This window comes from Pseudomonas sp. Q12-87 (assembly GCF_001269755.1).
Taxonomy (GTDB): domain Bacteria; phylum Pseudomonadota; class Gammaproteobacteria; order Pseudomonadales; family Pseudomonadaceae; genus Aquipseudomonas; species Aquipseudomonas fluorescens_S.
Genome location: NZ_LHVI01000019.1, coordinates 173,015 through 401,927, shown reverse-complemented (window position 1 = coordinate 401,927; position 228,913 = coordinate 173,015). Strand labels below are relative to the sequence as shown.

Here is a 228,913-nt window from a genome sequence, read left to right as displayed (position 1 = left end):
ACACCGCATGCTCTGGTTTGGGGCCGCTTCGCGCCCCAGCGGGAGCAAGCTCCCTCGCCACAGGGGGGTGTTTGGTCAGTGACTTAGCGTCGGGCCTTCAGGCTGCGCTCCATCCGCGCAATCCCTTCCTCCAGCAACGCCCGCGGGCAGCCGAAGTTCAGGCGCACGAACTGCCCAGCGTCGTCGCCAAAATCCAGCCCGGCGCTGAGGCCGACCTTGGCTTCCTTCAGGAAAAATCCCTGAGGGTTTTCCAATCCCAAGGCTGAGCAATCCAGCCAGGCCAGGTAAGTGCCTTGCGGCACGGTCATGCTGATGCCCGGTAGGCGAGTGTTCACCGCTTCGACCAAATAATCGCGGTTGGCTTGCAGGTAGGCCTTCAAGGCGTCGAGCCACGGTCCGGCTTCGCTGTAGGCCGCACGGGTCGCTTCCAGGCCCAGGGCATTGACGCTGTCGACCATGCCTGCACGGGCGCCGTTGACCCGCTCGCGCACCTTGGCATCCTGGATAATCGCGAACGAGGTTTTCAAACCGGCGATGTTATAGGCCTTGCTGGCGGACATCAGGGTGATGGTACGCGCGGCAATTTCCGGGCTGAGGGAGGCGGTGGGGATGTGCACTCGGCCGTCGAAACACAGCTCGGCATGGATCTCGTCGGAGATGATCCAGGCATTCTGCTCCAGGCAAATGTCCGCCACGGCCTTGAGCTCTTCGCGGTCGAAGACCTTGCCCAGCGGGTTGTGAGGATTGCTAAGCAGCAACGCGCCGCCGCCCTGCAAGGCTTCACGCAACTCGGCCAGTGGCGTTTGGAAGGCGCCGTCAATCGGATTGAACGGCAACTCGACTTTATTCAACCCCCAGTGGCCCGGGGCATGACGCAACGGTGGGTAGTTAGGCACCTGCACCACGACGTTCTGCTGCGGCTCGACCAGCGCATGCAGCGCCATGTTGAAACCAGGCTCCACCCCGGGCAGGAACACGATCTGCTGGGGTTCGACGCGCCAGGCGTACTTGTTCCAGAGGTCGGCCACGATGGCGGCGCGCAAATCGTCCTGGGCCACGCTGTAGCCAAGCATCGGATGAGCGAGGCGCGTGTGCAGTGCCTCGATGACGGCGGGCGGGGCCGCGAAGTCCATATCGGCCACCCACATCGGCAGCACATCGGCCGGGTAACGGCTCCATTTAGTGCTACCGGTACCTTGGCGCTCCAATACCGTGTCGAAATCGAAAGTCATGGTGGTTCCATCAGATCAGCAAGTGAGATTCCGGCATGATAGAACAAAGTTTGCGCCGAGCGTTGCCCATGCCGGGGATTGGCTGCCCACTCAAGGCTTGAAGCGCAATGTATCCCTGTGTATCAACCGCCGCGACAGACACGAAACGTTGCGGTTACCGCCAATCGCTGACACATCCGGGATACCTGGACGGCGTGAAATGAGCCCCATCGAGACAGCAGCAGCCGTCTCACAGGCCCATCCGCCGCTCGCAAGGAGATCCACCATGGACATGACGCTGTCGCAACACAAACCCACCCCCCGGCATCGGCGCCTGCTGGCGCCTTCGATCCTGGCATTCGCCTTGATGCAAGTGGGTGCCTTGGGTGTGGCCTCGTCCCAGGCAAGCGCCGCCGATGTGCCCGCAAGCTCCATCGGCACCGTCACGCCCGGCAGTCACACCTCGTTCGGCCCACTCAAGCACGTCAAGGCCGGCCTGCTGGACGTGGCCTACGCTGAAGTCGGACCGGCCGACGGGCCGGTGGTGATCCTGTTGCACGGTTGGCCCTACGACATCCACAGCTACGCCGACGTCGCACCGGCCCTGGCCGAGAAGGGTTATCGGGTGTTGATTCCGTATGCCCGCGGCTATGGCGAGACGCGTTTCCTGTCGGCCAAGACCCTGCGCAACGGCCAGCCTTCCGCGCTGGCCAGCGACCTCGTCGACTTCATGGATGCCTTGAACATCAAGCAAGCCGTGCTCGGCGGTTACGACTGGGGCGCACGCACCGCAGACATCGTCGCGGCGCTCTGGCCGGAACGGGTGAAAGCACTGGTGGCGGTGAGCGGTTACCTGATCGGCAGCCAGGAAGCGGGCAAGGCGCCACTGCCGCCCGCCGCCGAATTGCAGTGGTGGTATCAGTTCTACTTTGCGACAGAGCGCGGCCAGTTGGGCTATCAGAAAAACACCCATGACTTCGCCAAGCTGATCTGGAAACTGGCTTCACCGAAGTGGAATTTCGATGACGCGACCTATGATCGCAGCGCCGCTGCGTTGCAGAACCCCGACCATGTTGCCGTGACCGTCTTCAACTATCGCTGGCGCCTGGGTCTGGTCAAGGGCGAAGCCAAATACGCCGCGCTGGAGAAAAAGCTCGCGACGTTCCCAGCCATCAGCGTGCCCACCATCACTTTGGAAGGCGATGCCAATGGCGCGCCGCATCCGCCAGCCGAGGCTTATGCCAAGCGTTTCAGCGGCCATTACGAGCATCGGCTGATCGATGGCGGCGTCGGCCACAACCTGCCGCAGGAGGCCCCGCAGGCATTCGCCCAGGCTGTGATGGACGCCGATCATCTCTGACGGCGTACCAAAGGCCGATGCCAGGCCAAATCATCACGCCAGCTTGAAGGGCAGTTGCCGTATCGGCTTGCCCGTCAGGCTGGCAATGGCGTTGGCAAAAGCCGGGGCCAGTGCCGGCAGGCCGGGTTCGCCCATTCCGGTCGGCGGTTCGGCGCTGGGTACGATGTGCACGGCAAACGCCGGCATGTCGGTGATACGCGGCACGCTGAAGTCGGCAAAGTTGCTTTGCTGCACGACGCCGTCCTTCAACGTGATGGCGCCCCCCGGCAAGCACATGGACAAGCCCATCAGCGCCGCACCTTGTACTTGGGCTTCCACGCTGCGCGGGTTGACGACCAGGTTGCAGTGAACGCCGGCGGTGACCTGATGCAGCACCGGACGTCCGTCCTGCACCGAGGCCTCGACGACATACGCCACCACTGAACTGAACGACTCGTGCACCGCCACGCCCCAGGCATGGCCCACCGCCAATTGGCGCTTGCCATATTCGCTCTTGTCCACGGCCAGTTGCAGGGCCTCGCGATGGCGAGGGCTTTGATCACCGAACAGTTTCATCCGGTAGGCCACCGGATCTTGCTGGGTTGTCCGGGCGATCTCATCGATCAGCGTCTCCATGACGAACGCCGTGTGGGTGGAGCCCACGCTGCGCCACCACAACACAGGGACGTTGAGTTCGGGATGATGAACCGTCAGGCGCATCGGCAGCGGATAAGGATCGCGCAAGCCTTCGGTGGCGGTAGGGTCGATGCCGTTCTTCACACGACCGCCGAACACGGTGCCGGTGATAATCGATTGCCCGACCAGGGCGTGATCCCAGGCAAGGACCTTGCCGCTGTCATCGAAACCGATGCGTGCGCGGTGCAAATGCATGGGCCGGTAATAGCCGCCCTTGATGTCGTCTTCCCGGCTCCAAAGCGTGCGCACGGGGGCATTGAACCCGGCCGCGCGGGCGCCCTTGGCCACCTCGCACGCGAGCACCGCAAAGTCGTTGGTGGGCACGCCACGCCGCCCGAAGCCGCCGCCGGCGGTCTGCACGTTCACCTGGACCTGTTCGGGCTTGAGGCCCAACACTTTGGCGGCGGCCGCGCCGTCACCTCCCGGAAACTGGGTGCCGACCCACAGCTGAGCGCCATCCTCGGCCAGCTGCACCGTACAGTTCAACGGCTCCATGGGCGCATGGGCCAGATAGGGGAAGAGAAACTCGGCGTCCAGTCGATGGGGCGCAGTGGCAAGGGGCGCCATGTCGGCATCGAAGTGAAGCGGGCCAGGCTGCTCGGCCAGTTCCCGGTACTGGAGCAGTTGTTTATCGCTGTCGACTTTTTCGACGCGGCTCACGTCCCATTCCACTTTCAGCGCATCGCGGGCCGTCTTGGCTTGCCAATAGCTTTCGGCGACGACAGCCACGCCTTCAGCGCCACGGTCCAGCGGCACACGAAACACCGCTTTCACGCCTTTGGCCGCGCGAGCGGCACTGTCATCCAAAGAAGCGATCCTGGCACCGAACACCGGTGGGCGGGCGACAACGGCCGTGAGCTGCCCCGGCAGGTGCATGTCAATGCCGAAATCCTGCCGGCCACTGCTCTTGGCCTTGGCATCGATGCGGGTGGTGGCCTGGCCGATGATGCGAAAATCCTTGGGGTCCTTGAGCGTGACCTGTTCGGGCACCGGCATCGCCATCGCGGCTTCGGCCAGTTCTCCGTAGCTCGCTTGCCGTCCCCCTGGGCCCAGGACTTTGCCGGCCTCGGTGGTCAGGCTCGCGACGTCGACGTTCCAGCGCGCCGCGGCGGCCGCCAGCAACATGGCGCGAGCGCGGGCACCGAGTTCGCGGTACTGGGTGTAGCTATTCTTGATCGAATTGGAGCCGCCGGTGAGGTGGATGCCGAAGCTGGGGTCCATGTAGGCGGCGTCATTGCTGCCGTTGCGCGTGCGCACCAGGCTCCAGTCGGCATCCAGCTCTTCGGCGAGAATCATCGGCAAGGCAGTCTGTACGCCTTGGCCGAACTCCAGGCGGTTGATCGTTACGGTGACTTCGCCACTGGGTGCGATCTGTACGAAGGCCGCGGGCTGCTGGGTCGGCTTGAGCACTGCCTGGCCACCGCCGGCCTGCTGTGCCAGGGCCAAGTGAGGAAAGGCGCCTAGCGCCAGCCCACCGATACCGACGATCTTCAGGAAACTGCGGCGGGCCAGCGTAGCGGGGCCGTCACCAGCATCGCGCTCAAGCATCTGTTGCAAGGCGCGCGGCGTTTCTTGGGGGAAAATCTCGTTCAACATGGCGAGCTCCGATCAGGCGAGGGCTTTGGCGGCATCGGCCACCGCAGCGCGGATACGGGCATAGGTGCCACAGCGGCAAATATTGCCGGCCATGGCCGAGTCGATTTCGGCCACCGTAGGTTGCTTGCCCTTGGGCTGGGCCTTGAGGAATGCGGTCGCGCTCATGATCTGGCCGCTCTGGCAGTAGCCACATTGCGCCACGTCGTGCTTGACCCAGGCTTCATGCACAGCGCTGCCAACCGGGTCGCTGCCGTCGGTGGCCGCTTCGATGGTGGTGATCTTCTTGCCTTCAGCGGCGGCAATCGGCGTTACACAGGAGCGAATGGCCTGGCCGTCCAGGTGCACGGTACACGCGCCACACAGCGCCGCACCGCAGCCGAACTTGGTGCCGGTCATGCCCAGCGTGTCGCGCAGGGTCCAGAGGATTGGGGTAGTGGGGTCTACGTCGACCGTGTATTCACGGCCGTTGATGTTGAGGGCGCTCATAGGGGACCAGCTCCAGATGGTTTGGCTCTGGTTAACTATAGAAAGCAATCCATGGGGTGATTTGCACAATCCAGGCGGATGATTGCCTGATCGTGCGAATAAGCCGTCGAGCCTGGCGGTTCAGCAGGTTTCCACCCGACGCCCAGCGACCTTTCTGAGGCCGCTCTATTGGGCGTTATGGATGCGTGTGCCTCGCTTCAAGCCACTTCTTTTGTCGCCAGGCCGGTGCGCTGGTGGGGAACAACACCTCGTTCGGCCGAAAGCGCGCGATGCCGCAGGCGGCAGCGATGCGCTGGCGTTGCTGGCCGTGGACAAGGGCCAGCTGAAAACTGTGTTCGTTCTGCGCTAAACCCAGCACATAGCCGGTGCCTGCCTGGAAATCTGCTCCATGGCCCTGCCACCAGACTTCGATCGCCTGCGGGGCGGGCCAGGGCAGGTCCTCATCAGGGTCCATGGCAACATTGGGATCCCCAGGATCGTCATTCGGCCCGGCATCGAAATCCGGCAGATCGCGCAATTCCAGATCGAGCAGCGCAAGGTCAGCTCCGGTGATCAGGCTGAAGGCTTCACCGGCGACCCGTGAGCAGGGCAGGTCGCTCATCTGCTGGATCAGCCAGGGCACACAGACCGGATCGCCCAGCAGCCCCAGTGCCTGGATGCCGATGCGCCGCTGCGCCGGATTTTGTACCAACTGGCGTATCCAGGCGATGCTGGCCTCACGCTGTTGCCAAGCCAACGACACGCCGAGCGCACGGTATTGGAACGCTCCTGGTTGCTCGGCGAACTGGCGCAGCGGTTCCAGTGCTTGTTCGTCGCCCATCTGCGCGGCGGCCCAATTGACCCAGAAGCGCGTGGGCGCATCCGGGTGCAGGCGGTGGGTCCGAAGTATCGGCAGCAGGTCACGCCGGCGCAGTTCGCCGACAGTTCTTGCGGCACGCGCCATCACGCAGGGGGCGGCCAGGGACAGCTCGGTCGCCAGGGCAGAACCTGGATCGCGCCGATGCATCCCGCAGGCAGCCAAGCCTAGGCGTCGGAACAGCGGATCGGAGGCGGCGAGCATGCGGTCGATCCAGGGCGAGATCCGCTCCCAGTCGAGCCATCCCAAGGCCATCAGATAGCCGCGCTCTGTATCCTCAGCACTTCGCAAGTGCTCGCTGAGCCGCGACAACAGCTGCGCGTTACCTGCCTCGAAAGCCAGCACCACACTGGCGAACATCTCGCCGATGGCGTGTGGACCGAGTTGGGACAGCAGCGTTTCAAGACCTGTTTGCTCGGCGATTCGCAAGCCGTCGAGGTGGGCGTCGAGGCGGTTATCGAGGTTGTCGAGGTGCTCGATGTCGTAGTGCGGTGCGCGTAGGGCATAGTCACGCAGGACGGCGAGGAAGCTGGCTTCTTCGGCGTGTTGGTCTACTAGGAACGAAAGTTCGGTGTTCAATTCAGAATAACTCCGAGGGACCATCCCTGAGTAGGGGCGATAATTTCACCCTCGCATGCGCAAACGGGTTTCATATATTGTCAGGGCAAATGATTTCTGCCCAGTGAGTCCCGTCAAATCGCATTATCTGATCGTTACCAATGGACCATAGATAATCGCCACATGTCCGAAGGCGATAACCATCCATTTTCTTCACGCCTGGGATGGCGAGTTTTTTCACCTGATTGTTATCTATGACGCCTATCCCTTCGAATCCGGCGACATAAAGTACATCTTGAAAGGAAACAGCCCCCCATAGGTCACCTTCGATTTCATCATTCTGGATAACTTTCCAACAATCTTTCGATCCGACTAATATCACCCCATCATCGCCACATGCGATGTACTTGTCCTGGTCGAACGTCGCCACTTCATTCAGATCGACGTTCGTTGGACTATCGCATTGCCTCCAGAGTGAGCCATCAAAAAACCATATCTCACCCGCATTGCCAACGGCATGAATGTCACTTTTTGAATGGCCCGCCATGGATTCCAGGCTTATGCCATCTTCTGTGCCGATATAGAGCAGCCCCTGGTCCATATGCGCCCATATCCCATTACTTCGACGGTACACCTGCCGGCTATAGCCACAGGCGTGTAGTTCCCCGTCGATAACGGTAATTTTGTTCATGTAACCTAATTTCTCGCCGCCGGTCCCTGCGTCAGCGATCAACTCGAAGGAGGGGGTTCCCTGTTTGATCTCAACCACTTCTCCGCGCTTTCCGAGTATCCACCATGCTCGATATTCGCCCTGTATCAAATAGGTGATTGAGCGGCTGTCAAAGTCGAATTTTTGCTGCGCCCACTGTCCGTCGAGGGTCGTATAGAACGTGGTGTACTCCGTGTCCTCGCCTTTGAGTGCATATGGAAAGGCTACTACGCCCAGGAGTCCCTTGGTGGGAGTGAAGCCATCAATGAAATAATGCCTGGATGATGTCATGGTTGCTCCTTATCCAAATGTGCCGCTGGCAACTGTTGAGAAGTTTTCCGGGGTCCTGTTTCCGCTGCTGTCAGCACGTAGATTGGTGGTATTGCTGATGCTGGGGCCTTTCGGAGGAACCGCCGATCTATTGGGCTGCTGGTGATAAGCATCCAACTGGGACCGTGTACATTTCGGGTCGCATCGTAATACTTGGCTGACCGCCGTTGCTCCGCTATTTGCTGCGGCCTCATAAGTCCAGGTCCCAGCCTTGCCGTTAACGAGGTTTTTATCCTCGGCCTTGTCGAATATGTCGTGCACTTTTTTGTGCTGCCCGGTGCTCTTGTCATGTCCAGACACGCATACACACGGGGCTAATTTGGAGTTATAGCCCTCGCAGCCGGTATATACGTCAGGGTTGGAAGAGTTTCCTTGATTAGGCTTCTGGATGCAGTGCTTAGGTATTACATGATGGGGGGTTTTCCCATCGCAGCAATTCGAGGGGGAATAGGGTGATAGAGAACACTTCATCGCGGCCTTACATTTACGATCGGCACACATGGCGTCCTTTGATGACTTCCTTTTTACCTGGCCTTTCTTGGTCCGTTTAACGTGCTTTTCGCAGTGGGTCTTGAGTTTTTTAGCCAGAGGGGCACAGGCATGATCACTATCGTCGGCGAAGGCCGCTTCGTCCAAATAGGGCCAGGTCGGTGTGTTTCCGGGGAGCGATGCATGGTTATGTGTGGTCAGATCCATGTTCCGCACAACGTTCAGGCCTTCGAACTTCACATCCATCGACCAAGAGGTGAAGTACACTTTGCCCTTGATCTTACCGGTAATCACGCCCTTCTTCGGCGCGCAGCCGGCCTCATCGCCATAGCTGGTCTTAAAGTAACTTCTGTCTTTAAGCATGACTTCTTTACGGGTGATCTTCACCGTCCGACTTCCCTTGGCCGTGTCCTTCGCCATACCGGTATTGGGATAAGGGATGGGCACACCGAGCGGGGTGGGCGGGGCCTGGGGCGGGGTGAAGCAGACATCCGGGAAGCAGGCGATCGACTTGCCATCCGCCGCCTTGCAGGAAATTTCCATATTATTGGCGAAGACTTGGTTGGCCATTACGCAGCCCTCACAGTCAGGTAACTGAGCAATGCAACGGCGCGTTCGCCGGCGTCGTTGCCGAGATGGCAGAAGATATTCGGGCCTTCGCCGTAACCCTTGCGACTGGCGGCCAACGCCACGGCGAGCATGGCCGGGCCGATGGCGGCGCCGACTTCGCCGATGCAGTCGGCCGGGTGCCAGAGATGGAAGAACTCTTTGCGCACACGCAGGGTCCGGCTGAGGGCCAGGGAAGCTTCCTTGAAGTAGTACTGCTCGCCGGAGATGTCGGTGAGCCGATAATCCATTTGCTCCAACCCACAGCCGGCTTCGCTCAGGGCCGCCCGTACCGCTTGAGTCAGGCCTTCGGCGCGCAGGGGAATGTCTTCAGCTTCCACCGTGGCCCGTTCCACGCCGAACCCCAGGCCGATGCAGGCCAATTGCGGCTCTTCGCGGGCGACGGGAGCGGCCAGCACCACCGCTGCGGCACCTTCGCCGGGGATAAAACCGTTTGAATTCTCGCTGGTAAGCAGCCGTTCGCGTTCTTCGAAGGCGGCCAGCGTCGCTCCATTAAGGAAGGAGTCGACACCGGCAATGATCACGTGACGATGGCCATCTTGATGTATCAACGCACGCGCGTTGAGCAGGGCCACGGCGGCACTGACCCGGCCCCGCGCGATGACGCAGGAACCAGGATGAAAACGGACGCCCAGTTCGGCTTCGATGGCGTGCCGCAGCCCCTGGTCGAGACCAGCGAGGCGACCGGGACGCTCGGCTTCCGCCAGCCCCAGCAGCAGCGGCGTCTTTTCCGGGTCGATGCCGGGAGTGCTCTGCAATGCCTCGGCAATGGCGCGGGCAGCCATCTTGATCAGCTTGGTGCGGCCGCGCCAGGGCTGTTCCAGAGGCACGCTGGCGGCAATCAGCCATTCACCGGCGCGGTCGAGAAAGCGGGTTTCCTGGAAGTTGTCGATGGCACAGCGGATCGCCGCACAGCTCGCCGGCGCGCTCAAGCCGACAGCACTGATCATCCCCGAACCGATGATGCAAAGGGCAGTCATCAGTTCGTCTCCTCGGGGGCGCGCTTGGCTTTCACCAAGGCGCCAAGCGACGGGTAGTAATCCTTGCCCAGTTCACGGGCACGCCACCACGCTGTCGACATGGTGCCGACCAGCACCTGGGCAATCTCGAAAATGTTACGCCGTAGCGGACGAGCGACTCGCCACGTCAACTGCACCTGGCGAGCGTCCGTGTCGATCAGCAAGGTGTCAATCACCGCCTGCACAGTCTCATGACCGCCTTTTTTCAGAAAGAAAGTCACCGGCACATCCATTTCGGGGATGCAAAAGCCTGCCCGCTCTTGGGGGGTGAGGTTGAGCAGCTGTACATTCTCGCCGCCACGCAGGTAAGGAACCTGCTGGTCGTCAGGGGCCGCCTGGAAGTAGCGATTGTCGAAGTCCCCTGGCAAAAACGGAAAGCAGTCGGCCAACCAGGCATCGTCGTAGGTGCCGGCGAAGCGGGCGCGTTGCGGCCAGCTACGGCCGACCGGGCCGAGGGCCATCGGACGAAAGTCGCCAGAGGGGCTGTCGATCGCCTTGCCCAATTCCTCGGTGTTCGGCATCGGCGTGCCCACGATGTCAGCACTGCTCAAACGGTGCGGATACCAGCCGCGACCGGTCGGATTGGCTGGGTAGCAGTGACGCATGTCGGGCTCGTTCGCCACCGGATGGCTGCCGCCGAAGGCCTGGGCATAAGAGATGTCCTGCTCGGTGAAGGGCTGCGGTAAGCCGGGAGAAGCGCCCAACAGTCCTGGTTGCCATTGCCGAGGGCCAAGGACGGAAAAGGCCTTGGTCATCTGACCAACACGAATGCCTGCGGTCAACTGTGTCACCGGCCGTCCGCCTGGCGCATAGGCCTTGCCACGCACCAGCACATCGCAGAATGGCTTGACCGGGGCGAAATCCATTTCCTGCAAAGGCGCGCTGAGGCCGGGTTCGCCAATAAAAGTGTCAGCCATCAGCAGCGGTTGCTGGATCTCAGCGAGGGTCGCGGCGCGACCGTCCAACGGAAGATCGAAGGTCCCCTTGGCCACCACCACCAGGGATTCACGGCCGTCGCTTGCCATGCCCAGGGTGTAGGCAGCCACCAGTTTGCTGGCGTTGAGCAGTTCCATGGACCGACTACCTTCTAGTTTATCTGCACCGAACCGCCCTTGATGCGGTTCACGCCGGATGATCGACTCGACAGGTAGGCCCCTCGGATGAGTATCTTGCCTTCACGCGTGAGCGTGATGCTGGCCTTGCCGCAGCGCAGGACGATTTCCCGCTCGGCAGTAAATTCCAAGCGCTCGCCGTCCAGGTGGGCGACGGCAGGCGGCGCGGTTTCCGGCAGACGCTGGATGCGCCCGATCACCAGCGGCCGGGCCACATCGCCGGCCTCGAACATCAGGGCGACCTGGGCACCGATGTCTTCGCGGGTGAGCGGGGTGGTGGTGCGCGCGGCGAGGCCTGAGTCAACGGGGCAGCCGGGAAAGGCCACCACCGGGGCGTCCGCCTTGGGCACGTCCAGCAACACGCCAATCACGACGCCCTCCACGCGCGCCGGCGTGGCGGCGGAGGCGACGGGGAGGTGATATTCAACGGTCATAGCGCCTACTCCCTGGCTAGTTCTGCAGAATCTTCTGGCCTTTGACGACCACGTTCCGGTCGGCCTTGATCTTGATGGCGCCTGAGCCGTCGATGGTGATGTTCTTGCCGCTGATCATGATCGTGCCGTCCTTCTTCATGGTGATGCTGGCTGCGCCCGTGGTCAGGGTGATGGAGTCGCCGGCCGTGAGGGAAAAATGCTTGCCGACGTCCAGGCTGTCGTTCTGCTTGATGCCAGTGGTGCGGTTCTGGGCAACGTCGCGGGATTCGTTCTGGCCGATCTGGGTGCTCTGGTTGCCGTTGATCTCGATGCCTTCGTTGCCCTGGACCGTTTCGTTACGGTTGCCGCTGACGCCGATGGTCTCGTTGCCGCCTACGTCCTCGGTCCGGTTGCTGGCAATGCTGATTTTTTCGTTGGCACCGACCTTTTCCGTGCGGTCCGCGCCGATGGTGATGGTCTCGTTGCTGCCCACGCTCTCGGTGCGATTCGCGCCGATGGTGATTTTCTCGTTGCTGCCAACATCCTCGGTACGGTTCACGCCGATGGAGATGGTTTCGTTATTGCCGACCTTTTCCTTGCGATCCACACCGATGGTGATGGTTTCGTTGTTATCGACGGTTTCGGTCCGGTCGTGTTTGACGTGCACGGTTTCATCGTTATCGATGGTCTTGCGGCGGTCATGGCCGACCCAGTGGGTCTCGTCGTTCTCGACCTCGATGTCCTGGTTCTTCTCGGCGTGGATAAACAGTTGCTCGGCGCCTTTCTTGTCCTCCATGCGGATTTCATTGAAGTTGGCCGGTGAGCCGCCCTTGCTTGAACGGCTTTTCACGCCGCTTTGGGTGGCATTGGCGGGCAACCCATAGGGCACGGTCTGCTCGGCGTTGTAGACACGGCCGGTGATGATCGGCCGATCCGGATCGCCTTCAAGGAAGCTGACAATCACTTCCTGACCGATCCGCGGGAGCTGCACGGAGCCCCAGTTCTTGCCGGCCCAGGCCTGTGAGACGCGAATCCAGCAGGAGCTGTTTTCGTTGGACTGGTCGTGGCGGTCCCAGTGGAAATGCACTTTGACCCGGCCGTACTGGTCGGTCCAGATCTCCTCGCCACTGGGGCCCACCACCACGGCGGTCTGCGGCCCACGGACAATCGGCATGGGCGTCAGCGGGAGAGGGCGGAAGGCCTGGTTGGCGTCCATGCAGTCCAGTTCGCTGATGAACTGCTCGCCCAGGTCCGGCTGCCCGCTTTCATAGGGATCCTGGCGGATCTGATAGCGTGCGACCACCACCAGGTATTCACGATTCTGGTCCTCACGGTCGTAGCCCGTCAGATTGAATAAATGGCCGGAGCCCAGCCCTCGGGCGCGGCCACGCAACTGCACCCGCTCGAACTGGCTGTGAATGGCTTCCATGCGAGTACGCGCATAGTGCTCGCCATCGTTGCTCTGTACGTATTCACCCGGGTAGTCGTAGAGCGGATGGTCGCTGTTGCTGTGGTTGCGCAGCACGTTGGAGCGCACCTCAAGGCTGGCGCGCGGGCGCTGGAAGTCATAGTCGTTGAGGGCCAGTGAGCCGGGCTGGACTTCGCGCGCCAGTTGCCAATCGTAGAAGTGATCGCGCTCACGCATTTGCCGATCCGGCGGGTAGAACGGCACCGAGGCGTAATCTGCCACCGTGGAATGGGCGCCGTAGGCGTCGGCCAGCACCAGTACATGGCGGGAGTTTTCGTGGCGAAAGTAGTAATAGATGCCTTCCTGCTCCATCAACCGACTGATGAAGTCAAAGCTGGTTTCGCGGTATTGCACGCAGTACTCCCACTCGCGATAACTGCCGCTGAGGCTGTCTTCGAAGTCGGAATAGCCCAGGTCGCGGAACACCTGCTTGATGATGTCCGGCACGGTTTTGTTCTGGAAAATACGGCAATCGGAAGTGCGCGTGAGCAGCCAGAACCACGGCCGCAGGCTGACGCGGTAACCGGCGAACTGGCCGTGGCCGGTCAGCTGCCGGCAACTGCAGACAATGCCGTGGAAGTAGCGCTTGCCACCGTCATACAGCTCCAGGGTCAGGCCCATCGGTTTGCCCAGCAACTGGTCGAAGGTGATCGCCCGGTCTTCGGAGGTGAGGTCCACTTCATAGTGGAACAACCGCCCCAATTCTTCGCTGCCTTCCAGGCTCTTTAGCAGCAGGACATTGTCGCCGAGGGGGCTGTCGACTTGCACCAGGCGGTGGTTTTGGGTGATTTCCATATCGCCTCGTCATTCACACCCGTCAGCGCTTACAGATGGAAGAATGCGTTTCCATGGATAACATCTGCCGTTATCTGGAGACGCTATTCGACCAAGGGAACAGCGCTGAATTGTGTTTCAAGATAGGCGACAGGAAGACGTTGCTTAGGCTTCTTAGCTATAGGTTTTATTGCGAAAAAAATAAAACAACTGGATCACGGCTACCAAGGAGCGAGCAGCGCTGTGTTCCGGGACTAGGCTGAAGAGGTCATCCATGGAGGAAAACGCGATGCCCGCTCAGAGCGAAGCCAGTGTAGCTTTGGACTTAACCAATAACTTTTCCCAAGCGTTTCAGAATAGTGCCTACTTCCAGGACTTCTGCGATGTGGGGGCGTTTCTGTCAGCAGAAGAAAATTGCAGGGGCGCACTGGCGTATCTGGAGCACCAGTTATTTCTATTGTTCTCTGAACGGATAATGGCTGCCCAGGCAGCTCTACGCTCCAGCGGCGTCACCATCACGCCAGACACGGTGTTGAATCTATTCAATCATCTGAGCGGCATGAGAAAAAAATGGAAGAAAGGCACACCCAATGAATTCCATAGGCTTGCCGAAGTGGCAAAGGAAACCACCGGCAAGCTGCTGACGACGGTGTTGTCCCGCTGGGAGGCCGATAACGGCTTCGATGTCAACAAGGAATTCTTTTCAAGTAAGCACTTACCGGCAGACTTGCTGGTCGGTAACGTCTTGTCGTTGTTCAACGCTCAACTGGCATCGGGACGCCCCTTCAAGGATCTCGGTGCCGGTCCTTGGCACGGTGAGCATACTCACAGAATCCAGTGGTACCTGATTGGCATTGGCTTGAAGCTCGGCCCCAAGGCCGGCGCCATGTTCAAGGATGTCAAACGGTGGATCAGCCGCCAGACCATTCAGTCTATCGACCAGTCCAACACGGTGAGGCGGTACCTCTGGGAGTATTTGTTCGATCGAGAGGGCGATCCATCGAATGCCGCAGCGGTGGCGTTCAGATGCACGGACAAACTCGACTTCCGTGCACCCAGCAATTTGAACAGGTTTCTAATGGATGCTGCGCAGCGCGAGGCTTACCCCCTGTTGAACTGGTCTTTGAATTACCGGCTCGAGAAGCGCACGAACGAGGGCGTGGGGATTGAATATGCAGCTTCCAAGGTTTCCAATTGGAATCTCGGAAAAGTCGTGGATGCCTCCGAACGAGGGTTCAGCGGGACCGACGATTCCCGATTACTCAAGGCCTTCAACAGTGGCTTGTTCATTCGCAGGGGGCATCTCATCAATGGGGTGCAATGGCAGCAGTGGCCTGATGATCTTTAGGTTGGATTGCTGCCGCCAATGAGCCGCGGAAGATCTTCAGCGGGCTAATGTTTCTGCCCCAGCGCCACCCGCCGCCCGGCCATAAAGCACAGCGTCCCACCCATCGCTGTCAGCAGGGCAAGGGCATAAAACATCGTCGGCGCCGGGGTATGCAGGAGCAGAAAACCGCAGATTACCGGGCTCAACGCGCCGCCGAGTGCGGCCAGGTTTTGCGCGCCGTAGTAGCTGCCGCGCAAGTCTTCCGGGGCGAGGGTGTCGACGAACAGGAACTCGGCCGGATAGATGATCATTTCACCCAAGGTAAAAATGAACATCGCCACACACCAGCTCAACAAGCTATTGGCCAAGCTGAAACCGATCAAGCCCAGGATGAACAGACCGGTGCCGCCGGCAATCCAGTAGCGCAACTGCTCGCGCTTGAGGAAGCGGCCGATCTGGTATTGCAGCAGGATCACGCTGATGGCGTTGCAGGCGAGCAGGGCGGCCATGGTTTGCAGGGCGCGCTTGGAATCATTCGTCACCAGCAGGTACTGCGACAGGTACAAGGTAAATCGCCCATGGACCACCGTGCTGAACAGGCAGCCGCAAGTGAACATGATCAGGGTGCGGTCGTTCTTGAGGGTGGTCAGGGTCTTCAGGAAACTCGGTGGTGGGCCTATGACTGGGACCTGTGCGGCGTCTTTTGGAATGGCGCTCATCAGGAAAATGCTCATGAACGCGATGCCGCCAGCAATCAGAAAGGGCGCTGTCGGATAGACCCCGGCGATCACCACGCCGAGCATCGGGCCGGTGGCGTAGCCGATGTTGGTCAAGGTATAACGCAGGGAAAACGCCTTGGCCCGCTGGCCCATGGGCAGTTGTTCGCTGAGGATGGCCTTGGAGCCGATCAGGAATAACGCCGAAGCGGTTTCGGTGACGACCAGGATCGCGGTGGTCAGGTAGAGGTTTTCGGCGAAGGTCAGCAGGACGAAGCCGATGGCGCTGGAAAGCATCGCCAGGATCAGCAACTGGCGCTTGTCCAGCCGGTCGATGACGTAGCCGCCATAGAGCGCGAGCAACGTGGCGATGAACACGGCGATGCCCAGCAACAGGCCGACGTCCTGTTGGTTGAGGCCGAGTTTGTTGCTCAAGAACAGCGTCAGCAGAGGACTGGTGATAGCGCGACTGACCACAATGGTCAGCGAGCAGATCATCAATCGGCGTATCACGAGGGAGTAGGTGGCCACGTGGGGCAAATGTCCTTATTAGATTCTGTAGGGTCCTGTACCGGCAACGCCATGTTCACGCCAGCCATTGATACAGCGTCGCCGCCGATTCCAAGGTTTCGACCTGTCGCAGCTGGGCCAGCAACACCTGGGCCTGGCGCTGGTTAAGTGCCCGACCGGCCAGACTGAGGAATTTCTCCTCCAGCGCCGCTTCGCTCAGCGGATTGCCTGGCGCGCCCAACGGAACGTCTACGCACAGGCTTGCCGACCGACCGTCCAGGGTCCGCACGGTCACGATGGGCTCGCCATCCTGCGACAGCGCCGGATCGACTTCAAGGCGAATGCGCGGAACCCAGTGCGCAATCCGAGGATCGCTGCGTGATGCATCGTCATAGGCGTCCAATCGGCAGTGCCCCAGCACAAGCCGCGCGGCGAGGGCGTAGCGCAGGCTCATCTGCGCCGCCGCCAGGCTGGCGACATCCTGCCCGCCACACATGTCCCGAAGCAACCCACACAGCGTTACCTGGATGTCCTCTAGCTGCCCGGCGCCCACCTGCAACTGCGCGAGTAGCAGCCCCAGGGCGTCGATTGCCGAATGGGTGCCACGGCACGCCGCGTAGGGCTTGATCGAACAGCGGGCGAGTTTCCAGACGCGGCCCAGGTCCGCATCCAGCGCCTCGGGAACAGCAGTCTCGGCAGCCAGGGTTTTGAGAAATCCGCCCCAGACGTCATCGAACAAGTGGCTCGGTCCGGTGATGCCGCACTGGGCGAATCGAGCGGCGAGCAAGCCGCCCTCGGCAGCCCGGCCGCTGTGGAGCTTTTTACTGTGGGAGCCGTCGTGGATGAAGGCCCACAGCCCACCACTGAAACTGCCCGCGATGCCGAGGGCAGACAGGGTCTGGGCGGCGTCCAGGCCGAGCAACCGCGCGCTGGCGGCGGCTGCGCCAAACACTCCGCAGGTGGCCGTGGAGTGCCAACCGGCGCCGTTGTGCGCCGAATAACCGCCGCAGGCTTCCAGCACGCGGCGGCCGATTTCGTAGCCAATCACCACGGCGGTGATGAACTCGCGGCCGTCCACGGCTCTGCCCGCCATCGACACCGCCGCCATCACGGCCGGCAGCACCACGGCGCCGGAATGATCGCAACCGCCGGTGTCGTCCAGCTCCAGGGCATGGGCGGAGATGCCGTTGAGCATCGCTGCCTGGGCGGTGCTGGTGCGTAAAGGGGTGCCCCACACCGGCGTATCACCTGGTTCATCGCGAAACACCGCTTGTGCCTGTTTCGCCACCTCGCTGCCAGCCCCGGCGAGGGCCGCGCCAAACGTGTCGAGGATGTGGCGCTTGGCCTGGGTCACCAGCGCCACGGGCAAATCGTCGAACCGGGTTTGCACACAGAACTGCGCCAGGCGTTCCATGGCGCTGAGACGTTGGCAGGCGCGTATATCGCTCATACGCCGTGATTCCGGTAATGGCGCTCATACACCGCCGCTGGATGGTCATCGGCCACGGCAATCGCCGAATCCGCCCACCATTGCGCGACGTCACCCGCCGTGGCGAGCCACACGTCCGAATGCTGCCGGATGCCTTCCAACAATTCGCGCAGCAGCCCGATGCGCCCCGGCGTGGCGATGATTTCCGGGTGCAACCGCAATACATAACAGAGGCCGAATCGGTGGAACCCAGCGAAGTCCATCTGCAGGTTGCCCAGGGTATGACCATAGGAGGCGATCCGCGATTGTCCCGGCGGGACCGCCGGGCTGAGGTTGAAGGCGAAGTAGGGTTCGTCTTCCAGCTCGTAGTGCAGGGGCAATTCGATCACCTCCGGCGCTGTCGGGTGCGCGAACGGCAGGTCATCGCCACGCCAGGACGAGGACCATCGGATCCCCTGTTCGTGCAGCGCCTGGACGAATCCGGGCGCGCCATTGCCGGCGGGAATCCGGAAACCTGTCGGGCGCTTGCCGGTGAGCTGGGCCAGGGCTTCGCAGCCCTTGGCGACGTCGGCGCTTTGCTCGACGAGCGTGAGGTGGTCGTAGTTCTGATGGCGATAACCGGCGCAGGCGATCTCATGCCCACCGGCCTGGATCGCCCGGATGTGCCCGGGATTTTCTTCGCCGACGATGCCAGGAACGCACCAGGTACTGGGCACGCCCAGCTCGGCGAGCAGATCGAGCAGCCGTTCTACGCCCCGTTGACTGCCGTATCGCCAGACCGACAAGGTCTTGTCCCGACCGGCCACTTCCGGGGCCTGGGTGAGGATGCCATGGATGTCGTTGTAGTCGACGGTCACGACCACCGCGCAACGATAGCTGTCGGGCCAAATGCGAGTATCAGCCATGATGATGCTCCTTGAGCCACCAATGGGCGACGTCGCGGCACGTGGCGAACCACACGTCATTGCGCTGGCGCATGTGTTCGAAGAGTTTTTCCAGCAACAGGATGCGGCCCGGTTTGCCGGTGATCTTGGGGTGGAAGAGGGTGGTCAGGCACAAGCCTTCGTCCATGGCGCCGTCGTATTCGCGGCACCAGTTGTCCAGGGTCAGTTCGTAACTGGCGGTACGGTCCAGCCCCGAGGGGAAGTTTGGGCTGCGGGTATAGGCGAGGGAGGCGTAGTCGTCCATTTCCCAGCGGCCGGGGATTTCCACCAAAGGGGTGTCCTGGCCCGGGACGTCCACCAGATAGGGACGGTCGTCGCCGCGCATGCTGCTGGAATAGATCACGCCGGCTTCCGCCAGCATGGCCGGGGTCTCGGCGCGCCAGTCGCCGGACGGCGTGCGAAAGCCTTCGGCGGTGATGTTCAGGTGCTTGCTGAACACCTCGCGAGACTTGCTCATCACGGTCTTCTGTTCATCTAGCGTCAAGGCGTAAAAGGATTCGTGCTTGTAGCCGTGGTACGCCACCTCATGCCCGCGTTCGACAATTGCCTGGCATTGCCTGGGCCAGTTTTCCACGACCCAGGCCGGGATGAAAAACGTCGTCGGGATCTTGAAGGCGTCGAGCAGGTCCAGCAGGCGCGGCAGTGCGCGATAGGGGCCATAGCCACCGAAGCCAAAGTACTCGGGCTTGTGCCAGATCGAGCCGTTGAGCATCGCATCGCCGGTCGGACCGTCCAGGTCGAAGGCCAAGGCCAGGCAGGCTTTATGCTGGTCGGGCCAGGCGGGTTTAAGCGAGGACATCAGTAGCGCTCCACTCATTTCTCATGGAATCATCAACCCTGTGGGAGCGGGCCCGTCTCGAGGTCAATGCCGTCCGGCACGGCCCTTCGCGAGCAAGGTCGCTCCCACAGTGGATGGGTTCTATTTGCCGGCGTTGACGGTCACGGTCTTGATCGCACCGAGTTCCAATTCCCATTTCTTCAGGATGGCTTGGTAGCTGCCGTCATCGATCATGCTTTGCAGCGCGACTTTGACAGCCTCGCTCAGCTCGGGCTTTTTCTTGCTCACGCCCAGGCCGGTGAGTTGCACGGAAATCGGCTGGCCCACGGTCTTGTACATGTCCTTTTCCTGGGTCTTGAGATAGGACAAGGTTTCGCTGCCCTGCATGGCCGCGTCGATACGGCTCTGACGCAGTTGCGCCCGGGCGTCCGCCGAACCTTCGGTGCCGATCACGACGATGGCCGGTTTGCCGGCCGCTTCACAGGTGGTCTCGCTGAACTCGGCGATTTCCGCCGGGAAAGTGGTACGGCGGCTGGTACCGACTTTCTTACCGCACAGGTCGGTGGCTTCGTTGATGTCCTTGTTTTTCTGCAAGGTGTAGAACTGCGGACCGCTGGTGAAGTAATCGACGAAGGTCACGCTGGCCTGGCGCTCAGCGGTGTCGGTCATGCCCGACAGCACCATGTCCACCCGATCGGTGGTCAGTGCGTTGATCATCTGTTCGAAGCCGGTTTCCTGCCATTTGATCTTCACGCCCAGGCGTTCGGCCAAGGCGTTGCCAAGGTCATAATCCAGGCCGGTGAGGGTGTTGGTGGCCGGGTCCTTGAAATCCATCGGCGGGTAGTTCGGCATGATCGCGACGACGATCTCGCCCTTGTCCTTGATGCTCGCCGGCAACTGGGCGGCAAAGCTGACGCTGGAAGCCATCAGGCCGGCGAGTACTGCTGGAATTACGAAGTTCTTCATGGTCGTTCTCTTTTGAGTGTTGTGGCGCCAAGCGGCGCTTAGGTTCGAACGGCAGAAATGAAGCTTTGGGTGCGTGGGTTTTGAGGACTTATAAGTATTTCTTCGGGGCTTCCAGCCTCCACGATCTGCCCGCCGTCCATGAACACCATGCGGTTGGAAACCTCGCGAGCGAAGCCCAGCTCATGGGTGACGACGATCATGGTCATGCCGGTCTGCGCCAGATCGCGCATCACCGACAGCACCTCACCGACCAGTTCCGGGTCGAGTGCCGAAGTGGGTTCATCGAACAGCATCAGCTTGGGCCGCATGGCCAATGCACGGGCGATCGCCACCCGTTGCTGCTGGCCACCCGAAAGTTCGATCGGGTAGCTGTTGCGTTTGTCGGCCAGGCCGACCCGGGCCAGCAATTCCAATGCTTCTTCGTGCGCTTCCTTGGGCGAGCGCTTGAGCACTTGGCAGGGGCCTTCGATGATGTTTTGCAGCACGGTCATGTGCGGGAAAAGGTTGAACCGCTGGAACACCATGCCGGTGGCCAGGCGTTGCCGGGCGATCTGCGCCTCGTTGAGCTCGTGGAGTTTGTTGCCCACCACGCGGTAGCCCACCAGCTCGCCATCGACCCAGAGCCCGCCCTTGTCGATCTTTTCCAACTGGTTGACGCAGCGCAGCAAGGTGCTCTTGCCCGAGCCGGACGGGCCGATGATGCACAGCACTTCGCCTTGCTCGACTTCGACGTTGATGTCCTTGAGCGCGTGGTACTGGTCGTAATATTTGTTCAGGCTCACAGCCTTGACGATGCTTCTCATGTCGCTTTCCTCAAGAACGCTTGCCGGCGCCGCGGGCGAAACGACGCTCCAGGCGGCTTTGTCCAAAGGACAGAACCGTGACCGTGGCCAGGTACCAGATACCGGCGACGATCAGCAATTCCATGACCCTGGCGTTGGCGTAGTAGATGTTCTGGGCGTTGTAGAGCAGTTCCGAGTACTGGATGACACTCGCCAGGGACGTCATCTTCACCATGCCGATGAACTCGTTACCCACCGGCGGAATGATGATCCGCATGGCCTGCGGCAGGATGATCCGACGCAACGCTTGCAGGCGCGGCATGCCGATGGACTTGGCCGCTTCGTACTGGCCGGTGTCCACGGATAACAGGCCGGCGCGCACCACTTCGGCGGTGTAGGCGCCCTGGTTGATGCTCAATCCGAGCAGGGCGGCCACGAAGGGTGTCATCAGGCTGACGGTGTCCACTTCGATCAGGCCGGGAATGCCGATGGTGGGGAAAATCAGCGCCAGGTTGAACCACAACAGCAGTTGCAGGATCAGCGGCGTGCCGCGGAACAGCCAGGTGTAGGTCAACGCTACGTAGCGCAGGATCGGGTTGGCGGACATGCGCATGATCGCGGTGATCACCCCGAACACGATCCCCAGCGCCATCGCCAGCACGGCCATGACGATAGTATTGAACAACCCCCACAGAATGGCCTGGGATGTGAGGAACTGGCCGATGTACGACCATTCGATCTTGCCTTCAGCGAAGGCCCGCGCCAGGCCCAGCAGGGCGACGACGATCACCGAGGCGAAGAAGATCCGCCCGTAGTAGCGCCGTGGCACATGCTGGTACTGCGTTATGTCGAACTGGTTTTCCGCCAGCTTGCGTTCCGCCTGGAGTTGTTCTGCCTGAGTCTGGCTCATGTTGGTGCTCCTGAAACTGGTCTTTGCGGTGAGGCACAATCGCTGCGGGAGCAGGCGTCAAAGGCGCAGGCCCTGATAGTTTTCGGTCCATGCCTGCTGGGCGGCGAGGGCGGTTTTCAAGCGCCCGATCTGCTCGCGCACCTGCTGCGGCGCGGTACCGCCCCGGCCACTGCGGGCGGCAATGGCCGCTTCCAGGGTCAGGCAATCGCGTACCTCGGGCGTCAGGCGCGGATCGATCTCGGCCAGCAGCGCTGGGGATGCGTCCCATAATTCGATGTCGTGTTTCTCACACGCCTGTACCAGCGCGCCGGTGATTTCGTGGGCTTGCTTGAAGGGCACGCCGCGCATGGCCAGCCAGTCGGCGACTTCGGTCGCCAAGGTGAAACCCAGTGGCGCCTGACGCAGTAGCTCGGCAACGTTGACCTGCATGGTCGCGACCATCCCGGCCATGGCCGGCAACACCAGCAGAAGCGTGTCGACGCTGTCGAGTACGCCGTTCTTGTCTTCGCTCAAGTCGCGGTTGTAGGACAGCGGCAGGGATTTGAGGGTGGACAGCAGGCCGGTCAGGTTGCCGATCAAGCGGCCAGCCTTGCCGCGAGCCAGCTCGGCAATGTCCGGGTTCTTCTTCTGCGGCATGATCGAGCTGCCGGTGGCGTAGGCATCGTCCAGGCTGACCCAGCGAAATTGCCGCGACGACCACAGGCAGAACTCTTCAGCGAGGCGGGAAATGTTGATACCGAGCATGCTGGCGATGAACAGGAACTCCGCGACGTGGTCACGACTGGCCACCGCATCGATGGAGTTTTCGCACACGCCGCTGTAGCCCATTTCCTTGGCCGATTGCTCGGGCAGGCGAGCGATGGCGGAACCGGCCATGGCCGCTGCACCCAGCGGCGACAGCGAGGTTCGAGCATCCCAATCAACCAGACGCTGAACGTCGCGCAGCATCGCTTGGGCATGGGCCAGCAGATGATGGGCGAAGACAATCGGCTGCGCCTGCTGCAGGTGGGTGAAGCCGGGGCAGATGCTTTCGATGTGTTGCTCGGCCTGGGCCACCAGCGCCTGTTGCAAGGCGAGCACTTCGACAGCCAGGGTGCGGACGTGATCCCGCAGGAACAGGCGCAGGTCGTTGGCAGTCTGGTCGTTGCGCGAGCGACCGGCGCGCAGCTTGCCGCCCAAGGCGCCGAGGCGCTCGGTCAGCAGGCGCTCGATGAACGTGTGGACGTCTTCGTCGTCGAGGGTCGGGGCAATGCTGCCGGCGCGGAAGTCGGCGCCGATCTGATCCAGGGCGGCAAGCATGGTCCGGGTTTCTTCTTCGCTGAGCAGCCCGGCGCGTTGCAGCTCCCCGGCATGGGCGCGGGACCCGGCGAGGTCGTAAGGGGTCAGGCGAAAATAGTGTTCCGGGCAACGCGACAGGGCTGCCAGGGCATCGGACGGGCCGCTTTTGAAGCGCGCACCCCAGAGACGGTCGGTGGTTTGGGACATTGTTGTTTTCCTCATCGGTGAAGCGAACTCGAAACGTTCGGTCTGGCCCGAAACATTCACCCTGGACGGAGAAAATCCGCCAGGCGTGACGCGGCTTAATTATTCATCGAGGGCAGGGGACAAGCGCAGTTTCGAAGCGGAAAGGGCTGATCGAAGTGTCAGCTTTTAATAGCGGGAAATCAGTGACTTGGCCGCCAGATACAAAAATTATTAGCGGTTGCCAAGCTTGGTTTTCTGTGGTCATTATTATTAGCCAGCGTTGTTTTTGTTGTTGGGCACAGAGTGTTGAATAGGGCGCCAGAGGTAAATAAGCATTATGGAAACCCCACTTTCCAATTCCGGAAACCCGCCGCCTAAACCGCCTCACCGGGCACCGTTGGCGCTCAGCGGCCTGGACTTCAAACTGCTCAAAGTGTTCAAGGCGGTGGTCGAGGCGGGAGGTTTCAGCGCCGCCCAGAATGAACTCAACGTGGGTTTGGCAGCGATCAGCAAACAGATCTCGGACCTTGAAATTCGCATCGGCATGCGCCTGTGCACGCGAGGCCGCGAGGGCTTTCACCTGACCGAAGAGGGCAGGTTGGTCTATCAGGCGTCGATCGATCTTTTTGCGTCTGTCGACAACTTTCGGGACCGGCTTAGTTCCGCGCAAAACGAACTTGTTGGGGACTTGGGCGTAGGCGTCATTGACAATACGATAAGTGACCCTCATTCACCGCTAGTTGCCGCGCTTAGAACGATCAACGAAGAGTCACCGAAAGTAAGGCTGCAACTTCAGGCGTCCCAGCTAGATGAGGTGGAGCGCGGGGTAGTTGAAGGTCGATTAGTGGCCGGAATCGTGCCGGTTTATCAGCAGCGTGAAGAGTTTGATTACTATGCCTTGTATGAAGAACGCTCACTGGTTTATTGCGCCCTGGGGCACCCGCTATTCGAGACGCCGGATGCGCAAATCGATAGCCAGGTGCTCAAGGAACATGAGTGCGTCAACCACCGCTACGCGATCCACCGCGACAAACTGAATTTCGCCCGTTACGACGGCTTTTCCGCCTCGGCGACCCAGGTGGAAGCGGTCGCGTTATTGGTCAAGACTGGCCGTTTCGTGGGCTTTCTCCCGCAACACTATGCCGCCGGCCTGGTCGAGCAAGGACAGTTGCGAGCCATACGCCCGGACCTGTTCAATATCGTTACCCCGTTCAATCTGATCCTGCGACACAACACCGTCCGCAGTCCGCTGGTCAAGGCGTTTGCCCGGGCGCTTGGGGTGGATTTGAAAGCACCGGCATGAGCACACGTTTACACTTAACGACTCTGAACTTCGAAGGAACGCCCCGGTGAACGTCAACGACGCCAGTTTTGAAGAACTGCTCAACGCATTGCATGACGGCGTCTACATCACGGATGGCGACGGCAAGACCTTGAAGGTCAATCAAGCCTATGAGCGCCTGACTGGACTCAGCGGTGCTGTGCTCATCGGCCGATCCATGCAGGAGTTGGTGAAGGAGGGCGTCATCTCGCAATCGGCCACACTGCGCGTATTACAGGGAGGTCGGCCGGTGTCGGTGATGCAGAGCCTGAGCCAGGGCAAGAAATTGCTGGTCAGCGCCACGCCGATTCTCGACGTAAATAAGCGGATTTCGTACGTCGTCAGTACCGTGCGGGACATGACTGAACTGCTGCGCATGAAACATGAGCGCGATGAGTTGCAACAGCTTAAACAGCTGCGCAACAGCACCGCCAAGCTGCATGCCGGTCAGCAAGACAATCTGTTGCGCTCTCCGCTTATGGCCGACCAGGAGGTTTCCGGCCGAGTCTTCTCGTTGGCCCGACAGGTTGCCGCAAGCTCGGTGAAGGTTTTGCTTCAAGGAGAGACCGGTGTCGGGAAAACCCTCGTCGCGCAGTACATCCATAACGCCAGTCCACGCGCCAATGAACCCTTCCTTGCGCTGAACTGCGGTGCCTTACCCGAGAATCTGATCGAAGCCGAGCTGTTTGGCTATGCCCCTGGCGCGTTCACCGGCGCAGGCCGCAAAGGCAAGCGTGGCCTGCTGGAACTGGCGCACAACGGAACGTTGTTTCTCGATGAAATTGGTGATTTGCCGCTGCCAGTACAGGTCAAGTTACTCAAGGTCATTGAAGAAAACCGCTTCATTCCTGTCGGCGGCCTGGAGCTGAAGGAGGTCGATGTGCGCATCATCAGCGCCACTCACCATGACCTCAAGCAACTGGTGGCAGAAGGTCGTTTCAGGGCTGACCTGTATTACCGGCTCAACGTCGTGCCGATCAGTATCCCGGCACTGCGCGAGCGCAGTGAGGAGGTCGCACCGCTGCTGCATTACTACCTCGACAGATTTAATACCCGTTATGAACGCCAGGTCCAATGGAGCCTCGAAGCGCTGGACCTGATGTGCGAATACGCTTGGCCCGGCAACATCCGCGAGCTGATCAATGTCGTCGAACGGCTGGTGGTGACCAATCAGACCGGGACTATCGAGGCGTTGGATATGCCTGAGGAGATCCTCGACCTCAACTCACTGAACTCCAATGAGGCCCACTTACCCCTGCGCAAGGTCTTGGAAAATGCCGAGCGCAGTGCGATTCGCGCCGCACTGCGCGAACACAAGACCACGCGCCTTGCCGCCAAGGCGTTGGGGGTGAGTCAGGCAACCGTGGTGCAGAAAATGAAACGCTGGGAACATACCGATTAGGTTTTCAATCAAGCCCCTGCATACCGATCAGAAAACTAATCGGGACTGAGCGGTAAAAAACCCTCCTGTGTTCGTTCCAATCACGTGAAGGCCCACGGCGTGGGGCTTTGCGGGATTTGGCACGGCTTTCGCTATCTCCTATGGCACGTCTTCCAATAAAACAACATCAACTGGACGAGCCTGATGAACACCTCTGCATTCAAAATCGCAAACAAACTGATCACTGGACAAGGCGCTATCGAGCAGCTTTCGGCTGAACTGACTCGCCTCGATGTGCAGAATCCATTGATCGTCACCGACGTCATTCTGTTGAAATCCGGCACTGTTGACCTGGCACTGGCGCAATTAGGTGATCGCCCTTACGGCATTTTCGACCAGGTCAAACCGGAGCCTGAAGTGGCCATCGTCGAGGACTGCACCCGCGCCTATCGCGAGGGCGGCCACGACGGGTTGATTGCTGTGGGCGGCGGCAGCGCCATCGACATCGCCAAGGGTGTCGCGGCGTATGCCAGTCATGCAGGTCCGCTGAGCGAACTGTTCGGTGTCGATCTGGTGAAACGCAAAGGCCCTGCGTTGATTGCTATCCCGACGACCGCCGGCACAGGTTCGGAGGTTACCAACGTAGCGATTTTCTCTGACAAGCAAGCGCAACTGAAGAAAGGCATCGTCAGTGACTATCTCTTGCCCGACGTGGCGCTGGTCAGTCCGACCATGACGCTGACCTGTCCACGCAGTGTGACCGCGGCCAGTGGTGTCGATGCGCTGGTGCATGCGGTCGAGTCCTACCTTTCAGTCAACGCCTCGCTGATCACCGATGCTATCGCGCTGGGCGCCATCAAGCTGATCGCCAAGGCGCTGCCGAAGGCTTATGCCAATCCTACCAACCTGCAAGCGCGGGAGGAGATGGCCACCGGCAGCCTGATGGCCGGCATGGCGTTTGGCAACGCAGGGGTAGGCGCGGTGCATGCGCTGGCGTACCCATTGGGTGGGCGTTTCAATATTGCTCACGGCGTCAGCAACGCCTTGTTGTTGCCGTACGTGATGGAGTGGAACAAGACGGCCTGCGTCGAACGCTTGCGTGATATCGCCGAAGCCATGGGCGTGCGCGTCGCGAACCTGAGCGACAAGGATGCGGCGGAGCAAGCCGTTAAAGCCATGGCGGATCTATGTGTGGCCGTGGATATCCCATCCGGCTTACGCAGCTTCAACGTGCCGGAGGATGCCATCCCAGCGATGGCTGAAGAGGCCAGCAAGATCGACCGCTTGATGCGCAACAACCCGCGCCAGCTGACCGCCGCCGATATCGAGAAGATCTACCGCGCAGCCTATTGATCTCCACACGCCACGACGCCGTTCAGCCGGCGCGCGCCCGCCCATACAAAACCAATAAAACAGGTGAACTCAATGTCTGACACTCCTGCGCAGCGGAGCGAAAGCCCGTACATCCCGATGGGACCGTTCAAGGTCCGGTTGCCCTTTGTTCATTACAAAATCGAAGTCCCGGACTATCTCCAAGGCTTGCTGATGTGTGCCGTGGACCTGGCCGCGATTCCGCTGATGACCGAACTGCTTGGCATGCCCTTTGAGGTCGCACTTGCCGTCGTCATGCTAAACGGCTTGCTTTACCTGGCGCACCATTTACTCGGTGATCCCACCGTGCCTGGCTGGATCACGCCGGCGGTGCCATTGTTGATGGCTTACTGCGCGCAGTACCCAATGGGCCCGGAGCGTGTCCACGCCTTGATTGCCTTCCAGTTGATGTTGGGGATTTTTTCAATCGCCTTGGGGGCGACCGGAATGGCCAAGAGGGTGGTGGAGTATGTTCCCTCGGCGATCAAATCCGGGATTATCGTCGGCGCCGGCTTGAGTGCGGTGATCGCGGTGTTCCAGGTCGGCGGCAAATTCAATGTGCTGCCCTGGACCATTTCCATTGCAGTTGGCATCGCCTTTTATTTGATCTTTTCCCAGCACTTCAACGAACTCAAGCAGCGCAACCGCTTCTGGTGGAATTTCGCCAAGCTCGGCATCTTGCCGATCGTTCTGTTGGCGGTGGTGATTGCACCATTGTTTGGTGAAGCCCCATGGCCAACCATTCAATGGGGCATCAGCAAACCGGACTTTGCCGGACTTTGGAACAACTACACTGTGTTCGGCCTGGGTATGCCTCCGTTGTCCATGTTTATCTCGGCACTACCGACCATGCTGGCGGCGTACATCATTGTCTTCGGCGATGTGCTCAGTGCGAAATCGCTCCTCGATGAGGCAGAAACTGTCCGCACCGATGAAATCGTCGACTACAACGCCGATCGCGCTCACCTGATCTTCGGCGCGCGTAATGCGTTCATGAGTATCGTTGGCCCGGATGTCGCCATGTGCGGCCCCAAATGGGCGGCGATGCTGGTGGTGGTAATCGAACGCTTCAAAGGTGGACCGAAGGCGATGAAGTCGATTATCGGCGGCGTCGGATCGTTCCGCTGGGGCACCAACAGCGGTTTGCTGCTGTTGCCGGTGGTGACGCTGGTACAGCCGATTCTCGGTGTTGCCCTGTCGCTGACGTTGCTGATCCAGGGTTATGTCAGCGTGCGCCTGGGCATCCTTGAGGCTCGCAGCCAGCGCGACCTGGGTATCGCCGGCGTGATCGGTGCGGTACTGGCAATCAAAGGCGCGAGCTGGGCATTCGGGATTGGCGTTGTGTTGTGCCTGCTGATCTACGGCAAGAATTTCTTCAAGGGGGAGGTGGATGGGACGTTTGCCAAGGATCTGAAGGTTGCGGGCACCAAGCCCGCCAAAGGGACCGAATCGGTAATGGCTATCAAGCGGGACGCAGCAGCGACTGTGGCGGACTGATAAGCCTGATTCCGGGGTCGTTGAGGGCGTATCGTTACTTGTCATAGCGGGGGAGTGATCAGTCATTCCCCCAATCCAAGGGCCCCATCCGATCTCCGATCAATCCCTTTAACCATGTCGCGTGATATTCCATCTCGGTAACCGGTATATCCAAGCCCAGGCAACACCTTGAGGGCTCATCTGCCGGCCCCTTGAAGCCCAGCCTATATTGCCCGGAACGGCCGTAAAAGGACGTTACATAGGGGGTCACCCAAAGGATATCGCTAAATGGCACCTTCACCTGGACAGGTGCCTGGTGACGATGCGTCTGGGTCAAGGTGAGTTGCTGCCTGGACTCGTCGAAGTTGAAGGTCATCACCGGTCCTTCGACAATGGGCAAGCCGATTATGACGCCACTCAACAAAATAACGACGAACAACACTGCCAGATAAGGTGTTTCAGTAATGCTTTGCAGGTAGTTCGCCATGAAGTCCCCGGTCGTCTCACTCAGGGCCCCCGGCAGCGCCGCGATTGCCCAGACCGCGAAAATAAAAAGGGACGTAAAGAGAAAGACCAAGGCCAGGTTTTCCGCTGGTGGCGGTTCTTTATCGTAGTGCCAGTACGGTGGATGCACAGGTGTCGCGCTGCCATTTGCAGGTGTAGCGGCTGCGCCTGGGTGCACTTGAGTTTCTTGTTCAGGGTTCATCACGTATCCAGCCAGCAAATATCGCTCATCCGCTCGCCGATCAGCCCCTTCAACCAAGCAATGTGAAACTCCATTTCCGTGACCGGGAAATCCCGACCCAAGTGGCACTTCAAAGGCTTGCCCTTGGGGCCGACAAAGCCGATCTGAAAATGTCCGGAACGCCCGTAACTGGACAAGACGTAAGCCGATATCCAAAGGATATCGCTGAAAGGCACCTGCCTTTCGATGGCTTTCCCCAGCCGGCGTGTCTGGGTAAAAGTGAGTTGCTGCCTGGCTTCGTCGAAACTGAAGGCGGTCACTGCCGGACTGGAAATGCCAAAGCTCAGCATGACCGCCGCCATCAATGCCGTACCGATCAGAGGAACCAACAAGGTAGGTTCTGTGAAGGTTTGCGCGTAGGTGAGCGGTATACCCTTGACTGCCTCCACCAGGGTAATCAGCAGCAGTGCAAGCCCATAAAAGGGCAAGAGGAATAACAGCACGGCAAAAAAACCAAAGCCACCAGAGAGAAACGCGAAGGTGCCCCGCGGGTAAACATGCGAGCTATGCTGCTCATCGACGTAATGCCAGAACGGCGGATGCGCCAGCGTGGCGCTGGCCATTGCGGTTTGGGGGGATTCGATCAGACGTACCGGATACTTTTGTTTGCGCTTCATGCGTCAGGGCCTGGCGGAGGCGTGCGGAAGTTGCCCGCGATCATGGGCGCGACTATATAGGATCATGTGAGGTTGATCAGACTATTTATGCTGTACCTCGTCGACCTTGGCGAGGCGCACAACGGCGCCTTGCACAGCTTTCCCCTAGGGCTCTTTTTGCTTGAGCTGTTATCCGGAAAGTGCTGTTACCTGATCACTTATAAGCTGAGCCAACATTCGCACAGGCTCCGTAAAACTTTGCCGAGACCGATGTACCAATCCAATATCCCGGTGAAAGGTGTGCTGTCGCAAATCGAGCGCTCTTACTCCAGCGGGCCATTCTCGATAGGTTTCCGTCTGTGGCACCAGAGCTATGCCCACACCGTTTTCAACCAGCTTGACGATGGCGTCCAGTTCATCCAGTTCGCAGACCTCCCGCAAAGTGAAATGCATCTGCCGCAGGAAACGATCGACCTGCCTGCCGCCGAAGGACGATCGGTCATAGCGAATGAATGGCTGGCTGGACAGCAGTTCCGACCAGTCCTCTCCCTTTACGTCTCGTGGCACGATCAGTCGGTAGGGCTCTAGCGCCAACGTCGTCCAGCGTAAGTCACTTTGAAGGGAGAAGGGCGGCCGGATGATAACGGCCATGTCGATCTCGCCAGCGTCGACAAGGTTCACCAATTGCATCGACAGCCCTGGAATGACACGTGTGCGGCAGTGCGGACATTGTTGATGAAACTTGGCCAGCGCATCCGGCAAATAGGAGCGCTGTACGGACGCGATCGCGCCGATGTTGACCTGCACACTTGCCGGTTGTCCTACCGTCGTGGAGCCAAGGTTGTCGTAGAGCTTAAGCAGCTCTTGCGCTTGCAGAAGGATTTGGTGACCCATCTTGTTGAGGTGGGCTGAGCGTCCTTTTCGGTCGAAAATTTCGAAGCCGAGCTCAGCCTCCAGCCGTTGGATTTGCGCGCTGACGGCAGCCTGGGTGAGGCCGATCTTGTTGCCGGCAGCGGCAAATGTACCTTCCCGCGCCACGGCGATGAGTGTTTTGAGTTCCTTGATCATTCACAAATAATAATTGTGTTTCTAAGAAATATATATTGTTTTTTATGCTTGGTTTTCCGGTCTACGATGTTTTCATCCCCCGGCAAAGGCTGATCCCTGAGAGCCAATTGACGGTGGATTTTCGGCAACCAACAAAAAAATATTGGAGTTCTGATGAGCCTCTCGCCATTCCACCTCGCAATTCCTGTCTACGACCTAGCTGCAGCGCGCACCTTTTACGGTGAGGTTTTTGGTCTGGAAGAAGGGCGCTCCAGCACGCAGTGGGTAGATTTCGATTTCTATGGTCACCAACTGGTGATTCACGAACATCCAAAAACTGCTTCGCAGGAAAGCGTCCATAGCAACCCGGTCGACGGACACGATGTTCCGGTTCCACACTTCGGCATCATTTTAGGTTGGGAACAATGGGAGGCACTGGCCGAACGTCTGAAGTCGTTTGACACCGAGTTCGTGATCGAACCTTACATTCGCTTCAAAGGCCAAGTGGGTGAGCAAGCCACCATGTTTTTATTTGATCCATGCGGCAACGCTCTTGAGTTCAAAGCTTTCAAAGATATGAGTCAGCTCTTCGCCAAGTAACAACAGCCATGGCACAACAACGTTGTGCCATTTGATCTCAAGTGAGCTGGAAGCTCATGAATCTAGCAACTGCGAAAGACGCAGACCTTTCATTCCAACAAGAAGGCTAGACATGAAACGTATTCCCTTGGTGTGGCAAATCGTTGCCGGGCTGTTGCTTGGCGTGCTTGTCGGTTGGTACTTCAATACGCATCCGCATTATCAGACATGGGTGAGTGCGGAGATCCTCAAACCGCTCGGTGATATCTTCATCAAGATGATGAAGATGGTGGTTGTACCAATTGTGTTCTGTTGCATGATTCTGGGCATCGCGGGCGGTGGCGATAATAAGTCGTTTGGTCGTATGGGAATAAAATCGCTGGGCTACTTTTTTGCGATTACGGCCTTGGCCATTGTTCTCGGCTTGTGTTTCGCCAACATTTTCCAGCCGGGTACGGGTACCGACATTTCCGGTATTTCGCACGGTAGTGCAGCGATCACTTTGGAGCCGTCCAAAGGCGCATTGGTCATCTTGCAGAACATAGTCCCTGACAATGTACTGGTTGCTATGTCAGAAGCGAAGTTGCTGTCCGTGCTGTTTTTCGCCGTGCTGTTAGGCATGGCATTGAACGCTCTGCCGAAGGACAGGAGCGCACCGTTCATTGCGGTGGTTCAGAGCCTCTCCGATGCAATGTTCAAGGTTGTCTCAATGGTCATGGCTTACGCGCCGGTCGGTGTGTTTGGGATGATCGGCGCGACCGTGGCGACGTTTGGTTTCGCCTCGTTGTTGCCGTTGCTCAAGTTGATTGGAGTGGTCTATCTGGCGCTGATAGTGTTCGCATTGGTGATACTCGGAGGGATTTGCTACGTGATCGGCGAGAATATTTTCAAGTTGATCCGTTACTTTCGTAACGAGCTGATTTTGGCGTTTTCAAGTGCCGCGTCAGCTGCCGTCATGCCGCAGTTGATGACACGATTAGAGACCTATGGTGTACCGCGTCGGATCGTCAGTTTTGTGGTGCCGGTGGGTTATGCGTTCAACCTGGATGGCGCATCGATCTTTCTCGGTGTGGCAACAATTTTTGTGGCGCAGCTCTATGGCATCGACCTTTCGCTGTCGCAGCAGATCCTGTTGGTGGTGACGATGGTGCTGACTTCGAAGGGCGCAGCCGGGGTGCCGGGTTTTGCCATCATCATCTTGTCAGCGACCTTGGCGTCTGCCGGATTGCCGTTGGAAGGGGTCGCGTTGATTGCCGGCATTTTCAGGATCATCGACAGCGGCACCACGACGTTGAATGTTTTGGGTAATGCCATCGCACCTTTGGTGATCGCCAAGTGGGAAAGGGTCGAGCTGGAGCCTGCGCGAGCTCATCCGGCAGCGAGGAGCTAGTTGTTCGTCAGATGCCGATCACAAGTGAACGCCTGCTGGCATAGGGGCGTTTTTTTTAAGCTTTTTACTAGATGACCGGTCTAGTTATATGGGGTTTTTATGATTGATAACGCAGTAGACACCGACCTTTTTTCGCCGATGAATATGGGCGCGCTTCGACTGGCTAATCGAATTGTTATGGCACCCGTGACGCGGAGCCGAATGGCTGACGACGGCGTCCCGAATGAAATGCACGCGACCTATTACGCCCAGCGTGCCAGTGCCGGTTTGATCATCGCCGAAGCGACGAACATTTCCGCGCAGGGTCGAGGCTACGCCATGACCCCTGGTATCTGGTCAGAAGAACAGGTGTCTGGCTGGAGAAAAGTCACCAGCGCAGTGCACGCGGCGGGCGGCAAAATAGTCAGTCAGTTGTGGCACGTGGGGCGCTTTTCGAGTGTCGAGTTACAGCCCAACGGCGATGCGCCAGTGGCGCCTTCGGCAATCAAGGCTGAAGGTACTACCTACACCAACAATGGCATGGTTGAAGTGTCGATGCCTCGGGCACTGCAAACTTCAGAGATCCCAGGGATCATCGAGCAGTACCGGCATGCGGCAGAAAACGCAAAACGCGCCGGTTTTGATGGCGTTGAAGTCCATTCTGCCAACAGCTATCTGCTCGATCAGTTTCTTCGTGATTCCACCAATCAACGCACAGACCAATACGGTGGTTCCATTGAGAACCGTGCACGATTGACGCTGGAAGTCACTGAGGCAGTGGTTTCGATCTGGGGGAGCGAGCGAGTGGGGATTCGTCTTTCTCCCGTGACACCAGATGCCGGTAATACGCCACCAGACAGCAACGTCATGGCGACTTACGGTTACCTAATCCAGCAACTCAATCGATTCAATCTGGCCTACCTGCACTTCGTTGAAGGCGCCACGGCCACCTCTCGCACGGTTCCCGATGGCGTCGATCTGGATGCACTGAGTGCTCAGTTTGAAAACGCATTCATCGGCAACAACAACTACGACCTGGCGATGGCGCTTGAGCGTCGGGCGCGGGGGCGAATAGATGCGGTTGCGTTTGGTCGCCTGTTCATTTCCAACCCCGATCTCGTGGATCGCCTGCGTCGAGGCAGAGAGCTGACCATCGCGCCCCGTGAGAGTTACTACGGAGGAGGCGCCAAAGGTTATATCGATTGGCCTGTAGCTAACGCTTGAATGGCCGATGTCTACCAAAACAGTGCCCATCCAGCCCTTATGGGCATCGGAAATTCTTCAATCAGGAGTTCCACCATGAGCAATACAACTTACGTTCAAGAGTACAACGCGATCGTCGACGTGCTTAGCCAATACAGCGAAGGCGGTGCCAAGGCCAACAGCACTTTGATGAAGCCCGCGTTCAACGAGCATGCGACGATGTTTGGGGTCGACGGCGACAAGCTCGTCGGCGGTGCAATTCAGAATCTGTACGACATCATCGACAACTCTTTCCGCCCATCTCCCGAAGCCAAAGCAGCCATCGTGCGCATCGACATCGTGGGCACTGCCGCCAGTGCCCGGGTCGACACCGACAATGTTTCGGGATTTCGTTTCACTGACTTCTTCAACCTGCTGAAGGTAGAAGGCAAGTGGACAATCGTCAGCAAGATTTACCACACCCACCCGAGCGCATGACTCCTCAAACACCACTAGCGGGATGTGTTGTACCTCGCCCTTATTGTAAGGAAAGAACCATGTCAAAGAATATCAAGGCGGTATCAACTTCCGAGTACAACGCGGTCATCGCTACTGCCCACCAGTACGTTGAAGGTCTGCGTGTGGGCAGTGCCGAAGGCGTTGCGCAAGCCTTCCATAAAGACGCCGTGATGTACGGTTTCACAAATGGTGAACTACTTGGCGGCCCGATCAAGAACTTATTTGATTTCGTTCAGAAAAACGGCAGTGCCCCAGAAATAACGACTCGGCTCGACATCCTGGCGATCACACCCACAACAGCGGTGGTGCGTATAGATATGGAAAAAGATGCGATTGGTGCGGACTACAACGACTACCTGACGCTGATCAAGATGGATGGCGCCTGGAAGGTCATCGCCAAGGTTTATCACCAATTCGAAGGTTGAGCATTCACCGATCCCGGTTGAGTCGATGCCGGGATCGGCACTCGTGACGAACCGATGGCACTGCATCGCGAGCCTGAGCAGGGAAGGGAAGGGAAGGGAGGTTGCGCCACTGGGAGCGAAGTTCGCAAACTGCTCAGTCTCCCGGATTGGTTGTCGAGGGGCTTGGGTTCAGTAATAGTGCTAGCCTGTGCTGTGCTTTTAGACGCTGGTTGGCGCATTCGCCGGAGACTCAAGAGTTAGTGGCACATGCATGGATCGACCAAGACGCATCACTCTGGTTTCGTAGGGAAATAGGAAGTAAGCATGACGCTGATAATTACAGTTGCATCACCACTGTTTGTTATCCAAGCGGGGGATCGTCTTTTAACGACTCAGGCTGATGATAAGACCCAACAATTTGATGATAAGTCAAATAAGAATCTGATTTATGAAGCCAGTGATGGAATTTTAACGATTAGCTATTGTGGCGCTGCATTTATGCGAGGTAAGCCAACAGATGAGTGGATCGCAGAGCAGCTTGATACTCGCATAAGGATCCCAACCGACGGGTCTGATCCTTGGGCTATGCAACTGGGCGGCTTAGGCGAGCAAAAGCAGCTTCATTTTGATGGAGTCATAAAACAGATCAAGGAGAAGTTGACTAGGATTTCTCAAGGCGAATTATTGAGCTCAGGGTTGACGATTGTGATCGCCGGGTGGAAGCGCAAACGCGATAAGTGGAAGCGGGTGCTCATTGAAGTTAGCCGGAGCCGTAGTTCTTTGAAACTCTCTAATCCCGTCGGTTTCAAAGAACGCCCCGGCATAAAGGGAAATTGCGGTATCGACATGGTTGGTTCTGGTTGCCGCCCTGAAACCGAAGCTTATTTTGACGTCGAGTGGAAAGCAGTCCACGAAAGGCAAGGGCTTCCTGATTTCAGTGCTTATGAACAATATGTCTCGGACGTAAGAGATGCAATGGTGGCCACTATTAAGTTTGCCTCTACTATTGAGAAAACGGTGGGGGCTAACGTACATACAGCAACCATATACGGGCCCGAATACCAGTCTCATATTTGCTGTGAAACCCATTTTTTCAGCGATATGCTCCACCCAGCAGTGATTGAAACTCCAACAAAAATTGTGTCTGTGGCTGATGCCGGTGTTACGGGATGGGTGCTGTTTCCCGATATAGTCAAGGCTCCGGCATATCTGGTTGGTACAGAGCTTACTCAAGGGCGCTTTACCATATTGCGTTCTAACGGTTCACCTTCTCAGGCTGGTGTTCATCATTTTCAACAGACCGTTCCGAGGCGTAGAGCGTGAGCGGCCTGTATGACCGAGTACCTATTTGAACCCTTGAGACGATCGATTATTGCAGTCCCATAGCCTGCTTTCTGAACGCGCCAAGGTTCGCTACCCAATTACGAGAGATAACGTGAAGCTTATTGGCAAGGTCGCGGCAGCACTCTGGTGTGAAGAGTGCCGGCAGATCCTCTTGGGCACTAACATACTCAAGGATGTTGCCATGACACAGGGTGTGCCGAACCCTTACGAGTTCCACGTTCTGGCGGGTAGGCAAATTGGTTTCGAAATCTTGCTCACCTGGAAATGCTAAGGCGTCGATTGACATGCCATTGGCCCTAGCTTGGCGCAACAGTGAGTTACTGAGCAGTGAGATATCGTCAACGTTTCTCCGCATGGATTCCTGTATGAACACCTATGACATTGCATGGTGTTTAACATAATATACATTATGTGTAGTCTCATATACACCAACGAGCCCCAGTGCCAGTCGCTTTTCAACCCAGCAACCAGCTCCAAACCTGCTACTCACTGCCGCTTCACATACATCCCCATCAAACTATCCTCAGTACCCAGCTCCCCGTTGTAACCAATAGCCGCAAGGTCTTTCATCAACTGAACGTGATACGCACCATTCTTCGCTGGCGCTTGGGGTTCACGCACGACAATCAGGTTTTCGTTTTCCGTCGGTACGGTAACTTGCTCGGCCACGATACCGTTCAACGTGCCGCCAGGGTCAGCGAAAACAGCACACCGCTGACGAGCAAACGCATCCAACACTTCCTTGCTGAAATTAGGTGCCGCAGCTTATCGGCCCCAAGGCCGCACTGACAGCGCTCGCCGATTCGGTGGTTTGTCGATCGACCCTTTGATGTCGCTTGACATCAATGTATATTGTCGACTCTACCGCTGGTGTAACAACGAGGCACATAGGCATGAAAGTCACCAAAGCACAGGCCCAGGCGAACCGGGCACATATCGTCGAAACGGCTTCAGCCCTGTTTCGTGAGCGTGGCTATGATGGCGTCGGCGTGGCGGAGTTGATGGGGGCTGCCGGCTTCACCCACGGCGGGTTCTACAAGCATTTTGGCTCCAAGGCCGACCTGATGGCCGAAGCCGCCGCGTGCGGACTTGCGCAATCCCTGCAAAACAGCGCAGGCCTGGGCGTCGTTGAGTTCTTCAATCTGTACCTGTCACGAGACCACCGTGACACACGCGACGCAGGCTGTACGATGGCGGCCCTTAGCGGAGACGCTGCCCGTCAGTCCCCAGACGTCAAGGCAACGTTTGAGGTCGGGATTGAAAAAGTGGTCGCCGCGCTGCAGGGCGACCTCACCGAGCAAGACGACGCCCAACGACAGGCTATGCGGGCCAAGATGATCAACTTGCTGGCCCACGCAGTCGGTGCTGTTATGTTGTCGCGCGCCTGCCCGGATGACTCGTCGCTGGCGGACGAGATCTTGCAAGCCTGCCGCACAAGCATTCTCGCGTCGTTGTCGCCGCCTCATGACAGTGATTCGTCGACGACGGCTTGATGAGACAGCGCCGCTCATTGAGCGGCGTTGAATGCCTACCAAAGCGCCATCGTATAGCTGACGATCAATCGGTTCTCATCCAGATCATTCCCGAAATTCGACCGCACCGACGCATTGCGCCATTTGACCCCCAGCCCTTTCAATTTTCCGTCTTGCATCACGTAGGCAATGTCCGTGTTGCGTTCCCACTCCTTGCCCTCCCCCGGTGCACTGCGTTGTACGTTGTCACCCGATATATAGCGGGTCATGAAGGTCAAGCCGGGCATTCCAACGGCAGCAAAATTATAGTCATAGCGCGCTTGCCAGGAGCGCTCATCGACGTTGGCGAAATCGCCGATCTGCACGAAATTGACCAGGTACGGATCGCTGCGCCCGATATAGGGAAACGGATCGTCGCCACTCATGCGCTGATAGCCCAATCCCACCGCATGACCCGCCAGGCTGTAAGTGAACAGGGCGCCAAACGCCCGGTTGTCGAGATTGCGGAAGTTACCGTCCTCGGTACTGCGTGCGTAGCGCACATCACTTTTGAAGGACTGCCCTGCCCCCAGGTCCAGGCTATGGACAAGCCCGAGGTAGTTTTGCTGGTAGATGTTTTCCAACGTTCCGTAGCGGTATTGCGCGGTGAGATTAGGCAGGAACTGATAGTCCGCCCCGGCGAACTGGAACTTGTCGCTGCTGCCACCGATGCGGTTGGCGGTCATGTCCTGGTAGTCGGTGGAATCGACGAAGTTGATCTGCGTGAGTTGCCCAGCCGTCAGCTTCAAGCGATCGATTTCCTGCACGTTCAGCAGCCCTCCCTTGAATGTCCCGGGTAACAGGCGCGTGTCGTTGGAGCTCACCACCGGATCGCGGATTTGCAGCGTGCCCAACTTCAAGGTGCTGTTGGATACGCGCACCTTGGCGGTCAGCCCCAGTTCGCCATAGCGGTCCTGGGCGCCACCGGACAAATCCGCAGGCAAAAGATTGGTGCCTGCCGTGCCGCCACCGGAATCTAGCTTGAACCCGGCCATACCCAAGGCATCGAGGCCAAAACCCACGGTGCCGGTGGTGTATCCCGATTCCATTCGCAACAAGAAACCCTGCGCCCATTCTTCAGCCTTGTCCCGCGCACCTTGCTGGCGGAAGTCGCGGTTGAAGTAGAAGTTGCGGGCTTCCAGGCTGCCCTTGCTGTCGGCGATAAAATCGGCCTGAGCGTTCGGTATGCCGATCAGGCTGAAGCCAAGTACCGCACCGATCGGGCTGTAAATCCAATTGGTAGTGAAATGCCGCATGCTGTGCTCCTTTATTTGGACGCGAGCGTGCCCTCTCGGGGGCGTTGGGACCGCGTCCGATGGTTGTTGTTCTTAGAGGGTGTAGCGACAGTGGGCTACATGGCTCGTCCTGGCGGAGGCCTGCGCCGTGGAGCGGATTCTTCCCATCGAGACCTGGCAGCGTCAAACGGGAAAAAAGCCAGATCGGACATAAGAAAATTTGATGCGCTCGCGGGTCCGATCTGGAGTAACAATTGCAACCATAAGAACCATAAGCGCCAAGAGAACGCCCATGAACCTCAAATTCCTTGAAACTTTCGTCTGGGTTGCCCGGCTGCAAAGCTTCAGCCTCACCGCCGAGAAAATGTTCAGCACCCAGGCCGCCATCTCCAGTCGGATCGCTTCGTTGGAAGAGGAATTGGGCCTGCGCCTGTTCGTGCGCGATTCGCGCGGAGTTTCGCTGACGCCCGAAGGCCTCAAGGTGCTCGACTACGCCGAGCAGATGCTCGAAGTCCAGCGAGCGCTGAAGCAGTCACTGGACAGCAGCAGTCCACAGCAAGGCCTGGTGCGCATCGGCGTGATGGACACCGTGATCCATACCTGGCTCAGCCCGTTGATGGCGATGCTGATGCAAGCCTTCCCCGCCGTGGAAATCGAAATCACCGCCGATGCAGCGCGCAATTTGTGCGAGCAACTGCAAAAGGGTTACCTGGACATCGTGTTCCAGACCGATCTGGTCCGCCACGAAAGCGTGCGCAACCTCGAACTGGGGCATTACCCCATGAGCTGGATCGCCGCCAGCCACTCGATCTATGCCCGACCCTATGCTTCGCTGGTGGAGATGGCCGGCGAGCGCATCATCACCTTCGTCAAGCACTCGCGTCCTCACCAGGATGTGCTCAACCTGTTGTACGCCCATGGCGTCGGGGCGCCACGGGTCAGTTGTGTCAACTCGGTCTCGGCGATGACCCGGCTGATCCGCGACGGGTTCGGGATTGGCGCCCTGCCCGCTGCGCTGGTGGCCAAGCCTTTGGCCAACGGCGAGTTGATCCAACTGGAGCCCGGCGCCACCCTCCCCCAACTGGATGTGGTGGCGTCGTGGCGCGCCGGCATGGGCCTGGAGCTGATCGAGAGCATCATGCAGATGAGTCGTCAGGTGGTTGGCCAATACGCTATCGATGGCGGCCCGCAGCGCATGGTGGCCGCGCCCGGCCTGAACGGCCAATGGTCTCTTGAATAACTTTTGTTTGTGGGGGGTAGCAATATTCCTTGTTGGACGTGATCGCCGCGGTTTTCTACAAAGATCCCACGAACCCGTGGAGCACTCTTGATGAATCAACCGGCCCTGTCCTTCGAACAACTGCAGCAATACGCCCCGAGCGCTTTGCGCCAAAGCATCGCCGCCGGCCACTACCAGGGCCATACCAGCGGCCTGGGCCAGGGTCGGGTGCAAACCAACATCGTCATCCTGCCCAGCGACTGGGCCAATGAATTCCTGCGCTATTGCACCCTCAATCGCCAGGCCTGCCCATTGCTGGACGTCACCGAGCCTGGCGATCCGTTCTTTCGCAACCTGGGCGCCGCCATCGATATCCGCCATGAAGTGCCGCGCTACCGGGTCTATCGCCACGGCGAATTGACCGACGAGCCGGTGGACATCGAAGATCTCTGGCAAGACGATTGGGTGGCCTTTGCCCTTGGCTGTTCCTTTTCGTTCGAACAGCCCCTGCTGGAAGCTGGCATCCGTTTGCGGCACATCGATCTGGGACGCAACGTCGCGATGTTCCGGACCAGCATCGACACCCGCCCCACCGCCCGCCTCTCAGGCAAAATGGTGGTGACCATGCGACCCATGAAAGCCGCGGCAGCCATCCAGGCCATCCAGATTACCGGACGCATGCCCAATGTCCATGGCGCCCCGGTGCACATCGGAGACCCGTCGCTGATCGGGATTGGCTCCCTGGACGAACCGGATTTTGGCGACGCCGTGCCAGTGGAAGCGGACGAAATTCCAGTATTCTGGGCCTGCGGCGTGACCCCTCAATCGGTGGTCCAGGCGTCGCGCCCACCGCTGTGCATTACCCACGCGCCGGGCTGTATGCTGGTGACGGACTTATGGAACAGTGACTTGTGAGCCTCCAACGAGGCCGACTACGACCGGAAAAGGGCAAGCGATGAATACCCCCAGGCTATCGATCCAACAGTACATCAATGCCAAGGACGGCAACCGCCCTCACCTGCTCGAACACGCCTTCAAGCAGGACGCGCAGTTGGACATGATCGTGCGTACCGGCGCCATTTCCTTTCCCGGCCACGTTGAAGGCCGTGACGCCATTGGCGATGTGCTGGTCAGTCGCTTCGGGCAGACTTTCGAAAACGTCTACACGTTTTGCTTGGGCGCCCCGCCAACGGCGCAGGCAAGCACCTTTCAGTGCAAGTGGTTGGTGGCGATGTCGGACAAGGCCAGCGGCGAAGCGCGCGTCGGCTGCGGTCTATATGACTGGCAGTTCGATCCGCAATCAGGGCTGACCAAGCGATTGACCATCACCATCGAACACATGAAGACCCTGCCCTGCGCTGATTTGCCTACGGTCATGGCCTGGGTGTCGCAACTGGACTACCCCTGGTGCAGCGCCGAAGCCGCTGTGCGCAACATACCGGACTTGGCCGAGCTGCAAGAGGTGGTCAGCTACCTGGCGGATGCCGATACACAATAGCGCCCAGGAATCCTGCAAATGAATATCAAATTCTTGGAAACCTTCGTCTGGGTCGCCCGCCTGAAGAGTTTTCGTCTCACCGCCGAAAAGCTGTTCACCACCCAGGCGTCCATTTCCAGCCGGATCGCGGCGCTGGAGGATGAAATGGGCGTGCGCCTGTTCGTGCGCGACTCCAAGGGCGTGTCGCTGACCTCCGAGGGGCAGCGGGTGCTGGAGTATGCCGAGCGCATCATGGACACGATGCAAAGCATGAAGGCGGTGATCCACGATCCTCGACAGGTGCGCGGGCGGATCCGCATCGGGGCCATGGATACGGTGATCCACACCTGGCTCAGCCCGCTGGTCACGCGCCTGATGGAGCGCTATCCGGCGTTGGAAATCGAGCTGTCGGCGGACACCGCCAGCAACCTCTGTTCGCAGCTGGAAAAAGGCTATCAGGACATTATTTTCCAGACCGACATCCTGCGCCTGGACAGCGTGCGCAACGCATTGCTGACCCGTTATCCCATGCATTGGGTGGTGCGCAGCGGTTCTGGCTACGACCGGCCCTATGCCTCGCTGGAAGACCTTTCCCAGGAACGCATCGTGACGTTTTCGCGCAACTCACGGCCCCATCAGGACATCCTCAACCTGCTGCATTCGGCCAACATCGTCTCGCCGCGCATCAACTGCGTGAACTCGGCATCGGCCATCACTCGCCTGGTTCGCGATGGGTTCGGCATCGGCGCCATGCCGGCGGCACTGGTCTCGGGAGAACTGGCCCAAGGTACGTTGACCCTGGTGCAAGACGTGCCGCTGCCGCCGGTGATGGACATCGTCGCCAGTTGGCGAACCGGCGCCGGAATGGAACGGGTGGAAGACATAGTCAGCCTGACCCGGGAAGTGGTGGCCGCTTTCGTGGCGCAGTTGCCGCCAGAATGCGGCGTAGAGGCGACTTAAGCACGGCCTGCCGCAGCCTGTCAGTGAATTGCAACATCCCCGACTTATTCTGAAACGAGCGCACGACCGCCAATGGGCTGGTCGTGCATGTTCGCCCGCTCGGAATGTTTCAGGGAGTCGTCATGAAAATCAGCGTGTTCGGGAGTGGTTACGTAGGGCTGGTGCAAGCCGCCGTATTGGCTGAGGTCGGCCATGACGTGGTGTGCATGGACATTGACGAGCGCAAAGTCGACAGCCTTCGCCAGGGCCTGGTAAGCATCTTCGAGCCCGGTTTGGCGACGCTGGTGCGCGAAGGGCTGGAGGCCGGGCGCTTGCACTTCACCAGCGACGAACAACTTGCCGTGCAGCATGGCCAGGTACTGTTCATTGCCGTCGGCACGCCTTCCCGGGCCGATGGCTCGGCCGATCTGTGCCAGGTCCTGGCCGTCGGGGATGCAGTCGCCCGGCATCGCGAGCATCCCGTCATTCTCGTAGAGAAATCCACCGTGCCGGTGGGCACTGGCGATGTGCTGCGCACGCACATCGATAAATGCCTGCTCAAGGCCGGTCGCTTGTTGCAATTCGATATCGTCTCCAATCCTGAATTTCTCAAGGAAGGTTCGGCAGTCGCCGATTGCCGTCGCCCGGATCGCATCGTCATTGGCTGCGAGCGCGAGGAAGTACGGGAAACCATGCGCGACCTGTACGCACCGTTCAATCGCAACCACGATCGGGTCCTGTTCATGGACCTGCGCAGCGCCGAGCTGACCAAATACGCGGCCAACGGCATGCTGGCGACGAAGATCAGCTTCATCAACCAGATCGCGGAACTGGCCGAACACCTCGGGGCGGACATCGAGTCGGTGCGCCTGGGGATCGGCGCCGACTCGCGCATCGGCTATCACTTCATCTATCCGGGCTGTGGCTACGGCGGCTCGTGTTTCCCCAAGGACATGCGCGCCCTGATCCACACGGCTGAGCAAGCCAACTGCTCCAGCGACCTGCTGCAAGCGGTGGAGTCCATCAACCGGCGGCAGAAGCACAAGCTGTTCGAACGCATCAACGCGTTCTACAAGGGCGATCTGCGGGGCAGGACCTTCGCGCTGTGGGGTTTGGCTTTCAAGCCCAACACCGACGACATGCGCGATGCGCCGAGTCGCACCCTCCTGGAATCGCTATGGGCGGCGGGCGCCAGTGTCCGCGCCTTCGATCCAGAAGCCATGCAGCAGACCCAACTGCTCTACCCCAACGAGCCGAAGCTTATGCTGATGGGCACACCGGAATCGGTATTGCCAGGCGCCGATGCCCTGATCATTTGTACCGAATGGCAGCCGTTCAAGGCGCCGGATTTCAACTTGATCCAACAGCGACTCAAGGCGCCAGTGGTGTTCGACGGACGCAACCTGTATGACCCCGAGCGCATGGCAGACAAAGGGTTCACCTACTTCCCGATGGGGCGCGGCCAGTCGCACACCCTGCCCCTCGCCGAGCAAAACTGGTTTCAGGCGTCCAGAACTGCATGAAGTCCCTTACCTCAAAATTAATGAACTCAAGCAGCATTAATATGAATTTGTAAGCAGGAGTGGCGGACGGCACACTGTGCGGCGTTCCTCCCCCAACTGTTGGAACACTTAAAGGGCTTTCAGGGATTATCCGGTAAGCCCCTTTTTTTGTTCGTTTTTTGGATTTTCGCTGAATGCTTTCTCGCTGGTTCCCCGCTGCAATCAATACTCGTCCCACCGAATGGAGTCGTGCCGCCATCGGCATGGCGTTGGGGACCTTGTTCAGTGTCTGGCTCTGTGGCCAGGCCTTCGGCCTTGAAGTCGCGCAGCACCTGATCGGCCCCTTGGGCGCATCGGCGGTGCTCTTATTCGCGGTGTCATCGGGCGCCCTCGCCCAACCCTGGTCGATTTTCGGCGGTTACCTGTGCGCCTCGGTCGTTGCGCTGTTGGTGGCCCATGTGTTGGGCCGCACCTTGGGCAGCGCTTGCCTGGCGGCGGGCATGGCGTTGGTGCTGATGTGCTGGCTGCGTTGCCTGCATCCTCCGGCGGGTGCCCTGGCGGCCACGCTGGTGTTGGCCGACGCCTCCATCGTTGCCCTGGACTGGCAGGCCGTCGGTGCCGCGATGCTGGCCGGCTCCGGCCTGCTCGCCTTCGCGCTGGCCTATAACAATCTGACTCGGGTGCGCTATCCGAAACGGGCCAGCGAGCCGGTGGCCGTCATCCCCGCGGACCATCCCCCCGTCGACCGGCAGGCCATCACCGCTGAAGACTTGAAGCAGGCCCTGGCGGAAATGGAGGCATTCTTCGACGTGACCCCGGAAGATCTCGAGCAGTTGATTCACATCAGCGAGCGCAATGCCAAGCGTCGCAGCATCACGGAGGTGCTTTCGGGTCGCGGTTGATCCTGGGGCTGCTATAAATATGCAGACAGGACCTGCACGTATCCGGGTTGTGCTATGCAAATTTGCGCTGGTACGATCCTGCTCGGGTACGCGCGAATCAATTCGTAAAGAATAATAAAAGCAGGGAGTTAGCGATGACAGCTCAGGTTTCATCCCAAGCCGCCGGAACCGTCGAGGCCCACGTTCAAGAAATACTGGCCGAGGTCCGCAATCACATCGGCCACTTGACCCTGAACCGCCCCGCCGGCCTCAATGCCCTCACCCTGGGCATGGTGCGCAGCTTGCAGCAACAGCTCGACACCTGGGCACTCGATCCACAGATCCACGCCGTGGTGTTGCGTGGTGCTGGCGACAAAGCCTTTTGCGCTGGCGGCGATATCCGTTCGCTGTACGACAGCCACCGGCAAGGCGACACGCTGCATGAAGCATTTTTCGTCGAGGAATATGCCCTCGACCTGACGATCCACCACTACCGCAAACCGATCCTCGCCTTGATGGATGGCTTCGTACTGGGCGGTGGCATGGGGCTGGTGCAAGGCGCCGACCTGCGGGTCGTCACCGAACGCAGCCGCCTGGGCATGCCGGAAGTCGGGATCGGTTATTTCCCTGACGTGGGCGGCAGTTATTTCCTGCCGCGCATTCCCGGGGAGCTGGGCATCTACCTGGGGGTCAGTGGCGTGCAGATCCGTGCCGCCGACGCGTTGTATTGCGGCCTGGCTGATTGGTACCTGGACAGCCGCAAGCTCGGACAGCTCGATGAGCGTCTCGACCGGCTGGAGTGGCATGACACGCCACTCAAGGATCTGCAAAGCCTGCTGGCGAAGCTCGGTTTGCAACAGCTCCCCGCCCCGCCCCTGGCCGACCTGCGGCCGGCCATCGATCATTTTTTTGCCCTGCCCGACCTGCCGAGCATGGTCGAGCAGCTGCGCCAGGTCACGGTTGCCAACAGCCATGAATGGGCGACCAAGACTGCCGACCTGCTGGAGACCCGTTCACCCCTGGCCATGGCCGTGACCCTGGAGATGTTGCGCCGCGGTCGGCACCTGAGCCTGGAAAACTGTTTTGCCCTGGAGCTGCACCTGGACCGCCAATGGTTCGAGCGTGGCGACCTGATCGAAGGCGTGCGCGCCTTGCTGATCGACAAAGACAAGAACCCGCGCTGGAACCCGCCAACCCTGCAGGCGCTGGACGCCGGCCATGTGGCGAGTTTCTTCGACGGCTTCGACGACCACGGGAACTGAATCATGCACGACCTCGAACTGACCGAAGAACAAGTGATGATCCGCGACATGGCCCGGGACTTCGCCCGTGGCGAAATCGCCCCCCATGCCCAAGCCTGGGAAAAAGCTGGCTGGATCGATGACGGCCTGGTGGCGAAGATGGGCGAGCTGGGCCTGTTGGGGATGGTGGTGCCGGAAGAATGGGGGGGTACTTATGTCGATTACGTGGCCTACGCCTTGGCGGTGGAGGAAATCTCCGCCGGCGATGGCGCCACCGGGGCGTTGATGAGCATCCACAACTCGGTGGGTTGCGGCCCTGTGCTGAATTTCGGTACCGATGAGCAAAAACAGACCTGGTTGGCCGAACTCGCTAGTGGCCAAGCCATCGGCTGCTTCTGCCTGACCGAGCCCCAGGCCGGCTCCGAGGCCCATAACCTGCGCACCCGGGCCGAGCTGCGGGATGGTCAATGGGTCATCAACGGCGCCAAGCAGTTCGTCAGTAACGGCAAGCGCGCGAAACTGGCGATTGTGTTTGCCGTGACGGACCCGGAGCTGGGCAAAAAAGGCATCTCGGCGTTTCTGGTGCCCACCGATACCCCCGGTTTCATCGTTGATCGCACCGAACACAAGATGGGCATCCGTGCCTCGGACACCTGCGCCGTCACCTTGAATAACTGCAGCATCCCCGAGGCAAATCTGTTGGGCGCGCGGGGCAAAGGCCTGGCCATCGCCCTTTCCAACCTGGAAGGCGGCCGTATCGGCATCGCCGCCCAAGCCCTGGGCATCGCCCGGGCCGCGTTCGAAGCAGCGCTGGCTTACGCGCGAGACCGGGTGCAGTTCGATAAACCGATCATCGAACACCAGAGCATCGCCAACCTGCTGGCCGACATGCACACCCGCCTGAACGCCACCCGCCTGCTCATCCTCCACGCCGCCCGTTTGCGCAGCGCCGGCAAACCCTGCCTGTCAGAAGCCTCCCAGGCCAAGCTGTTCGCCTCGGAAATGGCTGAGAAAGTCTGCTCCTCGGCCATACAGATCCATGGTGGGTATGGGTATCTAGAAGACTATCCGGTGGAACGTTACTACCGGGATGCGCGAATCACCCAGATCTACGAAGGCTCGAGCGAAATCCAGCGGATGGTCATCGCCCGCGAGTTGAAGCACTACCTGGTTTGATGGCTGGAAAAGCATCGCGAGCAGGCTCGCTCCCACATTGGTTCAGTGCCGTATGCAAATGCCGCGTACACCATTGGCCCCTGTGGGAGCGGGCTTGCTCGCGAAAACGGTGGGTCAGCTTGAAGTGACGGTGGATGTGCCGACGCCTTCGCGGGTAAACCCACTCCCACAGGGTCCCGTGGTGTATGCAAATGCTGCGTACACCCGCGATCCACTGTGGGAGCGGGCTTGCTCGCGAAAGCGGTGGGTCAGCTTGAAGTGATGGTGGATGTGCCGCCGCCTTCGCGGGTAAACCCGCTCCCCAGGGTCCAGTGGTATATGCAAATGCTGCGTACACCCGCGATCCATTGTGGGAGCGGGCTTGCTCGCGAAAGCGGTGGGTCAGCTTGAAGTGATGGTGGATGTGCCGCCTTCGCGGGTAAACCCGCTCCCACAGGGTCCAGTGGTGTATGCAAATGCTGCGTACACCAGCGATCCACTGTGGGAGCGGGCTTGCTCGCGAAAGCGGTGGGTCAGCTTGAAGTGATGGTGAATGTGCCGCCGTCTTCGCGGGTAAACCCGCTCCCACAGGGTCCAGTGGTGTATGCAAATGCTGCGTACACCCGCGATCCACTGTGGGAGCGGGCTTGCTCGCGAAAGCGGTGGGTCAGCTTGAAGTGATGGTGGATGTGCCGACGCCTTCGCGGGTAAACCCACTCCCACAGGGTCCAGTGCCTTACGCAAATGCCGCGTACACCAGCGATCCACTGTGGGAGCGAGCTTGCTCGCGAAAGCGGTGGGTCAGCTTGAAGTGATGGTGGATGTGCCGACGCCTTCGCGGGTAAACCCGCTCCCACAGGGTCCCGTGGTGTATGCAAATGCTGCGTACAACAGCGATCCACTGTGGGAGCGGGCTTGCTCGCGAAAACGGTGGGTCAGCTTGAAGTGATGGTGGATGTACCGACGCCTTCGCGGGTAAACCCGCTCCCACAGGGTCCAGTGGTGTATGCAAATGCTGCGTACACCCGCGATCCATTGTGGGAGCGGGCTTGCTCGCGAAAGCGGTGGGTCAGCTTGACGTGATGGTGAATGTGCCGCCGCCTTCGCGGGTAAACCCGCTCCTACAGGGTCCAGTGGTGTATGCAAATGCTGCGTACACCCGCGATCCATTGTGGGAGCGGGCTTGCTCGCGAAAGCGGCGGTAAAAACGCCGCTTACTTGTCCTGGAACTCTGCCGGGCGCTTTGCCACGAATGCTGCCATGCCTTCCTTCTGATCCTGCGTCGCAAACGCCGCATGGAAGACTCGGCGCTCGAAACGCACGCCTTCGGACAGGCTCACTTCAAAGGCGCGGTTGACGCTTTCCTTGACCATCATGCTGATAGGCACGGACTTGGAAGCGATCAACGCGGCGGTTTTCAGCGCGTCGTCCAACAGCTCGTCAGCCGGTACGATCCGCGCCACGATACCGCAGCGCTCGGCTTCCACTGCATCGATGAAGCGCCCGGTCAGGCACATTTCCATGGCCTTGGCCTTGCCTACCGCCCGAGTCAGGCGCTGCGTCCCGCCCATGCCTGGCAGCACACCGAGGTTGACTTCCGGCTGGCCGAACTTGGCGGTGTCGCCGGCCAGGATGAAGTCGCACATCAAGGCCAGCTCGCAGCCGCCGCCCAAGGCAAAGCCGTTCACCGCCGCGATGATCGGCTTGCGGCGGTTGGCCACGCGATCGCTGTCGCTGAACAGGTCATCAAGATAGATCTGCGGATAGGTCAGGTCGGCCATTTCCTTAATGTCGGCGCCGGCGGCAAAGGCTTTCTTCGAGCCGGTGAGCACGATGCAGCCAATCTTCGGATCCGCTTCCAGAAGGTCCAGCGCCTGGTTCAGCTCGCTGACGATCTGCGCGTTCAGGGCATTCAAGGCCTGGGGACGGTTGAGGGTGATCAGGCCGACGCGGTCCTTGATCTCCAATAAAATCGTTTCGTAGCTCATGCAGGACTCCTGTTCAAAGATTGCGCGAAATGACCATGCGCTGAATGTCGCTCGTGCCTTCGTAGATCTGGCAGACCCGCACGTCGCGGTAGATGCGCTCCAGCGGGAAGTCGTTGAGGTAACCGTAGCCGCCCAGGGTTTGCAACGCCATGGAGCAGACTTTTTCCGCCATTTCCGAGGCGAACAGCTTGGCCATCGACGCCTCCACCAGCGCAGGCTGGCCGTTGTCCCGCAGGGCGGCGGCGTAGTGCACCATTTGCCGGGCCACGGCGATCTGCGTCGCCATGTCCGCCAGACGGAACGCCACGGCCTGATGCTCGATGATCGGCTTGCCGAAACTGTCCCGTTCGCGGGCATAGTCGCGGGCGGCCTCGAACGCAGCGCGGGCCATGCCCACCGACTGCGCCGCGATCCCCACGCGCCCGCCTTCCAGGTTCGCCAGGGCGATCCTGTAGCCCTCGCCCTCCTCGCCCAAGCGATTGGCCACCGGCACCTTCACGTCCTCGAAGAGAATCTGGCAAGTGTCGGAAGCGTGCTGGCCAAGCTTGTCCTCGACCCGCGCCACGGTATAGCCCGGCGAATCGGTCGGCACGATGAACGCCGTGATGCCGCGCTTGCCCGCGCTTGGATCAGTCACCGCAAACACAATCACCACGCCGGCGTTTTGCCCGGAGGTGATGAACTGTTTGCAGCCGTTGAGCACATAGTGATCCCCCTCCAGTCGCGCCCGGGTCTTGAGGCTGCTGGCATCCGAACCCGCTTGTGGCTCGGTCAGGGCAAAGGCACCGAGCATCGTGCCGCTGGCCAACGGCGTGAGGAACCGAGCCTTTTGCTCGTCACTGCCGAACTTGAGGATCGGTACGCAGCCCACCGAATTGTGCACGCTCATGATCGTCGAGCACGCGCCGTCGCCTGCGGCGATTTCTTCCAGCGCCATGGCGTAGGCCAGGTAGCCGGTGTCGCAACCGCCCCACTGCTCCGGCACGAGCATGCCAAAGAAACCCAGCTCGGCCATCTCGGCGATGGCTTCTTTCGGGAAGCGGTGCTCGCGGTCCCATTCGGCGGAAAACGGCTTCAGGCGTTCCTGGGCAAATTGCCGGGCCGCGTCGCTGATTTGAGTCTGTTCTTCAGTCGGGAGCATGGTGATTCCTTAATACAGGCATTCGACGGCCATCGCCGTGGCTTCGCCGCCGCCGATGCAAATCGCTGCAACGCCGCGCTTGAGGCCTTTCTGACGCAAGGCCGAGAGCAGCGTTACCAGGATTCGCGCCCCGGATGCGCCGATTGGATGACCCAGTGCGCATGCACCACCGTGGACGTTGACTTTGTCGTGGGCCACTCCAAGCTTGTCCATGGTCACCAGACCCACCACGGCAAAGGCTTCGTTGATTTCAAACAGATCGACTTCATCCAACGACCAGCCGGTCTTGCGCATCAGTTTCTTGACAGCGCCAATCGGTGCGGTCGGGAACAGGCCCGGAGCGTCGGCAAAAGCTGCGTGGCCGTGAATCACCGCCAAGGGCTTCAAGCCACGTTCGGCAGCCTGGCTCTGGCGCATCAGCACCAGCGCGGCGGCGCCGTCGGAAATGGAGCTGGAGTTGGCCGCGGTCACGGTGCCGCCGTCACGGAACGCCGGCTTGAGCGAGGCGATCTTGTCGATTCGCGCCTTGGGCGGTTGTTCGTCGTGGCGCACGGTCACTTGCTCCTTGCCGACCATCACCTGCAACGGCACGATCTCGGCCTCGAAACCGCCATCCTTGATGGCCTGTTGGGCGCGGGTGGTGGAAGCAATCGCGAAGGCATCCTGGGCCTCGCGGCTATAACCGTTGGCCTCGGCGCAATCCTCAGCGAAGGTGCCCATCAGGCGGCCCTTGTCGTAGGCGTCCTCCAGACCGTCAAGGAACATGTGGTCGAGCACCTTGCCGTGGCCCATGCGCAAGCCGCTACGGGCACGATCGAGCAGATAGGGGGCGTTGGACATGCTTTCCATGCCGCCCGCCACGATGACGTCGGCGCTGCCGGCAATGAGCATGTCATGGGCGAGAATCGCCGCTTCCATGCCCGAACCGCACATCTTGTTGAGGGTGGTGCAGCGGGTCGACTTGTCGAGGCCGGCTCCCAGCGCAGCCTGGCGCGCGGGTGCCTGGCCCTGGCCGGCGGCAAGCACACAGCCGAACAGCACTTCTTCCACCGCATCGGGTGCGAGGCCGGCTCGTTCCACGGCTGCCTTGATAGCGGCGGAGCCCAGTTGCGGGGCGCTGAGGCTTTTCAATTCGCCCTGGAAACCACCCATGGGGGTGCGGACAGCGCTGACGATAACAATCGGATCGTTGGACATGACTATCTCTCCTACTTGGCCGCCATGCGCAAGGCACCGTCGAGACGGATCACCTCGCCATTGAGCATGCTGTTTTCAATGATATGCCTGGCCAGCGCCGCGTACTCGGCGGGTTTGCCCAGGCGCGGCGGGAACGGCACACCGGCCGCCAGGGAGTCGCGGACTTCGGGCGTCATGCCGGCCATCATCGGAGTTTCGAAAATGCCCGGGGCGATGGTCATCACGCGAATGCCGAAGCGAGCCAGCTCCCGGGCCGCCGGCAGCGTCAGGCTGGCAATGGCGCCTTTGGACGCCGCATAAGCCGCCTGGCCGATCTGGCCGTCGAACGCAGCCACCGACGCGGTGTTGATGATCACCCCGCGCTCGCCGTCGCTGTCAGCCTCGGTTTCGGCAATGGCCGCAGCCGCCAGGCGCAGCAGGTTGAAGCTGCCGATCAGGTTGACGTTGATCACCTGAGTGAAGCTGGCCAGGGCGTGCGGGCCATTCTTGCCGAGGATTTTCTCGCCGCGCACGATACCGGCGCAGTTCACCAGGCCGTTGAGGCCACCAAAGGCCTCGACCGTGGCCTTGACCGCCGCTTCTGCCGCCGCCTCGTTACTGATATCCGCGACCACGCTGTGGCAGCCAAGTTTCTGCGCCTGGGCGGCGACGGCGTCAGCGTTGAGGTCCACCAGCATCACCTTGGCGCCGGCCTTGACCAGCATCTCGCCAGTGGCCGCACCGAGGCCGGACGCGCCGCCACTGACGAGGAAAATCTTATTGTCGATCTGCATCATGGTTTCCTTGGGTTCAAGCTGAAGCGTTCTGCGCCGCCGCCTCTTGAGCTTTGGCGATTTCCTGGTTGCGCAAGATAAAGCGCTGCAACTTGCCGCTGGGGGTTTTCGGCAAGTCGCTGACAAATTCGATTTCGCGGGGATAGGCATGGGCCGCCAGGCGCTTGCGCACGTGCTGGCGCAGTTCTTCGGCCAGCTCCGGCGCGGCGCGGTATTGGCCACTGAGCACCACGAAAGCCTTGACCACCTCGGTACGCTCCGGATCAGGCTTGCCAATAACCGCGGCCTCGACCACCGCCGGGTGCTCGATCAGCGCACTTTCAACGTCGAACGGGCCGACACGATAGCCCGACGTGGTAATGACGTCGTCGCTGCGCCCTACGAAGCTGATGCTGCCGTCGGGGTTGAACTCCACGGTGTCACCACTGAGGTAGTAATCACCGACGAAAGACTTGGTCGGTCCACCCTCATAGCCGGCGAACCAGCACATCGGCGACCGGCTGCGGTCCACCGCAAGGATGCCCGGCTGGCCGACGCCTAGCTCCTGGTGATGTTCGTCCAGCACCACGATCCGGTGACCTGGCGAGGCGAAACCAGCCGCACCGAGGTGCACCGGGTGCTCCAGGCCATGGTGGTTGCACAGCACCATGCCCAGTTCGGTCTGGCCGTAATGATCGTGAATCACCACGTTGAGGTTGTCGGCGAACCAGCGGATCACCTCCGGGTTCAGCGGCTCGCCGGCGCTGCTGACGATGCGCAGCTTGCCCTTGATCGACCGGGCGAATTGCTCGCCGCCGGCGATCAGCAGGCGATAAGCCGTGGGCGAGCCGGTCAGGTTGGTAATGCCGTATTTGTTGATCACCCGGCAGGTGCTTTCCAGGGTAAACGGACCATCGTAAAAGGTGATCGGATGCCCCATCGCCAACGGTCCGGTCACGCCAAAATAGATACCGTAGGCCCAGCCCGGGTCGGCGACGTTCCAGAAAGCATCCTCCGGACGCAGGTCGACGGCATCGCGGGTGTAGCTCTGGAACGCGACGATGGCCTTGAGCGGCACCGACAGCGCCTTGGCCGGTCCGGTGGTGCCGGACGTGAACATCATCAGGAAGGGGTCTTCACCCGTGAGCATCACCGGCTCGCACTGGTTGGAATGGTTCGCCACTTCGGCCCAGAAGCTGTAGTCGCCACGCACGATGCCCTGACCTTTCGCGCCGCCAACCGTGACCACGGTAGGGCAAGCGGCGACTTCGCTGAGTTTCGGACGGTTGACGGCGTCGGTGACGACAATGCGCGCACCTGAGCTGCCCAGGCGATGTTCGATGGCCTTGGGCCCGAATGCGGTGAACAAGGGCTGATACACCGCCCCGATGCGCCAGGTGGCCAATACCACGATCAACAGTTCAGCGGTGCGCGGCAACAGGCCGGCGACTCTGTCGCCCTTGCCTACGCCCTGGGCCAGGAGGAAATTGGCAAAACGCGCGGCATTGTCCTGCAGGTCACGGTAGGTCCAGGTTGCCTCGCTGCCGTCACGGCCTTCCCAGAACAATGCAATTCGCCCCGGCAAGGCGTGCCGGTCGCAGCACTCGACGCAGGCGTTGAGCGCCTCGAGCGAGCCGTGCAACGCGGCATTGACGGTGTGCAGGTAATCGAATTGCGAAGTGGCGGACGAATAATCGCGCATGACCAGCATCCCTCTGTACTTTTTATTGGTGGGGGAACCGTAGATAACAGGGAAATACTCGCGCCGAAGGGCGCTGGCGGCAATGGTCAAAGCCATCAAGTTGCTTGACTGGTTTGGCCATGGTTTGGGTGATGGGTTGTCTATCCAGTCCTTGTGGCGAGGGAGCTTGCTCCCGCTGGGGCGCGAAGCGGCCCCAAAACCTGACAACCCGGTGTATCAGGCAAATTGCTCTGGGGCCGCTTCGCAGCCCAGCGGGAGCAAGCTCCCTCGCCACGGGGTAGTGGTCCAGACGCTACAAAGGATGCGCCCATGCGAATGAATAGACTTTCTCTGGCGCAGGCGACAGGCAGTTGCGGTTGTCCGCATCAGCCCCCACCAGGAACCATTCGGCTCTGGAGGTATTGCCGACCCGGCGGGCTTTTTGCGGGTCGTAGCAGCGTGCCAGATCGTGCCCGGGCACCAAGGCGTAGTCCTGCGGATGACTGCGAAGCCATACGGCGGACTGTTCCAGGGCTTGGTGGCTGTAAAAGCCAAAATGCACGATAGGTTGCTGGGCGAACAACCAATGGCCCTCACGCCATCCCACAAGCACCAACTGGGCATTTGCCGTCAGCCCCGCGACGTCGTGCATCAGGGTTTCGTGGGGGTTGATGCCTTCCTCGTGCGGCTCGATGAAGCCGCGCACGAACCAGGCGCATAACCACACCGACGCCAGCACGGAAAATGCCACCCTGCCCCTTGGATGCCGGCCGAACCAGCGCCGCAGCACCCACGGCACCAGAGGCGCCACCAGCAGGATCAACGCAGGCAGCGCAGGAAAGATGTACAGCTTGCGCTTGCCGCTGCTCAGGCTGAAGAACAGCAGCACCAGCACCACCCAACCGAGCAGCACCAACACTCGACCGTCGTGCTTGAGCAATTGCTTGCGCCAGGCCGGTACCAGCCAGGGCAGCATGAACACCATCGGCAGCCAGTACTTCGGGATCACGTGGACGAAAAAATACCAGAAAGGTTCGCGATGTTCCCAGGCGCTGGCATAACGGCCGGCGGTCTGCTTGAGCAGGATTTCCTGGGCGTAGGCCAGGCTATCGGGGCCGCCCTGCCCCACGATCACCAGCAGAGGCCCAAGCCAGAGGGCAACCGCCGCCAGCGCCACGGCCAGCCCCAGCCACCAGGCCCGCGCCTTGCCCGGCATGGGCACGACGCCGCGCCAGCCTTTGCGCACCGCATAGGCGTAGGGAATCAGCATCAGCGCTGGCAGGAAACCCACGCCCTTGCTGATGATCCCGAACCCCATCGCCGCGCAGGCAACGTAGTACCAGCGCCAGGCCGGGCCGAGCAACAGGTGCCGGCACAAGCCGTAGATACCCAGGATCGTCCAGAGCGCGAGGAACCCATCGATCTGCCCGGTGCGCAAGATGCTGTAGGTCTGGTACGTGGCCAGGAACAGCAGCGCCGCGATCACCCCCACGCGCCGGCCCCACAAGCGCCGGCCCAAGTCATACAGGCACGCCGTGGTCACGGCGCTTGCGAGCAGCGCAGGCAGATACAGGGCGACTTTGGGCAGGTGGGTCAACTGCACGAACAGCGCCACCGCCCACATGAACAGCGGCGGTTTGTCCGCATAGATTTCACCGGCACGATGGGGAATGAACCACGCGCCGTTCTGCAGCATTTCCAGGGCGACGCCGAGAAAGCGCTCCTCGTCGACATTCAGCGGCTGGCGCCAGCCGAGGCCGGCGCCAACCAGGATCGTCGCCAGCGCTACAAGCACCCACAGCTCCAGCCGCGAGGAAGATAATCGTATCCGCACCGTCTCAGCCCTTCTCATCCAGTCCGCCGCCTTCACGGGCGTGATGCTTGGCGATCAATTGCAGGTTGCGCAGATACACAACGAAGCCGAACGACTGGCCGACAATGAACACCGGGTCTTCTCGGTAGATGGCGTAAGCCAGCAACAGCGCGCTGCCGACGATGCTCAGGTACCAGAATCCCACCGGGATCATGCTGCGTTTCTTGTATTCGCTATAGAGCCATTGCAGGGCAAAACGCCCGGTGAACGCCAATTGACCACCAAAGCCAACGGCCAGCCACAAAGATTCTCTGCCCATCTCAGACCTCGGTTTCCTGAGCGTTGACGTCCAGGCGAGTGCGCTTTATCAGCCACCACACCCCGAATAGATCGAGTATGCCCACCAAGGCCCGGTCAAGGTTTCCATAGTTCGAAACCCCGGCCCCGCGCTCGCGGTGGTTCACCGGTTGAACCAGCATCCGACCGTTGTGCCGGCGGATCAGCGCGGGGATAAAACGGTGCATGTGATCGAAATACGGCAGGCGCAAGAACGCCTCGCGCTCGATCAGTTTGATCCCGCAACCGGTATCGGGCGTCTGGTCCTTCAGCAGACTGGCGCGCAGCTTGTTCGCAAATCGCGATGCCCAGCGCTTGCTCGCCGTGTCCCGGCGGTTGACTCTATGCCCGGCCACCAACTTGACGCCGGCCGGTTCGCCTTCCGTACCGCGCACCAGGTCCAGCATCCTGGGCAGATCGGCCGGATCGTTCTGCCCATCACCGTCGAGGGTGGCCAGCCAGTGCCCGCGCGCCGCTTCAGCGGCGTGGTGGATCGATGTGCTCTGGCCGAGGGATCGGGCATGGCGGAGCACTCGCAACTGCCGATAGCCGCTGTCTTGCAAGGTTCGTAACTCGGCGGCGGTGCCGTCGGTGCTGCCGTCGTCGACCACAATCACTTCGAAGGCCTCGTCGGCCATTGCGGTGCGCACTTCTTCCAGAAGTGGAATGAGGTTGCCAGCTTCATTTTTTGCCGGAATCAGGACCGACACGTAAGGGGCTTGGTGCATGACACTCCAGGGGAACGAGGAACGAAGGGTTAGACGCCGTAATAGTTGCGGTACCACTCGACAAACGACTGCACGCCGGTGGGCACCGCGACCTGTGGGCGAAACCCCACGCGCGCGTCCAACTCCCGGGTGTCCGCCCAGGTGTCGATTACATCGCCCGGCTGCAACGGCAGGAAATGCTTCATCGCCCGGATACCCAGTGCCGCTTCGATGCACTCGACGAATTGCAGAAGCCTCACCGGCGCGCCGAATCCGATGTTGTAGATCTTGTTGGGTGCCCCGGCTTGATCGCTCGGCGGCAGCGGAATCAATCGCACGAGGGCCTCGACGATGTCGTCTATGTAAGTGAAGTCCCGGGACATCGCACCGTCGTTATAGATGTCGATGGGGCGACCGTTGAGGATGGCATCGGTGAATTTGAACAGCGCCATGTCGGGCCGTCCCCAAGGCCCATACACCGTAAAAAAGCGCAGGCCGGTGGTGGGAATGCCGTACAGGTGAGCGTACGTATGGGCCATCAGTTCATTCGCCCGTTTGGTCGCCGCGTAGAAGGACACTGGCCGATCCACCGGGTCTGTCGTGGCATATGGCAGGCGTTCGTTCGATCCGTACACCGAACTGCTCGAGGCAAACATCAGATGCGCCGGCTTATGGGCACGGCAGGCTTCCAATACGTTGAGAAAACCCAACAGGTTGCTTTGCCCATAGGCATCGGGATGATCGATGGAGTAACGCACACCGGCCTGGGCCGCCAGATGGATGACGTGCTCGAAGGCGTGTTTGGCGAACAGGTCCAGCAGCGCTGGTTTGTCTGCAATATCGACCAAGTGGAACTGGAAATTTCGGCATTCGGCCAACAGCGCCAGTCGTGCCTGCTTCAGTTCGACGCTGTAGTAGCTGTTGAGGTTGTCGATGCCGATGACCTGATGGCCCTCGCCGCACAGCCGCCTGGCCGTATGAAAGCCGATGAAGCCGGCAGCGCCGGTGACCAGTACCCTCATACGCATCCCAAAACGGTCACTTGCATACACTACCCTGCTCAATGGCTCGGTTTATCCGGGCCTGCACAGGCTTGTATCAAAGAAAAATGACAGTTTTATGAGCGTGCCTACGCAAGGCCCCTTGTGGGGCGAAGGTCTGAGACCTACCGATAGGTCAGGCAGAATCGTTGAGAATCAGGCTCCGGTAATGCCCCGGGTTGGACCCCGACCATTTGCGGAACGCCTTGTAGAAGGAGCTGGCATCGGCGAAGCCCAGGCGCGCGGCGATTTCGACAAAGCTGATGGAGGGTTCGGCCAGCCAGGTGATGGCCAGGTCCTTGCGCACGCTGTCCTTGAGGGCCTGGTAGGTCTGGCCCTCCTCCGCCAGGCGTCGGCGCAAGGTGGACGCCGAAACGCATAATTGCTGGGCCAGGGCTTCGGTTTCCGGCCACTGCTCGGCCGGCAACTGCCGCAGGTCGTGGCGAATGCGGCTGGCGAGGCTTTGCGGGTTGCGGTACTTGACCAGGATATTGGCCGGGGCCTGGGCGAGGAAACGCTTGAGTTCATCCGCGTTGCGCCGGATGGGCAAGTCCAGGCACTCGGCGGCGAGAATCATCCGGGTACGGGGCCGGTCAAAGCGCAGGTTCTGGGAGAACATCACCCGGTAGTCGTCGCAGAAATCCGGCGCCGGGCAGCGCAGTTCGATGGCAAGAATAGGAATGCGCCGCCCAGCGAGCCAGCAGGCCACGCCATGGACGATCATCCAGTAGGTGAAGTAGGTAAAGGCACGACGTGGCTCTTGATCGTCTTCCAACAGGACGATTTCCGCCAGGCTTTGCTGGCGAACCCACTGGGCCGGCAGGCGTTCGAGCATCAATGAGAGAAACGCCAGCCCCGCCGTCAAGCCGGCCGCCAACGTGGGCTGGGCCATGGCGCTTTGACAGAGAAACGCCAGGCTGCCGGACTTGAGCTTGCGCGGGTCCATGCCGAAGAATTCATCATCCAGGCGCCGGGCCAGCAAACGCCAGAGCCGCGCGTAGGCATGGGCTGGCACCCGCGCCTGGGCATCGCCGAGCAGCGCAGGATCGATGCCCACTGCGCGCAGCACCTCGTCGGTAGCCGCTCCAGAAGGGCAACTTTGCAGCAGCGCTTCACGCACCAGCTGGATGGAAATGGTGTCCTTCTGCGACACGGCGCGGGCGTTCACAGGATTCGATAAAGCAGCCGCTCGATCCGCACGCGGCTGACCCGTTTCAGGAACTTGGCCACCGCCGCCGGGTAATCCGGCAACGTTTCGAGGTCCAGATACCGTTCGATCCGGCGGGTATGGTGATAGATCTGCTCAAGTTCAAGCTGGCGTGGCGCAAGCAGCTCACCCTTGGGATCGTCCAGCAACAGGGCATTTTCCAGGTCCAGGCGAAACGCCCGCGGATTGAGGTTGTTGCCGGTCAACAAGGTATAGCGCTCGTCGACCCACATGCCTTTCAGGTGATACGTGTTATCGCCGTCACGCCACAGGTGCAGGTTCAACTGGCCGCTGTCGATGTAGCGCTGGTGGCGTTTGGCGAAGCGTCGCAGGCTGATTTCGTAGAGATAGGGCAGCGCCGCGATGATCTTGAACGGCTCGCTCGGCGGGATGAAGAAATCGTTGGCCGTCTTGTCGCCGACAATGATGTCGATCTTGACGCCTCGGGCCAGGGCGCGATTGATCTCCCGGGTCACGGCCAGGGGCAGGTTGAAGTACGGCGTGCAGATGGTCAACTGCCGACGACTGCTGGCGATCAATTCGCCGATCACCTTACTGAGCGGGTTGTTCTTGCCCACGCCGAGCAACGGACTCACCGTCAGCCCGCTCTTGTCGAGGCTGCCGGCCGTGGTGTCGTAGGCCGCATATTTAAGGCGGCTGCGCAGATCGCCGATGTCCTTGCGCAGGCTGCGAGTGCTGGGCAGGTTCGGCAGGTCCAGGCGATGCACCGCCTTGGACGCCACCAGACCGTGCTGAACCAGATGCTGCATCGAGTCGGCCAACGCCGTGTTCTGCAGCAGGTGATAACGGTCGTAGCGGTACTTGTCGAACTTGTGCAGGTAAACGTTATTCAGGCTGGCGCCGCTGTACAGCACGCAGTCGTCGATCACGAAACCCTTGAGATGCAGCACGCCGAACAGCTCACGGGTCTGCACCGGTACGCCATAGATCGGCACTTCGCTGGCATGGGTGCGCGTCTGCTCCTGGTACCAGGCCGAGTTGCCCGGCTGCTTCTTGGCGCCGATCAGCCCGCGCTGGGCCCGCAACCAGTCTACGACCACGACCACGTCCAGTTCCGGACGCGCAGCCTTGGCAGCGTGCAGGGCATCGAGGATTTCCTGGCCGGCCTCGTCCTGTTGCAGGTACAGGGCGACGATATAGATGCGCTGGGTAGCCTGGGCGATTTTTTCCAACAGGCAATGGCGGAATTGGGCAGCGCCATCGAGGATGGTCACCGCATCGGCGGTCAGTGCAAAGCTGCGCAGCTTGGGCAGCAGGGAGCGTTTGAAAAGCGACGGCATAGGGCTCGCAATAAGGTCGATTCCGAAGAACGGATGAGCTTACACCATGGATGGGGCTGGGTCTTCCCGTCGTCATGAAAAAAGATTTGACCAAGAAGAACGATCGTTCTACTGTTGCGTCATGAACGAAATCACTGGCAACGAAACACGAGACATCATCCTCGATGTCGCCGAAAAGTTGATCTATAAAAGTGGCATCGCCGCCACCGGCATGGACCTTCTGGTGAAAACCGCCGGCGTCTCCAGGAAAAGTATCTACCGCTACTTCACCAACAAGGACGACTTGGTCGTGGCCGCACTGAAGCGACGCGACGAGCGCTGGATGCTCTGGTTCAGCACCGAGGTCGACAAGGCGCCGAACCCCGCCGCCCGGCTGCTCAACCTGTTCACCGTGCTCAAGGGTTGGTTCGACAGCGAAGGCTTTCGCGGCTGTGCATTTATCAACACCAGCGGCGAAACCGGCGACCCGCAGGATCCGGTCCGCCAAGTGGCGAAGCTGCACAAACAGAAGTTGCTCGAATACGTCACCCGGCTGTGCATCGATCAAGGTATCGAGAACCCGGAGGCGCTGGCCCGGCAGTTGCTGATCCTGATTGATGGCGCCATCACCGTGGCGCTGGTCATGGGCGACCACAGCGCGGCCGACGATGCCCGGGACATGCTGAAAACGTTATTGCCCATGGATTCGCAACAAGCCTGACCCGTTGAACCGCTGTGCAATTCGTCTACCACTCACTGGAGATCCGCCATGTCGTCTTCTTCTGAAGTTCGCCCGCCCCTGCCGCCCTTCACCCGTGAAACGGCCATCGAGAAAGTTCGCCTGGCCGAAGATGGCTGGAACTCTCGCGACCCGCAAAAAGTTTCGCTGGCCTACACGCTCGACACCCAATGGCGCAACCGTGCCGAATTTGCCAGTAGCCGCGAAGAAGCCAAGGCCTTCCTGACGCGCAAATGGGCCAAGGAACTGGATTATCGGCTGATCAAGGAACTGTGGGCCTTCACTGACAACCGCATCGCCGTGCGCTATGCCTACGAATGGCACGATGATTCGGGCAACTGGTTCCGCTCTTATGGCAACGAGAATTGGGAGTTCGACGAAAACGGCCTGATGTTCAACCGCTATGCCTGCATCAACGACCTGCCGATCAAGGAAAGCGAGCGCAAGTTCCGCTGGCCGCTGGGACGTCGGCCTGATGATCATCCCGGCTTGTCCGAGCTGGGCTTGTAACGCAGACCTTGCTGGGAGCGGGCAACCCCGCTCCCAGCTCCCAGCTTCAGCATTCCCGCAGGGCTAGCCTGGGGTTCTGTTGAGCAGGAATTCCAACAGCGACGCCGCGCAGGCCTCGATACTGCCGTCCAGGATCAGCTCATAGCCGTGGGTATTTTCCGTCGGAATCGCGATGCAACCGCCTTGCGCGGAAATACCACTGCTCATGATCGCGCTGGCATCGCTGGCAAAATCCACCAGCAGTGCGAATTGCGGCGACAACCCACAACGCTTGCCCGCCTTGTACAGCTGATCGACAACGTAACGGTGGTAACAGCCGTTCTTGTCTCCGGAATTGATGATGGGGTCGACGCTCAGGGTTGTACCGTATTCCGCCATCACCGGACCTACCTCAACCGCCACCGTGATATCGCCGGGCAAGTGGCTGGCGGCGTAGCGCGCTCCAGCATTGGATTCCTCTTCCTGGGTGGTGAACACGAAATAGACGTCACCCGCCAGTTCGGCGCGGCGCTCGGCCAACGATCGTGCCGCCTGCAAGGACGCGACCATGGGCGCGCGGTCGTCGAGGAAATGCGCGGCGATTGCATCACGAACCCGAAACGGTCGGCGCCAATGTTGGCTCAACACCACCCGCGTACCGGGTCTTACCCCATGGGCTTGCAATTCTTCTGGGGAACAGCGGGTGATGATATGCACGTCCTGCCAAGTGACATTTCCCGACAGCACATCCGAACCCTGGTGGGTTTCGCCGGTGCTGTGCATCGAGCCGAACGACAACACGCCGGGAATGAAATCCTGATCGCCGAGAATATCCACCGGGCAGACGCCGAAGTTGATCGGATTCGCCCCGCCCAGGGCCACCACTCGCAGCGTACCATCCGGGTCGATCTGTTTGACCAGCATGGCGATCTCGTCCAGGTGCGCCATGATCCTCACGGGTTCAGGGTTTCCACTGGCCTTGGCGGTTCCCTTGATCAGGCCGATCACATTGCCGGCCGGGTCGACCCAGGCTTCATCGCAGTGGGGCTTGAGTTCTCGCAGGCAAACTCCACGGACCTCGTTTTCCTGATCGCCCGGGCCTCGGGCCATTAGCAGCTCTTCAAGCAACGGCAAGGTAGACGGTTGGGGTTGCATCTTTTTCGCTCTCCTTATCATTTGGCGGTTTGCCGTCGTGTCGGTGACGGAGCGAGCCACGACACGCCTCTCCTAGGTGAGGCCGCTTGGGCATGAAAAATTTGCTTGGATTGACCGGTAGACGGACGAACGGTCGATACCCAGTGGCAGAGCAGCCCGGGGAGAGGGTTGACCATCGCGCCGGCAGGCATCACATTGCCTGGGTCGCCCTTGCGCAAAAGGCGGTGTGTCTTGTTGCAGACCTGTGGAGCCCATGACCGCGTCGATCCCGATCCGTCCCCCCTGCCCGCCCGGCGTCTGCGATTGCGGGCGTGACGAGTTACTGCAAACGCCAGGCAGCGACTTGCGCATCCTTTGCCTGAACCGCCAGGAAGAAAAACGCCTGCTCGAACGGCTGGAAAACATCCAGAGCCTTGACGAGCTCGAGCGTCTGCAACAGCGGCTATACGAGAACCTGGGCGTGCGGCTGCGCATCGAGCCCGGTTACAACGAAGTCCGGACCATGCGTGGCATCGCCATCGAGTTCCAGCAGCAACCCGGCCTGTGCCGCAAGATACGCCAGTCGATTCCGGCCGCCATTCGGCGTGGCCTGGAGAAACGCCCTGAAATCGCCTGGCGGTTGTTGGACGCCCACGACCTGTTTCGCGACGCCTGATCCTTCCCGGCGCCGCACATCAATCGCAACAGACAGGTTGTGTCAATGGCTGGCATGCAAGCTCCCTAGCCACAAGAGCCGCTCTGATTTGAAGAGGCGGACTCAATGCCCGCGGATGTAATGCTCCAACTGCCGGATCAAGTCCGCCTGTTCGACAATCGCTTCCTTGACCAGATCACCAATGGACAAAAGGCCAATCAACTGTCCGTTATCCAGCACCGGCAAGTGCCGCAGGTGGCTGTCGGTCATGACTTCCATGCAGCGATCGATGCTCTGCTGGCTGTCGGCGGTGATCACCGGCGCACTCATGATGGTGCGCACCGGCGTCCCCACGGATGAGCGACCTTGCAGCACCATTTTGCGTGCGTAGTCCCGCTCGCTGAACACGCCCACGACCTGACCATTCTCGATCACCGGCAGTGCGCCAACATTCTTCTCGGCCATGATTTGCAACGCTTCGAGCACCGTCTGCTCGGGTGCGATGCTGTGGACCTGCTGGTTCTGCACACTTTTGAGTTTCACCAGTTGAGCGGCGGTTTTCATGGCATATCCCCTAACAGCCTGCTGATACTTTCGCTTGAGAACCCTATGTGGCGACGGAGCTTGCTCCCGCTGGGCTGCGCAGCGGCCCCAGGATCTTGCGGGCGCTGCGCACCCGAGCGGGAGCAAGCGCCCTCGCCACATAAAACAGATCAGTCTTCGCCGATCTCGACCACGTCGCCATTCAAGCGCACCGGCCATACCCGCAGGCGCTGTTCCGGGTATTCCAGGCAATGGCCGTCTTCCAGGCGAAAATGCTGTTTGTACATGGGCGAGGCAATCACCAGGTCGCCCTTGATGCTGCCCAGCAATCCGCGACCGATCACATTCGCCCCTGACTTCGGATCGCGGTTGTCGATGGCGTAGATCGGCTTGTCCTGATGCTCGGGCAGGTACAGCAACGCCACCTGGGCGCCCTCGTGCCAGGCCACCACGCCGGAGTTCGGCACCAGGTCCTCGCGGCTGCACAGGGCTCGCCATTGGACCGGTTGCGGGGCCTCAGAACGGGTGGGGATACGAACGACGTTTGACTGGCTCATCAGAGCACCTCCTCGGTGACAGGAATCAGGTGAAGTTCGCCGGCGTGAACCGGCCGGCGCTGGCCACGTTCGCGGACGAAATGGACGTCCGGATCGCTGCGCTTGTCATTGACGAACGTACGGAAGCGCTTGAGTTTTTCCGGGTCCTTGAGGGCGTTCGCCCATTCGCATTCGTAGCGGTCGACCACCAGTTGCATTTGGGCTTCGAGCTCGACGCCCAGGCCGAGGCTGTCGTGGAGGATCACGTCCTTGAGGTAATCCAGGCCGCCCTCCAGGCTCTCGCGCCAGACCGAGGTGCGCTGCAGCTTGTCAGCGGTGCGGATGTAGAACATCAGGAAGCGGTCGATGTAGCGGATCAGCGTCGCGTCATCCAAGTCAGTGGCGAACAACTCGGCGTGACGTGGGCGCATGCCACCGTTGCCGGCGACGTACAGGTTCCAGCCCTTCTCGGTGGCGATCACGCCGACGTCCTTGCTCTGGGCCTCGGCGCACTCGCGGGTGCAACCGGACACCGCAAACTTGAGCTTGTGCGGCGAGCGCAGGCCTTTGTAGCGGTCTTCGAGAGTGAGGGCCATTTGCACGCTGTCCTGCACGCCGTAGCGGCACCAGGTGCTGCCCACGCAGGATTTCACCGTGCGGGTGGATTTGCCGTAGGCATGGCCCGTTTCGAAACCGGCTTCGATCAGCTCGGCCCAGATGTCGGGCAACTGGTGCAACTGGGCACCGAACAGGTCGATGCGCTGACCGCCGGTGATCTTGGTGTAGAGGTCGTATTTCTTCGCAACCACGCCGATGGCGATGAGTTTGTCGGCGGTGATTTCCCCGCCGGCGATGCGCGGCACCACCGAATAGGTGCCGTTTTTCTGCATGTTCGCCATGAACGTGTCGTTGGTGTCCTGCAACGGCACCAGGGATGGGTCCATGATCGGCTGGTTCCAGCACGACGCCAGGATCGAGCCCACCGCCGGTTTGCACAGGTCGCAACCGGTGTGGCCGCGGCCGTGCTTGGCCAGCAGTTCGTCAAAACTGATGATGCCTTCCACCCGCACCAGGGCGTACAGCTCCTGGCGGGTGTAGGCGAAGTGTTCGCACAGGCTCTTGTCGACGCTGACGCCGCGGGCGATCAGTTCATGCTCGAATACCTGCTTGACCAGCGCGGCGCAACCACCGCAACCGGTGCCGGCCTTGGTGTCGCACTTGAGTTGGCCCAGGTCGGTGCAGCCACCGTCGATGGCCGAGCAGATCGAGCCCTTGGTGACGTTGTGGCATGAACAAATGGTGGCTGCTTCGGGCAGCGCCGCCGGGCCGAGTGTCGGGGCGCCTTCGGACGATGGCAGGATCAGGCTGGCCGCGTCCTTGGGCAAGGCGATGCCGTTCTGCATGTATTGCAGCAACGTGTCGTAGTAGCTGTTGTCGCCCACCAGCACCGCGCCGATTACGCGCTTGCCATCGGCGTCCACCACCAGTCGCCGGTAGCTGGCGCTGGTGCCATCGATGAACTGGAAACTGCGCGACCCTGGTGTGTTGCCATGGGCATCGCCGATGGAACCCACGTCGACGCCGAGCAATTTGAGCTTGGTGGACATGTCCGCGCCGGTGAAGGCTTCGCCGGGTTCGCCGCACAGGCGCGCCGCAACGTTGCGGGCCATCTGGTAGCCGGGAGCGACCAGGCCGAAGATGCTGCCGTTCCAGGCCGCGCATTCACCGATGGCGTAGATGTCCGGGTCGCTGCTCTGGCAATGATCATCGATCACGACGCCGCCGCGCGGACCAATCTGCAGGTCACTCTGGCGAGCCAGGGCGTCCTGGGCGCGGATACCGGCGGAGAACACGATGAGGTCGGTTTCGAGGAAATCCTCTTCGCCGAAATTCATCCGATAGCGGTACTGCTCACCGGCGCAGATGGACCGGGTGCCCTTGGACAAGTGCACGCCGACACCGAGCTTCTCGATGCGCGCCTTGAGCGCCAGGCCGCCCTGCTCGTCCAGTTGCACGGGCATCAGCCGTGGGGCGAACTCAACCACATGGGCTTCCAGGCCCAGGGACTTGAGGGCGTTGGCCGCTTCGAGGCCCAGCAGGCCACCACCGACCACCACGCCACGGCGGGCGTTGGTGGCGGCGGCACGGATCGCGTCCAGGTCTTCCAGGGTGCGATAGACCAGGCAGCAATCCCCTTCGGCACCTTCGATGGGTGGCACGAACGGGTAGGAACCGGTGGCGAGCACCAGCTTGTCGTAGCTGATGCGCTCGCCGGCGGTGACGACCTGACGGGCCTGGCGATCGATTTCCAACACCGGCACGCCCAGGTGCAGCGCGACACCGGGCGTCTGGTACAGCGAAGCTTCACCGAGGGCCAGGGATTCGGCATCGCGCCCCGAGAAATACTCGGACAGATGCACGCGGTCATAGGCACGCATCGGCTCTTCGCTGAACACATGCAGGTGGTAATGATTGAGGGCACCGCGCTCGATCAATTGCTCGACGCAGTGATGGCCGACCATGCCATTGCCGATCACGATCAGCGTTTGCAGCTTGTTCAGAGAAGCAACGTTGGAATTCATAAAAAGCACCCGACAAAAGCCCATCACGATTTTTGAAAGCAAAAAAAAAGACGCCTGAAACCTTGCGGTTCCAGGCGTCTTTGCCTGTTCTGTGCGGTATCGACCCAGCGACTGCGCTGCGATCTACCGTTGTCCCGGCCTGCTGGCGCTCGATCTTCGTTGACCGACGGGGGTGCCCACTCGATTGTATTCACGGTGGGCCTGAACACCCTCTTGCAGCGAGCGTGCCAACGCTCACACCTCGTCCTACCCCGCACCCTCGCAACACCCATAATCCCCTGTGGGAGCGGGCTTGCCCGCGAAAGCGCCCGTCCAACCAGCGACAAGACTCGCCCGCTTGCAGCAACTCCAAGCGCACCGACTCTTGCCTTCCAGTGGTGCGAGCCAACGCTACAAGCTTCATAAAAGTGCAACGGTGCAGCCACCGCGCCAGCAAAATTGTGAACCATCATCCACGCCGAATTTCACACTTTATAAGCAACCGTTACCCGCCGACATTCGGTGAATAAGCACTCTGGAGGGATCGGCAGCAGCTATGAGTGGAACCAACACGATGGATATGCGAACCCAACCTGTTGTCGTCATTTGTGGTGCGACCGCCGGCGTCGGTCGTGCGACCGCACACCGGTTTGCCGCCGCCGGTTACCGGGTCGGCCTGCTGGCCCGGGATGAGCAGGCGTTGGCTGCTACAGAAGAAGAACTGAGCGTGCACGGCGTTGCAACACTGGCCGCCAGCGTGGACGTGGCCGATGCCGAGGCGGTATTGGAAGCGGCGCAAAAAATCGAAGAGACGCTGGGGCCGGTGACGGTATGGATCAACTGCGCCATGGTCACGGTGTTTTCACCGGTCCATCGACTGGCCGCCGAGGAAATCCACAGGGTCACGTCGGTGACTTACCTGGGCACCGTCCACGGCACGCTGGCGGCGCTGGAGTTGATGATGCCGCGCAATCGTGGCGTGATTATCCAGGTCGGTTCCGCCCTCGCCTATCGGGCCATTCCCTTGCAAGCGGCGTATTGCGGGGCCAAGTTCGCGGTACGCGGTTTTACCGACTCGCTGCGCTGCGAACTGCTGCATCAGCACAGCGACATCCGGGTGTGCATGGTGCAGTTGCCAGCGATCAACACACCGCAGTTCGACTGGGCCCGCAACAAACTCGGCAAACGCCCTCAACCGGTGCCGCCCATTCACGACCCGGACGTGGCCGCGCGGGCCATTTTCAGTGTGGTGCGGCGCACACCCAGGGAATTGTGGCTGGGTGCCGCATCGCTCAAGGCGATTGTCGGCACATGCCTGATGCCCGGGCTGCTCGACCGAATGCTGGCTCGCGGTGCCTGTTCTGGCCAGATGACCGATGAGCCAGACGACGGACAACGGCCAGACAACCTGTTTTCTCCCGAAGTGCCGGTGCATCGCACTCGCGGACGCTTCAGCGGACGCTCGCGCAATGCCGCGCTGGCGCTCAGCTCCACCCAAGTGTCGGCGCTGCTGCTGGCAACCGGCGGGCTGGTGGCGGTGGTGTTGCTATTGTTCTGAAGTCTTGCGCCTGAACCAACGATAGCCGTAGCCGTGCAAGGCCAGGCGCGAGTCTTGCGCGGCTTCATAGTGGCCGTCCGAGACAATCTCGTCGAACCCTGCAAGGTCCGGCGCTTCAAGCTGCACCGTAACGGCTTCGCCACTGAGATTGGCGAACATCAGCGATGTGGCCTCGCCTATATGGGCAATCGCAAACACCGCCGGATGATCCGCCACCAGCAATTCGGCGCGCCCGTCGCCGATTTCAGGAAGCCAGCCACGCGCCCTCAGCAAATGCCGTGTGCGAGCCAGCAGCGAGTCGGGATCATCCTCTTGAACGGCGACGTGCAGGTGGGTGTAGGCGAACGGCCCTTTATCGATTAGCGGTGCTGCCAGGCGTTGGGCCGAGGAGAATCCGGCATTGGCCTCGGCGGACCATTGCATCGGCGTGCGTACTGACAGGCGTTCGGGCAGGGCCAGGTCGTCGCCCATGCCGATTTCCTCGCCATAGCGCACGATGGGCGTGCCTGGCAGCGAAAGCAGCAGTGCCTCGGCCAGCGCCTGACGACGCACATCGCCCTCAAGCATCGGCGCCAGCCGTCGACGAATACCACGGCCATACAGGCGCATGTTTTCGTCCGGGGCGAAGGCCTGCATGACCTCCTCCCGTTCCTGCTCGGTCAAGCGTTCCAGGTCCAGCTCGTCATGGTTGCGCAGCCACACCGCGTAGTTGGCGCCGTCTGGCGGGGCCGGCCGGCGCTTGATGGCGCGTTGCAATGGCTCGGCCTCGCCACGGGCCAGCGCCAGGAACAAATGGTTATTGACCCAGAAATCCAGCACCAGCCCCAGGCGCTCGCCGTCGCCAAAATAATGCCGGTAGCGCTCCGGTTCAACGTCCACTTCGCCCATCAACACGCCCTCCGGGTTGACGCGGGTCAGGCATTTGAAGAACCTGTCCAGCACCCAGACACCCTGCTCTTCATCGCCACCGCCGGCCTGCTCGACCAGATGGGAAGCGGCGTCAAGGCGAAAACCGGCGATGCCCAATTCCAGCCAGTGCACCATGACCCGCTCAATGGCCTCCACCACGCGCGGGTTCGCCAGGTTCAGGTCGGGCTCATGACGATAGAACAAATGCCGATAGTACTGGCCGGCCTCCTCGTCCCATTGCCAGATGCTCTCTTCCACTGACGGGAAAATCGGCTGGTTGCCGTCGTCTACGGGGGTGTCGGACCACAGGTAGTAATCGCGGTAGGGGCTGTTTCTGTCGCGTCGTGCGCGCTGGAACCACGGGTGCTGGTCAGAAGTGTGCTGCACCACCAGTTCCATGATCACCCGTATGCCGCGCTCCCGGGCCTGGACGATCAATTGCCTCAGGTCTTCTTCGCTACCAAAGCGTGGGTCCAACGCGAGGAAATCGCTGACGTCATACCCCGCGTCCTTGAAGGGCGAACGGTACAACGGCATCAACCAGAGCGCACCCACCCCCAGCGATTGCAAGTAATCGAGGCGCTGGATGATGCCCTTGAGATCGCCCCGGCCATCGCCGTTGCTGTCATGGAACAATGACGGGTCGATTTGATAGATCAGGGTATTTCGATGCCAATTGGCTTTCATCGATCTCTCCTTACCGGCACAACACCAGCGCCTGTTCAGCAGCCAGCCGGCCACTGAACGGCTGGCCTTCGCCTTGCCCATCGCTGGCAAGTTCAACCCGCCAAGGCTCGGCCAGGGGAAAGGTGTGTTCGCTGTCGGCGAAGTTAATGCAGACCAATCTCTCGTCACCTTCACAGTGACGGCGATACGCGAGGACTTGCGGGTGCGACGCCAGCTCCTCCCAAGCTCCCAGGCGCAGCGCCGGGCTGTCGCGGCGGCATGCGAGCAACTGGCGGTACAGCGCCAACGTGGAATCGGCGGACTGCTCTTGGGCTTCCACCGACAAAGCCCCCGCGTCAGGGGGAAATGGCAGCCACGGTGCCTGCCCGCCCCAGCCATGGGGTGCCTGGGCTAACCACGGCAACGGTGCGCGGCTGCCGTCCCTGCCGCCGGGATCGACGCGGGTCTGGGCGCTGACCTGGGTATCTTCCAGGCCCAGCTCCTCGCCCTGATAAATGAACGGCGTGCCGCGTAGCGTCAGCAGCATCACTGCTGCGGCCCGGGCTCGACGCAGCGAGCCACCATAGCGGCTGCGATGGCGGCTGTTGTCATGATTGGACAGCACCCAGGTCGGCCAGGCCTGCAACGGCCCCAGGTCATTCTCCACCTCACGCACGCACAAGCGGAAAATCACCGGGTCCCATGGCGCATCCAAGGGCGGGAAATTGAACGACATGTGCAGCTCGTCGCTGGCCCCGTAGTAGGCGGCGACCTGCGCTGTCGAGCGGATGTTCACCTCGCCGATCAGCACCCGGTCGCCTGGATAACTGTCCACCAATCGGCGCAGGCCGCGCAGCACCTCGTGGCTATAAGGCTGATCGTTGATCTTGACCATGGGTTCGCCGGCCATGCAGCGCGGGTCGTCGGCGAAATTTGGGTCTTTGCCCACACAATGCACCACGTCAATGCGGAATCCGTCCACCCCGCGTTCCAGCCAAAAGTGCAGCACCTGTTGCATGGCGGCGACGACTTCGGGGTTGCGCCAGTTCAGGTCAGGCTGCTGCGGGAGGAAAAAATGCAAGTAATACTGCTGGCTGGTGTCGTCCCAGGTCCAGGTGCTGCCGCCGTTGATCGAGGCTCGCCAGTTGTTCGGCTGGTCGCGCCAGATGTACCAGTCACGCTTGGGGTTGTCGCGGCTGGAGCGCGACTCGATGAACCACGGATGCTGGTCCGAAGTGTGATTGGGGACGAAATCCAGCAGCACCTTGAGACCGCGCTGGTGGGCTTGTTCGATAAGGTTGTCCAGGTCGGCCAGTGTGCCGAACAATGGGTCGACATCGGTGTAGTCGCAGATGTCATAGCCAGCGTCGCACATGGGCGAGCGGTACACCGGCGACAGCCACAGGGCGTCGATGCCCAGGCGTTGAAGGTGATCCAGATGCGCGGTCAAGCCGGGCAGATCGCCGACACCGTCGCCATTGGCATCGGCAAACGAACGTGGGTAGACCTGGTAGATCACGGCATTTTTCCACCAGGGCGAGGACAAGGAGTTGGGCATGTCGCCTCCTCTGATCGCGGTATATGGTGGGCAAGACCGTAGCCCCGCCTGCTGCCCCTTCATGACGGGACATAGCTTAAGAACCGGAAAAAGCCTCGGGGGTTCGTTTTTTTTCTGTGTGTCGCGTCATCCGCAGGAATCAACCAAGCGGCATGCCCCGTGGCGAGGGAGCAAGCTCCCTCGCCACGGGTTAGCCGGCAGCAGTACCTGGAATGCTGTCGCGGGCATTTCTTTCGACCATCGCAACGATGGTGATGAAAAGCTCCCGCTTGGCCTCGTCGGCGTTGATCTCGCCAGTCGCCGCTGCGTTGGACAAGGCTTCCGCGGCCCCGAGCATTGCCCGCAACCCTGCCTGGCTCAGGACTTTGGCGCCGGCGTAGGGCTGGAGGACGGCCCGGCATTTGTCGAGAAAAATCGCTTCATATTCCCGCTTGATGGTTTCCAGCTCCGGTGAGCTGTTCAGCGCCGCGACCACACCGGAGATCTCTCGCCCTTGCAGCAACACACAGTCCACATAAGCCGAGGCAATGACCCGGGCTCGACTGTCGAGGGTCGCTTCGCTTGCCTCAAGCGTTGCGTCCATCAATGCCGTCTGGCGGGCATCGAAATCCTTGTACAACGCCGCCAGGAGCCCGGGCCGCGTGGTGAAGTGGTCATAAACAATGGGTTTGGTGACGCCCGCGTGCTCGGCGAGCCGGGCCAGGGTCAGGCCCTCGGTGCCCTCCTCCCGTATTAATTGCCAGGCGACGTCCAGCAACTGACGCTGCCGATCCTCGCGGGACAGACGTCGGCGTGGCGCGGCTGAAGGTGCTGCATTGGCTTCGCTGCTTGACATGCTTACTTTACCAACCGTAACTTAATGGCTTAGTTTACTAAGGGTAGCTTACCAAACGTAGCTTAGTCGCTTTTTACCGTTTTTTGTCAGAAGGAGTTCCGCTATGCACGCACTCTTTGTCGTTGCCCATCATGACCCACAATCCCTGACCCATGGCATCGCTCGGAAAATCGCCGAGGGCTTGGTCCAAGCGAACCCCAGCGACACCTTCGAAATGGCCGACCTGGCCGCCGAGGGCTTCGACCCGCGCTACACATTTGCCGACCATGCGGTCCACCATGGCGAGGCCGCGCCGCCAGTGGACGTGTTGGCTGAGCAGGCCAGAATCGAGCGGGCCGATACACTGGTCGTGGTGTATCCCATCTATTGGTGGTCGATGCCGGCGTTGCTCAAGGGTTGGATCGACCGGGTGTTTTCCAACGGCTGGGCGTTCGAGTTCAGCCTCGATGCTCCGTTCGTCAAGAAACTCGGGCATATGAAGGTGCACTTGGTGGCCGTGGGCGGTGCCGATCAAGGGACTTTCCTGCGCCATGGTTACGGCGCGGCGATGACGACCCAGATCGACCACGGCATTTTCGATTATTGTGGCGCCCGCGTAATGACCTCCCTGCGCCTGCTCGATTCGGAAACCCTTGACCCTGCCCAGCACCTGGCCACGGCCTATGATCTTGGCCGCCAATTGCTGCCCAGGGTTCAGAGCGCACGGGGTCGGGCGACCGACAAAGCATGATCGCGTCCGTAGATGTCCGGGACATAAAGCAGTTGCCCCTGGTGATCGGCTTGAACCGTCCAATAACCCAGCAGGATCGGCACGGGCTTGGCCAACCGGAACTCATGGGTCAGTTCGCTGGCCAGCAAGGTGTCGGTCCTGACGCGCTCGGCTGGGTTCACCAGCCAGTCACGCAGTTGCATCGCCTGCTCGATTCGCACGCACCCTGAGCTGAACGCTCGTGGTCCCTTGGCGAACAATGATTGGCTGGGGGTGTCGTGCAGGTATACAGAAAACGGATTGGGGAAACGGATCGCCATTTTGCCCAGTGGGTTCTTCGGGCCGGGGTCCTGGCGCAGCATCAAGTCGCCGGGGTGCTCCCAGTCGATCGCCTCCGCGGCCAACGGCAGGCCGTCGCGGTCGAGGATCCTGAGGTTATGCCGAGCGAGGAACTCGGGGTCGCGGCGGATCTCCGGCAGCTTGTCTTCGCGCATGATGGTCGGTGGGATGGTCCACGTCGGATTGAGCGTCAGGCGCGTGATGTTGGACTTGATCAGCGGCGTCTGCCGCTCGGCACGTCCCACCTGGGTACGGGTTTGCCATGCCGGTGCGCCACCTCGGTAGACCGTCAGCTGGGCGGCCGCGACGTTGACCAGCACGCTGTCGGGTTCAAGGTCCTGGGCCAGCCAACGCATTCGTTCCAGGTTGACGCGCAGTTGCTCGCGCCGCATGGCCGCGCTGATGTTCAGCTCGGTGACGGTCCAGGGGCCTACCACGCCGTCAGCCTGCAATGAATGCTGGAGCTGGAAGCGCTTCATCGCCTCGACCAGGTCAGGGTTGTATCGATCATCGACGACCCGGGGCGGCGCGCCCAGATAACCTTCGTTGAACAATCGCTGCGCCAGCGCGGGCACGCGAGCGTCCTGTTTGTCCGGCTGCAACAGCGCCCCTGCGGGAACCGGCTGCCAATCGGACAACGGTTGCTGGCGCCGCTGCGCATAGGCCAGGCGCAAGTTGCGGTAGAACTCCAGGCTCGGCCGGGCTTGCTCGAAAGCCTTGGCGAGGTCTTGCAACCCTGGCCCAGCGATGGCCACTACCTCGGCCTGTCGGTCTTGCAGTTTCGGATGGGCCCGCCACACAGGCTCCAGCCGCTCTTGCGACAGGTAACCGAAGCGCAATTCATACAGCGCCTGGAGGTAGCGTTGGGTAATGGCGATGTCGGTGCACGGCGCACCCTCGACAGTGCCGTCGTCGGGCAGGCTGTAGCGCGCTGGATCCAACCCGTCATCGGCCAGTTGCTGCAACTGGTCGCGCAGCAGCGTTAACCGTTCGGCGCCCGCCCAGGCCGGCTGGCCTGCGTTTTGCTGGTAAAACGCCTGCAAGCTGATCATTGTCGGAAAATCGACGCCGGCCGCCAACGTCGGACACGCCACCGACAATTGAGCGAGCGCGCCCTGGACGGGTGTCGCTTCAGCAAGCGGAGCGTCTTCGCCCGTCGCGACCAATGGCGCAGCGAGCAATAAAAGGCTCAAGTAACATACGGACGCTTTGAACAACTGCTTTACTCCAATCCATGGCCGTCTCGTTGACGGTTGACTTTGCGACAGGTACTGCCCGCCATCATGCCAACATTTCAAACCGGACGGGATGCCGCAGATAAATACTTGCTTGGGGATTTTTCTTCTGTGCTGACTTTCCTGCGTCGGTTCTGCCTGGCCGTGACAAGCCTGGGCGTGCTCTGCAACCCGGCGTTTGCCGAAAGCAAAAATACCCAGGGCCTCTACAACAGCCTCGCCCACGCCGCGCCGGAACTCAATCCCCTGGCCCTTAAAAGCGCCTTGAGCGCCATGCAGTGCGCCGTTGCCAATGGCGCACGACAGGCTCGCCACCTTGCAGTGATCGATTACTCGCAGCCCTCCACCGCCCGTCGCCTGTGGATCTTCGACCTGAACCAGAAGAAGCTGGTATTGCGCGACCTGGTGGCCCACGGGCAGAAATCCGGGGAGAACTTCGCGACCCAATTCTCCAATCGCCTGGGCAGTTACCAGTCCAGCCTGGGGCTGTTCCGCACCCAGGAAAGCTATCAGGGCACCCACGGTTATTCGCTGCGCATGGACGGCCTGGAACCGGGTTTCAACGACCAGGCACGCGACCGCGCCCTCGTGATCCACGCCGCCGATTATGTGAACCCGTTGTGGAGCGCCCGCCAAGGTCGCATCGGGCGCAGCCAGGGTTGCCCTGCCGTGCGGCCGCAAGTGGCGCGCCAAGTGATCGATAAGCTCAAGGGCGGGCAATTCATGTTTTCCTGGTACCCGGACCCGGGCTGGCTCAAGCGTTCGGCCTACCTCAACTGCCGGCCGCAACAGGTGGCCAGTATTCTCGCTACCAGCGGTGGCTAGCGGTTAAGATGCCGGCCCTTCGAATTGCCGGCCTTGTACGATGAACCTTGAAGCCCTTCAAATCCTGCAGACTCATTTACTGACGGCGCTGGTTTCGGTGCCCGAGCAAACCCGTCGCCTGTTCCATGGCCGCGGCCGATGCTGGGCGGGCCTGGAACAGATTACCGTCGACTGGCTCGAAGGCGTGGTGCTGGTCTCATTGTTCAAGGAACCGGAACCGACGCAACTGGACGACCTGCTGTCGATGTTGCTGGCCCTGGCCACCTCGCCCGCCTGGCAACACAGCACCGCCCATACCCTGGCCGTGCAGCACCGCTACCTGCCGCAAAGCCTCACCCAGTGGCTGGTGGGCGAGCCGATAGAGGAATGGACCCTGACCGAAGGCGGCCTGCGCTACCGGATCGACCTGGGCAAGAAACAGAACAATGGCCTGTTCCTGGATATGCGCTACGGCCGCGACTGGGTCCGTGCCAATGCCGATGGCAAACGGGTGCTCAATCTGTTCGCCTACACCTGCGGTTTTTCGGTGGCGGCCATCGCTGGCGGGGCTCGGCACGTGGTCAATCTGGACATGTCCCGCGCCGCCCTGAGCCGTGGCCGCGACAACCATCGCCTTAACGGTCATGACCTGGGCCAGGTGACGTTTCTCGGCCACGATCTGTTCAAGTCCTGGGGCAAGGTGATCAACAGCGGGCCGTACGACCTGGTGATCATCGACCCGCCAACTTTCCAGAAAGGCAGTTTCCTGCTGACCAAGGATTATCAGCGCGTCCTGCGGCGCTTGCCGGAACTGCTCACCGCCCGAGGCACGGTGCTGGCATGCAGCAACGATCCGGCCACCGGCACCGACTTCCTGATTGACGGCGTCACACGCGAAGCCCCGGGGCTGATATTCGAACAGCGCCTGGAAAACCCGCCGGAGTTTCCCGACGCCGATCCGGAATGCGGCCTCAAAGCCTTGGTGTTCAGGACCACGCCGGTCAGCCAGGCGCTTTGAACCGCAGTGACTAATTCAATCGCCGCGACCACCAGGGGCTGACCAGGCCGGTGGTAATACGCCTCACCATGGCTTCGACTTCACGGCTCTTGACCGAGCGATAGATGGCCATGGTGCGTCGTAGCTGATCCTCGCTCAGCATCACCGGCGCGCCTGCGGTCCACTCCACATCCGCCACGGCTTCGAGCCTCACCCGTTGCCAGACGATGCCAGTAGGTAGCGTGATGGACTCCAGCGCGCTGGGCAGGTCCACGTCCGGTTGCGCCAGGTTGTCCAGCAGCACCTGGGGCCAATGGGAAGGGTCCACCGGTTCGCTGAAGGCATCCACCAGGCTCTCTTCTACCGTGTCCCAGACGGCCAGGCCTTCGGACCAGTCCCGGGACATCAAGCCCAGGTAGGGTCGCCAGGTCAGTTCACCGACGCGAGGCGTCTGGTCGTTACCGTTGAAGGTGTCCTGGGCATCGCTGAGCCAGTTGATGAACCCCTCGCGGGTCATCGCCGCCCGGCGCTGCGCAATCTCCGGATAGCGGCTGCTGAGCACCCGGCTCCAATAGTCATGATGACTGACGAGGAAACTTGAGAACGGCACGGCCTGGGAGTCGAGGCGCGCCCGCTGGACCACTTGGAACATCTGGAAATGCACTTCCAGTTCGGCGACGTCTGGCACCAACCGGTCCAGGACGCGCGCTTGCAAGCGGGTGCGCAGTTGAGCCAGTTGCTGGTCGAAATCCGCGATCCGGGTCGAGAGGTCGGCGTAGAGATCGGGGAATCCAGTGTAGTACTGCAGGATACTCGTCGCCCGTTGACGATCTCCGAAGGCCAGCCCGCCCGGCACTTCGGCGTCGGCGTCACGGATGAGGCCGCAGTACCAATCGATGAAACGCCGCCCCCCGGCATCGTCGCGCGCCACCTCCAGTGCTCGCTGGAGTTCAGGGAAGTTTTCCAGCCAGTCGTCGGCGGTGTAGCGAAAGGCCTGGGTATCCACGGCGCGCAGGGTCCCGATCTGGGCGCTGGGGAGCGGATTGTCTTCAAGCCACAAGCCGAGGGTATTACCCGTCGGCATGTTGCCCAGCGCCGGAATCAGGTCACTTTGGATGTCAGTGATGCGGTTGCCCTTGAGGTCGATGAAGATCGGTTCGGATGAAGACTTGGACAGCAACCGCAATGCCAGCGCCGGCACGCGCTCCAGCGCTGCGTTGGCCAGCTCCAGCGCCTCAAGGGATACCAGTTCGGGCAGGTCAGGCAAATCGCGGCAGTTGTTGCCGCTCAGGCGCAAGTCCCTGACAGTCGTGGCCGTTCGCAAGAAGGCGCTGCCCTCCTCGTCCAGGCGCAGGCCACAGCGCGTCAGGTCCAGTGTGCGCAGCCCTGGCAACGCGGTGATGGCCTGCAACTCCTCGCCAGTGAAATGCACATTGTCGGACCAGACCAACTCGCGCAGCGCGGGCAACTGAGCCAGGCGGCCGATGGCCACGGCCCTTTCGGCGCTGGACGCTGCCCCGCCGCTGACCTCGGACAGGTTCAGTTCCTGTAGCCGAGGAGCACGGTCGGCGCCCAACAGCGGGGCGAATGCATCCGCCTTCAGGTCGAGCGGATTCTTGCCCAGTGACAGTTCCAGCAGGCTGCGAAACTCGCCGACCGCCGCCGGCACTGCGGTGAGGCGATTACCGTGCAGGCGCAACGTTTCGAGGTTGGGGAATAGCCGCAGGAAATCCGAAGGGTCTTCAGTGAGGCCCGTATGGGCGAGCATCAGCTCTTCGATGTGCTCGAAACGCGCGCTCAGCGGCGGAAGCCGGCCAATGTCCCATCCCGACAGGCGCAATATCAGCTCGCTGTCCTCCCGGCTTGGATCGGGCTCACGTCGCCAGGCCCGACGGATTTCCTTCGCCACTTCCCTGCGCAGCGTGAGCAGCTCTTCACGTTCGTATTGGCTCTCGACAGGGTGATGAAAGTCCTCCTCGACTTCCCACTGGCGCAGCCCTTCATCCAGGGTCGCCCAGTCATTGGTCAAGCGGTTGACCAAGTCATCCAGGCTGATGCCCTCACGTCCGGCCTGTTCAGTCAGGCTGTGCTGAAGCCGCGTGAGGGCATCCCCGGCGTAATAGGGAAACAGCCGTTCGAGACGAGCCTGGAGGCTGCCGCGCCAGCGCTGCAACGGTAGCCGCCCGCGCCCGCTCAGCGGATAGCCCAGGCGTTCGTTCAGCCATTGCGGTCCGGGCCCGGCGCTGTCGAGGGCCTTGAGCTGCAAGAACCGGCGCAGGCCTTGCCGATCGCCAAGGGCCTGTTCGAGCAATACCTGGCGCAGCCGGGTCGCTTCCCAGATGTCCAGGTCCAGCGCCTTGCGAGCTTCGTCCGGTAAAGCGCTCAGCAACGCCGACTCCAAGCCGCCTGCCCCGAGTTCGTGACCCTGTTCGTCAAAAGCTTGATAGGTCGAGTTTTCCTCACGAATCACTTTCAATGGCCCTGCTTCGCCCACTTCGAGCGGTTCCAACAGCTCGGCCGATTCAAGGCGCAGGTTCAATCGACCGCGCAAAGAGCGGGTTTCGCCAAGCAGACCCATGACGATGCGGTCGCGGTCGGGGCTGCTTTCGCCGCGTTCCAGGGCCCGCAAGGCGCGGGTCAGACGCAGCTCACCCAGGGCCTCGACGCATTGCTTGGCCAGGGTTGCGGTTATCCGGCCGGCTTGCAGGCGCAGGCGGTCCTGGCCTTGAGTCTGGCTGGCCAGCTCGTTGGCGATGGACTCCGGCAGGCTGGGAAAAGCACGGACCAAGGGAGCCGCCAACGGCTCAAGCACGGTGGGCCGCGCCATGCCTGCCAGCACTTGCGTGGCATTGCGCTCCAGATATCCGGACCAGCGCCCGGCCAACAACCGACTCAGCTCCACCGGGCGTAAACCCAGGGGGCTTTGCCCCAGCAGTGCGCGCTGCTCATCCGCGCTGAGCTCGGTCAGGATGCGATCTGCCCAGGCGTCCAGTTGCAGGTCTGTTCCGTGCACATCGAGAACGCGCCTGGCGGTGGTATCACCCGCCGAATGAATCCGGTCACCGTCGTGATAGCGCAGCAGCAGATCCCTGGGCCACCCCGGCAACTCGGCGAGGGTCTGGGCGATTCGAATCGGCACGCTGCCCGGCGGCTCATCGCGCCGCAGGCGGCCCATGACCTGCTGCAGCGCTTGCCAGTTGCGTGTTTCATCCAGCGCTTGGGCGAAGATGGCCGGAATCGGCTGCCCGCTCACTTGCAAATAACGCAGGTGCGCCTCGTCAATGCCCACCTGCCGTTGCACGGCAAGAAGGGTTCGGTCGTCGAGTTCGTCCGGTGTCTCGGCAAAGTCTCGTAGCAATTCCAGGCTGCTGCGCTGCAACGGGTTGCGATGGGCCCATCGCCAGCCGCGTGAACGGCTCCATTCCAACAGGGGCGTCACGCCCCGATGGCCGGCGGGCAGGCGCAAGTCCAAGGCATCGGCGCGCCCTTGCACCTCGAAATAATGGCCCTCGACCTGCACCCAGGCCTGGTTTGCCGTCCGCCAGACACCCCAGGCGTCCTGCTCGGCTTCCATGGGAGGCCGGCCTCGGGCCTGGAACGATGTGACATCGCCATTCCAGAGACGCGTCGTGCCGTCACTCAACGGCATGGGTTCGACAGCGCCACCGACGAAGCCGAGATACGCGCCCTGAGCGATGCCGAACAAAACGTTGAAGATGTGATTGATGCCTTCCTGCGCGTGGCCTTCGTTGAACGCCTGGATGCCTTCGAAAAACTCGTAGACCAAACGCACCCCCCCCACCGCTGCGGCGGCCATGCCGATGGGCGCGCAGAACGGGATGAAGCTGACGGCAAGCATTAGCGAGCGCTCGGCTAGGCTTTCCCAATATTCCAGGCGTGCCAGCAGCGCCTGCCAGTCCACGACTTTGGTAGGCACCATCAGTGTCGAGGCGTTCGCCAGGGTGTGGGTGCGCCACTCGTGATAACCGTCGGCCCAGTGACTTTCACGCACATCGCCCAGGCTCCAGGGCACGCGGGGCGCCGGAACCCGGATGCGCCGGGGGTTGTCATCCTCGCCAGGCTCGCCATCGCGCCATCCGACAATGCGCGCGTGGATCTCTTGGAAAAGATTGGGGTTGTCCTGTATCTCCCATTCCACCTGGTCATGCAGCGCCTCCCCCAACCGGGCTTGCAGACGCATCGGGAGGTAACGCATCAGGCTTGTGCGGTAGCTGCGCTTGCGTACCCGCTCGGTCAGCTGCGCAGCCATGGCCTGCAAACTGGGGAATTGCTGGATGGGTGCAACCACGTCGTGGGGCATGTGCAAGACGACCGGGCGCACGCCCTTGGCGTCCCCTGCCATCCCCCAATACACCCGAGCACCGAACAACGGCACGGACAGCACTTCCAGTGCCTTGACTTCACAGACCAGGGGCGCGACCGGTGGATCTTCGAGCTGCACGCCGACATGGGCCAGCAAGCGCTCGCCAGTCTCGTCCAGGCGTCCATCCAGCTTCGCCTCGTAGGCGTCATAGACGAGCTGGCTGCACGCATAGGCCATGTATGCCTTGGCGACGGTCGGCGTTTCATTGCCGATTCGCGGCAGCCGCTGTTCGAGCAAGCGCTGATAAGCCCCACCCGCGTCCACGCTTCGACACAGCTGCGCGAAATCGGCTGGGGCCATGGGCAATGCCGCGATAGCCGAGGGCGCGCCCCAACGATAAAACTCTGCCGGCTGGCCCTTGATGAACAGCTCGCCTTTTTTATCGAATTCGCTGTCAGTGGCTGCGTCGGCGGGCGGAAAGTTGCGCATTGCGGCTTCGATCACCGACAGCGAGGCCCCAAAGGGCTCGCGCCTGACCCTCGCCCGTCGTATCGCATCCTTAGCGCTACCGGCGCCATTGACCAAGCGCCATGCCTGCACGGCCGGCTGCGCCTGCAACAGGTCGAGGGTAAACGTGTCGGGAGCGGCCAGGTCGGTCAGCAGTGCGTTGAGCGCATCGCTGTCGCGCTGTAGCTGCTGGGCAATGGCCTTGAAACGCTCCTGGCGCGGCCGCGAAGCGTGTTTGAGCCAGGCGGGTAACCGGGCCTGGATAAAATCGACGTGAGTGTCGAGGGACGACATGTAGCACCTCCTTCCTTGGGGGCGATTGAGCATTCGAAATAGGGCAAGGCGCCAAGCGTTGGCGCGACCGATGCTCTCCAAATCGGTGCTTTTATGAAACCCCGCAACCGTTGCAAGGGGTTGCATACCATCGCGAGCAAGCTCGCTCCCACGATGGACCATTGCAAAAACGGTGGGAACGAGCTCGCTGGCGACAGCGGCGGTTCAGTTACGTCGATGCCTTTGGAAATCAGGCCGCCATGCGCTCGCATTCGGTTGCGCAAGCCTGGCAAGCCCTGGCGCATGCCTGGCAGTGCTCCGCGTCGTGCTTGGCGCACTCCTCAGCGCACGCGCGGCAAATACTTGCGCAAACTTTGCACAACGCTGCGGCGACGCTGCTGTCTCGCTTCATCAGCGTGGCGGCGAGACGGCACAGGTCGGCGCAGTCGCGGTCCAGTTCGATGCACCGGGCCATCATCTGTACGTTCTGTTCGCGCAGGCAGGCGGATGCGCAGGCCTCACAAGCCATTGCGCAGGCAACGCATTCGGCGATACATGCCTCGTACTGTGTGTTCATGGAGAATCTCCTCTAGCGAAGGTCGATTGATCGTTGTACCGCGCCTGGACAGGGGCGGTACTCGGTCGACTGTTTCGGCGTACGAGGGGTTTCGAAAGAAAAATTACAATTTCGTCAGGTAGATTTGCGCCCACGTCGATCGAGGCGCTACACCACCAGCGTCAACCATGCCGACACCAGCAACAGCACCGCCATGGCCCGGTTGAAACGCCCCATCGCCACGGCGGAACGACAGAATCGGGCTGCGCCACGGCCCAGGTATGCCCAGACCGTCATGCACGGGATCGAAATGGCGAAGAACGCCAGGGACAGCCAGAGGACGCGAACGGTACGGTCGGCCTCAGCCCCTGCGAAGACGCTGACCACCGCCAGCGCCATCATCCAGGTTTTCGGGTTCACTAACTGCAATCCGGCCGCCCCCGCCAAGCCCAGCCGCGGGCCTTCAACCGGCCGGTCGGGGTCGATGGCCTGGGCCGGTGCGCGGAAAATCTGCCAGGCCATCCAGCTCAGCCAGGCGATGCCCGCCCATGAAAGCGCCGTTTGGATCGAGGCGTGGCGCGCCAGCACATCGCCCAGCCCCGTGCCGACCAGGAGCACCAGCAAGGCCGCTGCGGCGCAGGCGCCGAGGATGATCGGCAAGGTAGTTGCCAGACCGAAGCGCGAGCTATGGCTCAGCACCAGGATGTTGGTGGGGCCTGGGGTGATGGAGGCGACAAATGCAAACAAGGCAAACGGCAATAACTGGTCCATGGAGCAACTTCTCGGTGAAGGATCGATCGCTTGATCATCCCCAAGAAGTCCTGCTCAGTCTGGAACAATTGAGCAGCGCTTGCGATAGTCCGCCGGGCTCAGTCGATAGGCACGCTGGAACCAGCGCCCCAGGTGGCTCTGGTCGGCAAAACCAAGCACGGCCGCCACGGCCACGGCGCTTTCGCCACGGGCCAGCAAACGCCGGGCGCGGGCCAGGCGCAGTTGGATCAGGTAGGCATGGGGCGCCAGGCCAAAAGCGGCCTTGAACGCACGGGTCAAGCGGAAACGATCGACGCCGGTCACCTGCGCCAGATCATCCAGCCCGATGTCTTCATGCAGGTGGCTGTGCAGATAATCCCGGGCCTGTTGCGCCACCAAGGGCAGTCTTGGGTCCGGATTGATCCGCGCCCGCCAATGCAGGTGTTGGGTCAGGTTGGCCAACAGCGTATCGAGGGCCGTCTGGCGCACGATGCGGATTTCCTCCTCGTGCAGGCTCTGGAACGCCAGGGCCGTGGCGCTCGCCAGGCGTGCGTCGTCCGTCAGGGTGGCGGCAAACCCCAGTTGGGCGTTATCTGGCGCTTCGTCGAACAACGAGCGCAATTCGCGCTCCAGCCAAAGGGGTTCCAGGTACAGCGTGCGGTAGGTGAAACCCTTGTCGTGGGGCGCGTGGCCGTCATGCAACTCGCCGGGTTCAAGCAGGAACACCTTGCCTGGCGTGCTGTTGTGCTGCTGGCGACGGCAATGAAATTGCTGCACGCCCTGCTCGGTCACGCCCACCAGGTACGCATCATGCCAATGAGGGTCATAGGCATGCCCCTCGAAATGCGCGCGCACGGTCTCGATGCCAGACGTGGCGTCCTGCTTGAGATCGATCCAGTTGCGCGCTGTCATGAGCCGCCTCGTAGTGTGTATCCGTCCGGAGCAGATTAACCGCTGATGGCGATGACGTCTGGAAGATTTGTGCAATCCCTTTGTGTGGGCTTGCTCGCGGTCGCGGCTCAACATCGATGCAAGCTGACACGACGCCTTCGCGAGCAAGCCCGCTCCCACATTGGGTCTGTGGGTGGCCCTTGTTTTGTGGCGCCCACAGGTCGACTGTCAGCTTCAGGCATCCGGCGTGAGAGTCGACAACACAATCTCCACCGCCAGCCGGGCCAGTTCCGCATCCTGCTCAGCCTTGACGCCGGACACGCCGATGGCGCCGATGCATTGGCCGTCGTGACGGATGGTCACGCCACCTTCGAGCATGCCTTGCAGGTGCGGGGCGCTGAGGAAAGCGTAGCGACCGCCGTTGATCATGTCCTCGAACACCTTGCTGTCGCGTCGCCCCACGGCGGCGGTGCGGGCTTTCTCGGTGGCGATATAAGCCGATAGCGGCGAAGCGTCGTCCAGGCGCGACAGCCCCAGCGGATGGCCTCCATCGTCTACCACGCAGATCGACACCGCCCATTCCCGCTGATGCGCCAGATCCTTGGCCGCTACCAGCAACATGGCAACGTCTTGCTCAGTGAGTACCGCTTTGGTTTTCATGAATCACCCCGTGCGCTGTTACAGAAAGCCCGCCAGGCAATGCCTGCGGGCCAAGACCTGCCAATGATTATTCGCCGTAGATATCGAAATCAAAATATTTCCGGCGAATCGTGTCGTAAGTGCCGTTGGCGCGGATCGTCGCCAACGCTTGGTTGAAGCGGCCTGCCAGCGCGTCGTTCTGGCGCACGGCAATGCCGATACCCGTGCCGAAATATTGCTCTTCGGTGAAATTGGGACCGATAAATTCGAAATCCTTTCCTTCGGGACGCTTGAGCAGGCTTTCGTCGATCACCACCGAACTGGCCATGGTCGCGTCCAGGCGCCCGCCCAGCAGGTCGAGGAAGATTTCGTTCTGCGAACCATAGCGGACGACCTCGGCACCCGCCGGGGCAAAGTGATCGGTGACATATCGATCGAAGTTGGTCGCCCGCTGCACGCCGATCCGCTTGCCTTTGAGCTGCGCGGGTATATCGCTGATGCCGCTGCCCTTGCGAAACACCAGGCGGGCCGGGATACGGTAGTAGCGGTCAGTGAAATCCACCGACTTCAAGCGCTCGGGGGTGATGGACATGGAGGAAATCACCGCGTCGACCTTCTTCACCTTGAGCGCCGGAATCAAGCCGTCGAACTCTTGTTCCTGCCACACGCAGCGGACCTTCATCTCGGCGCACAATGCCTGGCCGATGTCGTAGTCGAAGCCGACGATGGTGTTGTCCGGGGTTTTCGAGGCGAACGGCGGGTAAGCTGCCTCGATGCCGATACGCAGGGAGGGTTCGGTGGCGTGCACACTCGCGCCGAAGGCCAGCAGCGAGACGAGGCCGAGTTTCAAAGCAATGCGTTTAACGTTCATTCATTTGCTCCAGATGCGATGTTATTGGTTCCGGACGCTCCACAGAAGTCGTCCGTTATGGCAGCGGCAATGTGAACAAGCCCGGGCGACGACTCTGGCGGTCGCCTCGCCGGTAACGGCACAGCGGTGTCACGGCCAGCGGCCTCAGACCGCCGCGGTGACAATCAGCTCCAGCAAAATCTCGGGGTCGTCGAAAGCCACCTGGGCCGTGGCTCGGGCCGGGGTTTGCGCGGCGTCGACCCAGTCGCTCCACAGCGCGTTCATCGCAGCGAAATCCCGGCCCATGTCCTTCATCCACATCTGCACGCTGAGCAGGCGCTGCTTGTCGCTGCCCGAAGCGGCCAGCAATTCGTCCACCCGTTGCAACACCTGGCGGGTCTGGCCTTCGATGCCCTGGCTGCAATCGGCGGCGACGATTCCGCTGAGCCAGGCCACGCCGTTGTGCACGACGCTGCGGCTCAGGCGTGGGTTGCTTTCGATGCGTTGAATACTCATGAGGGTTCCTCGACGGGGAGAGTTTCGCCAGCCAATTGGGCGAGCGTGATGGGTTTTAGAGGCGAACGGATGCGGTAGTAACCGACTTCGGCGGGCGTTACCTGGCGATGCCCGGCGATGATCTCGGTGACGCTCAGGCCGCACTGGCGCCCCTGGCACGGGCCCATCCCGCAGCGACCGAAGGCTTTGGTCTGGTTCGGCCCCAGGCAGCCGAGGTCGACATGACGGCGGATGTCGCCAGCGCTGACTTCTTCGCAACGGCAAACCGTCACGTCGTCAGCGGGAATACGGTGTCCTGGCGGGGGCCGGTACAGCGCATCGAGCAGCGGCCGTGCGGCGCGAGCGCGATGCAATGCCTGCTGCACAGGACGGGCCTGCGCCGATTCGCCGGCCATCGCCAGGGCGGCCAGGCGACCTTCCAGTCGTGCGACCCCAGCGCCGCCGATGGCGCCACTGTCACCGGCGATGAAAATGCCCGGCACGCTGGTTTCGCCCCACGCGTCGCGGCGGGCGACCCAGCACAATTGCTGTTCGCTCCAATCGTGTTCCAGGCGCAACGACCAACTGATCTGCGTGTTCGGCACCACGCCCTGGTGCAGCAGGATCAGCTCTGCGGGGATGCGCTGCCGCTGGCCTTCGCTGTCGAAAACCAGGGCGCGGGCCCGATCCGTCCCTTCAACCTCCAGGTTGCAGGCACCGCGAACATGCCGGATGCCGGCGCGTTTCAATTCGGCCAGCAGCCCGAGCCCTTTCAGCAGGTCACGCCAGCCGCGCAACGCGGCGGGAACCATGCGCCAGGCCCGCAGCAGATCGCCGCGCTTACTGGTGTCCACCAGGGCCTCGATGGCAATGCCGGCGCGCAGGTATTGCACCGCCAGCAAGTACAGCAAGGGGCCACAGCCGGCCAGCACCAACGGACAAGCCGGCACCAACGCCGCGCTCTTGAGCAGGATTTGTCCGGCGCCAGCGGTCATGACGCCCGGCACGGTCCAGCCGGGGATTGGCATCGGTCGCTCGAAGGCACCGGTGGCGATCAACAGATGGCGCGCCTGCAAGACCTCGGCGCGGCCTTCGATCAGGTAGTGAACCTGGCGTTGCGGCGTCACTTGCCAGATCGCGGCGTTGGGCAGGTAGCGGGCGCCGCACTGGAGGAAATCGGCGGCCAGTTTCGCCCCGACGTTGTAGTCGTCGCCCAGCACGGCACGGCGGCGGGCGTCGGCTTCCAGCACCTGGCGATAAATCTGCCCGCCCGGGCTGGCCTGCTCGTCCAGCACCACCACCGACATACCGTGGGCCCTGGCTTCCAGAGCCGCGCCCATGCCCGCCGGTCCGGCACCAATGATGATCAGGTCGATGGCGGCGTTACTCATCGGCGCGCGCCTCCCGCAGGACCAGGTCGGCAGCCCCACGTTGTCGGCGCACGCGCAGGCCCGGACGCACCAGCACCAGGCAGGCCTGCACATTGGCTTGGCCGTCGACTTCAACCAGGCATTCAAAGCAAACGCCCATCATGCAATAGGGCGCGCCGGGGCGGCCATTGACAGCGCTTTCGCGGGTATGGCGAATGCCGCTGGCAAGCAGTGCCGCAGCCAGGGATACATCGCCAGGCACGGACAACGACGTGCCCTCGAATTCGATTTGCACGGTGTGAGGGTTCGAGGCCAGCGGCCGGAACAGGCAGTCAGCCGACATGGCGCACCTCTGCTTGCGGGTTGAAGCGTTGCAGGCCGAACAGCTTCACTGCCGGCTCGTCGAACTCGCCGGCAATCCACGGCGCCAGGCGCAAGGCGTGGACCGCCGCCAACGTCACGCCGCTGTGGCAGCTGACAATCGACAACCCCGGACAGGCCTGGGGCGCTTCGTAGATCGGCAAGCCATCGGCGCTCATCACTCGCAGCGCGCCCCAGGCCCGCACCAGGCGCACCTCGGCCAATCGTGGGAAACACTGCACGGCGCGCCGGGCGATCATGGCCATGACCTGGCTGCCAGTGCCGTCGTCGAAGCCGGCGGACTCGTGGGAATCGCCCAGTTGTACTGTGCCCTCGTCGGTCTGGCGCACATAGGTGGTGGGGTAATGCAGGAAAGGCTTGAGCCGTTCGGTAATCAGGATCTGACCGCGATTAGGCTGCACCGGTACATCCAGCCCCACCATGGCTCCCAACACGCGATTGCCCAGACCCGCCGCTAGCACGACTTGACGCGCCGCCCAGCGCTGCGGCCCTGCGCGCAACTCAAAACCCGTCGCAAGCGCCTCGATTGCGTCGATGTGGAGGCCGTTGATGAGCTTTACCCCACGGGACAGACAGGCCGCGTAGAGCGAGCGAAGCAGCTTGAGTGGGTTGACGTGGCCATCCATGGGCGAAAAACAACCACCCACCACCTCCGGCCCGACGCCGGGCAAGCGGACACGCAGTTGCGCGGCGTCCAGCAGTTCATAGGGGTAATCGCCCTGAAGGGCTTCACGCAGCCAGCCGAGGCGATGACTTTCCTCGTTCATTTCGGCATCGCTCAGGCATAGCTGGAAACCGCCCTGCTGACGCAGATGAACATCGATGCCGGTGTCGGCGTGCAATGCGCTGGCCAAGCGCGGCCAGAGCGCCACCGAGTCGCGGGTCCACTGCGCGTAAGGGCTCATCCGGTAGCCCTTGCCCTGGACCCACAACAAACCGAAGTTGCCCCGGGCGGCGCGAATGGCATCGTCACCTTCGTCGAGCACGCTCACTTGGCGCCCGAGCAGGGCCAGCCCATAAGCGATGGACATCCCCACCAGGCCGCCTCCCACGACAATGACATCAGTTTTATGCATGGTTCTCTAATCGCTGTGGTCGGCACCGGTTATCGGGTGGATTACCCGCTTTTCGGCTCTATTGACGAATTGCAGACGATCCTAGGGCGGTGTCGGCGTGATGAAAAATGCTTTATTTTGGCCAGCTCATGTCTTTTTGTAATGGGTTGGACAACCGCTATGAACCTTCGCCAACTGGAAGCCTTTCGTGCCGTGATCCTGGGCCAGACCGTGACCCGCGCCGCCGAAATGCTGCACATCTCGCAACCGGCGGCGACCCGGCTGATCGCCAGCCTGGAAGAGGACATCGGCTTCAGCTTGTTCGACAGGGTCAAGGGCCGGCTGCAACCCACCGCAGAAGCCATGACGCTGTATCAGGAAGTGCAGCGCTCGTTGTTGGGCGTGGAGCGCATTGCTCGCACCGCCCAGGACATTCGCACGCTCAAGCGCGGTTCGCTGCACATCGCCTGCGCGCCGGCCATGGGTTTGTCGTTTCTGCCGCGAGCCATTGCCGCGTTCATGGCCGAGCACGACCAGGTGCAAATTTCCCTGGTGGTGCATTCGTCACGGGAGGTGGTGGACCTGGTGGTGGGCCAGCGTTGCGACCTGGGCCTGATCGTGCTGCCCAATACCTACCCGAGCCCCCGGGCAGAAAAACTCCTGGCGACACGCATGCTTTGCGCCCTGCCCGCTGGCCACCGCTTGCAAGGGCAGATGACGATCCGCCCGGAAGACTTGCAGGGCGAAGCGTTCATTTCGTACCCGCAATCCATCGGCTCGCGCCAACACATCGATGCGATCTTCGCGGCCCACGGCGTGGACCGCCAATTACGCCTGGAAACCCAACTCTCCCTGCCCATGTGTGCGTTCGTCGAGCAAGGCCTGGGAGTGGCGCTGGTAGATGCCATCAGTGCGGTTGAATACCGCGGCGAAGCAATCGTGTTCCGGGCCTTTGAACCGGCCATTGAAATGGACTTCAGCATGCTCCTGCCCGTCCAAGGGCCGATTTCCAGGCTACAAGCCAGTTTCCTGGAGCATATGCAGCGCTTCATCGAGGCGCAGGTGCCGGCGGCCTACCGATTCTGAGCCCAACCTCCAGTTGCTCACCAATGGATCCATTGAAGACAACCAATCATCCGTTTTCACCTTTAAAGCCGTTGACAAGGAAATTAGTTAAGAGGGTTAATGGATCCACAGACAATAACAATACCCGCCTGGAGATCCGTCATGTACCCCAAGAACACTTGGTACGTTGCCTGCACCCCCGATGAAATCGCCGCTAAGCCCCTGGGTCGGCAGATCTGCGGTGAGAAGATGGTTTTCTACCGTGGGCACGAGGGCAAGGTCGCCGCCGTGGAAGACTTCTGCCCCCACCGTGGCGCCCCGCTCTCTTTGGGTTATGTGGAAAACGGTAACTTGGTGTGCGGCTACCACGGCCTGGTAATGGGCGCTGATGGCAAGACCGTCGACATGCCGGGGCAACGGGTCCGGGGGTTCCCCTGCAACAAGTCCTTCGCGGTACAGGAACGCCATGGGTTCATCTGGGTCTGGCCGGGGGATCAGGCACTCGCCGATCCGGCGCTGATCCACCCTCTGGAATGGGCGGAAAATGAAGAATGGGCCTACGGCGGCGGCCTGTTCCATATCCAGTGCGACTATCGCCTGATGATCGACAACCTGATGGACCTGACCCACGAAACCTACGTGCACGCTTCCAGCATCGGTCAGAAGGAAATCGACGAAGCGCCGCCAGAGACCACGGTTAACGGCGATGAAGTGGTCACTGCCCGTCACATGGAAAACATCATGGCGCCGCCCTTCTGGCGCATGGCGTTGCGCGGCAATAACCTGGCCGACGACGTGCCGGTGGACCGCTGGCAGATCTGCCGTTTCACCCCGCCCAGCCATGTGTTGATCGAAGTCGGCGTTGCGCACGCAGGCCACGGTGGCTATCACGCCGCGCCACAGTTCAAGGCGTCGAGCATCGTGGTGGATTTCATCACGCCGGAAACCGAGACCTCCATCTGGTATTTCTGGGGCATGGCCCGGCACTTCCAACCCCAGGACGAGGCCCTCACCGCGACCATTCGTGAAGGCCAGGGCAAGATTTTCAGCGAAGACCTGGAAATGCTCGAACGTCAGCAGCGCAACCTGCTGGATCATCCGCAACGCAACCTGCTCAAGCTCAACATCGACGCCGGTGGCGTGCAATCGCGCCGGGTGCTCGAGCGCTGGATTGCCCGTGAACGCGAATCCCAGGCGGGTTTGATTGCCAGTACTCACCAGCCACAACCGGTGGAGCAACGCTCATGATCGAAGTCCTGGTTGCGGCACGTCATCATGAAGCCCTCGACATTTGCGGCTACGAACTGACCGCTGTCGATGGGCAACCTTTGCCAGCGTTCACCGCTGGAGCGCACATTGATGTGCACTTGCCCACGGGCATGATTCGCCAGTATTCCTTGTGCAATCATCCTGAAGAGCGGCATCGCTATCTGATCGGCGTGCTCAGGGACCCGGCGTCGCGAGGCGGTTCGCGCGCGATGCATGAGTTGATCGAGCCGGGAACCCGCTTGCAGATCAGCGAACCGCGCAACCTGTTCCCCCTCGCCCCCGAAGCGCAGCGCAGCCTGCTGTTTGCTGGCGGCATCGGTATCACGCCGATCCTGAGCATGGCGGAGTTCCTGGCCCAGGACGGGGCAGCGTTCGAGCTGCATTACTGCGCCCGGTCCCGGGAGCGGGCGGCCTTTGTCGAACGCTTGCGCCTGTCGCCTTATGCCGACCGGGTGTTTCTGCATTTCGATGAAGAACCCGACACCCTGCTGGACGCCGCTGCGGTGCTCTGCGCGCCCACCGATGACCTGCACCTTTATGTGTGCGGGCCCGGCGGGTTCATGCAATACATACTCGACACCGCCAGGCACCACGGTTGGGAGGAAACCCGCCTGCACCGAGAATATTTCTCCGCTGCCCCCGTCGATACACGCGCCGACGGCAGCTTTTCAGTGAAACTTGCCCGCAGTGGGCAGGTGTTCGATATACCAGCGGACCGCAGCGTGGTGCAGGTGTTGGAAAGCCATGGCATCGAGATTCCGATTTCCTGCGAACAAGGCATTTGCGGCACCTGCCTGACCCGCGTCCTGGAAGGTGTCCCCGAGCACCGCGACATGTTCCTGACCGAGGCAGAACAGGCCTGCAACGACCAGTTCACGCCATGTTGCTCCCGCTCGAAAACGCCGTTGCTGGTGTTGGATCTCTAACTTCCAGATCCTCCCTGTGGGAGCTTGTGGTTCATTTAGGAAAAATGATGGACCCGTGGCGAGGGAGCTTGCTCCCGCTCGGCTGCGAAGCAGTCGTAAACTGGCGAATTCGGTGTGTCTGATACTCTGCATTTGGCAGGTTTTGGGGCCGCTACGCGGCCCAGCGGGAGCAAGCTCCCTCGCCACAGGTCTGTCTCATTGCCTTAAGTGAACAGCATTACGCTCCACAACGGGCTTTCACTCTGAACGCAGGATCACCTTCATTCGCTCATCCGCCAGTGTCGAGCCGAACACTTCGGCGTAGCGCAAGGTGGCGTTGGCATGTTCGCGCATGATCGCTTCGGCACGGGCGCCCTGGCGATGGATCAGTGCATCGAACACGGAATGGTGCTGCATGTGCGCATAGTTGAAACGGCGAAATTCACCGGCCATGTTCTGGCGGTCCACCGCCAGGGCGGTGACTGAGGCGAAGGGTAAATGATCGTTGCGGGCCAGGGCATCGGCTATCGCGGGGTTGTGGCTGCCTTCGACGATCACCTGATGAAAGCGCATGTTGAGGTCGTGATAGACCTCCAGGTCCTCCTCGGTCACATACCCCTTGGCGAACAGTTGATCGCCTTGCACCAGGCATTGTTCAAGGGTCGCACGAGCCGTGTCGGACAAACCTCGCTCGGCCGTCTGCCGCGCGGCCAGGCCTTCGAGCACCCCGCGTACCTCCACCGCTCCGGCGATTTCCTCGGCGCTGACTGAGCGCACCTGGAAACCGCGTCCGCCGAAGCGCACCAGCAGCCCTTCCTGTTCCAGCGTCCGAAAGGCCATGCGCACCGGCATTCGCGAAACGCCGAATAACTCGGCCGTAGGTATTTCCATCAGCCGCTCGCCCGCCGCCAGTTCGCCCGAGGCGATCATTCTACGCAGCGCAACCAGCACCGTTTGGCCGGGCTTACTCATCCAGTCGTTTTCCGGGGCAAAGAGAGCCGCCATAGTAAAAGGCTTTGGGACAGCGTGTCACGGCAAGGCAACGGCGCTGTTCGCATCACGCACAACCTGTGCAAGCCAATGCGGCTTGCGCAGATTGAGCCGACGCGTTCAGTCGCCGGCCAGCTCGCGCAATTGCGCCAGGGTGGTTTCATCCAGCGTGACGCCGCGCTCGACGGATTTGCTGCGCTCGCGATGACGACGGTCCCCCGGCAGGCGCTTGAGCCCCACGCCGTGCATCTGCCTGACCAGTTCCTGGCTGCGCTCGGCAAAGCCCAGCCCGGCGGCCTTGCTCGGGTCGATCACGATCAGCAATTGGCCGGTCCATGGCGTCTTGGCGCCTGGATGATTGCTCCAGTCAAACTCGAACGAGAAATTGCCCCCCGTCAGGGCCGCCGCCAGCAGCTCGACCATCATCGACAGCGCCGACCCCTTGTGTCCGCCAAACGGCAGCAGCGCTCCGCCCTCGAGAATGGCCTTGGGGTCGCGCGTCGGTTGGCCGAGGCTGTCCACGCCCATGCCGGCCGGCAGCAACTCGCCCTTGCGCGCGGCAATCTGTACGTCGCCATGGGCGATGGCGCTGGTGGCCAAGTCAAAGACAATTGGCTCGCCGTCGGCCCTTGGCGCGGCGAAGGCGATGGGGTTGGTGCCGAACAGAGGACGGTCCGCGCCATGGGGCACCACGCACGTCATGCTGTTGACCACGCTCAACGCCACCAAGCCTTCATAGGCAAAAGGCTCGACATCCGGCCAGAGGGCGGCGAAGTGATGAGAGTTGCGAATGGCCAACACCGCGATACCGGCGCTACGGGCCTTTTCCACCAGCAAGGGGCGCGCTGCGGCCAGGGCTGGCTGGGCGAAACCGTTAGCGGCATCCACCCGTACGAACCCGGAGGCGACGTCCTCGACCACCGGCACCGCCTGCCCATTGACCCAGCCGCTCTTCAGCGTCGAGACATAGCCGGGGATGCGAAACACCCCATGGCTGTGGGCCCCGTCGCGCTCGGCGAAGGCGCAATTCTCGGCCAGGGTCCGAGCGACGTCGGCCGACGTGCCATGGCGCAGGAAAATCTTCTCCAGCAAATTCACCAACGCATCAAGAGACAACGTGCAAGAACCAGCATGATCGGATAGCGCAGACATCTGAAGCTCCAGAATGATTGTTGGAGGTAGCAACAGCGTAGGAGAAAGCATCCGCTGATTAAACACCGCTTCACGCGCGCCCTGTCAATCTTTGCAACACGAAGCCGTGGACGACGTCGTGAACTGAAACGTTCCAAGCGCTGGATGCGATAACTATGTACCACCTTCGCTCACGCGTCGTTGCCTAGTCTGGCCGCTTCATCCACGGCGCCCGCCTTGCGGCGCCTTGATCGAGAAGCGACGATGACCACTGAGACCACGCCACTCCTGTTTCCCGAAGTACTGGGCGCCAGTCGCCTGGACGAGTTGACCACGCCCCACGGGCTGACGCAGGACGACCTCGACTGGCTGCATCACACCGCCCTGCCCAGCCACGCGCTGCGCATCCGGCAGACGCCAGCGATGCACGCCGAAACGATTCTCCTGACGCCCGAAGGCAAGGCTCCGATCCCCCTCGCCGGCTGCTTCACCCTCAGCACCTCGCCAAGTGACGACGCCTCAAGCCCCAAGCGTGCGTTCCTCTACACACCACACGGTGGCCTGGCCAAATTCCCCAGCCTCACAGTCCTGGAACAGCAAGTCGAAAAGCTGCGCCAGACCCCGGAGGGCCGCGACGAACTGTTTCGCTTCCTATCGATTGCGCAACGCAACGAACTCAACGGTGCGACCACCATCACCACGAAACGCCAACGCATCGACGCCGATGTATTCGAGGCCCAGATCGAATCCATCGAACAGGCTCAACGTCTCAACGCCCAGGCCATGGTGGACGAGTTGGTCAAGCAGCCCTCGCTGGCCTCGATGCTCGACCACGTGCTGGGCGAGGTGCTGCCCAATATCGATCATCGGCAGGCTCGCGTGGCGCTGGTGGCGGATGTTGGCTCGGGCGATCCCAAGGCAGACCAGCTGACCCGCCGGATGTCCTTGAGTGATGCGCTGCTGGTGTATTTCCACAACCAGGGCCGACCGGTCGGGCATGACCTGGATCTTATCCATCCGGCGATTAGCGACTCGCCCCACAACACCCAACAGTGGGAAAGCATCCTGAGGGACACCGCGCGGAACCTGATCCCCAGGCTTACCCAGTGCATCGATACCTATTGGAACACCATCGGCCCTTTCTACGCTTCACGCCGGACGTTTCTTTACCGGGTCATCGGCGATGCACTGCGCGCCCGTATCCTGATTGCCCGGGAAAGAAAGCAGATCACCGCAGCACAAAGCCAGGAACTGCTCCGGCTGTACCGGTCGTCGCGCCCGGACGAACCGCTGCTGTTCATCGAAACCGTGCGCCTTTGGGAATATAAGCCGCTCTTCGTCGAGCTCGCGGGCGCCTTGATGATCAGTGGCAAGGAGCACTATCTCTATACCCCTGGCCTGGGTTTACAGACCGTCGACACCTATCTGAGCTTCAAGGACGCGTTGTTCGACGGGTCGACATCCACCGAGCGCAAGGAAGCGCTTTATGGCCTGCTCAGTCTGGAAGAACGCAACCGCTTCCTGCGTTTCGACGCCCCGCAAGTGTCAGGCCAGTCGTTAGCCATGCCGGTATTCGAATCCCTGGGCAACGCGATCATCGACAAGCAGGCGAAGAACCTTCATTTCGCGTTGGAAATGTCCCGCCAGGGCGACATGGACATCCATGCGCTGGTGGACAAGGCCTTGGACATACGCACCCTGATCAATCCAAGCCTGTTGAAGCCCAAGATCGAGGGGCATTGGAACACGCAACCGGCTTTTTACGGGGACTTGCAGCCATCCAACTTCAAGGCCGATCAGCTGGCGCGCAAGATCAAGAGCTATACCAGCGTCGAAGCGGCGTTCAACGCCCTTTTCACCCAGCTGCCGCAATCCACCGACATCGCGCTGGATCATGAACTCAAGGACCTGGTCGGGCAGCTGACCAGCGTTTTTTCCCAGGGGATTCGTGCAGAGGCTGAACTCAGGGAGCTCAACGGAACATTAGCGCCGGCCGCCCACGATCTTGTCAGGGGCGTCTTTGCCTTCGACTCCGACTACCCGGACCGCAGCCAGCGCATCGGTGTGAAGGGCTTCCGGCCTGACGTGTATTGGCTGAAGCTGTCCTGCAGCGCAGACGGCAAGTCGGTCTCCTTGCCGCTCGCCAATTGCTTGCTGCTGACCGAGCGAGGCGGACTGGACACGCCCTATTCCGGAATGGCGATTCTCTGGACGCCGGCCAGTGGCTTGCAGGCCTTCCCCTCGGTGGAAACAGCCACCCGCCAACTGAACCGCGACCTGCTCGATTCCCGCAGACGCTTTGGTTTGCTCGCCAACCTCAACTGCGCCCAACGCAAACCCCATGGGCGCTATCAGCTCGAAGCATTTGAGTTGATCGAGGACAACGTGCTGCTAAACCGGATGAATTCTTTCATCACCTGGTTCGAAGCCGAGCACGACTATCTGCGCACGTTGAAGATCGGTGGCTGGCAGCTCACTGGGCCGACATTGGTAAAAAGCCTTCAAGCGCTGGTGCGCCAAGGGGCCCCGACCAATCTGCCGCGTGCCACGCACATTGCCCAGGCCAACAGGTGGCAACAGAAGCTTCCGGCCTGGCTCGGCACCGCGCCCATCGAGGACCAGCGCCTGCATATCGACCTGCTCGAACAATGCCGCAACAGCATGGGAGACGGCCAGGATTACCTGGACGGCATCGAGCCCCTGCCGGCCTACGTGGAAAAAAAACTGAAGGCATTACTGGGGGCGCGCTTCGACGATAAAGACCTCGACCCTGCCACGCTCCAGATCACGCCGACGTTCGCACTGGCCGGGCCGCCCAGCACCCTGACCGAGTTTGCCTCAAGCCATATCCAGATCACTCAAAACACCCGTTTTACGGTGACTTCGGCCTCGCGCCGCACGCTGCCAGACAATTTGAACGAGGCGGCGGTACAGCAAATATTGCTGTCGCTGGCGATATCCACCGATTACAAAACATACGTCCTGGGCAAGCTTTCCGGCACCGACGAGCAAGCCCGGCAGCGCAAGTGCAGATTCCGCCAGCAGCTACCCTGGCAGCTGTTGCAGCACGCCCATGCCCGACACCTGCAGCAGCACCTTTCCCCGACGGCCTTTGACTTGATTCGCCAGGTGCTGGATATGCCCGATGCCATCGCTCGCCAGGCGGTGCAAGGTGCCGGTGCGTTGATTCGTCCGCTGGAGCTGATCAAGACCGCGGGCGCTTCGGCGATCAAGGCATTGGGGCTTTACCTGATCGGTTCGAGTACGGATGCACAAGCCCCTTACGTTCTGTATTCCCCCTACCACGCCGGTCAGACCTTTACCGAATTCAAGGACGAAACCAGCGTCGTGGCTGCATTCAACCTGCCGGGGGCGCTTCAGGACCTGTTGTTGCGCCGGCTGCCCGACAGCCAGCAAGCCCTCTTTAGGAATTTGTTTTCCTCCACGGCCGGCGCTGTTTCGGAAATCACCCTGGCCTCGAATCCGATCAAAACGAACCTGATCGACACGTTGTTCAACGACAACACCCTGTTGTTATCGGACATGCTGACGACCCAGACAAAAAAAGACCGTCAATTCGATTGGGAAACGGTGCTGCACCTGTTCAGCGCCGGCATCAGGTTGGCCGGCAGGCAATTGCCGGGCAAATTGACCTTTATCGATACCCTCTGGGAAAGCTACCAGGACTTCAAAGGCTCTGCCGAGGCACTGCGGGTGCATGACTGGAAAACCGGTTTGCACGACTTTATCGCCGGCGCCGCGCAGATGGTTTCACTGGGCTTTCTCAACCGCGACGATACGTTCGGCCTGCTCGACCCGATCGTTCCTGCGGCGCCCAAACCCTCGGCAACCACCCCGCCCCCCTGGAAGGATATCGCCACCACGGCTCCCCTGCGGATTAACCTGCAAGTCTTCGAAGCCACTGGCGTAAGTCTTCATGACTTGGAAAAGACTGCCTTCGAGGGCATCTACGCCGACACCCAATCGAGCAGGTTCTTTGTCCCGCTGATGGGTAAAGTCTTTCAAGTGGTAAAAGCCAGGCAGGCCTGGCGCATCATCCATGAGAACGGCGAAGGCCCCCTGCTCAAGCGTTCGGACGACCGCAGGCAATGGGTGATCGATCCCGAGCGACACACCATTCGCTACGGCAAGGTCATGTCGACCCTGGCCTATTCCTACAGCGACTACAAGGCAGCGGGCTCACTGAACATCGAAGCACGAGGCATGAAGGAAATACGCAGGAAATACCCCCGCCATGCCCAGATAATCGTGCAGGGGCTGGAAACGGCTCGATACTATTGCTTCAATGCTCTCCATAATCTCGAGCAGGCCAGGCGACAAGTCCATCCCGGCTCTCGGCTGGACACTTACCTGAGGTCTTTTTTTGGCGTTAATCCGGTCGATGAGAGCCTCATCAGGACTATTCACGCTGCCGTCTCGCCGATCTGCCAGGCATTGGCCGATCCCTCCTGGGAATTGCAGAACGCGAACCGCATCGTCATGGGCAGCCTCAGGAACGTCAACGACCGAGCGACCGCATTCGTGATCGAGCCGCAAGCCAGCGGGCGAATCTACCTTACGGAACTGTTTTTCGACGCAGGACTGGACTGGTACAGGGCCGTCGTTCCGCAGTCGTTCAATGTCGACGCCCATGCCCAAGGGGCGACGCTGATCCACGAAATTTCCCATCAGCTGTTCGACACGCTGGACATCATCTACCTGGACGCCCCTTTGCCGTTTCTGGACCTGATTTCAAGGTCGACCCAATTCGGACGGCAACAATACGACCGGCAAAAAGAGCTACAGCAAAACGGACTATCGTTGACCACGCCGCGCTCCCGGCTGTTCATGGAATGGGACAACGCCGCCAATTCGTTCAAGAGCCTGGAGGCTTTTCCCCAAAACAAGGACACCGTCAGGGAGATCCTGAAGATGACCGGTGCGCGCACCATGAACGAAGCAAGGGATGTCTTCCTGGATTCGCACTTAGCCCAGAAACGCATCGACGTCATACTTCGCAACGCTGACTCCATGACTTTGCTCATTTGTGAACTGGGTCGCCAGCTCGACTCACCCACCACAACACCCGAATCCGGATTTTGACAGCAGCGGGACAGGTCGGCTGTTGATCTTTTTTTCACGGCTTTTATGGGACGCTCTATCCGTGACAGACCGGTACTGGGGCCTTCGACCGGAAAAAAACAGGCCCATTTGATATGCAAACGCCATGACGGCTGTTCTCGGCAGCTCATGCCGAAGGTTAGAATGCGGCAAACCAGGAAGAGTCAATGACCGAACATCCCCTCTCGGAAGCCGAATACGACGCCATTACCGATGCTGCCGCGCATTGGTGCATGCGGTTGCATGCCGTCGATTGCACCGACGCCGAACGGCAGGCGTTCAAGCAATGGCACGATGCCAATCCGCTGCATGCATTCGAATATCAAGCCATGCTGGAGATTTGGGTGGTTGCCGACAACCTGCCGCGGGTCGAGCCAGTGACGCCGTCCGTCCAGTCTTCCCGGGTTCGCTCACGCTGGAGCCGGCTGGCCGTTGCAGCCACAGTCGTTGCCCTGGGTTTGCCCCTGGCCGCATTCACTGGCTGGCACCTGGGCTGGCTGGCCAATTCCTACCAACGATTCGAAGCAGGCACCAGCGTACGCCACGTCACCCTTGGCGACGGCAGCCAGGTGGAACTCAACCTTGGCAGTGAGCTGGTGTTCGCCAACTATAAGAATGAGCGTCGGGTCACCCTGGAAAAGGGCGAGGCGTTTTTCGACGTCAGCCATGACCAGCAGCATCCCTTCATCGTTCGGGCGGGCCAGGGCCAGGTGCGTGTCACCGGCACGCGGTTCAATGTCTGGTTGTATCAGGACCAAGTACGGGTCACGTTGGTGGAAGGCTCCGTAAAAGTTGCCAGCAACCTGGCACTGGCCAGCACCGGCTCGACGCTTTCGCCCGGTATGCAGGCCAGCTACAAGGCCGGCGACGCCCAACCGCAGATCCGCCCGACCGACCCCAATGACAGTGCGTTGGCATGGCGCAACGGCAAGCTGGTGCTCAATGACCTTGCCCTGAGCGACGCGTTGCCGCTGATCAACCGCTACCTCGAACGTCCGGTCATGCTGGCTGACAACAGCACCGGCACCTTGCGTATCGGTGGGATCTACAACCTCAGCGAAGTGCACAACCTGGTGCCCTCCTTGCCCAAAGTGTTGCCGGTCTACCTGACGCAGAACAAGGACGGCAACCCGGTCCTCAATGCCATCGGCCAGCGGCCAACCAATCCTTAAGAAAAAAGCCGTGCCCTGTTGGACGCGGCTTTTGCACAACACACCCAGGGTTATTGCCTGGCGACTTATTGCCTGGCCACCTTGCCCACTTCATCGAGCTCACGGATGATCAGCGCCTGATAGTGTGGATCGGCCTTGATCTGTTGCTCAGTGAAGGGCAGCACACTCCATTGCTTTTGTGAGAATGCCCGAGTCTGGTCAGCCGAATAAGGCGATGCGGGGTCGCTGGAGATCGAAAATGCCAGTAGGCCCTGGGCTTGTGGCCCCTCGCCGTCGAACGTCACCACTTGCAGGTAGCTGGTACCGCTGATCACTTCGCGTTTGCCGCTCGCCCCCGGCACACTCTGGATCGCGTTGTAGATCCCCAGCTCACCCGGTCCGCCGTGGATCGGTGTTTGCCGGTCACCGCTGCTGGTGACCTGGACGTCCCGCCATTGGCTATCATTCTGCAAGCCCATTTTGTTGACCGCCTCCACTGAGGCCAACATGGCTTCGCGCAACGCCTTCAGCACCGATGGCCGATCGATCGCCAGGCCACACGGGGTATGTTGCGGATCCTTGGGGTCGAACGGGACACGCCATATATCGGGTGCAGCCTGCAACCGCGCCATGACCTGCTGGAAGTGAATGAAGCCCAATCCGCTATCCAGGCCAGCCGTGCGATCCCAGGCCTCGAGGCGCCCACATGCCTCGCCCAACACCGAGGCATCCGGCCCCAGGTCGCCGGCGCAAAAGCCCAGCAGGTCGGGCATGACCTGATCGGCGAGGTAGACCTGATCGTCCATGACCATGCGCTGCAAGTCGTCCACTTTCACTGGCCCGCCCTTGGCGAGCTGACCCAGCCGGTCGAGCGCAAAACGCGCCCGCAAGCCCAGCGGCAGATCCTGCTGGCTGATCACTGGCGAATAACCGGACAAAGGTTGGGACGGGTTGACCATCCAGGCCGAATCATTGGAGTTCTGCACATAATCGCGGCGCAGCAACTGCGGCAACTTGTCGGCCGCGAAAATGCCTTTTTGCGCGGCTTTCGCATCGATGTCCCACGCGCATTCGCTGCGTGAGCCATCCAGCACGATCAGTCGCAGCCCGGCCCTGGGATCGCTGCACCGGGCCAGTTTGTCGGTGCCCACGTTTGGCACGACCGAAAGGTTCATATAAAGGCTCTGCCCTTGGTCATCCACCGCCAGGGTATTGACCCACGGAATTCCCTGGATCTTGTGCACGGCGCCCTGAAGATCGGCGAGCGTGACGGCCCGATTCATCGCGTACCACTGAGCCAACACACGGTCGTTCTCCAGGTTTGCGTCGCGCAGGCTATAGGCGAACCGGTTGTCCCAGTCCAGTCGGCCCGGCCATTGCACGATCGGGCCGAACTGCGAGCCGTAGACCACTCGGGACACCGTCTTCAGTTGGCCGTCGGCTTGCTTGACCTCGACGGCGACGGTCTGTTGGCTCATGGGCACCGACTTGCCATCGATGAGGTAGCGGGTCGGGTCTTTCGGGTCGAGTTGCAAGCGGTACAGGGTGAAATGTTTCGATGTATCGACGGTATGGGTCCAGGCCAGGTGGCGGCTGAAACCGATGTTGATCACCGGCAGGCCCGGCAAGGCCGCGCCCATCACGTCCAGCTTGCCGGGGATGGTCAGGTGCATCTGGTAAAAGCGCATGCCACCCAGCCAGGGGAAATGCGGGTTCGCCAGCAACATTCCGCGCCCGTTGGCCGAACGCTCGCTGCCGATGGCCAGCGCATTGCTGCCGCGCTCAAGCGCAAAACGCTGCTGGCGGGCGTCGGCGGTGGCAAAACCGGACGCCGTGTGGCCCACGAGCGCTGTTGCTTGAGGCGGCTGCGCGCCGGCCAGGGCTTCGGCGAACTGGCCGATGCCGCCTTCGACCAGCAGGCGGCGGGTCAACTTGACCAGATCGAACGCCGTGATGGGCCGTACCCACTCGCTGGCGCATTGCTCGGGCAGGCCTTTGGCCTGGCGCTCGGCCAGCGCTCGGTTGTAGCCCACAACATAGCCTTCGAGCAATTGCTGCACCTGGGGCGTCTGGGCTTGCCAGAAAGCGGATACGGCTTGCGGTGTGTTGAGCCAGCTGAAAAACAGATCGCTGACGCGGTTCTCCCGCTGCTCCACCGTAACCTGTGCGGGACCGAAATAGCGGGAGCGCTGGGCGTTGACCGTGACAATCTCATTGGCCAGCAGGCAAAGGTTATCCTGCGCGTAGGCATAGCCGATGCCGTAGCCCAGCCCGCGTTCGTCCTGCGCGCGGATATGCGGGACGCCAAAACTGGTGCGCCGGATTTCGGCACTGGCCTGCGGTACATCGCTACGCGCGTTGACTGCGGGGCTGGCGCCCAAGGCCATCCCCAAAAACACGCCTGCAAGGCCAACCCTCGATAACTGCCCGGACATTCTTGCACTCACTCCTGCTGCCAATTTGAAAAACCAGCACGGTTGCCGCTGCGATCAATCGACCACAGTCGGCCCGCCTGGGCATGCACACGCCGCGCGCCGAAGCGCAATGTGCCTCCCCTTCAAACGAACCGGATGAAAAAAAATTAATGGCCTGCCGACCCTTCGACCACGTGGGTTTGACGAAGCCAGGGCATTTTTTTCACATCGGGGCCTTCATATTGCTCACCCTCGTTCGTCCTATAACAGGAGAGTATCCGTGACCTTTTCTGATCAGGCTGGTAAGGAGTCTTTACATGCGTAACGCGCAACTGCCCATGGAGGGCAAGCCAAGGCAGACCGCCACCAACGTTGTGTTTGCCAGGCCCGCAGAGCGAGGCGGCAATGAACACATCCGTCGACTGCTCAAAAGTTTCGGGCTGCGTACCAGCCTGATTCGCCTCAAAGTCATCGATGCCTTGCTCAAGGCTGATGACGAGAACCGTTTCCTGGGCGTACGCGGCGTACACAGCCAGTTGCTGGGGTTGGACATTCCCTTGTCCTTTCTCAGTGTGCGCGAGGTGTTGAAGCGCTTGTGCAGCGAGGGCGTCGTCACCCTCAATCCGGATAAAAGCTACTGCCTGCATCCTCGGGCGAGGGCCGTGCTCGAAGCCGGGGAATGAGGTTGATGCTCAAGGCTTGACCTTGCGCCGCATCACACCGTTGATCACCACGACGATGACCGCCACGGCAATGGCGATGTACTGGAACAATTGCTCGCTGATCATGCCTTTGCCCTGCATCCAGGACAGGCCCAGCATGATCGCCAGGACGACGATGACGATCAGGATCGAGTATTTCAAGCGTTGCGAATGAGTCATTGCCAGTTTCCTAATGTATCCGTTCTGTATCCGTAAGCATGCCAGGCTCATCCGTATTGCGAAGATGAGCGGCAGCCGGCGGGGTCCCATGGTACAGGCGAACGGGCGTATTGATGCAACCGCGGCCGTTAATCGTAGGGCGCGCTAACCCGACGAAATGACACCGTCGACATTAAAGCTGTCGGGGGGGCAGGCCGATAGGTAGGGGACTACCCTTTGGTCTGCCCAGAATTCCGCCTTCGTGCAAGGATCCCCCCAAATGCCCGCATTCCGCACCATCCAGGCTCGCTACACGCTGTTCCTGGTTCTGTTCATCCTGGTGTTGTCCATCCTGACGGTCGTGGGCATCAGCTATCTGGTGGCGCCCAAACTGCGCCATACCGAGGAACAGGTCGCGCTCAACCGCATCGGCGAGGTTGCCGGGCAGATCCAGGGCGAGCTGAACAAGGTGCAGGCGCAGCAGCGCAGCATCACCCAGACCATCCCGCTGCTCGACAGCGATGCCATCGACAAAGTCCTGCCGGGACTGGTCGATCAATATGGTGAGCTGAAGGTTTTCGGCGGCGGGATCTGGCCGTTACCCAACCAGCGCGCAGAGGGCCGCAGCAAGTTCAGTACGTTCTGGCACCGCGATGCGTCAGGCAAACTGGCGGTCAATACTTTCTGGAACAGTGACGCCGCCCCAAACTATTACGAGCAGCCCTGGCACAAGGGTGGCATGGCCACCCCTCCCGGCAAATGCGCCTGGGCCGCCGCTTACAAAGACGACGCCAGCGCCGAACCGCGCACCAACTGCGCCATGTCCATCCAGAAGAACGGCGTGCCTTACGGCGTTTCCACCATTGACGTGACCCTGGGGTTCTTCAACGACCTGGTGGCGCGCAAGGAAGCCGACCTCGGCGCCGAGATGCTGATCGTCGAAGGCGACGGCAAAATCATCAGCAACAGTTCGCGCATCAGCGGGCCGATCGTCCTGAAAAACATCAGCGAACTGGCGGCAACCTCGCCGTTCGCTGCTCAGGTCCAGGCGGGCCTGGCTCATCGCGACCAGCCGCTGCAGCGTGTCGAGTTCGACAACAAGGGCGAGGCCAGCACGTTTTTCATGCGGCCCATCGAAGGGTCACCGTGGTACCTCGCCACCGCGCTGCCTACTCGCCTGATCACCGCCCAGCGCGACGATGTATTGAGCACGCTGAGCCTGCTGCAGATTCCCATGGTGATCCTGCTGGTGCTCATGCAGTTGTATGCGATCCGTCAGTTGACCAACCGTATGAAGAACCTCAAGGGCAACATCGACGCATTGTCCGCGGGCGATGCCGACCTGACCCGCCGCATCACCATCCGTGCCGAGGACGAACTGGGTGCGATCGGTCATTCGGTCAACCGCTTCATCGAATACCTGCAAAACATGATTGGCGAGGTCACCCAAGCCACCGGCGCCATGGCATCAAGCCTGGACAACCTGCAACGGACCTCGGCCCACACCAGCGAGATCCTGATGCGCCACGCCTCGGAAACCGACCAGACGGTGACAGCCATCACCGAAATGAGCTCCACGGCAGAAAGCGTGGCGCAGAATGCCGCTGAAACCGCAGCGTTCACCCAGCGCGCCAACGAACATGCCGATCGCTCTCGCGTGGTGGTCGGCGAGGCGTCCAACAGCGTTGTCGCGTTGATCGATGAAGTGGCCAGCGCGACCCGCAAGGTCGAGAGCATGCAGCAGGACGCCCAGCGCATTACCGAGATTCTCGGTGTGATTGGCGCCATTGCCGGCCAGACCAACCTGCTGGCCTTGAACGCCGCCATCGAAGCCGCCCGGGCCGGCGAGCAGGGCCGCGGTTTCGCCGTGGTGGCCGACGAGGTCCGTGCTCTCGCCGCCCGCACCCAGGCCAGCACCTCGGAAATCAACGAAATGTTGAGCCGCCTGACCCAGGGCGTGAGCTCGTCGGTCTCGGCCATGGAAAACACCCAGGCCAGCTGCCAGTCGGCCGCTGACGCCACTTCGCGAGTCAACTCGGGCCTGGATGAAATGGCCGGTTCCGTCAGCCAGATCAACAGCCTCAGCACCCAGATCGCCACCGCTGCCGAACAGCAGAGTGCGGTGACCGAAGAGATCAATCGCAGCATGGTGCAGATCCGTCACATGGTGGAGGAACTGGTGGAGAGCGGCCTCGCCAGCGAGAACAATACCCGTCAGTTGCTCGAAGCCAATACCCGGGTGAATGCCATCATGGGGCGGTTCAAAGTGCGCTGATAACGACTCATGACCCTCTCTGTGGCTAGGGAGCTTGCTTCCTAGCCACAGAGAGGACTCTTTTTGCAGCGGTGTCGCCCCGGCACTGCTATCAGCCCGCAACCTGACAACTCTGTCATCTTCCCCTCAGCCGCCTGTCAGCTGCCCCTCGCTACTCTGTTATCCTCCCTCCAAACCGTTCGACATGAGACTTCCCCATGGCCAAGCCCCTGCATCTGCTCGCCCTGAGCGCCCTGTTCATTACCACCCTGGCCCAGGCCGCCGAGCCGGTCACCATCGATGTGCATCGCGATGCCAATTGCGGCTGCTGCAAGAAGTGGATTTCCCATCTGCAAGAAAATGGCTTCAAGGTCAACGACCACGTTGAAGCCGACATGAGTTCGGTCAAGCAACGCCTGGGCGTGGCACCAAACCTGCGCTCCTGCCACACCGCTGAGATCAACGGCAAGTTCGTCGAAGGGCATGTTCCGGCCGACCAGGTGCTGGCCTTGAGCAAACGCGATGACTTGCTCGGTGTGGCTGCGCCCGGCATGCCCATGGGTTCGCCCGGCATGGAAATGGAGGGCATGAGTGACGCGTATCAAGTGATCGGCCTGAAAAAAGACGGGACACAGACCGTAGTGGCCGATTACCCGGCCCACTGAGTGGCGATGGGTTGAACGTTCGGGCCGTTCGGTTGCCTGTGGTTAATGTCGCCATAATCGAGCCGTTCGAGGATCGGCCGGTTGTTTCAAGGAGATTGACCATGTCGCGTTTCAAAACCCGCTGGCTGCCCAGCCTGTTTTTCACCGCCGCCCTGCCCTTGCTCGCCCAGGCCGCCCAGCCGCAAGGCCCGGCCTACGGCCCGCAACTGGAAGGTTTCGAATACCCTTATACCCTCAAGCACTTCGCCTTCCAGTCCCAGGGCGAGTCCTTGCAGATGGGCTATATGGATGTGCCGGCCCAAGGCAAGGTCAATGGCCGCACGGTGGTGTTGATGCATGGCAAGAACTTCTGCGCCGCCACCTGGGGCGACTCGATCAAGGCGCTCAGTAACGCTGGATACCGGGTGATCGCCGCGGACCAGATCGGCTTCTGCACATCGAGCAAGCCCGACCACTATCAGTACAGCTTCCAGCAGCTGGCAGGTAACACGCAGGCGCTGCTCAAGGCCCTTGGCGTACAGAAAAGCATCGTGCTCGGCCACTCGACCGGCGGCATGCTCGCCACCCGTTACGCGCTGCAGTATCCCGACCAGGTCGAGCGCCTGGCGATGGTCAACCCCATTGGCCTGGAGGACTGGAAAGCCCTTGGCGTGCCTTATCGCACCGTGGACCAATGGTACGAACGTGAGCTTAAGCTCAACGCCGACGGCATCCGCAATTACGAGCGCACCACTTACTACAGTGGCCGCTGGAAGCCGGAATTCGAACGCTGGGTGGACATGCTCGCCGGCCTGAACAAAGGCCCCGGCCATACGCAAGTGGCATGGAACTCGGCGCTGATCTACGACATGATCTTCACCCAGCCGGTCTATTACGAATTCAAGGACCTGACGGTGCCAACCCTGCTGATGATCGGCACCTCCGACACGACGGCCATCGGCAGTGACATCGCGCCGCCGGCGGTGAAGGCCAAGCTAGGGCGCTATGAGGTCTTGGGCAAGCAGGTTGCCCAGCTGATCCCCCGCTCGACCTTGGTAGAGTTCCCCAACTTGGGGCATGCACCGCAAATGGAAGAGCCGGAGCGGTTTCACAAGGCACTGCTGGGCTGGCTGGACAAACCCATTCCCTGACGAGGTGTTCCATGGCGGTGCAAATAGCGGTCATCGATGATTGGCAGGACGTGGCGCGGGACGTGGTGGATTGGTCGGTGCTGGACAGTATCGGCCAGGTGACTTTTCTTCACGGCTACCCCGCCGACCGCGACACCCTCGCTGAGCGTCTGCAGCGTTTTGAGGTGATCTGTGTGATGCGTGAGCGCACGGTGTTCGATGAGGGCCTGCTGCGCTGCCTGCCCAACCTGAAGCTCTTGCTCACCGGCGGCATGCGCAATGCCGCCCTGGACCTCAAGGCTGCCGCCGACCTGGGGATCCAGGTATGCGGCACCGACAGCTACAAGCACGCCGCCCCCGAACTGACCTGGGCACTGATCATGGCCTCGACCCGTCACTTGGTGCAGGAAGCCAACGCGCTGCGCGCCGGAGCCTGGCAGCAAGGCCTGGGTGGCGACTTGCATGGCAAGACGTTGGGAGTCCTTGGCCTGGGTAGCATTGGCACGCGTGTGGCGCAATTCGGCCAAGTGTTCGGCATGCGAGTCATTGCCTGGAGCCAGAACCTGACTGCCGAACGGGCGGCCGAAGTGGGCGTGACGCAGGTGAGCAAGCAGGCTCTGTTCGAGCATGCCGATATCCTGTCGATCCATCTGGTGCTCAGCGAGCGCACTCGTGGGCTGGTCGATGCCCAGGCGCTGGGCTGGATGAAGCCTGATGCTCTCTTGGTGAATACCGCACGTGGGCCAATCGTCGACGAAGCGGCCCTGATCGATGCCCTCCAGCACAAGCGCCTGGGCGCCGCCGCGCTGGACGTGTTCGCCCAGGAGCCCTTGCCGGCCGACCATCCATTCAGGACGCTGGACAATGTCCTGGCCACGCCTCATGTGGGCTACGTCAGCCAGCAGAACTATCGACAGTTCTATTCCCTGATGATTGAAGACATCCAGGCCTGGGCGGCGGGCAAGCCGATTCGATTGCTAATGCCTGCGGGCTGACAGAACCGTCTTGTGTGGGAGCGGGCTTGCTCGCGAATACGGTGTATCAGCTTGTAAGTATCTGACTGACAGACCGCATTCGCGGGCAAGCCCGCTCCCACAGAAACAGCATTCTCCAGCGCAGCCAATGGCCATCAAATGGCCTGTATTTATCCCGCCCCCCAATGGTGCGTTGCGCCATTCCATCGCGCACGTCGATGAGACATCGTCTTTCCCCATACACCCGTTACGTTGCAGGAATGTGCACTTCGTCGGTGCGATCTTCTCGTTGAAGCGTAAGACATTGCCGACAAAAAACGTGATTGTCCGACAATACGACGAACCGCGCCGCAACGCTCTAGGTTCTGACCTAGACTGCCAAACCGGGGGGAAAACCGACCGGTCATCCAGACGAAAAAAAGTCGAAACTTTTTGCAACGGCGACGGGTCAGGTTAGAGGTAGGGCAACAGAGGCTGGTGCAGTCCTTGCACTGGCCCTTGCAACAGCTCCTTCAGCTGATCCGCTTCGCCACAAGGGCAGCGCTTTGCTTTCCTTGTGTTGCGCTCATGCGCCTGGCCGCAGGATTTGGCCAATGAAACAACACTCTGGCGCTAGCCGGAAACAGATCGAGAAAATGGGAGATATTTATGATCAGTGCTGCCTTAGAACCACAACAGGTCCGTTCACAACTACCGCCGGCGGCCGAATCGCCAACGGCACCGGTGCTGGCCACCGGCGGCAAGGCACTGCTCCCCGTCGTCCGACAGAATCCCAATCGCAAGAAAATATTATTCGTCACATCGGAAATTGCCGACCTGGTAAAGACCGGTGGCCTGGGCGACGTCTCCGCAGCGCTGCCCCGGGCGATGGCCGGACTGCATGATGTCCGGGTACTGATCCCCGGTTATCCGCAGGTGATGAACAGCGGCAATCCGATCCACATCATCGGCGAACTGGGCGGCCACGCCGCATTGCCGCCATGCAAGATCGGCCGCATGGACATGGCCGACGGCCTGGTGATCTACGTGCTGATCTGCCCCGAACTCTTCGCCCGCGAAGGCTCGCCCTACGGCGCCAACAACGGTCGCGACTGGCCCGACAATCACATTCGTTTCGCCCGCCTGGGCCTTGCCGCTGCGGATATCGCCGCCAACCTCGCGCAGATCCACTGGTGCCCGGACCTTGTCCACGCCCACGATTGGCCTGCCGGGCTGGCACCGGCCTACATGCATTGGCGCGGACAACGCACCCCGACGCTCTTCACCATCCACAACCTGGCGTACCAAGGCGTGGTCAGCCTGGCCTGCTGCCCTGAGCTCGGCATCCCCGAGCACGCGCTGCAGCAGGAAGGCATGGAGTTCTACGGCAAACTGTCATTCCTCAAGGCCGGGATGGCTTATTCCAGCCATATCACGACCGTCAGCGCCACCTACGCCCAGGAAATCACCACCCCGGCGTTTGGCTGCGGGCTTGATGGCTTCCTCGCGGCCAAGACCCAGCAAGGCTTGCTCAGCGGCATCCCCAACGGCATCGACGAAAGCTGGGATTCAGCCACCGATAGCCACCTGCTCCGCCAATTTGCTATCGGCGACTGGGAGGGCAAGGCCGCCAACGCGGCTCATGTGCGCGAGCTCTTCGGGCTCGACGACTCCACCGGCCCACTGTTCGCCGTGGTGTCACGGCTGGTCGTGCAGAAAGGCCTGGACCTGACCGAAGCAGTCTCCGAATTCATCGTCGAATCGGGCGGCCAGATCGCCATTATCGGTCGCGGCGAACCGGAGGAAGAACAAGCCATGCGCGAGCTGGCCCTGCGCTTCCCGGGACGTATCGGCGTGCGCATCGGCTTCAACGAAACCGATGCGCGGCGGATGTTCGCCGGCAGTGATTTCCTGCTGATGCCATCACGTTACGAGCCCTGCGGCTTGAGCCAGATGTACGCGCAACGCTTCGGTTCGCTGCCGGTGGCGCGTAATACCGGCGGGCTGGCAGACACGATCGAAGATGGCATCACCGGCTTCCTTTTCGACGAATCCACCGTAGAGAGCTACAAGCAGGCGCTGAGCCGGGCCTTCAAGGTCTTCGAGTTCCCCGATTTGCTCAACGCCATGCGCTGCCGGGCGATGTCGGCACCGTTCAACTGGTGCCAGGCAGTGGAACCCTACGCAGAGCTCTACGAGCAATTGGTGGCTAAATCCCTGGGTAAACCGGCCAGACAATGAGGTAACAATGACGTCAAGGACGCCTGATACATGGACCCACGGCGCGATCATGCTGGACGCCGAGCACACGCGTTTTGCCCTCTGGGCCCCGGATGCCTTTTTTGTCAGTGTCGAACTCGACACTGGCGAGTCGATACCCCTGCTGCCCCAAGCCGACGGCTGGTTCATGATCCAGACCCGATGTCCCGCCGGCACGCGCTATCGCTACAACATCGATGGCGAGCTGGAAGTACCGGACCCGGCCTCACGCGCCCAGGCCGGCGACATCGACCGTCACAGCGTGGTTGTCGACCCTCACGCCTATCAATGGCGACACACCCAATGGGCCGGCCGCCCCTGGAACGAAGCGGTGATCTACGAATTGCACGTGGGTGCCCTCGGCGGTTTCGCCGGAGTCGAAGAACACCTGGCGCACTTGGCCGGGCTGGGTGTAACCGCCATCGAGCTGATGCCGCTGTCGCAGTTTCCCGGTGATCGAAACTGGGGTTATGACGGCGTCCTGCCCTACGCACCACAAGCCTCCTACGGCACTCCCGAACAGCTCAAGCATCTGATCGACACGGCCCACGGCCATGGGCTGGCGGTCATTGTCGATGTGGTCTACAACCACTTCGGCCCCGACGGCAACTACCTGCACCGCTACGCCAAGGGGTTCTTCCGAGAGGACAAGCACACACCATGGGGCGCGGCGATCGATTTCCGTCGGCGCGAAGTGCGGGATTTCTTCATCGACAATGCACTCATGTGGCTGTTGGAGTACCGCTTCGACGGTCTGCGCCTGGATGCGGTGCACGCAATTGAAGACCCGGACTTCCTCGAGGAACTGGCGGCCAAGGTGCGCGAACAGGTGGACCCGGCCCGGCATGTCTGGCTTACCGTGGAAAACGAACATAACCAGGCCAGCCTGTTGGAACAGGGCTACGACGCCCAATGGAACGACGACGGCCACAACGCCCTGCACGTACTGCTGACGGGCGAGACCGACGCCTATTACGCCGACTACGCCGAGCAGCCCACGGAAAAACTGGCGCGCTGCCTCAGCCAGGGGTTCGTCTTCCAGGGGCATACCAACCGCCACGGTGTGTCACGGGGTGAACCCAGCGGGCACCTGCCGCCGAGCGCTTTCGTGTTGTTCTTGCAGAACCATGACCAGATTGGCAACCGTGCCCTCGGTGAACGCCTGCATCAACTGGCACCGCCCCAGGCGCTGCAAGCGGCGACGGCCCTGTTGTTGCTGTCGCCGATGATTCCGCTGTTGTTCATGGGCGATGAAGTGTTGGCGCAACAACCATTTCTGTTCTTCACCAGTCATCACGGCGAATTGGCCGAGTTGGTCCGCGAAGGCCGGCGCAACGAATTCAAGGCGTTCAGCGCCTTTGCCGATCCCGAAAAACGCAAGCGGATTCCCGATCCCAACGCGGCCGGCACGTTCGACGCCTCACGGCCGAACCTCGAAGCACAACAACCGGAACAACTGGCCTGCGAGACGCTGTATCGCACGCTGCTGAAAATCCGTCGCGAAGAAATCGTCCCGCATGTGCCGGGCGCACAGGCCCTGGGCGCCGACGTGTTGGGCCACGGCGCCGTCAGCGCACGCTGGCGGCTAGGCAACGGCAGCGTCTTGCGCATTGACCTGAACCTCAGCGACCAGCCTGTCGAGCACAGCGCGCCAGAAGAGGTTCGCATTCTTTTCGAACATCCGCCGCAGCTCATGGGTCTGTTGCAACAGAGGGGCACCCTTTCGCCCTACAGCGCGCTGGTCAGTCTGACGCAGGCGACACCCTTGCCCAACATCAGTGGAGAGCGCCTATGAGCGACGCGCAACTGGAAATCCTCGCTGGCCGAGCCGGCCTGGCGGTGGATTGGATCGACGCCAATGGCCGGGCACAAAAAGTGTCGCCGGCGGTGCTGCGGTCGGTCCTGACTGGCCTCGGCCATCCCGCCGGCAGCGCCCAGGAAATCGACGCCAGCCTGTTGCAGTTGCAGCAGGACCAGCAGAACCATCAATTGCCACCGCTGATCACTGTCGACGTCGGGGCCAGCCTGGACTTGAGCCGCTATTTCGATGCGGCGACGCCTTGCGAAATCCGGCTCGAGGACGGGGCAACGCTGAACCTCAAGCTCGACGCCGAGGCCCGGTTGCCCGGGATGGTTCCGGTGGGTTACCAACATGTCAGCATCCAGGACCAGCATTTCACCCTCGCCGTCGCGCCGGCCCGGTGCTACAGCGTGGCCGATGCGGTGGACAACCCGACGCCCCGTGCCTGGGGATTGAGCGCCCAGTTGTATGCCCTCAGGCGTCCCGGCGATGGCGGCTTCGGCGACACCCAGGCCTTGGAAGAACTGGCCCGCGTGGCCGGCGAGCGTGGGGCCGATGCCATTGCCATCAGCCCGATGCACGCGATGTTCAGCAGCGACACCGGGCGCTACAGCCCTTATTCGCCCTCCAGCCGACTGTTTCTCAATAGCCTGTACGCGGCGCCCGGCACCATTCTCGGCGAGCGCGCCCTGCGCACGGCTATCGACGCCACGGGCCTGACCAATCAATTGCGCAGCCTGGAAGAGCAGCCACTGGTCGATTGGCCCGTGGCCGCCGAGGCCAAGCAGAAAGTCTTGCGCGCCCTGTACGACGGTTTCAGCCAGGGCGAGCATCCCTTGCATGAAGACTTCAGCAGCTTTCGCCACACCAGCGGCGAAGCCCTGGAGAACCATTGCCGCTTCGAAGCGCTGCAGGCCGAACGTGCGGCCAAAGGTGAAAGCCTGGATTGGCGCCAGTGGCCGGAAGAATGGCGTAACCCACGCAGCCCGACGCTGGCCCATTTTGCCGAAGAGAACGCCGACGAAATCGGCTTCTATGCCTTTTGCCAATGGCTGATCGCCCGTTGCCTGGAGCGCGCCCAAAGCGCGGCCAAGTCCAGTGGCATGGGCATCGGCCTGATCGCCGACCTTGCGGTGGGCGCTGACGGCGGTGGCAGCCAGGCCTGGAGCCGGCAAGATGAATTGCTCGCGTCGCTGACCGTGGGCGCGCCGCCGGACATCCTCAACCGCTCCGGCCAAGGCTGGGGCATTTCGGCGTTTTCCCCTGAAGGCCTGGTGCGTAATGGTTTTCGGGCCTTCATTGAAATGCTGCGAGCCAACTTCGCCCATGCGGGCGGCTTGCGCATCGATCACGTCATGGGCTTGCAGCGGCTCTGGGTCATTCCCAACGACGCCCCGCCCACCGACGGCGCCTACCTCTACTACCCCGTGGATGACCTGCTGCGCCTGCTCGCCCTCGAATCCCATCGCCACCAGGCCATCGTGCTCGGTGAAGACCTCGGCACCGTGCCCGACGGCCTGCGGGAAAAGCTCAGCGCCCGGTCGATCCTGGGCATGCGCGTGCTGCTGTTCGAACAGGACAACACCCACTTCAAGCCCATTCTCGACTGGCCGGACAACGCCTTGGCTACCACCAGCACCCATGACCTGCCGACCCTCAATGGTTGGTGGCACGGGCACGATATCGACTGGAACGCCCGGCTGGACTTGATCGATTCCCACACGGAAATGGACTGGCGCAAACACCGCGAGCGTGAACGCGAAGGCCTGCGCAACGTACTGGACCAGGACCCGCAGAACTTTCGCGAGGAACACCGCGAAACCGACCAGGTGCTCGACGCCAGCGTGCGCTTTCTCGGCCATACCCGCGCGCCGTTGGTGTTGCTGCCGCTCGAAGACGCCCTGGGCATCGAGGAGCAGGCCAACCTGCCCGGCACCATCGACACCCACCCCAATTGGCGGCGGCGCCTGGCTCATGAGAGCCAGGCGTTGCTGGATAACCCGGACGCTGCCCGGCGTCTGGAAATACTCGCCTGCGCGAGACTTCAGGCGAATGAGCGTGACCGATGAACGAGATGTCGATCCAACCACTGCGGGCCACACTTCGCCTGCAATTTCATAAAGGCTTTACCCTGGACGATGCGATACCGCAGGTGCCGTACTTCGCCTCGTTGGGCATCAGCCATATCTATGCGTCCCCGCTGCTGAAAGCCCGGGCCGGCTCCATGCACGGCTACGACGTGGTCGATCCGACCCTGGTCAACCCCGAACTGGGTGGCGAAGCCGCCCTGAAGCGCCTGGTGTCGACCCTGCGCGAGCACCGGATGGGCCTGATCCTGGATATCGTTTCCAACCACATGGCGGTCGGCGGCAATGACAATCCCTGGTGGCTGGACCTGCTGGAATGGGGGCGTCTGAGCCCCTACGGCGAGTTTTTCGACATCCAGTGGCACTCCCCGGACCCGCTGATGGAAGGCCAGTTGCTCTTGCCGTTCCTGGGCAGCGACTACGGCGTGGCGTTGCAGGAAGGCACCTTGCAACTGCGCTTCGATGCCGCCCATGGCTGCTTCTATGTTGAACACTACGAACACCGCTTCCCGATTTGCCCGATGCACTACGGCGAGCTGCTCAGACCCGCCGAGGCCCTGCCTGCCGAACAAACCGAAGCGTTCAGGGCGCTGAGCGAGCGTTTCACCACGCTCAATTACCAGAGCGATGCCCACAGCCTCGCCCGTGCGCTGCAAATCGAACTGCGGGACCTGGCGGTGCAGCCCGGCGCCCTGGCCGCCATCGAGGAGCATCTGCGCGGCTACGACACGACGCAGGCAGAAGGCTTCGAGCGCCTGCATCAACTGCTGGAGCGCCAGAGTTACCGGCTCGCCAGTTGGCGCACCGCCGCGGATGACATCAACTGGCGGCGGTTTTTCGATGTCAACGAACTGGGTGGGCTGAGGGTCGAACGCCCTGCCGTGTTCGAAGCCACCCACGCCAAGATCTTCGAGCTGATCAGCGCAGGACTGGTGGACGGGTTGCGCATCGACCACGTTGATGGGCTGGCCGACCCCCGCGGCTACTGCCGCAAGCTGCGTCGGCGCGTCGACTCGCTTTCGCCATCGCGGCACCTGCCGATCTTCATCGAGAAAATCCTCGGCGACGGTGAAACCTTGCGTCGGGACTGGAAGGTCGACGGCAGTACTGGCTACGAGTTCATGAACCAGATCTCGCTGTTGCAGCATGACCCGGCGGGCGCCGCGCCGCTGGCCGAGTTCTGGAGCCGGCACAGCGAACGGCCGGCGCAGTTCATCGACGAAGCCCACCTGGCCCGCCAGCAGATTCTCAACGGTTCCCTGGCCGGGGATTTCGAAACCGTCGCCCAGGCCCTGCTGCAAGTGGCCCGGGACGATGTCATGACTCGCGACCTGACCCTGGGCGCGATTCGCCGGGCCTTGCAGGAACTGATCGTGCACTTCCCGGTTTACCGCACTTATATCAACCCCCTGGGTCGCTCTGCTGAAGACGAAATTTTCTTCAACCAGGCCTTGGAAGGTGCGCGGCAAACCCTCAGCGAAGCCGACTGGCCGGTGCTCGATTGCCTGGCCGACTGGCTTGGCGGCACGCCCTGGCGACAACGCCCGCGCGGCAGCCAGCGCAAGCGACTGCGCCATGCCTGCGTGCGCTTCCAGCAACTGACCTCGCCAGCCGCCGCCAAGGCGGTGGAGGATACGGCGCTCTATCGCTCGGCGGTGCTGCTGTCGCGCAATGACGTCGGCTACAACACCGAGCGTTTCAGTGCCCCGCCGCAGGAGTTTCACAACGCCTGCATCGAGCGACTCGAGCACTTCCCTGACAACCTGATAACCACTGCCACCCACGATCACAAACGGGGCGAAGACACCCGTGCCCGGCTGGCGGTACTCAGTGAGCGCGCCGACTGGTACACCGCGTGCGTCGAGCAATGGCGCATCCTCTCGCCTTCCCTGCACAGTGATCCGGCATCCCCTTCGACCGGCGATGAACTGATCCTGTACCAGGCGCTGCTCGGTAGCTGGCCGCTGGACCTCGATCTGCAAGACACCAAGGCATTGGCCCAATACAACGAACGCCTGTGGCAATGGCAGCGCAAGGCCCTGCGAGAAGCCAAACTGCAAAGCAGTTGGGCGGCAGTCAACGACGCCTATGAACAAGCGACCCAGATGTTCCTCGAACGGTTATTGCTGGGAGATGAAGGGCTGCCCCTGCGTTCTGCCATCGCCGAGGCAGTGCAGGCCATCGCACCGGCGGGCGCCCTCAACAGTCTGGCGCAAACTTTGCTGCGCATGACCGTGCCCGGCGTACCGGATCTGTATCAGGGCAACGAATTCTGGGATTTCAGCCTGGTGGACCCGGACAACCGCCGCCCGGTGGATTTCCAGGCGCGCCGTGAGGCGATGCAGGCCGACAGCACGCCGGTGGCACTGGTACGTGACTGGCGCGACGGCCGGGTCAAGCAGGCGTTGATCGCCAGGACATTGGCCCTGCGCGCGGAGTATTCGCAATTGTTCCACCAGGGCAGCTACCAGCCGCTTGAGGTGGTCGGCAAGCACGCTCAACGGGTGCTCGCCTTCATGCGCGAGCACGAGCAACAGCGGGCGATTGTCGTGGTGCCGATCCATGCAGCCGGCCTGCTGGAAAACGGTGCCGTACCGCAGGTGGCTGCCTCGGACTGGGGCGATACCCGCGTGTCGCTACCGTTCGCCGCGGAGGATGGAAAATTGAAGGGACTTTTTTCAAGCGCAACAGTCACACCCCAAAGGGAGCTGATGGTCAGCGCCGCGCTGGGGGATTTCCCGGTCAACGTCTTTATCCAATCTTGAGTCAAGTCAGGAGCACTGCGATGAGTACCGACGATAAACGCATTCGCGAATTCGCCTATCAGATCTGGGAGTCCGAGGGTAAGCCCGCCGGACAAGAAAAGCGCCACTGGGAGATGGCGCGCAAACTGGCCGAGGCTGAAGCCTTGGCGCCAAGCAAACCGGCCAAGGCCGCAAGCAAGTCTACGGCCAGCAAAACCGACGGCACCAAGCCTGCCGCCGTCAAGAGCACTAGCGCCAAGACCGCGGCAAAAAACACCACCCCCAAGGTCAAGCCTGCGGCTAAACCTTCCGCGGCGACTGCAGCGGTAGTGCCACCGGCCAATAAAGCCGCCGACAAGAAGCCACGGGCACCGCGCAAGCCCCCCGCGGTGTGATTCACCTGCCTTCTCGGTCTCGATCAAGCGCGTCTTCCTGGCGAAGCGGCCCGCGTGTGGCGAGGGAATAACCCCTTCGCCGCACGCGCACGCCATGGCCATCGATCCAACTGAACCACACCGCTGTATCTGTCTGTCTTTTGCAGGAGCAACTATGACCCGTCCAAACAAAGCCACGCCGCCGCCCGTTATCGAGGCATCGCGGATTCGTGAGGGGCTGCCTTTTCCACTTGGTGCTACCTGGGATGGCCTCGGGGTCAATTTCGCGCTGTTCTCAGCCAACGCAACCAAGGTTGAACTGTGCATTTTCGATGACACCGGCGAAGTCGAACTCGAACGCATCGAGCTGCCGGAATACACCGACGAGATTTACCACGGCTACCTGCCGGACGCCCATCCGGGGCTGATCTATGGCTACCGCGTGTACGGCCCATACGACCCGGAGAATGGCCATCGCTTCAACCCTAACAAGTTGCTGATCGACCCCTACGCCAAGCAATTGGTGGGTGAGTTGAAATGGTCCGAAGCGTTGTTCGGCTACACCATCGGCCACCCCGATGGCGACCTCAGCTTCGATGAACGCGACAGCGCGCCGTTCGTGCCCAAATGCAAGGTCATCGATCCGGCCCACACCTGGGGTCATGACCAACGCGTGAGCGTACCTTGGGACAAGACCATCCTGTATGAAACCCATGTGCGTGGCATCAGCATGCGCCACCCCTCGGTCCCCGAGAACCTGCGCGGCACTTTCGCCGGGTTGATGGTCGACGACGTGCTCGAACACATCCGCAAGCTCGGTGTTTCGTCGGTGGAGCTGCTGCCGGTCCACGCGTTCGTCAATGACCAGCACCTGTTGCACAAGGGCATGACCAATTACTGGGGCTACAACAGCATCGCTTTCTTTGCCCCGGACCCACGCTACCTGGCCAGCGGCAAAATCGCTGAATTCAAGGAAATGGTGGCGCACCTGCACGAGGCCAAGCTCGAAGTCATCCTCGACGTGGTCTACAACCACACCGCCGAGGGCAACGAGCAGGGCCCGACGCTGTCCATGCGGGGCATCGACAACGCCTCGTACTACCGGCTGATGCCTGACGACAAACGCTATTACATCAACGACTCCGGCACCGGTAATACCCTGGACCTGAGTCACCCTTGCGTCTTGCAGATGGTCACCGACTCCTTGCGCTACTGGGCGACGGAAATGCACGTCGACGGTTTCCGTTTCGACCTGGCGACGATTCTGGGTCGCTACCACGATGGTTTCGACGAGCGCCACAGCTTCCTCGTCGCCTGCCGCCAAGACCCGGTGCTGCGCCAGGTGAAAATGATTGCCGAACCTTGGGACTGCGGTCCCGGCGGTTACCAGGTCGGCGGTTTCCCTCCCGGCTGGGTGGAGTGGAATGACAAGTTCCGGGACACGGTGCGCGCGTTCTGGAAAGGCGACGACGGCCAGCTTGCCGACTTCGCCAGTCGCATGACCGCCTCGGGTGAAATGTTCAACCAGCGCGGGCGACGCCCCTATGCGTCGGTGAACTTCGTCACCGCCCACGACGGTTTTACCCTGCACGACCTGGTGTCGTACAACGACAAGCACAACGAAGCCAACGACGAAAACAACCAGGACGGCAGCAACAATAACCTGTCCTGGAACCATGGCGTCGAAGGGCCGACCGATGATCCGCAGATCAATGCGCTGCGCCACCGCCAGATGCGTAACTTCTTTGCGACATTGCTGCTGGCCCAGGGCACGCCGATGATCGTCGCCGGTGATGAGTTCGCCCGCACCCAGCATGGCAACAATAATGCCTATTGCCAGGACAGCGACATCGGCTGGGTGAACTGGGACCTGAGCGAGGACGGCGCGGCGCTGCTCAAATTCGTCAAGCGCCTGATCAAGTTGCGCCTGACGTATCCGATACTGCGTCGGGGACGTTTCCTGGTGGGCAATTACAACGAGGACATCGGTGTCAAGGACGTGACCTGGCTGGCCCCCGATGGCAGCGAAATGACCACCGAGCAGTGGCAGGACAGCCATGGCCGCTGCCTGGGCATGCTGATGGACGGCCGCGCCCAGGAAACGGGTATCCGCCGCAAGGGCGGCGACGCGACGCTGCTGCTGGTGGTCAATGCCCATCACGACATCGTCAATTTCCGGCTTCCGGAAGTCCCCGAGGGCAGTTTCTGGACGTGCATGGTCGACACCAATGAACCAACGGTACGGGGGCAGGAGCGGTTCGACTTCGACTCCGAGTACTCCGTCACCGGGCGCTCGCTGCTGTTGTTCGAGCTGCAACGTGAAGAAGAGGATTGATACGGTTGCACTAGAAAGCCGCAAGGACGCGGCACGTTGCCTTACCACCCAGTTCGGAGAAAAAAAAGCGGTTCAGATACACCTGTGACGCGACGAATCGGCCGACATGGTCAATACTTCCCATGCGGTAGATTCCAGGATTCGGAGCGCCGCGAATCGCAGCCAGGCCCTACGGGCAAATGCCGGGCAGCAGGCCCGGTACCTGGTTGGAAGATTGAACACAAACAAGGACGTCTATCATGAAACCCGCCTCTCGCTTGCCTGGTCGACAGCACCCACAAATCTGGAACAGTGCTGCGCAACTGGCCGACATTCCCATCATCAGTACCCAAACCCTCGTTCCTGCTGGCTCTCGTGCGGTCATTCTCGCGCCGCATCCAGGCGATGAAGTCGGGGCCTGCGGTGGGCTGCTGCAATTGATGAGCAACCTGGACCAACCCATGCTGCTGATCTCGGTCACCGATGGCGACCTCTGCCCACCCGGTTCCCCTTTGTGGACCGATGAGCGCCTGCGCACGCACCGCCCTCACCCACAGGAAAGCGTGGACGCCTTGCATCGCCTGGGCGTACCGGCCCACGCCTTGCAATGGGTACGAGGCGGCTTCCCGGAAAAAGCCCTTGCCGAGCACGAGGCCGAGCTGGCCGCTTTTATCGGCCGTTACCTGCGCCCCGGTGATGTGGTGTTCGGTACCTGGCGCCAGGACGGCGACAGTGACCACGACACGGTAGGCCGCGCCGGGGCCCTGGCCGCTGACAGCATCGGCGCGACGTTCAACGAGCTGCCGGTATGGGCGTGGCATTGGCCGGTCCGCGAACAGAGCAAGATTCCCTGGCACCGCGCCCGCAAACTGCGCCTTGACGTCTGGACGACCGCCCGCAAGCGTCACGCGATGTATGCCTATGTCAGCCAGCTCAACGGCGAACCCGCCAGCGGCATCGCCCCGCTGGTGCCACGGGTCATCCTTGACCGCATGGGCATGCCCTACGAGATTGTCTTTATCTGAAGTGAACCCAACAGGCAGCGATGAAAAATCCGGAACTGCCGGAGCCTCTCTCCAGTCGCATGAACAGGTACATCTGATCCAGGAGTGAACGTGAGCCAAGATCCCGACTGGCGGGCCGGTGAATCGATGCTGTTGGACACGCCTGCGGCGGTTCACCGGCTGCGGGTCCTCACGGTCAATACCCATAAGGGGTTCACCGCCCTCAACCGTCGTTTCATCCTGCCCGAACTGCGCGAGGCGGTGCGCAGTACCGGTGCTGACCTGGTGTTCCTTCAGGAAGTGCTGGGCGAACATGACCGCCACGCATCGCGCTATGACAACTGGCCCCAGGTGTCCCAGTACGAATTTCTCGCTGACAGCATGTGGAGCGACTTCGCCTATGGCCGCAATGCGGTGTACCCCGATGGGCACCATGGCAATGCATTGCTCTCCAAATACCCGATCCGCCAGTTCCGAAACCTGGACGTTTCGATCACCGGCCCGGAACGACGCGGCTTGCTGCACTGCGTACTGGATGTGCCGGGCCACGCCGAAGTCCACGGGATCTGTGTGCACTTGAGCCTGTTGGAAAGCCATCGCCAGCTACAGCTCAAACTGCTCTACAAGCTACTTGCCTCGCTCCCCGAAGACGCCCCGGTAATCATTGCCGGCGACTTCAACGACTGGCAGTTGCGCGGCAACAGTGCCCTCGCCCGCCATGGGCACTTGCATGAAGCCTTCGAGCAACACCACGGTCGTCCCGCCAGGACATACCCGGCCCGCTTCCCATTGCTGCGCCTGGACCGCATCTACCTGCGCAACGCCACCAGCCACGCGCCGCAAATATTGGGCAATAAACCCTGGACGCACCTGAGCGACCACCTGCCACTTGCCGTTGAAGTGCACCTCTAGTGTCCTGCTTCCCTGCTCGCCAAGCGCCGACCTGTAAGTTCTGACAGTAGCGACGGGTTTTATTCGTTGCTACGGTGCCATCCCATACAGCGAGCGTTGCCAGGCCCTGTGTGCCATCTGTCGTGCAACCGATGCTGGAATCGGCATTCCCGTGATGCCTACGCAGAGGGATAGCACATGAGCTTGCGCGAGCATGGATTCAATCGGCTGTTCAACGTCTTGTGGGCATCGGCCCCCTTCCTGTTACCCGTGCCGTCCGCCATGGCGGCTTGCACCCTGACGCCGGGACCCGGTAACGACGCTTATGTCTGCGACAGCGGTACCAGTCCCGGGCTGACGGACCTGCTGGGGGATAACCGCCTGACCATGCCGGCCAACGGCAGCGGCATTATCCAGGGTGACGTCACCTTTGGCCCCGGTGTCGATAAGATCCAGATCGAAGCCAATGGCGTGATCCAGGGCGATGTGCAACAAGGCTCAGGCATCGACGATTTCGTCATGAATGGCGGCAGCATCCAGTCCCTGGCCCAGGGCGACGGCCTCGATACGTTCCGGATGACCGGCGGTACCATCGTCGGCGCCTTCGAAGACGGCGATAACGCCACGATGACTGGCGGCACCATCGGCCGGGTCGACATGAAACTCGATGACAATATTTTCGACATGTCCGGCGGGCAGATACTCGGCAATCTGGTGACCGGCTTCGGCCAGGACACCATCATCCTTTCCGCCGGACGCATCGGCGGCAATGTCAGCGTCAGCGGCGGCAACGACCGGATTACCGTGAGCGGCGGTGAAATCGTCGGCGAGGTCCGCGCCAGTTTCGGCGACGACCAACTCCAGTGGAGTGGCGGCGTCCTTCGCTCGGCTGTCTTGATGGGAGAAGGCAACGACACGGCGCTGTTGAGCAACCTCAATGAAGCATTGCTCGCCACCACTCCGAGCGTGGATGGCGGGCTGGGCCAGGACACCCTGACCTTCGACGCCACCACCACAGGCACCGGCGCCCGGTACGTCAATTGGGAAACGGTCAAGCTCAGCCAAGGCTCGCGCCTGGATCTCAATGACACGCTCGTCTTGGGTGACAGCACCACCGCCACCGGCGTGCTCGCCATCGACAGCAGCAGTGTGCTGACGTCCACTCAGGGCAGCATCAACCCATTCACGGCCGGTCAATCGGTCACGCTCGACAACAGCGGGATCATCGACCTCAGCCGCGACAACACTCGCACCGACGACAGCCTGACCGTGCAAGGCAACTATATCGGCAGCAATGGCCAGTTGCGCCTGCAAACAGTCGTCGGGGCAGACGACTCTCAAAGCGATCGGCTGGTGGTCAATGGCGGGACACTCACAGGCAGCACCGCCATCGCCGTCACCAATCTGGGCGGTGCCGGCGCCTTGACCACCCGCAACGGCATCGAACTGGTCAGCGCCCAGGGCGGTGCGGTCAGCACCGATGGTGCCTTCTCGCTGGCCCAATCCGTCTCGGCCGGCGCCTTCGATTACCGCTTGTTCAAGGGGGGCGTGGCGCCTGGCAATGAAAACAATTGGTACCTGCGCTCGACCCTGGTGGCAGGACCGGTGGCGGCACCCAGCCCGTCATTGCCCGCCTTGCCGGCTGCGGTCCCTGGCGCAGCGCCGGTGCCGTTGTATCGTCCGGAAGTGCCTACTTGGTCGGTCCTGCCTCCAGCGGCGGCGCAACTGACCCTGATGGCCCTCGGCACCTTCCATGACCGACAGGGCGACCAGCGCCTGCTTACCGAAACCGCCGGGTTCGGCGCGGGTTGGGGGCGAGTCTATGGCAAGGATCTGGATCAGACCTGGGCCGGCACCGTTACGCCACGGTTCGACGGGTCCATCAAGGGTTTCCAGGTCGGCAATGACCTGTACAGCGCGCCGACTGCCGGTGGCCAGACCCAACGCATCGGTTTTTTCGTCGGTCATACCAAATTGAACGGCGACGTCGACGGTTTCAACCTTGGCTTCCAAGGCCGACGCGCCGGCAAGATCGAGCTCGACGGCGACAGCTTCGGGCTGTACTGGACGTTGACCGATCCCACCGGCGGCTATGTCGACGCGGTGGTGATGGGTACGCGGTTGGATGGCGATAACCGCTCTGATCGCGGCTTGAAAATCGACAATCGTGGACATGCCCTCACCCTGTCGGCGGAGGCTGGCTACCCCTTCGCCGTAACCACCGACTGGGTCCTCGAACCCCAGGTGCAAATCATTCACCAGAAAGTTTCCCTGGACACCCAGGATGACGGCATCTCCCGGGTCGAATTCGATTCCGACGGAGCCTGGACCGGCCGTCTCGGAGCTCGCCTGAAGGGCCGCTATCAAATCAGCGGCATGCCGGTGGAGCCGTATCTGCGCGCCAACCTGTGGCATACGTTTTCCGGCACCGATGCGGTGACCTTCGACGACACCGAGCGAGTCGAGACCCAACAGCGCTCGTCCACCGGTGACCTGGGCGTCGGCGTCATTATCAGCCTGGCACCTGCGGTGAGCGTGTACGCCAGCGCAGATTACAGCAACAACCTGGACAGCCAACAGCAACGCAGCGTGGCGGGTAATCTTGGGGTGCGAGTCAGCTGGTAGGTGGTCCTTCGGTCGCTCGCATCAGTCCTCTATTTCATCAATGAATAACATCGGCTGCTCGATGTCTGCTTAAAAAGCACCTGCTTTAAGGCGTATAACCCTAAAAGCGCTTTATGCTTGCAAGCCGTCAGCCCATGGCTCATTTCATTGATGGAGTAACGACATGACCACAGCCCCCCTCCTCGCCAATCTGTTTCCCGCTGCTGCCCAGATTCCGGACGCGTACCGCCTCGACGGTCAGATCGAGCAGCGCGAATACCTGGTGGACGGTGTCCTGAAGACCTGGCAAGGCCCACTGGCCGTCGTCCGCAGCCCGGTGTACCTGGCTGGCGAACACGGCGATGAACAAGTGATCCTCGGCAGTACGCCACTGCTGGACGCCGAGACCGCCCTCACCGCCCTGGACGCCGCCGTGCGCGCTTACGATCGCGGCCAGGGGCAGTGGCCCACGATGCGTGTCGCCGAACGCATCCGCCATGTCGAAACCTTCCTGGCCCGCATGCGCGAGCAACGCGAAGCCGTAGTGAAGCTATTGATGTGGGAAATCGGCAAGAACCTCAAGGATTCCCAGAAGGAGTTCGACCGCACCTGCGACTACATCGTCGACACCATCAATGCCCTCAAGGAACTGGACCGTCGCTCAAGCCGCTTCGAACTGGAGCAGGACACCTTGGGCCAGATCCGGCGCGTCCCCCTGGGCGTGGCGCTGTGCATGGGCCCGTATAACTATCCGTTGAACGAAACCTTCACCACCTTGATTCCTGCCTTGATCATGGGCAACACCGTGGTATTCAAGCCCGCCAAGCTCGGCGTATTGCTGGTACGTCCACTGCTGGAAGCCTTCCGCGACAGCTTCCCGGCAGGCGTTATCAACGTGATCTATGGCAGCGGCCGGGAAACCGTCAGTGCGCTGATGGCCAGTGGAAAAATCGACATCTTTGCCTTCATCGGTACCAACAAGGCCGCCAGCGACCTGAAAAAACTCCACCCGCGCCCGCATCGCCTGCGTGCCGCCCTTGGGCTGGATGCGAAGAACCCTGGTCTGGTGCTGCCGGACGTTGATCTGGACAATGCAGTCAGCGAAGCGTTGACCGGCTCCCTGTCGTTCAATGGCCAACGCTGCACGGCGCTGAAAATTCTCTTTGTCCATGAAGACGTGGCGCCGGCGTTCATCGAGAAATTCAACGCCAAGCTCGCCGCGCTCAAGCCGGGCATGCCCTGGGAAGACGGTGTGGCGCTGACGCCGCTGCCCGAAGCGGGCAAAGTCGATTACCTGCATTCGCTGGTGGCCGATGCGGTCGCCAAAGGCGCAGCGGTGACCAATGCCCACGGCGGCGAATCGCGAAGCTCATTCTTCTACCCGGCCGTGCTTTATCCGGTGAACACTGCGATGCGGGTCTACCACGAAGAACAGTTCGGCCCGGTCGTGCCCATCGTGCCGTACCGCGACCTCAACACCGTGGTCGATTACGTGCTCGAGTCCGACTTCGGCCAGCAGCTGAGTATCTTTGGCACCAACCCGGCGGAAGTCGGCAAGCTGGTGGACACCTTCGCCAATCAGGTCGGGCGTATCAACATCAACGCCCAGTGCCAGCGTGGCCCGGATACCTTCCCGTTCAACGGCCGGAAAAATTCCGCCGAGGGCACGTTGTCCGTCCACGATGCGCTGCGCACCTTTTCCATTCGCACCTTGGTGGCGACCAAGTTCCAGGACAGCAACAAGGCGCTGATCAGCGACATCATCCGTGAACGAGACTCCAACTTCCTGACCACCGACTACATCTTCTGACCCGCGCCGAGTCACCGGGTTATGACAGGGCTGGGCGCCGCAAGCGAGCGCCCCAGCCTTGTTGCATGCCAGCGGCCGCCAGCAGGATCGCCGCCACGCCCAACCACTGCAACGGTTCGAGGCGATGGCCGAAGGCGAACCAGTCGACTAAGATCGCCGCGATTGGATAAATGAATGAAAGTGCACCGGTCAATGCCGTCGGCAACCGTTGAATCGCGCTGTACAGCAACACGTACATCACGCCGGTGTGCACAATGCCCAGGGTCACCAGGCTGGCCCAGGCCTCAGCCTGTTGCGGCAACGCCGAAAAACTCGCCCAGGGCGCCAGCAGCAATATGCCGGTGCTGACCTGGATCAGCGCAATCAGATGGGGCGGTGTGCCGGTCAGGCGCTTGATGATCAACGCTGCAATGGCGTACAGCAATGCAGCACCCAGCGCCAAGGCGATACCGACCAGATAGTCCTCTCCACCCTGCCCTTGCTCACCGTGTGCACTGACAATCGCCAGCATCCCGAGGAATGATACAGCCAGCCAGAACAGCTTTTGCGCAGTGATTTTTTCACCCAGGAAAAGCGCCGCCAGCCCCACCAGCATGAACGGCTGGACGTTGTAGACCGCCGTCCCGATGGCAATCGAAGCCCGGGAATAGGAAGCGAACAACAGCACCCAGTTGCCGACGATTGCAACGCCGCTGAGCACGGCCAGCAGGAACGTGGTGCGCGTGAGAATGCCTGGACGCAGGAAGCCGAAACCGGCGCAGATCAGCAGCAACGTTACGGCCCCAAACACACAGCGCCAGAACACAACGTCCAGCACCGGCTGGCCCGAAACCAGCACGAACCAACCAATGGTTCCGGAAATCAGCATGGCGGCGGTCATTTCCAGCGAACCGCGACGTAAGGTCTTGTCCATCTTCAGGCTCCTTTAGCAAGTGGCCACAGTATGCCGACCCCACCCCGGGCTTCTCCATGGCTTGAAAAAGGCTAAACTGCCTATCGACCTTTTTTATCAAGGCAACTTCACGTTTTCACCTAACGGGGTTGAAATGACTGACGATATTGACCAGATCCTTATCAGCGCTTTGATGGAGGACTCCCGACGCTCGCTCAAGGCCCTGGCGAACCTGAGCGGCTTGTCGTCACCCAGCGTTGCCGAACGCCTTCGGCGTCTCGAGGAACGTGGCGTGCTCAGGGGATATACCGTTGAGGTGGACCCCAAGTGCTTCGGCTATCAATTGCAGGCGATTGTGCGTATCCGTCCGCTACCGGGGCAGTTGCAGGCAGTGGAACGGCAGATACAGGCCATTGCCGAATTCACCGAGTGCGACAAGGTGACCGGCGACGATTGCTTCATCGCTCGGTTGCACGTTCGCTCGATGGAACAGCTGGACACCTTGCTGGACAAGCTAAATGTCCACGCCGAGACCAATACGGCCATCGTCAAGAAGACGCCGGTCAAGCGGCGATTGCCACCGATGGCGTAGGAAAATCAGGGCCCGGCGTTTGTCCAAGACCGGGCACCCGCTGTAGGCCTTGCGCTTCAAGCGCTGCCCTTCGAAAGTATAAACTTGAGGGTAAAAAAACGCCCCGAACGAGTCGGGGCGTTTGCCAGGCCGCTTCAGCGTGTTTTCACACGGTCTGCGAAGCGAGTTTCTTACTCATCTCTGTTGCAATCAGTCGTCGCGACCCATCAGGCCGAACAGCTGCAGCAGGCTGACGAACAGGTTGTAGATCGATACATACAGGCTAATGGTCGCCATGATGTAGTTGCGCTCGCCGCCATGGATGATCGCGCTGGTCTGATACAGGATGCAGACCGACGAGAACAGCACGAAACCGGCGCTGATCGCCAGTTGCAGGCCGCTGATCTGGAAGAAGAAGCTCGCCAGGACCGCACCCATCAGTACAAAGAAGCCCGCGGTAATGAAGCCGCCGAGGAAGCTCATGTCCTTGCGAGTAATCAGCACGTAGGCCGACAAACCACCGAACACCAATGCGGTCATCGCAAAGGCCGAGCTGACCACTTCGGCACCGCCCTGCATTTGCAGGTAGCGATTGAGGATCGGGCCGAGCAGGAAACCCATGAAACCGGTCAGGGCGAAAGCCGATACCAGGCCCCAGGCCGAGTCACGGAGTTTGTTGGTGAGGAAGAAAAGGCCGTAGAAACCGATCAGCACCACAAAGACGTTCGGATAACCGACCCGCATTTGTTGTGCGACGTAGGCCATCACACCGCTGAAAGCGAGCGTGAGTGCCAGCAGGCCATAAGTGTTGCGCAGGACGCGGCTAACCTCTAGCTGCTCAGCCTGCACGCTGTTGTTCACTGCGTAATCCTGTTCGCGCATGGCGACACTCCTCCGGTTTTGAAACATTCAGTGGCAAGGATAATAACAGACGCTCTGTAACAAGCTACGTAGAGAGTTTGACAGTGTGTTTCATTCGGGTATTATGGCGCCCGCAATGCAATACGGAGGTGTGGCCGAGTGGTTTAAGGCAACGGTCTTGAAAACCGTCGACTGTAACAGGTCCATGAGTTCGAATCCCATCGCCTCCGCCATATTTGTACGTTAAAGCCCTGATTTATCAGGGCTTTTTCGTGTCCGGCATTTAAAAACCAAGATCGGTTGCAATGTTATGGCACCTCGCAAATCCCTTCCCGACTCACGTACTCAAGGAACGAAAAAAGTGACCAGCAAAACCATTGGCTCTGTTGCTGCGGCGATCCTCGGCATTGTTCTCTTATGCGTGTTCTTTGGCAGTTGGTACACGGTCGACGAAACCGAGCGTGGCGTGCTGCTGCGCAACGGCGCACTGGTCGGGGTGGTTGAACCTGGCCTCTCGTTCAAGACGCCTTTCATCGAGTCGGTGCGCTTGATCAGCACCCAGAGCCAGGTCACGTCCTACGAGGATCTGCAGGCCTACAGCAAGGACCAGCAGTCTGCCCAGCTCAAGGTGTCGGTGTCCTGGCACATCGCGCCTTCCGACGTCGCCAAGGTCTACACCCAATTCAAGGATATCGAAGGTATCCGTGACCGGATGATCAGCCGCCAGGTACCTACGCAGGTTGAAAACGTGTTCGGCAAGTTCAACGCCGTGGCCGCCGTGCAGAACCGCGTCCAACTGGTCAATGACATTTCCGCGGCCATCAAGGCGACCATTACCGGCCCGGTGATCATCGACAGCGTCCAGGTCGAGAACATCGACTTCAGTGACGCCTACGAGAAAGCCATCGAAGCGCGCATGGCTGCGGAAGTCCAGGTCAAGACCCGCGAACAGCAACTCGCCACCGAGCAGGTCCAGGCGCAGATCCGAGTGACCCAGGCCCAGGCGGAGGCCGATTCACAAGTGGCCCAGGCCAAGGCAGATGCATTGGCCACCGAGTTGCGAGGCAAAGCCGAAGCCGAGGCCATCAAGGCGCGCGCGCAGGCCTTGGCCAGCAACCAGAACCTGGTGGAACTGACCAAGGCCGAACGCTGGAATGGCGTCTTGCCAACCACCGTACTGCCGAACGGCACCCTGCCCTTCATCGATATCAAGTAACGCCAAGGGCGCGGCCTGCCTTGGCCGCGCCCGTTCCATCCTGGCGTGATCGCGCGCCCATCCCCTGCTGTCTCGTTGGCGCTACACTCAGCTCACTGATGAACCCGCCGTTTACCGTTAGCAGGGAGCTCAACGTGTTTGCAGGTAAAAGCACTCGACGCCACAACCGATACCATCGCAGCTTCCTTCCTCCCTGCTTTCACCCCTCGATCATTTCTGCCCACTCAGTCATATACAGACGCCTTCGACCAGCGTCCCGGACAGGGGAATAACGTGACCACCCTTATAAGAAAGTATAAATGGCCCGCGTTGCTGGCCGCCGCGCTGATGGTTTTCTGCGCGTTGATCTTCTTCTTGATCAAGTCCTATACGTACGATACATCGACCTACTTCGAATCCCGCGACTTCATTCGCCAACTGAAACAGTCCGACGCGAACTGGAACGTCAAGATCCTCAGGAAAAAGATCGACGTCAGCAACAACCTGTCGCTGGCCCCACCGCCGGAAGCGAACAGCCGTTGGGAGCAACTGGAACGACTCAACAATTCGGGTCCCCTTGCGGCCCTCTGGGCTTCAAGGCGCCAGGGTTATGTGGAAGCGGTCCGGAACAAGACCTTACTGGTCGACCAGTTCCAGCAACACAATGCCCATCTACGCGAAGCCCTGGATGCGCTCCCGCTCGTCGAGGACGAGATCCAGGCACTGCTCAACGAAATCAACATCCCAACCCCTGCCGAACGCCTGAGCGCGGCCAACACCATTGTTGAGTTGTCACTGGCGACGCTGGAGTACACGCTTTACGTCACCCCGGCAAAAGCCCAGGAGGTGCAGCGCCTGTTGAACGAACTGGGCCCAAACATCGACCGGTTGCCCGCCGACCGCCAGCCGCCTTTCCTCACCCTGGCCCAGCACGTCAAATCCATTGTCGAAGAACAACCGATCGTCAACGACCTGCTTGACCGCATCAATGTCATTCCGGTTGCCCAGGAATTGGACAGCATCAATGAGTTGTTGAACGAGACCCAGCGCAGGACCGCCGCTACGGATCGCCAATATCATCTCTACCTGGCCGTGTGCGCCAGCCTGATGGCGATCCTGATGATCTACCTGGCTGTGCGGCTGGTCCGCAGCTATTCGGTCATCAACCACATCAACCACGAGCTGCAACTCTCCAACGAACGGCTCGAGGAACGCGTGCAGGAGCGCACGCGCGAACTCAAGGAAGCCGAGCGTGAGCTCTTGGATGCCGCGCGAATGGCCGGCATGGCCGAGATCGCCACGAATGTGCTGCACAACGTCGGAAATGTCCTTAACAGCGTGAATATTTCAGCGGAGCTCGTCACCCGCAAGTTACGCAGCAGCAAGACCGCCGGGCTCGGAAAAGCGGTAAAAATGATGAATGAGCATGCTGACGATCTCGGCCAATTCATCACCGTGGATGAAAAGGGCAAGCTGCTGCCGCGTTATTTCAATGAGCTGGTCGACTCCATCGCCGCCGAGCAAACGATGCTTATCGAAGAACTGGCGCAACTGACCAAGAGCATCGACCACATCAAGGAAATCGTCACCACTCAACAGACCTATGCGGGGGCCGCCAGGCTGATCGAACCACTCAAGGTCAACGATCTGTTCGAAGATGCGCTACGGATGAATTCGGATGCGCTAAGCCGGCATCGCGTCACCGTCATCAAGGAATATCAGGACGTCCCCACGATCCTGGGAGACAAGCATCGGTTGTTGCTGATCCTGATCAACCTCATCAGCAACGCCAAGTTCGCCATGTCCCATGTCAGCGAGCCCCGCGAAATGACCCTCGGGATACAGATCCTCGAACCAACGACGTTGTGCCTCACCGTCAAGGACCGAGGCGAAGGCATCGCTCCAGAGAACCTCGCCCGTATCTTCAACCACGGGTTCACGACCCGCAAGGACGGCCATGGGTTTGGCTTGCACAGCTGCGCGCTGGCCGCGGTTGAGATGAATGGCCGCCTTCACGTACACAGCGACGGACCCGGCAACGGTGCGCTGTTTACTCTGGAGATACCGCTGGAGTTGGCCAATCGCTGATCGGGGCGAGGAGCCTGGTCAAGCTGACGCACCGCCATCGCGGGCAAGCCCGCCCCTCAGCGCTATTTCGTGCGCTCAGCCTGGCCGCTACGGTTTCTCCTGGGCGGCAACGCCGCGGCGTAGGCCAGCGCTTCCTCGCGGGAGCCAAAGGCGCCCAGCCGGTCGGCTTGCGTGCAGACCCGCCACGGACCGCTGTTCACGCTGAGCACGTCGTACCCGTTAATGTGCATTTTGGTCAGCATTGCACGGCTCATCGTTACCTCCTTCGAGTTACACCAGGGTTACGTCGCCTACCTTACTCCCAGTTCATGCCTTGGGAGCGACCGAGCGTCGCAACGTCGGCGTGCTGCCCATGGGAGTGTCAATGGGAGTCGGAATCCCACAGCCAGTCCCACAGCCCAGGCAAGTGCACCGGCTGGGATGTGTCCCTGATCGTGCGCGCCAGCGCTGCCCGCTCCAAGGCCTGATGGTCGTCATAAAAGGGTCTGGCGTCGGTCTTGACGCCGGTGACGCGAGCCGCCTCGAGCAGGATCTGAAGGTATTCGCGGGCATGCCGGGCGGTATAACGATTGAGGTCATGAAAGGTGACCACCACCGGGATCACGCCATCCACCACAGGCAGTTGCCCTGCGGCAATGCGCTCGCGCACCTCGGAGAGCTGGCGTATCAGGTTGATTCGCCGCCGCGGGCTGGCGGTGATACCCCAGATTTTCCCATCGTTGGCGCTCAGGTCGGTCAGCAATACGTGCAAGCCATGCTGCTGGTAGGCGGCGAACGTGCGCTTGTCGTAGCTCCAGAACGGCGGCCTCACCAGGTTGGGCGCCACACCGGCGATGCTGGCGATATCGGCGCCGCCATCGACAAGCGATTGCTCGAGCTGCTCGGGGCTGAGGAATCGATGATTGGTGTGCCAATAGGTTGCCGTGTGAAAGCCCAACAGGTGGCCTTCGCGCTGCTCGCGGTGCATCACCGAGCGCCCGATATCGCTGTCACCGGCTCTGATCGCCCGGGTCTGCACAAAAAAGACCGCCTTGATCCCGGGCTGCACCGGATTGTCCGCCAGCGCGTCCAGCACGGCCAGGCTCGGGTTCCAGAACGACGACGCACTGGGGCCGTCATCGAATGTCAGGAGGAAACGGATCGGGGGTTGTGCACGCAGTTGCTGCTCGGTTTGCGGGGTCAGTTCGATGGGCGGGCCGATGCATCCCGACAGACCGATGGCGAGGGCTGCACAAAGCAGCGTCCTGGCGATGTTTTTCATATTTTGCCTTAGTTTGATGCCGCACTGCCTCGCCCTTGATCCCTGGCTCGTGGTTTTGAAGCCCACCTTGGAGAAGGTTAACCGGGTTTGGTTCCTGAGGGTGAGCGCCGCCTGCTGGCAATTTTTACTATCGGCCCGCGCCCATGCCTGGAGAGTCATATATCGACCGTCTGGAAATTCGATGGAATTTTCCGAATGCCTTCGTATCCATCCGTATAGGACTAATTAGGGAGGATTTATGGGCGGGCCATCGCTTTACATCATCGACTACATGCTCCATGGCGAGCCCAAGTCATTCATCATCCGTGCCGAGGTGATGAACAACTCAGAGGCCTGGCATTGGGCCAGTTGCGACGCGGGTGTCGGGCGCATTCCCAAATTCGGGCGAGAAAAGGTCAAGCGGGTTTCAAAACCCATGGCAGAGAAATACGGCATCACCGACGTGCGCTGGCGAGCCAGTGTCGCGCCGTCCTGGATAAAGGAGTCCGGCTGATTCAACACACACTGATCCGGCGCACCGGCTGTCCAGCCGGGCGCCGGATTCTTCGACAGACCCGAAATAACTCAACTACGCTTAAACAACGGTATGACCCGCCCACTGGCGGGTTTTGTGCTACATCATCAACTCTGAAATGGAGGTGTGACATGTCCGAAAAAGAGTCCATCACCACCCTGCTCACTTTATTGGAATCACGTCAGGCCACGCTCACTGCCGCCTGCAAGGAAATCGCCGACTGGGTCGACCACCAGGGTGGACACCCTACCGCAGTGCGCATCCGCGACCGGCTCAATGACATTGAACGCGATGCCCCGTCGATCCAGAGCGCATTGACGTCGCTCAAGCCCGCTGAGCGGCCGCTGCCCAAATTCCGCTGACGCGCTACGCCGGCCCCGTTTTCCCTTAAGTTCTATTGGTCGGAAAACCGATGGAACAACAGCGTTCTATTGCGCCTCGATATTGATATCAACGTGCAGAAGCCGCTTCAGGGAGAACCTCATGAACGCAAAAATCCTGTTACTGATCGCCTGTGCGAGCCCCGCCGCCGCCATGGCCCAAGGCTGCGATGTCTTCACCCAGTCCCAGAGTTCCTCGGTACCCGCCATCGAAAGCCATAGTTGCTACGAATACAAAGGTGTACCCGCCGAAACCCTCGATTGGTCTTGCAGCAACGAAAGCAAGGGAACCCTCAGCACCCGCAAAAACCGAGTCGAGCGTTGCGCAGAAGGCTACGTGGCGACATGCCAGGCACCGCTGACCCAGGAAGCATTGGCCAACCCGCGCGCCACTCGCCAGGACCAGAATGGAGGATCGGCCAGCCTTCCCGATCATGCCCTGATCACTTGGTACTACTACGACATCAATCAAGCGAAACAGGCCCAGCAGGACTGCGAGACCACCGGCGGCCAATGGAAGAACCGCTGACCGGGGTGGCCCACGCAGCCGTTGCTAGCCTTTGCTGTGCTCCGGCGACGATGGGCCTTGCTTGACGCCGCGTGGCCCGGCGACGCCCCATATGACCAGCCCCAACACCGGCAGTATGATCACCAGCAGCGCCCAGCCGGCCTTGGTCCCGGCGGACTTTTCGCTTCGAAACACACTGAGGATCACCCACAGATCCAGGAGCAGCAGAATCACCGCAACGGCGATCCAGAAATAACTGGCTAATTCAGACATGGCCCTATCCTCTTGAAGGTCTATGGATTAGGCATGACCGCGCCAGCGCCGTTCAAAGAATTTGCGCCTGCACCTACAGGCGCTCATTCAGATAAGCGACCCACCGCTCATAGGCCTCATGTTGACGCTGGACGGCTTCATCCCAGGTCGCCCCGGTCATTTGATGAACACAAATGAGCTCCATCATCTGCGACGTCGCCGCATCGAGCTCCATCAGAAGCTCGTGGGATCTGATCTTGAAATCTTCAACCGTGGTCATTTTTCCTCCCTTCCCCTCTCGGGGGCGGCCAGCCACCCAAAATGGATGCGTTTTTTCCAATCTGATTCATTTTTGCCGATGACCGGTCGATGGCCGGCGGCACGCAAGTGTGGGCTTGCATGGCCGATAGCATGAGAAATGAAGTGCAGCCTTTCACTTATGAGAAGGGTCTTATGAATAGACCCACGGAAAAATAGGTTTGTGATCGCCGTGCTGGCAACGGGCCTTAATATTTCAGTTATATTTCACTTTAATGACAGTCACTGATTGAGCAATGCCATGAAGATACGAGCGACGGTCATTTGCGAAGATAATCGCCACGTCTTGCTGGTCCGCAAGGCCAACAGCCGCTGGGCATTGCCAGGGGGCGCGGTCGAACGCGGCGAAACCCACGCGGGCGCTGCGGTGAGGGAGCTGGCAGAAGAAACCGGCCTGAGCGTCGAAAACCTGCTCTACCTCATGCGAATCAACGAGGGTGAAACCGAACACCATGTATTCGAAGCCTCGGTTCGCGATTCAAAGGCGGCCACGCCACAGAATGAAATCAGCGATTGCCTTTGGCACCCATTGGATGCCATCGCCCAGCTGCAAATGAAAAAAGGCACGCGGGAAATTCTCGAAGCGTTTCGCCGGCGGTTGTAGGTCGCCTCGGTCACGTTGCAAGTGATAGGCAAACAAAAAGGGTTGCATGAGATATCCCATGCAACCCTTTGTTTTATATGGTGCCCGAAGCCGGAATCGAACCGGCACGCCCTTACGAGCGGGGGATTTTAAGTCCCATGCGTCTACCAGTTTCGCCATTCGGGCGGTAGCGCGGCAAGCCTTATGGAGACTGGCAAATATCAGATTCGCCAGGGCCTGGCCTGGTGCAGCAAGAGCGAGGAATATATACATCCCTCCCCTCTGAAGCAAGGTTGCTCATGTCCTTTTCAAGACAAAAGCTTTCCTCGCATCGTAAATAAAAAAGCTCCGTAAATCATAGATCTACGGAGCTGTTTTAAAGTGGAGGCCGAAGTCGGAATCGAACCGGCGTAGGTGGATTTGCAATCCACTGCATAACCATTTTGCTATTCGGCCTCAAGACGCCTGATGCATTGTCGCCACATCAACCGTGTACAAACCTGATCTGGAAACAGACCTCTTACGAAGCGCTATCTCCTTGAAAACATTGAGATTTTTTACGTCCCAGTGCGTTCGATGGGCGCAATTATGTACTCATTTGCCTAGGCTGACAACCCCTTGATTTCAAAAAAGTAATCGTCGCTTGGTCGGTCCTGGCCGTCGCCGATAGATAGCCCGCCAAGGCTGTGCAATACGTGACCGCATCCACGGTTCGCCTCATCGGAAAGCGCGAATGTGGATGGAACAACGACGCCGTCCCCCGGCTCATTCCTTATGTCGCCCTTGATCATAAGGAAACCATCATGACTGAACGACCCCAACTGGTTGCGAGCCGGGCCGCCGTACCGACCCCTTCGCACCCCAACCTAGGAACACCGGAGCGCGTCGTGTCGTTGCTGGCCGGCACGCTGTTGATCGCCAACGGGCTGCGCGAGGGCGGGCTCAAAGGGTGGCCGCAAGTGATGCTTGGCGCCTGTGCCGCCTGGCGCGGTTACTCAGGTACGTGCAGGGTCAAGCGTGCGCTGACACATACTCCTTTCGAGCAAGCCTTCGAACAGGACCGGGACTGGAACGGTAGCAAGGTAATTTCCCGCAGCATCACGATCGGCAAGCCCAGGGAGGAAGTCTTCGCGTTCTGCAGCAACCCGGGCAATCTCGGGGCGCTGGTGCCTTGGGTGGATGAGATTGAACAGACCAGCGAGCGCACCTACCGCTGGGTCGCCCACGGCCCGATGGACAAGACCTTGGAATGCGACATCGAACAGGACGACCCCAAGGATGGCCGGAAGCTGCACTGGATCGCCGCCCCGGATTCGCGTTTCAAACATGACATCCAGATGCATTTCAGCGACGCGCCGACGGGCCGAGGCACGCAGATCAAGGCCATCGTTGCTTGCCAGACCTCCCTGGGTTCCGCCGGTTACGCCCTGGCTGCCGCCATCTCGAAGTTCTCGGACAAAGCCTTGTTGAATCTGCTTCGCAGCATCAAGCAGCAACTGGAGCTCGGCGAGGTGACCACTAACCGAATGCGCGCCCAGGACACGAAGGATTTCCTGTTCGTGCATCCGGCCACGAATGCCACCCAAGCGCCGACCAGCCCCGCTTCCACCACACCTATCACTGGAGGAACAGCCTGATGCGTGCATTGACCTGGCAAGGCCCCAATAAACTCCAAGTCGAGACAGTCGATGATCCGTCCATTCTCAATCCCCGTGACGCCATCGTACGGGTGATGTTGTCGTCCGTGTGCGGTTCGGACCTGCATTTGCTGGGCGGTTACGTGCCGACCATGCAAGCGGGCGACATCATTGGCCATGAATTCATGGGCGAAGTGGTGGAGACCGGCTCGGCCATCACCCAGTTCAGCAAAGGCGACCGGGTTGTCACCGTGTCGATCATCGGCTGCGGCCAGTGCGAACACTGCCAGCGCTCGGACTTTTCCTGCTGCGACAACTCCAACCCCAACCCCAGCGCAACAGACATTGCCTACGGCCAACCGGCCTGCGGCATCATCGGCTACAGCCATGCGTTCGGCGGTTACGCCGGCAGCCATGCCACTTATATTCGCGTGCCGTTTGCCGACGTGAACCTGTTCGCCATTCCCGAGGGCGTCAGTGATGAGCAAGCGGTGTTCGTCTCCGACGCGGTCCCCACCGGTTATTTCGCTGCCGACAACGCCGACATCCAACGCGGCGACACCGTGGCGGTCTGGGGCTGCGGTGGCGTTGGCCTGATGGCGATTTCCAGCGCTTACCTGCTGGGGGCCGAGCGAGTGATTGCCATCGACCGCTTCCCCGAGCGCTTGCGCCTGGCTGAGGAGAAGGCCGGCGCCATCGCCCTCAATTACGAAACCTGCGACGTGCATGCCGCCTTGCTGGAGCTGACCGGCGGCCGTGGCCCGGATCGTTGTATCGATTGCGTGGGCATGGAAGCTCATGGCACCGAGATCGACTATTTCTATGACAAGACCAAGCAGATGATGCGTTTGCACACTGAACGCGGCACGGTGCTGCGCCAGTCGATCCGAGCCTGCCGCAAGGGCGGCACCGTATCGGTGGTCGGCGTGTATGGCGGTTTGCTGGACAAGTTTCCGATGGGCGCAATCGTCAACAAATCCCTGACCTTGCGCTCCGGCCAGCAACCGGGGCAGCGCTACGTGAAGCGTTTGTTCGAGCACATCCAGAAGGGCGAGCTGGACCCTTCCTATTTGCTGACCCACCCGATGGGGCTGGAGCAGTCGGTGGAAGGTTATGCGATGTTCAAGGACAAGTCGCACAGCTGTTTGCGGGCGGTGTTCAGGCCGGAGTGAACGAGGGTTCTGATGGCGAGGGGGCGGGCTCCGGCGGAGTGCGATGTGGTTATGACGGGGGCTGTTGCGCAGCCCGGCGGGAGCAAGCTCCCTCGCCACGGGGGGCAGTGTCTTTGAGCCGGGGGCAATCGGGCAGTCGCGGCTCGCGGTCATTGTGGGTAACATACCGGCCTTCCCCGCCGCCCTGCTGCGATCTGCCGAATAAGCCCATTCCATGCCTTTTGAACTCAGCGTTGACCTCACTACCCTCGCTATCCTCGCCATTGTCGCGTTCATTGCCGGCTTCATCGATGCTATTGCTGGCGGCGGTGGCCTGCTGACCACACCCGCGTTGCTCACCGCCGGGCTACCGCCCCATCTGGTCCTGGGCACCAACAAGCTCAGCTCGACCTTCGGTTCGGCCACGGCCAGTTTCACTTTCTACAGGCGCAAGCTGTTCCATCCCCGGCAGTGGACCCACGCCCTGGTCGGCACGCTCGTGGGTGCCTTGACCGGCGCCGTCGTGGCGCACTATCTGCCGGCCGAATGGCTGAACAAGATGCTGCCGGTGATCGTTTTCGCGTGCGGTCTCTACCTGTTGTTCGGCGGCACGCCCAAGGCGCCTCTGGACAGCAACGCGCCCATCAGCAAGAAGTGGCAATCGCCCCAAGGCTTCAGCCTGGGCTTTTATGACGGCGTGGCGGGCCCCGGGACGGGGGCGTTCTGGACGGTGAGCAGTTTGCTGCTCTACCCCATCGACCTGGTCAAGGCCAGTGGCGTAGCTCGCAGCATGAACTTCGTCAGCAACATCGCAGCGCTGTCGGTGTTCATCTTTTCCGGGCAGGTCGACTGGATCATCGGCCTGAGCATGGGCATTGCGGTGATGATCGGGGCGTTCTTCGGTGCTCGCACCGCCATCAGCGGCGGCGCGAAGTTCATCCGGCCGGTGTTCATCACCGTGGTGTTGGGCTTGACCGTGCGGCTAGCCTGGCAGCACTGGTTCAGCGTGGCCTAGGCGGCGCGCCACGTAGAGATCGATCAGGTAACGCGCGATGGATCGCGAGGCCGGCAGCGGTGGCAGGTTGTGAACGTTGAACCACTGGGCGTCCTCGATTTCATCTTCTTGAGGGATGATGTCGCCACCGGCATATTCGGCGTGGAAGCCCAGCATCATCGAATGGGGGAACGGCCAGCATTGGCTGCCCATGTACTGGATATTCTTTACCTCAATGCTGACTTCTTCGCGCACCTCGCGAACCAGGCAATCCTCGGCCGACTCGCCTGGCTCGGCAAACCCGGCCAGGGTGCTGTAGACACCGGTGACGAAACGCGGCGAACGGGCCAGCAGCACTTCGTCGCCGCGGGTAATGAGCACGATCATGCTCGGTGAAATGCGCGGATAGTGCCGCAAATCACAGGCATCGCAATACATCGCCCGCTCCCGCGGGATCTGGCTCATGCGCTTGCCGCAACTGCCGCAGAAACGATGTTCCCGCGCCCAGGTGCCGATCTGCGCCGCGTAGCCCAGCACTTTGTACAGCGTGTGGTCGTCCTCGAGCATGAATGCCCGCAAGCCTTTCCAGTTGCAGCCGGGAATATCCTGTGAGCTGTGCAATTCCAACAGATAGACAGGCTCACCGTCCAGGTGGCCGATGCCATGCTCGGCGAGGATCGACAGGTCCTGTCGCTTGAGCCAGTCGCGGGGAAACAGCGCGCCGTTATCATCGAACAGAAAGCCTTCCGGGCTGCGGGCCACGGCCCAGCCGCCGGGAAAATCGGTATCGAGTACTGCGGTGGTCCAGCGTGAAATCATGATCAGTCAATCCAGAAATTCGGGTTTCTGTTTGCTCATATGGGCGGCCATGGCCACGCGCAGGTCAGTCGATTGCAGCATGGCAGCGTTCCACGTGGCGACGTACTCCAGCCCGTCGTCGATGCGGTGATCGCGCATGTAGCTGATCATCGCCTTGGTGCCGGTCACGGCAATTGGCGATTTGGCGGCAATTTCCCGGGCGATACCCATGACACCGTCGAGCAAACTGGCGGTATCACTGTAGACACGATTGACCAGGCCAATGCTGCGCGCTTCGTCGGCATCGAAGGTGCGCCCCGTATAAGCGAGTTCACGCAGCATGCCGTCCCCGATGATCCGGGGCAAGCGTTGCAGCGTGCCGACGTCGGCCGCCATGCCGATATCGATTTCCTTGATGGAGAACTGCGCGTCCTGGGCGGCGTAGCGCATGTCGCAGGCTGAAATCAGGTCGATGGCGCCGCCCAGGCAGTAGCCCTGGACCGCGGCGAGTACCGGCTTGCGGCAATTGTCGACGGCGTTGAACGAGGCTTGCAACTGCAGGATCTTGCGGCGCAACAGGCGCGCATTTCGCCCTACATCCTTGCCCAGCTCGTTTGCCACGCCCGCCAGCATCATCAGGTCGATCCCCGAAGAAAAATGTTTGCCGGCACCGCTGAGCACCACCACCCGCGCGGCGTCGGTGTCGTCCACCCACTGGAAGATCTCGATGATTTCGCTCCAGAACGCCGCGTTCATCGAGTTGATCTTTTCCGGACGATTGATCTGCACATGGGCAACGTTATCGGCAAGTTCGACGTTGAACGCTTGGTATTGCGACATGGCAGTGATCCTTTACCGACTGAAAGAGGCCTGAACTATACCAAGCCATGACGACAGGTCGTAGGCAGTGCATCGGCCAAAAGCGGGACTGCATTCAACCCTGCGGTTACTCGCCTGCCTGTAGTTGCCCATCCCAACCACCGCCCAGCGCCGCGATCAGTTGCACGCTGGCGATCAACCGGCTCTGTTGCAGGGTCAACACGCTGCGTTCGTTGCTCAAGGCCGTGGCCTGGACCGTCACTACGTCGAGGTAGGCAATCAGGCCGGCCTTGTACTGGTTTTGCGTCAGGCGCAGGGATTCCCGGGCGGCATCGAGGGCTTCCTGGCGTACCCGTGCTTCGTCCTCCAGGACCTTGAGCTGGATCATGTAGTTTTCCACCTCACGGAAACCGTCGAGCACGGTCTGGCGATAGGTGGCTACGGTCTGGTCATAGGCGGCCACGGTGCGGTCGACTTCCGCCGAACGCTGGCCGCCATCGAACAGTGTCATCGCCAGTTGCGGCCCCACCGACCAGAAGCGGTTCGGCACGCTGACCCAGTTATCGTAGGTACTGCTGCTGTAGCCGCCGCTGAGGCTCAGGGTCAGGTCCGGGTAATAGGCGGCCTTGGCCACGCCGATCTCGGCGTTGGCGGCCATCACCGAACGTTCCGCCGAGGCAATGTCCGGCCGGCGTTCGAGCAGTTGCGAGGGCAGCGCCACCGGGATTTGCGGCAGTGACGGGATATCACCGGTTTCAGCCAGGTTGAACTCGGCCGGCGGCAGGCCGATCAGCACGGCAATGGCATTCTCAAACTGGGCTCGTTGCCAGATCAGGTCGATCAGGTCGCCCTGGGTGGTCTTGAGCTGGGTCTGGGCCTGGGCCACCGCATCCTTGCCGGACACACCGGCACGGTATTGGTTTTCGGTCATTTTCAGCGAGCGCTGATAGTTGTCGACCGTGGTCTGCAACAGGCGTTTCTGTTCATCGATCACCCGCAGTTGCAGGTAGTTCTGCACCAGTTCCGATTGCTGGCTCAGGCGCATCGCGGCCAAGTCGGCGAAACTCGCCTGCGCACTCGCTTCGTCGGCCTCCAGGGTACGGCGCAGCTTGCCCCAGATATCCGCCTCCCAACTGACCCCGGCCTGGGCGTTATAGGTGTCGCGAATGCCACTGGACGAACTGCTCAGGCTCGAACTGCTGCTTCCGGTGCCCTGGCTGGAGCGCGTCTTGCCCACCGTCAGGTCCACCGTTGGAAAAAATGCACCCCGGGCGCTGCGCACCAGTGCCCGGGCCTGGCGGTATTGGGCTTCGGCCTGGGCCACGGTCTGGTTGGCGGTGTTGAGTTTATCCACCAGGCCGTTGAGCTGCGTGTCGCCATACAACTCCCACCAGGCGCCACGGGCCAACGCATCGCTTGGGTTCGCTGCGCGCCAGCCCTGCGCCTCCTTGTACTGCACCGGCGCGGCCGCCGGAGGGCGCTGGTAATCCGGGCCGATGGCGCAAGCGCTGAGCATTGCCACGCACAGGGCCAGGCTCAACACTCGCGAGCCCCGGGCGGTTGCCAGCGCAGCGGCAAGATTGATAAGGGTACGGTCGGTCATAACGGAGTTTCCAGGGCAGCATCAGTGCGCACGCCGCGCCAGCGGTTGAAGCGATGGCGCAGCTTGTCGAGATAGAGGTAAACCACCGGGGTGGTGTAAAGGGTCAGTACCTGGCTGAACACCAGCCCACCGATGATGGTCAGTCCCAGCGGCTGGCGCATTTCCGCACCCTCGGCAGAGCCGAGCAGTAACGGCAAGGCGCCCAGGATCGCCGCCAGGGTGGTCATCAGAATCGGCCGCAGCCGCAGCAGGCAAGCGCTGCGGATCGACTCCAAGGGCGACTGCCCTGCTCGCTCCAGTTGCAACGCCAGGTCGATCATCAGGATCGCGTTTTTCTTCACCACGCCAATCAGCAGGAACAGCCCCAACAGGGAGATCAGGCTGAACTCGCCGCCCAGCGCGTAGATCGAGAGCAAGGCACCGACACCGGCCGATGGCAAGGTCGACAGGATAGTCAGCGGGTGAATGTAGCTTTCATACAGCACACCCAATACCAGGTATACCGCCAGCAACGCCCCGAGAATCATGAACGGCTGGCTCTTCTGGGTGGCGGCAAAAGCATCGGCCGTGCCCGCCATTTTTGCGATGACGTCTTCCGGCATTCCCAGTTTGGCAATCGCCCGCTCGATGGCGGCGGAGCCCTGCTCCACCGTCACGCCTTCGGCCATGTCGAACGAAATGCTTTCGGAGGCGAACTGACCTTCATGACTGACTCGGTCGTCTTCCAGGCTGTTCTCGTAATGGGCGATGGTCGACAGCGGCACCCGCGCGCCATCGGCGGTGATTACCTGGACCTGTTCGAGGGTGCTGGGATCCTGGGCGTACTTGGGATTGACCTCCATCACCACCTGGTACTGGTTGAGACTGTCGTAGATGGTTGAGATCTGCCGCTGGCTGTAGGCGTTGTTGAGCACTGCGGTGACCATGTCCATGTCGATGCCCAGGCGCTTGGCCTGGTCGCGGTCCACCACCAGCGTCACCTGTTGCGCACCGCCACCGTCGCGGGCATCGATAGCGGTCAGTTCCGGCAAGGCCCTGAACGCGGCGGCGACCTTGGGGTACCACTGGCGCAGCGACGCCAGGTCGGCGCTTTGCAGAATGTAGGAATATTGTGAGGTGGTCTGCTCGCGGCCACCGCCAAACTGCAAGTCCTGGTCAGCCATCAGCATGAGTTGGCCACCGGGGACCTTGGGCATTTCCTTACGCAAGCGCTCGATGACTTTTTGCGCGGAAATCCTGCGTTCCTTGATTGGCTTGAGGCGCACCAGCATGAAGGCATTGTTGGTGCCGTTGTTGCCGCCGATGAAACCGGCGACGCTCTGCACTGCATCATCCTTGAGCACGGCGCGGCGGAAGATTTCCATCTTCGGCTGCATCACGTTGAACGACAGCCCATCGTCGCCGCGCACGAAACCAATCAGTTGGCCGGTGTCCTGCTGCGGCATGAAGGTCTTCGGCACCACCACGTACAGGGCGACATTCACACCGATGGTCACCAACAGGCTCAGCAAAGTCAGGCGTCGGTGGCGCAGGACCCAATCCAGGCTGGTGGCATACCCGCGGACCATGCGGTCATTGAGGCGTTGGCTCCAACGCTGCAAGCGGTTCTCCTGCCCGGGTACATGAGGCTTGAGCCAGCGGGCGCAGAGCATTGGCGTGAGGGTCAGGGATACCACCAGCGAGACCACGATGGATGCCGCCAGGGTGATTGAAAACTCGCGGAACAGGCTCTCGATGATCCCACCCATGAACAGGATCGACAGGAACACCGCTACCAGCGAGACGTTCATCGACAGCAAGGTGAAACCCACTTCCTCGGCGCCCTTGTACGCCGCTTTCATGGGAGGAACGCCTTCGTCGATGTGCCTGGAAATGTTCTCCAGCACCACGATGGCGTCATCCACCACCAGCCCGGTGGCCAGGATCAATGCCATCAGCGACAGGTTGTTCAGGGAGAAACCGTACAGGTACATCACTGCAAACGTGCCCACCAGCGACACCGGCACCGCCAGGGTCGGGATCAGCGAGGCGCGGAAATTGCCGAGGAACAGGAACACCACCAGCACCACCAGGGCGACGGCAATCAGCAGGGTCATTTCCGCTTCATGGAGGGTGGCCTTGATCACCGGCGAGCGGTCCATGGCCAGGTTGAGTTTTACGCTCGCGGGCAAGACAGCCTGCAACGCCGGCAATTGCGCCTTGATCTCGTTGACGGTCTCGATGATGTTGGCGCCGGCCTGACGGTTGATCACCAGCAGCACGGCGGCATCGTTATTGAAAAAGCCGCTGTTGTAGCGGTCCTCGACACTGTCGGTGACTTTCGCCACGTCCTTGAGCCGCAGCACCGAGCCGTCCTGGTAACGGATGATGAGCGTTTCGTAGTCCTTGGCCTTCTCCAGTTGATCGTTGGCCTGGACCTGCCACATGCGCCGGTCATCCTCCACCGAGCCCTTGGGTCGGCGCACGTTGCTATCGGCGATGGCGGTGCGCACATCGTCCAAGGCTACGCCGTACTGGTTGAGCGATTGCGGTTCCAACTCGATGCGCACGGCGGGAAGCGAGCTGCCGCCGATCTGCACCTCACCGACACCCGTTACCTGGGACAGGCTCTGGGACAGGATGGTCGACGCCAAGTCATAAAGCTGACCTTTTTCCAACACGTCGGAGGTCAGCGACAACACCATGATCGGCGCCTGGGACGGGTTGACCTTCTTGTAGGTGGGCATGCTGCGCATGCCGCTGGGCAGCAGGTTGCGCGAGGCATTGATAGCCGCCTGCACTTCCCGGGCCGCGCCATTGATGTCGCGGTCCAGGTCGAATTGCAGGATGACCCGCGTAGAACCCTGGCTGGAGCGGCTGCTCATGGTGTTGACCCCGGCGATGGCGCCGAAGGACCGTTCCAGGGGCGTCGCGACGGTGGACGCCATCACCTCGGGGCTGGCCCCGGGCAAGCTGGCCTGGACCACGATCACCGGGAAATCCATCTGCGGCAGCGGCGCTACCGGCAGCAGGCCGAAGCACACGCCACCGAGCAGCATGATCGCGAAGCTCAGGAGCATCGTTGCCACGGGGCGCTTGATGAATGGGCCGGAGAGGTTCATGGGCTACAGCTCCAAGCTGCAAGCTTCAAGCTGCAAGAGAAAAGCAAGTCGTGCACAGGCTCTAGCTTGTCGCTTGCGGCTAGAAGCTTGCCGCTAGGTACCGTCATACCGCCACCTCTTTCCCATCCAGCTTGGCAAAGCGCCGCCCCAGGCGGTCGAAATACAGGTAAATCACCGGCGTCGTGAACAGCGTCAGCACCTGGCTCACCAACAACCCGCCGACCATCACCAAGCCCAAGGGCTGGCGCAGTTCCGCCCCGGAGCCGGTGGCGAGCATCAGCGGCACCGCGCCGAACAAGGCCGCCAGGGTGGTCATCAGGATCGGGCGGAAGCGCAGCAGCGCCGCTTGATAGATCGCCGTTTGCGGGTCGATGCCCTGGTTGCGTTCGGCGTCGAGGGCGAAGTCGATCATCATGATCGCGTTCTTCTTGACGATACCGATCAGCAGGATGATGCCGATGATCGCAATCATGCCCAGGTCATTGCCGCTGAGGATCAACGCCAGCAAGGCGCCGATGGCCGCCGAAGGCAACGTGGAAAGAATCGTGATCGGGTGGATGTAGCTCTCATACAGCACGCCCAGGACGATGTACATGGTGACCACCGCCGCCAGGATCAGCAGCAAGGTGCTCGACAGCGACGCCTGGAATGCCTGGGCCGCGCCCTGGAACTCGGTCTGCACACCCACCGGCATGCCGATGTCCTGCTGGACCTTTTCAATCGCCTCGACCGCATGGCCGAGGGCCACGCCGGGCGCGAGGTTGAACGACATCATCACTGCCGGAAACTGGCCGATGTGAGCAATTGCCAGCTGGGCCTGGCGCTCCTCGACCCGGGCCAGGCTCGACAGCCGCACCTGACCGCCGTCGGTGGTCTTGACGTGGATCTGGTCCAGCGCCTGCGGCCCGATCCGCTCCCCGGCCTGGGCCTGCAGCACCACGCGGTACTGGCTAGCCTGGGTGTAGATGGTGGAAATCTGCCGCTGGCCGAAGGCGTCATACAGCGCATCGGTGATGTTCGAGACGGAAACGCCCAGGCGCGAGGCGGCGTCACGGTCGATTACCAGGTAAACCTGCAAGCCCTTGTCCTGCAAATCGCTGGCGACGTCGGTCAGCTCCGGCTGGCGGGCCAAGGCCTCGACGAGCCGGGCGCTCCAGAGGCTGAGCAACTCGGCGTCCGGCGATGAAAGGCTGAACTGGTATTGGGTGCGGCTGACCCGGTCCTCGATGGTCAGGTCCTGCACCGGCTGCATGAACAGGCGGATGCCCACCAGGCGGTCCAGCTGTGGCTGCAAACGAGCAATGATCTGGGTGGCGCTGTCGTCCCGCTCGCCATGGGGCTTGAGGTTGATCAGCAGCCGGCCGCTGTTGAGGGTGGCATTGTCGCCGTCCACGCCAATATAGGAGGACAGGCTTTGCACCGCCGGGTCGGCGAGGATCACCTTGGCGAGCTGCTGCTGGCGCTCGCTCATGGCGGCGAAGGAAATCGACTGCGGCGCCTCGGAAATACCCTGGATCACCCCGGTGTCCTGCACCGGAAAGAAGCCCTTGGGCACGGCCAGGTAAAGCACCACCGTCAGCACCAGGCTGCCCACCGCCACCAGCAGGGTCAGCGGCTGATGCTTGAGCACCCATTGCAATTTGCGCCCGTAGGCGGCGATCAGCCAATCGATCCAGGCGCCGCTGGCTCGGTAGAAACGGCCCTGTTCGTCTTCCTTGGGCTCACGCTTGAGCAGCCGGGCGCACATCATCGGCGTCAGCGTCAGGGATACCACCAGGGAGATCAGGATCGCCACTGCCAGGGTGATGGCGAACTCGCGGAACAACCGCCCCACCACGTCCGCCATGAACAGCAGCGGGATCAGCACCGCAATCAACGACAGGGTCAGGGAAATCAGCGTGAAGCCGATCTGCTTGGCGCCCTTGAGCGCGGCCTGCAACGGACTGTCGCCCTCCTCGATATAACGGGCGATGTTCTCCAGCATGACGATGGCATCGTCCACCACGAAACCGGTGGCGATGGTCAGCGCCATCAGCGTCAGGTTATTGATGGAAAAGCCCGCCAGGTACATCACGCCGAACGTACCGATCAGCGACAGCGGCACGGCTACCGAAGGAATAATGGTGGCGCTCACCCGGCGCAAGAACAGGAACGTCACCAGGACCACCAGGACGATGGCGATCAGCAGTTCATGCTGCACGTCGGTGACCGAGGCACGGATGGTCTGGGTGCGGTCGGTGAGCACGGTGACGTCCAGGCCGGCCGGCAGGTTATCGGTGATGCTCGGCAACAGGGCCTTGATCCGGTCCACCACCTCGATGACGTTGGCCCCCGGCTGACGCTGGATATTGAGCAGCACCGCCTGGTTTTCATTGGCCCACGCGGCCAGGCGTTCGTTTTCCGCGCCGTCGACGATCTGTGCCACGTCCTTGAGCCGCAACGGCGCACCATTGGCGTAGGCCAGGATCAGTTCGGCGTAGTCCTTGGGCGAGGTCAACTGGTCATTGGCGTCCAGCATCGAGACCCGGGTCGGCCCATCGAAATTGCCCTTGGGCTGGTTGACGTTGGAGGCGCCGATGAGGGTGCGCACGTCCGCCAGGTTAAGGCCGTTGGCCGCCAAGGCCTCGGGGTTGACCTTGATCCGTACGGCCTGGCGCTGGCCGCCAGCAATGGTCACCATGCCCACGCCGTTGATCTGGGCAATTTTCTGCGCCATGCGGGTGTCGACCAGGTCGTTGAGCTTGGGCAGCAACATGGTCTTGGAAGTGATTGCCAGGGTCAGCACCGGGGTGTCGGCCGGGTTGACCTTGTTGTAGACCGGTGGCGCCGGCAGGTCTTTAGGCAGCAGATTGGTCGCCGCGTTGATTGCTGCTTGCACCTGCTGCTCGGCGACGTCCATGTTGATGTCGAGGTTGAAGCGCAGGGTGATCACCGAGGCGCCACCGGAACTGGTGGATGCCATTTGCGTCAGGCCCGGCATCTGCCCGAACTGTCGCTCCAGGGGCGCGGTGACCGCGCTGGTCATCACATCGGGGCTCGCGCCCGGGTACAGGGTCATCACGCGGATGGTCGGGTAATCGACCTGAGGCAAGGCCGACACCGGCAGCAGCCGATAGGCGATCAGGCCGGCCAGGACAATGGCCAGCATGCTCAGGGTGGTGGCGACCGGGCGAAGAATGAACAGCCGCGAGAGATTCATGCGCCGTCCTTTTTCGCCTTGTCGGCCGCGACCGGTTCAGTCGGGGTTGCCGCGCTCTTGCCTTGCAGGTGCTCGGTCGGCGTGGTGGGTACGTCCTGGCTGTCGCTGACCACTTCCACTTCGCTGCCTTCCTTCAAGCGATCGGTGCCTTCGAGCACGACCCGGTCGCCAGCGGCCAGGCCTTCGGTGACCACCGTGTTGTCACCGTCGCTGGCACCGATTTTCAGTTTCTTGATGATGACCTTCTTGTCACCTTCCAGGGCGTAGACGAAGGTGCCATTGGTGCCAAACTGAATCGCTGCCGTCGGCGCCAAGACCACACCCTTGAGCGTATCGGCCAGCAGGCGCACGTTGACGAACTGGTTGGGGAACAGCGACTGGTCGCGGTTCTCGTAGCGGGCCTTGAACTTCAGCGTGCCGGTGGTGACATCGATCTGGTTGTCCAGGCTTTGCAGCACACCGCTGGCCTGGAGTTTCAGGTCGCCACGGTCCCAGGCTTCGACGGGCAGCTTGGCCCCGCTGCGGTAACGGGCAAGGACCGTTTCCAGGCTGTTTTCCGGGAGGGTGAACACGACGCTGATAGGTTGGGTCTGGGTGATGACCGCCAGCGCCGTGGTGTCGTTGGCCGCTACCAGGTTGCCGAGGTCCAGCTGCCGCAGACCGACTCGCCCGGCGATAGGCGCGCGGATCTTGGTGAATTCGAGGTTGAGCTTGGCGTCGTTGACCGCCGCCTGGTTGGTCTTGACCGTGCCCTGGTACTGGCCGACCAGCGCGGCGGCTGTGTCGAGGGTCTGCTTGGCGATGCTGTCCTCCGCATACAGGCCACGGTAGCGCTCGAGGTCAACCTGGGCGTTCTTCAATTGGGCCTGGTTCTGCAACAGCGTCCCTTCGGCCTGGAGCAAGGCGTTCTGGTACGGACGCGGGTCGATTTCGGCCAGCAGGTCCCCAGCCTTGACCATCTGCCCTTCTTCGAAGGCGATCTTGACCAACTCCCCGCCTACCCGGCTGCGCACATTGATGGTATTGAGGGCCGTGACCGTGCCCAGCGCCTTGTAGTACAGCGGGAAATCTCCGGTAACCGCCGGCGCCACCCGCACCGGGATCGGCCCTGAGGCACTGCCGAACCCAGGCCGCATGCCGCCTGAACGTCCCATGTGACCTGCTGCGGTCTTCTCCCCTGCCCCAGGCTTCTGCGCTGCGCCACCGGGCCAGAACTTCCAGGCCAGCGCCGCGACAACCAATACGATGAGCAGGCCGAGCAGCCAGCGGCGGGAATTGCGGGAAACAGAGGATTGCATGGAGTGATCAACCATTGGGCGCGAGGGCTTCTTCTACAGGAGGCTGAACGATAAGCACTGGCGGGTATTTAGCAAAGCGCCTTTACCGGCAATTTACGTTGGGCTTACCTGGCACGTTGTCGGCTAAGACCTTGAAGCACAAAAGAAAACGGCCTGGACAGGGCCAGGCCGTTAACAATTGTAATAAATGCCTTATTTCATTCCACTTATTTCAAAGCGGCCAGGGCAGCGTCGTAGTTCGGCTCTTCAGCGATTTCCTTGACCAGCTCGCTGTGCAGCACGTTGTCATTTTCATCCAGCACGACCACGGCGCGGGCGGTCAAGCCTTTGAGCGGGCCGTCCGCGATGGCCACCCCGTAGTCCTGGATGAACTCGGCACCCCGCAGCGTCGACAGGTTCTGCACGTTTTCCAGGCCTTCGGCGCCACAGAAGCGTGCCTGGGCGAACGGCAGGTCAGCGGAAATACACAGCACCACGGTGTTGTCCAGATCGTTGGCCTGGGCGTTGAATTTGCGCACGGACGTGGCGCAGGTCGGGGTGTCGACGCTTGGGAAGATGTTCAGCACTTTGCGCTTGCCGGCGAAATCCTTCAGGGAAACGTCGGACAGATTGCCGGCCACCAGGGAAAAGGCTGGCGCCTTGGAACCGGCTTGTGGCAACTGACCGTTGACTTGTACCGGGTTGCCTTTGAGCGTGACTTGAGCCATGAACGGATTCCTTCTGACATTGTGAAAATGATGGAGGCCGGAGTTAACCATGAAATGGTGCTCCGACCTATGGCTGGACATAAAAAGTCATGACTCGTTCAGGCGCGCGCCGCTATTTGGCCTTGAGCTTGAGAAACGACTGGTGCAGATCGGCCGCCCATCCGTCGATCACACCTTTCACATCATCGGCCTTCATCACTTGGGAGTCGTTGGACAACGGCTTGCCCGTGCCTTTGCGTACCACTTGGGCGACCACCGCATTGCTGCTGCCGTCGAGAAACACCGCCTCGGTGCCCAGGGTGGTTTCCTGGTCGCGAATACCGCTGGCAGTGCTCACCGCAGCCGCCACGAGCGCAATCGGAACCACCTCATAAGGTTTCAGGCCTTCAGTCTTGCTGCTGACCGCAGTGATGGCCGCGCGCATCACCAGGACACCAGGGCCCGGTGCCTTCGCCAGGGGCAACGATTTCCCGGCTTCGCGCTTGAGCGCCTGGTCGTAGTAACTGGTGATACCTGACAGGGTCGCCTGAGGGATTTTTACCGTCGGCTGCGGCTTGGGATAAAGCTGTGTCGGTTCAATGTAAAGGCTGGTGTACCTGGAAAGATCGATCTTCGGATCGACCCAACGCATCACCTCGGCTCCCGAGGGGGATTTTTCTGCCTTGAGCCGACTGTAGTCCCCCAGGAACCCCGAATACTCGTCCGGCTGGGTGATCTTGCTGGAGCAGCCCGCCAAGGCGAGCGAGGCGATGCACACGGTGCCGATCATTGACGCGAACTTCATGCTGTCACTCCTGTAAGCCACACGAGACGGGGCCGGAAATACAGGTATAGCCAATCGGCGCCTTTTTGCCTGTTCCAGCAAAAACAAGCGATGGGCTGGCAAGCGTCCTTATCCCTGTTCAGCCTCGTTCCCGGGGAATCAGACCCTGCAGTTGCTGTGCGAGGAAGTCTGCATCGAAAACAAACGTGTCGGGGTCTTTCAGGCCGTTGGTCCGGCGCCACTGCCATTGCACCGAGGGTGGCTGGCATATCAGGGAAATGCTGCCGTGGCGAGTCGAAGCCAGGCCGATGATCGACAGGGACACCAGCCCGCCCACGCCCATCACTTCCGGCACGAACTCCACAGGTTTACCGGTAATGGACACGGTCAGTTTTTCAGTCTTGAACGGGGACGCTTGCGCCTCAACGCTCGCACCATGAGCCACGTACGCCTCGCGGCTCAGTTCCAGAAGACCTGGCGCCATGACGGGCGCCAGCCAGTGCTCGATTTGCCCGAACAACAGCTGGATCTGTTCAGCCCAAACCGTCGACTGGGCCAGGTGCTGTTGTTTCTTGTGCGCTTCGCTGTCTGCGTAATGACGAAGCATCTCGCCCAATTGCTGTACGTCATCCATGCGCTGTTCCTCGATTAAGGGCGTGCTGCGAAGCTGGATGATGACAGGTTCAAGCCCTGGGCGTACGCAAATGCCAGTTGCCTGCGCAGTTGAGCGTTCAACGCAGCCGTGCCATGGCCAGGGTGTCCACCCAACGCCCGTCACGCACGGCATAGTCGCGCATCAGGCCTTCGGTTTCGAAACCGAACTTGCGGTACAGCCCGATGGCCGCCTCGTTGTCGGCGTACACCGTCAGCTCGACCCGCCGCAGATTCATCCAATTATCTGCGACGTCCAGCGCGGCAGCCAACAGCATCGAGCCCACGCCCTTGCCCTGCCAGGCGACTGCCACGCCCATGCCCAGGCTGGCGCAGTGAGCACGGCGAATGCGCAAGTACTGCTCCCCACACTGCTTTTGCCCCAGTCATGCCTGAAACCACTCCCGGCGCTCGTCCAGCGCGTGATGGATCAACTCGACGAGCATCCGTACTTGCGGCGAGTCTTCGGCCTGGGTATTGACGGCCATCCACAGGTGACGCTGCATCGGCTCGGCAAACAGGCCCGGCAAGGCGACGAGGCCTCTGTCGAAGCAGCTCATGTACTGGGGCAACAGGCCAATGCAGGCGCTGCAGCGAATCATTTCCAGCATCAATTCATAGGACTGCACTTGCACCACGCCGGCCCGGCGCTGCTCCACCACGGCATTCCACGCCGCGAAGCCGTGCACCTGTCGGTCCGCCTGCCATTGCACCACCATGTAGTCGTTCAAGTCATCAAGGCTGTCCGGACGCGTGGCCAGCCGTGAATAGCGTTTGGCGATGTGCGGCACGTAGTCCAGCCGCGCCAGTCGGTCCGCAGGCAGGGTGGCGAAGCTCGGTCCCGGCCCCGACGCCTGCCCATCACTGAGCCACAGCACAAGGTCGGCGCTGGCGGCTTGCAATGCCAGCTCACTGTCCAGCGTGATGATCTGCAACCGCACGCCGGCGTTGCGGCGCAGCAGCGAGGTCAGGTCTCGACCCAGGATGTCATGCAGGATCGACTCGGCGACGGCCAGGCGGATCAAGGGTTGGTCATTCAATGGCGGCGGCCCTTCGTTGGCCAGCGCGATCAACCGCGCCTGCAACTGCCGGCCTTCACGGCTGAGGGTCAAGGCGCTGCCCTGGAAAGTGAACAACGCGCGTTGCAGCCGCGCCTCCAGATGCGCCAATTGCTTGCGCAGCCAGGTCGCCTTGACGTTGAGGCTGCGGGCCGCCTGCATGAAACAGCCACAACGGGCGCTGGCGAGAAAACACTGCGCCACCTGTGGCTCAATGCTCTCAGCGAGCGCCAGCCAGGGATCGGGGGCACGAAACGGCGTGTGATGTGGATGAGTAGCCAGGCGTCCTGCGGGCTCGATGAATGTCATGGTTGACTCCCTGTCGGTTATTCCAATACACGGGGTTGCTACGGATCTACCTAAAGCCCTCCTCCAGCACCTTGCTCAGTTGCGCACCGTCGATGCTCAAGGTCGCCGTGTCGAGCATGCCATCCAGGTAAGCCTTGGCGATCTGCTCCTGGCGCTGGGCGCGCAAGGCCTGGGCCAGGCGCTCGCGGACTTCGTCCAGGGTCGCTTCGCGGGCGGGCTGTTGCTCGGTCAGCTTGATCACATGAAAGCCCGCCGCACTTTGCACCGGCTCCGACACCGCCCCGACTTTCAATCGCGCCACCGCCTCACGCACCGGCGCAACCAGTTGTTGGAGCGGCTGGAAACCACTGTCGCCGCCCCGCTCGGCACTGCTGCGGTCCTGGGAATAACGGCTCGCCAGCGCCGCAAAATCGGCGGGCGATGCCTGGGCTTTCTTGCTCAGTTCCGCGGCCTGCCGACGCACCGCTTCGATCGTTTGCGGCTCGCTCGCGGCCAGGAAAATCTGGCTCACACGGTACAGCGCCGGCGCGGTCCAGTTGGCTTTGCCGGCCGCATAGGCCTGCTTCAATTCTTCTTTGCTGGGGTATCCGGCCGGCACCTGGCTGACCGATTGCAGGTAATCGCGAAACACGATCTGCTCAGCGGCGGCCCGGGTCTGGCGCTCAACGTCCGGTCGCTGGCGCCAGCCTTGGGCATCGGCTTGCTCCAGTACGGCTTTTTCCGCGAGACGTGCGCGGATCCAGCCTTCCAGCGCAGCCCGATTGCCACGCATCTGCTGACGAACCTCAGGCGCCAGGGCTGCCAGCAAGCTCTTGAGCTCATCGCCACTGACTTGCTGATTACCCAACCGGGCCAGGCTCGGCGCGTCGGCCGAAACGACGCTGAGGGACTGCACCGCTGCCACCGGATCGCTGCCCGGGCGCAGGCCAAGCGTCACCGCCACGGCGACCAGGCCCAACGCCGCAGCGCTGATGACGAAGGTCGGCTTTTTCACGATGCGGCGGCCTCTTCCAGCGATTCCTCGGCCGGCTGTGCCTGGGCCTGCACCCGCGCGGCGTCCTGGCTGTATTCACGCAGGTAGACGATAAATTCCTGCAGCAACCGATCCCACAATTCCAAGTGGCTGCGCAAATGATCGGGGCTTACCCCGGCGGCCACCACCACGTCCATTTCCATCACCAGGAATTCGCCCTGCACCGACAACCGGGCAAAGCGTCGCGACGCGTTCCAGAGTTCCGCCAGGCCGGCCGGCAACTCACCCTGCACCCGCAAGGCACAGCTGAACGTGAAATCCAGGTACGCACCCGGTGTCGGCCCAGGGTTGCCGAAACGCACGGCATAGCCGATGCCCTGGCTGGCACTGAGCAATTGCACGATGCCGTTCTGCTGCGTTTCGTTGACCCGGTAGCCTGTGGCCTGCAACAGCTCGGTCAAGGTCTGCGGGGATACGTGCTCGATCAGTGAGGTCATGGTCAATTCTTCCTTGCGTTAATCAATGAATGTTCGCGGCCTGTGGCGCATCGAAACGGTTTTTATAGAGGTCATCGCCAAAACCTTGGGCCAGCTCTTCGAAACGTACACGGGCCTTGGCGGCGAACGGCTGGCGGATCTTCACGATGTCGGTCACATCAAGGGTTTCGTAGGCATGCAGCAGGGACTTGGCCACGTCGTACATTTGCTGATTCTTGACCGAACATTGCTGCACTTGTGTGTCACGCTCGGTCAGTTGCGCCTCCAGCCGCGCCCGCTCGGCCTCCTTGCCACGGGCCAAAACCAACAGCTCGTCATAGGCTTTCTTGAACTTGCCGATCTGCTCGTTGCTGGCCGTCACCTGGGCCTGGGCCTGGCTTTGCAGGGTCTGCTGGTGCCCAGACAGTTGTTCGTTCAGCGCCTGGGCCTTGCTCAGTTGCGCAGTCAATTGCTTGACCTGCGCCTGAGCCTCCTGGGCCTGGCTTTGCGCAGCCTGGCGGGCGGCGCTGGCCTGGGCTTGTTCGCTTTGCAGGGCTTGCAACTGGGCAGTGGTGCTGCGCAGTTGCGCCCGCAACCGTTCCTCCAGGCCTTCACCGTGGGCGCTGCCGCCCAGCAACAGGCCCAGTACCAGCAGCGTGACTGGACAAGCGTTCATGGCTCGCCTTTTCATGGGGCCTCCCTGCGCTTAGAAGCGCGTGTTGATTTCAAGCTGCAAGACATCGATGTCGTACGGCGCGCCGTACACCGCTTCGGAACTCAACCAACGGCCGGTGGCGAAGACGTTATTCGCCAGGCCATAGTTGCCACCCAGGAAATAACCCTTGGCGTTGGTGCCGCCCAGATGGAATGACGAATCGTTGAAGCCGTCCGGCAAGGCATCGGGCTGGATGTACTTGTATCCGGCGAACAGGTTCCAGTCGCCCTGGCGCTTGAGTTCCAAGGAACTGCCCAGGGTGAATTGCAGCATCCAGGCGTTGGCACCGCTTTGCACTTCGCCGTCGCTGTCCAGGTTGTTGGCGAACTGCCCTGCCGAACGCTTGCGCATCTCGCCTTCGTCGTAGCCCAGGTTGTGCACGTAATGCGCCTGGCTACGCAATTTCAGGTCTTCAGGCAGGTCGGTATCCCACGCCAGGTTCACGTCCAGCAGGTTGAATTCCGAGGCCAGGCCGACGTATTGCGGCTGTGGCGTGGTGGACGGGTTGAGCGGATTGGGCGCGATGTCCCGCAGCAAAAATACGGTGTTGCCCTTTTGCATGAACGCTACGCGTGAACCGTCGCTGTCGCAGCCCGGGTCGCCGGCCCACGGCTGGCACGACGAAGAACGCTGGCCTTCGATGTCATCGAAGCGGTAATAGGCCAACGCGCCCTTGATCCGGTTGCTGTCGTTGATCGCCCAGTTGGCGCCCAGTTGCGCGCCGTACAGCCACTTGTTATCGCTCTCTTCCTTGTCACTGCCGTTGCTGGTGCTGGTGTCGTTGGTGTACTCCACCGGGAACGCGCCGACCGTGCCGAACACACCCCAGTCCTGATTGAGCTTGTGGTTGAAATTCGCCGCCACACCATCGAAGTTCAGGTCACCGGAATACAACAAGTCGGTGGAGAAAAACGGATTGGCAAAACGTCCACCGGTCAGGGTCAGCTCATCCGAGGGTTTCCAGGTCAAGTAACCCTGGTCGAGCCAAATGTCTTTCTTGCCGAACCCGCCGCCCAGGGTCTGGGTGGTGGACACTGGGTTGTTGTCCGAACCGGTGCCAATGCGGATTCCCGCCGTCCATTGCGGCGCGATCACCGCTTTCATGCCCAGGCGCGCCCGCAGGCGGAACAGGTTTTCCCGGTCCTCACGAGTGTTGAGCAACGGTGGCAGGCTCGAACTGCTGTTGGGGTTGACGTCGTATGGGCCCCTGTCGTTGAGGCGGGCGAAATCGACGATTTGGTTGCTGTTGGTGCCCGAGTAATAGCGCGACTCATCCCGCAAGCGAATGTCGCCATCGAAACTGATGCGCGAGACCCAATCCGGAAAGGTGTTGGGCTGCGCCCAGTTTTCCTGCTTGGCGGTGGCCATGACTTCGGCCTTGACCTGGTCGCGGATCTGCTCACGCACGATATTCGGCACGTATTGCACCCGCACGTCCCCCGGCGCACCGGCCGGCGTTGCGGCAATTGCCGTGGCGGCTTGACGGGCCTGCGCCGCTTCACGTTCGGCCTGGGCGATCAGGCCATCGGCCTGGTCTTGCTTCAACACGCCTTGCTGCACCAGCAGGCGGATCAGATTGATCGTGGCGTTTTCCGAAGGCGCCGGGGCGGCGGCCGCGTGTCCGGCCAGGCTCAACACCACCAGGCCGATCGCCCACGACAATCGATTCACATTGGAAATCATCTGCACACAACTCCTGTTGGCAAACTTTCAAATAGTCGGTTAACCCGGTCGCCGTCCCTGCAAGGACAGGCGCACGGGCAAAGTCAGGGAGGCCGGTGGCCGTTCACTCAAATGAGGTGCGCCGCGCAGGGCGGAAATCACCTGCTCGTCCACTTGCCGATTGCCGCTGGATTTCACTAGCTCGACCCGGGTGATTTCCCCCACGGCGCTCAGCCAGACGTCGGCCTGCAGGGCGAACGCCAGGCTGCGCAGATCCGGGTTCTCTCGCAGCAGGCGCTGGAAGGTGAACGCCAGGAATTGGCTGTACGTGCCGTTGCCCAATCGCCCTCCGCCTGCTCCGGCCATGCCACCGCCCTTGCCGGCGCCGATGTTGAAAGCGTCGTTGCCCGATTGCGCATCGCCGTCCATCTGCATCGGGTTCGCCAGGTCATCCACCGGCGACGGCGGTGCTTCTTCCTCGGGCTTGACCTCTTCGGGTTCCGGGGTCGGTTCAGGCTCGGGCATTTTTTCCTCGACCTTGGGTTCCGGCTCCTTGGGTTTCTCCGGCGGCGGAGGGGGCGGAGGCGGCAGCGGAATGATCGTCGGCACCTTCGGCGCTTCCCGGCGCACGCCGCTCATGTCGTTGGCCCACTGCCACAGCAGCCAGGCCGCCACGGCGCCCAGCAGCAGGCCCGCGGCCCATTTGAGCAGGCGCACCGGGGAGGCCTTCACCGGGGGTGGATTGATAGGAAGTCTGGCGGTCATGGTCAGCCCTGGCTCGGTTTGCCGGTCACCAGACCGACCTGGGACAACTCCAGGCGCCGTAACAAGTCCAGCACCTCGATGACTTTCTGGTACTGCACCGTCGCGTCGCCGCGCACGATCACCGGAAAATCCGGGCTTCGGGCCTTCTCGATGCGCAGGCGCTCTTCCAGCTCAGCCAGGGTCACCGGGTAGGCATCGAGGAACACCTGCCCGCCGTCATTCACCGAAATCGCCTTGGTCTTGGCTTCGGACAACGACACCGAGGCGCTGGCCTTGGGCAGGTTGATCTGGATCCCTGACACTTGGGCCGTGGCGGTGAGGATGAACATCACCAGCACCACCATGAGCACGTCCACCAATGGCGTGATGTTGATGCTGTCGACCGCCGCGTCATCGTCGTCATCGTGTGAAGCATTTACGCTAGCCATCGCGATCCCCTCAGGCCGGTACGAACGATTGGACGTGATGGTCACGGCGCTGGGCCGCTTCGCCGGCCTGGCCTTCGCCGTGCAGCTCCGCCAGCCGGGTGATGAACTCGTCAACGAAGACCCGCATGTCAGCGCTGACTTCCTTGTTGCGGGTAATCAGGCGGTTGTAGCCAAACAGCGCGGGAATGGCGACGAACAGGCCCATCGCGGTGGCGAGCAAGGCTGCCGCCATGCCTGGAGCGATGGCGTTGATGTTCACATCACCGGCCATCGCCGTGCCGAGGAACACCACCATGATCCCCAGCACGGTGCCGAGCAGGCCGATGTAAGGACCGCCGGCGATGGCGTTGGACAGGGTCGAGAGTTTCGAACTCAGTTGCTGGTTTTCCCGAGTGCGCACGCCGTCCATGGAACAGCGGATCGCTTCGATGGTGGCCGCCGACACCGATGAGGTGTCGGCGCCCTGCTCGCGCCGGGTGCGGATTTCCTTGACCGCCACCCCATACAGGCGCCACAGGGATGAATGTTGCAGGCGCTGGGCGAGGTCCTGATCGTCGGCGAACATCTCCAGGCGCGTGCCGATCCTGGCGAACTGTTCGCGGAAGGCTTCGTTGGCGGCACTGACGCGGCTGACCATGCGGTTCTTGCGAATCATGATGATCCACGACTGGAACATCATCAGCACCAGGACGGCGATGATCACCCAGGCGTCCAGCGGCACGGCGTTGAGCAAAAAACCCAAGCTGCCGAAACCGAAGCCGGACTGTTCTTCATCGACCCCGTAGGCCACCAGTTTCGATTCGGCGCCCTGGGCGTTGGCGTCGGCCAACAGCAGCGGCGCCGGACGAGCGACCTTGGACAGGCGCGCTTCGTCCATGGCGCCGCTGAACGGCACGAAGGCACCGGCAACGACATCCGCGCCCAGGGCGATGGGCGAGTTGAACGCCGGCATCGCCACCGCGAGGCTCGCCGTTTCGCGACCGTTTACGTACAGCACCACTCTGTCGCCCGCGGCGGTCAGCGCCAGATGCTGCCACTGGCCCGGGTTCAGCGGTTGGGTGGAAACGGCGCGCTGGCCGTCGATTGCCACAAACGGTACGCCTTGATTCACGCCCACCATCAGGCTGGCGGCGCCGTCGTGGCGGGCCAGGATCACTTGCTCACCGCTGGCCTGGTCCTGGCGCAGCCAGGTGCTGAACGTGAACGCCGCGCCGGCGCCCTGTTGCAACGACGGGCTGGCGGGCAGCAACAGCGGCTGGCCGTTGAACTGCAAGGCACGCCCGATCACGCCGTCGACGCTAGTGCCGACGGCGCCCTGGGCATTGTTGCCGTAGGCCGTGGTGTCCTTGGGCGGCACGCCGGTGGCGCCGTCGAAGTGGTACAGCGCGGTGTAGTCCGGATCGAACGTCAACTGACCGCTGCCCGTGGCCGGTGCCTTCTGGTTGCCGTAATACATCCACAGGTCCTGCCGCTGTCCGCCCTCCACACTTGGCACATCGACCCAGACCAACGCCATGCCCATCAACGGGTCGAAACTCTCGATCTGATGATTGAGCACGGTCTTGTCGTCGGCGCTGACAAAACGCAGGTCCGAGCCGTCGTCCTTGACACCATCGAAGGTGAAGTTACCGGTGTGCAGGCGCACCAGCAGTGCCGTGCGGCCCAGGGCTTGGGCGATGGCGGCGCCCTGGGGCGTGGTGTCCACCGAAATCTGTTTGCGGTAATGCCAATCGTCCTGCCACCAGGCATTGGCGGTCGCCGGAAGCACCAGCCCCAGGCAGATCAACAGGGAAAACAATAAGCGTTGCATGGACATGACTCCTGGGTTCAAAACGTCGCTTGCAGGTTGAAGTGCAGGCGCGATTCCTGTTTCGAGGTGTTCGGCCCGTCGAGCAGCGGATAGCCCCAATCGAGGCTGCCGGACATCCACTTGCTCAGGCTCGCTCGGGTGCCGAGGCCGACACTGGCCAGGCTGTAATCGGCTTCCTGGTCGGGCAATTCGTCGCGCAGGTAAAGCTGCGCGCCTTCGGCGAAGGCATAGAAGCGCCACTCCTGGACATGGCTGCCAAGGAACTTGGCGAGGGACGGTGTGCGCAACTCCTGAGACAGCAGGTAGCCGTCGTCCCCGGTGCGCTCGGCGGCCAGGTAACCGCGCACCGAGGTGGCGCCACCGGAGGAGAACTGTTCGTTGGAAACCAGGGGGCCCGATGCCAGCTGGAAGGCGGCCTTGGATGCGGTCTGCCAGTCGTTGGCGAAGGTAAAGGTGTAGCTGCCGTCGCCCTTGAGCACCGCAAAGCTGGGGCTGGCGCGGTAACGCTTATAGTCGAATTCTTCGTCGGAGCTGCCATAACCCAACAGGCTCCGTGTGCCGGCCACCAAGCTCAGGCCGAGGCCCAGTTGGCTGCTTTGGGTGTAGCGAAGCCCGTTATAGGCGAAGGTGAACGGTGCGTATTTGAGCGGAGCCTTGTCGCTTGCGCCGCCCAGGCTCAGTTCCTCTTCGAAATCCTTGAAGTCCACGCCGACGGAAAACGTATTGGCCCAAGCGGCGCTGGACGGCAGGCTGTAGATCGCCGAAACCCCGTAGGAGTGGCCTTTGCCCAATACGTTGCTGCCGCCGACCGTCGCCACGTTGCTGTCGGACTGATAACCAGAGAACTGCACACTCCAGCGTTCATTCAAGGGCGCGGTGTACGCACCCGACCAGACCTTGGCATTTTCGGTGTCTTGGGGCGCGGTGAAGAACGTCAGCGAAATGCTGTGGCCCAGTTGCCAGAGATTGTTGTAGCCAAGACTGGCGACGGTGCGCAGCTTTTCGGTATCGGCACTGTAGTCGTTGTTCAGCCCCAGGCTCGCTTGCCAGGGGTCCTGGTCTTCGACCTGCAAGTCCACATCCATGGTCCCGGGGCGCTGCCCTTCACGCACCAGCGGCATCACCTGGCGCCCGGGCGTCTTGTTCAGTTGCGCCAGTTCGGCCTGGACCTGGGCGAAATCAGGCACCGCGCCTTCCTTGAGCGCCGGCACGTCATCACGGATTTCGACAGGGGAATAATGCTTGGCGCCCACCACCCGCACCCGGCCGACTTTGGTCTCGCTGACTTGCAGGTAAACGATGCCGTCCTCGACTTTCTGTTCCGGCAGCTCAACGAACACCGATTGATAGCCCCGGGCCTGGTAGACCTTTTGCAGCGCTTCGCGCGCCCCTTCGATGTCGTCCAGCGTCTTTTGCGGACCGAGGTACGGGTACACCGCTTCCTCGATAGCCCGGGCATCGAGCACGGTATTGCCCCGCACGAAATACTCGTTCACGTCCACCAGGCGCGCCGGTGCCGTCTCTGCCTGCGCCCCTTCTTCGGCTGCCCATGCCGTCGGCCCCCCAACCGCCAGCAGCAGCCAGCCCCACAGCGCCGGCCGTAATTTGAAGAAATGCTCCACACCACCCCCTGGATTCAAAATTCGGCTCAATTGCTAGCCGTCGATGTCGTGGCGTGCCGGGCCAGCCAGGTATGCAGCAGCGCGAAATTCAAGGAGAACTCCGGCATTTGCAGTAAGGCACCACAGAACACTTCGCCGATGACTTTCTGGATGAGCTGCACCGCCCGCGCATCGCCCAGCAGCGTCGCGAGGTCCTTGCTCAGGACGTTGAAGCTCCAGACCTTCTGATTCAGGTCCAGGCCGACGAACCAGCGGAACAGCAGGTTGTAGTTGAGTTGCTCGTAGAGTTGCTGCTCGCTGGGCACTGAATAGAGCAGTTGCAGCAAGAGGATATGCATGGCGGTCTGCGGCGCGATGAGCATCCGGGCGTCGGCATTCAGTCCTTGCAAGACATCGCGATGATCATCCAGCAGGTCGTCGATCTGCGGACGCAGCAGGACCAGTGAATGACCCTGGGGGATGTAGCTGGACACTTCCTTGAGTGCGCCCTGCCAGTCTTCCTGGGAAACGATCCAGACCCAAGGCGCCCCGTAGCGATACACCGACACCGGCTGCTTGCGCGCCGCCTCGACGATCTTCGACAGGCGCTGGTCGAGCTCCTGCATGCCCACTTTCGAATAACGTTCCATAGTCCCCATCGCCTCACTCCCGGCTTCGCGCCCCGGTTCCAAACGACCTTGAAGGTCCCCTCGAACACGTCACACAGGCATGACGGGAATGGCGATGTGCTACCGAACTTTTGTCATGAAAGCTTCATTTGGCAGGCACGCAGGCAGCACCAGCCTCAGCGGGGCGCCGCTCGGGTCCGCCGGCAAGCCCGCGCTCGCCGGCCAGGATCAGAGGTTGCCAGCCCAGGCGCCAGGCTTGCGGGCCGACCATGGCAACGCGCGCTCCAGTTGGGCGGCCAGGCGCAACAACCTGTCTTCGCGCCCAAACCCCGCCGAGAACTGCATGCCAATGGGCAAGCCTGTTTCGGTATCAAACGCCAGGGGCACGGACATCGATGGGGACCCGGTCACATTCGCCAAGGCCGTGAAAGGCGAGTGGGCAAAGACTCGGTCTATCCAGCTCCTGCCATCCACAAGCGCCTGGCCTTCGTTATAGCGACCGATTACCGGAGGCAGTTCGGGCAACGTCGGGCTCAACAAGATGTCGAACCGGCTGAAGAAGCGTCCCATGCTGCGGGTCACCAGATTTCGCAAATACATGGCTTCAAGCAGATCGGTGGCGGTGAGCCGGCAGCCCCATTCATGCAACGCCAGCGTGGCCGGCTCAAGCGTGCTGGCATCCACCGTGCGTCCGGTTCCCGCCGCAATCGCGTTGATCCAAGCCGCGGTATTGGTTGACCAGAATCGGCCGTTCATCTCCACGAAGCCTTCCCAGCTGAGGCCGATGTCCAGGTTGATCGCCTCCACGTTATGCCCCAGGCCCTGGAGCTGTGCCGCGACGTCGCGAGTGGCGTTGGCAACCGGTTCGGCGCAGCGAGCGCCGTTCAGTGGGTGCAGCAGAAGGCCAATGCGCAGGGCCCCGGGTTCACGAGTCGTTTGCCCGAGATAGGAGCCTTGCGGCCGGGTAATTTCAAAAGGATCGCCGGTGGCCGGCCCTTCGATTGCGTCCAGCAAAGCGGCACTGTCGCGCACGGTTCGGCTGACCACACCGTGGACGGCGAGCCCGGCCCACACTTCATCCACCGCGGGCCCCATCGGCACCCTGCCCCGACTGGGCTTGAGCCCGAAAAGTCCGGTTGACGCCGCGGGGACGCGGATGGACCCGCCGCCATCGGTGGCATGGGCCGCCGGTACCAAGCCGGCAGCCACGGCGGCGGCTGAGCCACCGCTGGATCCTCCAGCACTGCGGCTCAAGTCCCACGGGTTGCGTGTCGGCCCGGAAAACAAGGCTTCGGTGGTGGTGCTGGCGGCCAGTTCAGGTGTGGTGGTCCGGCCGAGCGTAACCAGCCCGGCCTGCCGCAAGCGGCTCATCAAGGTCGAATCTTCATCGGCAACGCACCCGGCGGCCAAACGACTGCCCAACTCGTTCAAGCGTCCCTTCGCAGTAAGGCCCAGGTCTTTCACCAGGAAAGGCACACCCTTGAACGGCCCGTCGGTGGCCTGGGGTTCGTCACCCCACACTTCAACCAATGCATTGACTGTTGGGTTGAGCTGTTCAATGGCCAAAAGCGCCGCGGCGCTGACTTCGGCCTGGGTGACTTGGCCGGTTGCGATCAACTCAGCGAGTCCCAGGGCGTCGTAACCCACGTATTCAGAGGTTTTCATCAGATTCTCCAAGCCAGGATGCCGTTGAGGCGTTATGATTTGTACTTAGCAGTATCGGACGATACTATTCGGTATAGTTAGATACCATAAAGTATCGCTGTCAAGCGGAGAACGTCATGCGACCCGAACGAATCCCCCAGCTAGCACCTCGAGAACGAATTCTCGATGCAGCCGAAGAGCTGTTTTTCACAGAAGGCATTACTCGGGTGACGGTGGACGCCATCGCAGCGAAGGCCAAGTCGACCAAAATGACCGTCTATCGGCATTTCGATTCGAAAGACGCCCTGGTGTTGGAGTGGATACGGCTACTCGTCGATCAATATTCGGAGGTTTTCGAGGCCCTGTCGGCAAAGCATCCCGGCGACCCCAAGGCGCAAATCCTTGGCTTTGCAGAATTCATCGCCCGGGATCTTTCGGCCGCCACCTACCGGGGCTGCCCTTTCACCAATTCGCTGGCGGAAATACCCGAGCCAGGGCACCCCGCGCGCCAGTTGATCGAAGCGCACAAGAAACGCCAGTTCCTGCGCTTGGCTGCGCTCTGTGCCGAAGCTGCTCTGGCCGAGCCGGACGAATTGGCCATGGAACTCACCTACTTGATGGAAGGCGCCCAGGTCGTTTCACAGAACAGAAGTATCGAGTCCGTGGGTGAAAACCTGATCAGGATGATTCGAAAGAAAATCGACGGCTAAGCCAGGTGACAGCGCAGGCCCAATCCGCCGAGCGAGCCTGCAGACGCCTCAATGGTCGGAATGAAAGCTGTTGACCCGGCTGTCCGCCAGCTTGAACACCACCCGCTGAGGATGGTTGATCGACACCAGGTATTCCACCGGTTGCCCCTGGCGATCGAAAATCACACCGCGGTAGACGAGCGCGGCCGTCCCGGGCTCGACTTCAAGCAAGCGCGCCTCCTGGTCGTTCATCGCGGCGATGCTCAACGTACCCTCGTCGCTTTCGATCTCGATCTGGTAGCGCGACAACAGCAAGGCATACAGCGAGGCCCCCTCGATCAGGTCCCCAGCCACCAGCTCCGGCGCGCGGGCCGCCGGGATATAGCTGGTCTCGATGCAGAACGGCTTTTGATCGACGGTGCGCAGGCGCCTGATGGCCAGCAACGTATCCCCTTCCCGAATCTTCAGTAATTTGGCGACGCGTGCACTGGCCTGGGTTTGTTCGAAGTACAACAGCTTGCTGCCTGGCCGGGCCCCGGCCTGCTCGACCACTTCGGCAATACCTTTGCGCGCCACGGTGTTGAGGGGCCGCTCCACGCCCGGCGCAGTCACAAAGGTGCCGCGATTACCCCGACGCTCCAGGACGCCGCGATCGATCAGCGTCTGCAGGGCTTTTCGCAACGTCATCCGGCTGATCCCCAGATGCTCGGCCAGGTCCCGTTCCGCGGGTATCCGTTCGGTCGGCCCGAACTCGGGTCGCTCCAGCATCTCCAGCAATGCCTGGACGGCCTGCCACGCAACCTGCTTGCGTTCGGGCGCCAGCAGCGCCACATCGGAGGGCTTTGAAGAAGCAGCTTTCATGGTCTACATCCTGGATTATTTTTTGGCGCGTTCACGACGACTCTAGCAGCAAAGAAAACCCTCGCAAACCCGCAAGCTTGATTAAAACAGGCCAGAAACGGAGCTTTCAAGTCTTCGCAAGCCGCAGCGACAGGCCATTAGACCATGCCAGAAAAACCTTGTAATGGTATTTTTCGTGGTATAGCTTTTGGTCTAAACAGGGCGCATGAATCCAGCATGAACCCGCTTAACAAGGCACCCTAGGAGCTTACATGGCGATCCAGTTCAACCGGGAAGCATTCACCGCCTCCTTGCAACAATCCGTACAAATCGTCGACGACGCGCAGCAATTCGGTCAGGAGCTGGCGACGCGGATCGATCGTATCTATTTCGTCAGTTGCGGCGCCCCCAACCGGATCATGCTCGGCCTGCAATACTGGCTTGAGCGTTATAGCCACACGTTGGAAGTGCGGCGCTATTTCCCGGCGGATTTCATGGACATCGATCCGCCGCGCCTGGATGAGCGTACGTTGGTGGTCCTGGCCTCCAAATCCGGAACGACCCAGGAAACCATCGCCGCCGCACGTTTCCTTAAAGACAAGCCCTGCCTCACGGTGGGCGTGACCCAGACTGCCGAGCTGCCGCTGGCCCAGGCTGTCCAGCATTGCTTTCTGTTGGGGCGTACCGACGAGGCGTACTTCGGTTGCTTCATGATCTTGCAGGCGTTGATCGGCGGTCTGTTGGCCAAGCGCGAGGGATGGCCGTTGCTGGACAAGCTCGTTCAATCGCTCAAGGCCCTGCCCCAGGCATTGGCCGACGCAGCCATCAACAATGACCGGCGCGCGGCCGAAGAAGCACGCCTCTACAAAGATGATCGGGTCATGTATTTCCTGGCCTCGGGCCCGATGTTCACCACCGCCTATGTCTTCGGCGTCTGCGTGGTGATGGAAAGCCAATGGCTGCATTGCCTGCCGGTGGAGGCTGCGGAGTTTTTCCATGGGCCGTTCGAAGCCATCGACTCGTCCACCCCGCTGTTGTTGCTGGTGGGCGAGGATCCGAGCCGGGCACAGATGGAGCGCGTCGTGCGCTTCTGCCAGCGGTACACCGAACGGGTCATGGTCTATGACGCCAGGGACTTTCCCATGGAAGGCATCGACCCGCAGATTCGCGCGATTGTCGCGCCCTATATCGTCGGAATCGCCGCAGAGCGCATCGCCGCTCACCTTGCGGTCTGGCACCAGCAGCCGCTGACGACCCGTCGCTACATGTGGAAAACGGAGTACTGAGTATGACCAGCCTGATCGCGGTCGGTGATAACACGATTGACGTGTACTTGGACCGCCACGTCGAATACCCCGGCGGGAACGCGCTCAACACCGCAGTGTTCGCTTCAAGGCTTGGTACTCGCAGCGCCTACCTGGGCTGCGTCGGCGACGACCGCCATGGTCAACGCCTGCTCGATTGCCTGCGCCAGGAGCACGTCGACGTCTCGCGTTGCCGAACGCTGCCGGGCGCCACGGGTTGGGCATGCGTGGACAGCGCCAACGGCGAGCGGGTGTTTCTGGGCAGCGATGCGGGTGTCTGCCGTCAATTGCAGCTCGAGGCCGACGACCTGGCCTATATCGCGCAACACCCACTGGCACACAGCAGCCTCTACAGCGGCCTCGAGGGCCAGTTGGCGCAAATACGCCAGGCCAGTGGCTGCCTGTCTTTCGACTTTTCGGACAACTGGGTGGAGTTCGATTGGCGGGCGATGATCAAGCATGTCGACATTGCCTTTTTCTCGGCGGCCGACCTCTCATCGAGCGAAGCCCAGACGCTGGCAAGCTCGTTGCGGGCGTGGGGCCCGGCAGTCGTGGTCATCACTCGCGGTGCCGAGGGCGCCCTTGCACTGGATGCCCGAGGCGTCCACGAGCAACCGGCGCTGCCCTGCACGTTCGTCGACAGCATGGGCGCCGGCGACGGTTTTATCGCCGCGTTCCTGCTGGCATGGCAAGCCCAGCAGAGCCTTGCCGAGTGTCTTTTACGCGGCGTCGATTTCGCCGGCCAGGTGTGCGGCTGGGCCGGTGGCTTCGGCCACGGCCAAGCAGTGGATGCCGGGCGCACCGAGCAACTGAAACATGCCTTGAACCTTCAAGGCTGATGCGCGCCACCCGGGGTATGTCCCGGGGCGGTTCTACCAACCTGTCGTGGATACCCTGTCGATGAAAAGATGTCTGATCGGTTTGATGCTCGTGGCCAGCCCGCTGATGACCTGGGGCGCCAGCGAAGAGCTGCGTTTCGGGGTAGATCCCACCTATCCACCCTTCGAGTCCAAGCGCCCGGATGGCTCACTGACCGGTTTCGATATCGAGCTGGGCGAAAGCCTGTGCAGCGAATTGAAACGACGTTGCATCTGGGTGGAAAACGCCTTCGACGGCATGGTTTCGGCCCTCAAGGGCAGGAAGTTCGACGGGATACTGTCGGCTCTTTCGATCACTGAAGAGCGCAAGGCCGAAATTGCCTTTTCCAACACGCTTTATGACACCCCGGCGCGCCTGGTGGCGCCTGAAGGCAGTGCCTTGCAGCCGACGGCGGAATCGCTGCGCGGCAAGCGCATCGGCGTGCAGCAAGGCAGCGTGTTCGAAGTCTATGCCAAGCGCATGTGGGGACCAAAAGGTGTCGAAATCGTGCCTTACCAAAGCAGTGACTTGACCTATTCGGACTTGATCAATGGGCGACTTGATGCGGCGTTTGACGATGCGATTGCGGTTTCCGAAGGGCTGCTGAAAAAGCCGATAGGCAAAGGCTTCGGCTATGCTGGCGAGGTGGTCAAGTCGCCTGAAATCTTCGGGCCGGGTACCGGGATCGGCTTGCGCAAAAACGATACCGCCCTGGCCGGTGAAATCAATCAGGCGCTGGAACGGATCCACCGCAACGGCACGTATGAGCGTATCGCCAGCAAATACTTCGACTTCGACATTTCACCGAAATAACCACCCGTGCGGAGCCTGCAACCATGTTTCTCGAGGGATACGGCTATCTGATTTTCCAGGGCGCGTGGCTGACCGTGCAGGTGGCCGCCTGGGCCGCCTGCGTCGCCATCACCCTGGGCCTGCTCGGGGCGCTGGCGACGCTCTCGCCGCTGGCACCGCTACGGCTGGTCGCGACGATCTATACCACGCTGGTGCGCAGTGTGCCGGACCTGGTCCTGATGTTGCTGATCTATTACAGCGCGCAAATCGGGCTCAACCAGGTCGCGGATGCCTTCGGCCAGGAATCATTCCAATTGAACCCCTACGGCACGGCTATCGGTACGCTGGGTTTCATTTACGGGGCCTACTGCACCGAGACCTTTCGCGGCGCTTTCCAGGCGATCGCGGCCGGCCAACTGGAAGCGGCGCGGGCCTACGGCATGAGCCACTGGCAAGTACTATGGCGCATCCGCCTGCCGCAAATGATGCGCTTCGCCCTGCCCGGCATCGGCAACATCTGGCAAGTGCTCCTCAAAAGTGCCGGGCTGATATCGCTGTTGGGCCTCAACGACATGGTCCAGGTCGCCAAGCAAGCGGGCAATGCCACGTCGAGGCAGATGTTTTTCTACCTAGTGATTGCCGCGATATTCCTCGCCTTCGCAGTTCTCTCCAGCCTTGCCCTCAAACACCTGGAACGGCACTACAGCCCGGAACCACAGCGGAGAGCGTCATGATCGAGATACTCAAGGAGTTCGGGCCCAATTTCCTCTGGACCGACGGTTATCGCTGGAGCGGCCTGTCCGTCACGCTATGGTTGCTGCTGACGTCCGCTGTCATCGGCTTGTTTGCGGCGATTCCCCTGGCGCTGATACGCACCTATGGCAGTCGCTGGCTGGCATTGCCTATCCAGCTGTACACCCTGGTGTTTCGCGGCACGCCGCTGTTCGTGCAGTTGCTGATCATCTACAGCGGCCTGGCCAGCCTGAGCGTCATCAGGGAAACGCCAAGCCTGTGGTGGTTCTTTCGTGACGGCATGCACTGCGTGATCCTGGCCCTGGCCCTGAACACCTGCGCCTACACCATCGAAATACTCGCCGGCGTACTGCGCACCACCCCACGTGGCGAAATCGAAGCCGCCCTGGCCCTGGGCATGACCCGCAGCCAGTTGTTCATCCTGGTGCTGATTCCAAGCATGCTGCGCCGGGCACTCCCGGCTTACAGCAACGAGGTGATTTTTGTCCTGCATGCCACGGCCATCGCCTTTACCGCCACCGTGCCCGACATCCTGAAAATCGCCGGGGATGTCAACGCGGCCACATTCAAGACCTTCCAGGCGTACGGGATCGCTGCCCTGCTCTACATGCTGCTGGCCTGCGCCCTGGTGGGCATATTCCGAATGGCCGAGCGCCGCTTGCTGGCGTACCAGCGATAACCTACAACTTACACGGCAAACTTATAACGGCTCCGCAGTCTGGATCAGCGAGTTCAGTACCAACTTTATTTCAGCGGCTGGGTCTTCATGCCCTTGTAATATCAAGCCTTCCGACAGTGCGGTAAAAGTCTTTGCCAGTGCAGCATTCTGCAGCGGCGGCTTCTTCCCGGCATGATTGAATATGATGCTGATGAGTTGGCCCAAGGCCTCGCTGTTTTCCTCATGCAACTCATAGTAATGCGGGGCAAAATCTTCATCGCGCAAGGCGATCAGTTGCAACTCAGCATCGAGGATCGCACAACGGGTATTATTCTTCAGCGTGTCGATGTAAGCGTTCAAGCCGTGGGCCAATTGCTCGGACGAATACCCTGCAGCCAAAGTCGAACTTAATCGGTCGATCTCGACTCGCTTGAACCGCTGGGCCAATTGCAGGAGTAAATCCGACTTGCTTGTAAAGTTTGAAAAAAAAGCGCCCTTGGAAAAACCAGCCGCCTCGGAAATGGCGTTGACGCTGGCGGCATGAAAACCTTTGCTGATCATCAGTTCAGTGGCGGTGTCGAACAGTGTATCTCTGGTTAGTTGTTGGCTCTCTTCTCGACCCAATCTCTTTTTAATCACGCCCTCGGCTCCCTTGGCCAAAAATCATATCTAATTGTTACTGGATGCAACGCATCGGCTACTCACCGTCCAGTCTCCAATTTTGCCGTTCCATCTTATACGCGCCTCGCTCAATGATTGACATTTAAAACTTAAATAAAGTGCCATGTTTTTGCCATGTAGTTGAGTGAATGAACCCGCGCGCAAGATCGGCCATCACGCCAGATCTGCGTGGGTCGGGCGAGCGAATCCAGCCGGCATTTGTGCCTGTTCGGACCGATCATCCGCTGAGCTTTTTTTGTCGCGAGGCGCTGAAATCCCAGGATTTACGGGCCCTCGGGCGACGGCCACGAAATACCACTTGATTTTCAGATACCGAATGGTTTTTACTTGCGCCGTTGGTGGAGCCCAACACCTGTTCAGCCCAGCGAGTCGGCCATGCCGATCTTGACTCAGCGGCAGGTCATCTCACAGGAGCTGGATCTTAATGGAATATGCCTTCGTCACAGGCGCTACTGGCCTGCTGGGAAATAACGTCGTTCGTGCGTTGCTGAAACGAAACATCAAGGTCAAGGCGCTGGTCCGTTCCGCAGAAAAAGCCAGAAAGCAATTCGGTGGCCTGCCCGTCGAACTGGTCGAAGGGGACATGCTTGACGTCGCCGCCTTCAGTCATGCTCTCCAAGGGTGCGACGCCCTGTTTCACACCGCAGCCTATTTTCGCGACAGCTACAAGGGCGGCAAACACTGGCAAAAGCTGTACGACACCAACGTGACGGGTACCGAACGCCTGTTACAAGCAGCCTATGCCGCCGGTATCCGTCGAGCGGTGCACACCTCTTCGATTGCCGTCCTCAAGGGCAACCGTGACCAAGTGATCGATGAAACAATGTCTCGCAGCGAACTCGAGGCCGACGATTACTACTTGAGCAAAATACTGTCCGAACAGAAAGTCCAAGCGTTCCTTTCCAGTCACCCGGATATGTTCGTCGCCATGGTATTGCCCGGATGGATGTTTGGCCCCGGTGATATAGGTCCGACCTCGTCGGGACAATTCCTTCTGGATTTTGTAGGACAAAAACTGCCCGGTGTACTGCCTGGCAGCTTCTCCGTTGTCGACGCCCGGGACGTGGCCGAACATCAACTCGCGGCCATTACCCGCGGTAGATCCGGCGAGCGCTATCTGGCGGCCGGCAATCACATGGACATGAAAAGCATCTTCCAGGCGTTGTCGAGTGTCAGTGGCGTAAAAGCGCCGGAGCGCAACGTGCCACTGTTCATGCTGCGAATCATTGCCTGGTTTTACGAAGCTTATTACCGCCTCACGAAAAAACCGGTGCTGATCAGTACTTCCACGGTCAAGCTCATGGAACAAGAACAAGGCCGTACACACTTCAGCCATCAAAAAAGCGCAAAGGAACTGGAATGCAAGTTCCGCCCTGTCGCTGAAACACTGACCGATACCCTCGCCTGGTATCGGAACAATAACTACGTAGATGCTTGATTGAAACAATCATATATAGCCTGCCTCTGCAGTACTTTTTTGACTAGCCATACATCCAAGGATTGAGAGAGGTTGGTAAATGAAAAGCCTTTCATATAAAGAAGGTTTTCTGCATCGCTTTGTCGGTATTTCGGAGTCGTTCCCCGAGCAGATTGCAATAAAGCACCTGGACGAACAAGACGATACCGTGACTTACCGCGAGTTACGAATCAAGGCCGAAGTTTGCAACGGTGCCCTTCAGGCGCTGGATGTATTACCCGGCGATAAAGTTGCGCTTGTACTGCCCAACGGGGTGGCGTTCATTGCTTACTATTTGGCGATAATCGGGCGCGGAGCCATCCCGGTCATCCTCAACTGCAAGCTGACCCCTTTCGAAATGTCCAACGTCGTCAGCCTCGCCAGGCCGTCGCTGGTGGTCACGACCGAAGCCCTATGGGTGCAGCACAGCGAGACATTCCAGCCGTCCAACGGCGTCCGGCACTCCCTGCTGCTGGACACCGGGTGCGAGCTGGCGCCACCACTATCGGCCAACGCAACGGCTGCGGTTGAGCTTGCGCACAACAGCGCCCCATTGATCCTGCCCGAGGGCAATCCGGTGGTCTCGGTGCAGTTCACCTATCGAGGCACCGGCAAGCCCCTGGCAGTCTCGCACCGCTACCTCGACCTGACGCAATCGAGTGATGGCTTGCACGAGCATTTTCATCGCCAAGGCGTTGGCTCTGTTCACTTGGTGACGCTGCCGCTGTACGCCATCTTCGGACTCTGCGTGATGATGGTGTTTCCGCTCAGCATCGGCGCCACGCTGCTGATGACCAACACCTTGCTCAATCGCGACCTGGCAGAGGTGCTGTCGGAACATCAGGTGAGCTTCGCCTGCCTGGTGCCCGACGTCATCCGCTACTTCAATACGCGACTGACCAAACGCAAAGGCGCGCTGTTGCCGATGCACCCTCAACTGATGCTCTACTCGGGTGGCAGCCATCTGCCGGCCGACGAAGCCGACAAGCTGGGCAAGTTGCTGGGGTGCAAGCCAGTGCTGCAAGGCTACGGCTTGACCGAGAGCATGCCGGTAATTGTTCAGAGTTCGATTGGCGCGGTTCATCGCGGCGCCATGGGCCAACCGATCAGTGGCGTGGATCTGCGAGTCGTCGATGCCCAGGGACAGGACGTGGCCGCTGGACGTATCGGCGAATTGCTGATTCGCGGGGCCATGGTCATCGATGGCTATAACAATGCCGATGAGGCCAACGCCCGGTTTTTCCGTGATGGCTGGTTCCACAGCGGTGACCTGGTCTGGCGCAACGACGATGGGCATGTGGTTTTCTATTGCCAGCGCCTGCGCATTTCCAAAATCAAGGCGCAGATGGTCGACCTGACGGAAGTCGAATCCATCGCCCTGAAGCACCCCGATGTCGTGCGCGCCAAAGCCTACATCGTCCCGGACAACAAGGAAGTCAACGTACTGCACCTGTGCGTTGAAGGAAGCGACGACCTGAACCAGGCCGCTGTATCCACCCTGCTCTCGCATTACCTGTCGGGCTTCAAGTTGCCCAGGAACATCGAGATCATCTCGCTCAAGGAAGAGGCACATGCACGCTGACAGCACACAACCGGTACTCGCGGTTTTCGACTTCGATGGCACGCTCACCGACCGGCATACCTTCTGGCGCTACATGCGCTTTATCGTGGGCACCCGCTCGTTCTGGCTGAGGATCATCCCACTGTTACCGAAGATGCTCAGCGTGATCCTGGGCTTTACCCCGTTGATGCAGGCCCGGCTGGCTTTCATTGCCTGCTACCTGGGTGGCCTTTCGGTGGAACAGGAGCGCGAGCACGCCAAATATTTCATTACCGAGCAACTGCCGCTCTGGCTCAGGCCTGAAGCCCTGCGCCGGCTCAAATGGCATCAGTCCATGGGGCACCGCACCGCGCTGGTCAGCAATTCGCCGGAAAACTACCTGATCCCCTGGGGCCAGGCCGCTGGCTTCGACTATGTGTGCGGCACCCGCCTGGCCACTGCAAAAAACCGTCTCACCGGGGCGATATCCGGTACCAACTGCGTGGAGAGAGAGAAAGTCACACGGCTCAAAGGCTGCGTGGGCAACCTCGATGACTTTTACATTTATGCCTACGGCGACTCATCCGGTGACGCGGCGCTGCTCGACATTGCCGACTCTCCCTTCTACAGAAACTGGTACTGACCGATGAATACCCTGAGTACGCTGGCACCCAAACACTTCAAGCGTCCCGGCAGCAACCCGACCGTCATGATCGTAGGGGCTGGCCCCATTGGCTTATCCCTGGCCATCATGCTGAAGCAGTGGGGCGTGTCTTTTCGCATCATCGAGAAGAATGTCGGGCCGTCGACGGCAACCAAAGCGATGGCCATCCATTCCCGGACGCTGGAAATCTTTCGCGACCTGGGCGTTGCCGATCGAGCCATCCACGACGGATTCACCATCAACCAGTTTTCGGTGCAGTCCAACGCCAAGCGGGTATTGAATTACAACTTCTCCTACCTGGACGCGACCTATCCCCTGCTCCTCAGCCTGCCGCAACCACAGACAGAGAAAATCCTTCTCGAACGGCTGAACGAGCTGGGCGCACAGGTGGAATGGAATACCGAGCTGGTCGATATAGACAACCAGCCAGGCTCGGTGCACATGACCCTTCGTCACGCCGACGGCACCGACGAAAGCTTCGCCAGCCGCTGGGTGGTCGCCTCTGATGGGGCGCGCAGCAACATCCGCAAGCGCCTCGACATGGCCTTCGAAGGATCGTCCTACGACCGCTTCTTCATGCTCGCCGACGCCGATATCGAGTGGGCCGGAAGCAAGGATGAGGGGGCATTTTTCCTGGGTGCGCAGGACGGTTATGTGGCCGTCGCGCCGATCAGCGCCCAATCGCGCTATCGGCTGTTCATCGAGATGCCTTACGACCTTCCGCCCGAAGGCGAGCGTCCCTCCCTGAGCCTGGAAAATTTCCAGCGGTTGTGTGAAGGCCGTGGGCAAAAGATGACACTGTCCAATATTTCTTCGACCACCATCGCTTCTTTCCAACACCGCCGTGTGCAGTCGATGCAGCAAGGCTCGGTGTTCCTGGTGGGGGACTCGGCGCATATCGGCAGCCCGATCGGCGGGCAGTGGATGAATCTCGGAATCTCCGAGGCGTATAACCTGGCGTGGAAGATGGCCTATGTCGACCAAGGCCTGGCGGATCCGTCCCTGTTGGAGAGCTACAACGAGGAGCGCTACCCGGTAGCGCTCGAAGTGGAAAACACCGCGCACAGATTGACGGGGCTGATTACCGTCAAGCAGCGGGCCCTGGTCTGGCTGCGCGACAACGTCCTGCCGCTGATCAGCAGCAGGAAAAAGGTCCAGCGCAAACTGCCGTCGATGATTTCCGGCCACCAGTATCACTACGGCAAAAGCGATTACATCCAGGACTCGTTGACGAACAAGCAGCGCCAGAACTGGAGCCGTAAAGGCAAGAAACCCGAGTTCCAGGCTTCGGCGCCCCGCGCTGGACAACTGGCCCCCGATGTCGAGCTGTGGCAAGCGCAAGGCATGCCAGTAAAACGCTTGATCGACGTGTTCCACGGTACGTTCACGCTGTTGATTTTCAGCGCGGCCGACCAGTTTTCCCCTTTGCTGCCCGGCTATTACTCGCTGGCCCAGTCAGTGGAAAACGACTACCCAGGCATCAAGGCCTATTGCGTGATCGATGCCCTGAGCAGCGCCGGATTACCGGCCTGGCACTCCACGCTGCTGGACCCCGATTGGCGGTTACACAAACGCTACCACGCCAAGGAGGGCACGCTGATGCTCATTCGTCCTGATGGCTACATCGCCTTCCAGGGCGCCGATGCAATGACGCTGGTGAGCTACCTGAACGCCCGGTCCGGGCTGATCAAAGGCGCCCTGAAAACAACATCTTGCGAGATCGACGCAGTGGAACTCCAACTTTAAGTCTTTAAATGGCTACTGCCCGTTTCACCGTTCTGAACAAGGCCCAGTCCTGGGCCACGCTTTTTGATTTGCCTATTTGAAGTATTGGTTATGGAGAACCGCATGCGCTTGCAACTCAACGATGTTGTGCAGGAATTTATCGTGTCCAACGGAAAAATCGCCCACAGCTATTTTTCCCTTTCCGAGAAGATCATCGATTCACTGTGCGAATCCAATGTCGCCAAGGAATCCATTTTGATGCGCCTGCTGGAGCAGGCCGAATCCGTTACCGCGCATTATTTCAATGCTCATCAGCAGGTGCTGGAAGGCGTCTATGCCCATGGGCTTGAAGCCCCCGCCAGCAACAACATCCCTATGCTGGAACCGGTGCAGGCCAATGCGCCGGTGCTGGTTTGCGTGCCTGTCGCAGGGCCGGCGCCGGCGCCCGACTACGCGCAATGGCTGCGCGCCGAGATAAGCTCGGTCACCGGTTTCAAGAAGGAACAAATCGACTTCGACCAGCGTTTCGACAGCCTGGGTATCGACTCCCTGGGATTGGTGGATCTCTTCGAATCCCTGGCCAAGCAATTCCCGGAAAAGAAAGCGCTCACTTCGCTGCTCTTCGATGCGCCGACGCCCACAGCCCTGCTGGCACGGCTTGAAGCCGATCCTCAGGCGCCTGCGGTGGATGCCCAGGCTTGGGTGCTGGAACAGCTGGCGACCATCACCGGTTTCACGGTCGAGCAGATCGATCCGACACACAGCTATGAAAGCCTGGGCCTGGACTCCCTGGTGCAGCTGGATTTCCTCGAGTCGGTCGTGGCCTTGTGGCCGCAGCTCAAGGCCCAGAGCTCCGAACTCGCCAACGCCAAGTCGCCGCAGGCAACCATTGCCGTCATCAATGCCGCCCTGGCCGATCCCGAGGCGATAGCGGCGCAGGACGTAGCGAATTCGCCTGGTGCAACACACACGCCGGCGCCAGCCAACCCTCTCTTGTTCGACGCCCTGTCGCCTTTGCTACCCGACGCGGCGCAGTCCATCGACATCCAGACGCCGTTCGCCCAACTGGGCCTTAATGGCTTTGCCCGGGAAGCCCTCTGCCAATCCATGGCGCAACAGTGCACAGCCAGCGAGTTCGCCGGTGAAGCGCTGATGTCCCGTCGTACGCCGCAAGACGCCCTGTCGTTGCTGGCAAGGCTCAGCTGAGTCGAACGACCCACTACGGAAAAAAATCCGCGGCGATCGAAACGATCGCCCGGCATTTTTGCGACCAGGAGAATGGATATGAGTGGCGCAGTAACAACAACGGGCGATTTCTGCTTCAGCGCAATGGCGGGCGAGTTTCCGGGGGCCCCGTCGACGGAGGCGCTCTGGCAGTTGCTCTGCCAGGGGCGCACGGCCCCTATCGAATCGATGCCGGCACGCTGGGAACTGGACAAGACGTCGATCTATTCGGCCAAGGCCGGAGAAAAAGATCGCGTCTACCTGGACAGCGCTTTTTGCCTCACCGACGACGCCTCGATCCCGTCACGGCATGAGGGGCGACAGGTCGCCATTGGCAAGAAAGTCCTGGGGACGCTGCTTGCCCAGATCGTCGGGCAGGGTTCGGCGCTGTGCCGGGAGCGCACCGCACTGGTGGTCGCGACGTCCTGGAGTGATGAAAGCTATTTCGTCACGGGATTGGCCGTCAAAACAGATGCCCGGCAAGGCTATACACCGGGCGAACAGGTGGCTGAACTGGCGGCGGCTTTCGGCCTCGGCAGTCCGGCGCTGTCGGTGGACACCGCGTGCAGTTCCTTTCCCTACGCCATCGACATGGCCCAGGCCCTGGTCAACAGTGGCCAGGCGGACCACGCGATTGTCATGGCGCTCAACACAGTGTTGCCACCTGCGCTGTTCCTCGGTTTTTCCCAGTTGACGGCTTTTTCCGCCCGGGCCCGAATGGAAGCGTTCGGGCAGGACGCCGACGGCATTGTGCCGGGCGAATGTGCGGTGGCATTTCTGGTCGAGCCGGTCGCCCAGGCCCTGGCTGCGCAGCGCCGCCCGCTGGGTGTGCTGCGGGCGCTGGGACTGTCCGCCGATGGCGCCGAGGGTTCGGTGTTTGCGCCGGGCCAACAGGCTCAATACACGGCTTATCAGCGTGCCTACAGCGGCCTTGACCCGAGCGATGTCGACTACATCGAAACCCACGGCACCGGCACGCCGCTGGGGGATGCGACGGAGTTGGCGTCGCTGGACGGCTTCTTCGCTCCCCATCGCCCGGACGGCAAGAAAATAAGCATCGGTTCGATCAAGTCTGTCATCGGTCACCCCTTGGCCGCTGCGGGAGGCGCTTCGCTCGCCAAGGCTTTGATGATATTGCGTCAAAAAGGCATTCCTCCCCAGCCCGACTACCGTCCCAGCGCAAAAGTCGACAAGACGTGCCTGCAACTCGCCACCCATGAAGTAAAGGCCCTGGCGGATCGGCAGTCACCGATCCGGATCGGCATTTCCAGTTTCGGCTTTGGCGGCGCCAACGCCCACCTGGTCGTCGAGGAATACATTCCCGACAACCGCCCCGCCGCGCCTCGTGTGGCCCCCGGCGTGCTGATGCTGGACCTGGCCATTGTCGAGGCTGAAGCAGCGTTGGGCGGCCACAGTTCATTGCAGGCCTTCCGGCAACAGCTGGACCAGCCGGCGACGCCCTCGGTCACGTTCCCCTATGGGCGTTTCGTTGATTACTCGGCGTCCCCCGCCCAACCGTTGCAGGGAAGGTTCCTGGCACAGGATCAGGTCATCGACATCGACGGCTTCGGCATGGGCCCCAAGCCCCTGGCCCACGTCGACCCCTTCAAGCTGTTGATCACCGATCGCGTCAATCACGTGCTGCGTCGCTTGCCGGGCGTGGCCGGCTCACCCGGCACGGCAATGGTCATGTGCTGCAACATGGGCGGCGAGCGCTTCAGCAACGCCTACAGCAGCGCCCACAATTTTTACTCCCGGTCCCAGGGAAAGGCACCGGGCGTGGAAGTGACCGACGTGGCAACCATGCTGCCCAATATGTTGTCCGGTTATCCAGCGCAGATTTTTGACTTCAAGGGATTTCACCAAACCCTGGTCGGCACTGCGGGCCTCTTCTGGCACACCCTGTTGGCTTCACAGCAATGGTTCAAGGAAGGCATTACGACGCTGCTGCTCGGTGCGGGACGTTTCATGAGCAGTGAAATCGAGGTCGAACGCGCCCTGCACGCTGCGGTACCACAAGGCGAAGGCTTGGGCCTGCTCGCGTTGCGCCCTTATCAACCGAACGCCAGCGAAAAACCTTTGCTGGTAATCCGCGCAGCGGTCCTCGCCCATGCCGCCGGTTCATTGGAGGAGGCTTGCCGGTTGCTGGGCAAGGATCGCGGTCGATATTCGAGCATCGAGGTCTGCGAGCTCCAGCCTGACACGACGCCTGCCCACGGCTCACTGCGGGAGAAGACCGGTTTCCTGGCAGAAGCCAGTGGCATCGAAACCCTGTTGGCGGTGATGCTGGCCGATGTGAAGCACACCGTGATCGAGGTCCGCGAGGCCGGCAAGGCGGTGATGTGGTTGTTCACCGAAAAGCTGCGGGAATGGCGTGCGTCGGCGGGCACCACCGACCCCATCAAGCTTGCGTTCATGTTGCGCTTTGCCCATTCGTCCTCCCAGCAATTGCAGCCACTCATCACACCGGCGCGACCTGCCAGCCTCGTCCGCGAGCCGCAACACGACGGCGTCGATGTACTGCAGCTCAGCCAGATGTTGACCAGCACCGTGCTCTCGGGATTGCGCGTCAGGGTTCGAGCCATGGAAGGGCTGTTTGCCCTGCACCGCGGCGTGGAAAACCAACGTCCGACGCAGTGGCAACGGCGCGGGGAAAATAGTGTGATCACTCACATCCAGCGCAGCCCCCACGCGTTGCAGGCACAGCTGGTGGTGGACGAAGCTCACCCGTATTTCTTCGATCACCCGCTGGACCACATCCCCGGCATCCTATTGCTTGAGGGCGTGCTGCAACTCATTGAACTCGCCATGCCGCCGTTGAGCGGACGGGTTGCCTACGTCAAGACCCTGGAGATCAAGTTCCAGCACTACGTACAAAAGCATGGGGCGATAGACCTGCTGCTGGAGCAAGGCAAAGATCCGCAGGTGTTCAATGCGAAGGTCATGCAGGGCGAAAAACTTATGTGCACTTGCGTGTTGGGAATGGCCTATAGCTCGGCGTTCGAGACATCGCCGGCCGGCCTGTTCACCGCCACCCCTTGCCGTGACAAAGCCTTGTTGCACAAGGCGCGAGAAGAAAACGTCATCGTCAGTGAGATGAGCGGCATCGCTCAAGGGCTGAGCGTGGACACGGTGAAGCTGCCGGACGAGCACTTTTTCCAGGAAGGCGATCCCGCGCACCATTCGATGGTGTATTTCCTCGAAGTGGCCCGCCAGTGCTACATGCAGATCGCCCACAGCCATCTGCGCATTCCCCTCAATACGCCGATGAACCTGCTGGCCTTGAGTTTCACCCTGGACCGGCCAATCCCCAGGAACAGTCCGCTGTCGCTGGCACCGCAAGCCGGTTTCGACGCGCGGTTCCAGTCATTCAAGACCAACCGCATCTACATCGACCTGTTCAACCGGGGCGAAAAAATCGGTCAAGCGAGCATTACCGCGCAGGTGCTGAGTCAATCCGCACCGGCCGCCTGAGGCGCTGGATGAACCGGCCCCAGCGTGACCCAGCCCTACACAACCAAGGTATCGCCGTGAACGACGTCAAAGTGCAAGTCATAGTCAAATCGCCGCCTGCTGAAATCTGGCAGATCTGGAGCAATTTCCCAGAAGCGCCGTTGTGGGACACCGACGTGCGCCATTGTGAGCTCGACGGTCCGTTTCAAGCGGGCACACGAGGCAAATGTGTCCTGAAAAATGGCTTGAGCATGCCATTGAAACTGGAGGCCGTAAGCCCGTACGAAAGCTATCGCAACAGCGCGAGACTGCTTTGGATCGATCTGGAATTCGGCCATCAGATGCGCAGGCTTTCCCCGGATGAAACCCATGTCATCCACAGTGCAAAAATCGCCGGGCCCTTGAGTTTCCTGTACCGCGGGCTCTTGCGCAAAGCGCTGACCGCAGCGATGACCACCGCACTGGACAACCTCTGCACCCTGGCCGAGCAACGGAGCAATGCCATCACCCGCCAGGGACAGGCAAAAACCGGCACGCACCTGCACGTTGTATGAAACCGACCGGGCGAACGCGTGCTTGGACGCTCGCGCCTGGACACCCTTCGCTTATTTATCGATAACAGCACACTTCGGATCGAGCATGAATCTTAAAAAGAACACCCGGTATCTCGTGATGGGCATCATCGGCACGGGAGTTATCGCCCCGGCGTCCGGTTTCGCCGACACCCTTGGGCCCTATCTCAGCGGCATGGCCGGCGTGAACTGGGTCGAGGCACAGGACCTGAACCAGAACAACCTCGATTTCGTCGAGATGGAGTTCAACCAACCGCTTCACTCCGGCTACGCGACCGGACTGGCGTTCGGCTGGCGGTTCCCGATCGGGCTCCGTCCCGAAGTGGAGCTGAGCTACCGAAAAAATACCCTGACCCAGTTCAACCACCGGGTCTATGAAGGCGGCGGCAGCATCGACGGTGAAGGCGAAGAGCAAGCTACCGCGCTGATGGCCAATCTTTGGTATGACGTCCTGAACCTGCCTGCGCCCTTGAACCGGTTCACGCCGTATGTCGGTGGCGGCCTGGGCTACGCCGTCCTGAAAGTCAGTGGTCTGGAAGCCGGCGGCGTCCAGTTCGGCGATACCCACCGCGACACCGTCTCGGCCTACCAACTCGGCGCCGGGATCGGCTACGAGCTGACCGACCATTGGTCCATGTCCATGGATTATCGCTACTTCAAGACCCGCGAAGCGCACTTCGGCAATATCCAGGGCCTGCCCGAAGGTGACGTGCAAACCGAATACAAGGCACAGTCGTTGATGCTCGGCTTGCGGTACTGGTTGTAGGCGCTGGAGGCTCCTGCGCCCGGCCTCGACCGGGCGCAAATTTGTCCTTCACAGGCAGTTGCCGTGGTCCGCGCTGACGAGTAGGTTCTTACCTGGCTCGTCGACAAGGAAACCCACATGCCAGGCCCCGCATCACGCCTGATCTACCGAAAACCACAGCCCGCTGACGTGTCGCGGCTGTTCGCCATTTATGGCGACCCACGCACCCATCTATTCAACCCGGCAGGCCCAATGACCAGCCTGGCCGAGGCTCAGGCGCTCCTGAACCATTGGCTCGAGCACTGGGACAACCATGGCTACGGCTGGTGGGCGGTAGCTCGCAACGAGGCGCCGGAACACCTCATCGGTTTCGGCGGCATCGCCGCTCATGATTACCTGGCCGAGCAACGGGTCAATCTCGGGTACCGCTTTGCCGTCGAGGCATGGGGCCAGGGCTACGCCACCGAGCTGGGCAGCACTGCCCTGGCGCAGGCCTTTGGGCCGCTGTCTTTACCCGACGTCTTCGGCCTGGTCAGGCCCGGGCATGCCGCGTCGATCCGGGTCCTGGAAAAGCTCGGCATGCATCGTTTCGGCGAATTGGACGACGTGCCGAGCGAGGCGCCAAGCCTGGTGTATCGACGACAGAAATGAACCAGTGTGGCGCCCATCGAAACAAATACTTTATCGGAGCGTTGACATGACTGAATCACTGGAGCGTTTTGTCCAGGCTCAAGCATCGAGCTATGAACGCGCCCTGCGAGAGCTTGAACGTGGGCGCAAGGAAAGCCACTGGATATGGTTCATATTTCCCCAGCTACGCGGCCTGGGGTCCAGTGAGAATGCCACCTTCTACGGCCTTCGCGACATCGAAGAGGCCCGTGACTATCTTCGTCACCCGCTCCTGGGACCGCGACTTGAGCGCGCCACCCTCGCCGTCCTGGACTCGAAAAACCCCATTGAACACCTGCTGGGCTCCCTGGATGCCATGAAATTCGCCTCCTGCATGACGTTGTTTTCAGCGGCCGCAGGTGAGAGTTCCCTGTATGCGCGGGCGCTTGAAGGCAGGGTCAGTGCCGACTCAAGAACACTTGGGATACTTGAACAGCAAAGGAGAAAAACGCCTGATCGCTGACCATGGCTGCCTCAAAGCCTCTCTAATCCGACGATGCCAGCCGAATAGATTGAGGCTGCCGTGAAGACTCAGTATTGACTCGCCAGAACGAAATTCCAGGCGGAGGTCAATCAGCCCGGACCGCAAGGACAAAGCGGCAGCCGCCCTCCGCGTCTTCGCCCGGCAGGAGGGGCTCAGGCACGAACCCGCATCGTTCAAGAACCTTCATCGAGCCGACATTCTGTTCGTAGGCATAAGCCACCAGTTGCGTCAGGGCCCAACGGGCCCTTGCCTGCCGGATCAGATGTTCCAGGGCCATTGTGGCGAGGCCTTGCCGGCAGCAGTCCAGGGCGATCCGATAACCTACCTGCGCAGAACGGCCCGGTGGGTCGATGTCCTTCAAATTCGCCCGGCCAACGATTCGCCCGTTGCAATCCTCGATCACAAACGGGTGCCAGGCGCCTGCGGCAAACCCGGATAGGTATTCGTCAATGTGATCAGCAACACCTTCCAAGGAATAGAAGGCAGGGTCGCGTGGGTCGATATGGGACTCGAACCAATCACGGTTGTGGATTTCGAAGGCCAGTAGCGCTTCAGCGTCGGTAGTTTTCAGCTCTCGAATTCTGAATGGTTTCACTGATTGAGTCTCCTGGGCCTTGAATCGCAATCGTAAGGTGGAGGGAGGGTCCAGGGCTAGGGTTCTTGCTTTCGCTTGGGGCATGCGGCGGTTTGTATGGGGGCTGCCGGGCAGCCCAGCGGGAGCAAGTCCCCTCGCCACGGGATGATGTGCCCCATAAACGAAAATGCCCCGTACCTTTCGATACGGAGCATTTATTCAAGCTACCCGCAGACTGTCAGTTTCTCAGGCGGGTTGATTCCAGGGACGATCTCCATTTTCGTCCTTGATGCGCGTCGGCAGGCCCATCACGTCGAGCGCTTCGAGGAATGCCTCGGCGGGCAACTCTTCGACGTTGACCATGCGCTGCACGTCCCACTCGCCACGGGCTACCAGCAGGGCTGCGGCCACGGGCGGTACGCCGGCGGTATAGGAAATGCCCTGGCTATCGGTTTCTGCGTAGGCGTCCTCGTGGTCGGCCACGTTGTAGATGAACATCTCGCGCGGCTGGCCGTCCTTGACACCCTTCACCAGGTCACCGATGCAGGTCTTGCCGGTGTAGCCCGGCGCCAGCGAGCTCGGGTCAGGCAGCACGGCCTTGACCACTTTCAGCGGCACCACTTCCAGGCCTTCAGCGGTCTTGACCGGTTGCTCGGAGAGCAAGCCCAGGTTCTTCAGCACGGTGAACACATTGATGTAGTGCTCGCCGAAGCTCATCCAGAAACGCACGTTGGGCACGTCGAGATTCTTCGACAGCGAGTGCACTTCGTCGTGACCGGTCAGGTACAGGTTCTGCGAGCCCACGACCGGCAGATCGTCGGTGCGCTTGACTTCGAACATGGTGTTGCTGGTCCACTGGCTGTCCTGCCAGCTCCACACCTGTCCGGTGAATTCACGGAAATTGATTTCCGGGTCGAAATTAGTGGCGAAATATTTGCCATGGGAGCCGGCATTGACGTCGAGAATGTCGATCGAATCAATGCGGTCGAAATGCTGTTGCTGCGCCAATGCCGCATAGGCGTTGACCACACCCGGGTCGAAGCCCACGCCGAGAATGGCGGTGATGTTCTTCTCCTGGCATTCCTGGAGATGATTCCACTCGTAATTGCCGTACCAAGGCGGCGTTTCGCAGACCTTGCCCGGTTCTTCGTGGATGGCGGTGTCCAGATAGGCGACGCCAGTATCGATGCAGGCACGCAGCACCGACATGTTGAGGAAAGCGGAGCCGACGTTGATGACGATCTGCGACTCGGTTTCGCGAATCAGCGCCTTGGTCGCTTCGACATCCAGAGCGTTCAGTGCAAAGGCCTTGATGTCGGCGGGTTGCTTGAGGCTACCCTTGGCCTTGACGCTGTCGATGATGGCCTGGCATTTGGAGATGTTGCGCGACGCGATAGCAATACGACCGAGTTCGTCGTTGTGCTGCGCGCACTTGTGGGCCACCACCTTGGCGACACCTCCTGCACCAATGATAAGTACGTTCTTCTTCAATTTCTTCATTTCTCCTTCTGCCAGCTCAGGACAGGCTGGACAGATAGTCGTCGTAAACAAACTCGCGAACCACCTCGACACTGCCGTCGAGTTGTTTCACTACGATGGACGGCATTTTCAGGCCGTTGAACCAGTTTTTCTTGACCATGGTGTAGCCCGCTGCGTCGATGAACGACAGCCGATCGCCGATGGACAGCGGACGATCGAATTGGTATTCGCCGAAAATGTCTCCGGCCAGGCACGACTTGCCGCACACCATGTAGGTGTGTTCGCCCTCGCTCGGCGCCAGCTTGGCGTCCAGGCGATAGATCAGCAGATCGAGCATGTGTGCTTCGATGGAGCTGTCCACCACGGCCAAATGCTTGCCGTTGTACAGCGTGTCGAGGACGGTGACTTCAAGCGAGGCACTCTGGGTGATCGCCGCTTCGCCCGGTTCCAGGTAGACCTGCACGTCATACTTTTGCGAAAACGCCTTGAGGCGTGCGCAGAACGCGTCCAGGGCATAGCCCTCGCCGGTGAAGTGAATGCCGCCGCCGAGGCTGACCCACTCGACCTTGTGCAGCAGATGACCAAAGCGTTCTTCGATAGTGCCCAGCATTTGGTCGAACAAGCCGAAATCGCCGTTCTCGCAGTTGTTGTGGAACATGAAACCGGAAATCTGCTCGATGACTTGCTCGACCTTCACCGGGTCCCATTCGCCCAGGCGGCTGAAAGGACGCGCCGGGTCGGCGAGCAGGTAGTCGGAGCTGCTCACTTGCGGGTTGACCCGCAGGCCACGGACCTTGCCGGCCGAGGCTTCGGTGTAGCGTTGCAGCTGGCCGATGGAGTTGAAGATGATCTTGTCGCAGTTGGCGAGCATGTCCTCGATCTCATCGTCGGCCCAGGCCACGCTGTAGGCGTGGGTCTCGCCCGCGAACTTCTGCCGGCCCAGCTTGAGTTCATAAAGCGACGACGAAGTGGTGCCGTCCATGTACTGCTGCATCAGGTCGAACACCGACCAGGTGGCGAAGCATTTGAGCGCCAGCAAGGCCTTGGCCCCCGATTGCTCACGCACATAGGCGATCTTCTGCATGTTCGCCAGCAGCTTCTGTTTGTCGATGAGGTAGTACGGCGTTTTGATCATTTTCGCGGCCTCCGGCAAGGCGAGCCAAAAAAGGATGCGCATTGTGCCTTCACTCACTGCATATCGAAAGAGCGAATAGCCCCGTTTATACAATCACACGGATCCGCGCCGAAGCTTCCGATAATCGGGGGTATTGAGTGACAGGGTTCGATGACACCTGGATGACAGTTGCCGTCTGTAAACCCAGTGGACGTCATTACCGTGTAACAAATTGCAACTAGCGTGATTCGCGCCGCCACGTTGTGAGTTGGCCTATCCCCTATGACCCCACTGAATCGGACCTCCTCATGACGAACCAGACCCTGGTCATGGACTCATCGAGTTCAATCACGCACAGTTCAAGACCGCAACTCAACCGCAAGCCGAGCGTGATAACCCTAGTGGTGTTCTTCGCCGTCCTGGGCATCGGCCTGCTGTTTACCGCCTACAGCCTGATGCACGACATGAACGAGCTCGGCACGGTGGTGACCACCTGGACGCCGTTCCTGTTGCTGGGCGTGGCGCTGCTGATCGCACTGGGCTTTGAGTTCGTCAATGGCTTCCACGATACAGCCAACGCGGTGGCCACAGTCATCTACACCAACTCCATGGCGCCGAACGTCGCGGTAGCCTGGTCAGGGTTGTTCAACTTTCTTGGGGTGCTGCTGTCCAGCGGCGCGGTGGCCTTCGGCATCATCGCGTTGCTGCCTGTGGAGTTGATTCTGCAGGTCGGATCCTCTGCCGGTTTCGCCATGATCTTCGCCCTGCTGATCGCCGCCATCCTGTGGAACCTGGGCACTTGGTGGCTGGGTTTGCCTGCGTCGTCGTCCCACACGTTGATCGGTTCGATCATTGGCGTTGGCGTTGCCAATGCGCTGATGCACGGTCGTGACGGCACCAGCGGCGTGGACTGGGCCCAGGCGACGAAGATCGGTTACGCACTGCTGCTCTCGCCCCTGGTGGGCTTCGGTTGCGCGGCGTTGCTGTTGCTGGCGCTGCGGGCTTTCGTCAAGAACCGCGCACTGTACAAGGCCCCGGAAGGCAATACGCCGCCGCCCTGGTGGATCCGCGGCATGTTGATCCTGACCTGCACCGGCGTTTCGTTCGCTCATGGTTCCAACGACGGCCAGAAAGGCATGGGCCTGATCATGCTGATCCTGGTCGGGACCCTGCCGATGGCGTACGCGCTGAACCGCACCATGCCCGCCGACCAGGCGTTGCAATTCGCCGCTGTGGCGGAAGTCACCCAGCAGGCCTTGGTCAAGCATTCGCCGCTGCCGTCCCCGGCGGAGCCGCGTGCGGTGCTTTCCAGCTACGTCAGCAGCAAGCAGGCCTCGCCACAGCTGGTGCCTGCCCTGGCTGCGCTGGCAGGCAGTATCGGCACCGAGGTCAAGGGCTATGGTTCATTGGCCAAGGTACCCGCCGAGGCCGTGGGCAACGTGCGCAACGACATGTACCTGACCAGCGAAACCATTCGCCTGATGGACAAGAACAAGGTCGGGAATTTCGATGCCGATACCAACGGCAAGCTGCAACTGTTCAAGCAGCAGATCGACAACTCCACCCGGTTCATTCCGCTGTGGGTGAAAATCGCTGTGGCCATTGCCCTTGGCCTGGGCACTATGGTCGGCTGGAAGCGCATCGTCGTCACGGTGGGGGAAAAGATCGGCAAGACCCACCTGACCTACGCCCAGGGCGCCTCGGCGGAAACCGTGGCCATGCTGACCATAGGCGCCGCCGACATGTTCGGCTTGCCGGTGTCCACGACCCATGTGCTCTCCTCTGGCGTGGCCGGGACCATGGTCGCCAATGGCGCCGGCTTGCAGATGCGCACGATCCGCAACCTGCTGATGGCCTGGATACTGACCCTACCGGCGGCGATCCTGCTGTCCGGGAGCCTTTACTGGTTGTTCACTAAACTGTTCTGACACACCCAACATCACCGGCACAGATACGCCGCTTTCGCGAGCAAGCTCGCTCCCACAGGGGGCTGGTCGGGAACCTGAATTTCGGGCCCACCGCAAAGCCCATGTGGGAGCGGGCTTGCCCGCGAAGGCGGCGGCATGGCCTCCATCACCGGCATTAGATCCACCGCTTTCGCGAGCAAGCTCGCTCCCGCAGGGACTGGTCGGGAACCTGAATTTCGGGCCCACCGCAAAGCCCATGTGGGAGCGGGCTTGCCCGCGAAGGCGGCGGCATGGCCTCCATCACCGGCATTAGATCCACCGCTTTCGCGAGCAAGCTCGCTCCCGCAGGGACTGGTTGGGAACCTGGATTTCGGGCCCACCGCAAAGCCCATGTGGGAGCGGGCTTGCCCGCGAAGGCGGCGGCATGGCCTACATCACCGGCACAGATACACCGCTTTCGCGAGCAAGCTCGCTCCCGCAGGGACTGGTTGGGAACCTGAATTTCGGGCCCACCGCAAAGCCCATGTGGGAGCGGGCTTGCCCGCGAAGGCGGCGGCATGGCCTACATCACCGGCACAGATACACCGCTTTCGCGAGCAAGCTCGCTCCCACAAAAAATAAGGGTCAGCGCACTGCCCCCTCCGCTGGGGGCGGTCGCAAAGCGTGATCGAGGGGCCCAGTCCTGGCAATTGCGCAGTCCGCCGGCTCAGCAGAATTCATCTGCCGGGCCAGAAACGGTTAATATCGCTCCCCTTCGTCTACCCTCTCAAGGCATCGCACCGTCATCCGCGTGTGCGGGATGCCTATTATTGTTGTGTTAATGCACCGGAGATCTTTCATGTTCAAGCGTTCCCTGGCATTGGCCGTCGGCGTCACCCTGTCGTTTTGCACCCTGTTGACGCAGGCCGCCGACACCTTGAAAGTCAGCGCCATTCCCGACGAAGCCCCCACCGAACTGCTGCGCAAGTTCAAGCCGCTGGGCGCTTACCTGGAACAGCAGACCGGCATGAAAGTCGAGTTCGTCCCGGTGAGCGACTATCCGGCCGTGGTCGAGGCGTTGGCCACTGACCGAATCGACATGGCCTGGCTCGGCGGCTTTACCTTCGTGCAAGCGCGGCTGAAATCCGGCAATGCCATCCCGCTGGTGCAACGTGAACAGGACGCCCAGTTCACCAGCAAATTCATCACCGCCGATCCCGCCGTCAAATCCCTGGCCGACCTCAAGGGCAAGTCCTTTGCATTCGGCTCGGTGTCGTCGACATCAGGCAGCTTGATGCCGCGTTATTTCATGCTCCAGGACGGCATCAAGCCGGAAAGCTACTTCAGCCGGGTAGGCTATTCGGGCGCCCATGACGCCACCGTCGCCTGGGTCCAGGCCGGCAAGGTGGACGCCGGGGTACTCAACGCCAGCGTCTGGGAAAAACTGGTCGCCGCCGGCAAGGTCGATACCGATAAGGTCAAGGTTTTCGCCACCACCCCGGCGTACTTCGACTACAACTGGACGGTGCGTGGCACGCTCGACCCAGCCCTGGCGGCCAAGATCAAGGCCGCGTTCCTGGCGCTCGACCCAGCAAACCCGAAGGACAAGGAAATCCTCGATCTGCAAGCCGCCAGCCGCTTCATCGAAACCAAGCCCGAGAACTACAAGGGCATCGAAGAAGCCGCACGCGCCGCCGAACTGCTCAAATGACCCTGCAACTGACCCAGGTCAGCGTGACCCACGCCAACGGCGTCCAGGCGTTGCGGGGCGTGAATCTGCGCATCGGCGCCAACGAACAGGTCGCGATCATTGGTCCGTCAGGCGCGGGTAAATCAAGCCTGCTCAACGTGCTGGCCACGGCACTGCGACCAAGGCACGGAGAAGTCCAGGTACTCGGTGAGCGAGCCTGGGATTTATCCGCCCGCCAGCGCCAGCGTTTGCGCGCTCGCGTTGGCCTGATCCACCAATCGCCGCCCCTGCCCCTGCGTCAACGCGTGGTCACGGCAGTCCTGGCCGGCAAGCTGGGGCAATGGAGCATTGGCAAAAGCCTGCTGAATCTTGTGCATCCGCTTGACGTCCCGGGCGCACGTGCGGCGTTGTCCAGGCTGGACCTGGGCGACAAGGTGTTCGCCCAATGCCAACAATTGTCCGGCGGACAATTGCAACGTGTGGGCATTGCACGCGTGCTCTACCAGGCGCCCGAGGTGCTGCTGGCCGATGAGCCGGTCTCGGCCATGGACCCGGTGCTGGCCGGACACACGTTGTCGGTGCTGTGCCGCCATGCCCGCGAACACAACGTGACCTTGGTCGCCAGCCTGCATGCGGTGGAACTGGCCCTTGAGCATTTTTCGCGAATCATAGGCCTGCGTGACGGGCAGATCCTGTTCGACTTGCCCGCCGAAGATGTTGACCGTCAACAGCTCGATGCGCTCTACGCCAATGAACAACTGCAATCGGCGCCGCCGCCTGCCTCCACTTTGAGCGTGCAGATCCCGCGATGCTGAAACGCGATACCCGAGACCCTGCCGCCCGCCCCCGCCTGTTGCTCGGCCTGTTGGCGCTTGTCCTGCTGTGGCCGGGCATTCACTTCAGCGAATTGAACCTAAGCGTGCTGATGGCGAGCGACAGCCAGCGTGAAATGGGTCGGTTCGTGTCCGCATTCTGGCCTCCGGCCCACGATGCCGAATTCCTTGAACTGCTGGGCCAAGCCACTTTACAGACACTGGCAATCGCTACGGCCGGCATGACCCTGGCGCTGTTGTTGGCCGTGCCCGCCAGCCTGGTGGCGAGCCGGGCGTTGTCACTGTCGGCGGCGGCCCATGCCGGTCGTCCGGGATATTTAAGTCGGTTGCTGCGCTGGCCGGTACGCGGCCTGCTGATCTTCCTGCGCAGCATCCCGGAAATCGTCTGGGCCCTGCTTTTCGTGCGCGCCGTCGGTCTCGGTCCGACGGCTGGCGTACTGGCCATCGCCATCACCTACAGCGGCATGTTGGGCAAGGTCTACGCGGAGATCTACGAGTCGGTCGATCAACGTCCGGCGCATGCACTGCTGCAGTCGGGCAGCGGTCGGCTCGCCGCCTTCTGCTATGGGATCCTGCCCAATGTCGCGGCGGAGCTGGTGTCGTATACCGTCTATCGCTGGGAATGCGCTATCCGCGCCTCGGTGGTGATGGGCTTCGTCGGGGCCGGCGGACTGGGCCAGCAGATGGACCTGTCGCTGCGAATGTTTGCCGGCGGTGAGGTGGCCAGCTTGCTGTTGACGTTCCTGGCACTGGTGCTCTTCGCCGACCAACTCAGCCGTCTGCTGCGCTGGAGGCTGGCATGAATCGCCTGTTCAACGCCGTCATCGGCCTGTGCATCGGCGTCGCGGTCGTCGCCTCGTTCCTCTATCTGGGCATCGACCTGGGCGAGCTCGGCGACAGCGGCAATCTGGGTCGGATGGGCGCTTACGCGCAGCGTTTTCTCAGCCCGGACCTGAGCCTGAATCACCTGGAGGCGATCGGCCACGGCGCCCTGGAAACCCTCGCCATGTCCGCCCTTGGCACGCTGCTCGCGGCGGTAGCGGGCCTGATATTGGCGCTGCCGGCGGCCGGACGCTTCGGCTGGCCGCTGCAAAGCGCGTCACGCCTGGTGCTCAACGCGCTGCGTGCGGTTCCAGAACTGGTGTGGGCCGCGTTGATGGTCCTTGCCGCTGGCCTCGGTCCCAATGCCGGCACGCTGGCACTGGCCCTGCACACCACCGGCGTACTCGGCCGGCTGTTCGCCGAGGCGCTGGAAAACACCCCTTCGGAACCGGCCGACGCCATCCGCTTGCAAGGCGGCAATGCGGTGTTGGCGTTCTGTTACGGCACACTGCCCAACCTGATGCCGCAGCTGCTGGCCTATATCCTGTACCGCTGGGAAAACAACATCCGCATGGCCAGCGTGCTCGGTTTCGTTGGCGCTGGCGGCTTGGGGCAAATGCTCTACGTCAGCCTCAGCCTGTTCCAGGAAGCCCAAGGCAGCACCGTGATCCTGGCCATGCTGCTCCTGGTATTCGCCGTGGACGCATTGAGTGGCTGGAGTCGCCAACGATGGGTCAAGGCTTGACGGCCATGTCATAACGACCAACAGTCAGGTATTTAAGACCACACGCTGAGCGAGTCAAAACGACCAAAATAAACTCAATTACTTGATTTTAAAGGCATTATTTACTGGCACAGTTTCTGATCAGGCTACCTGCCGCTTTTGGCGAACCTAGGAAGAAAGCCACATGAACAATGCATTCAACCCCAGCCTCAGCGTCGTCACCGGTGCCAGTTCGGGTATCGGTCTGGCCGTCACCCAACGTCTGTTGGAACGAGGATCGAGGGTGATCGCCATGTCCCGGCAAATCGGTGGCCTAGGCGAATGGATCGAGCGATTCGCAGACACGCTGACCTGGTTGCATGGAGACGTCACCCAGCCGGCGGATCTCGCCAGGCTGGCCCAACTGGCCGGTTCCGTTGGCCCAGTGGATTGCCTGGTGCCCAATGCCGGCATTGCCGAACTGGCCGACGGCCTGGATCTGACGGCGTTCGACCGTCAATGGGCAGTCAACGGCGCGGGTGCCCTGAACACTTTGGGCAGCCTGCGCGAGCATCTGGCGGCCGAGGCGGCCGTGGTCTTCATCGGCACGTTCCTGGAGCAGGTCACTTTTCCAGGGTTGGCGGCGTACATTGCATCGAAAGCCGCATTGCGCGCACAGATGCGCACCCTGGCCGTCGAAATGGCGCCCCACGGCGTTCGCCTGAACATGGTTTCACCGGGCCCCACCGCCACACCGATCTGGGGCACCCTGGGCCTCGATGAAGAGGCGCTGGGCTCGGTCGCCAACAGCGTCAACCAACGTTTGTTGGGCGGACAGTTCCTGGAGCCCGGCGCCGTGGCAGATGTCATTCTCTTCCAGTTGAGCCAGGGCGCTCGCGGGGTGTATGGCCAGGACTGGGTGGTGGATAGCGGCTACACCTTGCGTTGATCGGCGAGCCTGGGCTGGAAAGAACGAGGGCTAGGCGCAACCAAAAGGCGCCTGTATTGATATCTAAGCCCGACTCATCAGCGAGCCCTGTGTATCCGCCACGCCATGCAACAGTTCTATTACCCAGTCGATAAACACCCGCACCCTCGGCGACAACTGTCGATGGGGCGGGTACACCGCTGAAATCGGCCACAACGGCACGCTGAACCCGCCCAGCACCGCAACCAAGCGCCCTTCAGCCAACTGCTGTTGCACGTGGTAGCGCGGCACTTGGATCAAGCCAAATCCCGCTTCACAGGCCGCCACGTAGGCGTCGGCGTTGTTGACGATCAATTCTCCCGGCATTTGCGCTTCACGCACTTGCCCCGCCACCTCGAATTCAAATGGAAAGAAACGTCCGTTGCCGGAAGAAAACCGGATCGCGCGGTGCGCCTCCAGTTCTTCCAGCCCTTGGGGCACGCCCTCGCGTGTCAGGTAGCCAGGGCTGGCGCAGGTCACTTGATGCAGCTGCACGATGGGCCGCGCCACCAATCCCTGGTCGACGACGTTGCCGGCGCGGATCGCCAGGTCAACGCCCTCGCGCTGCAAATGGACTTGCCGATCATGGAAACCCAGATCCAGTTGCAACGCTGGGTAGCGTCGATAGAAGTCCGCCAGGCGCGGCACAATCCAGGCGCATCCAAAGGCGATGGGCATGTCCACCCGCAACGTACCGCGTGGCTGGCTTCGTTGCGCCGACAGCGAACTCTCCAGGTCATCGAGATCGTCCAACAGATGGCCGCAGCGTTGGTAATACGCCTCACCGTCGAGCGTCGCCCGCACTTGCCGAGTGGTGCGCTGTAGCAACTGTACGCCGAGGTGCGCTTCCAGTTGCTGGATCAACAGGCTGACAGTGGCCCGAGGCAGCCCAAGGTCATCGGCCGCTTTGCCAAAGCCGCCCAGTTCGACGATGCGCCTGAATACCTGCATTGCCTGTAATCGGTCCACTGTGCCCTTCCATTATTCAGATATCACGAACAGTTAAATCAATAAAACGGGATTTATCCAGCGTAACGTTTTCCGGAAACTGCACCCGTCAATTCAGATCCGGGAGCAACACATGAATACTCGACAACTCGGCCATCGCGGCCCTTACGTTTCCTCTATCGGCCTGGGCTGCATGGGCATGTCGGATTTCTACACCACCGGCGTGGACGAACGAGAAGCCGTTGCCACGCTCCACCGCGCCGTCGAATTGGGCGTGACGCTGTTCGACACCGCCGACATGTACGGGCCCCATACCAACGAGGAACTGCTCGGACGAGCCCTGCGAGGCAAGCGCGACGGCGTTTACCTGGCGAGCAAGTTCGGCCTCGTGCGTAGCAGCGATCCCCATGCCCGGGGTGTCAACGGCCGGCCCGAATACGTCCGGCTATCGATCGATGGCAGCCTCAAGCGGCTCGAAACCGACTACCTCGATCTCTATTACCAGCACCGCATCGATCCTGAAGTACCGGTCGAGGAAACCGTCGGCGCGATGGCCGAATTGGTCAAGGCCGGCAAGGTTCGCCACATCGGCCTGTCAGAGGCCAGTGCCGAAACCATCCAACGGGCCCATGCGGTGCATCCACTGGCAGCGGTGCAAAGTGAATATTCGCTGTGGTCCCGCGATCCCGAGCACAACGCCGTGCTCGATACCTGCCGTCGCCTGGGCATCGCTTTCGTCGCCTATAGCCCTCTGGGCCGTGGTTTCCTGACCGGTGAACTGAAATCGCCGGAAGACTTTGCCGCCGACGATTACCGCCGCTCCTGCCCACGCTTCCAGGCCGACAACTTCAATCTCAACCTCGTATTGGTGGAGCGGGTCAAGGCATTGGCTGCCGACAAGGGCATCAGTGCTTCACAATTGGCCCTGGCCTGGGTACTGGCCCAGGGCGACCATGTGATCCCGATTCCTGGCACCAAACAACGAAAGTATCTGGAGAGCAACGTCGCTGCCGCCGCTGTTGCGTTGAGCGCCGATGATCTGGCCCGGCTCGATGCGGTTTTCACCGGCGAAGGGGCCGTGGCCGGCGAGCGCTACCAGGCGCAGACGATGACATTGCTCAACGGCTGAGCCCATGGCTGGAGCCGACGGACATCGCCGTTTCCAACCAGATTCAAGCAGCTGCACACCCAGCCGATAACCCTCTATATGAGAGACAGCTCCCAGGCCTTACCAGGCTCTGCAGGTTGCATAGGGTGATTATCGATGGGTTTGCCGCTTAACCGCCTTCTGACGTGGGGGCTCCTGATGTTCCTCGCTGCAAGGGCTTGCGCGGCAGAGGCCCCCCTGCGCATCGTTACCGAGGAACTGCCGCCCTACAACATGACGCAGGATGGCCGCGTGACGGGGATGAGCACCGAGGTGGTCCAAGCCGTGCTCAAGGAAATCGGCGTGCAAGCCCCCATCCACTCTATGCCTTGGGCCCGCGCCTACGAATTGGCCCTCAATGAAAGTAACGTGCTCATCTATTCCATCGTGCGCACGCCAGCGCGCGAATCGCTTTTCCAATGGGTCGGCGCCATTGCCCCGACGCAGTGGTACATATACTCACTGGCCGACCGCCCCGTCAAACTCAACAGCCTGGCCGATGCCCATGGTCACCAGATCGCCACCGTCAATCAGGACGTCGGGGAGCAATACCTGGTCTCGAAAGGGTTCCGCATCGGCGAAGAACTGCAATCCAGCACCCGGTACGAGCATAACTACCGCAAGCTCAAGGTCGACCACGTGGAGCTGTGGATTTCCAATGAGCTCAACGCGCTGTACCTGACCCGCCAGAACGGCGAGGATCCGGATAAAGTGCTGGTCCGTTCGCTGCCACTTCCCGAGTTGAGCAGTGCGGAGGGCTTCAACATGGCGTTCAGCCGCAATACACCGGCCGATACCGTCGAGAAGTTTCGCGCAGGCTTGCAGACTATCCGGCGCAATGGCGTTTACGATGCCATCGTACGCAAATGGTTTTGATATGGGCGTCGATTTCCGAACAGTGCCCACCCTGCAGCAACCCAAGGCCAAGGCGTTAAGCTCGTTAGGACGTCGCCTGGTGCTTGCCACCTTATTGTTTTGCCTGCTTTTCACCCTGGTCATGGTTACCTGGCGCACCTGGCTGGCCTGGGAAAACAACTTGGCGGAAATGAATTCGGAACTGGTCCTGATCGACCAGGTTTTCCAGAACACCCTGGCCCACGCCATCTGGGAAATGGACCGCGAATCCCTGGACCAGCAGATTACCAGCGTCGCCACGGCCGCACCGGTCGGTCGTGTGGTGCTGAATATCCTGCGGCCGGGCCAAGCCCCTGAAGTGATCGAACTCAATCGCTACGCGGTGGAAAAAACAGGCGTGGCGCCAGTGCTGCATCGCCAGCTCATCGCGCAGCCCTATGCCGGCGCTCACGAGAAGGTCGGCGAGTTGACGATCGAAGGTGATAACCACTTGCTTTGGGAACGACTCTGGGGGGAAGCGCGCAGCATTGTCATCACCCAAGTGATCCAGTCGCTGCTGCTGGCCGGCCTGGTCATGACCATGTTCAACCGGCTGGTGACGGTGCACGTAGTCCACATCGCCCGGCATCTGGGCGGACTCGCCCCGCACACGCTCAAGCATCACCTCAAGCTGCAGCGAACGGTACGCCGTCAGGACGAACTGAGCCTGCTCGAATCCCAGGTCAACGAACTCCAGGACAACCTGCGCACCCATTTGGAACGCCAGCATTCGGATGAATTGGCCCTTGCCGCCAGCCGCGATCAAATGGCCGAACTGGTGGAAGCACGCACGGCGGAGCTCAAGGCAGCCAACCAGGCCCTCGAAGCGCTGTCTCGCCGCGATGCGCTGACGGGCCTGGCCAACCGTCGCTATTTCGACGAGCTGAAGGAAGACGAACTGCGCCGTGCGCTACGCCACAAGAGCCCGTTGGCGGTGCTCATGTGTGACGTCGACTTCTTCAAGATCTACAACGACACCTACGGACACATGCAGGGCGACCAGTGCTTGAAGCAGATCGCCGACACCCTGCGCAGCGTTTTCGGGCGATCAGACGAATTGACCGCCCGAGTCGGCGGCGAAGAGTTCGTCGTGGTCCTGCCCAACACCGACGCCGCCCAGGCCTACGACGCCGCCCAGCGTCTGCGCACGAGCCTGGCTGCGCGGGAACTGCCCCACAGTGGTTCTCAAGTCTCAGCCTTTGTCACCTTGAGCATCGGCGTCGCCGAGCTGGACCCTGACACCATGGATCATTTCGACCCACTGTTGCAGCGCGCCGACCAAGCGCTGTACCGGGCCAAACACCAGGGGCGCGATCGCGTTTCCCTGTAGACATCATCGCGTGCCTGGAGATTTGTGTATGCACATCCGTCTTACGCTCTGCTCATGCTTGCTGCTCGCCCTGATTAGCCTGGAAGGTTATGCAGGGCCGATCGAAGTCGTCACCGAAGACTCCTTGTACGCCTATCAGCGTGAGGACAAAGTGGTCGGGCCGGGCAGTCGTATCGTCGAGCAGATGTTGAAAAACGCCCAGCTAACGGATTACAGCTTGCAGCTGTACCCATGGGCACGTGCCTATGAAAAAGCGTTGCACGAACCTAACGTGCTGATTTTTCCGTTGGATCGCACCCCGGCCAGGGAGACGCTGTTCAAATGGGTCGGGGAAATTCATCGGGTGGAGAGCAGGCTGTATAAGCTGCGCGGCAATGACGGCATCGTGGTCAACAACCTCGAGGAAGCCAAGCAGTACAGCATCGGCGTCGTGCGCAATGACGCCAAGCAGATTTACCTGCAACAGCGCGGTTTTTCCCGGCTGGTCGTATCGGTGGATAACCACGATAACTTTCAGAAGCTGTTGAACCGTCAGGTCCAGTTGATACCGATACCTGAAAACGCGGCGCGCCTGCTGAGCAAAGACGCCCAAGTGGATTTCATCTCGCTGGAAGAGGTCTATACCCTCGACGAGCAACCCCACCGGGTCAACCTGGCCTTCAGCCTGAGCACGCCGGACGAAGTCGTCGCCAAGGCTCAACGTGCTTTCGAGCAGCTCAAGGCCTCGGGGGAAGTCGCGCGAATCATGGAAGAGAAGCGGTAGACTCTTGGGATCAGTGCGCTATTGCGCGCCCTTCGCATCCCTGGTCATTACCGCAAGCAAACGAAGAGGTACGTCTACATGAGCAAAACGTCCTACGTTCCTCCCAAGGTCTGGAAGCACGAGGCCCCGTCTGGCGGCCAGTTCGCCAACATCAACCGCCCCACTGCCGGGCCGACCCACGAAAAGACCCTGCCGACGGGCAAGCACCCTTTGCAGCTCTACTCGCTGGCCACGCCCAACGGTGTGAAAGTGACCATCCTGCTCGAAGAGTTGCTGGCGTTGGGTCATGCAGGCGCGCAGTACGATGCGTGGCTGATCCGCATCGGCGAGGGCGATCAGTTCTCCAGCGGTTTTGTCGACATCAACCCCAACTCCAAGATCCCGGCCCTGCTGGACCGCAGCGTGGAGCCGGCCATTCGGGTCTTCGAGTCCGGTTCGATCCTGCTGTACCTGGCGGAAAAATTCGGCGCATTGCTGCCTGGCGACCCTGCCGGCCGCACCGAAACGTTGAACTGGTTGTTCTGGCAGATGGGCGCGGCGCCATACCTGGGCGGCGGTTTCGGCCATTTCTACGCCTATGCGCCGGAAAAGCTCGAATACCCGATCAATCGCTTCACCATGGAGGCCAAGCGGCAGCTGGACGTGCTGGATCGCCGTCTCGGCGAAAGCCCGTACCTGGCGGGCAACCACTACACCATCGCCGACATCGCGGTCTGGCCGTGGTATGGCCAACTGGTGCGCAACAACGTGTACTCGGCTGCCGAGTTCCTTGATGCGGCCCGATACACCCACGTGCAGCGCTGGGCCGAGGAGATTGCCAATCGACCAGCCGTCGTCCGCGGGCAACGGGTCAACCGCACATGGGGCGATGAAGCGAGCCAGGTACCGGAACGGCATCAGCCCGAGGATCTGGACTGAGGGTGAATGCAAGGCTAAAGGGCCCAGAGACTGTATCGATCAAGCCGAATCTGCCTACCGGTACTTGTCGCCCGCCGAGGCCGCACTTGTTTCATTAGCCAAGGCAAACAGACAGTCTTCCAGATAAGGTTTCACATCCGCCCACTTCTTGCGGTCGGCGATGTACCCCCTCAGCTTTTTGCCTGCATCAACGACGTCGGGCTCATGCCTCACCAGCATGAGTCTGGCGACTGAGCTGGCATCATCATCCTTATGCTTGGCGTGATTTTGTCGGGTGTAGGAATGGAACTCTTCTATTCGTCCCAGCACGGCCTCGGTGCCGCCCATGCATTTGTCGCCCAGGATCTCTTCTCGCCGCTGCACATGCCCGCCTGCAAAACTGTCCTGGACGAGGTGAAGCAAGCTGCCAAAGGCCACCTGATGAACGTTCGCTCGCAACCAAGGGCGCCCGACAGCAAACAAATCCTGCACGGTCTGGCCATTGTTGAAATGCTGGTCCCAACCCTGGATCCGGATGTCTTTCAAATAAGTATTGATCGGATAGGTTCCATCCGCGACTCCCCAGGCAAATTCCGCCCACATCATCATTTCACGCTTGGTTTTCTCGGCTGGGTCTCGCTCTTGGGAGGCCATCGCGTGCAAAAACTGCAGGTCGCCAAAATGGGAACGCGAAATGTAGTTCCCAACCCCCATGAAGCTCTGAGGATCGGCCGTACTCCTGGCCTCAGCGTTTTCGAAAAGGTTTACCCAACACCGTGTTTGGGTAATAAAACCAACGGAATAACGACCATCGCAGCCCTTGATCCTCGCATCCTCGACGCCGGGCATAAAGACTGGGTCATCGTTCCAGCGCACGCCGGCAATAATGTATGCGCCCGCGTTTTCCAGATCAGGGTTATTGCAATCCTGCCAATCCCCGTCACACCCGTATATTTTCTGCGTGAGCGCTTCGTGGGCGGAATCGGCAAAACTGTGCAATGCAAAGCTTGCAAAGGGCACCGTTGCCTTGTAGGAAACATCATATTTCTTGGCCATTTCTCTCTCGGCAACAGTGCCATCCGGTGAGAGTTGAAAAGCCCCAGCCTGCCCCATGCAACCAAACAACACACCCCAAGCAACCCCAGGCACTGCTTTGTATTTATTCATTGATCGTCTCTGCAAGAGGCACTGACGAGTAGACGCTCGTCTGGATCCAGGCGGCGCTGTTCACGATGAGTGGCATGCCGCCACCATCGAAGCATAGCGGGTGTCGCCTCCCCGTCCAGGCTTCGGAGTGCCATTTTCAATGGGTGATAAGACATTCGAGGAGCAGCGCACAGCGCTCGCGTAACGAGGGCGAGAATCTGCATCTCGTCAGCTGTAGGCCGCCTTTACTCAGTTCGATTGAACCCCTGTTTTTCCTCCCGCCTCTACCACAAGACCAACCCAAAGGAGGAATTCACCATGATTGCCCCTGAAACCGGCATGAAGCCGGGTGAGCGTTACGCGGTCGAAAGTGTGGAGCGCGAGCCCCATTTCCCTGGCTTTTTTCTCGACGCCAAATACTACCTGGGCCCAGAACTCCAGACAGCGGTGGGCTGGTTGGAAGGGCAGCGGTTTGTGTATGACCAACTCGACCCGAACGGCGAACCGGTCTACCCCGATAAAATCGCCGGTACGATTGAAGACCTGACGCTGATCCTGGCTGACGGTGCGCGCCTGAAACTGCAACAGATTCCCTACTCCCCGGAGTCGAACGCGGCCGGCAATCGACGCGATGACAGTCCGGCGCAACCCGACGATCCAGAGCCCTCGGCCCTGCATGAAAAGCTGGTGGTCATCACGGGAGCTTCCAGCGGTATCGGACGTGCCGCAGCGCAAGCGTTCGCCAGGGAGCGCGCCCGTTTGGTGCTGGCGGCACGCGACAGCGTGGCGCTCGCCGAGGTCGTGGATGAATGCGTGGCACTCGGCGCCGCCGCGCTGGCGGTGCCCACCGATGTTACCAGCAGCGAGCAGATGCAGGCCCTGGCAACCGAGGCCGCGACGTTCGGTGACGGCCGCATCGATGTCTGGATCAACAATGCCGGCGTGGGTGCGGTGGGCAGTTTCGAACAGACGCCGCTCAAGGTGCATGAACAGATACTGCAAACAGACCTGCTCGGGTATCTGCGTGGTGCCCACGTGGCCTGGCCTTATTTCAAGGCACAGAAGCGCGGCATCCTGATCAACACGCTGTCGCTGGGCAGTTGGGTGGCGCAACCCTATGCTGCGGCTTATTCGGCAAGCAAATACGGGCTGCGCGGCTTGACCGAAGCCTTGCGCGGCGAACTCAGCGGATGGCCCGATATTCATGTCTGCGATATCTATCCGGCGACCATGGACACACCGGGGTTCCGCGATGGCGCCAACTTCACCGGCCACGCCATCAAGCCCCCTCCTCCGGTCTATGACCCGCATCGAGTGGCTGAGGCGATGGTCCGCTGCGCGCTGAACCCCAAGCCCGGCACGACCGTAGGCGGTGCGGCGAGATTCGCCCGGCTCGCGCACTTTTTATTGCCAGGGTTCGCCCAGCTCTCCGGCAGGCTCACCCGCTTCGCCCTGAGTCGCAGCGCCGAATCGGCGTCGTCCGCAGGCAACCTGTTTGACCCTCCCAGCGGGACACGACGCATCGAGGGTGGCTGGCGCAAGCCTGCGCAGCGCCCGTCGCCCTTGCTCGTGGCCGGGGCGACGCTGCTTTTTGGTGGATGCTTGCTGGCGTTGAACCGCGCCCGCGGGCGAGCACGCTGACGGCTAATAGGAGTCCCCCTTCATGGACGCTTTGAACGAGACATTGAGGGCGCACGCCGAGCCTCTGCCGGATGCCGCCAGTGAACAATTCGCCGCCTTGTTCGACCGCTATGGCGATGCCCAGGTGGTGCTGATCGGTGAAGCCAGCCATGGCACCCATGAGTTCTATCAGGCGCGCGCGGCGATCACCCGGCATCTGGTGACAAAGCATGGTTTTTCCATTGTCGCCGTCGAAGCGGATTGGCCGGACGCCGATCAGATCGACCGCTGCGTCAGGCAGCGCGACACCTGCGATTGGCAGCAGGCAGCGTTTTCCCGCTTCCCAACCTGGATGTGGCGCAACACCGATGTGCAGGCCTTTGTGCGGTGGCTGCACGAATACAATCGGTCCCGCCCGCCCCAGGACCGCGCAGAATTTCGCGGTCTGGACGTGTACAGCCTGGGCAGTTCGATTGGAGAGGTGCTCGAATACCTGGAGGGTGCCGATCCTGATATGGCCCGTGAAGCACGGCAGCGTTACGGCTGCCTCACACCCTGGCATGACGATCCGGCACTGTACGGGCACTTTACCGAAAGGGGCGGCATGGCGTCCTGTGAAGGCGCCGTGCTGGAACAGCTCCAGGCCTTGTTGAACCAACGCCTGGGGCTGATGGGCAAAGACGAGGAAGCGCTGTTCAACGCCACGCAGAACGCCCGCGTCGTCCACGCTGCCGAGCAGTATTACCGGGCGATGTACCAGGGCAGCCGGCAATCGTGGAACCTGCGTGACCGACATATGTTCGAGACCCTGCAAGCAGTGCGCGCCCGCCAGGGGCGCAACGCCAAGGCCATCGTCTGGGCGCACAATTCACACGTCGGCGATGCCAGGGCAACCGAAATGGGCGACGGCGGCCAGCTGACGCTTGGGCAGTTGTGTCGCGAAAGCCTGGGCCAGGAGGCGGTGCTCATCGGCATGGGCACCGACCAGGGCACCGTAGCGGCGGCGGATGACTGGGACGCGCCGATGCAAGTCAAGCCCGTCACACCGGCGCTGCCTCACAGTTGGGAGCGCGCCTTTGTCGAGGCTGGGCATCCACAAGCGCTTTACGATTGGCGCGGCGAGCACCACCCGGCGCTGCGCACGGCGTTGTCCGGGCGCCTGCTGGAACGCGCCATTGGCGTCATCTACCGTCCCCGGACCGAACGCCAGAGCCATTACTTCGACGCGACGTTGGCCGAGCAATTCGATGCCTGGCTATGGTTTGCCCACACCCAGGCGATTACGCCACTCGGCAGGGGGCAATCGCCAAGCCATGAGGAGGATACGTTTCCCTTCGGGGTATGACCCTGGGCAGCGGCAGGCATGCCATGCAGTATGCCTTTCGTCATCCCGAGGCCGAGGCGGTTGAACAGGCTTTTTCCTGTGCCGGTCCAATCCATAGCCGCGATTATCTTGAATAACCGGCACGCCCCTTCATCAGCAACGGCAGGTGGCTCATCCAGTCGCCAAGGGTGAAACGATGAACAACACGATAGCTTTGGCGACGCTAGGCCTCGCCGCCTCATTGAGCCTTGGCAGTGCCCAGGCAGCGGAGACGAAAAAGGTCGACGTGCTGCTGGTGGGCGGTGGGATCATGAGTTCCACGTTGGGCATCTGGCTCAATGAGCTTGAACCGGACTGGTCGATGGAAATGGTCGAGCGCCTGGACGCGGTGGCCGAAGAAAGCTCCAACGGTTGGAACAACGCCGGCACCGGTCACTCTGCCTTGGCAGAACTCAATTACACGCCGATGGACCAGGACGGCAAGGTCAACATCTCCAAAGCCATCGAGATCAACGAAGCGTTCCAGATCACCCGGCAGTTCCTGGCTTGGCAGGTCAGGAGCAACGTTCTGAAAAATCCCCGCTCATTCATCAATTCAACCCCGCACATGAGTTTCGTGTGGGGGGACGACAACATCAAATTCCTCAGGAAACGCTACGAAGCCCTGCAAGCCAGCCCCTTGTTCCGCCCGATGCAATACTCGGAGGACCCGGCGCAAATCAAGAAATGGGTGCCCTTGATGATGGAAGGCCGCGATCCGAACCAGAAACTCGCGGCAACTTGGACGCCCATCGGTACCGATGTGAATTTCGGCGAAATCACCCGCCAATACGTCAGTTACCTGCAAACCAAACCGAACTTCAGCCTGAAACTGTCCAGCGAAGTTCAGGACATCACCCGCAACGACGACGGTTCCTGGCACGTCGAGTACAAGAACCTCAAGGATGGCGAGACGAGAGCCACCGACGCCAAGTTCCTGTTTATAGGCGCCGGCGGCGGTGCCCTGCACTTGCTGCAAAAATCCGGCATCCCGGAAGCTGATGACTACGCAGGATTCCCGGTCGGCGGATCGTTCCTGGTGACGGAAAACCCGAGCATTGCCGAGCAACACATGGCGAAAGCCTACGGCATCGCCTCCACCGGGGCGCCGCCGATGTCCGTGCCGCACTTGGACACTCGGGTCCTGGATGGCAAGCGCGTGATTCTGTTCGGGCCGTTTGCGACCTTCTCCACCAAGTTCTTGAAGGAAGGCTCCTATTTCGACCTTTTCACCAGCATGACCACGCACAACATCTGGCCCATGACCAAGGTCGGTATCGAACAGTATCCGCTGGTTGAGTACCTGGCCGGCCAGCTCATGCTCTCCGACGACGACCGCTTCAAGGCACTGCAAGAATATTTCCCCCACGCCAAGCAAGAAGACTGGCGTCTCTGGCAGGCCGGGCAGCGGGTGCAGGTCATCAAGCGTGATGAGGAAAAAGGCGGTGTGCTCAAACTGGGCACCGAGGTGGTCGCCTCTCAGGACGGCAGCATCGCAGGCCTGTTGGGCGCATCGCCAGGCGCATCGACGGCGGCCCCCATCATGCTCGACGTCATGCAAAAGGTCTTCAAGGACAAAGTGGCCTCCCCCGCATGGCAGGAAAAGATCCGCCAGATCGTGCCCAGCTACGGCACCCACCTCAACGACGACCCCGAACGCGTCTATCAGGAATGGAAATACACCAGCGACGTACTGCAACTGGCGCCACCACCGGATATCCGGGGTAACGCCGCCTCTAATGCCCCGACTGACAGTGATCCGGTCGGCCAGAAAAACAGCGATTCCGACCCGGACCTGGCGCTGTAAGCGGCTTCACGCGAGCCGCGCTACCACACCGCGATATGCGAGTCGGCTCGCGGCTCGGTGCCGCCACACAGCACCCCGCTGGACGGGTCACGCAGGATAATCTGGCCACGTCCGTAGTCGGTCAGGTCGCTGGCGACCTGTACCTGGTGCCCGCGCCGGGCCAGGGCGTTGGCCAGATCGCGAGATGCGCCCTGCTCGATGCCGACCTTCATCCCGCCCAGCCATTGCCAACGCGGAGCGTCGAGGGCGGCTTGCGGGTTGAGGCCAAAGTCCACCAGGTTCATGACCATTTGCACATGGCCTTGAGGCTGCATGTAGCCGCCCATGACCCCGAATGGCCCGAGGGCTTCGCCATCCCGGGTCAGGAAGCCGGGGATGATGGTGTGGAAAGTCTTCTTGCCCGGTGCCAGGCAGTTGGCATGCGCAGGGTCGAGGCTGAATTCCTGGCCGCGGTTCTGCAAGGCAATACCACTGTCGGGCAGCACGACACCGGAGCCAAAGCCGTGATAATTGCTCTGGATGAACGACACCATGTTGCCTTCACCGTCAGCCGTGGCCAGGTACACCGTGCCGCTGGCATGGGGGTCGCCGGGTGCGGGCAGTTGCGCCTGATCGCTGATCTGTCCGCGGCGGCGGGTGCTGTAGGCATCGCTGAGCAGGTCGGCCACGGCCACGCGCATGTGCTGCGGATCAGTGATGTGGTGCAGGCCGTCGCTGTAGGCCAGCTTCATCGCCTCCAACTGACGGTGCCAGGTCTGCTGGCTGTCGCGGTGATCAAAGCAGAAGCCTTCGAGGATCTTCAGCGTCATCAGCGCCACCAGGCCCTGGCCGCTCGGCGGTATCTCCCAGACGTCCACCCCACGGTAATTGACGTGAATCGGCTCGACCCACTGGGCCCGATAGCTGGCCAGATCGGCAGCGCGCAAGTAGCCACCGCTGGCTTGGGAATGGGCATCCAGGCGTTGCGCCAATGGCCCGCGATACAGGCTCTCGCAAGCGGTTGCCGCCAATTCTTCCAAGGTCCGGGCCTGGGCCGTGTTGCGGAACAACTCACCGGCCTTGGGCGCGCGGCCATCAATCAGGAACGTCTCGAACCAGGGTTCGAGCAACGCATCGCGATGGGGTGTGAATTCATTCAGCGCGATCTGCCATTGGTGAGCAACCACCGGCGACAACGCAAAGCCGTCCCGCGCCAGGCTGATGGCTGGTTGCAGCAAGTCGGCGAACGGCAATTTGCCAAAGCGCCGGGACAGTTCGGCCCAGGCCGAAGGACAACCCGGCACGGTGACCGGCGTCCAGCCATAGGTCGGCATTTGGCTATGCCCGGCGGCCTTCACCGCTTCAATACTCAAGGCTGCCGGCGCATGCCCGTTGCCGTTCAAGCCGTGCAATCGGCCTTGGCTCCAGACCAGCGCAAAGGCATCGCCGCCCAGGCCGCAGCCGGTCGGTTCGACCACGGTCAGGGCCGCCGCCGTGGCAATCGCAGCGTCAATGGCATTGCCGCCCTGGCGCATGATCGCGATGCCGGCTTCGGCGGCCAGCGGTTGTGACGCGGCGACCATGCCTCGGCGCGCGAAGACGCTCTGTCGTTGGGACGGATAGGGATATTCATGGGCAGAAAAATTAAACATGGGCAAATGCTCTCGACGCCGAAAAAACGATCACAGCACGCGGCTGAGAAAGGCTTGGGTACGCGGATGGCTGGGACGGCTGAAAATCTGCTCAGGCGGCCCTTGCTCGATCAACTCGCCTTGGTCGAGCACCACCACGCGGTCCGCCACTTCCCGGGCAAAGCCCATTTCGTGGGTGACCACGACCATGGTCATGCCCTCCTCCGCCAACTCTTTCATGACCTGCAGCACCTCGCCGACGGTCTCCGGGTCGAGGGCGCTGGTGGGCTCATCGAACAGCATCGCTTGAGGCTTCATCGCCAGCGCACGAGCAATCGCCACCCGCTGCTGCTGACCACCGGAAAGCATCGACGGATAATGCCCGGCCTTGTCCGCCAGGCCGACTCGCGCCAATAACCCGCGCGCCTGTTCGAAGGCCTCGGCCCGGGGAACGCCCAGCACCTGGATCGGCGCCTCGATGATGTTTTCAAGGGCGGTCATGTGCGGGAACAGGTTGAAACGCTGGAACACCATGCCGATGTCGCGGCGTTGGCGCGCAATGTTGCGCTCCGAGTCGCGCACCAGGCTGCCATCGGCACGCTCGCGGTAACCCATGGCGCGGCCATTGACACGGATGCGGCCGCCCTGGATGTCTTCCAGTAGATTGATGCAACGGATGAACGTGGTCTTGCCCGACCCCGAGGCGCCAATCAGCACCACCACTTCACCGCGCCGCACTTGCAGGGAAATCCCCTTGAGGATCTCCAGTTCGCCGAAGGACTTGTGAATGTCCTGGGCATCGATGATCAACTCTTCGCTCTTGTGCGCCATGCTTAGCGTCCCCGCAACAATTTCAAGGTGTAGCGCCCGAACAGACGACTGCTGGCGGTCGGCGGTGGGGACCGGTCCGATTGGCCGAAGCGCTTCTCCAACCAGCGCTGAAAGAAGCCCCAAAGCGTCGTCAGCAGCAGGAAGTAGATCGCCACCACCAAGTACAGCTCGAACACTCGAAACGTCGCCGAAGTCACCATCTGCGTGCTCAGCAACAGCTCCTGCACGCCGATCACGCTGACCAGCGTGGTGTTCTTGAGCATCACGTTGAATTCATTGCCCAAGGGCGGCACGATCACCCGCACTGCCTGGGGCAACACGATCCGGCGCATCAGCTTGCCGAACGTCATGCCCAGGGAGCGCCCGGCCTCATACTGCCCTTTGTCCACCGCGCCGATGCCGGCCCGGATGATCTCCGACATGTAGGCCCCTTCATTCAGCCCCAGGGCAATGATCGCCGCCTGGATATTGCCCGGCACCACCAGGCCGAACAGCTCCACGTCTTCGAAGCGGAAAATCCCGCCCGCCGCCAGCGCCGTATAGAGAAAGACGATCTGCACCAGCAGCGGCGTGCCGCGCATCAGCCACACGTAGAACCGGACCGGCAGGTGCAGCAACGGGTTGTGCGACAGGCGCATCAGCGCCGCCACCAACCCCAGCGCGCAGCCGATCAACATCGCCAGCACACTGATCAGGCACGTCAGCCAGAGACCGGTGAGGTACACCCCGCTGGGCTGCAACAGGTATTGCCAGAACACATCCCAATTGAAATTCATCAGGGGCACGCCTCAGTCGAGTTTGTCGCTGTCCACATGCCATTTGGCGAGCAGTTGGGTGTAGCTGCCATCGCTGCGCATGTCGCTGATGATCTGCTGCACCGCTGCCGTCAACTGAGGGTCGTCCTTGCGAATGCCCAGGCCGGTAAGAATCCGGCCGAACGCCGGCACGCCTTCTTGAAACAGATCCGGAGCCATCGCCGCGTAGTAACCGGCGGTCTCCACCGTGGTGCCGTAGGCGTCGACCTGACTGATGCGCAAGGCCTGGAATGCGTCGGTGTCGGTGTTGTAGACCACCAGCTTCATCGGCGGCTTGCCGGCCTTGGCCAGGGCTTCGTTCTGCGCGTCGAGCAAGGTCTTGATCGTCGAGCCGTTGAGCACGGCCACCTTGTGCGTGGAAAGGTCATCGAGGCGCTGGATGCCCTGCGGATTGCCCTTGGGCACCACCACCGACTGGCTGGAGTACATGTAGTTGACGATGTTGATCACCTCGCGGCGCTCGGGTTTGTCGAACAGCTGGTCGACAATCATGTCGCATTGCTGGGCCAGCAATGCCGGCAACAGCCCGGAGAACGGGATCACCCGCCACTGCACTTGCTTGTTGCCCAGGCGCTTGGCAATTTCCAGGCCCAGGTCGATCGTCAACCCCTTGGGCTTCTGCGCCTCGTCGAACGACACCAGCGGCGGCGAATCCATGCCCGAGCAATACGTGAGCTTGTCGACCTTCTGCAAACGCTCCGGCACCACGGGCGCGGCGAGCGCCCACTGTGCGCAGAGAGCAAGGGATACCGCGGCAAGCAAGGCGTTCGTTTTGTGCATGACCAGACACTCCAGTTCGGTGAGTAACGGTGGCAGTACGCAAAATCACAACAGCGAGGCCCGTTTTCGGGCTTATTTTTCGGTTTGCAGAAACTTGATCAGTTCGGGGACGGTGCCTTCGATATGCGCGCGCACCACGGCCTCGACCTGGTCGGCATTGCCGGCGCGAATCGCGTCGAGGATCACTGCGTGCTCCTGGCGTGCGCTCAAGGGCTTGTCGACATGCTGCAGCCACAGGCGCATCGGCGCCTCGATCAGCGAATACAACGCAGAAATCTGCTTAAGCAGCCGGGGCCGGCCGCTCAGGCTGCACAGGTACTCATGGAATTTGCGGTGACGGCTGACCCACTCGGCGCTCTCCTCGCGGTAGTCATCCATTTCATCAAGCAGCCGCTCCAGCGCCGCCAATTGCCGCTCGCCGATATGAGCCACGGCCACTCGCACCGCCAGGCCTTCGAGCGCGCTGCGCATCTCGAACACTTCCTGCAACTCGTTGATGTCCAGACCGCTGACAATCGCCCCGCGGTTAGGCCGCAACGTCACCAACCCCTGAGCGTCAAGGCGCCGAAAGGCTTCGCGCACCGGCATGCGGCTCATGCCGATTTCAGTGGCAATGTCCTCGGCGATCAACCGGTCGCCCTTGTGGTAACGACCGCGGCAGATCGCTTCGAGCAGGAAGTTGTAAGCCTCTTCTTCAGCGGTCAGCGGCTGGCGTTCAACGTAAGCGGGAGCGAACTGCATATAGGCCACCTTTTGTATTTTTGTATCCAATTATCCATAGATGCAGAAATGCAGTAGACGTGCCAGGTTTGGGCAGGAGAGTTCAACTGGTTGTTTGGGTTGGTTTTTCTGTAATGGGGAGTGGATTGCCGGGGGTGGCACTTGGGGTTATCTGCTACAAAATGGCACAGGGTTGGGGCTGTATGGGTGCGTAGTGGTCGCTGTAAGTAACACCGCTGGGCGATGCTGTCATTCGGCGAACGGTTAATTTTCTCCCGTTCTAGTGCGAAGCATTTTTGCTAATGCGACGAGACATACAGGGACGGCGAAGACGGCGCTGGCAGTGCATAGGTGGCTTTCATCCATTGGATTTCTTCCTGGGGCGTTCGTCCGAAGAAGCGCTTGAATTCGCGACTGAATTGCGAAGCGCTTTCATAACCCACATTGAATGCGGCTGTCGAAGCGCTCATGGCGTCGCGCAGCATCAGCAACCGCGCCTGGTGCAGACGCGTCGACTTTAAATACTGCATCGGCGAGGCGTCCGTCACATTGCGAAAATGCAGATGAAAATTAGGCACGCTCATGCTTGCTTCTCGGGCCAGGGACTCCACATCCAGGCGCTCCCGGTAACCACTGTGGATCTTGCGGATCGCGCGGATGATCTTGCCGAAATGCCCCTGTCGATTGAGCGCGGCGCGCATCGAGCCACCTTGCTCACCGGTGAGGATGCGGTAGTAGATCTCCCGCACCAGCGACGGACCCAATATCTGCGCTTCGAGCGGGCTGGTCATCGCCTCGAGAAAACGCAGCGTCGAGGCGCGCAGTCCATCGTCCATGGGCGAAGCGTACATACCCTTGGGCTGCGCATCGCTGGGCCCTAGGGCTTCATCTACTTGCAGCATCAACTCGCTGGCCAATTGGAGGTCGAGGCGCATGTACACCGCCAGCATGGGTTGCGCCTCGCTGGCATCGGTTTCCATCGTGAACGGCACCGGAACCGACACCACCAGGTAGTGCTGGGCGTCATAGACGTAGATGTCATCGCCCAGATAGCCACGCTTGCACCCCTGGCAGAGGATGACGATACCCGGCTCATACAACACTGGCGTTTGGCTCAGCGGCCGATTCGAGCGTAGAAAACGGATATCCTCCAGCGCGCTCAGGTTGTAGCCCTCCAACGGCGCCAGTTGCTCCATCAACTGCACCATGCGCGAGCTGGGTGAATCGGCTTGCCCCATTGCACTGCCCTCTATGCGGCGCTCACCCATCGGTTGAACGGGTCAGCGATTCCCACTGTTCAATCTCACTGGCGGCGCGCCTGAGTTTGTCACGCACCAGCCCCAACGCATCGCTGCCCAACAGAAGATGGGCCGGTGGCGTCGCGCTGGCAATCACCTGCAACATCGCTTGCGCGGCCTTCTGCGGATCGCCGAGCTGCTTTCCACTTTTCTCTTCCCGCGCCTTGCGCACCGGATCGAAACTGGCATCGTAGTCGGCGATGCTGCGAGGCGTGCGCCGCATCGAACGACCCGCCCAGTCGGTGCGAAAAGAGCCTGGTGCCACGGCAGTCACAAATATATTGAACGGCAACAGCTCTTGGCTCAACGTATCGGAGATCCCTTCAAGGGCGAATTTGCTCCCACAGTAATACGCGATCCCAGGCATCGTGATGGTGCCTCCCATGGAGGTGATGTTAAGGATATGCCCGGCACGACGCTGGCGAAAATAAGGAACAAACGCCTTGATCATGGCGACCGCGCCGAACACATTGACCTCGAATTGACGACGCATCTCCTCCAGCGGCGATTCTTCGAGGATACCCTCGTGGCCGTAACCGGCGTTATTGACCAGCACGTCGACGGGGCCGTGGCTGGCTTCGACAGCTGCGACCACCCCGTCGATCCGGGTGAAGTCAGTGACATCCAGGATCACCCCGTGGGCCCGCTCCGGGCACAGTGCCTGGAGCGCCTGCAAAGCGGCCTCACTGCGTACCGTTCCAATGACACGGTGCCCCGCTGCAAGCGCTTCATGGGCCAGGGCGCTACCGAAGCCACTGCTCGCGCCGGTGATGAATAAGGTTTTTGGGTGGGACATGGCGAGATCCAATCGATGAAGACGAGACGATGGTATCGACTGGAAACTCACTGACCTATATCGGTTTATCTCTGGGGTTTGCCTATTCCTATCAGCGCCAACTGCAGACTCGATCCTGGTTCCATCCAAGTATTGTCAATGGCTCAACTTCACAACCTCCCCTTGAAAACATCCCGACGAACCACCCGCTCGTTGAGAAAACCCTCACTGATCGAGCTCTCCAGATCCTCACGCCCCACCGCAACGCCGCAGTGCGGGCAAACGCTGGCCACTCCCACGTCATGGCCGCACGCGCGGTGGACGAAGTGCATCGCCAGCCCTTCATCCTCGCTTTTGCACCACTTCTCGCCCCAGGCGCGCAGTGCGTAGACCACTGGGTAGAAATCCCGGCCCTTGTCCGTCAGTTGGTATTCGTAGCGCGCAGGCTTTTGGTTGTATAGCCGCCGCTCGACCATGCCGTCGGCTTCCAGCGCCTTGAGGCGTGAGGTGAGCATTTGCGGCGTGGCGCCGGTCTGGATCTGCATTTCCTCGAAACGAGTCGCGCCCATGTACAGCTCGCGCAGGACCAGGATCGTCCATTTGTCGCCGACCACTTCCACGGAACGCGCCACCGGGCAAACCGTCTCGGGCGTCTTGTGTTGCATTTGCATCGATGTGCACCTCGTCCATCCACTCTGGTTTTCATAGTAACACGGCGGATGCCGAGCAAAACCGCTTAAATTGGGCTACAGGCACCGTAACAGTTGACACTATGAATATCATAGCTGATTATTCTGGCAGGGACGTACCGCAGACGCTTATGCGCAAACCCGTCCTCAACTGCCTTCAACAGGAGCACTGACATGACCCACCCTGAACCCAGCCTGGCGCGTACCGGCCTGTTACTGGTCGATCCGTACAACGATTTCCTGTCCGACGGCGGCAAGCTGTTTCCCTTGCTCGAAAGCGTCGCACAGGACGTCCATCTGCTCGACAACCTGCGTAAGTGTGTGGCTTCGGCGCGGGCAAGCGGCCTCCCCGTGTTCTACGTACCGCATCGGCGCTGGCAGCCCGGTGACTACGACAACTGGGACCATCCCAACCCGACCCAGCGCTTGATCCAGGAGCGCCATACGTTCGCCAAAGGCACTTGGGGTGGCGACTGGCACCCGGACTTCGTGCCGCAGGACGGCGATATCGTCATCCAGGAGCACTGGGGGCAAAGCGGGTTTGCCAATACCGATTTGGATTTCCAGCTCAAGCAGCAAGGCGTCACGCATGTGATTGTCGTTGGGCTGTTGGCGAATACCTGTATCGAGTCGACGGCGCGTTTCGCCATGGAGCTCGGTTATCACGTCACCCTGGTGCGCGATGCGACGGCAGCGTTCAGCAAGGAAATGATGCACGCGGCGCACGAACTGAACGGCCCCACGTTCGCCCACAGCATCGTTGACACCGAGGGGCTGCTGCTGGCCCTGCAACGCTGAAGGGGGAGCTATGCCTGTATCTAGCGCGGTCCCGGCCGGGCTTCCTGCCCGTCTGGTTGCGGTGATGGCGATGTGTTGCGCCCTCGCCGTCTCGGCCCTTTACTACCACCAGCCGCTGCTACCGCAAATGGCCGCCTCGTTCGGCCTGGCGCCGACGCAGGCTGGCCTGGTCGCCACGCTGACGCAACTCGGTTACGCGACGGGCCTGCTGCTCATCGTGCCTCTCGCCGATTGCCGGCAGCCGCGCCGGCTGGCGTTATCGGCGATTGTCGCGAACGCCGTCGCGTTGATGGCCTGCGCCGTGGCACCGAACTTCATGCTGCTGTGCGCTGGCAGTTTTGTGGTGGGCGTGACGGCGATTACCGCGCAGATCATCATTCCCGTCCTCTCCGGCTTGGCATCGCCGGCTGAGCGCGGCCGAATCGTCGGTGCGTTGCTTGGCGGCCTCTCAACAGGCCTCTTGCTGGCGCGCACGATGGGCGGTTTCGTCGGCGAACATGCGGGTTGGCGAACGGTTTTTGTGCTCGCTTCAGTTATCGATATCTTGCTGCTGATCATCGTCGCCAGGCGCCTGCCTGCCATCGCCGGCCAGGCGCCGATCCGCTACACGCGGCTGCTGCGTTCGCTGGTCAGCTTGGTACGCGAGGAGCGTGAGCTGCGCCTATGCGCGGCCAGCGGCTTTTTTATCTTCGCTGCATTCAGCGCGCTGTGGGCCACACTGGCCGCGCTGCTGACGCAACCGCCCTACGGTTTCGACGCCGCCACTATCGGAGTGTTTGGCCTGGTCACGCTGTTGGGCATCGTCGCATCGCCTAGTATCGGTGCCTTGGCGGATCGCTTGGGCGCGCGCGTCATGGCATTTGCCAGCGCGATCATTCTCACCGCGGGTTTTGCTTGTATTGCCGCAGGCGGACATATCCTTGGCTGCCTCCTCGTCGGCATGGTGTTGCTGGACCTGGGCAACCGCACCGGCCTGGTCGCCAACCAGTCGCGCATCCACGCCTTGCGCCCCGACGCTCGCAGCCGACTCAACACGGTCTTCATGGCTTCGTACTTCATGGGTGGCGCCGTCGGGGCAGCGCTGGGAAACTACGGCGTGCACCGAGCTGGCTGGATCGGCCTTGCAGCCGTGGGAGCATCACTGGCCCTGGCAGCAGCGGTGATCAGCGCCTTCTTTCCTCAAGCCTCGAGCGCCCTGCCCGCTGACTCGCCCACACGTGGCAATTGCAACCAACAGGCGTGAGAGGTATGCCAGGGTCTATACTGGTTTTGCCCTGCCCCAGTCCCAATCCTTGAGCACCGCACTGTTTTTCAACGTAGCGCCAACCAGGCCGATCATTTGAGATATTTAATAGTTACCGCAGCGCTGCTCGTTCTGTTGCTCGACGCGCCTGCCAGGGCTGAGCAGTATCAGGTCGTGACTGAAGAGTGGGCGCCGTACAACTATCTGGAGAACAATCAGCTCACCGGCATGACCACCGAGATCGTGCGCGCCATCATGGCACTGACCGGGGATGACTTTCCCATCGCGGTGCTCCCCAGCATGCGCAGCTCCCGGGTCCTGAAGACCCATCCCAGGACCATCCTGTATTCCATGTTCCGCACCGCCGAGCGCCAGCCTTTGTACAAATGGGTCGGTCCGATTGTGGAAGAGTCCATCTACCCTTATGAGCTGGCCGATGCGCAGCAGCCCATCAGCTCCCTGGAGCAGTTGATGCGCGCTCCGCGAATCACCACGCGAAACGCTGGCCTGATACCCGAAGTGCTGCAGTCGCGAGGGTTCACCAACCTCGACAAAAGCGCAACCGGGAGCCTGCAGCTGTATCGAATGTTGCTGGCCGGGCGTACCGGGATCATCGTCGGCGATACCACGGCGGGTGTCGCTTACTACAGCCGCCAGTTGAAAATTGCGCCCGGCACGTTGCGTCGCATCCCCGTCGAACTCTATCGCTCATCGCTCTACATCGCCTTCAGTCGCGACTCCGAGGACCCTGTCGTGGCCGCCTGGGCCAAGGCACTGGACCAGTTGCGCCGCTCCGGCGAGCTGGAACGCATCCAAAATCGGTACAACGACCCCTACGGGCAATAGAGGTCGGAATCTTGAACCTGCCATTCACGCTGGGCTCTAACGCTGGAGACAGTTCCGGAACCTGACACTCAACGCCAATGAGCGCCCAACCTGTGCCGATGATCCCTCTAGTGGTATGTGACGACTCCAACATGGCTCGCAAACAAGTGCTGCGAGCCTTGCCTGGGGACTGGCCGGTGTCGGTCACCGAAGCCATCAACGGTCGCCAGGCGATGGACGCCATACGCCAGGGTCTGGGCCAGGTGGTGCTGTTGGACCTGACCATGCCGGAAATGGATGGTTATCAAGTGCTCAGTGCGTTGCGTGCCGAAGGGTTGAAGGCGCAGGTCATCGTCATCTCCGGTGACGTCCAGGACGAAGCCGTGCGCCGGGTGCATGAGTTGGGCGCATTGGCGTTCCTGAAAAAACCTTTCGATGAAAATGAACTGCGCCAGACCCTGAGCCGCCTGGGGCTACTGACGGCACCGGGTAGCAGCGCGCTGCAAGATCGCCCAACGACCGGCACGCCCATCGGCTTTCACGACGTATTTCGCGAGACGGTCAACGTCGCCATCGGCCGGGCCGCCGCCCTGATAGCGAAGGTACTGGGGGTGTTCGTGCAGTTACCCGTACCGAACGTCAATCTCCTCGAAGTCGGCGAGTTGCACATGGCTTTGGCCGATGCGAGCAGCTCCCGGCAACTCACGGCCATCTGTCAGGGCTTCATCGGCAGTGGCATCGCCGGCGAAGCCCTGCTGATATTCCACGACTCGGAAGTGGCCGATATCGCGCAACTGATGCAACGCCAGAGCGCCGATTATTCGGATCTGGAAATGCTGCTGGACCTTTCCAGCGTGCTGATCGGCGCCTGCCTGAGCAGCATCGCCGAACAGATCGACGTGGTGTTTTCTCAAGGCCACCCGCAGATTCTCGGCCAACACGCGGCCATCGACGAGCTGATCCGACTCAACCACAAGCGCTGGAAAAAGACCCTGGCCGTGGAAATCAGCTACAGCCTGGAAGGACATGACATTCGCTTCGATCTGCTATTGCTGTTCACGGAAGACTCCATTGAGCGGTTGACCCACAAACTCGCCTACTTGATGAACTGAGCCATGAATAATCCTGTCGATCTGAATGAATTCCACTGGCTGCTGGCGATCGTGCAGAGCATCGATGTCGGCGTGGTGGTGCTCGACCGCGATTACCGTGTCCAAGTCTGGAACACCTTCATGGAGAACCGCTCGGGGATACAACCGAAGGACGCTCACAATCAGCATTTTTTCACGCTGTTCCCCGAGATCGATCAGCAATGGTTCAGCCGCAAGGTAGAAAGCGTCGCGACCCTGGGCACGCCTGCGTTCACCGTCTGGGAGCAGCGCCCGTACCTGGTGCGGTTCAAGAACTACCAGCCGATCACCGGCCAGGAAGCGTTCATGTACCAGAACACCACGTTGCTGCCCCTGCATTCCCCCAACAGCAAGATCGACCATATCTGCCTGGTGATCTATGACGTGACCGACGTCGCCACCAACCGCCACCAGCTCCAGGCCGCCAATGCACAACTGCAATTGCTCTCCAGCACCGACCGGCTGACGGGCTTGTACAACCGCGGCCACTGGGAAGAAAGCCTGCGGGCGGCCCACGCCCGGCACCAGCGTTATGGCACCGCCTTGAGCCTGGTGATGTTCGACATCGACCATTTCAAACGGGTCAACGATACCTACGGCCATCAGGCCGGCGACAAAGTGATCGAGCAAATCGCCGAGCTGGTCCGCGAACACATCCGTGAATCCGACTTGGCCGGGCGTTACGGTGGAGAGGAGTTCGGCGTGGTGCTTTCAGACACCGACAAGGCCGGCGCAAGCATTTTTGCCGAACGCCTGCGCAAGGCGGTCGAAACGATGCACGTGTTGCACAACGGCGAGGCCATCCGCTTCACCATCAGCCTGGGCGTGGCCGACCTGAGCCAGCCCTCGACCAGCCACGCCGACCTGATCGCCTGGGCTGACCAAGCGTTGTACACCTCGAAGAAGACCGGGCGCAATCGGGTGACGGTGCATGAATAGATAGAACCCGCGCTGAGGGGGGAACATCGCCAAGACAGCCTCATTGATGTCAACCGTCATCAAAGATGTTGACAGCTTAGATTATGAGCGTAATTATACCGGCATCCTCCACATCGGAAGCTGGACCATGACCGGACAAACCCTTTTCGAACCGTACGCCCTCGGCAGCCTGAGCCTCTCCAACCGCATCGTGATGGGGCCACTCAACCCGGCCACGCTCTATGGCGGGGGCGCAGCAGGCTACACCGACTACCCGACGATCTCCCGCTGAAGCCGATCCTTTTTTACAAGTCCTTGCCTGAGCCACTCCTCTAAAGGAAATGATCATGACTACGCTTCCAACCGTCCTCATCACCGGCGCCTCCTCCGGTATTGGCGCGACCTACGCCGAACGCTTCGCCCGTCGTGGCCATGACCTGGTGCTCGTTGCCCGGGACAAGGCTCGCCTGGAAACCCTGGCGGCACGCCTGCGTGCAGACAGCGGTGTGGCTGTCGAAGTGCTGCAAGCCGACCTGACCCAACCCGCCGACCTGACGGCAGTCGAAACCCGCTTGCGCGATGACCAGCAGATCGGCGTGCTGATCAACAACGCCGGGATCGCGCAGTCAGGGGGCTTCGTACAACAGACCGCTGAAGCCATCGAGCGCATGATCACCCTCAACGTCACCGCGTTGACGCGGCTGGCGGCGGCGGTTGCTCCGCGCTTCGCCCAGTCCGGCACCGGCGCGATCGTCAACATTGGCTCGGTGGTCGGGTTTGCTCCTGAGTTCGGCATGACACTCTACGGCGCCACCAAGGCGTTCGTCCTGTACCTGTCCCAGGGCCTGAACCTCGAATTGTCGCCCAAGGGTGTCTATGTACAGGCCGTGCTGCCAGCCGCGACACGCACTGAAATCTGGGAGCGCGCCGGCATCGACCTCACTACCATCGCCGATGTAATGGAAGTGGGCGAGCTGGTGGATGCAGCGCTGATCGGTTACGACCGTCGCGAGCTGGTCACGGTCCCGCCGCTGCATGTCGCCGAACGCTGGGACGCACTGGACGGCGCGCGCCAAGGGCTGCTCTCGGACATCCGCCAAGCACGTGCGGCTGATCGTTATCAGCCCCAGGCCTGACCACCGCCCTGCAACCGCCCAGGGGCGTCTCGCCTTATGAGATCGCCCCGTTCCACACCGGTGAAAGGATGAAGTACTCCGACGGATCTGTTCAAGCCGATGTGGACGTTTTTGATCAATCTTAAATAACCCGGACGCGACCTGCGCCTAGGCCACCTTGAAACGACTGACCAGTTGCTGCTGATACTCGGCCAGGCGCGCCAGTTCCTGGCTGGTGATTGCCGTTTGCTCGGCACCGGCGCTCACTTGGATAACCAAGTCGTTGATCTCATTCACGTTTCGATTGATGTCTTCTGAAACGGCACTCTGCTCTTCGGCGGCCGAAGCGATCTGAATGTTGCGGTCGCTGATCGTCGCCACGCCCTCGGCGATTTCCACCAGCAGCGCCCCGGCCCGCTCCACTTTGCTCGCACCGTCCTGAGCCTTGCCCAAGGTCTGCTGCATGGAAACAGCCGCGCGGTCGGAACCTGCCTGCAGATTGCTGATCATCTGCTGGATATTGCCCGTCGATTCCTGGGTCTTTTGCGCCAGCGTACGAACCTCGGAGGCCACCACGGCAAACCCGCGGCCATGGTCACCGGCCCGTGCCGCTTCAATCGCTGCATTGAGCGCCAACAGATTGGTCTGCTCGGCAATGCCACGAATCACATCGAGCACGGACGAAATCGCATCGCTTTCCAGTTTCAGGTCGCCAATGATGCCGGCTGTTTCCTCGGCCTGTCCGCAGAGCTGACGAATCAGCCCGACGGTACTTTCGATCTCCATCCGCCCTTGCGCGGTGCTGATATTGACCTGCTGCGACATCTGCGCGGCATCGTTGGTGCTCTGCGCTACCTCCCGCACCGTAGCGCTCATCTGATTGATCGCGGTGGCCACCAGCTCGGTGCCTTGGCGCTGTTGCTCGACGCTTTGGCTGGTCTGGATCGTCACGGTAGAAGACTCTTCCGCCGCAGTGGCCACCTGTGCCGTGGCGTTGCCAATTTCCTGGACCACGCCGCTGATTTCTTCGGCCATGCGGTTGAGGTTGCGCGAGATCTGGCCAAATTCGTCCTTGCTGTCATAAGTGGCCCTGGCGGTAAGGTCCCGCCGTGCCAAGTCATCCAGGGCTCGGTTCACGTCCCGCACTGCCAGGCCGATCAGGCGAATGATCAAGTAAGACAGCCGCGCCACCGCCACCAGCGCGACGATGACCGCTCCGACGGTCAGCCACAGGGCACGGCTTGCGGCATCGCGCTCGTCCATGGCCAAGCGACTGACACTCTCGCCCAAGGCTTGCTCCACTTGGCTCATCATGTCGATACGCTGGGTGGAGGTTTCAAACCATGCCTCTGGCTTGATCCCCAGCGGCTGCCCCATAGGTACCTCGAACGCCAGGCGCTGCAACCTGCCGACTTCTACGGCGGCAGGCTTCTGCATCTGCTCATCGAATGTCTGTAGCAACGCCGGCTGAGCCTTGCGGCGGAATGCTTCGGAATAGGCTGCGAACTCCCCCAGGTTACGGCTGAAACGCGATAACAACACCTCATCGAAACGATCCTGGCTGAACACCAGGCCCAGCACTACCCGTTCGCGCCCGGCGCGCTCTTTCATCTCGATAAACTGATTGAGGGACCCGAGCGCATGAATAATGGCAGCGTTATTGAGCGTTGCTTCCAAAGAATGGGTGTAACCCACAAGGGTCTGGATAATCCGGGTATAACGGGTGCCCGATTCGGTGCTGCTGATACTCAACTTATCAACTTGTCCACGAATAGCCGGCAACTCGTCCAGCGCGCCAAGGACGTTGTCCAACTGCGAACTCCCCGACGCTGACAAGCCACGCACGACTTCGGCCGACGCGCTGGAATCCTTGCGCATCAAGGCCATCCGGTCGCCCATGGATTTGCCAGCGCTGCCCAGGAAAACCCCACTGGCGCCTCGCTCACGCTGCAGCATAGTGATCAGTTGGCTCAATTTCTGGGCCGTGGCGCTGGCGGTTACTGTTGCGTTCATGTCATGTAGCGTCTTGTAGTTGGCCACTACAAAAACACCGGCCAATGTCAGGAAGCCGATTAAAGGAAGTATCAGGATCAATAGAAGTTTCAGGCGCAGCGGTGCATTCCTCAGCATTTTCGTTCAAGCCTCATTCCATATGAATTGGTATTGATGCGTGAACTTATTGTTGAGCTGACTTATGCACGCTTATCGAGGCCTCATGCTAACGCAATATCAATGAGCCATCACCCCTTGATCGTGCAATGTTTGATATTTAGGCTGGGCGCACATGACTAATTCAAGTTGCCTTGATCAGGATCAGTATCCCGAGATAAATGACGAAAATCATTGGCGGTTTAATTGGGTAAGCCAGAGCGGAATTCTCCGCGCCCAACCGCCAACGCCCTTCTCTCTCATACTTTGATTTAGGGACGATCACCCTAACGTCCATGCCCCGCCATACCCAGGTGGAGTACCGAACGCGCCGTGTCGCGATGCAGACTCGATCTCCAGACGAATCGGTCCTCTTACGCCAGGATTCGAGTGTCGTCTTAGCCTCTTGAGCCAAGCCATCGGAGAACAATCATGAACTCGCATCTGAACGTCGCCGTCCAGCAGGACGGAACACAGCAGCACAGCAACAACCAGCGGGACTCGAGCGCATATGAAGAACTGGTTCCTTCGCGTTATGCATTAAAGGTCGGTGAGATTGACGTACTGGTCGTCAGTGATGGGGTCCTCCCGCTGCCGACAACGACCATGTCCACCAACGCCGACCCGCAAGCGCGCGCCGCCTGGTTCAAGGACATGTTCCTGGGGCCCGACGCGTTCGACTGGGCCCTGAATGTGCTGGTGGTGCGCAGCGGCGAACAGACCGTACTCGTCGATGCCGGGTTGGGCGGCCAGTTTCCCGGTTTTCCGCGAGCCGGGCAGTTTCCCAAACGTCTCGAGGCGGCCGGGATCGATCTTGGTTCCGTGACGGATGTGATCATCACCCACATGCACATGGACCATATCGGTGGTTTGCTCGTCGATGAGGTGAAGAATCGGCTGCGGCCAGACGTGCGGATCCACGTGGCGGCGGCTGAGGTCGCCTTCTGGGCCGCGCCGGATTTTTCCCTCACGGCCATGCCGTCGCCGGTGCCGGAAGTCCTGCGCTCGACCGCCGAGCAGTTCATGAATGAATACCGCAGCAAAGTGCGCACCTTCGAACAAAGCCATGAAGTGGCGCCAGGCGTGGTGGTCAAGCTCACCGGCGGCCATACGCCCGGGCACAGCGTGGTCCACGTGACATCTGCCCACGAGCGCTTGACCTTCGCGGGAGACGCCCTGTTCCCCGTCGCATTCGACCATCCCGATTGGCACAACGGCTTTGAGCATGACCCCGAGGAATCGGTTCGCGTTCGGGTGCGCCTCATGCAAGAGGCGGCTGCGTCAGGTGAGCTACTGGTTGCCACGCACCTGCCATTCCCCTCCGTTGGCCGGGTGGCGGTCGATGGTGACGCCTTCCGGTGGGTGGCGGCGTTTTGGGATTATTGAGCCCAGTCATTCGGGCTTCATGCCCATGACAGAGGCCTGCCGATTAAAGTTCGGCAAGCCTCGGGCCCTGCGGATGGTCAGCGCCCCGGGCGCTCGTTGACCATGCTCGCGGCCTGAAACAGGATCCTGGCGACGAAATCGATCTCCTGCTCGGTGATGATCAACGGCGGCAGGAAGCGTACGGTCGCGCCGTGGCGTCCACCCAACTCCACGATCAACCCTGCTTGAGACAAGCCTGCTGGAACGCCTGCCCAACGGTCTACATGTCGTACGCAGGATCATGCCCACTGTACGCGGTGCGCCGATGTCGATGGCGCGGTTTGTGGTCTATAGTTTTAGCAGATCCGAATTCTTTCGCTCGCGCAGCCAGGAAGCACCCGTTCGAGCCGTAACCGAATCGGACATTCACAAGCCATCAATAGTGAATTGCAGGGAGCACACTATGTCCATCCAGCGGCCCGATATTCTGCGGTTGGACCCTGGTATTGCTCTTTGTCCGCAGCCTGATTCCCGGGCCGGCCTGCTCCGGCGCGTCTTCGACCAGGCCAGGGAAGCCTACATTCTGTTTCCGCTGCTGGCCGCGCTCCTGTTGCTGGCGATCTGGTCGGCCACCCTCTACCTGATCCGAGTCGAACACCTGCGTGCACAGCAGAGCGCTGCCACCGCCAGTCTGGAAATCGGCGCGACATATGAAGCACAGATGTTGCGCGCAATCCATGAAATCGATCAAACCCTCAAGCTGGTCAAATATACCTATGAAGCCGAAGGCGAGCCCAATCCCCTGCCCCGGCTCCAGGAACGCGCCCTGCTGCCGCCGGCCCTGGTATTTGATGTCAGCGTGGTCAAGCCCGACGGCGCCCCCATAGCGAGCACACGGGCAAACGATCGGGAGAAAATCGCTGATCCGGATGAACAGCAGACGCTGCGACGTAGCGATTCACTGTCCATCAGCCGCCCGTGGAAGAGCCCCGCCACGGGCGAATGGCGACTGCGTTTCAGCCGCCGACTCGACGCGGCGAATGGCGCGCTCGCCGGCATCGCCAGGGTCGAGGTCGATGCGGCCTACTTCGTCAGCAGCTATGACACCTCGAAGCTCGGCGACCGAGGGGTGCTCGGGTTGCTCGGAACCGACGGCATTTTTCGCGTCCGGCGCACTGGTGACGCCGTGATGGCGGGCGATGCGGTGGACTACGCCGCGGTGGTGCCGGACACGGACAACACCGAGGCCGTGCTGTCGGCCAATGGGTGGGACGAGGTGCGGCGTTACACCAGCGCACGCCAACTTTATGATTTTCCTCTGGCGGTGATAGTCGGGCTGTCCGAGGACGAACAACTGGCCGCCGTGACCCGGCAGGCGCACACCTATTTGTGGCGCGCGGCGGGCGGCAGCCTGGTGCTGGTGCTGCTGGTGGCGCTGCTCGCCCGGATGAGCTGGCAACTGGCGCAAAGTCGCTTGCGCGCCGCCGAAGCCCAGAAGCAACTGGCCGCCGCGGCCCGCCAGGCCGGTATGGCCGAAATCGCCACCAATGTCCTGCACAACGTCGGCAATGTGCTCAACAGCGTGAACATTTGCGCAGACCTGGTCACCCGCAAACTGCGCACCAGCAAGGCTCAAGGGCTTGGCAAGGCGGTGCAGTTGATGAACGAGCATGCCGATGACCTTGCAGATTTCATCTCCCAGGACGCCAAAGGCAAGCTGCTGCCGGGTTACCTGAACCAATTGGTGGAAGCACTGGCGATTGAACAGCAGAGCATGACCGACGAACTCGAACAACTGACCAAAAGCGTTGATCACATCAAGGAAATCGTCTCCGCCCAGCAATCCTATGCGGGCGCCTCCAGCATCGCCGAGACGGTCCAGATCAAGGAACTGATCGAGGATGCCCTGCGCATGAATGTCGGCATACTCGCGGCGCGCCAGATCACCGTGGTGCGCAACTTTGCCGCGACACCCTTGCTGCAACTGGACAAGCACCGAGTACTGCTGATCCTGGTCAACCTGATAAAAAATGCCAGCAGCGCAATGGATGACAGGCCAGGTCTACAGCCGCAGATCACCCTGGTCACCGAGGTGCAGCTGGGCAATACCCTGGTTATCCGAGTGATCGATAATGGTGAGGGCATCGTGCCGGAAAACCTGACGCGCATCTTTGCCCATGGCTTCACCACACGCAAAGATGGCCATGGTTTCGGCTTGCACAGCTGCGTGCTGGCCGCCATGGAAATGGGCGGCTCGCTGGAGGCTCACAGTGACGGCCCGGGCACCGGAGCGACCTTTACGCTCAAATTGGCGATCAAGGCCTCCGAGCAGGCCCAGTTTGCGTAACGCCTAGGGATTCCTGGTCCTCACAGACGGACGTATTGGTTTTTTAGGCTACTCTTCGGTTCGTGATATCGCGCAGTTTCAGCCAACGTTACAAGGAATAAACGAATGGCGATCCCTACTCACACCTCGCTCGCCAACACCAGAGCGCTAGTGTCGATGCAATCTTGCCCGACGCAGCGTATGCCCCGCATGACGATGAAATCGGGCTGATCCTATGGCGCCGACACTCAACAGGCTGGCCTTGGCAATGGTGACCCTCAATGCCGCCGCAGCCAACGCCGCAGACATGTCGATGTTCTCGCTGAGCAGTTTCGGCACTGCGGGGATCGTCCATTCGAGCGAGAGAAAAGCCGACTTCACTTCCTCTATCTTCAAGCCCAACGGCGCAGGGCACTCGCGCAATTGGAGCGCCGACGTCGACAGCCTGATCGGTGCCCAGTTGACCGCCACTTTCACCCCGCAGCTTTCAGCCGTGGTGCAGGTCATTTCGGAGCAGCGCTACGACAACAGTTACCGGCCGTTCTTCGAATGGGCCAACATCAAGTACCAGTTCACACCTGATTTCAGTGCCCGTATCGGCCGAACCGTCCTGCCGACCTTCCTGGTTTCCGATACCCGGAAAGTCGGCTATACCCTGCCCTGGGTGCGAGCGCCCATGGAGCTCTACAGCCTGATGCCGATTACCAGCAGCGACGGCGTCGATGGCAGCTACAGATTTCGGGTCGGTGACGTGACCAATACCGTGCACGCTCACTACGGCCAGACCGACAGCCGCCAGCCTGGCGGCGCCGGCAAGGCATTGACGAGGAATCTCTGGGGGCTGACCAACACCGCCGAGGTCGGCGCCCTGACCACGCGCATTACCTACATGAAGGCCGACCTGACCCTGGAGCAGTTCAATTCGATCTTCGACACCTTCCGTGAGTTCGGTGAGGAAGGGATCGCCATCGCCGATCGCTACGACTCCGATGACACACCGGTGGATTTCATTGGCGTGGGCGCCAGCTATGATCCGGGCGACTGGTTCGTCATGAGTGAATGGGGCCGTCTCGACAGCCGCTCCGGCCTGGGCAAGACAAGCGGCTGGTACATCAGCGGCGGATACCGCATTGAAGCGTTCACGCCCTATATCACCTACGCGCGATCCAAGACTGAAACGGAAGTCTCAGCGCCAGGCTTGACGACCTCTACCCTGCCGCCCGCCTTTGCGGGAATCGCCACGGAGCTCAACGGCGCGCTCAATTCCATTCTGGGCTCAAACGAAGGCCAGCAAACCCTTTCCCTCGGTGTGCGGTGGGACTTCACGAAAAACATGGACGCCAAGCTGCAATACGATCACACCCGCTTGAAGGGCAACTCTGTCGGTCCGTTGATCAACAGCCAACCGGACTTCGATTCCGGGGGCTCGTTCAACGTCATCAGCCTAGCTGTGGATTTTGTATTCTGATGGAGCAGGCCATGCGGTGTGCGAGGCTCGTCGGAGTCGCTGTAGCGGGACTTCTCCTGTGCGGGGCCAGCGCGGCCGCTGAAGCCGACATAGTGGTGGTCGTCGCGAACTCCAGCCCGGTGAAGGTGCTCACGCGCAGCCAGGTGGCGGATATTTTCCTTGGCAAGGTCAATCGTTTCCCCGATGGCGGCCAAGCCACACCAGTCGACCAGCCCGAAGGGGCCGCTACGCGCGATGAGTTCTATTCGACATTCACCGGCAAGTCGCCGGCGCAGATCAAGGCGCACTGGTCGAAAATAATCTTTACCGGCAGGGGCCAGCCTCCGCAGGTGGTGACAAGCAGCGCGGAGGTCAAGAAACGTATCGCGGAGAATCCGGAAACGATCGGTTATATCGAGGCCAGCGAGGTCGACGGCAGCGTCAGGGCATTGCCCCCTGCCCCGCAATGAACAGCGTCTTCATGCTGGATCCGCCCCGTGGGTTGCCTGTGCTTGCAGCAGCGCCTTGAACTGCCCGGCGGGTACCGGTTTGTTGAAGTAAAAGCCTTGGAATTCATCGCAGGCGTTTGCCCGCAGGAAGTCGGCTTGTTCCTTGGTTTCCACGCCCTGGGCGACCACGGTGAGGCTCAGGGTGCGGCCCATGGCGATAATGGCTTCGGTCAAGGCCTTGTCTTCCGGCACGCTGGCCGTGTCGCAGATAAACGAGCGATCGATCTTGATGGAGTCCAGCGGAAATTGCTGGAGCGCCGAGAGGGAAGAATAACCGATACCGAAGTCGTCGATGGCGATACGGATATTGAGCTTCTTCAGACCGGTCAACACCCGCAACGCCCGGGTGACATCCTGCATGAGCAATCTTTCGGCGATTTCAAGTTCCAACAGGCTGGCGTCCATGCCGGTTTCGGCCAGTATCGCAGTGAGGTCCGCCAGCAGGCTTTCATCGCTGAACTGACGCGCTGTCAGGTTCACGGCGATACTCAAACGCGGTAATCCCTGTTGTTGCCAGGCAACGTTCTGGCGGCAGGCCGTCTGGAGCACCCACTTGCCGATCGACACGATCAGCCCCGTCTCTTCGGCGACCGGAATAAACTGCATGGGCGCGACCATGCCCAGGTCGGGGTGATTCCAGCGCAGCAGCGCCTCCATGCCAGTGATCCGCCCGCTGCGGATGTCGCGCTTGGCCTGGTAGTGCAACTGGAATTCCTGGCGCTCCAACGCGTGGCGCAAGCTGAGCTCCAGCGTCATGCGCTCCAGGGAGTCGGCATTCATTTTTTCGGAATAGAACTGGAAGTTGTTCTTACCCTTCTGCTTGGCCTGGTACATCGCGATATCGGCGTTTTTCATGAGCGTCTGCTCGTCGAGGCCGTCCTGGGCGAAGACACTGACACCGACACTGGCGGTCACACGGAATTCTTGGCCCTGGAGATTGAACGGCCGGGCGATGGCGGTGAGGATCTTATGCGCGGTGGTCGCCACGT

General features: G+C 61.0%; 198 protein-coding genes, 3 tRNA genes and 3 pseudogenes (1 of these 204 only partly in view). 101 read left to right on the top strand and 103 right to left on the bottom strand.

Annotated elements, in window-relative coordinates; genetic code table 11:
- Window positions 1–83: 83 nt before the first annotated feature.
- Window positions 84–1,232 carry a MalY/PatB family protein gene (locus tag AD663_RS13670; protein ID WP_003181771.1) on the bottom strand — a complete coding sequence of 383 codons (1,149 nt, stop codon included), beginning with the start codon at window positions 1,230–1,232 and terminating at the stop codon, window positions 84–86.
- A 265-nt stretch (window positions 1,233–1,497) separates the two neighbouring features.
- Here AD663_RS13670 and AD663_RS13665 point away from each other — a divergent pair, with 265 nt between their 5' ends.
- A complete protein-coding gene (locus tag AD663_RS13665; protein ID WP_003181769.1) occupies window positions 1,498–2,571 on the top strand; it encodes an alpha/beta fold hydrolase in 1,074 nt (357 codons plus the stop codon).
- Between the two features lie 33 nt (window positions 2,572–2,604).
- On the opposite strand, the gene AD663_RS13660 is transcribed toward AD663_RS13665, so the two are convergent.
- From AD663_RS13660 to AD663_RS13620, 9 genes are all read right to left on the bottom strand, one after another.
- Window positions 2,605–4,842, bottom strand: coding sequence for a xanthine dehydrogenase family protein molybdopterin-binding subunit (locus tag AD663_RS13660; RefSeq protein ID WP_053213926.1), 2,238 nt, complete (start codon window positions 4,840–4,842; stop codon window positions 2,605–2,607).
- A 12-nt stretch (window positions 4,843–4,854) separates the two neighbouring features.
- The gene (locus AD663_RS13655; protein ID WP_053213925.1) at window positions 4,855–5,328 is read right to left on the bottom strand and encodes a (2Fe-2S)-binding protein; all 474 of its coding nucleotides are present in this window, start codon (window positions 5,326–5,328) and stop codon (window positions 4,855–4,857) included.
- Window positions 5,329–5,503: 175 nt separating this feature from the next.
- On the bottom strand, window positions 5,504–6,787 hold the full coding sequence (locus AD663_RS13650; RefSeq protein WP_053213924.1) for a TIGR02270 family protein: 1,284 nt from the start codon (window positions 6,785–6,787) through the stop codon (window positions 5,504–5,506).
- Between the two features lie 46 nt (window positions 6,788–6,833).
- Window positions 6,834–7,742, bottom strand: a complete 909-nt coding sequence (locus AD663_RS13645; protein ID WP_053213923.1) for a hypothetical protein — start codon at window positions 7,740–7,742, stop codon at window positions 6,834–6,836.
- A 9-nt stretch (window positions 7,743–7,751) separates the two neighbouring features.
- Window positions 7,752–8,840 carry a PAAR-like domain-containing protein gene (locus tag AD663_RS13640; RefSeq protein WP_053213922.1) on the bottom strand — a complete coding sequence of 363 codons (1,089 nt, stop codon included), beginning with the start codon at window positions 8,838–8,840 and terminating at the stop codon, window positions 7,752–7,754.
- The gene (locus tag AD663_RS13635) at window positions 8,840–9,880 is read right to left on the bottom strand and encodes a 3-oxoacyl-ACP synthase (RefSeq protein WP_088021774.1); all 1,041 of its coding nucleotides are present in this window, start codon (window positions 9,878–9,880) and stop codon (window positions 8,840–8,842) included. The genes AD663_RS13640 and AD663_RS13635 overlap by 1 nt, the downstream gene beginning before the upstream one ends.
- Window positions 9,877–10,989 carry a DUF2169 domain-containing protein gene (locus AD663_RS13630; protein WP_053213921.1) on the bottom strand — a complete coding sequence of 371 codons (1,113 nt, stop codon included), beginning with the start codon at window positions 10,987–10,989 and terminating at the stop codon, window positions 9,877–9,879. The genes AD663_RS13635 and AD663_RS13630 overlap by 4 nt, the downstream gene beginning before the upstream one ends.
- A gap of 14 nt (window positions 10,990–11,003) precedes the next feature.
- Window positions 11,004–11,462: a DUF6484 domain-containing protein gene (locus tag AD663_RS13625; protein WP_053213920.1), complete on the bottom strand. Its 459-nt coding sequence runs from the start codon at window positions 11,460–11,462 to the stop codon at window positions 11,004–11,006.
- 16 nt (window positions 11,463–11,478) lie between these two features.
- Entirely contained in the window at window positions 11,479–13,704 is a 2,226-nt protein-coding gene (locus AD663_RS13620; RefSeq protein ID WP_053213919.1) for a type VI secretion system Vgr family protein, read from the bottom strand.
- 253 nt (window positions 13,705–13,957) lie between these two features.
- On the opposite strand from AD663_RS13620, the gene AD663_RS13615 reads away from it, so the two are divergent.
- Entirely contained in the window at window positions 13,958–15,031 is a 1,074-nt protein-coding gene (locus AD663_RS13615) for a LirA/MavJ family T4SS effector (RefSeq protein ID WP_053213918.1), read from the top strand.
- Between the two features lie 44 nt (window positions 15,032–15,075).
- Here AD663_RS13615 and AD663_RS13610 read toward each other — a convergent pair whose 3' ends face one another.
- From AD663_RS13610 to argH, 8 genes are all read right to left on the bottom strand, one after another.
- A complete protein-coding gene (locus tag AD663_RS13610) occupies window positions 15,076–16,257 on the bottom strand; it encodes an MFS transporter (RefSeq protein WP_003181747.1) in 1,182 nt (393 codons plus the stop codon).
- 55 nt (window positions 16,258–16,312) lie between these two features.
- Window positions 16,313–17,650, bottom strand: coding sequence for an MmgE/PrpD family protein (locus tag AD663_RS13605; protein WP_003181745.1), 1,338 nt, complete (start codon window positions 17,648–17,650; stop codon window positions 16,313–16,315).
- 32 nt (window positions 17,651–17,682) lie between these two features.
- Window positions 17,683–18,570, bottom strand: coding sequence for a polysaccharide deacetylase (locus tag AD663_RS13600; RefSeq protein WP_053213917.1), 888 nt, complete (start codon window positions 18,568–18,570; stop codon window positions 17,683–17,685).
- Window positions 18,563–19,411 carry a polysaccharide deacetylase gene (locus AD663_RS13595; RefSeq protein WP_172680604.1) on the bottom strand — a complete coding sequence of 283 codons (849 nt, stop codon included), beginning with the start codon at window positions 19,409–19,411 and terminating at the stop codon, window positions 18,563–18,565. The genes AD663_RS13600 and AD663_RS13595 overlap by 8 nt, the downstream gene beginning before the upstream one ends.
- 117 nt (window positions 19,412–19,528) lie before the next feature.
- Entirely contained in the window at window positions 19,529–20,353 is an 825-nt protein-coding gene (locus tag AD663_RS13590) for an ABC transporter substrate-binding protein (protein WP_053213915.1), read from the bottom strand.
- Between the two features lie 38 nt (window positions 20,354–20,391).
- Entirely contained in the window at window positions 20,392–21,156 is a 765-nt protein-coding gene (locus AD663_RS13585) for an amino acid ABC transporter ATP-binding protein (RefSeq protein WP_003181738.1), read from the bottom strand.
- Window positions 21,157–21,166: 10 nt separating this feature from the next.
- The gene (locus AD663_RS13580) at window positions 21,167–22,045 is read right to left on the bottom strand and encodes an amino acid ABC transporter permease (RefSeq protein ID WP_003181736.1); all 879 of its coding nucleotides are present in this window, start codon (window positions 22,043–22,045) and stop codon (window positions 21,167–21,169) included.
- Window positions 22,046–22,102: 57 nt separating this feature from the next.
- Window positions 22,103–23,530, bottom strand: coding sequence for an argininosuccinate lyase (gene argH / locus AD663_RS13575; protein ID WP_003181735.1), 1,428 nt, complete (start codon window positions 23,528–23,530; stop codon window positions 22,103–22,105).
- A 316-nt stretch (window positions 23,531–23,846) separates the two neighbouring features.
- Here argH and AD663_RS13570 point away from each other — a divergent pair, with 316 nt between their 5' ends.
- From AD663_RS13570 to AD663_RS13555, 4 genes are all read left to right on the top strand, one after another.
- On the top strand, window positions 23,847–24,812 hold the full coding sequence (locus AD663_RS13570) for a LysR family transcriptional regulator (RefSeq protein WP_003181733.1): 966 nt from the start codon (window positions 23,847–23,849) through the stop codon (window positions 24,810–24,812).
- A gap of 46 nt (window positions 24,813–24,858) precedes the next feature.
- Window positions 24,859–26,232, top strand: a complete 1,374-nt coding sequence (locus AD663_RS13565) for a sigma-54-dependent Fis family transcriptional regulator (protein WP_003181731.1) — start codon at window positions 24,859–24,861, stop codon at window positions 26,230–26,232.
- Window positions 26,233–26,415: 183 nt separating this feature from the next.
- Window positions 26,416–27,564, top strand: a complete 1,149-nt coding sequence (locus AD663_RS13560) for an iron-containing alcohol dehydrogenase (protein ID WP_053213914.1) — start codon at window positions 26,416–26,418, stop codon at window positions 27,562–27,564.
- Window positions 27,565–27,636: 72 nt separating this feature from the next.
- Window positions 27,637–29,079: a hypothetical protein gene (locus AD663_RS13555; RefSeq protein ID WP_003181727.1), complete on the top strand. Its 1,443-nt coding sequence runs from the start codon at window positions 27,637–27,639 to the stop codon at window positions 29,077–29,079.
- Between the two features lie 58 nt (window positions 29,080–29,137).
- Here AD663_RS13555 and AD663_RS13550 read toward each other — a convergent pair whose 3' ends face one another.
- The 3 genes from AD663_RS13550 to AD663_RS13540 all read right to left on the bottom strand — a co-directional run bounded on the left by AD663_RS13550 (window position 29,138) and on the right by AD663_RS13540 (window position 31,467).
- Window positions 29,138–29,764: a hypothetical protein gene (locus AD663_RS13550; RefSeq protein WP_053213913.1), complete on the bottom strand. Its 627-nt coding sequence runs from the start codon at window positions 29,762–29,764 to the stop codon at window positions 29,138–29,140.
- Entirely contained in the window at window positions 29,764–30,420 is a 657-nt protein-coding gene (locus tag AD663_RS13545) for a hypothetical protein (RefSeq protein WP_053213912.1), read from the bottom strand. The genes AD663_RS13550 and AD663_RS13545 overlap by 1 nt, the downstream gene beginning before the upstream one ends.
- A 168-nt stretch (window positions 30,421–30,588) precedes the next feature.
- A complete protein-coding gene (locus AD663_RS13540; RefSeq protein WP_003181720.1) occupies window positions 30,589–31,467 on the bottom strand; it encodes a LysR substrate-binding domain-containing protein in 879 nt (292 codons plus the stop codon).
- Window positions 31,468–31,620: 153 nt separating this feature from the next.
- On the opposite strand from AD663_RS13540, the gene AD663_RS13535 reads away from it, so the two are divergent.
- The 6 genes from AD663_RS13535 to AD663_RS13510 all read left to right on the top strand — a co-directional run bounded on the left by AD663_RS13535 (window position 31,621) and on the right by AD663_RS13510 (window position 36,822).
- Window positions 31,621–32,046, top strand: coding sequence for a VOC family protein (locus tag AD663_RS13535; RefSeq protein WP_003181718.1), 426 nt, complete (start codon window positions 31,621–31,623; stop codon window positions 32,044–32,046).
- Window positions 32,047–32,158: 112 nt separating this feature from the next.
- Entirely contained in the window at window positions 32,159–33,415 is a 1,257-nt protein-coding gene (locus AD663_RS13530; protein ID WP_003181716.1) for a cation:dicarboxylate symporter family transporter, read from the top strand.
- A gap of 99 nt (window positions 33,416–33,514) precedes the next feature.
- A complete protein-coding gene (locus AD663_RS13525; RefSeq protein WP_003181714.1) occupies window positions 33,515–34,618 on the top strand; it encodes an alkene reductase in 1,104 nt (367 codons plus the stop codon).
- Between the two features lie 75 nt (window positions 34,619–34,693).
- Complete coding sequence (locus AD663_RS13520; protein WP_003181711.1) at window positions 34,694–35,074, top strand: nuclear transport factor 2 family protein; 381 nt, start codon at window positions 34,694–34,696, stop codon at window positions 35,072–35,074.
- A 59-nt stretch (window positions 35,075–35,133) separates the two neighbouring features.
- Entirely contained in the window at window positions 35,134–35,520 is a 387-nt protein-coding gene (locus tag AD663_RS13515; RefSeq protein WP_003181709.1) for a nuclear transport factor 2 family protein, read from the top strand.
- A gap of 303 nt (window positions 35,521–35,823) precedes the next feature.
- Window positions 35,824–36,822, top strand: coding sequence for a hypothetical protein (locus tag AD663_RS13510; RefSeq protein ID WP_003181707.1), 999 nt, complete (start codon window positions 35,824–35,826; stop codon window positions 36,820–36,822).
- A gap of 507 nt (window positions 36,823–37,329) precedes the next feature.
- Here the strand turns inward: AD663_RS13510 and AD663_RS13500 are convergent.
- A complete protein-coding gene (locus AD663_RS13500) occupies window positions 37,330–37,524 on the bottom strand; it encodes a hypothetical protein (RefSeq protein WP_152632756.1) in 195 nt (64 codons plus the stop codon).
- Between the two features lie 212 nt (window positions 37,525–37,736).
- On the opposite strand from AD663_RS13500, the gene AD663_RS13495 reads away from it, so the two are divergent.
- Window positions 37,737–38,336 (top strand): TetR/AcrR family transcriptional regulator, encoded by a 600-nt coding sequence (locus tag AD663_RS13495; RefSeq protein ID WP_003181703.1) that lies wholly within the window; start codon window positions 37,737–37,739, stop codon window positions 38,334–38,336.
- 35 nt (window positions 38,337–38,371) lie between these two features.
- Here AD663_RS13495 and AD663_RS13490 read toward each other — a convergent pair whose 3' ends face one another.
- Window positions 38,372–39,610 (bottom strand): OprD family porin, encoded by a 1,239-nt coding sequence (locus AD663_RS13490; RefSeq protein ID WP_053213910.1) that lies wholly within the window; start codon window positions 39,608–39,610, stop codon window positions 38,372–38,374.
- Between the two features lie 271 nt (window positions 39,611–39,881).
- On the opposite strand from AD663_RS13490, the gene AD663_RS13485 reads away from it, so the two are divergent.
- The 8 genes from AD663_RS13485 (at window position 39,882) to AD663_RS13450 (ending at window position 48,024) form a co-directional block, all read left to right on the top strand.
- Window positions 39,882–40,829 (top strand): LysR family transcriptional regulator, encoded by a 948-nt coding sequence (locus AD663_RS13485; protein ID WP_053213909.1) that lies wholly within the window; start codon window positions 39,882–39,884, stop codon window positions 40,827–40,829.
- A gap of 90 nt (window positions 40,830–40,919) precedes the next feature.
- Complete coding sequence (locus tag AD663_RS13480; RefSeq protein WP_003181697.1) at window positions 40,920–41,723, top strand: putative hydro-lyase; 804 nt, start codon at window positions 40,920–40,922, stop codon at window positions 41,721–41,723.
- Between the two features lie 40 nt (window positions 41,724–41,763).
- The gene (locus tag AD663_RS13475) at window positions 41,764–42,306 is read left to right on the top strand and encodes a hypothetical protein (protein WP_053213908.1); all 543 of its coding nucleotides are present in this window, start codon (window positions 41,764–41,766) and stop codon (window positions 42,304–42,306) included.
- Between the two features lie 18 nt (window positions 42,307–42,324).
- Window positions 42,325–43,245: a LysR family transcriptional regulator gene (locus AD663_RS13470; RefSeq protein WP_053213907.1), complete on the top strand. Its 921-nt coding sequence runs from the start codon at window positions 42,325–42,327 to the stop codon at window positions 43,243–43,245.
- 122 nt (window positions 43,246–43,367) lie between these two features.
- On the top strand, window positions 43,368–44,747 hold the full coding sequence (locus AD663_RS13465) for a UDP-glucose/GDP-mannose dehydrogenase family protein (protein ID WP_003181692.1): 1,380 nt from the start codon (window positions 43,368–43,370) through the stop codon (window positions 44,745–44,747).
- A gap of 173 nt (window positions 44,748–44,920) precedes the next feature.
- Window positions 44,921–45,628 (top strand): HPP family protein, encoded by a 708-nt coding sequence (locus AD663_RS13460; RefSeq protein ID WP_053213906.1) that lies wholly within the window; start codon window positions 44,921–44,923, stop codon window positions 45,626–45,628.
- A 134-nt stretch (window positions 45,629–45,762) separates the two neighbouring features.
- On the top strand, window positions 45,763–46,869 hold the full coding sequence (locus AD663_RS13455; protein ID WP_053213905.1) for an enoyl-CoA hydratase/isomerase family protein: 1,107 nt from the start codon (window positions 45,763–45,765) through the stop codon (window positions 46,867–46,869).
- Window positions 46,870–46,872: 3 nt separating this feature from the next.
- On the top strand, window positions 46,873–48,024 hold the full coding sequence (locus AD663_RS13450) for an acyl-CoA dehydrogenase family protein (RefSeq protein ID WP_053213904.1): 1,152 nt from the start codon (window positions 46,873–46,875) through the stop codon (window positions 48,022–48,024).
- Between the two features lie 1,193 nt (window positions 48,025–49,217).
- On the opposite strand, the gene AD663_RS13445 is transcribed toward AD663_RS13450, so the two are convergent.
- The 11 genes from AD663_RS13445 to pssA all read right to left on the bottom strand — a co-directional run bounded on the left by AD663_RS13445 (window position 49,218) and on the right by pssA (window position 61,166).
- Window positions 49,218–49,991 (bottom strand): enoyl-CoA hydratase, encoded by a 774-nt coding sequence (locus tag AD663_RS13445; RefSeq protein ID WP_053213903.1) that lies wholly within the window; start codon window positions 49,989–49,991, stop codon window positions 49,218–49,220.
- A gap of 13 nt (window positions 49,992–50,004) precedes the next feature.
- Window positions 50,005–51,132 carry an acyl-CoA dehydrogenase gene (locus AD663_RS13440; protein ID WP_003181682.1) on the bottom strand — a complete coding sequence of 376 codons (1,128 nt, stop codon included), beginning with the start codon at window positions 51,130–51,132 and terminating at the stop codon, window positions 50,005–50,007.
- A 9-nt stretch (window positions 51,133–51,141) separates the two neighbouring features.
- The gene (locus AD663_RS13435) at window positions 51,142–52,329 is read right to left on the bottom strand and encodes an acetyl-CoA C-acyltransferase (protein WP_003181679.1); all 1,188 of its coding nucleotides are present in this window, start codon (window positions 52,327–52,329) and stop codon (window positions 51,142–51,144) included.
- Between the two features lie 11 nt (window positions 52,330–52,340).
- Window positions 52,341–53,102 (bottom strand): SDR family NAD(P)-dependent oxidoreductase, encoded by a 762-nt coding sequence (locus AD663_RS13430; protein ID WP_003181677.1) that lies wholly within the window; start codon window positions 53,100–53,102, stop codon window positions 52,341–52,343.
- A 16-nt stretch (window positions 53,103–53,118) separates the two neighbouring features.
- Entirely contained in the window at window positions 53,119–54,783 is a 1,665-nt protein-coding gene (locus AD663_RS13425) for an AMP-binding protein (protein WP_053213934.1), read from the bottom strand.
- Window positions 54,784–55,075: 292 nt separating this feature from the next.
- Entirely contained in the window at window positions 55,076–56,614 is a 1,539-nt protein-coding gene (locus AD663_RS13420) for a glycosyltransferase family 39 protein (RefSeq protein ID WP_053213902.1), read from the bottom strand.
- Entirely contained in the window at window positions 56,601–56,894 is a 294-nt protein-coding gene (locus tag AD663_RS13415; RefSeq protein ID WP_003181672.1) for a lipid-A-disaccharide synthase N-terminal domain-containing protein, read from the bottom strand. The genes AD663_RS13420 and AD663_RS13415 overlap by 14 nt, the downstream gene beginning before the upstream one ends.
- Window position 56,895: 1 nt before the next feature.
- On the bottom strand, window positions 56,896–57,639 hold the full coding sequence (locus AD663_RS13410) for a glycosyltransferase family 2 protein (protein ID WP_003181669.1): 744 nt from the start codon (window positions 57,637–57,639) through the stop codon (window positions 56,896–56,898).
- Between the two features lie 29 nt (window positions 57,640–57,668).
- Entirely contained in the window at window positions 57,669–58,640 is a 972-nt protein-coding gene (locus AD663_RS13405) for an NAD-dependent epimerase (protein WP_053213933.1), read from the bottom strand.
- Window positions 58,641–58,794: 154 nt separating this feature from the next.
- Window positions 58,795–59,811, bottom strand: coding sequence for an AraC family transcriptional regulator (locus AD663_RS13400; protein WP_003181666.1), 1,017 nt, complete (start codon window positions 59,809–59,811; stop codon window positions 58,795–58,797).
- An 11-nt stretch (window positions 59,812–59,822) separates the two neighbouring features.
- Window positions 59,823–61,166 carry a CDP-diacylglycerol--serine O-phosphatidyltransferase gene (pssA, locus tag AD663_RS13395; protein ID WP_003181664.1) on the bottom strand — a complete coding sequence of 448 codons (1,344 nt, stop codon included), beginning with the start codon at window positions 61,164–61,166 and terminating at the stop codon, window positions 59,823–59,825.
- Window positions 61,167–61,287: 121 nt separating this feature from the next.
- Between pssA and AD663_RS13390 the strand changes: the two genes are divergently transcribed.
- Window positions 61,288–61,866, top strand: coding sequence for a TetR/AcrR family transcriptional regulator (locus AD663_RS13390; RefSeq protein ID WP_003181662.1), 579 nt, complete (start codon window positions 61,288–61,290; stop codon window positions 61,864–61,866).
- Between the two features lie 48 nt (window positions 61,867–61,914).
- Window positions 61,915–62,394 carry a nuclear transport factor 2 family protein gene (locus AD663_RS13385; RefSeq protein ID WP_053213901.1) on the top strand — a complete coding sequence of 160 codons (480 nt, stop codon included), beginning with the start codon at window positions 61,915–61,917 and terminating at the stop codon, window positions 62,392–62,394.
- A gap of 63 nt (window positions 62,395–62,457) precedes the next feature.
- Here AD663_RS13385 and AD663_RS13380 read toward each other — a convergent pair whose 3' ends face one another.
- Window positions 62,458–63,528, bottom strand: coding sequence for a M42 family metallopeptidase (locus tag AD663_RS13380; protein WP_003181658.1), 1,071 nt, complete (start codon window positions 63,526–63,528; stop codon window positions 62,458–62,460).
- A 253-nt stretch (window positions 63,529–63,781) separates the two neighbouring features.
- Between AD663_RS13380 and AD663_RS13375 the strand changes: the two genes are divergently transcribed.
- Entirely contained in the window at window positions 63,782–64,183 is a 402-nt protein-coding gene (locus AD663_RS13375) for a hypothetical protein (RefSeq protein WP_003181656.1), read from the top strand.
- 102 nt (window positions 64,184–64,285) lie between these two features.
- On the opposite strand, the gene AD663_RS13370 is transcribed toward AD663_RS13375, so the two are convergent.
- The 3 genes from AD663_RS13370 to nirB all read right to left on the bottom strand — a co-directional run bounded on the left by AD663_RS13370 (window position 64,286) and on the right by nirB (window position 67,823).
- Entirely contained in the window at window positions 64,286–64,726 is a 441-nt protein-coding gene (locus AD663_RS13370; protein WP_003181654.1) for a CBS domain-containing protein, read from the bottom strand.
- 149 nt (window positions 64,727–64,875) lie between these two features.
- Complete coding sequence (nirD, locus tag AD663_RS13365; RefSeq protein WP_053213900.1) at window positions 64,876–65,262, bottom strand: nitrite reductase small subunit NirD; 387 nt, start codon at window positions 65,260–65,262, stop codon at window positions 64,876–64,878.
- Window positions 65,262–67,823, bottom strand: coding sequence for a nitrite reductase large subunit NirB (nirB, locus tag AD663_RS13360; protein WP_053213899.1), 2,562 nt, complete (start codon window positions 67,821–67,823; stop codon window positions 65,262–65,264). The genes nirD and nirB overlap by 1 nt, the downstream gene beginning before the upstream one ends.
- Window positions 67,824–68,376: 553 nt before the next feature.
- On the opposite strand from nirB, the gene AD663_RS13355 reads away from it, so the two are divergent.
- Window positions 68,377–69,360, top strand: a complete 984-nt coding sequence (locus AD663_RS13355) for an SDR family oxidoreductase (protein WP_033046013.1) — start codon at window positions 68,377–68,379, stop codon at window positions 69,358–69,360.
- Here AD663_RS13355 and AD663_RS13350 read toward each other — a convergent pair.
- The 3 genes from AD663_RS13350 to AD663_RS13340 all read right to left on the bottom strand — a co-directional run bounded on the left by AD663_RS13350 (window position 69,349) and on the right by AD663_RS13340 (window position 73,328).
- Complete coding sequence (locus tag AD663_RS13350; RefSeq protein WP_053213898.1) at window positions 69,349–70,956, bottom strand: alpha-amylase family protein; 1,608 nt, start codon at window positions 70,954–70,956, stop codon at window positions 69,349–69,351. The two genes, AD663_RS13355 and AD663_RS13350, sit on opposite strands and share 12 nt — an antisense overlap.
- A gap of 10 nt (window positions 70,957–70,966) precedes the next feature.
- Window positions 70,967–72,493 carry an alpha-amylase family glycosyl hydrolase gene (locus AD663_RS13345; protein ID WP_003181645.1) on the bottom strand — a complete coding sequence of 509 codons (1,527 nt, stop codon included), beginning with the start codon at window positions 72,491–72,493 and terminating at the stop codon, window positions 70,967–70,969.
- A gap of 190 nt (window positions 72,494–72,683) precedes the next feature.
- Window positions 72,684–73,328, bottom strand: coding sequence for a TetR/AcrR family transcriptional regulator (locus AD663_RS13340; protein WP_003181643.1), 645 nt, complete (start codon window positions 73,326–73,328; stop codon window positions 72,684–72,686).
- A gap of 103 nt (window positions 73,329–73,431) precedes the next feature.
- Between AD663_RS13340 and AD663_RS13335 the strand changes: the two genes are divergently transcribed.
- A complete protein-coding gene (locus AD663_RS13335; RefSeq protein WP_003181640.1) occupies window positions 73,432–74,058 on the top strand; it encodes an NAD(P)H-dependent oxidoreductase in 627 nt (208 codons plus the stop codon).
- Here the strand turns inward: AD663_RS13335 and AD663_RS13330 are convergent.
- Window positions 74,022–75,593, bottom strand: coding sequence for a murein L,D-transpeptidase (locus AD663_RS13330; RefSeq protein ID WP_003181638.1), 1,572 nt, complete (start codon window positions 75,591–75,593; stop codon window positions 74,022–74,024). The genes AD663_RS13335 and AD663_RS13330 overlap by 37 nt on opposite strands.
- A 129-nt stretch (window positions 75,594–75,722) precedes the next feature.
- On the opposite strand from AD663_RS13330, the gene AD663_RS13325 reads away from it, so the two are divergent.
- The gene (locus AD663_RS13325) at window positions 75,723–76,436 is read left to right on the top strand and encodes a murein L,D-transpeptidase catalytic domain family protein (protein WP_003181636.1); all 714 of its coding nucleotides are present in this window, start codon (window positions 75,723–75,725) and stop codon (window positions 76,434–76,436) included.
- Between the two features lie 40 nt (window positions 76,437–76,476).
- Entirely contained in the window at window positions 76,477–77,433 is a 957-nt protein-coding gene (locus AD663_RS13320; protein ID WP_003181634.1) for a class I SAM-dependent methyltransferase, read from the top strand.
- A 10-nt stretch (window positions 77,434–77,443) separates the two neighbouring features.
- Here the strand turns inward: AD663_RS13320 and AD663_RS13315 are convergent, their stop codons facing one another.
- The 10 genes from AD663_RS13315 to AD663_RS13270 all read right to left on the bottom strand — a co-directional run bounded on the left by AD663_RS13315 (window position 77,444) and on the right by AD663_RS13270 (window position 89,524).
- Window positions 77,444–82,537, bottom strand: coding sequence for a dermonecrotic toxin domain-containing protein (locus tag AD663_RS13315; protein WP_053213897.1), 5,094 nt, complete (start codon window positions 82,535–82,537; stop codon window positions 77,444–77,446).
- 229 nt (window positions 82,538–82,766) lie between these two features.
- Window positions 82,767–83,093 carry a four-helix bundle copper-binding protein gene (locus tag AD663_RS13310; protein ID WP_053213896.1) on the bottom strand — a complete coding sequence of 109 codons (327 nt, stop codon included), beginning with the start codon at window positions 83,091–83,093 and terminating at the stop codon, window positions 82,767–82,769.
- A 147-nt stretch (window positions 83,094–83,240) separates the two neighbouring features.
- Window positions 83,241–83,843 (bottom strand): LysE family translocator, encoded by a 603-nt coding sequence (locus AD663_RS13305; RefSeq protein WP_003181629.1) that lies wholly within the window; start codon window positions 83,841–83,843, stop codon window positions 83,241–83,243.
- Window positions 83,844–83,897: 54 nt separating this feature from the next.
- Window positions 83,898–84,734, bottom strand: a complete 837-nt coding sequence (locus AD663_RS13300; RefSeq protein WP_003181627.1) for an AraC family transcriptional regulator — start codon at window positions 84,732–84,734, stop codon at window positions 83,898–83,900.
- A 213-nt stretch (window positions 84,735–84,947) separates the two neighbouring features.
- Window positions 84,948–85,373 (bottom strand): heme-binding protein, encoded by a 426-nt coding sequence (locus AD663_RS13295; protein ID WP_053213895.1) that lies wholly within the window; start codon window positions 85,371–85,373, stop codon window positions 84,948–84,950.
- Between the two features lie 67 nt (window positions 85,374–85,440).
- Window positions 85,441–86,223, bottom strand: a complete 783-nt coding sequence (locus tag AD663_RS13290) for an ABC transporter substrate-binding protein (RefSeq protein WP_053213894.1) — start codon at window positions 86,221–86,223, stop codon at window positions 85,441–85,443.
- Between the two features lie 144 nt (window positions 86,224–86,367).
- The gene (locus tag AD663_RS13285) at window positions 86,368–86,718 is read right to left on the bottom strand and encodes a RidA family protein (protein ID WP_053213893.1); all 351 of its coding nucleotides are present in this window, start codon (window positions 86,716–86,718) and stop codon (window positions 86,368–86,370) included.
- The gene (locus AD663_RS13280; protein ID WP_053213892.1) at window positions 86,715–88,088 is read right to left on the bottom strand and encodes an NAD(P)/FAD-dependent oxidoreductase; all 1,374 of its coding nucleotides are present in this window, start codon (window positions 88,086–88,088) and stop codon (window positions 86,715–86,717) included. Before AD663_RS13280 ends, AD663_RS13285 begins: the two co-directional genes overlap by 4 nt.
- Window positions 88,081–88,410: a (2Fe-2S)-binding protein gene (locus tag AD663_RS13275; RefSeq protein ID WP_053213891.1), complete on the bottom strand. Its 330-nt coding sequence runs from the start codon at window positions 88,408–88,410 to the stop codon at window positions 88,081–88,083. The genes AD663_RS13280 and AD663_RS13275 overlap by 8 nt, the downstream gene beginning before the upstream one ends.
- Window positions 88,400–89,524: an FAD-binding oxidoreductase gene (locus tag AD663_RS13270; RefSeq protein WP_053213890.1), complete on the bottom strand. Its 1,125-nt coding sequence runs from the start codon at window positions 89,522–89,524 to the stop codon at window positions 88,400–88,402. Before AD663_RS13270 ends, AD663_RS13275 begins: the two co-directional genes overlap by 11 nt.
- Window positions 89,525–89,683: 159 nt before the next feature.
- Between AD663_RS13270 and AD663_RS13265 the strand changes: the two genes are divergently transcribed.
- The 3 genes from AD663_RS13265 (at window position 89,684) to AD663_RS13255 (ending at window position 92,763) form a co-directional block, all read left to right on the top strand.
- Window positions 89,684–90,589 (top strand): LysR substrate-binding domain-containing protein, encoded by a 906-nt coding sequence (locus AD663_RS13265; protein ID WP_003181611.1) that lies wholly within the window; start codon window positions 89,684–89,686, stop codon window positions 90,587–90,589.
- Window positions 90,590–90,730: 141 nt separating this feature from the next.
- The gene (locus AD663_RS13260) at window positions 90,731–91,816 is read left to right on the top strand and encodes an aromatic ring-hydroxylating dioxygenase subunit alpha (RefSeq protein ID WP_003181610.1); all 1,086 of its coding nucleotides are present in this window, start codon (window positions 90,731–90,733) and stop codon (window positions 91,814–91,816) included.
- Window positions 91,813–92,763: a PDR/VanB family oxidoreductase gene (locus AD663_RS13255; RefSeq protein WP_003181609.1), complete on the top strand. Its 951-nt coding sequence runs from the start codon at window positions 91,813–91,815 to the stop codon at window positions 92,761–92,763. Before AD663_RS13260 ends, AD663_RS13255 begins: the two co-directional genes overlap by 4 nt.
- Window positions 92,764–93,000: 237 nt before the next feature.
- Here AD663_RS13255 and AD663_RS13250 read toward each other — a convergent pair whose 3' ends face one another.
- Both AD663_RS13250 and AD663_RS13245 read right to left on the bottom strand, forming a co-directional pair.
- Complete coding sequence (locus tag AD663_RS13250) at window positions 93,001–93,714, bottom strand: GntR family transcriptional regulator (protein ID WP_003181607.1); 714 nt, start codon at window positions 93,712–93,714, stop codon at window positions 93,001–93,003.
- Window positions 93,715–93,852: 138 nt separating this feature from the next.
- Window positions 93,853–94,884, bottom strand: a complete 1,032-nt coding sequence (locus tag AD663_RS13245; protein WP_003181605.1) for an Ldh family oxidoreductase — start codon at window positions 94,882–94,884, stop codon at window positions 93,853–93,855.
- 243 nt (window positions 94,885–95,127) lie between these two features.
- On the opposite strand from AD663_RS13245, the gene AD663_RS13240 reads away from it, so the two are divergent.
- Both AD663_RS13240 and AD663_RS13235 read left to right on the top strand, forming a co-directional pair.
- The gene (locus tag AD663_RS13240) at window positions 95,128–99,966 is read left to right on the top strand and encodes a dermonecrotic toxin domain-containing protein (protein WP_053213889.1); all 4,839 of its coding nucleotides are present in this window, start codon (window positions 95,128–95,130) and stop codon (window positions 99,964–99,966) included.
- Window positions 99,967–100,151: 185 nt separating this feature from the next.
- Window positions 100,152–101,156 carry a FecR family protein gene (locus AD663_RS13235; RefSeq protein WP_003181602.1) on the top strand — a complete coding sequence of 335 codons (1,005 nt, stop codon included), beginning with the start codon at window positions 100,152–100,154 and terminating at the stop codon, window positions 101,154–101,156.
- A 65-nt stretch (window positions 101,157–101,221) separates the two neighbouring features.
- On the opposite strand, the gene AD663_RS13230 is transcribed toward AD663_RS13235, so the two are convergent.
- Window positions 101,222–103,570 (bottom strand): acylase, encoded by a 2,349-nt coding sequence (locus tag AD663_RS13230; protein ID WP_053213888.1) that lies wholly within the window; start codon window positions 103,568–103,570, stop codon window positions 101,222–101,224.
- Window positions 103,571–103,866: 296 nt separating this feature from the next.
- Between AD663_RS13230 and AD663_RS13225 the strand changes: the two genes are divergently transcribed.
- Window positions 103,867–104,232 (top strand): hypothetical protein, encoded by a 366-nt coding sequence (locus AD663_RS13225; RefSeq protein WP_003181599.1) that lies wholly within the window; start codon window positions 103,867–103,869, stop codon window positions 104,230–104,232.
- 9 nt (window positions 104,233–104,241) lie between these two features.
- On the opposite strand, the gene AD663_RS13220 is transcribed toward AD663_RS13225, so the two are convergent.
- The gene (locus AD663_RS13220) at window positions 104,242–104,430 is read right to left on the bottom strand and encodes a hypothetical protein (RefSeq protein ID WP_003181597.1); all 189 of its coding nucleotides are present in this window, start codon (window positions 104,428–104,430) and stop codon (window positions 104,242–104,244) included.
- A 259-nt stretch (window positions 104,431–104,689) separates the two neighbouring features.
- Between AD663_RS13220 and AD663_RS29605 the strand changes: the two are divergent.
- The 15 genes and pseudogenes from AD663_RS29605 to AD663_RS13150 all read left to right on the top strand — a co-directional run.
- Window positions 104,690–105,823 (top strand): annotated as a pseudogene (locus AD663_RS29605) (cache domain-containing protein); the annotation flags it as partial.
- 333 nt (window positions 105,824–106,156) lie between these two features.
- A pseudogene (locus AD663_RS29600) lies at window positions 106,157–106,684 on the top strand (methyl-accepting chemotaxis protein); the annotation flags it as partial.
- A 197-nt stretch (window positions 106,685–106,881) separates the two neighbouring features.
- Window positions 106,882–107,328: a DUF411 domain-containing protein gene (locus tag AD663_RS13210; protein ID WP_053213886.1), complete on the top strand. Its 447-nt coding sequence runs from the start codon at window positions 106,882–106,884 to the stop codon at window positions 107,326–107,328.
- A 101-nt stretch (window positions 107,329–107,429) separates the two neighbouring features.
- Window positions 107,430–108,458, top strand: a complete 1,029-nt coding sequence (locus AD663_RS13205; protein ID WP_003181592.1) for an alpha/beta fold hydrolase — start codon at window positions 107,430–107,432, stop codon at window positions 108,456–108,458.
- Window positions 108,459–108,469: 11 nt separating this feature from the next.
- The gene (locus AD663_RS13200; RefSeq protein WP_053213885.1) at window positions 108,470–109,432 is read left to right on the top strand and encodes a D-2-hydroxyacid dehydrogenase family protein; all 963 of its coding nucleotides are present in this window, start codon (window positions 108,470–108,472) and stop codon (window positions 109,430–109,432) included.
- Window positions 109,433–110,059: 627 nt separating this feature from the next.
- Complete coding sequence (glgA, locus tag AD663_RS13195; RefSeq protein WP_003181586.1) at window positions 110,060–111,631, top strand: glycogen synthase GlgA; 1,572 nt, start codon at window positions 110,060–110,062, stop codon at window positions 111,629–111,631.
- Window positions 111,632–111,638: 7 nt separating this feature from the next.
- Entirely contained in the window at window positions 111,639–113,444 is a 1,806-nt protein-coding gene (gene treZ, locus AD663_RS13190) for a malto-oligosyltrehalose trehalohydrolase (protein WP_003181585.1), read from the top strand.
- Window positions 113,441–115,519: a 4-alpha-glucanotransferase gene (malQ, locus tag AD663_RS13185; RefSeq protein WP_003181584.1), complete on the top strand. Its 2,079-nt coding sequence runs from the start codon at window positions 113,441–113,443 to the stop codon at window positions 115,517–115,519. The genes treZ and malQ overlap by 4 nt, the downstream gene beginning before the upstream one ends.
- Window positions 115,516–118,302, top strand: a complete 2,787-nt coding sequence (locus AD663_RS13180) for a malto-oligosyltrehalose synthase (protein WP_053213884.1) — start codon at window positions 115,516–115,518, stop codon at window positions 118,300–118,302. The genes malQ and AD663_RS13180 overlap by 4 nt, the downstream gene beginning before the upstream one ends.
- Before the next feature lie 20 nt (window positions 118,303–118,322).
- Window positions 118,323–118,676 carry a DUF2934 domain-containing protein gene (locus AD663_RS13175; RefSeq protein ID WP_053213883.1) on the top strand — a complete coding sequence of 118 codons (354 nt, stop codon included), beginning with the start codon at window positions 118,323–118,325 and terminating at the stop codon, window positions 118,674–118,676.
- 154 nt (window positions 118,677–118,830) lie between these two features.
- A complete protein-coding gene (gene glgX, locus AD663_RS13170; RefSeq protein ID WP_003181579.1) occupies window positions 118,831–120,990 on the top strand; it encodes a glycogen debranching protein GlgX in 2,160 nt (719 codons plus the stop codon).
- A 239-nt stretch (window positions 120,991–121,229) separates the two neighbouring features.
- Window positions 121,230–121,994, top strand: coding sequence for a PIG-L deacetylase family protein (locus tag AD663_RS13165; protein WP_053213882.1), 765 nt, complete (start codon window positions 121,230–121,232; stop codon window positions 121,992–121,994).
- A 126-nt stretch (window positions 121,995–122,120) separates the two neighbouring features.
- Complete coding sequence (locus AD663_RS13160) at window positions 122,121–122,885, top strand: endonuclease/exonuclease/phosphatase family protein (protein ID WP_371261181.1); 765 nt, start codon at window positions 122,121–122,123, stop codon at window positions 122,883–122,885.
- Between the two features lie 177 nt (window positions 122,886–123,062).
- On the top strand, window positions 123,063–125,489 hold the full coding sequence (locus AD663_RS13155; RefSeq protein ID WP_053213880.1) for an autotransporter outer membrane beta-barrel domain-containing protein: 2,427 nt from the start codon (window positions 123,063–123,065) through the stop codon (window positions 125,487–125,489).
- Window positions 125,490–125,652: 163 nt separating this feature from the next.
- Entirely contained in the window at window positions 125,653–127,278 is a 1,626-nt protein-coding gene (locus AD663_RS13150; RefSeq protein ID WP_003181572.1) for an NADP-dependent glyceraldehyde-3-phosphate dehydrogenase, read from the top strand.
- A gap of 19 nt (window positions 127,279–127,297) precedes the next feature.
- Here the strand turns inward: AD663_RS13150 and AD663_RS13145 are convergent, their stop codons facing one another.
- Entirely contained in the window at window positions 127,298–128,191 is an 894-nt protein-coding gene (locus tag AD663_RS13145; protein WP_003181570.1) for a DMT family transporter, read from the bottom strand.
- 133 nt (window positions 128,192–128,324) lie between these two features.
- Here AD663_RS13145 and AD663_RS13140 point away from each other — a divergent pair, with 133 nt between their 5' ends.
- Window positions 128,325–128,762 carry an Lrp/AsnC family transcriptional regulator gene (locus AD663_RS13140; RefSeq protein ID WP_003181568.1) on the top strand — a complete coding sequence of 146 codons (438 nt, stop codon included), beginning with the start codon at window positions 128,325–128,327 and terminating at the stop codon, window positions 128,760–128,762.
- Between the two features lie 189 nt (window positions 128,763–128,951).
- Here the strand turns inward: AD663_RS13140 and AD663_RS13135 are convergent, their stop codons facing one another.
- Window positions 128,952–129,623 (bottom strand): Bax inhibitor-1/YccA family protein, encoded by a 672-nt coding sequence (locus AD663_RS13135; RefSeq protein WP_003181565.1) that lies wholly within the window; start codon window positions 129,621–129,623, stop codon window positions 128,952–128,954.
- Between the two features lie 124 nt (window positions 129,624–129,747).
- Between AD663_RS13135 and AD663_RS13130 the strand changes: the two genes are divergently transcribed.
- The 3 genes from AD663_RS13130 (at window position 129,748) to AD663_RS13120 (ending at window position 132,885) form a co-directional block, all read left to right on the top strand.
- Window positions 129,748–129,835 (top strand) — tRNA-Ser (locus AD663_RS13130).
- A gap of 128 nt (window positions 129,836–129,963) precedes the next feature.
- A complete protein-coding gene (locus AD663_RS13125) occupies window positions 129,964–130,818 on the top strand; it encodes an SPFH domain-containing protein (protein WP_003181564.1) in 855 nt (284 codons plus the stop codon).
- A 273-nt stretch (window positions 130,819–131,091) separates the two neighbouring features.
- The gene (locus AD663_RS13120) at window positions 131,092–132,885 is read left to right on the top strand and encodes a DAHL domain-containing protein (RefSeq protein ID WP_083455143.1); all 1,794 of its coding nucleotides are present in this window, start codon (window positions 131,092–131,094) and stop codon (window positions 132,883–132,885) included.
- 62 nt (window positions 132,886–132,947) lie between these two features.
- Here the strand turns inward: AD663_RS13120 and AD663_RS13115 are convergent, their stop codons facing one another.
- Together AD663_RS13115 and AD663_RS13110 are read right to left on the bottom strand one after the other, a co-directional pair.
- Complete coding sequence (locus tag AD663_RS13115) at window positions 132,948–133,139, bottom strand: hypothetical protein (RefSeq protein ID WP_053213879.1); 192 nt, start codon at window positions 133,137–133,139, stop codon at window positions 132,948–132,950.
- Window positions 133,140–133,246: 107 nt separating this feature from the next.
- Entirely contained in the window at window positions 133,247–134,146 is a 900-nt protein-coding gene (locus AD663_RS13110; protein WP_053213878.1) for a polysaccharide deacetylase family protein, read from the bottom strand.
- Between the two features lie 238 nt (window positions 134,147–134,384).
- On the opposite strand from AD663_RS13110, the gene AD663_RS13105 reads away from it, so the two are divergent.
- The 3 genes from AD663_RS13105 (at window position 134,385) to AD663_RS13095 (ending at window position 135,569) form a co-directional block, all read left to right on the top strand.
- Window positions 134,385–134,639 carry a DUF6555 family protein gene (locus AD663_RS13105; RefSeq protein ID WP_003181556.1) on the top strand — a complete coding sequence of 85 codons (255 nt, stop codon included), beginning with the start codon at window positions 134,385–134,387 and terminating at the stop codon, window positions 134,637–134,639.
- 152 nt (window positions 134,640–134,791) lie between these two features.
- Entirely contained in the window at window positions 134,792–135,022 is a 231-nt protein-coding gene (locus AD663_RS13100) for a hypothetical protein (RefSeq protein ID WP_003181555.1), read from the top strand.
- A gap of 121 nt (window positions 135,023–135,143) precedes the next feature.
- Window positions 135,144–135,569, top strand: coding sequence for a hypothetical protein (locus tag AD663_RS13095; protein ID WP_003181553.1), 426 nt, complete (start codon window positions 135,144–135,146; stop codon window positions 135,567–135,569).
- Between the two features lie 24 nt (window positions 135,570–135,593).
- On the opposite strand, the gene AD663_RS13090 is transcribed toward AD663_RS13095, so the two are convergent.
- Entirely contained in the window at window positions 135,594–135,821 is a 228-nt protein-coding gene (locus tag AD663_RS13090) for a PLD nuclease N-terminal domain-containing protein (protein ID WP_003181551.1), read from the bottom strand.
- Window positions 135,822–135,894: 73 nt separating this feature from the next.
- On the bottom strand, window positions 135,895–136,080 hold the full coding sequence (locus AD663_RS13085; protein WP_033046011.1) for a hypothetical protein: 186 nt from the start codon (window positions 136,078–136,080) through the stop codon (window positions 135,895–135,897).
- Window positions 136,081–136,359: 279 nt separating this feature from the next.
- Here AD663_RS13085 and AD663_RS13080 point away from each other — a divergent pair, with 279 nt between their 5' ends.
- Window positions 136,360–136,722 carry an NUDIX hydrolase gene (locus AD663_RS13080; RefSeq protein ID WP_053213877.1) on the top strand — a complete coding sequence of 121 codons (363 nt, stop codon included), beginning with the start codon at window positions 136,360–136,362 and terminating at the stop codon, window positions 136,720–136,722.
- A gap of 78 nt (window positions 136,723–136,800) precedes the next feature.
- Here AD663_RS13080 and AD663_RS13075 read toward each other — a convergent pair.
- Window positions 136,801–136,887, bottom strand: a tRNA-Leu gene (locus tag AD663_RS13075).
- Between the two features lie 196 nt (window positions 136,888–137,083).
- Window positions 137,084–137,157, bottom strand: a tRNA-Cys gene (locus tag AD663_RS13070).
- 347 nt (window positions 137,158–137,504) lie between these two features.
- On the opposite strand from AD663_RS13070, the gene AD663_RS13060 reads away from it, so the two are divergent.
- The 3 genes from AD663_RS13060 to AD663_RS13050 all read left to right on the top strand — a co-directional run bounded on the left by AD663_RS13060 (window position 137,505) and on the right by AD663_RS13050 (window position 140,504).
- Window positions 137,505–138,338 carry a DUF2892 domain-containing protein gene (locus AD663_RS13060; RefSeq protein ID WP_157062715.1) on the top strand — a complete coding sequence of 278 codons (834 nt, stop codon included), beginning with the start codon at window positions 137,505–137,507 and terminating at the stop codon, window positions 138,336–138,338.
- Window positions 138,338–139,510, top strand: coding sequence for a zinc-dependent alcohol dehydrogenase (locus AD663_RS13055; RefSeq protein ID WP_003181542.1), 1,173 nt, complete (start codon window positions 138,338–138,340; stop codon window positions 139,508–139,510). The genes AD663_RS13060 and AD663_RS13055 overlap by 1 nt, the downstream gene beginning before the upstream one ends.
- A 214-nt stretch (window positions 139,511–139,724) precedes the next feature.
- Window positions 139,725–140,504 carry a TSUP family transporter gene (locus tag AD663_RS13050; protein WP_003181539.1) on the top strand — a complete coding sequence of 260 codons (780 nt, stop codon included), beginning with the start codon at window positions 139,725–139,727 and terminating at the stop codon, window positions 140,502–140,504.
- Here the strand turns inward: AD663_RS13050 and nudC are convergent.
- The 21 genes and pseudogenes from nudC to AD663_RS12945 form a co-directional block, all read right to left on the bottom strand.
- Window positions 140,472–141,302, bottom strand: a complete 831-nt coding sequence (gene nudC / locus AD663_RS13045) for an NAD(+) diphosphatase (RefSeq protein WP_003181537.1) — start codon at window positions 141,300–141,302, stop codon at window positions 140,472–140,474. The two genes, AD663_RS13050 and nudC, sit on opposite strands and share 33 nt — an antisense overlap.
- 6 nt (window positions 141,303–141,308) lie before the next feature.
- A complete protein-coding gene (locus AD663_RS13040) occupies window positions 141,309–142,121 on the bottom strand; it encodes a crotonase/enoyl-CoA hydratase family protein (RefSeq protein ID WP_053213875.1) in 813 nt (270 codons plus the stop codon).
- 106 nt (window positions 142,122–142,227) lie between these two features.
- Window positions 142,228–143,703: an efflux transporter outer membrane subunit gene (locus AD663_RS13035; RefSeq protein ID WP_053213874.1), complete on the bottom strand. Its 1,476-nt coding sequence runs from the start codon at window positions 143,701–143,703 to the stop codon at window positions 142,228–142,230.
- A complete protein-coding gene (locus AD663_RS13030) occupies window positions 143,700–146,804 on the bottom strand; it encodes an efflux RND transporter permease subunit (RefSeq protein ID WP_003181532.1) in 3,105 nt (1,034 codons plus the stop codon). The genes AD663_RS13035 and AD663_RS13030 overlap by 4 nt, the downstream gene beginning before the upstream one ends.
- 103 nt (window positions 146,805–146,907) lie before the next feature.
- Window positions 146,908–150,003, bottom strand: a complete 3,096-nt coding sequence (locus tag AD663_RS13025) for an MdtB/MuxB family multidrug efflux RND transporter permease subunit (protein WP_003181530.1) — start codon at window positions 150,001–150,003, stop codon at window positions 146,908–146,910.
- Window positions 150,000–151,316 (bottom strand): MdtA/MuxA family multidrug efflux RND transporter periplasmic adaptor subunit, encoded by a 1,317-nt coding sequence (locus AD663_RS13020; protein ID WP_053213873.1) that lies wholly within the window; start codon window positions 151,314–151,316, stop codon window positions 150,000–150,002. The genes AD663_RS13025 and AD663_RS13020 overlap by 4 nt, the downstream gene beginning before the upstream one ends.
- Window positions 151,317–151,507: 191 nt before the next feature.
- Window positions 151,508–152,008, bottom strand: coding sequence for a thiol peroxidase (tpx, locus tag AD663_RS13015; protein WP_003181525.1), 501 nt, complete (start codon window positions 152,006–152,008; stop codon window positions 151,508–151,510).
- 112 nt (window positions 152,009–152,120) lie between these two features.
- A complete protein-coding gene (locus AD663_RS13010) occupies window positions 152,121–152,792 on the bottom strand; it encodes a DUF3313 domain-containing protein (protein ID WP_003181523.1) in 672 nt (223 codons plus the stop codon).
- 118 nt (window positions 152,793–152,910) lie between these two features.
- Entirely contained in the window at window positions 152,911–153,405 is a 495-nt protein-coding gene (locus tag AD663_RS13005; protein WP_003181521.1) for a hypothetical protein, read from the bottom strand.
- 97 nt (window positions 153,406–153,502) lie between these two features.
- A pseudogene (locus AD663_RS13000) lies at window positions 153,503–153,787 on the bottom strand (GNAT family N-acetyltransferase); the annotation flags it as partial.
- 21 nt (window positions 153,788–153,808) lie between these two features.
- Window positions 153,809–154,789 (bottom strand): LysR family transcriptional regulator, encoded by a 981-nt coding sequence (locus AD663_RS12995; protein ID WP_053213872.1) that lies wholly within the window; start codon window positions 154,787–154,789, stop codon window positions 153,809–153,811.
- A gap of 46 nt (window positions 154,790–154,835) precedes the next feature.
- Entirely contained in the window at window positions 154,836–155,783 is a 948-nt protein-coding gene (locus tag AD663_RS12990) for a peptidylprolyl isomerase (protein ID WP_053213871.1), read from the bottom strand.
- Window positions 155,780–156,259: a YbjN domain-containing protein gene (locus AD663_RS12985; RefSeq protein ID WP_053213870.1), complete on the bottom strand. Its 480-nt coding sequence runs from the start codon at window positions 156,257–156,259 to the stop codon at window positions 155,780–155,782. Before AD663_RS12985 ends, AD663_RS12990 begins: the two co-directional genes overlap by 4 nt.
- A gap of 22 nt (window positions 156,260–156,281) precedes the next feature.
- Window positions 156,282–156,929 (bottom strand): hypothetical protein, encoded by a 648-nt coding sequence (locus AD663_RS12980; RefSeq protein WP_003181514.1) that lies wholly within the window; start codon window positions 156,927–156,929, stop codon window positions 156,282–156,284.
- Between the two features lie 15 nt (window positions 156,930–156,944).
- The gene (locus AD663_RS12975) at window positions 156,945–158,636 is read right to left on the bottom strand and encodes a putative porin (RefSeq protein WP_033046006.1); all 1,692 of its coding nucleotides are present in this window, start codon (window positions 158,634–158,636) and stop codon (window positions 156,945–156,947) included.
- Window positions 158,637–158,675: 39 nt separating this feature from the next.
- Window positions 158,676–159,380 carry an energy transducer TonB gene (locus AD663_RS12970; protein ID WP_003181510.1) on the bottom strand — a complete coding sequence of 235 codons (705 nt, stop codon included), beginning with the start codon at window positions 159,378–159,380 and terminating at the stop codon, window positions 158,676–158,678.
- 2 nt (window positions 159,381–159,382) lie between these two features.
- Window positions 159,383–159,808: a biopolymer transporter ExbD gene (locus AD663_RS12965; protein WP_003181509.1), complete on the bottom strand. Its 426-nt coding sequence runs from the start codon at window positions 159,806–159,808 to the stop codon at window positions 159,383–159,385.
- A 10-nt stretch (window positions 159,809–159,818) separates the two neighbouring features.
- A complete protein-coding gene (locus tag AD663_RS12960; RefSeq protein WP_003181506.1) occupies window positions 159,819–161,618 on the bottom strand; it encodes a DUF2341 domain-containing protein in 1,800 nt (599 codons plus the stop codon).
- Window positions 161,619–161,635: 17 nt separating this feature from the next.
- A complete protein-coding gene (locus AD663_RS12955) occupies window positions 161,636–163,240 on the bottom strand; it encodes a ShlB/FhaC/HecB family hemolysin secretion/activation protein (RefSeq protein WP_053213869.1) in 1,605 nt (534 codons plus the stop codon).
- A gap of 26 nt (window positions 163,241–163,266) precedes the next feature.
- On the bottom strand, window positions 163,267–163,869 hold the full coding sequence (locus AD663_RS29595; protein ID WP_003181502.1) for a transposase: 603 nt from the start codon (window positions 163,867–163,869) through the stop codon (window positions 163,267–163,269).
- Between the two features lie 207 nt (window positions 163,870–164,076).
- Complete coding sequence (locus AD663_RS12945) at window positions 164,077–165,513, bottom strand: amidase (RefSeq protein ID WP_053213868.1); 1,437 nt, start codon at window positions 165,511–165,513, stop codon at window positions 164,077–164,079.
- Between the two features lie 116 nt (window positions 165,514–165,629).
- Between AD663_RS12945 and AD663_RS12940 the strand changes: the two genes are divergently transcribed.
- On the top strand, window positions 165,630–166,202 hold the full coding sequence (locus AD663_RS12940; RefSeq protein ID WP_053213867.1) for a TetR/AcrR family transcriptional regulator: 573 nt from the start codon (window positions 165,630–165,632) through the stop codon (window positions 166,200–166,202).
- A gap of 48 nt (window positions 166,203–166,250) precedes the next feature.
- Here AD663_RS12940 and AD663_RS12935 read toward each other — a convergent pair whose 3' ends face one another.
- Window positions 166,251–167,042: a GntR family transcriptional regulator gene (locus tag AD663_RS12935; RefSeq protein ID WP_053213866.1), complete on the bottom strand. Its 792-nt coding sequence runs from the start codon at window positions 167,040–167,042 to the stop codon at window positions 166,251–166,253.
- A gap of 251 nt (window positions 167,043–167,293) precedes the next feature.
- On the opposite strand from AD663_RS12935, the gene AD663_RS12930 reads away from it, so the two are divergent.
- The 5 genes from AD663_RS12930 (at window position 167,294) to hisM (ending at window position 171,407) form a co-directional block, all read left to right on the top strand.
- Window positions 167,294–168,307 carry an SIS domain-containing protein gene (locus AD663_RS12930; RefSeq protein ID WP_053213865.1) on the top strand — a complete coding sequence of 338 codons (1,014 nt, stop codon included), beginning with the start codon at window positions 167,294–167,296 and terminating at the stop codon, window positions 168,305–168,307.
- Between the two features lie 2 nt (window positions 168,308–168,309).
- Entirely contained in the window at window positions 168,310–169,164 is an 855-nt protein-coding gene (locus AD663_RS12925) for a PfkB family carbohydrate kinase (protein ID WP_053213864.1), read from the top strand.
- A gap of 61 nt (window positions 169,165–169,225) precedes the next feature.
- Entirely contained in the window at window positions 169,226–169,996 is a 771-nt protein-coding gene (locus AD663_RS12920) for an ABC transporter substrate-binding protein (RefSeq protein ID WP_053213863.1), read from the top strand.
- A gap of 23 nt (window positions 169,997–170,019) precedes the next feature.
- Window positions 170,020–170,709, top strand: a complete 690-nt coding sequence (locus tag AD663_RS12915; protein ID WP_053213862.1) for an ABC transporter permease — start codon at window positions 170,020–170,022, stop codon at window positions 170,707–170,709.
- Entirely contained in the window at window positions 170,706–171,407 is a 702-nt protein-coding gene (gene hisM, locus AD663_RS12910; protein ID WP_003181488.1) for a histidine ABC transporter permease HisM, read from the top strand. The genes AD663_RS12915 and hisM overlap by 4 nt, the downstream gene beginning before the upstream one ends.
- 21 nt (window positions 171,408–171,428) lie before the next feature.
- On the opposite strand, the gene AD663_RS12905 is transcribed toward hisM, so the two are convergent.
- Window positions 171,429–172,025, bottom strand: a complete 597-nt coding sequence (locus AD663_RS12905) for a TetR/AcrR family transcriptional regulator (RefSeq protein WP_003181486.1) — start codon at window positions 172,023–172,025, stop codon at window positions 171,429–171,431.
- Window positions 172,026–172,491: 466 nt separating this feature from the next.
- Between AD663_RS12905 and AD663_RS12900 the strand changes: the two genes are divergently transcribed.
- The 10 genes from AD663_RS12900 to AD663_RS12855 all read left to right on the top strand — a co-directional run bounded on the left by AD663_RS12900 (window position 172,492) and on the right by AD663_RS12855 (window position 184,578).
- Window positions 172,492–173,505 carry an SDR family oxidoreductase gene (locus AD663_RS12900; RefSeq protein ID WP_053213861.1) on the top strand — a complete coding sequence of 338 codons (1,014 nt, stop codon included), beginning with the start codon at window positions 172,492–172,494 and terminating at the stop codon, window positions 173,503–173,505.
- 79 nt (window positions 173,506–173,584) lie between these two features.
- Window positions 173,585–175,105 (top strand): class I adenylate-forming enzyme family protein, encoded by a 1,521-nt coding sequence (locus AD663_RS12895; RefSeq protein WP_053213860.1) that lies wholly within the window; start codon window positions 173,585–173,587, stop codon window positions 175,103–175,105.
- Window positions 175,095–175,706 carry an HAD-IB family hydrolase gene (locus AD663_RS12890; RefSeq protein WP_003181480.1) on the top strand — a complete coding sequence of 204 codons (612 nt, stop codon included), beginning with the start codon at window positions 175,095–175,097 and terminating at the stop codon, window positions 175,704–175,706. Before AD663_RS12895 ends, AD663_RS12890 begins: the two co-directional genes overlap by 11 nt.
- Before the next feature lie 3 nt (window positions 175,707–175,709).
- The gene (locus tag AD663_RS12885) at window positions 175,710–177,473 is read left to right on the top strand and encodes an FAD-dependent monooxygenase (RefSeq protein WP_003181479.1); all 1,764 of its coding nucleotides are present in this window, start codon (window positions 175,710–175,712) and stop codon (window positions 177,471–177,473) included.
- Between the two features lie 102 nt (window positions 177,474–177,575).
- Window positions 177,576–178,658, top strand: coding sequence for an acyl carrier protein (locus tag AD663_RS12880; protein WP_003181477.1), 1,083 nt, complete (start codon window positions 177,576–177,578; stop codon window positions 178,656–178,658).
- Window positions 178,659–178,736: 78 nt separating this feature from the next.
- Entirely contained in the window at window positions 178,737–182,150 is a 3,414-nt protein-coding gene (locus AD663_RS12875) for a beta-ketoacyl synthase N-terminal-like domain-containing protein (protein ID WP_053213859.1), read from the top strand.
- Between the two features lie 56 nt (window positions 182,151–182,206).
- Complete coding sequence (locus AD663_RS12870) at window positions 182,207–182,683, top strand: SRPBCC family protein (protein WP_053213931.1); 477 nt, start codon at window positions 182,207–182,209, stop codon at window positions 182,681–182,683.
- A gap of 85 nt (window positions 182,684–182,768) precedes the next feature.
- On the top strand, window positions 182,769–183,467 hold the full coding sequence (locus AD663_RS12865; protein ID WP_053213858.1) for an outer membrane protein: 699 nt from the start codon (window positions 182,769–182,771) through the stop codon (window positions 183,465–183,467).
- Between the two features lie 117 nt (window positions 183,468–183,584).
- The gene (locus AD663_RS12860; protein WP_053213857.1) at window positions 183,585–184,097 is read left to right on the top strand and encodes a GNAT family N-acetyltransferase; all 513 of its coding nucleotides are present in this window, start codon (window positions 183,585–183,587) and stop codon (window positions 184,095–184,097) included.
- Window positions 184,098–184,143: 46 nt separating this feature from the next.
- Window positions 184,144–184,578 (top strand): DUF1810 domain-containing protein, encoded by a 435-nt coding sequence (locus tag AD663_RS12855; protein ID WP_003181470.1) that lies wholly within the window; start codon window positions 184,144–184,146, stop codon window positions 184,576–184,578.
- A gap of 106 nt (window positions 184,579–184,684) precedes the next feature.
- Here AD663_RS12855 and AD663_RS12850 read toward each other — a convergent pair whose 3' ends face one another.
- The 3 genes from AD663_RS12850 to AD663_RS12840 all read right to left on the bottom strand — a co-directional run bounded on the left by AD663_RS12850 (window position 184,685) and on the right by AD663_RS12840 (window position 187,787).
- The gene (locus tag AD663_RS12850; protein ID WP_053213856.1) at window positions 184,685–185,194 is read right to left on the bottom strand and encodes a GNAT family N-acetyltransferase; all 510 of its coding nucleotides are present in this window, start codon (window positions 185,192–185,194) and stop codon (window positions 184,685–184,687) included.
- A gap of 225 nt (window positions 185,195–185,419) precedes the next feature.
- Entirely contained in the window at window positions 185,420–186,664 is a 1,245-nt protein-coding gene (locus AD663_RS12845) for a saccharopine dehydrogenase family protein (protein WP_003181466.1), read from the bottom strand.
- 25 nt (window positions 186,665–186,689) lie between these two features.
- Complete coding sequence (locus tag AD663_RS12840; RefSeq protein ID WP_003181463.1) at window positions 186,690–187,787, bottom strand: carboxynorspermidine decarboxylase; 1,098 nt, start codon at window positions 187,785–187,787, stop codon at window positions 186,690–186,692.
- A 287-nt stretch (window positions 187,788–188,074) separates the two neighbouring features.
- Between AD663_RS12840 and AD663_RS12835 the strand changes: the two genes are divergently transcribed.
- From AD663_RS12835 to AD663_RS12810, 6 genes are all read left to right on the top strand, one after another.
- Complete coding sequence (locus AD663_RS12835) at window positions 188,075–189,694, top strand: inorganic phosphate transporter (protein ID WP_003181461.1); 1,620 nt, start codon at window positions 188,075–188,077, stop codon at window positions 189,692–189,694.
- An 817-nt stretch (window positions 189,695–190,511) separates the two neighbouring features.
- On the top strand, window positions 190,512–191,363 hold the full coding sequence (locus AD663_RS12830; protein WP_003181459.1) for a putative selenate ABC transporter substrate-binding protein: 852 nt from the start codon (window positions 190,512–190,514) through the stop codon (window positions 191,361–191,363).
- Window positions 191,360–192,157 (top strand): phosphonate ABC transporter ATP-binding protein, encoded by a 798-nt coding sequence (locus tag AD663_RS12825; RefSeq protein WP_053213855.1) that lies wholly within the window; start codon window positions 191,360–191,362, stop codon window positions 192,155–192,157. The genes AD663_RS12830 and AD663_RS12825 overlap by 4 nt, the downstream gene beginning before the upstream one ends.
- A complete protein-coding gene (locus tag AD663_RS12820; RefSeq protein ID WP_003181455.1) occupies window positions 192,151–192,978 on the top strand; it encodes an ABC transporter permease in 828 nt (275 codons plus the stop codon). Before AD663_RS12825 ends, AD663_RS12820 begins: the two co-directional genes overlap by 7 nt.
- The gene (gene phnE / locus AD663_RS12815) at window positions 192,975–193,742 is read left to right on the top strand and encodes a phosphonate ABC transporter, permease protein PhnE (RefSeq protein WP_003181454.1); all 768 of its coding nucleotides are present in this window, start codon (window positions 192,975–192,977) and stop codon (window positions 193,740–193,742) included. The genes AD663_RS12820 and phnE overlap by 4 nt, the downstream gene beginning before the upstream one ends.
- 163 nt (window positions 193,743–193,905) lie before the next feature.
- A complete protein-coding gene (locus AD663_RS12810) occupies window positions 193,906–194,649 on the top strand; it encodes an SDR family NAD(P)-dependent oxidoreductase (RefSeq protein ID WP_003181452.1) in 744 nt (247 codons plus the stop codon).
- A gap of 63 nt (window positions 194,650–194,712) precedes the next feature.
- On the opposite strand, the gene AD663_RS12805 is transcribed toward AD663_RS12810, so the two are convergent.
- Window positions 194,713–195,636: a LysR family transcriptional regulator gene (locus tag AD663_RS12805; RefSeq protein WP_003181451.1), complete on the bottom strand. Its 924-nt coding sequence runs from the start codon at window positions 195,634–195,636 to the stop codon at window positions 194,713–194,715.
- 112 nt (window positions 195,637–195,748) lie between these two features.
- Here AD663_RS12805 and AD663_RS12800 point away from each other — a divergent pair, with 112 nt between their 5' ends.
- The 5 genes from AD663_RS12800 (at window position 195,749) to yghU (ending at window position 200,667) form a co-directional block, all read left to right on the top strand.
- The gene (locus AD663_RS12800; RefSeq protein ID WP_003181449.1) at window positions 195,749–196,744 is read left to right on the top strand and encodes an aldo/keto reductase; all 996 of its coding nucleotides are present in this window, start codon (window positions 195,749–195,751) and stop codon (window positions 196,742–196,744) included.
- A 135-nt stretch (window positions 196,745–196,879) separates the two neighbouring features.
- Window positions 196,880–197,638 (top strand): ABC transporter substrate-binding protein, encoded by a 759-nt coding sequence (locus tag AD663_RS12795; RefSeq protein WP_003181447.1) that lies wholly within the window; start codon window positions 196,880–196,882, stop codon window positions 197,636–197,638.
- A gap of 1 nt (window position 197,639) precedes the next feature.
- Window positions 197,640–198,986: a diguanylate cyclase gene (locus tag AD663_RS12790; RefSeq protein WP_003181445.1), complete on the top strand. Its 1,347-nt coding sequence runs from the start codon at window positions 197,640–197,642 to the stop codon at window positions 198,984–198,986.
- A 28-nt stretch (window positions 198,987–199,014) separates the two neighbouring features.
- On the top strand, window positions 199,015–199,749 hold the full coding sequence (locus AD663_RS12785) for an ABC transporter substrate-binding protein (RefSeq protein ID WP_003181443.1): 735 nt from the start codon (window positions 199,015–199,017) through the stop codon (window positions 199,747–199,749).
- 78 nt (window positions 199,750–199,827) lie between these two features.
- Window positions 199,828–200,667 (top strand): glutathione-dependent disulfide-bond oxidoreductase, encoded by an 840-nt coding sequence (gene yghU, locus AD663_RS12780; protein WP_003181441.1) that lies wholly within the window; start codon window positions 199,828–199,830, stop codon window positions 200,665–200,667.
- Window positions 200,668–200,721: 54 nt separating this feature from the next.
- Here yghU and AD663_RS12775 read toward each other — a convergent pair whose 3' ends face one another.
- Window positions 200,722–201,813 carry a hypothetical protein gene (locus AD663_RS12775; protein WP_033045999.1) on the bottom strand — a complete coding sequence of 364 codons (1,092 nt, stop codon included), beginning with the start codon at window positions 201,811–201,813 and terminating at the stop codon, window positions 200,722–200,724.
- A gap of 297 nt (window positions 201,814–202,110) precedes the next feature.
- Here AD663_RS12775 and AD663_RS12770 point away from each other — a divergent pair, with 297 nt between their 5' ends.
- The 3 genes from AD663_RS12770 to mqo all read left to right on the top strand — a co-directional run bounded on the left by AD663_RS12770 (window position 202,111) and on the right by mqo (window position 206,582).
- The gene (locus tag AD663_RS12770; protein WP_003181438.1) at window positions 202,111–203,433 is read left to right on the top strand and encodes an SDR family oxidoreductase; all 1,323 of its coding nucleotides are present in this window, start codon (window positions 202,111–202,113) and stop codon (window positions 203,431–203,433) included.
- Between the two features lie 22 nt (window positions 203,434–203,455).
- Complete coding sequence (locus AD663_RS12765) at window positions 203,456–204,757, top strand: erythromycin esterase family protein (RefSeq protein ID WP_003181437.1); 1,302 nt, start codon at window positions 203,456–203,458, stop codon at window positions 204,755–204,757.
- Window positions 204,758–204,932: 175 nt separating this feature from the next.
- Window positions 204,933–206,582 carry a malate dehydrogenase (quinone) gene (mqo, locus tag AD663_RS12760; protein ID WP_003181434.1) on the top strand — a complete coding sequence of 550 codons (1,650 nt, stop codon included), beginning with the start codon at window positions 204,933–204,935 and terminating at the stop codon, window positions 206,580–206,582.
- Window positions 206,583–206,602: 20 nt separating this feature from the next.
- Here mqo and AD663_RS12755 read toward each other — a convergent pair whose 3' ends face one another.
- The 8 genes from AD663_RS12755 to AD663_RS12720 all read right to left on the bottom strand — a co-directional run bounded on the left by AD663_RS12755 (window position 206,603) and on the right by AD663_RS12720 (window position 214,082).
- Entirely contained in the window at window positions 206,603–208,213 is a 1,611-nt protein-coding gene (locus tag AD663_RS12755) for a gamma-glutamyltransferase family protein (protein WP_003181433.1), read from the bottom strand.
- Between the two features lie 30 nt (window positions 208,214–208,243).
- Complete coding sequence (locus tag AD663_RS12750) at window positions 208,244–209,023, bottom strand: amino acid ABC transporter ATP-binding protein (protein WP_003181432.1); 780 nt, start codon at window positions 209,021–209,023, stop codon at window positions 208,244–208,246.
- Window positions 209,024–209,025: 2 nt separating this feature from the next.
- Window positions 209,026–209,799, bottom strand: a complete 774-nt coding sequence (locus AD663_RS12745) for an amino acid ABC transporter permease (RefSeq protein ID WP_053213854.1) — start codon at window positions 209,797–209,799, stop codon at window positions 209,026–209,028.
- A gap of 12 nt (window positions 209,800–209,811) precedes the next feature.
- Window positions 209,812–210,618, bottom strand: a complete 807-nt coding sequence (locus tag AD663_RS12740; protein ID WP_003181428.1) for an ABC transporter substrate-binding protein — start codon at window positions 210,616–210,618, stop codon at window positions 209,812–209,814.
- Between the two features lie 72 nt (window positions 210,619–210,690).
- Entirely contained in the window at window positions 210,691–211,359 is a 669-nt protein-coding gene (locus AD663_RS12735; RefSeq protein ID WP_003181427.1) for a GntR family transcriptional regulator, read from the bottom strand.
- Between the two features lie 278 nt (window positions 211,360–211,637).
- Window positions 211,638–212,576, bottom strand: a complete 939-nt coding sequence (locus AD663_RS12730) for an AraC family transcriptional regulator (RefSeq protein WP_003181426.1) — start codon at window positions 212,574–212,576, stop codon at window positions 211,638–211,640.
- Between the two features lie 22 nt (window positions 212,577–212,598).
- On the bottom strand, window positions 212,599–213,432 hold the full coding sequence (locus AD663_RS12725; RefSeq protein WP_003181423.1) for an oxidoreductase: 834 nt from the start codon (window positions 213,430–213,432) through the stop codon (window positions 212,599–212,601).
- Between the two features lie 149 nt (window positions 213,433–213,581).
- Complete coding sequence (locus tag AD663_RS12720) at window positions 213,582–214,082, bottom strand: helix-turn-helix domain-containing protein (protein ID WP_003181421.1); 501 nt, start codon at window positions 214,080–214,082, stop codon at window positions 213,582–213,584.
- 192 nt (window positions 214,083–214,274) lie between these two features.
- Here AD663_RS12720 and AD663_RS12715 point away from each other — a divergent pair, with 192 nt between their 5' ends.
- From AD663_RS12715 to AD663_RS12685, 7 genes are all read left to right on the top strand, one after another.
- Window positions 214,275–214,898 (top strand): isochorismatase family cysteine hydrolase, encoded by a 624-nt coding sequence (locus AD663_RS12715; protein WP_003181419.1) that lies wholly within the window; start codon window positions 214,275–214,277, stop codon window positions 214,896–214,898.
- A 10-nt stretch (window positions 214,899–214,908) separates the two neighbouring features.
- On the top strand, window positions 214,909–216,141 hold the full coding sequence (locus AD663_RS12710) for an MFS transporter (protein WP_003181417.1): 1,233 nt from the start codon (window positions 214,909–214,911) through the stop codon (window positions 216,139–216,141).
- Between the two features lie 96 nt (window positions 216,142–216,237).
- The gene (locus AD663_RS12705) at window positions 216,238–216,987 is read left to right on the top strand and encodes an ABC transporter substrate-binding protein (protein WP_003181415.1); all 750 of its coding nucleotides are present in this window, start codon (window positions 216,238–216,240) and stop codon (window positions 216,985–216,987) included.
- Between the two features lie 98 nt (window positions 216,988–217,085).
- Entirely contained in the window at window positions 217,086–218,078 is a 993-nt protein-coding gene (locus tag AD663_RS12700) for a response regulator (RefSeq protein ID WP_003181413.1), read from the top strand.
- Window positions 218,079–218,081: 3 nt separating this feature from the next.
- On the top strand, window positions 218,082–219,035 hold the full coding sequence (locus AD663_RS12695; RefSeq protein WP_003181411.1) for a diguanylate cyclase: 954 nt from the start codon (window positions 218,082–218,084) through the stop codon (window positions 219,033–219,035).
- 46 nt (window positions 219,036–219,081) lie between these two features.
- Window positions 219,082–219,306 carry a hypothetical protein gene (locus AD663_RS29315; protein WP_033045998.1) on the top strand — a complete coding sequence of 75 codons (225 nt, stop codon included), beginning with the start codon at window positions 219,082–219,084 and terminating at the stop codon, window positions 219,304–219,306.
- Between the two features lie 55 nt (window positions 219,307–219,361).
- The gene (locus tag AD663_RS12685; protein ID WP_003181408.1) at window positions 219,362–220,150 is read left to right on the top strand and encodes an SDR family oxidoreductase; all 789 of its coding nucleotides are present in this window, start codon (window positions 219,362–219,364) and stop codon (window positions 220,148–220,150) included.
- A 147-nt stretch (window positions 220,151–220,297) separates the two neighbouring features.
- On the opposite strand, the gene AD663_RS12680 is transcribed toward AD663_RS12685, so the two are convergent.
- Window positions 220,298–222,259, bottom strand: coding sequence for a methyl-accepting chemotaxis protein (locus AD663_RS12680; protein ID WP_053213853.1), 1,962 nt, complete (start codon window positions 222,257–222,259; stop codon window positions 220,298–220,300).
- 450 nt (window positions 222,260–222,709) lie between these two features.
- Here AD663_RS12680 and AD663_RS12675 point away from each other — a divergent pair, with 450 nt between their 5' ends.
- Complete coding sequence (locus AD663_RS12675) at window positions 222,710–223,663, top strand: MBL fold metallo-hydrolase (RefSeq protein WP_003181405.1); 954 nt, start codon at window positions 222,710–222,712, stop codon at window positions 223,661–223,663.
- Window positions 223,664–223,740: 77 nt separating this feature from the next.
- On the opposite strand, the gene AD663_RS28910 is transcribed toward AD663_RS12675, so the two are convergent.
- A complete protein-coding gene (locus AD663_RS28910) occupies window positions 223,741–223,896 on the bottom strand; it encodes a hypothetical protein (RefSeq protein ID WP_371261182.1) in 156 nt (51 codons plus the stop codon).
- Window positions 223,897–224,105: 209 nt separating this feature from the next.
- On the opposite strand from AD663_RS28910, the gene AD663_RS12670 reads away from it, so the two are divergent.
- The 3 genes from AD663_RS12670 to AD663_RS12660 all read left to right on the top strand — a co-directional run bounded on the left by AD663_RS12670 (window position 224,106) and on the right by AD663_RS12660 (window position 227,885).
- Window positions 224,106–225,989: an ATP-binding protein gene (locus AD663_RS12670; RefSeq protein WP_053213852.1), complete on the top strand. Its 1,884-nt coding sequence runs from the start codon at window positions 224,106–224,108 to the stop codon at window positions 225,987–225,989.
- 214 nt (window positions 225,990–226,203) lie between these two features.
- The gene (locus AD663_RS12665) at window positions 226,204–227,436 is read left to right on the top strand and encodes a porin (RefSeq protein ID WP_003181402.1); all 1,233 of its coding nucleotides are present in this window, start codon (window positions 226,204–226,206) and stop codon (window positions 227,434–227,436) included.
- Window positions 227,436–227,885, top strand: a complete 450-nt coding sequence (locus AD663_RS12660) for a substrate-binding domain-containing protein (protein WP_053213851.1) — start codon at window positions 227,436–227,438, stop codon at window positions 227,883–227,885. The genes AD663_RS12665 and AD663_RS12660 overlap by 1 nt, the downstream gene beginning before the upstream one ends.
- A 9-nt stretch (window positions 227,886–227,894) precedes the next feature.
- Here AD663_RS12660 and AD663_RS12655 read toward each other — a convergent pair whose 3' ends face one another.
- Window positions 227,895–228,913, bottom strand: the final stretch of a protein-coding gene (locus AD663_RS12655; RefSeq protein WP_053213850.1) for a bifunctional diguanylate cyclase/phosphodiesterase. It continues 1,354 nt past the right edge of the window; only the last 1,019 of its 2,373 coding nucleotides appear in the window; the start codon falls outside the window, past its right edge — the gene reads right to left on this strand; it ends in the stop codon at window positions 227,895–227,897.

What these genes read in the sequence shown, in the direction of transcription:
- AD663_RS13670 (WP_003181771.1), bottom strand. Translation starts at nt 1,232, where the DNA reads ATGACTTTCGATTTCGACACGGTATTGGAGCGCCAAGGTACCGGTAGC.
- AD663_RS13665 (WP_003181769.1), top strand. Translation starts at nt 1,498, where the DNA reads ATGGACATGACGCTGTCGCAACACAAACCCACCCCCCGGCATCGGCGC.
- AD663_RS13660 (WP_053213926.1), bottom strand. Translation starts at nt 4,842, where the DNA reads ATGTTGAACGAGATTTTCCCCCAAGAAACGCCGCGCGCCTTGCAACAG.
- AD663_RS13655 (WP_053213925.1), bottom strand. Translation starts at nt 5,328, where the DNA reads ATGAGCGCCCTCAACATCAACGGCCGTGAATACACGGTCGACGTAGAC.
- AD663_RS13650 (WP_053213924.1), bottom strand. Translation starts at nt 6,787, where the DNA reads ATGGTCCCTCGGAGTTATTCTGAATTGAACACCGAACTTTCGTTCCTA.
- AD663_RS13645 (WP_053213923.1), bottom strand. Translation starts at nt 7,742, where the DNA reads ATGACATCATCCAGGCATTATTTCATTGATGGCTTCACTCCCACCAAG.
- AD663_RS13640 (WP_053213922.1), bottom strand. Translation starts at nt 8,840, where the DNA reads ATGGCCAACCAAGTCTTCGCCAATAATATGGAAATTTCCTGCAAGGCG.
- AD663_RS13630 (WP_053213921.1), bottom strand. Translation starts at nt 10,989, where the DNA reads ATGGAACTGCTCAACGCCAGCAAACTGGTGGCTGCCTACACCCTGGGC.
- AD663_RS13625 (WP_053213920.1), bottom strand. Translation starts at nt 11,462, where the DNA reads ATGACCGTTGAATATCACCTCCCCGTCGCCTCCGCCGCCACGCCGGCG.
- AD663_RS13620 (WP_053213919.1), bottom strand. Translation starts at nt 13,704, where the DNA reads ATGGAAATCACCCAAAACCACCGCCTGGTGCAAGTCGACAGCCCCCTC.
- AD663_RS13615 (WP_053213918.1), top strand. Translation starts at nt 13,958, where the DNA reads ATGGAGGAAAACGCGATGCCCGCTCAGAGCGAAGCCAGTGTAGCTTTG.
- AD663_RS13605 (WP_003181745.1), bottom strand. Translation starts at nt 17,650, where the DNA reads ATGGAACGCCTGGCGCAGTTCTGTGTGCAAACCCGGTTCGACGATTTG.
- AD663_RS13600 (WP_053213917.1), bottom strand. Translation starts at nt 18,570, where the DNA reads ATGGCTGATACTCGCATTTGGCCCGACAGCTATCGTTGCGCGGTGGTC.
- AD663_RS13590 (WP_053213915.1), bottom strand. Translation starts at nt 20,353, where the DNA reads ATGAAGAACTTCGTAATTCCAGCAGTACTCGCCGGCCTGATGGCTTCC.
- AD663_RS13585 (WP_003181738.1), bottom strand. Translation starts at nt 21,156, where the DNA reads ATGAGAAGCATCGTCAAGGCTGTGAGCCTGAACAAATATTACGACCAG.
- AD663_RS13580 (WP_003181736.1), bottom strand. Translation starts at nt 22,045, where the DNA reads ATGAGCCAGACTCAGGCAGAACAACTCCAGGCGGAACGCAAGCTGGCG.
- argH (WP_003181735.1), bottom strand. Translation starts at nt 23,530, where the DNA reads ATGTCCCAAACCACCGACCGTCTCTGGGGTGCGCGCTTCAAAAGCGGC.
- AD663_RS13570 (WP_003181733.1), top strand. Translation starts at nt 23,847, where the DNA reads ATGGAAACCCCACTTTCCAATTCCGGAAACCCGCCGCCTAAACCGCCT.
- AD663_RS13560 (WP_053213914.1), top strand. Translation starts at nt 26,416, where the DNA reads ATGAACACCTCTGCATTCAAAATCGCAAACAAACTGATCACTGGACAA.
- AD663_RS13555 (WP_003181727.1), top strand. Translation starts at nt 27,637, where the DNA reads ATGTCTGACACTCCTGCGCAGCGGAGCGAAAGCCCGTACATCCCGATG.
- AD663_RS13550 (WP_053213913.1), bottom strand. Translation starts at nt 29,764, where the DNA reads ATGAACCCTGAACAAGAAACTCAAGTGCACCCAGGCGCAGCCGCTACA.
- AD663_RS13545 (WP_053213912.1), bottom strand. Translation starts at nt 30,420, where the DNA reads ATGAAGCGCAAACAAAAGTATCCGGTACGTCTGATCGAATCCCCCCAA.
- AD663_RS13540 (WP_003181720.1), bottom strand. Translation starts at nt 31,467, where the DNA reads ATGATCAAGGAACTCAAAACACTCATCGCCGTGGCGCGGGAAGGTACA.
- AD663_RS13535 (WP_003181718.1), top strand. Translation starts at nt 31,621, where the DNA reads ATGAGCCTCTCGCCATTCCACCTCGCAATTCCTGTCTACGACCTAGCT.
- AD663_RS13530 (WP_003181716.1), top strand. Translation starts at nt 32,159, where the DNA reads ATGAAACGTATTCCCTTGGTGTGGCAAATCGTTGCCGGGCTGTTGCTT.
- AD663_RS13525 (WP_003181714.1), top strand. Translation starts at nt 33,515, where the DNA reads ATGATTGATAACGCAGTAGACACCGACCTTTTTTCGCCGATGAATATG.
- AD663_RS13520 (WP_003181711.1), top strand. Translation starts at nt 34,694, where the DNA reads ATGAGCAATACAACTTACGTTCAAGAGTACAACGCGATCGTCGACGTG.
- AD663_RS13515 (WP_003181709.1), top strand. Translation starts at nt 35,134, where the DNA reads ATGTCAAAGAATATCAAGGCGGTATCAACTTCCGAGTACAACGCGGTC.
- AD663_RS13510 (WP_003181707.1), top strand. Translation starts at nt 35,824, where the DNA reads ATGACGCTGATAATTACAGTTGCATCACCACTGTTTGTTATCCAAGCG.
- AD663_RS13495 (WP_003181703.1), top strand. Translation starts at nt 37,737, where the DNA reads ATGAAAGTCACCAAAGCACAGGCCCAGGCGAACCGGGCACATATCGTC.
- AD663_RS13490 (WP_053213910.1), bottom strand. Translation starts at nt 39,610, where the DNA reads ATGCGGCATTTCACTACCAATTGGATTTACAGCCCGATCGGTGCGGTA.
- AD663_RS13485 (WP_053213909.1), top strand. Translation starts at nt 39,882, where the DNA reads ATGAACCTCAAATTCCTTGAAACTTTCGTCTGGGTTGCCCGGCTGCAA.
- AD663_RS13480 (WP_003181697.1), top strand. Translation starts at nt 40,920, where the DNA reads ATGAATCAACCGGCCCTGTCCTTCGAACAACTGCAGCAATACGCCCCG.
- AD663_RS13475 (WP_053213908.1), top strand. Translation starts at nt 41,764, where the DNA reads ATGAATACCCCCAGGCTATCGATCCAACAGTACATCAATGCCAAGGAC.
- AD663_RS13470 (WP_053213907.1), top strand. Translation starts at nt 42,325, where the DNA reads ATGAATATCAAATTCTTGGAAACCTTCGTCTGGGTCGCCCGCCTGAAG.
- AD663_RS13465 (WP_003181692.1), top strand. Translation starts at nt 43,368, where the DNA reads ATGAAAATCAGCGTGTTCGGGAGTGGTTACGTAGGGCTGGTGCAAGCC.
- AD663_RS13460 (WP_053213906.1), top strand. Translation starts at nt 44,921, where the DNA reads ATGCTTTCTCGCTGGTTCCCCGCTGCAATCAATACTCGTCCCACCGAA.
- AD663_RS13455 (WP_053213905.1), top strand. Translation starts at nt 45,763, where the DNA reads ATGACAGCTCAGGTTTCATCCCAAGCCGCCGGAACCGTCGAGGCCCAC.
- AD663_RS13450 (WP_053213904.1), top strand. Translation starts at nt 46,873, where the DNA reads ATGCACGACCTCGAACTGACCGAAGAACAAGTGATGATCCGCGACATG.
- AD663_RS13445 (WP_053213903.1), bottom strand. Translation starts at nt 49,991, where the DNA reads ATGAGCTACGAAACGATTTTATTGGAGATCAAGGACCGCGTCGGCCTG.
- AD663_RS13440 (WP_003181682.1), bottom strand. Translation starts at nt 51,132, where the DNA reads ATGCTCCCGACTGAAGAACAGACTCAAATCAGCGACGCGGCCCGGCAA.
- AD663_RS13435 (WP_003181679.1), bottom strand. Translation starts at nt 52,329, where the DNA reads ATGTCCAACGATCCGATTGTTATCGTCAGCGCTGTCCGCACCCCCATG.
- AD663_RS13430 (WP_003181677.1), bottom strand. Translation starts at nt 53,102, where the DNA reads ATGCAGATCGACAATAAGATTTTCCTCGTCAGTGGCGGCGCGTCCGGC.
- AD663_RS13425 (WP_053213934.1), bottom strand. Translation starts at nt 54,783, where the DNA reads ATGCGCGATTATTCGTCCGCCACTTCGCAATTCGATTACCTGCACACC.
- AD663_RS13420 (WP_053213902.1), bottom strand. Translation starts at nt 56,614, where the DNA reads ATGAGAAGGGCTGAGACGGTGCGGATACGATTATCTTCCTCGCGGCTG.
- AD663_RS13415 (WP_003181672.1), bottom strand. Translation starts at nt 56,894, where the DNA reads ATGGGCAGAGAATCTTTGTGGCTGGCCGTTGGCTTTGGTGGTCAATTG.
- AD663_RS13410 (WP_003181669.1), bottom strand. Translation starts at nt 57,639, where the DNA reads ATGCACCAAGCCCCTTACGTGTCGGTCCTGATTCCGGCAAAAAATGAA.
- AD663_RS13405 (WP_053213933.1), bottom strand. Translation starts at nt 58,640, where the DNA reads ATGAGGGTACTGGTCACCGGCGCTGCCGGCTTCATCGGCTTTCATACG.
- pssA (WP_003181664.1), bottom strand. Translation starts at nt 61,166, where the DNA reads ATGCCGTCGCTTTTCAAACGCTCCCTGCTGCCCAAGCTGCGCAGCTTT.
- AD663_RS13390 (WP_003181662.1), top strand. Translation starts at nt 61,288, where the DNA reads ATGAACGAAATCACTGGCAACGAAACACGAGACATCATCCTCGATGTC.
- AD663_RS13385 (WP_053213901.1), top strand. Translation starts at nt 61,915, where the DNA reads ATGTCGTCTTCTTCTGAAGTTCGCCCGCCCCTGCCGCCCTTCACCCGT.
- AD663_RS13380 (WP_003181658.1), bottom strand. Translation starts at nt 63,528, where the DNA reads ATGCAACCCCAACCGTCTACCTTGCCGTTGCTTGAAGAGCTGCTAATG.
- AD663_RS13375 (WP_003181656.1), top strand. Translation starts at nt 63,782, where the DNA reads ATGACCGCGTCGATCCCGATCCGTCCCCCCTGCCCGCCCGGCGTCTGC.
- AD663_RS13370 (WP_003181654.1), bottom strand. Translation starts at nt 64,726, where the DNA reads ATGAAAACCGCCGCTCAACTGGTGAAACTCAAAAGTGTGCAGAACCAG.
- nirD (WP_053213900.1), bottom strand. Translation starts at nt 65,262, where the DNA reads ATGAGCCAGTCAAACGTCGTTCGTATCCCCACCCGTTCTGAGGCCCCG.
- nirB (WP_053213899.1), bottom strand. Translation starts at nt 67,823, where the DNA reads ATGAATTCCAACGTTGCTTCTCTGAACAAGCTGCAAACGCTGATCGTG.
- AD663_RS13355 (WP_033046013.1), top strand. Translation starts at nt 68,377, where the DNA reads ATGGATATGCGAACCCAACCTGTTGTCGTCATTTGTGGTGCGACCGCC.
- AD663_RS13350 (WP_053213898.1), bottom strand. Translation starts at nt 70,956, where the DNA reads ATGAAAGCCAATTGGCATCGAAATACCCTGATCTATCAAATCGACCCG.
- AD663_RS13345 (WP_003181645.1), bottom strand. Translation starts at nt 72,493, where the DNA reads ATGCCCAACTCCTTGTCCTCGCCCTGGTGGAAAAATGCCGTGATCTAC.
- AD663_RS13340 (WP_003181643.1), bottom strand. Translation starts at nt 73,328, where the DNA reads ATGTCAAGCAGCGAAGCCAATGCAGCACCTTCAGCCGCGCCACGCCGA.
- AD663_RS13335 (WP_003181640.1), top strand. Translation starts at nt 73,432, where the DNA reads ATGCACGCACTCTTTGTCGTTGCCCATCATGACCCACAATCCCTGACC.
- AD663_RS13320 (WP_003181634.1), top strand. Translation starts at nt 76,477, where the DNA reads ATGAACCTTGAAGCCCTTCAAATCCTGCAGACTCATTTACTGACGGCG.
- AD663_RS13315 (WP_053213897.1), bottom strand. Translation starts at nt 82,537, where the DNA reads ATGTCGTCCCTCGACACTCACGTCGATTTTATCCAGGCCCGGTTACCC.
- AD663_RS13310 (WP_053213896.1), bottom strand. Translation starts at nt 83,093, where the DNA reads ATGAACACACAGTACGAGGCATGTATCGCCGAATGCGTTGCCTGCGCA.
- AD663_RS13305 (WP_003181629.1), bottom strand. Translation starts at nt 83,843, where the DNA reads ATGGACCAGTTATTGCCGTTTGCCTTGTTTGCATTTGTCGCCTCCATC.
- AD663_RS13300 (WP_003181627.1), bottom strand. Translation starts at nt 84,734, where the DNA reads ATGACAGCGCGCAACTGGATCGATCTCAAGCAGGACGCCACGTCTGGC.
- AD663_RS13295 (WP_053213895.1), bottom strand. Translation starts at nt 85,373, where the DNA reads ATGAAAACCAAAGCGGTACTCACTGAGCAAGACGTTGCCATGTTGCTG.
- AD663_RS13290 (WP_053213894.1), bottom strand. Translation starts at nt 86,223, where the DNA reads ATGAACGTTAAACGCATTGCTTTGAAACTCGGCCTCGTCTCGCTGCTG.
- AD663_RS13285 (WP_053213893.1), bottom strand. Translation starts at nt 86,718, where the DNA reads ATGAGTATTCAACGCATCGAAAGCAACCCACGCCTGAGCCGCAGCGTC.
- AD663_RS13280 (WP_053213892.1), bottom strand. Translation starts at nt 88,088, where the DNA reads ATGAGTAACGCCGCCATCGACCTGATCATCATTGGTGCCGGACCGGCG.
- AD663_RS13275 (WP_053213891.1), bottom strand. Translation starts at nt 88,410, where the DNA reads ATGTCGGCTGACTGCCTGTTCCGGCCGCTGGCCTCGAACCCTCACACC.
- AD663_RS13270 (WP_053213890.1), bottom strand. Translation starts at nt 89,524, where the DNA reads ATGCATAAAACTGATGTCATTGTCGTGGGAGGCGGCCTGGTGGGGATG.
- AD663_RS13265 (WP_003181611.1), top strand. Translation starts at nt 89,684, where the DNA reads ATGAACCTTCGCCAACTGGAAGCCTTTCGTGCCGTGATCCTGGGCCAG.
- AD663_RS13260 (WP_003181610.1), top strand. Translation starts at nt 90,731, where the DNA reads ATGTACCCCAAGAACACTTGGTACGTTGCCTGCACCCCCGATGAAATC.
- AD663_RS13255 (WP_003181609.1), top strand. Translation starts at nt 91,813, where the DNA reads ATGATCGAAGTCCTGGTTGCGGCACGTCATCATGAAGCCCTCGACATT.
- AD663_RS13250 (WP_003181607.1), bottom strand. Translation starts at nt 93,714, where the DNA reads ATGAGTAAGCCCGGCCAAACGGTGCTGGTTGCGCTGCGTAGAATGATC.
- AD663_RS13245 (WP_003181605.1), bottom strand. Translation starts at nt 94,884, where the DNA reads ATGTCTGCGCTATCCGATCATGCTGGTTCTTGCACGTTGTCTCTTGAT.
- AD663_RS13240 (WP_053213889.1), top strand. Translation starts at nt 95,128, where the DNA reads ATGACCACTGAGACCACGCCACTCCTGTTTCCCGAAGTACTGGGCGCC.
- AD663_RS13235 (WP_003181602.1), top strand. Translation starts at nt 100,152, where the DNA reads ATGACCGAACATCCCCTCTCGGAAGCCGAATACGACGCCATTACCGAT.
- AD663_RS13230 (WP_053213888.1), bottom strand. Translation starts at nt 103,570, where the DNA reads ATGTCCGGGCAGTTATCGAGGGTTGGCCTTGCAGGCGTGTTTTTGGGG.
- AD663_RS13225 (WP_003181599.1), top strand. Translation starts at nt 103,867, where the DNA reads ATGCGTAACGCGCAACTGCCCATGGAGGGCAAGCCAAGGCAGACCGCC.
- AD663_RS13220 (WP_003181597.1), bottom strand. Translation starts at nt 104,430, where the DNA reads ATGACTCATTCGCAACGCTTGAAATACTCGATCCTGATCGTCATCGTC.
- AD663_RS13210 (WP_053213886.1), top strand. Translation starts at nt 106,882, where the DNA reads ATGGCCAAGCCCCTGCATCTGCTCGCCCTGAGCGCCCTGTTCATTACC.
- AD663_RS13205 (WP_003181592.1), top strand. Translation starts at nt 107,430, where the DNA reads ATGTCGCGTTTCAAAACCCGCTGGCTGCCCAGCCTGTTTTTCACCGCC.
- AD663_RS13200 (WP_053213885.1), top strand. Translation starts at nt 108,470, where the DNA reads ATGGCGGTGCAAATAGCGGTCATCGATGATTGGCAGGACGTGGCGCGG.
- glgA (WP_003181586.1), top strand. Translation starts at nt 110,060, where the DNA reads ATGATCAGTGCTGCCTTAGAACCACAACAGGTCCGTTCACAACTACCG.
- treZ (WP_003181585.1), top strand. Translation starts at nt 111,639, where the DNA reads ATGACGTCAAGGACGCCTGATACATGGACCCACGGCGCGATCATGCTG.
- malQ (WP_003181584.1), top strand. Translation starts at nt 113,441, where the DNA reads ATGAGCGACGCGCAACTGGAAATCCTCGCTGGCCGAGCCGGCCTGGCG.
- AD663_RS13180 (WP_053213884.1), top strand. Translation starts at nt 115,516, where the DNA reads ATGAACGAGATGTCGATCCAACCACTGCGGGCCACACTTCGCCTGCAA.
- AD663_RS13175 (WP_053213883.1), top strand. Translation starts at nt 118,323, where the DNA reads ATGAGTACCGACGATAAACGCATTCGCGAATTCGCCTATCAGATCTGG.
- glgX (WP_003181579.1), top strand. Translation starts at nt 118,831, where the DNA reads ATGACCCGTCCAAACAAAGCCACGCCGCCGCCCGTTATCGAGGCATCG.
- AD663_RS13165 (WP_053213882.1), top strand. Translation starts at nt 121,230, where the DNA reads ATGAAACCCGCCTCTCGCTTGCCTGGTCGACAGCACCCACAAATCTGG.
- AD663_RS13160 (WP_371261181.1), top strand. Translation starts at nt 122,121, where the DNA reads ATGCTGTTGGACACGCCTGCGGCGGTTCACCGGCTGCGGGTCCTCACG.
- AD663_RS13155 (WP_053213880.1), top strand. Translation starts at nt 123,063, where the DNA reads ATGAGCTTGCGCGAGCATGGATTCAATCGGCTGTTCAACGTCTTGTGG.
- AD663_RS13150 (WP_003181572.1), top strand. Translation starts at nt 125,653, where the DNA reads ATGACCACAGCCCCCCTCCTCGCCAATCTGTTTCCCGCTGCTGCCCAG.
- AD663_RS13145 (WP_003181570.1), bottom strand. Translation starts at nt 128,191, where the DNA reads ATGGACAAGACCTTACGTCGCGGTTCGCTGGAAATGACCGCCGCCATG.
- AD663_RS13140 (WP_003181568.1), top strand. Translation starts at nt 128,325, where the DNA reads ATGACTGACGATATTGACCAGATCCTTATCAGCGCTTTGATGGAGGAC.
- AD663_RS13135 (WP_003181565.1), bottom strand. Translation starts at nt 129,623, where the DNA reads ATGCGCGAACAGGATTACGCAGTGAACAACAGCGTGCAGGCTGAGCAG.
- AD663_RS13115 (WP_053213879.1), bottom strand. Translation starts at nt 133,139, where the DNA reads ATGAGCCGTGCAATGCTGACCAAAATGCACATTAACGGGTACGACGTG.
- AD663_RS13110 (WP_053213878.1), bottom strand. Translation starts at nt 134,146, where the DNA reads ATGAAAAACATCGCCAGGACGCTGCTTTGTGCAGCCCTCGCCATCGGT.
- AD663_RS13105 (WP_003181556.1), top strand. Translation starts at nt 134,385, where the DNA reads ATGGGCGGGCCATCGCTTTACATCATCGACTACATGCTCCATGGCGAG.
- AD663_RS13100 (WP_003181555.1), top strand. Translation starts at nt 134,792, where the DNA reads ATGTCCGAAAAAGAGTCCATCACCACCCTGCTCACTTTATTGGAATCA.
- AD663_RS13095 (WP_003181553.1), top strand. Translation starts at nt 135,144, where the DNA reads ATGAACGCAAAAATCCTGTTACTGATCGCCTGTGCGAGCCCCGCCGCC.
- AD663_RS13090 (WP_003181551.1), bottom strand. Translation starts at nt 135,821, where the DNA reads ATGTCTGAATTAGCCAGTTATTTCTGGATCGCCGTTGCGGTGATTCTG.
- AD663_RS13085 (WP_033046011.1), bottom strand. Translation starts at nt 136,080, where the DNA reads ATGACCACGGTTGAAGATTTCAAGATCAGATCCCACGAGCTTCTGATG.
- AD663_RS13080 (WP_053213877.1), top strand. Translation starts at nt 136,360, where the DNA reads ATGAAGATACGAGCGACGGTCATTTGCGAAGATAATCGCCACGTCTTG.
- AD663_RS13060 (WP_157062715.1), top strand. Translation starts at nt 137,505, where the DNA reads ATGACTGAACGACCCCAACTGGTTGCGAGCCGGGCCGCCGTACCGACC.
- AD663_RS13055 (WP_003181542.1), top strand. Translation starts at nt 138,338, where the DNA reads ATGCGTGCATTGACCTGGCAAGGCCCCAATAAACTCCAAGTCGAGACA.
- AD663_RS13050 (WP_003181539.1), top strand. Translation starts at nt 139,725, where the DNA reads ATGCCTTTTGAACTCAGCGTTGACCTCACTACCCTCGCTATCCTCGCC.
- nudC (WP_003181537.1), bottom strand. Translation starts at nt 141,302, where the DNA reads ATGATTTCACGCTGGACCACCGCAGTACTCGATACCGATTTTCCCGGC.
- AD663_RS13040 (WP_053213875.1), bottom strand. Translation starts at nt 142,121, where the DNA reads ATGTCGCAATACCAAGCGTTCAACGTCGAACTTGCCGATAACGTTGCC.
- AD663_RS13035 (WP_053213874.1), bottom strand. Translation starts at nt 143,703, where the DNA reads ATGACCGACCGTACCCTTATCAATCTTGCCGCTGCGCTGGCAACCGCC.
- AD663_RS13030 (WP_003181532.1), bottom strand. Translation starts at nt 146,804, where the DNA reads ATGAACCTCTCCGGCCCATTCATCAAGCGCCCCGTGGCAACGATGCTC.
- AD663_RS13025 (WP_003181530.1), bottom strand. Translation starts at nt 150,003, where the DNA reads ATGAATCTCTCGCGGCTGTTCATTCTTCGCCCGGTCGCCACCACCCTG.
- AD663_RS13020 (WP_053213873.1), bottom strand. Translation starts at nt 151,316, where the DNA reads ATGGTTGATCACTCCATGCAATCCTCTGTTTCCCGCAATTCCCGCCGC.
- tpx (WP_003181525.1), bottom strand. Translation starts at nt 152,008, where the DNA reads ATGGCTCAAGTCACGCTCAAAGGCAACCCGGTACAAGTCAACGGTCAG.
- AD663_RS13010 (WP_003181523.1), bottom strand. Translation starts at nt 152,792, where the DNA reads ATGAAGTTCGCGTCAATGATCGGCACCGTGTGCATCGCCTCGCTCGCC.
- AD663_RS13005 (WP_003181521.1), bottom strand. Translation starts at nt 153,405, where the DNA reads ATGGATGACGTACAGCAATTGGGCGAGATGCTTCGTCATTACGCAGAC.
- AD663_RS12995 (WP_053213872.1), bottom strand. Translation starts at nt 154,789, where the DNA reads ATGACATTCATCGAGCCCGCAGGACGCCTGGCTACTCATCCACATCAC.
- AD663_RS12985 (WP_053213870.1), bottom strand. Translation starts at nt 156,259, where the DNA reads ATGACCTCACTGATCGAGCACGTATCCCCGCAGACCTTGACCGAGCTG.
- AD663_RS12980 (WP_003181514.1), bottom strand. Translation starts at nt 156,929, where the DNA reads ATGAAAAGGCGAGCCATGAACGCTTGTCCAGTCACGCTGCTGGTACTG.
- AD663_RS12975 (WP_033046006.1), bottom strand. Translation starts at nt 158,636, where the DNA reads ATGATTTCCAATGTGAATCGATTGTCGTGGGCGATCGGCCTGGTGGTG.
- AD663_RS12970 (WP_003181510.1), bottom strand. Translation starts at nt 159,380, where the DNA reads ATGACCGCCAGACTTCCTATCAATCCACCCCCGGTGAAGGCCTCCCCG.
- AD663_RS12965 (WP_003181509.1), bottom strand. Translation starts at nt 159,808, where the DNA reads ATGGCTAGCGTAAATGCTTCACACGATGACGACGATGACGCGGCGGTC.
- AD663_RS12960 (WP_003181506.1), bottom strand. Translation starts at nt 161,618, where the DNA reads ATGCAACGCTTATTGTTTTCCCTGTTGATCTGCCTGGGGCTGGTGCTT.
- AD663_RS29595 (WP_003181502.1), bottom strand. Translation starts at nt 163,869, where the DNA reads ATGGAACGTTATTCGAAAGTGGGCATGCAGGAGCTCGACCAGCGCCTG.
- AD663_RS12945 (WP_053213868.1), bottom strand. Translation starts at nt 165,513, where the DNA reads ATGAAAACCTCTGAATACGTGGGTTACGACGCCCTGGGACTCGCTGAG.
- AD663_RS12940 (WP_053213867.1), top strand. Translation starts at nt 165,630, where the DNA reads ATGCGACCCGAACGAATCCCCCAGCTAGCACCTCGAGAACGAATTCTC.
- AD663_RS12935 (WP_053213866.1), bottom strand. Translation starts at nt 167,042, where the DNA reads ATGAAAGCTGCTTCTTCAAAGCCCTCCGATGTGGCGCTGCTGGCGCCC.
- AD663_RS12930 (WP_053213865.1), top strand. Translation starts at nt 167,294, where the DNA reads ATGGCGATCCAGTTCAACCGGGAAGCATTCACCGCCTCCTTGCAACAA.
- AD663_RS12925 (WP_053213864.1), top strand. Translation starts at nt 168,310, where the DNA reads ATGACCAGCCTGATCGCGGTCGGTGATAACACGATTGACGTGTACTTG.
- AD663_RS12920 (WP_053213863.1), top strand. Translation starts at nt 169,226, where the DNA reads ATGAAAAGATGTCTGATCGGTTTGATGCTCGTGGCCAGCCCGCTGATG.
- AD663_RS12915 (WP_053213862.1), top strand. Translation starts at nt 170,020, where the DNA reads ATGTTTCTCGAGGGATACGGCTATCTGATTTTCCAGGGCGCGTGGCTG.
- hisM (WP_003181488.1), top strand. Translation starts at nt 170,706, where the DNA reads ATGATCGAGATACTCAAGGAGTTCGGGCCCAATTTCCTCTGGACCGAC.
- AD663_RS12900 (WP_053213861.1), top strand. Translation starts at nt 172,492, where the DNA reads ATGGAATATGCCTTCGTCACAGGCGCTACTGGCCTGCTGGGAAATAAC.
- AD663_RS12895 (WP_053213860.1), top strand. Translation starts at nt 173,585, where the DNA reads ATGAAAAGCCTTTCATATAAAGAAGGTTTTCTGCATCGCTTTGTCGGT.
- AD663_RS12890 (WP_003181480.1), top strand. Translation starts at nt 175,095, where the DNA reads ATGCACGCTGACAGCACACAACCGGTACTCGCGGTTTTCGACTTCGAT.
- AD663_RS12885 (WP_003181479.1), top strand. Translation starts at nt 175,710, where the DNA reads ATGAATACCCTGAGTACGCTGGCACCCAAACACTTCAAGCGTCCCGGC.
- AD663_RS12880 (WP_003181477.1), top strand. Translation starts at nt 177,576, where the DNA reads ATGCGCTTGCAACTCAACGATGTTGTGCAGGAATTTATCGTGTCCAAC.
- AD663_RS12875 (WP_053213859.1), top strand. Translation starts at nt 178,737, where the DNA reads ATGAGTGGCGCAGTAACAACAACGGGCGATTTCTGCTTCAGCGCAATG.
- AD663_RS12865 (WP_053213858.1), top strand. Translation starts at nt 182,769, where the DNA reads ATGAATCTTAAAAAGAACACCCGGTATCTCGTGATGGGCATCATCGGC.
- AD663_RS12860 (WP_053213857.1), top strand. Translation starts at nt 183,585, where the DNA reads ATGCCAGGCCCCGCATCACGCCTGATCTACCGAAAACCACAGCCCGCT.
- AD663_RS12855 (WP_003181470.1), top strand. Translation starts at nt 184,144, where the DNA reads ATGACTGAATCACTGGAGCGTTTTGTCCAGGCTCAAGCATCGAGCTAT.
- AD663_RS12840 (WP_003181463.1), bottom strand. Translation starts at nt 187,787, where the DNA reads ATGATCAAAACGCCGTACTACCTCATCGACAAACAGAAGCTGCTGGCG.
- AD663_RS12835 (WP_003181461.1), top strand. Translation starts at nt 188,075, where the DNA reads ATGACGAACCAGACCCTGGTCATGGACTCATCGAGTTCAATCACGCAC.
- AD663_RS12830 (WP_003181459.1), top strand. Translation starts at nt 190,512, where the DNA reads ATGTTCAAGCGTTCCCTGGCATTGGCCGTCGGCGTCACCCTGTCGTTT.
- AD663_RS12825 (WP_053213855.1), top strand. Translation starts at nt 191,360, where the DNA reads ATGACCCTGCAACTGACCCAGGTCAGCGTGACCCACGCCAACGGCGTC.
- AD663_RS12820 (WP_003181455.1), top strand. Translation starts at nt 192,151, where the DNA reads ATGCTGAAACGCGATACCCGAGACCCTGCCGCCCGCCCCCGCCTGTTG.
- phnE (WP_003181454.1), top strand. Translation starts at nt 192,975, where the DNA reads ATGAATCGCCTGTTCAACGCCGTCATCGGCCTGTGCATCGGCGTCGCG.
- AD663_RS12810 (WP_003181452.1), top strand. Translation starts at nt 193,906, where the DNA reads ATGAACAATGCATTCAACCCCAGCCTCAGCGTCGTCACCGGTGCCAGT.
- AD663_RS12800 (WP_003181449.1), top strand. Translation starts at nt 195,749, where the DNA reads ATGAATACTCGACAACTCGGCCATCGCGGCCCTTACGTTTCCTCTATC.
- AD663_RS12795 (WP_003181447.1), top strand. Translation starts at nt 196,880, where the DNA reads ATGGGTTTGCCGCTTAACCGCCTTCTGACGTGGGGGCTCCTGATGTTC.
- AD663_RS12790 (WP_003181445.1), top strand. Translation starts at nt 197,640, where the DNA reads ATGGGCGTCGATTTCCGAACAGTGCCCACCCTGCAGCAACCCAAGGCC.
- AD663_RS12785 (WP_003181443.1), top strand. Translation starts at nt 199,015, where the DNA reads ATGCACATCCGTCTTACGCTCTGCTCATGCTTGCTGCTCGCCCTGATT.
- yghU (WP_003181441.1), top strand. Translation starts at nt 199,828, where the DNA reads ATGAGCAAAACGTCCTACGTTCCTCCCAAGGTCTGGAAGCACGAGGCC.
- AD663_RS12775 (WP_033045999.1), bottom strand. Translation starts at nt 201,813, where the DNA reads ATGAATAAATACAAAGCAGTGCCTGGGGTTGCTTGGGGTGTGTTGTTT.
- AD663_RS12770 (WP_003181438.1), top strand. Translation starts at nt 202,111, where the DNA reads ATGATTGCCCCTGAAACCGGCATGAAGCCGGGTGAGCGTTACGCGGTC.
- AD663_RS12765 (WP_003181437.1), top strand. Translation starts at nt 203,456, where the DNA reads ATGGACGCTTTGAACGAGACATTGAGGGCGCACGCCGAGCCTCTGCCG.
- mqo (WP_003181434.1), top strand. Translation starts at nt 204,933, where the DNA reads ATGAACAACACGATAGCTTTGGCGACGCTAGGCCTCGCCGCCTCATTG.
- AD663_RS12755 (WP_003181433.1), bottom strand. Translation starts at nt 208,213, where the DNA reads ATGTTTAATTTTTCTGCCCATGAATATCCCTATCCGTCCCAACGACAG.
- AD663_RS12750 (WP_003181432.1), bottom strand. Translation starts at nt 209,023, where the DNA reads ATGGCGCACAAGAGCGAAGAGTTGATCATCGATGCCCAGGACATTCAC.
- AD663_RS12745 (WP_053213854.1), bottom strand. Translation starts at nt 209,799, where the DNA reads ATGAATTTCAATTGGGATGTGTTCTGGCAATACCTGTTGCAGCCCAGC.
- AD663_RS12740 (WP_003181428.1), bottom strand. Translation starts at nt 210,618, where the DNA reads ATGCACAAAACGAACGCCTTGCTTGCCGCGGTATCCCTTGCTCTCTGC.
- AD663_RS12735 (WP_003181427.1), bottom strand. Translation starts at nt 211,359, where the DNA reads ATGCAGTTCGCTCCCGCTTACGTTGAACGCCAGCCGCTGACCGCTGAA.
- AD663_RS12730 (WP_003181426.1), bottom strand. Translation starts at nt 212,576, where the DNA reads ATGGGGCAAGCCGATTCACCCAGCTCGCGCATGGTGCAGTTGATGGAG.
- AD663_RS12725 (WP_003181423.1), bottom strand. Translation starts at nt 213,432, where the DNA reads ATGTCCCACCCAAAAACCTTATTCATCACCGGCGCGAGCAGTGGCTTC.
- AD663_RS12720 (WP_003181421.1), bottom strand. Translation starts at nt 214,082, where the DNA reads ATGCAAATGCAACACAAGACGCCCGAGACGGTTTGCCCGGTGGCGCGT.
- AD663_RS12715 (WP_003181419.1), top strand. Translation starts at nt 214,275, where the DNA reads ATGACCCACCCTGAACCCAGCCTGGCGCGTACCGGCCTGTTACTGGTC.
- AD663_RS12710 (WP_003181417.1), top strand. Translation starts at nt 214,909, where the DNA reads ATGCCTGTATCTAGCGCGGTCCCGGCCGGGCTTCCTGCCCGTCTGGTT.
- AD663_RS12700 (WP_003181413.1), top strand. Translation starts at nt 217,086, where the DNA reads ATGATCCCTCTAGTGGTATGTGACGACTCCAACATGGCTCGCAAACAA.
- AD663_RS12695 (WP_003181411.1), top strand. Translation starts at nt 218,082, where the DNA reads ATGAATAATCCTGTCGATCTGAATGAATTCCACTGGCTGCTGGCGATC.
- AD663_RS29315 (WP_033045998.1), top strand. Translation starts at nt 219,082, where the DNA reads ATGTCAACCGTCATCAAAGATGTTGACAGCTTAGATTATGAGCGTAAT.
- AD663_RS12685 (WP_003181408.1), top strand. Translation starts at nt 219,362, where the DNA reads ATGACTACGCTTCCAACCGTCCTCATCACCGGCGCCTCCTCCGGTATT.
- AD663_RS12680 (WP_053213853.1), bottom strand. Translation starts at nt 222,259, where the DNA reads ATGCTGAGGAATGCACCGCTGCGCCTGAAACTTCTATTGATCCTGATA.
- AD663_RS12675 (WP_003181405.1), top strand. Translation starts at nt 222,710, where the DNA reads ATGAACTCGCATCTGAACGTCGCCGTCCAGCAGGACGGAACACAGCAG.
- AD663_RS12670 (WP_053213852.1), top strand. Translation starts at nt 224,106, where the DNA reads ATGTCCATCCAGCGGCCCGATATTCTGCGGTTGGACCCTGGTATTGCT.
- AD663_RS12665 (WP_003181402.1), top strand. Translation starts at nt 226,204, where the DNA reads ATGGCGCCGACACTCAACAGGCTGGCCTTGGCAATGGTGACCCTCAAT.
- AD663_RS12660 (WP_053213851.1), top strand. Translation starts at nt 227,436, where the DNA reads ATGGAGCAGGCCATGCGGTGTGCGAGGCTCGTCGGAGTCGCTGTAGCG.